The organism is Micromonospora pisi, assembly GCF_003633685.1.
GTDB lineage: Bacteria > Actinomycetota > Actinomycetes > Mycobacteriales > Micromonosporaceae > Micromonospora_G > Micromonospora_G pisi.
Genome location: NZ_RBKT01000001.1, coordinates 5,290,411 through 5,521,096 on the forward strand (window position 1 = coordinate 5,290,411; position 230,686 = coordinate 5,521,096).

General features: G+C 70.3%; 195 protein-coding genes, 2 tRNA genes, 1 other RNA gene and 5 pseudogenes (2 of these 203 running past the window's edge). 132 read left to right on the forward strand and 71 right to left on the reverse strand.

The genetic code is table 11. From position 1 onward, the window contains the following. Window positions 1–532, forward strand: partial view of a phosphoribosylglycinamide formyltransferase gene (purN, locus tag BDK92_RS22645; protein WP_121158509.1) — the 3' portion only. The gene continues 89 nt to the left of window position 1, outside the view; the window shows 532 of its 621 coding nt (coding positions 90–621); its start codon lies beyond the left edge, outside the window; its stop codon occupies window positions 530–532. Beyond that, window positions 529–2,100, forward strand: coding sequence for a bifunctional phosphoribosylaminoimidazolecarboxamide formyltransferase/IMP cyclohydrolase (gene purH / locus BDK92_RS22650; protein WP_121158510.1), 1,572 nt, complete (start codon window positions 529–531; stop codon window positions 2,098–2,100). The genes purN and purH overlap by 4 nt, the downstream gene beginning before the upstream one ends. A 129-nt stretch (window positions 2,101–2,229) precedes the next feature. Here the strand turns inward: purH and BDK92_RS22655 are convergent, their stop codons facing one another. The 6 genes from BDK92_RS22655 to BDK92_RS22680 form a co-directional block, all read right to left on the reverse strand. Next, window positions 2,230–2,817 (reverse strand): hypothetical protein, encoded by a 588-nt coding sequence (locus BDK92_RS22655; RefSeq protein ID WP_147457088.1) that lies wholly within the window; start codon window positions 2,815–2,817, stop codon window positions 2,230–2,232. 106 nt (window positions 2,818–2,923) lie between these two features. Next, on the reverse strand, window positions 2,924–3,952 hold the full coding sequence (locus BDK92_RS22660; RefSeq protein ID WP_121158512.1) for an ABC transporter ATP-binding protein: 1,029 nt from the start codon (window positions 3,950–3,952) through the stop codon (window positions 2,924–2,926). After that, window positions 3,939–4,976 (reverse strand): ABC transporter ATP-binding protein, encoded by a 1,038-nt coding sequence (locus BDK92_RS22665; protein WP_121158513.1) that lies wholly within the window; start codon window positions 4,974–4,976, stop codon window positions 3,939–3,941. Before BDK92_RS22665 ends, BDK92_RS22660 begins: the two co-directional genes overlap by 14 nt. 7 nt (window positions 4,977–4,983) lie before the next feature. Continuing rightward, on the reverse strand, window positions 4,984–5,940 hold the full coding sequence (locus BDK92_RS22670) for an ABC transporter permease (RefSeq protein ID WP_121158514.1): 957 nt from the start codon (window positions 5,938–5,940) through the stop codon (window positions 4,984–4,986). Between the two features lie 93 nt (window positions 5,941–6,033). Next, on the reverse strand, window positions 6,034–6,972 hold the full coding sequence (locus BDK92_RS22675) for an ABC transporter permease (RefSeq protein ID WP_121158515.1): 939 nt from the start codon (window positions 6,970–6,972) through the stop codon (window positions 6,034–6,036). A 229-nt stretch (window positions 6,973–7,201) separates the two neighbouring features. Then, window positions 7,202–8,839: a peptide ABC transporter substrate-binding protein gene (locus BDK92_RS22680; protein ID WP_121158516.1), complete on the reverse strand. Its 1,638-nt coding sequence runs from the start codon at window positions 8,837–8,839 to the stop codon at window positions 7,202–7,204. Between the two features lie 533 nt (window positions 8,840–9,372). Here BDK92_RS22680 and BDK92_RS22685 point away from each other — a divergent pair. The 3 genes from BDK92_RS22685 to BDK92_RS22695 all read left to right on the forward strand — a co-directional run bounded on the left by BDK92_RS22685 (window position 9,373) and on the right by BDK92_RS22695 (window position 12,768). After that, window positions 9,373–10,233, forward strand: a complete 861-nt coding sequence (locus BDK92_RS22685; protein ID WP_121158517.1) for a bifunctional methylenetetrahydrofolate dehydrogenase/methenyltetrahydrofolate cyclohydrolase — start codon at window positions 9,373–9,375, stop codon at window positions 10,231–10,233. Window positions 10,234–10,425: 192 nt separating this feature from the next. After that, a complete protein-coding gene (gene mdh, locus BDK92_RS22690) occupies window positions 10,426–11,376 on the forward strand; it encodes a malate dehydrogenase (RefSeq protein ID WP_121158518.1) in 951 nt (316 codons plus the stop codon). Between the two features lie 174 nt (window positions 11,377–11,550). Beyond that, window positions 11,551–12,768 (forward strand): NADP-dependent isocitrate dehydrogenase, encoded by a 1,218-nt coding sequence (locus tag BDK92_RS22695; RefSeq protein WP_121158519.1) that lies wholly within the window; start codon window positions 11,551–11,553, stop codon window positions 12,766–12,768. A gap of 347 nt (window positions 12,769–13,115) precedes the next feature. On the opposite strand, the gene galT is transcribed toward BDK92_RS22695, so the two are convergent. Both galT and BDK92_RS22705 read right to left on the reverse strand, forming a co-directional pair. Beyond that, entirely contained in the window at window positions 13,116–14,198 is a 1,083-nt protein-coding gene (galT, locus tag BDK92_RS22700) for a galactose-1-phosphate uridylyltransferase (protein WP_121158520.1), read from the reverse strand. Continuing rightward, entirely contained in the window at window positions 14,195–14,965 is a 771-nt protein-coding gene (locus tag BDK92_RS22705; RefSeq protein WP_121158521.1) for a DeoR/GlpR family DNA-binding transcription regulator, read from the reverse strand. The genes galT and BDK92_RS22705 overlap by 4 nt, the downstream gene beginning before the upstream one ends. 277 nt (window positions 14,966–15,242) lie before the next feature. On the opposite strand from BDK92_RS22705, the gene BDK92_RS22710 reads away from it, so the two are divergent. Both BDK92_RS22710 and BDK92_RS22715 read left to right on the forward strand, forming a co-directional pair. Beyond that, the gene (locus tag BDK92_RS22710) at window positions 15,243–16,004 is read left to right on the forward strand and encodes a helix-turn-helix domain-containing protein (RefSeq protein ID WP_121158522.1); all 762 of its coding nucleotides are present in this window, start codon (window positions 15,243–15,245) and stop codon (window positions 16,002–16,004) included. Next, on the forward strand, window positions 16,001–16,183 hold the full coding sequence (locus BDK92_RS22715; protein WP_121158523.1) for a DUF397 domain-containing protein: 183 nt from the start codon (window positions 16,001–16,003) through the stop codon (window positions 16,181–16,183). The genes BDK92_RS22710 and BDK92_RS22715 overlap by 4 nt, the downstream gene beginning before the upstream one ends. 84 nt (window positions 16,184–16,267) lie before the next feature. Here BDK92_RS22715 and cysC read toward each other — a convergent pair whose 3' ends face one another. Beyond that, complete coding sequence (gene cysC, locus BDK92_RS22720; protein ID WP_121158524.1) at window positions 16,268–17,797, reverse strand: adenylyl-sulfate kinase; 1,530 nt, start codon at window positions 17,795–17,797, stop codon at window positions 16,268–16,270. 222 nt (window positions 17,798–18,019) lie between these two features. Between cysC and BDK92_RS22725 the strand changes: the two genes are divergently transcribed. Genes BDK92_RS22725 through BDK92_RS22740 form a run of 4 tightly spaced genes read left to right on the forward strand, consistent with a single transcriptional unit; the run spans window position 18,020 to window position 21,425 of the window. Then, a complete protein-coding gene (locus tag BDK92_RS22725; protein WP_121158525.1) occupies window positions 18,020–18,940 on the forward strand; it encodes an ABC transporter ATP-binding protein in 921 nt (306 codons plus the stop codon). Continuing rightward, the gene (locus BDK92_RS22730) at window positions 18,927–19,805 is read left to right on the forward strand and encodes an ABC transporter permease subunit (RefSeq protein WP_121158526.1); all 879 of its coding nucleotides are present in this window, start codon (window positions 18,927–18,929) and stop codon (window positions 19,803–19,805) included. The genes BDK92_RS22725 and BDK92_RS22730 overlap by 14 nt, the downstream gene beginning before the upstream one ends. Then, window positions 19,802–20,713: an ABC transporter ATP-binding protein gene (locus tag BDK92_RS22735; RefSeq protein WP_121158527.1), complete on the forward strand. Its 912-nt coding sequence runs from the start codon at window positions 19,802–19,804 to the stop codon at window positions 20,711–20,713. Before BDK92_RS22730 ends, BDK92_RS22735 begins: the two co-directional genes overlap by 4 nt. 1 nt (window position 20,714) lies before the next feature. Further along, a complete protein-coding gene (locus tag BDK92_RS22740; protein ID WP_121158528.1) occupies window positions 20,715–21,425 on the forward strand; it encodes an ABC transporter permease in 711 nt (236 codons plus the stop codon). A gap of 51 nt (window positions 21,426–21,476) precedes the next feature. Here BDK92_RS22740 and BDK92_RS22745 read toward each other — a convergent pair whose 3' ends face one another. The 3 genes from BDK92_RS22745 to BDK92_RS22755 form a co-directional block, all read right to left on the reverse strand. Continuing rightward, window positions 21,477–22,547, reverse strand: coding sequence for a YhgE/Pip domain-containing protein (locus tag BDK92_RS22745; protein ID WP_246017194.1), 1,071 nt, complete (start codon window positions 22,545–22,547; stop codon window positions 21,477–21,479). A 72-nt stretch (window positions 22,548–22,619) separates the two neighbouring features. Then, the gene (ppc, locus tag BDK92_RS22750) at window positions 22,620–25,406 is read right to left on the reverse strand and encodes a phosphoenolpyruvate carboxylase (RefSeq protein WP_121158529.1); all 2,787 of its coding nucleotides are present in this window, start codon (window positions 25,404–25,406) and stop codon (window positions 22,620–22,622) included. A 105-nt stretch (window positions 25,407–25,511) separates the two neighbouring features. After that, window positions 25,512–26,312 carry a Clp protease N-terminal domain-containing protein gene (locus tag BDK92_RS22755; RefSeq protein ID WP_121158530.1) on the reverse strand — a complete coding sequence of 267 codons (801 nt, stop codon included), beginning with the start codon at window positions 26,310–26,312 and terminating at the stop codon, window positions 25,512–25,514. Window positions 26,313–26,425: 113 nt separating this feature from the next. On the opposite strand from BDK92_RS22755, the gene BDK92_RS22760 reads away from it, so the two are divergent. The 4 genes from BDK92_RS22760 to BDK92_RS22775 all read left to right on the forward strand — a co-directional run bounded on the left by BDK92_RS22760 (window position 26,426) and on the right by BDK92_RS22775 (window position 33,109). Then, a complete protein-coding gene (locus tag BDK92_RS22760; RefSeq protein ID WP_121158531.1) occupies window positions 26,426–27,487 on the forward strand; it encodes a S66 family peptidase in 1,062 nt (353 codons plus the stop codon). Between the two features lie 243 nt (window positions 27,488–27,730). Then, window positions 27,731–31,360, forward strand: a complete 3,630-nt coding sequence (gene mfd, locus BDK92_RS22765) for a transcription-repair coupling factor (RefSeq protein ID WP_121162496.1) — start codon at window positions 27,731–27,733, stop codon at window positions 31,358–31,360. Between the two features lie 44 nt (window positions 31,361–31,404). After that, complete coding sequence (locus BDK92_RS22770) at window positions 31,405–32,112, forward strand: hypothetical protein (protein WP_121158532.1); 708 nt, start codon at window positions 31,405–31,407, stop codon at window positions 32,110–32,112. 13 nt (window positions 32,113–32,125) lie between these two features. Then, window positions 32,126–33,109 (forward strand): nucleoside triphosphate pyrophosphohydrolase, encoded by a 984-nt coding sequence (locus tag BDK92_RS22775; RefSeq protein ID WP_121158533.1) that lies wholly within the window; start codon window positions 32,126–32,128, stop codon window positions 33,107–33,109. On the opposite strand, the gene BDK92_RS22780 is transcribed toward BDK92_RS22775, so the two are convergent. Next, complete coding sequence (locus BDK92_RS22780) at window positions 33,055–34,080, reverse strand: DMT family transporter (protein WP_121158534.1); 1,026 nt, start codon at window positions 34,078–34,080, stop codon at window positions 33,055–33,057. The two genes, BDK92_RS22775 and BDK92_RS22780, sit on opposite strands and share 55 nt — an antisense overlap. 67 nt (window positions 34,081–34,147) lie before the next feature. Between BDK92_RS22780 and pdxR the strand changes: the two genes are divergently transcribed. Beyond that, window positions 34,148–35,635, forward strand: coding sequence for a MocR-like pyridoxine biosynthesis transcription factor PdxR (pdxR, locus tag BDK92_RS22785; RefSeq protein ID WP_246017196.1), 1,488 nt, complete (start codon window positions 34,148–34,150; stop codon window positions 35,633–35,635). 9 nt (window positions 35,636–35,644) lie between these two features. Then, window positions 35,645–37,264 (forward strand): DUF885 domain-containing protein, encoded by a 1,620-nt coding sequence (locus tag BDK92_RS22790; protein ID WP_121158536.1) that lies wholly within the window; start codon window positions 35,645–35,647, stop codon window positions 37,262–37,264. On the opposite strand, the gene nudC is transcribed toward BDK92_RS22790, so the two are convergent. Further along, entirely contained in the window at window positions 37,261–38,142 is an 882-nt protein-coding gene (gene nudC, locus BDK92_RS22795) for an NAD(+) diphosphatase (protein WP_246017198.1), read from the reverse strand. The genes BDK92_RS22790 and nudC overlap by 4 nt on opposite strands. Before the next feature lie 321 nt (window positions 38,143–38,463). On the opposite strand from nudC, the gene eno reads away from it, so the two are divergent. The 16 genes from eno to BDK92_RS22875 all read left to right on the forward strand — a co-directional run bounded on the left by eno (window position 38,464) and on the right by BDK92_RS22875 (window position 52,105). After that, the gene (eno, locus tag BDK92_RS22800; RefSeq protein WP_121158538.1) at window positions 38,464–39,747 is read left to right on the forward strand and encodes a phosphopyruvate hydratase; all 1,284 of its coding nucleotides are present in this window, start codon (window positions 38,464–38,466) and stop codon (window positions 39,745–39,747) included. A 38-nt stretch (window positions 39,748–39,785) separates the two neighbouring features. Then, window positions 39,786–40,400, forward strand: coding sequence for an FtsB family cell division protein (locus BDK92_RS22805; protein WP_121158539.1), 615 nt, complete (start codon window positions 39,786–39,788; stop codon window positions 40,398–40,400). Further along, window positions 40,397–40,954, forward strand: a complete 558-nt coding sequence (locus BDK92_RS22810; RefSeq protein WP_121158540.1) for a DUF501 domain-containing protein — start codon at window positions 40,397–40,399, stop codon at window positions 40,952–40,954. The genes BDK92_RS22805 and BDK92_RS22810 overlap by 4 nt, the downstream gene beginning before the upstream one ends. Window positions 40,955–41,006: 52 nt before the next feature. After that, window positions 41,007–41,516, forward strand: a complete 510-nt coding sequence (locus tag BDK92_RS22815; protein WP_121162497.1) for an amino-acid N-acetyltransferase — start codon at window positions 41,007–41,009, stop codon at window positions 41,514–41,516. Window positions 41,517–41,543: 27 nt separating this feature from the next. Beyond that, window positions 41,544–42,506 carry a Ppx/GppA phosphatase family protein gene (locus BDK92_RS22820; protein WP_121158541.1) on the forward strand — a complete coding sequence of 321 codons (963 nt, stop codon included), beginning with the start codon at window positions 41,544–41,546 and terminating at the stop codon, window positions 42,504–42,506. Between the two features lie 89 nt (window positions 42,507–42,595). Further along, a complete protein-coding gene (locus BDK92_RS22825; RefSeq protein WP_121158542.1) occupies window positions 42,596–42,928 on the forward strand; it encodes a PadR family transcriptional regulator in 333 nt (110 codons plus the stop codon). Then, the gene (locus BDK92_RS40860; protein ID WP_281278637.1) at window positions 42,925–44,004 is read left to right on the forward strand and encodes an HAAS signaling domain-containing protein; all 1,080 of its coding nucleotides are present in this window, start codon (window positions 42,925–42,927) and stop codon (window positions 44,002–44,004) included. The genes BDK92_RS22825 and BDK92_RS40860 overlap by 4 nt, the downstream gene beginning before the upstream one ends. 200 nt (window positions 44,005–44,204) lie before the next feature. Then, window positions 44,205–44,690: an LppU/SCO3897 family protein gene (locus tag BDK92_RS22835; protein ID WP_246017199.1), complete on the forward strand. Its 486-nt coding sequence runs from the start codon at window positions 44,205–44,207 to the stop codon at window positions 44,688–44,690. A gap of 168 nt (window positions 44,691–44,858) precedes the next feature. Beyond that, window positions 44,859–45,545: a dienelactone hydrolase family protein gene (locus BDK92_RS22840; protein WP_121158544.1), complete on the forward strand. Its 687-nt coding sequence runs from the start codon at window positions 44,859–44,861 to the stop codon at window positions 45,543–45,545. 19 nt (window positions 45,546–45,564) lie between these two features. Further along, a complete protein-coding gene (locus BDK92_RS22845; RefSeq protein ID WP_121162499.1) occupies window positions 45,565–46,281 on the forward strand; it encodes a uracil-DNA glycosylase in 717 nt (238 codons plus the stop codon). Between the two features lie 33 nt (window positions 46,282–46,314). Then, window positions 46,315–47,025: a DUF4129 domain-containing protein gene (locus BDK92_RS22850; protein WP_121158545.1), complete on the forward strand. Its 711-nt coding sequence runs from the start codon at window positions 46,315–46,317 to the stop codon at window positions 47,023–47,025. Beyond that, window positions 47,022–47,624 (forward strand): hypothetical protein, encoded by a 603-nt coding sequence (locus BDK92_RS22855; RefSeq protein ID WP_121158546.1) that lies wholly within the window; start codon window positions 47,022–47,024, stop codon window positions 47,622–47,624. The genes BDK92_RS22850 and BDK92_RS22855 overlap by 4 nt, the downstream gene beginning before the upstream one ends. Next, window positions 47,621–48,634 (forward strand): AAA family ATPase, encoded by a 1,014-nt coding sequence (locus BDK92_RS22860; protein ID WP_121158547.1) that lies wholly within the window; start codon window positions 47,621–47,623, stop codon window positions 48,632–48,634. Before BDK92_RS22855 ends, BDK92_RS22860 begins: the two co-directional genes overlap by 4 nt. Beyond that, complete coding sequence (locus BDK92_RS22865) at window positions 48,631–50,067, forward strand: DUF58 domain-containing protein (RefSeq protein ID WP_121158548.1); 1,437 nt, start codon at window positions 48,631–48,633, stop codon at window positions 50,065–50,067. The genes BDK92_RS22860 and BDK92_RS22865 overlap by 4 nt, the downstream gene beginning before the upstream one ends. A 37-nt stretch (window positions 50,068–50,104) precedes the next feature. Beyond that, complete coding sequence (locus tag BDK92_RS22870) at window positions 50,105–50,674, forward strand: hypothetical protein (RefSeq protein ID WP_121158549.1); 570 nt, start codon at window positions 50,105–50,107, stop codon at window positions 50,672–50,674. A gap of 105 nt (window positions 50,675–50,779) precedes the next feature. Then, window positions 50,780–52,105 (forward strand): NAD(P)/FAD-dependent oxidoreductase, encoded by a 1,326-nt coding sequence (locus BDK92_RS22875; protein WP_246017201.1) that lies wholly within the window; start codon window positions 50,780–50,782, stop codon window positions 52,103–52,105. A 104-nt stretch (window positions 52,106–52,209) separates the two neighbouring features. Here the strand turns inward: BDK92_RS22875 and BDK92_RS22880 are convergent, their stop codons facing one another. Continuing rightward, the gene (locus BDK92_RS22880) at window positions 52,210–54,066 is read right to left on the reverse strand and encodes a DUF6541 family protein (RefSeq protein WP_246017202.1); all 1,857 of its coding nucleotides are present in this window, start codon (window positions 54,064–54,066) and stop codon (window positions 52,210–52,212) included. Between the two features lie 101 nt (window positions 54,067–54,167). On the opposite strand from BDK92_RS22880, the gene BDK92_RS22885 reads away from it, so the two are divergent. From BDK92_RS22885 to BDK92_RS22895, 3 genes are all read left to right on the forward strand, one after another. Continuing rightward, window positions 54,168–54,251, forward strand: a tRNA-Leu gene (locus BDK92_RS22885). A 111-nt stretch (window positions 54,252–54,362) separates the two neighbouring features. Continuing rightward, window positions 54,363–55,181, forward strand: a complete 819-nt coding sequence (locus tag BDK92_RS22890) for a Bax inhibitor-1/YccA family protein (RefSeq protein WP_121158551.1) — start codon at window positions 54,363–54,365, stop codon at window positions 55,179–55,181. 131 nt (window positions 55,182–55,312) lie between these two features. After that, window positions 55,313–55,633, forward strand: a complete 321-nt coding sequence (locus tag BDK92_RS22895; RefSeq protein ID WP_121158552.1) for a hypothetical protein — start codon at window positions 55,313–55,315, stop codon at window positions 55,631–55,633. 36 nt (window positions 55,634–55,669) lie between these two features. Here BDK92_RS22895 and BDK92_RS22900 read toward each other — a convergent pair whose 3' ends face one another. The 3 genes from BDK92_RS22900 to BDK92_RS22910 form a co-directional block, all read right to left on the reverse strand. Further along, window positions 55,670–56,932, reverse strand: a complete 1,263-nt coding sequence (locus tag BDK92_RS22900; protein WP_121158553.1) for an acetyl-CoA C-acetyltransferase — start codon at window positions 56,930–56,932, stop codon at window positions 55,670–55,672. A gap of 126 nt (window positions 56,933–57,058) precedes the next feature. After that, window positions 57,059–57,901, reverse strand: a complete 843-nt coding sequence (locus BDK92_RS22905; protein ID WP_121158554.1) for an SGNH/GDSL hydrolase family protein — start codon at window positions 57,899–57,901, stop codon at window positions 57,059–57,061. Further along, entirely contained in the window at window positions 57,898–59,079 is a 1,182-nt protein-coding gene (locus BDK92_RS22910; RefSeq protein WP_121158555.1) for an SGNH/GDSL hydrolase family protein, read from the reverse strand. Before BDK92_RS22910 ends, BDK92_RS22905 begins: the two co-directional genes overlap by 4 nt. Before the next feature lie 234 nt (window positions 59,080–59,313). Between BDK92_RS22910 and BDK92_RS22915 the strand changes: the two genes are divergently transcribed. After that, window positions 59,314–59,670, forward strand: a complete 357-nt coding sequence (locus BDK92_RS22915; RefSeq protein WP_121158556.1) for a YkvA family protein — start codon at window positions 59,314–59,316, stop codon at window positions 59,668–59,670. A gap of 103 nt (window positions 59,671–59,773) precedes the next feature. Further along, a complete protein-coding gene (locus BDK92_RS22920) occupies window positions 59,774–61,144 on the forward strand; it encodes a cystathionine beta-synthase (protein WP_121162501.1) in 1,371 nt (456 codons plus the stop codon). Window positions 61,145–61,193: 49 nt separating this feature from the next. On the opposite strand, the gene BDK92_RS22925 is transcribed toward BDK92_RS22920, so the two are convergent. From BDK92_RS22925 to BDK92_RS22935, 3 genes and pseudogenes are all read right to left on the reverse strand, one after another. Then, window positions 61,194–61,706, reverse strand: a complete 513-nt coding sequence (locus tag BDK92_RS22925; RefSeq protein WP_121158557.1) for a GNAT family N-acetyltransferase — start codon at window positions 61,704–61,706, stop codon at window positions 61,194–61,196. Then, the gene (locus BDK92_RS22930; RefSeq protein ID WP_121158558.1) at window positions 61,703–62,623 is read right to left on the reverse strand and encodes a ribonuclease Z; all 921 of its coding nucleotides are present in this window, start codon (window positions 62,621–62,623) and stop codon (window positions 61,703–61,705) included. Before BDK92_RS22930 ends, BDK92_RS22925 begins: the two co-directional genes overlap by 4 nt. A 316-nt stretch (window positions 62,624–62,939) precedes the next feature. Further along, window positions 62,940–63,020 (reverse strand): annotated as a pseudogene (locus tag BDK92_RS22935) (peptide-methionine (S)-S-oxide reductase MsrA); the annotation flags it as partial. Between the two features lie 339 nt (window positions 63,021–63,359). Here BDK92_RS22935 and BDK92_RS22940 point away from each other — a divergent pair. Both BDK92_RS22940 and BDK92_RS22945 read left to right on the forward strand, forming a co-directional pair. Next, on the forward strand, window positions 63,360–64,571 hold the full coding sequence (locus BDK92_RS22940; protein ID WP_211349336.1) for a Fic family protein: 1,212 nt from the start codon (window positions 63,360–63,362) through the stop codon (window positions 64,569–64,571). A gap of 504 nt (window positions 64,572–65,075) precedes the next feature. Next, the gene (locus BDK92_RS22945; RefSeq protein ID WP_121158559.1) at window positions 65,076–65,267 is read left to right on the forward strand and encodes a DUF397 domain-containing protein; all 192 of its coding nucleotides are present in this window, start codon (window positions 65,076–65,078) and stop codon (window positions 65,265–65,267) included. Window positions 65,268–65,331: 64 nt separating this feature from the next. Here BDK92_RS22945 and BDK92_RS22950 read toward each other — a convergent pair whose 3' ends face one another. The 3 genes and pseudogenes from BDK92_RS22950 to BDK92_RS22955 all read right to left on the reverse strand — a co-directional run bounded on the left by BDK92_RS22950 (window position 65,332) and on the right by BDK92_RS22955 (window position 67,365). After that, on the reverse strand, window positions 65,332–66,714 hold the full coding sequence (locus BDK92_RS22950; RefSeq protein ID WP_425462251.1) for an IS30 family transposase: 1,383 nt from the start codon (window positions 66,712–66,714) through the stop codon (window positions 65,332–65,334). A gap of 158 nt (window positions 66,715–66,872) precedes the next feature. After that, window positions 66,873–66,953: pseudogene (locus BDK92_RS39740) on the reverse strand (peptide-methionine (S)-S-oxide reductase MsrA); the annotation flags it as partial. Between the two features lie 49 nt (window positions 66,954–67,002). After that, on the reverse strand, window positions 67,003–67,365 hold the full coding sequence (locus BDK92_RS22955; protein WP_121158560.1) for a YciI family protein: 363 nt from the start codon (window positions 67,363–67,365) through the stop codon (window positions 67,003–67,005). A 177-nt stretch (window positions 67,366–67,542) separates the two neighbouring features. On the opposite strand from BDK92_RS22955, the gene BDK92_RS22960 reads away from it, so the two are divergent. Beyond that, a complete protein-coding gene (locus BDK92_RS22960) occupies window positions 67,543–68,217 on the forward strand; it encodes a hypothetical protein (RefSeq protein ID WP_147457089.1) in 675 nt (224 codons plus the stop codon). Window positions 68,218–68,290: 73 nt separating this feature from the next. On the opposite strand, the gene msrA is transcribed toward BDK92_RS22960, so the two are convergent. Together msrA and BDK92_RS22970 are read right to left on the reverse strand one after the other, a co-directional pair. Next, complete coding sequence (gene msrA, locus BDK92_RS22965) at window positions 68,291–68,959, reverse strand: peptide-methionine (S)-S-oxide reductase MsrA (protein WP_121158562.1); 669 nt, start codon at window positions 68,957–68,959, stop codon at window positions 68,291–68,293. A gap of 82 nt (window positions 68,960–69,041) precedes the next feature. Beyond that, window positions 69,042–69,461 (reverse strand): HIT family protein, encoded by a 420-nt coding sequence (locus BDK92_RS22970; RefSeq protein WP_121158563.1) that lies wholly within the window; start codon window positions 69,459–69,461, stop codon window positions 69,042–69,044. A gap of 23 nt (window positions 69,462–69,484) precedes the next feature. Between BDK92_RS22970 and BDK92_RS22975 the strand changes: the two genes are divergently transcribed. The 3 genes from BDK92_RS22975 (at window position 69,485) to ilvA (ending at window position 73,405) form a co-directional block, all read left to right on the forward strand. Next, a complete protein-coding gene (locus BDK92_RS22975; RefSeq protein ID WP_121158564.1) occupies window positions 69,485–70,627 on the forward strand; it encodes a cystathionine gamma-synthase in 1,143 nt (380 codons plus the stop codon). A 34-nt stretch (window positions 70,628–70,661) separates the two neighbouring features. After that, complete coding sequence (locus BDK92_RS22980; RefSeq protein ID WP_121162503.1) at window positions 70,662–72,044, forward strand: amidase; 1,383 nt, start codon at window positions 70,662–70,664, stop codon at window positions 72,042–72,044. A 137-nt stretch (window positions 72,045–72,181) separates the two neighbouring features. Further along, window positions 72,182–73,405: a threonine ammonia-lyase gene (gene ilvA / locus BDK92_RS22985; RefSeq protein WP_121158565.1), complete on the forward strand. Its 1,224-nt coding sequence runs from the start codon at window positions 72,182–72,184 to the stop codon at window positions 73,403–73,405. Between the two features lie 121 nt (window positions 73,406–73,526). Here the strand turns inward: ilvA and greA are convergent, their stop codons facing one another. Then, window positions 73,527–74,027, reverse strand: coding sequence for a transcription elongation factor GreA (greA, locus tag BDK92_RS22990; protein ID WP_121158566.1), 501 nt, complete (start codon window positions 74,025–74,027; stop codon window positions 73,527–73,529). A 212-nt stretch (window positions 74,028–74,239) separates the two neighbouring features. After that, window positions 74,240–74,674: a DUF4307 domain-containing protein gene (locus BDK92_RS22995; RefSeq protein ID WP_121158567.1), complete on the reverse strand. Its 435-nt coding sequence runs from the start codon at window positions 74,672–74,674 to the stop codon at window positions 74,240–74,242. A 144-nt stretch (window positions 74,675–74,818) separates the two neighbouring features. Between BDK92_RS22995 and mca the strand changes: the two genes are divergently transcribed. The 9 genes from mca (at window position 74,819) to BDK92_RS23040 (ending at window position 86,651) form a co-directional block, all read left to right on the forward strand. Continuing rightward, window positions 74,819–75,703 (forward strand): mycothiol conjugate amidase Mca, encoded by an 885-nt coding sequence (gene mca / locus BDK92_RS23000; protein WP_121162504.1) that lies wholly within the window; start codon window positions 74,819–74,821, stop codon window positions 75,701–75,703. 51 nt (window positions 75,704–75,754) lie between these two features. Beyond that, on the forward strand, window positions 75,755–76,051 hold the full coding sequence (locus BDK92_RS23005; RefSeq protein ID WP_121158568.1) for a hypothetical protein: 297 nt from the start codon (window positions 75,755–75,757) through the stop codon (window positions 76,049–76,051). A 262-nt stretch (window positions 76,052–76,313) separates the two neighbouring features. Beyond that, window positions 76,314–78,878 carry a putative bifunctional diguanylate cyclase/phosphodiesterase gene (locus BDK92_RS23010; RefSeq protein WP_121162505.1) on the forward strand — a complete coding sequence of 855 codons (2,565 nt, stop codon included), beginning with the start codon at window positions 76,314–76,316 and terminating at the stop codon, window positions 78,876–78,878. A 56-nt stretch (window positions 78,879–78,934) separates the two neighbouring features. Further along, window positions 78,935–80,923 carry a thioredoxin domain-containing protein gene (locus BDK92_RS23015; protein WP_121158569.1) on the forward strand — a complete coding sequence of 663 codons (1,989 nt, stop codon included), beginning with the start codon at window positions 78,935–78,937 and terminating at the stop codon, window positions 80,921–80,923. A gap of 173 nt (window positions 80,924–81,096) precedes the next feature. Next, on the forward strand, window positions 81,097–82,269 hold the full coding sequence (locus BDK92_RS23020) for a 5-(carboxyamino)imidazole ribonucleotide synthase (protein ID WP_121158570.1): 1,173 nt from the start codon (window positions 81,097–81,099) through the stop codon (window positions 82,267–82,269). A 14-nt stretch (window positions 82,270–82,283) separates the two neighbouring features. Continuing rightward, window positions 82,284–82,778 (forward strand): 5-(carboxyamino)imidazole ribonucleotide mutase, encoded by a 495-nt coding sequence (purE, locus tag BDK92_RS23025; protein ID WP_121158571.1) that lies wholly within the window; start codon window positions 82,284–82,286, stop codon window positions 82,776–82,778. 233 nt (window positions 82,779–83,011) lie between these two features. Further along, window positions 83,012–84,655, forward strand: coding sequence for a glutaminase A (gene glsA / locus BDK92_RS23030; RefSeq protein ID WP_121158572.1), 1,644 nt, complete (start codon window positions 83,012–83,014; stop codon window positions 84,653–84,655). A gap of 323 nt (window positions 84,656–84,978) precedes the next feature. Then, the gene (locus BDK92_RS23035; protein ID WP_170208655.1) at window positions 84,979–85,353 is read left to right on the forward strand and encodes a type VII secretion target; all 375 of its coding nucleotides are present in this window, start codon (window positions 84,979–84,981) and stop codon (window positions 85,351–85,353) included. After that, the gene (locus BDK92_RS23040) at window positions 85,350–86,651 is read left to right on the forward strand and encodes a WXG100-like domain-containing protein (RefSeq protein ID WP_121158574.1); all 1,302 of its coding nucleotides are present in this window, start codon (window positions 85,350–85,352) and stop codon (window positions 86,649–86,651) included. The genes BDK92_RS23035 and BDK92_RS23040 overlap by 4 nt, the downstream gene beginning before the upstream one ends. A gap of 157 nt (window positions 86,652–86,808) precedes the next feature. Here BDK92_RS23040 and BDK92_RS23045 read toward each other — a convergent pair whose 3' ends face one another. Together BDK92_RS23045 and BDK92_RS23050 are read right to left on the reverse strand one after the other, a co-directional pair. After that, window positions 86,809–92,007 carry an SCO7613 C-terminal domain-containing membrane protein gene (locus BDK92_RS23045; protein WP_121158575.1) on the reverse strand — a complete coding sequence of 1,733 codons (5,199 nt, stop codon included), beginning with the start codon at window positions 92,005–92,007 and terminating at the stop codon, window positions 86,809–86,811. 173 nt (window positions 92,008–92,180) lie between these two features. Beyond that, window positions 92,181–93,608 carry a UDP-glucose dehydrogenase family protein gene (locus BDK92_RS23050; RefSeq protein WP_121158576.1) on the reverse strand — a complete coding sequence of 476 codons (1,428 nt, stop codon included), beginning with the start codon at window positions 93,606–93,608 and terminating at the stop codon, window positions 92,181–92,183. Between the two features lie 368 nt (window positions 93,609–93,976). On the opposite strand from BDK92_RS23050, the gene BDK92_RS23055 reads away from it, so the two are divergent. Together BDK92_RS23055 and BDK92_RS23060 are read left to right on the forward strand one after the other, a co-directional pair. Next, window positions 93,977–96,784 (forward strand): M14 family zinc carboxypeptidase, encoded by a 2,808-nt coding sequence (locus BDK92_RS23055; RefSeq protein WP_121158577.1) that lies wholly within the window; start codon window positions 93,977–93,979, stop codon window positions 96,782–96,784. 134 nt (window positions 96,785–96,918) lie between these two features. After that, window positions 96,919–98,085 carry an acyl-CoA dehydrogenase family protein gene (locus tag BDK92_RS23060; protein ID WP_121158578.1) on the forward strand — a complete coding sequence of 389 codons (1,167 nt, stop codon included), beginning with the start codon at window positions 96,919–96,921 and terminating at the stop codon, window positions 98,083–98,085. 285 nt (window positions 98,086–98,370) lie between these two features. Here the strand turns inward: BDK92_RS23060 and BDK92_RS23065 are convergent, their stop codons facing one another. Continuing rightward, window positions 98,371–98,799: a cupredoxin domain-containing protein gene (locus tag BDK92_RS23065; RefSeq protein ID WP_121155307.1), complete on the reverse strand. Its 429-nt coding sequence runs from the start codon at window positions 98,797–98,799 to the stop codon at window positions 98,371–98,373. Between the two features lie 591 nt (window positions 98,800–99,390). On the opposite strand from BDK92_RS23065, the gene BDK92_RS23070 reads away from it, so the two are divergent. The 8 genes from BDK92_RS23070 (at window position 99,391) to BDK92_RS23105 (ending at window position 110,168) form a co-directional block, all read left to right on the forward strand. Then, window positions 99,391–101,862, forward strand: a complete 2,472-nt coding sequence (locus BDK92_RS23070) for a DUF4236 domain-containing protein (RefSeq protein WP_121158579.1) — start codon at window positions 99,391–99,393, stop codon at window positions 101,860–101,862. 12 nt (window positions 101,863–101,874) lie between these two features. Next, window positions 101,875–102,138: a hypothetical protein gene (locus BDK92_RS23075; RefSeq protein WP_121158580.1), complete on the forward strand. Its 264-nt coding sequence runs from the start codon at window positions 101,875–101,877 to the stop codon at window positions 102,136–102,138. Window positions 102,139–102,388: 250 nt separating this feature from the next. After that, window positions 102,389–103,411, forward strand: a complete 1,023-nt coding sequence (locus tag BDK92_RS23080; protein WP_246017203.1) for a glycoside hydrolase family 43 protein — start codon at window positions 102,389–102,391, stop codon at window positions 103,409–103,411. A gap of 57 nt (window positions 103,412–103,468) precedes the next feature. Then, entirely contained in the window at window positions 103,469–104,647 is a 1,179-nt protein-coding gene (gene hflX, locus BDK92_RS23085) for a GTPase HflX (protein ID WP_121158581.1), read from the forward strand. Window positions 104,648–104,719: 72 nt separating this feature from the next. Then, entirely contained in the window at window positions 104,720–106,276 is a 1,557-nt protein-coding gene (locus BDK92_RS23090; RefSeq protein ID WP_121158582.1) for an NAD(P)/FAD-dependent oxidoreductase, read from the forward strand. After that, window positions 106,273–107,739 carry a glycosyltransferase family 39 protein gene (locus BDK92_RS23095; protein ID WP_121158583.1) on the forward strand — a complete coding sequence of 489 codons (1,467 nt, stop codon included), beginning with the start codon at window positions 106,273–106,275 and terminating at the stop codon, window positions 107,737–107,739. Before BDK92_RS23090 ends, BDK92_RS23095 begins: the two co-directional genes overlap by 4 nt. 161 nt (window positions 107,740–107,900) lie before the next feature. Next, the gene (locus BDK92_RS23100; protein ID WP_121158584.1) at window positions 107,901–108,476 is read left to right on the forward strand and encodes a hemerythrin domain-containing protein; all 576 of its coding nucleotides are present in this window, start codon (window positions 107,901–107,903) and stop codon (window positions 108,474–108,476) included. 144 nt (window positions 108,477–108,620) lie between these two features. Then, entirely contained in the window at window positions 108,621–110,168 is a 1,548-nt protein-coding gene (locus BDK92_RS23105) for an FAD-dependent oxidoreductase (protein WP_121158585.1), read from the forward strand. Window positions 110,169–110,253: 85 nt separating this feature from the next. Here the strand turns inward: BDK92_RS23105 and BDK92_RS23110 are convergent, their stop codons facing one another. After that, window positions 110,254–111,078 carry a cytochrome c oxidase assembly protein gene (locus BDK92_RS23110; RefSeq protein ID WP_121158586.1) on the reverse strand — a complete coding sequence of 275 codons (825 nt, stop codon included), beginning with the start codon at window positions 111,076–111,078 and terminating at the stop codon, window positions 110,254–110,256. Beyond that, window positions 111,075–111,485: a DUF2243 domain-containing protein gene (locus BDK92_RS23115; protein WP_246017204.1), complete on the reverse strand. Its 411-nt coding sequence runs from the start codon at window positions 111,483–111,485 to the stop codon at window positions 111,075–111,077. The genes BDK92_RS23110 and BDK92_RS23115 overlap by 4 nt, the downstream gene beginning before the upstream one ends. A gap of 329 nt (window positions 111,486–111,814) precedes the next feature. Here BDK92_RS23115 and BDK92_RS23120 point away from each other — a divergent pair, with 329 nt between their 5' ends. Further along, entirely contained in the window at window positions 111,815–112,834 is a 1,020-nt protein-coding gene (locus tag BDK92_RS23120) for a glycosyltransferase family 2 protein (RefSeq protein ID WP_121158588.1), read from the forward strand. Here BDK92_RS23120 and BDK92_RS23125 read toward each other — a convergent pair. From BDK92_RS23125 to BDK92_RS23145, 5 genes are all read right to left on the reverse strand, one after another. Then, window positions 112,818–113,105, reverse strand: coding sequence for a CDGSH iron-sulfur domain-containing protein (locus tag BDK92_RS23125; protein ID WP_121162507.1), 288 nt, complete (start codon window positions 113,103–113,105; stop codon window positions 112,818–112,820). The two genes, BDK92_RS23120 and BDK92_RS23125, sit on opposite strands and share 17 nt — an antisense overlap. Before the next feature lie 81 nt (window positions 113,106–113,186). After that, a complete protein-coding gene (locus tag BDK92_RS23130) occupies window positions 113,187–113,828 on the reverse strand; it encodes a DUF3618 domain-containing protein (protein ID WP_170208656.1) in 642 nt (213 codons plus the stop codon). Continuing rightward, the gene (locus tag BDK92_RS23135; RefSeq protein WP_121158590.1) at window positions 113,825–114,274 is read right to left on the reverse strand and encodes a phage holin family protein; all 450 of its coding nucleotides are present in this window, start codon (window positions 114,272–114,274) and stop codon (window positions 113,825–113,827) included. The genes BDK92_RS23130 and BDK92_RS23135 overlap by 4 nt, the downstream gene beginning before the upstream one ends. Then, window positions 114,271–114,930 carry a hypothetical protein gene (locus tag BDK92_RS23140; RefSeq protein ID WP_121158591.1) on the reverse strand — a complete coding sequence of 220 codons (660 nt, stop codon included), beginning with the start codon at window positions 114,928–114,930 and terminating at the stop codon, window positions 114,271–114,273. The genes BDK92_RS23135 and BDK92_RS23140 overlap by 4 nt, the downstream gene beginning before the upstream one ends. A gap of 82 nt (window positions 114,931–115,012) precedes the next feature. Beyond that, window positions 115,013–115,657: a response regulator transcription factor gene (locus tag BDK92_RS23145; protein ID WP_121158592.1), complete on the reverse strand. Its 645-nt coding sequence runs from the start codon at window positions 115,655–115,657 to the stop codon at window positions 115,013–115,015. Between the two features lie 30 nt (window positions 115,658–115,687). On the opposite strand from BDK92_RS23145, the gene BDK92_RS23150 reads away from it, so the two are divergent. The 6 genes from BDK92_RS23150 to BDK92_RS23175 all read left to right on the forward strand — a co-directional run bounded on the left by BDK92_RS23150 (window position 115,688) and on the right by BDK92_RS23175 (window position 120,410). Then, a complete protein-coding gene (locus BDK92_RS23150) occupies window positions 115,688–116,548 on the forward strand; it encodes a sensor histidine kinase (RefSeq protein WP_121158593.1) in 861 nt (286 codons plus the stop codon). A 36-nt stretch (window positions 116,549–116,584) separates the two neighbouring features. Next, window positions 116,585–117,448 (forward strand): manganese catalase, encoded by an 864-nt coding sequence (locus BDK92_RS23155; RefSeq protein WP_121162508.1) that lies wholly within the window; start codon window positions 116,585–116,587, stop codon window positions 117,446–117,448. Between the two features lie 69 nt (window positions 117,449–117,517). Further along, window positions 117,518–118,663 carry a putative manganese transporter gene (locus BDK92_RS23160; RefSeq protein ID WP_121158594.1) on the forward strand — a complete coding sequence of 382 codons (1,146 nt, stop codon included), beginning with the start codon at window positions 117,518–117,520 and terminating at the stop codon, window positions 118,661–118,663. A gap of 33 nt (window positions 118,664–118,696) precedes the next feature. Beyond that, a complete protein-coding gene (locus BDK92_RS23165; protein WP_121158595.1) occupies window positions 118,697–119,008 on the forward strand; it encodes a hypothetical protein in 312 nt (103 codons plus the stop codon). A gap of 162 nt (window positions 119,009–119,170) precedes the next feature. Further along, a complete protein-coding gene (locus tag BDK92_RS23170) occupies window positions 119,171–119,710 on the forward strand; it encodes a DinB family protein (protein ID WP_121158596.1) in 540 nt (179 codons plus the stop codon). Between the two features lie 250 nt (window positions 119,711–119,960). After that, on the forward strand, window positions 119,961–120,410 hold the full coding sequence (locus BDK92_RS23175; RefSeq protein WP_121158597.1) for a hypothetical protein: 450 nt from the start codon (window positions 119,961–119,963) through the stop codon (window positions 120,408–120,410). Between the two features lie 79 nt (window positions 120,411–120,489). Here BDK92_RS23175 and BDK92_RS23180 read toward each other — a convergent pair whose 3' ends face one another. The 3 genes from BDK92_RS23180 to BDK92_RS23190 all read right to left on the reverse strand — a co-directional run bounded on the left by BDK92_RS23180 (window position 120,490) and on the right by BDK92_RS23190 (window position 123,999). Continuing rightward, the gene (locus BDK92_RS23180; protein ID WP_121158598.1) at window positions 120,490–121,752 is read right to left on the reverse strand and encodes a helix-turn-helix domain-containing protein; all 1,263 of its coding nucleotides are present in this window, start codon (window positions 121,750–121,752) and stop codon (window positions 120,490–120,492) included. A gap of 165 nt (window positions 121,753–121,917) precedes the next feature. Next, complete coding sequence (locus tag BDK92_RS23185) at window positions 121,918–122,748, reverse strand: aldo/keto reductase (RefSeq protein ID WP_121158599.1); 831 nt, start codon at window positions 122,746–122,748, stop codon at window positions 121,918–121,920. 48 nt (window positions 122,749–122,796) lie between these two features. Continuing rightward, on the reverse strand, window positions 122,797–123,999 hold the full coding sequence (locus BDK92_RS23190) for an MFS transporter (protein ID WP_121158600.1): 1,203 nt from the start codon (window positions 123,997–123,999) through the stop codon (window positions 122,797–122,799). Window positions 124,000–124,088: 89 nt separating this feature from the next. On the opposite strand from BDK92_RS23190, the gene BDK92_RS23195 reads away from it, so the two are divergent. Continuing rightward, window positions 124,089–124,571: a MarR family winged helix-turn-helix transcriptional regulator gene (locus BDK92_RS23195; RefSeq protein ID WP_246017205.1), complete on the forward strand. Its 483-nt coding sequence runs from the start codon at window positions 124,089–124,091 to the stop codon at window positions 124,569–124,571. 157 nt (window positions 124,572–124,728) lie between these two features. On the opposite strand, the gene BDK92_RS23200 is transcribed toward BDK92_RS23195, so the two are convergent. Continuing rightward, entirely contained in the window at window positions 124,729–125,427 is a 699-nt protein-coding gene (locus tag BDK92_RS23200; protein WP_121158602.1) for a hypothetical protein, read from the reverse strand. 298 nt (window positions 125,428–125,725) lie between these two features. Between BDK92_RS23200 and BDK92_RS23205 the strand changes: the two genes are divergently transcribed. Together BDK92_RS23205 and BDK92_RS23210 are read left to right on the forward strand one after the other, a co-directional pair. Further along, a complete protein-coding gene (locus BDK92_RS23205) occupies window positions 125,726–127,933 on the forward strand; it encodes a discoidin domain-containing protein (RefSeq protein ID WP_211349337.1) in 2,208 nt (735 codons plus the stop codon). A 126-nt stretch (window positions 127,934–128,059) separates the two neighbouring features. After that, window positions 128,060–128,581, forward strand: a complete 522-nt coding sequence (locus BDK92_RS23210) for an acyl-CoA thioesterase (RefSeq protein ID WP_121158603.1) — start codon at window positions 128,060–128,062, stop codon at window positions 128,579–128,581. 10 nt (window positions 128,582–128,591) lie between these two features. Here BDK92_RS23210 and BDK92_RS23215 read toward each other — a convergent pair whose 3' ends face one another. The 3 genes from BDK92_RS23215 to BDK92_RS23225 all read right to left on the reverse strand — a co-directional run bounded on the left by BDK92_RS23215 (window position 128,592) and on the right by BDK92_RS23225 (window position 133,174). Continuing rightward, window positions 128,592–129,761 carry a low temperature requirement protein A gene (locus BDK92_RS23215; RefSeq protein ID WP_121158604.1) on the reverse strand — a complete coding sequence of 390 codons (1,170 nt, stop codon included), beginning with the start codon at window positions 129,759–129,761 and terminating at the stop codon, window positions 128,592–128,594. A gap of 156 nt (window positions 129,762–129,917) precedes the next feature. Then, window positions 129,918–131,672 carry a hypothetical protein gene (locus BDK92_RS23220; RefSeq protein ID WP_121158605.1) on the reverse strand — a complete coding sequence of 585 codons (1,755 nt, stop codon included), beginning with the start codon at window positions 131,670–131,672 and terminating at the stop codon, window positions 129,918–129,920. A gap of 194 nt (window positions 131,673–131,866) precedes the next feature. Further along, entirely contained in the window at window positions 131,867–133,174 is a 1,308-nt protein-coding gene (locus BDK92_RS23225) for a ThuA domain-containing protein (RefSeq protein WP_246017206.1), read from the reverse strand. A gap of 322 nt (window positions 133,175–133,496) precedes the next feature. On the opposite strand from BDK92_RS23225, the gene BDK92_RS23230 reads away from it, so the two are divergent. Both BDK92_RS23230 and BDK92_RS39125 read left to right on the forward strand, forming a co-directional pair. Next, window positions 133,497–135,503, forward strand: coding sequence for an acetoacetate--CoA ligase (locus tag BDK92_RS23230; protein WP_121158607.1), 2,007 nt, complete (start codon window positions 133,497–133,499; stop codon window positions 135,501–135,503). Window positions 135,504–135,565: 62 nt separating this feature from the next. After that, a complete protein-coding gene (locus BDK92_RS39125; RefSeq protein WP_170208658.1) occupies window positions 135,566–135,739 on the forward strand; it encodes a hypothetical protein in 174 nt (57 codons plus the stop codon). A gap of 33 nt (window positions 135,740–135,772) precedes the next feature. Here BDK92_RS39125 and BDK92_RS23235 read toward each other — a convergent pair whose 3' ends face one another. Further along, window positions 135,773–136,534, reverse strand: coding sequence for a TIGR03089 family protein (locus BDK92_RS23235; protein WP_121162510.1), 762 nt, complete (start codon window positions 136,532–136,534; stop codon window positions 135,773–135,775). A 170-nt stretch (window positions 136,535–136,704) separates the two neighbouring features. Between BDK92_RS23235 and BDK92_RS23240 the strand changes: the two genes are divergently transcribed. The 4 genes and pseudogenes from BDK92_RS23240 (at window position 136,705) to BDK92_RS23255 (ending at window position 141,385) form a co-directional block, all read left to right on the forward strand. Further along, window positions 136,705–137,853 (forward strand): glycosyltransferase family 4 protein, encoded by a 1,149-nt coding sequence (locus BDK92_RS23240; RefSeq protein ID WP_121158608.1) that lies wholly within the window; start codon window positions 136,705–136,707, stop codon window positions 137,851–137,853. A gap of 66 nt (window positions 137,854–137,919) precedes the next feature. Continuing rightward, window positions 137,920–139,017: a mannose-1-phosphate guanylyltransferase gene (locus BDK92_RS23245; protein ID WP_121162511.1), complete on the forward strand. Its 1,098-nt coding sequence runs from the start codon at window positions 137,920–137,922 to the stop codon at window positions 139,015–139,017. A gap of 62 nt (window positions 139,018–139,079) precedes the next feature. Continuing rightward, a pseudogene (locus tag BDK92_RS23250) lies at window positions 139,080–140,120 on the forward strand (hypothetical protein); the annotation flags it as partial. A 260-nt stretch (window positions 140,121–140,380) separates the two neighbouring features. Continuing rightward, window positions 140,381–141,385, forward strand: coding sequence for an ArsR/SmtB family transcription factor (locus BDK92_RS23255; protein ID WP_121158609.1), 1,005 nt, complete (start codon window positions 140,381–140,383; stop codon window positions 141,383–141,385). A 49-nt stretch (window positions 141,386–141,434) separates the two neighbouring features. Here the strand turns inward: BDK92_RS23255 and BDK92_RS23260 are convergent, their stop codons facing one another. Beyond that, complete coding sequence (locus tag BDK92_RS23260; protein WP_121158610.1) at window positions 141,435–142,544, reverse strand: coenzyme F420-0:L-glutamate ligase; 1,110 nt, start codon at window positions 142,542–142,544, stop codon at window positions 141,435–141,437. After that, window positions 142,541–143,527 (reverse strand): 2-phospho-L-lactate transferase, encoded by a 987-nt coding sequence (gene cofD, locus BDK92_RS23265; RefSeq protein WP_211349338.1) that lies wholly within the window; start codon window positions 143,525–143,527, stop codon window positions 142,541–142,543. The genes BDK92_RS23260 and cofD overlap by 4 nt, the downstream gene beginning before the upstream one ends. 98 nt (window positions 143,528–143,625) lie before the next feature. Here cofD and BDK92_RS23270 point away from each other — a divergent pair, with 98 nt between their 5' ends. From BDK92_RS23270 to BDK92_RS23285, 3 genes are all read left to right on the forward strand, one after another. Next, window positions 143,626–144,624: a hypothetical protein gene (locus BDK92_RS23270; protein ID WP_211349339.1), complete on the forward strand. Its 999-nt coding sequence runs from the start codon at window positions 143,626–143,628 to the stop codon at window positions 144,622–144,624. A gap of 127 nt (window positions 144,625–144,751) precedes the next feature. After that, window positions 144,752–147,343 carry a bifunctional FO biosynthesis protein CofGH gene (locus tag BDK92_RS23280; protein ID WP_121158612.1) on the forward strand — a complete coding sequence of 864 codons (2,592 nt, stop codon included), beginning with the start codon at window positions 144,752–144,754 and terminating at the stop codon, window positions 147,341–147,343. A 448-nt stretch (window positions 147,344–147,791) separates the two neighbouring features. Continuing rightward, the gene (locus tag BDK92_RS23285) at window positions 147,792–148,049 is read left to right on the forward strand and encodes a WhiB family transcriptional regulator (RefSeq protein ID WP_101367926.1); all 258 of its coding nucleotides are present in this window, start codon (window positions 147,792–147,794) and stop codon (window positions 148,047–148,049) included. Window positions 148,050–148,082: 33 nt separating this feature from the next. Here the strand turns inward: BDK92_RS23285 and BDK92_RS23290 are convergent, their stop codons facing one another. Beyond that, window positions 148,083–148,532 (reverse strand): metallopeptidase family protein, encoded by a 450-nt coding sequence (locus BDK92_RS23290; RefSeq protein ID WP_121158613.1) that lies wholly within the window; start codon window positions 148,530–148,532, stop codon window positions 148,083–148,085. Window positions 148,533–148,699: 167 nt separating this feature from the next. On the opposite strand from BDK92_RS23290, the gene BDK92_RS23295 reads away from it, so the two are divergent. From BDK92_RS23295 to BDK92_RS23305, 3 genes are all read left to right on the forward strand, one after another. After that, a complete protein-coding gene (locus BDK92_RS23295) occupies window positions 148,700–149,065 on the forward strand; it encodes a DUF3499 domain-containing protein (protein WP_121158614.1) in 366 nt (121 codons plus the stop codon). 176 nt (window positions 149,066–149,241) lie between these two features. After that, on the forward strand, window positions 149,242–151,725 hold the full coding sequence (locus BDK92_RS23300; RefSeq protein ID WP_121158615.1) for a F0F1 ATP synthase subunit B family protein: 2,484 nt from the start codon (window positions 149,242–149,244) through the stop codon (window positions 151,723–151,725). After that, entirely contained in the window at window positions 151,722–152,435 is a 714-nt protein-coding gene (locus BDK92_RS23305; RefSeq protein ID WP_211349340.1) for a GNAT family N-acetyltransferase, read from the forward strand. Before BDK92_RS23300 ends, BDK92_RS23305 begins: the two co-directional genes overlap by 4 nt. A 43-nt stretch (window positions 152,436–152,478) precedes the next feature. On the opposite strand, the gene BDK92_RS23310 is transcribed toward BDK92_RS23305, so the two are convergent. Then, window positions 152,479–153,564, reverse strand: coding sequence for an SUKH-3 domain-containing protein (locus BDK92_RS23310; RefSeq protein WP_246017208.1), 1,086 nt, complete (start codon window positions 153,562–153,564; stop codon window positions 152,479–152,481). A gap of 402 nt (window positions 153,565–153,966) precedes the next feature. On the opposite strand from BDK92_RS23310, the gene BDK92_RS23315 reads away from it, so the two are divergent. The 10 genes from BDK92_RS23315 (at window position 153,967) to ahcY (BDK92_RS23360) (ending at window position 165,309) form a co-directional block, all read left to right on the forward strand. Continuing rightward, window positions 153,967–155,160, forward strand: coding sequence for a low temperature requirement protein A (locus BDK92_RS23315; RefSeq protein ID WP_170208659.1), 1,194 nt, complete (start codon window positions 153,967–153,969; stop codon window positions 155,158–155,160). Between the two features lie 79 nt (window positions 155,161–155,239). Continuing rightward, window positions 155,240–155,926 carry a deoxyribonuclease V gene (gene nfi, locus BDK92_RS23320; RefSeq protein WP_211349341.1) on the forward strand — a complete coding sequence of 229 codons (687 nt, stop codon included), beginning with the start codon at window positions 155,240–155,242 and terminating at the stop codon, window positions 155,924–155,926. A 160-nt stretch (window positions 155,927–156,086) separates the two neighbouring features. Then, window positions 156,087–156,977, forward strand: a complete 891-nt coding sequence (locus BDK92_RS23325; protein WP_121158618.1) for a helix-turn-helix domain-containing protein — start codon at window positions 156,087–156,089, stop codon at window positions 156,975–156,977. A 102-nt stretch (window positions 156,978–157,079) separates the two neighbouring features. Continuing rightward, window positions 157,080–158,060, forward strand: a complete 981-nt coding sequence (locus BDK92_RS23330; protein ID WP_147457091.1) for a hypothetical protein — start codon at window positions 157,080–157,082, stop codon at window positions 158,058–158,060. A gap of 191 nt (window positions 158,061–158,251) precedes the next feature. Continuing rightward, on the forward strand, window positions 158,252–159,670 hold the full coding sequence (locus tag BDK92_RS23335; protein WP_121158620.1) for a phosphomannomutase/phosphoglucomutase: 1,419 nt from the start codon (window positions 158,252–158,254) through the stop codon (window positions 159,668–159,670). A 61-nt stretch (window positions 159,671–159,731) separates the two neighbouring features. After that, a complete protein-coding gene (locus BDK92_RS23340; protein WP_121158621.1) occupies window positions 159,732–159,920 on the forward strand; it encodes a Trm112 family protein in 189 nt (62 codons plus the stop codon). Further along, window positions 159,917–161,110, forward strand: a complete 1,194-nt coding sequence (locus BDK92_RS23345; RefSeq protein ID WP_121158622.1) for an SIS domain-containing protein — start codon at window positions 159,917–159,919, stop codon at window positions 161,108–161,110. The genes BDK92_RS23340 and BDK92_RS23345 overlap by 4 nt, the downstream gene beginning before the upstream one ends. Before the next feature lie 31 nt (window positions 161,111–161,141). Then, window positions 161,142–162,119, forward strand: a complete 978-nt coding sequence (locus tag BDK92_RS23350; RefSeq protein WP_121158623.1) for a cation diffusion facilitator family transporter — start codon at window positions 161,142–161,144, stop codon at window positions 162,117–162,119. A gap of 2 nt (window positions 162,120–162,121) precedes the next feature. Next, window positions 162,122–163,294, forward strand: a complete 1,173-nt coding sequence (manA, locus tag BDK92_RS23355; RefSeq protein ID WP_121158624.1) for a mannose-6-phosphate isomerase, class I — start codon at window positions 162,122–162,124, stop codon at window positions 163,292–163,294. A 515-nt stretch (window positions 163,295–163,809) separates the two neighbouring features. Beyond that, window positions 163,810–165,309 (forward strand): adenosylhomocysteinase, encoded by a 1,500-nt coding sequence (gene ahcY / locus BDK92_RS23360; RefSeq protein WP_121158625.1) that lies wholly within the window; start codon window positions 163,810–163,812, stop codon window positions 165,307–165,309. A 37-nt stretch (window positions 165,310–165,346) separates the two neighbouring features. Here ahcY (BDK92_RS23360) and BDK92_RS39130 read toward each other — a convergent pair whose 3' ends face one another. Further along, a complete protein-coding gene (locus tag BDK92_RS39130) occupies window positions 165,347–165,514 on the reverse strand; it encodes a hypothetical protein (protein WP_170208660.1) in 168 nt (55 codons plus the stop codon). 115 nt (window positions 165,515–165,629) lie between these two features. On the opposite strand from BDK92_RS39130, the gene efeU reads away from it, so the two are divergent. The 9 genes and pseudogenes from efeU to BDK92_RS41235 form a co-directional block, all read left to right on the forward strand. Further along, window positions 165,630–166,523, forward strand: a complete 894-nt coding sequence (efeU, locus tag BDK92_RS23365; RefSeq protein ID WP_121158626.1) for an iron uptake transporter permease EfeU — start codon at window positions 165,630–165,632, stop codon at window positions 166,521–166,523. Between the two features lie 21 nt (window positions 166,524–166,544). Further along, on the forward strand, window positions 166,545–167,678 hold the full coding sequence (gene efeO, locus BDK92_RS23370) for an iron uptake system protein EfeO (RefSeq protein ID WP_121158627.1): 1,134 nt from the start codon (window positions 166,545–166,547) through the stop codon (window positions 167,676–167,678). Between the two features lie 58 nt (window positions 167,679–167,736). Further along, the gene (efeB, locus tag BDK92_RS23375; protein ID WP_211349342.1) at window positions 167,737–169,014 is read left to right on the forward strand and encodes an iron uptake transporter deferrochelatase/peroxidase subunit; all 1,278 of its coding nucleotides are present in this window, start codon (window positions 167,737–167,739) and stop codon (window positions 169,012–169,014) included. A gap of 54 nt (window positions 169,015–169,068) precedes the next feature. Further along, a complete protein-coding gene (gene mtrA, locus BDK92_RS23380; protein ID WP_121158629.1) occupies window positions 169,069–169,758 on the forward strand; it encodes an MtrAB system response regulator MtrA in 690 nt (229 codons plus the stop codon). 114 nt (window positions 169,759–169,872) lie between these two features. Next, on the forward strand, window positions 169,873–171,552 hold the full coding sequence (mtrB, locus tag BDK92_RS23385) for an MtrAB system histidine kinase MtrB (protein ID WP_121158630.1): 1,680 nt from the start codon (window positions 169,873–169,875) through the stop codon (window positions 171,550–171,552). Then, the gene (locus BDK92_RS23390; protein ID WP_147457092.1) at window positions 171,549–173,411 is read left to right on the forward strand and encodes an LpqB family beta-propeller domain-containing protein; all 1,863 of its coding nucleotides are present in this window, start codon (window positions 171,549–171,551) and stop codon (window positions 173,409–173,411) included. Before mtrB ends, BDK92_RS23390 begins: the two co-directional genes overlap by 4 nt. Before the next feature lie 24 nt (window positions 173,412–173,435). Continuing rightward, window positions 173,436–174,176, forward strand: coding sequence for a ComF family protein (locus tag BDK92_RS23395; protein WP_121158632.1), 741 nt, complete (start codon window positions 173,436–173,438; stop codon window positions 174,174–174,176). A 256-nt stretch (window positions 174,177–174,432) separates the two neighbouring features. Next, window positions 174,433–174,799 (forward strand): annotated as a pseudogene (hpf, locus tag BDK92_RS41230) (ribosome hibernation-promoting factor, HPF/YfiA family); the annotation flags it as partial. A 92-nt stretch (window positions 174,800–174,891) separates the two neighbouring features. Next, a pseudogene (locus tag BDK92_RS41235) lies at window positions 174,892–175,074 on the forward strand (sigma 54 modulation/S30EA ribosomal C-terminal domain-containing protein); the annotation flags it as partial. A gap of 99 nt (window positions 175,075–175,173) precedes the next feature. Here the strand turns inward: BDK92_RS41235 and BDK92_RS23405 are convergent. Together BDK92_RS23405 and BDK92_RS23410 are read right to left on the reverse strand one after the other, a co-directional pair. Next, entirely contained in the window at window positions 175,174–176,289 is a 1,116-nt protein-coding gene (locus BDK92_RS23405; protein ID WP_121158634.1) for a GNAT family N-acetyltransferase, read from the reverse strand. A gap of 32 nt (window positions 176,290–176,321) precedes the next feature. Continuing rightward, window positions 176,322–177,542, reverse strand: a complete 1,221-nt coding sequence (locus BDK92_RS23410) for a GNAT family N-acetyltransferase (RefSeq protein ID WP_246017209.1) — start codon at window positions 177,540–177,542, stop codon at window positions 176,322–176,324. A gap of 163 nt (window positions 177,543–177,705) precedes the next feature. Here BDK92_RS23410 and secA point away from each other — a divergent pair, with 163 nt between their 5' ends. Then, the gene (secA, locus tag BDK92_RS23415) at window positions 177,706–180,570 is read left to right on the forward strand and encodes a preprotein translocase subunit SecA (protein ID WP_121158635.1); all 2,865 of its coding nucleotides are present in this window, start codon (window positions 177,706–177,708) and stop codon (window positions 180,568–180,570) included. Window positions 180,571–180,842: 272 nt separating this feature from the next. Here the strand turns inward: secA and BDK92_RS23420 are convergent, their stop codons facing one another. Together BDK92_RS23420 and BDK92_RS23425 are read right to left on the reverse strand one after the other, a co-directional pair. After that, window positions 180,843–181,481, reverse strand: a complete 639-nt coding sequence (locus BDK92_RS23420; protein ID WP_121158636.1) for an Rv3235 family protein — start codon at window positions 181,479–181,481, stop codon at window positions 180,843–180,845. Window positions 181,482–181,625: 144 nt separating this feature from the next. Beyond that, the gene (locus BDK92_RS23425) at window positions 181,626–181,853 is read right to left on the reverse strand and encodes a helix-turn-helix transcriptional regulator (protein ID WP_121158637.1); all 228 of its coding nucleotides are present in this window, start codon (window positions 181,851–181,853) and stop codon (window positions 181,626–181,628) included. 258 nt (window positions 181,854–182,111) lie between these two features. On the opposite strand from BDK92_RS23425, the gene BDK92_RS23430 reads away from it, so the two are divergent. After that, a complete protein-coding gene (locus BDK92_RS23430; protein WP_425462252.1) occupies window positions 182,112–182,618 on the forward strand; it encodes a DUF6912 family protein in 507 nt (168 codons plus the stop codon). A gap of 46 nt (window positions 182,619–182,664) precedes the next feature. Here BDK92_RS23430 and BDK92_RS23435 read toward each other — a convergent pair whose 3' ends face one another. Next, window positions 182,665–183,867 carry a hypothetical protein gene (locus tag BDK92_RS23435; RefSeq protein WP_211349343.1) on the reverse strand — a complete coding sequence of 401 codons (1,203 nt, stop codon included), beginning with the start codon at window positions 183,865–183,867 and terminating at the stop codon, window positions 182,665–182,667. Between the two features lie 320 nt (window positions 183,868–184,187). Here BDK92_RS23435 and pruA point away from each other — a divergent pair, with 320 nt between their 5' ends. The 9 genes from pruA to BDK92_RS23480 all read left to right on the forward strand — a co-directional run bounded on the left by pruA (window position 184,188) and on the right by BDK92_RS23480 (window position 192,457). After that, the gene (gene pruA, locus BDK92_RS23440; protein ID WP_121162517.1) at window positions 184,188–185,816 is read left to right on the forward strand and encodes an L-glutamate gamma-semialdehyde dehydrogenase; all 1,629 of its coding nucleotides are present in this window, start codon (window positions 184,188–184,190) and stop codon (window positions 185,814–185,816) included. Window positions 185,817–186,168: 352 nt separating this feature from the next. Continuing rightward, window positions 186,169–186,684, forward strand: coding sequence for a PadR family transcriptional regulator (locus tag BDK92_RS23445; RefSeq protein ID WP_121158638.1), 516 nt, complete (start codon window positions 186,169–186,171; stop codon window positions 186,682–186,684). A gap of 67 nt (window positions 186,685–186,751) precedes the next feature. Further along, window positions 186,752–187,873, forward strand: a complete 1,122-nt coding sequence (gene prfB / locus BDK92_RS23450; protein WP_121158639.1) for a peptide chain release factor 2 — start codon at window positions 186,752–186,754, stop codon at window positions 187,871–187,873. 119 nt (window positions 187,874–187,992) lie between these two features. Next, window positions 187,993–188,673, forward strand: a complete 681-nt coding sequence (gene ftsE / locus BDK92_RS23455) for a cell division ATP-binding protein FtsE (RefSeq protein WP_121158640.1) — start codon at window positions 187,993–187,995, stop codon at window positions 188,671–188,673. A gap of 78 nt (window positions 188,674–188,751) precedes the next feature. After that, window positions 188,752–189,627: a permease-like cell division protein FtsX gene (gene ftsX, locus BDK92_RS23460; protein ID WP_121158641.1), complete on the forward strand. Its 876-nt coding sequence runs from the start codon at window positions 188,752–188,754 to the stop codon at window positions 189,625–189,627. Window positions 189,628–189,789: 162 nt separating this feature from the next. After that, window positions 189,790–190,266, forward strand: coding sequence for an SsrA-binding protein SmpB (gene smpB, locus BDK92_RS23465; RefSeq protein WP_121158642.1), 477 nt, complete (start codon window positions 189,790–189,792; stop codon window positions 190,264–190,266). Between the two features lie 108 nt (window positions 190,267–190,374). After that, window positions 190,375–190,750, forward strand: a transfer-messenger RNA (tmRNA) gene (gene ssrA / locus BDK92_RS23470). A 200-nt stretch (window positions 190,751–190,950) separates the two neighbouring features. Continuing rightward, a complete protein-coding gene (locus tag BDK92_RS23475) occupies window positions 190,951–191,430 on the forward strand; it encodes a hypothetical protein (protein ID WP_121158643.1) in 480 nt (159 codons plus the stop codon). 76 nt (window positions 191,431–191,506) lie between these two features. Further along, a complete protein-coding gene (locus tag BDK92_RS23480; RefSeq protein WP_121158644.1) occupies window positions 191,507–192,457 on the forward strand; it encodes a hypothetical protein in 951 nt (316 codons plus the stop codon). Window positions 192,458–192,580: 123 nt separating this feature from the next. Here BDK92_RS23480 and BDK92_RS23485 read toward each other — a convergent pair whose 3' ends face one another. Further along, complete coding sequence (locus tag BDK92_RS23485) at window positions 192,581–193,384, reverse strand: S-methyl-5'-thioadenosine phosphorylase (RefSeq protein WP_121162518.1); 804 nt, start codon at window positions 193,382–193,384, stop codon at window positions 192,581–192,583. Between the two features lie 254 nt (window positions 193,385–193,638). Between BDK92_RS23485 and BDK92_RS23490 the strand changes: the two genes are divergently transcribed. The 3 genes from BDK92_RS23490 (at window position 193,639) to BDK92_RS23500 (ending at window position 197,967) form a co-directional block, all read left to right on the forward strand. Then, on the forward strand, window positions 193,639–194,235 hold the full coding sequence (locus BDK92_RS23490; RefSeq protein ID WP_246017211.1) for a YqgE/AlgH family protein: 597 nt from the start codon (window positions 193,639–193,641) through the stop codon (window positions 194,233–194,235). 100 nt (window positions 194,236–194,335) lie between these two features. Further along, window positions 194,336–194,408, forward strand: a tRNA-Ala gene (locus BDK92_RS23495). 544 nt (window positions 194,409–194,952) lie between these two features. Next, on the forward strand, window positions 194,953–197,967 hold the full coding sequence (locus BDK92_RS23500) for a DEAD/DEAH box helicase (protein ID WP_121158645.1): 3,015 nt from the start codon (window positions 194,953–194,955) through the stop codon (window positions 197,965–197,967). 18 nt (window positions 197,968–197,985) lie between these two features. Here the strand turns inward: BDK92_RS23500 and drmC are convergent, their stop codons facing one another. Together drmC and BDK92_RS38530 are read right to left on the reverse strand one after the other, a co-directional pair. Further along, complete coding sequence (gene drmC / locus BDK92_RS23505; protein ID WP_121158646.1) at window positions 197,986–199,152, reverse strand: DISARM system phospholipase D-like protein DrmC; 1,167 nt, start codon at window positions 199,150–199,152, stop codon at window positions 197,986–197,988. 422 nt (window positions 199,153–199,574) lie between these two features. Continuing rightward, on the reverse strand, window positions 199,575–199,892 hold the full coding sequence (locus BDK92_RS38530; RefSeq protein ID WP_147457093.1) for a class I SAM-dependent methyltransferase: 318 nt from the start codon (window positions 199,890–199,892) through the stop codon (window positions 199,575–199,577). A 4-nt stretch (window positions 199,893–199,896) separates the two neighbouring features. Between BDK92_RS38530 and BDK92_RS39135 the strand changes: the two genes are divergently transcribed. Beyond that, complete coding sequence (locus BDK92_RS39135) at window positions 199,897–200,040, forward strand: hypothetical protein (RefSeq protein WP_170208661.1); 144 nt, start codon at window positions 199,897–199,899, stop codon at window positions 200,038–200,040. Window positions 200,041–200,075: 35 nt separating this feature from the next. Here BDK92_RS39135 and BDK92_RS23515 read toward each other — a convergent pair whose 3' ends face one another. After that, entirely contained in the window at window positions 200,076–200,600 is a 525-nt protein-coding gene (locus tag BDK92_RS23515) for a hypothetical protein (protein ID WP_211349344.1), read from the reverse strand. A 154-nt stretch (window positions 200,601–200,754) separates the two neighbouring features. Here BDK92_RS23515 and BDK92_RS23520 point away from each other — a divergent pair, with 154 nt between their 5' ends. Together BDK92_RS23520 and BDK92_RS23525 are read left to right on the forward strand one after the other, a co-directional pair. Continuing rightward, window positions 200,755–201,636, forward strand: a complete 882-nt coding sequence (locus BDK92_RS23520; RefSeq protein ID WP_121162520.1) for a helix-turn-helix transcriptional regulator — start codon at window positions 200,755–200,757, stop codon at window positions 201,634–201,636. 56 nt (window positions 201,637–201,692) lie between these two features. Beyond that, window positions 201,693–202,718, forward strand: coding sequence for an aldo/keto reductase (locus tag BDK92_RS23525; protein WP_121158648.1), 1,026 nt, complete (start codon window positions 201,693–201,695; stop codon window positions 202,716–202,718). 145 nt (window positions 202,719–202,863) lie between these two features. Here the strand turns inward: BDK92_RS23525 and BDK92_RS23530 are convergent, their stop codons facing one another. The 4 genes from BDK92_RS23530 to BDK92_RS23545 all read right to left on the reverse strand — a co-directional run bounded on the left by BDK92_RS23530 (window position 202,864) and on the right by BDK92_RS23545 (window position 206,095). Continuing rightward, window positions 202,864–203,916, reverse strand: coding sequence for a methyltransferase (locus BDK92_RS23530; RefSeq protein ID WP_121158649.1), 1,053 nt, complete (start codon window positions 203,914–203,916; stop codon window positions 202,864–202,866). Between the two features lie 74 nt (window positions 203,917–203,990). Further along, complete coding sequence (locus BDK92_RS23535; protein WP_121158650.1) at window positions 203,991–204,806, reverse strand: methyltransferase domain-containing protein; 816 nt, start codon at window positions 204,804–204,806, stop codon at window positions 203,991–203,993. Window positions 204,807–204,856: 50 nt separating this feature from the next. Continuing rightward, window positions 204,857–205,543, reverse strand: a complete 687-nt coding sequence (locus BDK92_RS23540; protein WP_121158651.1) for an alpha/beta hydrolase — start codon at window positions 205,541–205,543, stop codon at window positions 204,857–204,859. 33 nt (window positions 205,544–205,576) lie between these two features. Continuing rightward, window positions 205,577–206,095 (reverse strand): cupin domain-containing protein, encoded by a 519-nt coding sequence (locus BDK92_RS23545; RefSeq protein WP_147457094.1) that lies wholly within the window; start codon window positions 206,093–206,095, stop codon window positions 205,577–205,579. Between the two features lie 235 nt (window positions 206,096–206,330). Between BDK92_RS23545 and BDK92_RS23550 the strand changes: the two genes are divergently transcribed. Next, window positions 206,331–207,806 (forward strand): MFS transporter, encoded by a 1,476-nt coding sequence (locus BDK92_RS23550; protein WP_121158653.1) that lies wholly within the window; start codon window positions 206,331–206,333, stop codon window positions 207,804–207,806. A 194-nt stretch (window positions 207,807–208,000) separates the two neighbouring features. Here BDK92_RS23550 and BDK92_RS23555 read toward each other — a convergent pair whose 3' ends face one another. The 3 genes from BDK92_RS23555 to BDK92_RS23565 form a co-directional block, all read right to left on the reverse strand. Then, window positions 208,001–208,291 (reverse strand): chorismate mutase, encoded by a 291-nt coding sequence (locus BDK92_RS23555; RefSeq protein WP_170208662.1) that lies wholly within the window; start codon window positions 208,289–208,291, stop codon window positions 208,001–208,003. 30 nt (window positions 208,292–208,321) lie between these two features. Continuing rightward, window positions 208,322–210,226 carry an anthranilate synthase family protein gene (locus tag BDK92_RS23560; RefSeq protein ID WP_121158655.1) on the reverse strand — a complete coding sequence of 635 codons (1,905 nt, stop codon included), beginning with the start codon at window positions 210,224–210,226 and terminating at the stop codon, window positions 208,322–208,324. A 373-nt stretch (window positions 210,227–210,599) separates the two neighbouring features. Then, a complete protein-coding gene (locus tag BDK92_RS23565; RefSeq protein ID WP_121158656.1) occupies window positions 210,600–211,217 on the reverse strand; it encodes a malonic semialdehyde reductase in 618 nt (205 codons plus the stop codon). 563 nt (window positions 211,218–211,780) lie between these two features. Here BDK92_RS23565 and BDK92_RS39140 point away from each other — a divergent pair. The 9 genes from BDK92_RS39140 to BDK92_RS23610 all read left to right on the forward strand — a co-directional run bounded on the left by BDK92_RS39140 (window position 211,781) and on the right by BDK92_RS23610 (window position 220,621). Continuing rightward, the gene (locus BDK92_RS39140; protein WP_170208663.1) at window positions 211,781–212,059 is read left to right on the forward strand and encodes a cupin domain-containing protein; all 279 of its coding nucleotides are present in this window, start codon (window positions 211,781–211,783) and stop codon (window positions 212,057–212,059) included. A gap of 459 nt (window positions 212,060–212,518) precedes the next feature. After that, entirely contained in the window at window positions 212,519–213,781 is a 1,263-nt protein-coding gene (locus BDK92_RS23575; RefSeq protein WP_246017212.1) for an aspartate kinase, read from the forward strand. Beyond that, on the forward strand, window positions 213,781–214,602 hold the full coding sequence (locus tag BDK92_RS23580; protein ID WP_211349346.1) for a 2-amino-3,7-dideoxy-D-threo-hept-6-ulosonate synthase: 822 nt from the start codon (window positions 213,781–213,783) through the stop codon (window positions 214,600–214,602). The genes BDK92_RS23575 and BDK92_RS23580 overlap by 1 nt, the downstream gene beginning before the upstream one ends. Before the next feature lie 56 nt (window positions 214,603–214,658). Continuing rightward, entirely contained in the window at window positions 214,659–215,762 is a 1,104-nt protein-coding gene (locus tag BDK92_RS23585) for a 3-dehydroquinate synthase II (RefSeq protein WP_121158659.1), read from the forward strand. 13 nt (window positions 215,763–215,775) lie between these two features. After that, window positions 215,776–216,531: an amidohydrolase family protein gene (locus BDK92_RS23590; RefSeq protein ID WP_121158660.1), complete on the forward strand. Its 756-nt coding sequence runs from the start codon at window positions 215,776–215,778 to the stop codon at window positions 216,529–216,531. Continuing rightward, complete coding sequence (locus tag BDK92_RS23595; protein ID WP_121158661.1) at window positions 216,528–217,841, forward strand: phenylacetate--CoA ligase family protein; 1,314 nt, start codon at window positions 216,528–216,530, stop codon at window positions 217,839–217,841. The genes BDK92_RS23590 and BDK92_RS23595 overlap by 4 nt, the downstream gene beginning before the upstream one ends. A 55-nt stretch (window positions 217,842–217,896) precedes the next feature. Further along, the gene (locus BDK92_RS23600; RefSeq protein ID WP_121158662.1) at window positions 217,897–219,078 is read left to right on the forward strand and encodes an FAD-dependent monooxygenase; all 1,182 of its coding nucleotides are present in this window, start codon (window positions 217,897–217,899) and stop codon (window positions 219,076–219,078) included. Between the two features lie 72 nt (window positions 219,079–219,150). Further along, window positions 219,151–219,927, forward strand: a complete 777-nt coding sequence (locus BDK92_RS23605; protein ID WP_121158663.1) for a 2,3-dihydro-2,3-dihydroxybenzoate dehydrogenase — start codon at window positions 219,151–219,153, stop codon at window positions 219,925–219,927. 37 nt (window positions 219,928–219,964) lie between these two features. After that, window positions 219,965–220,621, forward strand: a complete 657-nt coding sequence (locus BDK92_RS23610; protein WP_121158664.1) for an isochorismatase family protein — start codon at window positions 219,965–219,967, stop codon at window positions 220,619–220,621. A gap of 106 nt (window positions 220,622–220,727) precedes the next feature. On the opposite strand, the gene BDK92_RS23615 is transcribed toward BDK92_RS23610, so the two are convergent. The 4 genes from BDK92_RS23615 to BDK92_RS23630 form a co-directional block, all read right to left on the reverse strand. Next, a complete protein-coding gene (locus tag BDK92_RS23615; protein WP_121158665.1) occupies window positions 220,728–223,568 on the reverse strand; it encodes an ATP-binding protein in 2,841 nt (946 codons plus the stop codon). A 195-nt stretch (window positions 223,569–223,763) separates the two neighbouring features. Beyond that, window positions 223,764–225,263 carry an adenosylhomocysteinase gene (gene ahcY / locus BDK92_RS23620; RefSeq protein WP_121158666.1) on the reverse strand — a complete coding sequence of 500 codons (1,500 nt, stop codon included), beginning with the start codon at window positions 225,261–225,263 and terminating at the stop codon, window positions 223,764–223,766. A 26-nt stretch (window positions 225,264–225,289) separates the two neighbouring features. After that, window positions 225,290–226,477 carry a methionine adenosyltransferase gene (metK, locus tag BDK92_RS23625; RefSeq protein ID WP_121158667.1) on the reverse strand — a complete coding sequence of 396 codons (1,188 nt, stop codon included), beginning with the start codon at window positions 226,475–226,477 and terminating at the stop codon, window positions 225,290–225,292. A gap of 75 nt (window positions 226,478–226,552) precedes the next feature. Further along, window positions 226,553–228,175 (reverse strand): FAD-dependent monooxygenase, encoded by a 1,623-nt coding sequence (locus BDK92_RS23630; protein WP_211349347.1) that lies wholly within the window; start codon window positions 228,173–228,175, stop codon window positions 226,553–226,555. A gap of 345 nt (window positions 228,176–228,520) precedes the next feature. Between BDK92_RS23630 and BDK92_RS23635 the strand changes: the two genes are divergently transcribed. Beyond that, a protein-coding gene (locus BDK92_RS23635; protein WP_121158669.1) for a helix-turn-helix transcriptional regulator crosses the window boundary here: on the forward strand, window positions 228,521–230,686 show its 5' portion. Its footprint extends 642 nt past the window's final position; the window shows 2,166 of its 2,808 coding nt (coding positions 1–2,166); its start codon is at window positions 228,521–228,523; its stop codon lies beyond the right edge, outside the window.

Genomic DNA, 230,686 nt, shown 5'->3' on the forward strand with positions numbered 1-230,686 from the left:
TCCGGCGTACGGAGTGCAGGTGGTCGCCGTCGGCGCGGACCGTGCCGGCATCGCCGGACTCGACCGCGCCACCGCAGCCGGGGTGCCGGTCTTCGTCGACCCGCTGAAGGCGTACCCGGATCGCCAGGAGTGGGACCGCGCGCTCGCCGCGCACGTCGCCGAGTACAAGCCCGACCTGGTGGTTTCGGCCGGCTTCCTGAAACTCGTCGGCCCGCACTTCCTCGCCGCCTTCGGCGACCGCTACCTGAACACGCACAACGCGCTGCTGCCGGCCTTCCCCGGCATCCACGGCCCGCGCGACGCGCTCGCCTACGGCGTCAAGATCGCCGGGGCCACCCTCTTCTTCGTCGACGCCGGCGTCGACACCGGACCGATCGTCGCCCAGGTGGCGGTGCCGGTGCTCGACGACGACGACGAGGAAACCCTCACCGAACGCATCAAGGTCGCCGAGCGGCGCCAACTCGTCGAGCAGGTCGGACGGCTGGCGCGCGAGGGTTGGACGATCACCGGAAGAAAGGTCACGATCCCATGAGCGCCACCTCCGACGGCCGGCGCGCGCTACGACGCGCGCTGGTCAGCGTGTACGACAAGACCGGGCTGACCGAACTGGCCCAGGCGCTGCACGCCGCCGGGGTTGAGATCGTGTCGACCGGCAGCACCGCCGCCACCATCGCCTCGGCGGGTGTGCCGGTTACCCAGGTCGAGGAGCTGACCGGGTTCCCCGAGACCCTGGACGGCCGGGTCAAGACCCTGCACCCGAAGGTGCACGCCGGTCTCCTCGCCGACCTGCGGTTGGAGCGGCACGCCAGCCAGCTCGACGAACTCGGCATCGCCCCGTTCGACCTGCTGGTGTCGAACCTCTACCCGTTCACCGAGACGGTCGCCTCCGGCGCGGACTTCGACGCGTGCGTCGAGCAGATCGACATCGGCGGGCCGGCGATGGTCCGGGCCGCCGCCAAGAACCACGCCTCGGTGGCCGTGGTGACCTCGGTGGACGCGTACCCGTCGATCCTGGCAGCCCTGGCCGACGGTGGTTTCACCCTCGGCGAGCGGCGCGCGCTCGCGGCGCGGGCCTTCGCCGACATCGCCGAGTACGACGTGGCGGTGGCGCAGTGGTTCGCCCAGGACCTCGCCTCGGAGTCGGAGTGGCCGGACTTCGCCGGGCTCGCCCTGCGGCGCAGCGCCACCCTGCGGTACGGCGAGAACCCGCACCAGCGGGCCGCCATCTACCTCGACCCGGCCGCGGCCGCGGGGCTGGCGCAGGCCGAGCAGCTGCACGGCAAGGAGATGTCGTACAACAACTACGTCGACGCGGACGCGGCCTGGCGCGCGGCGAACGACTTCGGCGCGGACGTACCGACCGTGGCGATCATCAAGCACGCCAACCCGTGCGGCATCGCGAACGGTGCTGACGTGGCCGAGGCGCACCGCAAGGCGCACGCCTGCGACCCGGTCTCGGCTTTCGGCGGCGTGATCGCGGTGAACCAGCCGGTCTCGGTGGAGTTGGCCAAGCAGATCGCGGACATCTTCACCGAGGTGGTGGTCGCGCCGGCCTTCGCCGACGGTGCGGTCGAGGTGCTCGCCGGCAAGAAGAACATCCGGCTGCTCCGGGTGCCGGCCTGGCAACCGGCGCCGGTCGAGTGGCGGGCGATCACCGGTGGCGTGCTGGCCCAGTCGGCCGACCGGATCGACGCCCCCGGCGACGACGCCGCCGGGTGGAAGCTGGTCGCTGGCGATCCGGCCGGGTCGGAACTCATGCGCGACCTGGTCTTCGCGTGGCGGGCGATCCGTTCGGTCAAGAGCAACGCGATCCTGCTCGCCGCCGACGGTGCGACCGTCGGGGTCGGCATGGGACAGGTCAACCGGGTGGACTCGGCGCAGCTCGCGGTGGCTCGGGCGGGTGCGGACCGGGCCCGTGGTTCGGTGGCCGCCTCGGACGCCTTCTTCCCGTTCGCCGATGGTCTGCAGGTGCTGCTCGACGCGGGTGTACGCGCGGTGGTGCAGCCGGGTGGCTCGGTACGCGACGAAGAGGTCATCGCCGCCGCTCAGCAGGCTGGTCTGACCATGTACCTCACCGGTACCCGTCACTTCTTCCACTGAGTTTCCCGCGTGACCGGGGTGGGTGGCCGACCGGCCGCCCACCCCGGTGTCGTTTCGGGCCGGTGGTCCAGGACGTCCCGCCGGGGCGGCGGTTCGCGGTGCCGCACCTCGGGACGACGTTGATGCCGGTTATGCCGGGGCGACCCGGAGCACGAGTTGGGCGGCGTCGCCGCCGGCCCGGCTGGCGTGCACGGTCCAGCAGCCGGGGGTCGGGAAGTGCCAGCCGGTGCCCCACTCGTCGCCGGGGCGTTTCCAGTTGCTTCCGCTGTGTCCGGTCGGTCCCCAGATCGGGGTGACCTCGGCGCCGGCCGGACCGGTGGCCCGCATGGTCAGGTCACCGGTGCCGGTCATCCGCCAGACGATCTTCGTGTCCCTGTCGGCGGTCAACTCGTCGGTGGTGAGGAAGAGCAACGCCCAGAGGGTTGTGCCAGGACCTCCGCCGGGCACCTCACGCGCCTCGTGATCGGTGCCGGCGGGGTAGTCGGCGCCGGCGGGGCAGGGGCCGGCTGTCGGCGCCCCAGCGGCCGGCTGACCGCTTCCGGGCCCGGTAGTGGAGTTGGCGCCGGCCCCGCTGGTGCCGGCCCCGCTGGTGCCGGTCGAGGTGGCCGTGCCGCGCGACTCCGTGTCCGGACCGGGGGAGGGCGTTGTGCCGCATCCGGCCAGCAGACTGCCGCACGCCACCACGGCGCAGAGGATTGTCGTACGTCTCCAGCTCATGCCAGGCAGAGTCGTAGCCCTGCCGCCGAGTTCCCAGCCTGCGCCGGATGTTAGGAAGGGCCCCTTCCTATACAGAAAACGATAAGAAGGGGCCCTTCCTTACACCTCAGGCGACGACGTGCTTGAGCTCCGCGAAGTGGCAGGCGGAGGGGTGCGGGTCGGCGGGCCGGAGCACCAGCTGCGGGTCCTGGGTGGCGCAGATGTCCTGGGCCTTCCAGCAGCGGGTACGGAACCGGCAGCCCGAGGGCGGGTCGGCCGGCGACGGTACGTCACCGGTCAGCCGGATGATCTCCCGGTGGGCGCGGGCGGACGGGTCCGGGACCGGTACGGCGGAGAGCAGCGCCTGGGTGTACGGGTGGGTCGGCCGCTCGTAGATCTCCTCGTTCGTACCGATCTCCACGATCTTGCCGAGATACATCACCGCCACCCGGTCGGCGATGTGCCGAACCACCGACAGATCGTGCGCGATGAACACGTACGAGAGCCCCAACTCGTCCTGGAGCTTCTCCAACAGGTTGATCACCTGCGCCTGGATCGACACGTCCAACGCCGACACCGGCTCGTCACAGACGATGATCTCCGGGTTGAGCGCCAACGCCCGGGCGATCCCGATCCGCTGCCGCTGACCGCCGGAGAACTGGTGCGGGTACCGGTTGATGTGCTCGGGGTTGAGTCCGACGATGTCGAGCAGTTCGCGTACCCGCCGCCCACGGGAGCCCTTCGGCGCGGCCTCCGGGTGGATCTCGAACGGCTCGCCGATGATGTCGCCGACGGTCATCCGAGGGTTCAGCGAGGTGTACGGGTCCTGCATGACCATCTGCACGTTGCGGCGCAGCCGGCGCAGTTCGGAGCCGGACATCTTGAAGATGTCCTTCCCCTCCAGCGTCGCCTTGCCGCCGGTCGGGGTCTCCAGCCGCATGAGGAGCCGGGCGAGGGTCGACTTGCCGCAGCCGGACTCGCCCACCACGCCGAGGGTTTCGCCCCGGCGCAGTTCGAAGCTGACTCCGTCGACCGCCTTCACGGCGCCGATCTGCTTCTTGAAGACCACGCCCTGGGTGATCGGGAAGTGCTTGACGACGTTGTCGACCTGCAGGATCGTTTCGCCACGCACCTTGGTTGCGCTAGAGCCGGCCATCGAGGACCTCCTGGGCAAAGTGACATGCGCTGGTCCGGCCGTTGCCGAGGTTCCGGTTCTCCGGCACCACGTCGACACAGACCTGCTGGGCGTACGGGCAACGCGGGTGGAAGGGGCAGCCCGAGGGGATGCGCATCAGGTTCGGTGGCAGGCCCTTGATGGTGGAAAGCTCCTGGCCGCGCTGGTCCAGCCGGGGGATCGACTCCAGCAGACCCTTGGTGTACGGGTGGCCAGGAGACGAGTACAGCGAGTGTACGTCGGCGTGCTCGACGATCCGTCCGGCGTACATCACCGCGATCCGGTCCGCGACGTCGGCGACCACACCGAGGTCGTGGGTAATCAGGATCATGGCCATGTTGAGTTCCCGGCGGAGGTCGCCGAGGAGGTCCATGATCTGGGCCTGCACGGTGACGTCGAGCGCGGTGGTGGGCTCGTCGGCGATCAGCACCCGTGGGTTCAGGGCCAGCGCCATCGCGATCATGACGCGCTGCCGCATACCGCCGGAGAACTGGTGCGGGTAGTCGCTCACCCGCTGCTTCGCGGCCGGGATCTTGACCAGTTCCATCAGCTCGATCGCCCGCTTACGGGCGTCCGACCGGGACATGCCCTCGCGCTGGCGCAGCGTCTCGCCGATCTGCCAGCCGACCGGGAAGACCGGGTTGAGCGCGGAGAGCGCGTCCTGGAAGATCATCGCGATCTGCTTGCCCCGGACCTGCCGGCGCTGCTCCTCGGGCATCTTGAGCAGGTCGCTGCCGTCGTACAGGATCTCGCCGGACGGGATGACGGCCGGCGGCATGTCCAGGATGCCCATGATCGCCTGGGCGGTCACCGACTTGCCGGAGCCGGACTCGCCGAGTACGGCGAGGGTCTCGCCGGCATCCAGGTGGTACGAGACACCGTTGATCACCTTCGCCACGCCGTCCCGGGTGCGGAACTCGACGTGCAGGTCCCGTACCTCGAGCAGGTGCGGGCGGTGGCTGCCGGCGGTGGGCGCCGGGCTGGGCTGGGCCGAAAGGTAGCTCATGATTTGATCACCGCAGCTTCGGGTCGAAGGCGTCGCGGATGGCGTCGCCGAGCATGATGAACGCGAGCACCGTCAGGGCGAGGAAGGTGGACGGGACGATCAGCGGCGTCGCTGATTCCCGCATGTGCACCCGGCCGGCGTCGATGTCCATACCCCACGAGATCGTCGGTTCCTTCAGGCCGATGCCGAGGAACGACAGGGTCGCCTCGGCGGCGATGAACGAGCCGAGGGCGATGGTCAGCACCACGACCACCGGGGCGAGCGAGTTCGGCAGGATGTGTCGCCACATGATCCGGCCGTTGCCGGCGCCGAGCATCCGGGCCGCCGCCACGTAGTCCTGCTGCTTGGCGCTGATCACCGAGGAGCGGATGACGCGTGCGGCGGTGGTCCAGCCGAGGATGGCGAGGACGAAGATCAGCGCGCCGATCCGGGCCCACGGGTTGTCGCTGTCGATCCGCTTGAGCAGCACGATCGCGGCGAGCAGCAGCGGCAGCCCGAGCACGATGTCGATGACCCGGGAGAGCACCGCGTCGACCCAGCCGCCGAAGTAGCCGGCGAGCATGCCGATGACCACGGCGACGATGCCGGTGAGCAGGGCGGAGAGCGCACCCACCAGCAGCGAGGCGCGGGCGCCGTACACCGAGCGGGCGTAGATGTCGCAGCCCTGGAAGTTGTAGCCGAAGATCGCGCCGCCGGACGGCCCCTGGTGCTGCCGCGAGAGCGTGCAGTCGGTCGGGTCGTTCGCGGTGAGCAGGCTCGGGAAGGCCGCCATCAGGGTGACGATGACGACCAGGGTGAGCGATACCCAGAAGATCGGGTTGCGCCGCAGGTCCCGCCACGCGTCGCCGGCCAGGCTGCGGGGCTTGTGGGCCGGGTCGACCTTGCCGGGGGCGCCGGGTTCTCCGGCGGGGCCGGGTCGCGCGGCCGGGTTCTCGGTCGCCGCGACGGTGTTGAAGTCACTCATGCCTGCACCTCGCTACACATGTGCGGACCGCGCTGACCGCGCTGACGGATCTGTTCGCGTCCACTGCTGACGCTGGGGTCTTCGACTCGTCGCTCAGACATACCGGATCCTCGGGTCGAGGACGGCGTAGAGCACGTCCACCACGAGGTTGCAGATCAGGTAGACCACGACCAGGATGCTGACGATTCCGACCACCAGTGGGCCGTCCTCGGTGCGGATGCCACGGAAGAGGTTGAAGCCGATGCCGGGGATGTTGAACACGCCCTCGGTGATGATCGCGCCGCTCATCAGGTTGCCCAGCTCGACGCCGAGGAAGGTCACCACCGGGATGAGCGAGTTCCGCAGCACGTGCACGCCGACGATGCGCCGTCGCGCCAGGCCCTTCGACTTCGCGGTCCGTACGTAGTCCGAGCGCATGTTCTCGGCGACCGAGGTTCGGGTCAGTCGCAGCGCGGTGGCCAGGGAGAGCGAGCCGAGCACGATGCCGGGCAGCAGCAGGGCGTAGAAGGACGGCTGCGCCCCTGCGGTCGGCGGGAAGATCGAGAGCTTGACGCCGAGGAAGTACTGCGCCAGCGGGGCCAGCACGATGCTCGGGATACCGAGTACCAGCAGCGTGAGCAGCAGGGTCGAGTTGTCGAAGAAGCCGCCGCGCCGGATGCCGGCGATCACCCCGGCGGTGACGCCGAAGAGGATCGCGACGGCGATGGCGATCAGGGCCAGCTTCAGCGTGACCGGCCAGGCCGTCTCTATCATCTTGCCGATCGGGCGCTGCGTCAGGGACTGACCGAGGTCGCCGTGCAGCAGGTTGCCGATGTAGTCGAAGTAGCGGTAGAAGAAGCCGCCGACACCCTTTTTGTCGAGGTGGAAGGTCTCGGTCAGGTATGCCCGCTGGGCGGGAGTGACCGGCCGCTCGCCGGCAAGTGCCTGGATGGGGTCGCCCTGGCCGGCGAACATCAGCGCGTAGACGATCAGCGTGGTCCCGAAGAACGCCAGGACCATCTGAAGCAGGCGCCGCACAATATAGCGGAACATACCTTAGCTTTCTCTCCGAATATGGACGAAAGTCGTACGAAGCGGGCTGTTCGTCGTACGAAAGTATCCGGGCCTGGGCCCGGATGGTTCATTCGAGAGGGGGCACTTCGGCGCGCCCGGCGGAGGAAGTCCGGCGTCGGCGTTCTTGGGCGACGCCGGACTTCCTCCATCCATGGCCCGAGCCAACCGGGGGTTACCGGGGGGCACGAACCAGATTCGGGGGGTCAGCTCAGCTGACGGCCTCGATCTTGGTCAGGTTGACGACCTGGAACAGGTCCATCTCCACGTTCTTGACCTTGTTCGAGTAGCCGAAGTTGTTCTGACCGAAGCGCAGCGGGATGACCGGCATGTCGTTCGCCAGAATGTCCTCGGCTGCCTGGTACTTCTTGATCGCTTCCTCCGGGGTGGCCGCGGCCGACCCTTCCTTGACGAGCGCGTCGAACTGCGGGTTGCTGTAGCCGTAGTAGTTCGACGAACCGTTGGTGCTGTACAGCGGGCCGAGGTAGTCCTCCATGGACGGGTAGTCCATGACCCAGCCGAGCCGGAACATGCCGACCGGAGTCTTCTTCTCGACCTTGTCCAGCAGGTCGGCGAACTTCGGCTCGGCGGCGCCGACGCAGTCCACACCCAGGTTGGTCTTGAGCTGGTTGCAGGTGGCGTCCACCCAGTCCTTGTGCCCACCGTCACCGTTGTACGAGATCTCGATCTTCGCCGGACCGCCCGCGGCGGTGTAGTCCGCCTTGGCCTTGGTCGGGTTGAACTCGCAGGCGGCGCCGCAGGTGTTGTCCCGGTAACCGGACACGACCGGCGAGACGAACGAGCGGGCGGACTGCTGCGAGTCCTTGAAGACCGACTTGATGATCTCGTCGCGGTCGATCGCCATCGAGATCGCCTTGCGAACCTCGGGCTTGGCGAAGTTCGGGTCGAAGGTCGGGAACGCCACGAACTGGAACGACGACATCGGGCTCTGCTGGAAGCGGTCGCCGAGGTCGGTCGTCACGCTGGTCAGGTTCTCGGTCGGGATCGTCGGGAGGACGTCCAGGTTGTCCGAGATGACGTCCGCGTACGCGGCGGTCAGCTGCTGGTAGATCCGGAACTCGACGCCGGCCACCTTCGGCTTCTCACCGGCGAAGGCGTCGTACTTCTCGACCTCGATCTTGGCGTCGTGCTGCCAGGTGCCCTTCATCTTGAAGGGGCCATCGCCGATGATGGCGTCCTCGAAGCCGTCCTTGATCACTCCGGGGGAGGAGAAGGCGGCGTTCGGCAGCGGGTAGAACGCGTTGTACCCGAGCATCGACTTGAAGTCGGTGTACGGCGCCGAGAGGGTGACGGTGAAGGTCAGGTCGTCGACCTTCTTCAGCCCGGTCAGCGTGTTCGCCTTCGGGGTCGGGGCCTTCTGCGGGCCGTCGCCGTCCGGGTCGGTCGACTGAAGGTCGTCGTAGCCGGCGATCTTCTCGAAGAAGTACGCGGCGCCCTGGCCGTTCGGGGCATAGGCACCGTAGTTCCAGGCGTTGATGTAGCTGTCGGAGGTGACCTTCTCGCCGTTGTGGAAGGTGTAGCCGTCCTTGAGCTTGATCGTCCACAGGGTGTTGTCCGTGGACGTGATCGACTCGGCCTGGTCTTCGACCGGCTTGTTCTGTGCGTCGTACGTCACGAGCGGGGTGAACAGGCCAGCGAGGACCTGGTTGCCGGCCGTCTCGGTGGTGTTGGTCGGGATCAGGTGCTGCGGTTCGCCGATCTGGATCGACACCGTAGCGTTGGGGTTGCTGTCCCCGGAACCGCCATCGCCGCCGCTGCCACAGGCCGCGAGGCCCAGGGTTGCGACGAGCGGAACGGCGGCCCAGGCAGCGAGCCTACGGACCTGCATTGAGCCTCCTCATCTCCTCACGCTGGGCAGCCGTGTCTCGGGTACGAGTCACTCTGCGCAACGCTCGGCAAAGGTAGGCCGAGGCAGCACCCTAGTCCAAACCAGCAGATTACGACTGAATAACGGGTCGCTGAGAGTCTGCTTGCGGTGTAACGAGACTTCTGATAAAGAGGGCTTCGGGCCGCCGGGGGGATCGCTTGCAATATTTCAGCATATGCAGGCCCAAACTCCGCAATCGGCGGCGGTCATGGCGTGGGGTACGCCACCTGGGGTTTGTCCGGCTTGTGCCTGGTCGCACGCTCGTGCTGTGGACAACTCCACAACCCATTACCGGGCGTGACGAACAACACGGTTACGGAAAGTTACATCATCTTGGCTTCTGGGCTGCCTCACAGGAAAGGCGAGCTGCGTCCCGGAACAGAGACGCCCCGGTCCCCGGAACGGAGACATCCCGGCGCGGTGCCCCGGGGGCCGTCGGTCGGGCAGCCGGGTGTCCCCGAAGTCGACCGCCCCGCCGTGAGACGATCAGGTACGTGACGGCGACCCTCTTGGACGGCAAAGCAACCGCGGCAGAGATCAAAGACGAGCTACGGGTGCGGGTGAAGGGCCTCGCCGAGCGGGGTCTGGTCCCCGGCCTCGGCACCGTACTGGTGGGTGCGGATCCCGGCTCGCAGGCGTACGTCAACGGCAAGCACCGCGACTGCGCCGAGGTCGGCATCGCCTCGATCCGGCGTGAACTCCCGGCCGACGCCACCCAGGAGCAGGTGGACGAGGTCATCGCGGAACTCAACGCGGACCCGGCCTGCCACGGCTACATCGTCCAGCTGCCGCTGCCCCGGCACCTCGACACCCAGCGGGTCCTGGAGCTGATCGACCCGGACAAGGACGCCGACGGGCTGCACCCGGTCAACCTCGGCCGGCTGGTGCTGGGCTACGACGGACCGCTGCCCTGCACCCCGCGTGGCATCGTCGAGCTGCTGCGCCGGTACGACGTGCCGCTGCGTGGCGCCGAGGTCGCGGTGGTCGGACGCGGCAACACGGTGGGACGTCCGCTCGGCCTGCTGCTCACCCGTCGGAGCGAGAACGCGACCGTGACGCTCTGCCACACCGGCACCCTGGACCTCGCCAAGCACACGCGTAACGCCGACATCGTGATCGTGGCGGCCGGCGTACCGGGGCTGCTCACCGCGGACATGGTCCGGCCGGGGGCGACCGTGGTCGACGTCGGCATCACCCGGGTGATCGGACCGGACGGCAAGGGGCGCTACACCGGGGACATCGCGGCCGAGGTGGCCGAGGTGGCCGGTGCGATGGTCCCGATGCCCGGCGGCGTCGGGCCGATGACCCGCGCCATGCTGCTCACCAACGTGGTCGAGCGGGCTGAACTCGGCTGACCCGGGTACCCGGTGCGGGTGGTCGGCGGACCGCCGCGCCGGCCGTCCGGGCCGCCGCCTGACCGGTCGACCAGGGATGACCAGATCGGTCAACCGGGGATGATCTGGCAATTCAGCCCCTGGCCGGACCGGTGGTCCGTTGGCTGATACGGTCCGGAAAAGAACCCGTCGGTAACAGAGAGTGGGACGACCATGGGCAAAAAGGTCACCGTCGTCGGCGCCGGCTTCTACGGCTCAACGACCGCGCAGCGCCTGGCTGAGTACGACGTCTTCGACACGGTCGTGATCACCGACATCATCGAAGGCAAGCCCGAGGGGCTCGCGCTGGACATCAACCAGTCGCGGCCGATCGAGGGCTTCGAGACCAAGGTGGTCGGCGTGACCACCGGGCCGAACGGCGAGGGCTACGAGGCCATCGAGGGCTCGGACGTGGTGGTCATCACCGCCGGCCTGCCGCGCAAGCCGGGCATGAGCCGGATGGACCTGCTCGCCACCAACGCCAAGATCGTCCGCGTGGTGTCGGAGAACGTCGCGAAGTACGCCCCGAACGCGGTTGTCATCGTCGTCTCGAACCCGCTCGACGAGATGACCGCGATGGCCCAGCTCGCCACCCAGTTCCCGAAGCAGCGGGTGCTCGGCCAGGCCGGCATGCTGGACACCGCCCGGTTCACCACGTTCGTCGCCGAGGAGCTCGGCGTACCGGTGGCCTCGGTGAAGACCCTCACCCTCGGCTCGCACGGCGACACCATGGTGCCGGTGCCGTCGCGCAGCACGGTGAACGGCAAGCCGCTGCGTGAGGTGCTTCCGGACGCCAAGATCGAGGAGCTGGTGGTCCGGACCCGCAACGGCGGCGCCGAGGTGGTCGCGCTGCTGAAGACCGGATCGGCGTACTACGCCCCGTCCGCCGCCGCCGCCAAGATGGCGAAGGCCGTCGCGACCGACTCCGGCGAGATCATGCCGGTCTGCGCCTGGGTCGACGGCGACTACGGCATCTCCGGCGTCTACCTGGGGGTCGAGGCCGAGCTCGGTGCCGAGGGCGTGCGCCGGGTCGTCACCACCGACCTCGACGCGGACGAGCTGGCCAGCCTCAAGGAGGCGGCCGAGGCGGTCCGCGCCAAGCAGGGCGACATCGCCAGCCTCTGATCCATTCTCACGTGGGTGGTGTCCGGCCGCGCCGGGCACCACCCACGTTGCTGTCCGCCCGATCCCGGTGAATGGCCGGGAACCGGTACGTGACGGGCCGGGCGCGCGACATCGGGCGGAGCCAGTACGCTCGTACTGCTTGAGCATGTGTCCCCCGAGAGGAGCGCCCGGCCGATGGCGAAGATCAAGGTGACCAACCCGGTCGTCGAGCTCGACGGCGACGAGATGACCCGGATCATCTGGAAGCAGATCCGGGAGCAGCTGATCCTGCCCTACCTCGACGTCGACCTGCACTACTACGACCTGTCGATCCAGTACCGCGACGAGACCGACGACCAGGTGACCGTCGACGCCGCCAACGCCATCAAGACCCACGGTGTCGGCGTGAAGTGCGCGACCATCACCCCGGACGAGGCCCGGGTCGAGGAGTTCGGCCTCAAGAAGATGTGGCGTTCGCCGAACGGCACCATCCGCAACATCCTCGGCGGCGTGGTCTTCCGCGAGCCGATCATCATGTCGAACGTGCCGCGGCTGGTGCCGGGCTGGACCAAGCCGATCATCATCGGCCGGCACGCCCACGGTGACCAGTACAAGGCGACCGACTTCGTGGTCCCCGGACCGGGCACGGTGACCATCACCTACACCCCGGCCGACGGCAGCGCGCCGGTCGAGATGGAGGTCGCCAACTTCCCCGGCGGCGGCATCGCGATGGGCATGTACAACTTCGACGAGTCGATCCGTGACTTCGCCCGCGCCTCGTTGCGGTACGGCCTGGACCGGAACTACCCGGTCTACCTGTCGACCAAGAACACGATCCTGAAGGCGTACGACGGCCGGTTCAAGGACATCTTCGCCGAGGTGTTCGAGACCGAGTTCAAGGCCGAGTTCGATGCCGCCGGCATCACCTACGAGCACCGGCTGATCGACGACATGGTCGCCGCCGCGCTGAAGTGGGAGGGCGGCTTCGTCTGGGCCGCCAAGAACTACGACGGTGACGTGCAGTCCGACACCGTCGCGCAGGGCTTCGGCTCGCTGGGCCTGATGACCTCGGTGCTGATGACCCCGGACGGCCGTACGGTCGAGGCCGAGGCGGCGCACGGCACGGTCACCCGGCACTACCGGCAGTGGCAGAAGGGCGAGAAGACCTCGACGAACCCGATCGCGTCGATCTTCGCCTGGACCCGGGGCCTGGCCCACCGGGGCAAGCTCGACGGCACCCCGGCGGTCACCGAGTTCGCCGAGAAGCTGGAGCGGGTCTGCGTGGAGACGGTCGAGGGCGGTCAGATGACCAAGGACCTCGCGCTGCTGATCTCGCGGGACGCGCCGTGGCTGAGCACGGACGAGTTCATGGCCGCGCTCGACGAGAACCTGGCGAAGAAGCTCGGCGCCTGAGTCGAGAACGCCTGAAAGAGCCCGCCGGTGTGCTGCCGGCGGGCTCTTCGCGTACCCGGGGGTCCGGGAATCGTGGCGTCCGGGCGGTGCCATATCGACGTACCGCAAGATCGATTTTGGTGGGCCGTTACCGGCCTCGGGCCGCGCTCGTTGACCAGGGTGGACGTGATGCCAGTCGCGTCCAGGAAGACCAGCCGCTCGAGGTCGCCACAGGCGCCGTTCGGGCCGTCTTCCCGGCTGTTGCGCACAGCCAGCCGTCCCTTCCCTGCGGGGGGCCCTGTCCCGGGCCCCCCGCACCCTTTCCCCACAAATCCACCGGCTTGTTGCCGGCCGCCCTAGCGTTACCGCTACCGGCCGGCCTGGCGCAGCCGCTCCGCCGCCTGCTCCGGCCGGATGTCGTTGATGAAGGCGCCCATCGCCGACTCCGAACCGGCCAGGTACTTCAACTTGTCCGCCGCCCGCCGGATGCTGAACAACTGCAGGTGCAGGTGGCTCACGTCCCGGCCCTCGTGCACCGGCGCCTGCTGCCAGGCCGCGATGTACGGCATCGGCAGGTCGAAGAGCCGGTCGAACCGGCCCAGTACGTCCAGGTAGAGCGGCCCGAAGGCGGCCCGCTCCGCATCGTTGAGCGCGGGGATGTCCGGCACCGCCCGGTGCGGTGCCACGTGCACCTCGAACGGCCAGCGCGCGGCGGCCGGCACGTACGCCGTCCAGTGCTCGTTCGACACCACCACCCGGTCCCCGGCGGCCCGCTCGGCGGCGAGTACGTCGGCGTACAGGTTGCGCCCACCGGTCCGCTCGGCGTGCCGGCGGGCCGCACCGAGCAGTGCCCGGGTCCGGGGCGGCAGGAACGGGTATGCGTAGATCTGGCCGTGCGGGTGCTGGAGGGTGACCCCGATCTCCACGCCCCGGTTCTCGAACGGGAAGACCTGTTCGACTCCGGGGAGCTGGCCCAGGGCCGTGGTCCGGTCGGCCAGCGCGTCGACGACGGTACGGACCCGTTCCGGCGACAGGCTGGCGAACGAGGCGTTGTGGTCGGAGGTGAAGCAGACCACCTCGCACCGCCCGACGCCCGGCCGGGTGGGGGTGAACGGGGTCAGCTCACCGGCCGGTTCGCCCTCCCGGTAGCTCAGTGACGGGAACCGGTTCTCGAAGACCGCCACGTCGTAGTCGTGCGCCGGGATCTCGCTGAAGTGGGTCGCGGTGGAGGCGCAGAGCGGGCAGTCCGCGGTGCTGGGCATGAAGATCCGGGTCTGCCGGTGCGCCGCGACCGCCACCCACTCGTCGACCAGCGGGTCGTAGCGCAGTTGCGAGGCGGGCGGCGGTGGGGGCAGGTCACGCCGGTCCGGCTCGCTCCGGTCCGCGTTCTCGTGCTCGTCGAAGTAGATCAGCTCACGCCCGTCGGCCAACTTGATCTCGGTACGCCTCATGCCACGACCACCAGTTCCGTTACGTGTTCCCGGATCGTCGCCCGGGTTGGTTCGGGCAGGCCTTCGTCGGTCACCACGGTGTGTGCCGCGCCCAGCTCCGCCATCGAGGAAATTCCGACCGTGCCCCACTTGGTGTGGTCGGCGAGCACCACCAGCCGCTCCGCCGCCGCGATCAGGGCCCGGTTTGTCTCCGCCTCCATCAGGTTCGGCGTGGTGTAGCCGGCCCGGAGGCTCATCCCGTGCACGCCGAGGAAGACCAGGTCGAGGTGGAGCGTGCGGATCGCACCGACCGCGACCGGTCCGACCAACGCGTCCGACGGGGTGCGTATCCCGCCGGTGAGCACCACCGTCTGGTCCGGCCGGCCGGCCCGGTGGAAGATCTCGGCGACCGGGATGGAGTTGGTCACCACGGTCAGTCCGGCGGTGTCCACCAGCCGGTGGGCCAGGGCGGCGGTGGTGGTGCCGGCGGAGAGGGCCACCGCCATGCCGGGCAGGACCAGGTGCGCGGCGCGGGCGGCGATGGCCGCCTTCTCGGAGAGCTGGCGGGCCGACTTGGCCGCGAAGCCCGGTTCGTCGGTGGAGCCGGTCTCGGCGACGGTCGCGCCGCCGTGCACCTTGGCCAGCAGGCCCCGCTCGGCCAGAAGATCCAGATCGCGCCGGATGGTCATGTCGGAGACGCCGAACTCGCCGGCCAGGTCGCTCACCCGGATTCCACCGGTGAGCCGCACCCGGTCCACGATCGCCGCCTGCCGCTGCTGGGCGAGCATCGACCGATCCCTGCCCACGTCGCCGCCAGCCACCGCTGCCCCCAACTAAGTCGCACGCAATCCAACAGATCTGAACATTAGCGCGCGTCGACCGGCGTTGCCTCCCAGGGTGCCGGCGGAGCAACACCGAGAACGTCGCAGACGTATCAGGACGTCCTCGGGGACGCCGACCAGGCACCTGAAATTCCTGCTAGATGCCGGCTGGCCAAGGGCAGACATAGACCGTCCTTCTCCCTATCGTCCTAAACATCAGCACGTCTCGAACGGAGGTCTGGTCGTGAACGAAGCGCTGCGGGTGGCGATGGCGGAGCGGGGGCTGAGCTGCGAAGCGCTGGCTGAGAAAGTCGGCGTCGACGTGAAGACGGTGGGACGTTGGCTCTCGCCGGGGCGGATTCCGCACGGCCGGCACCGCATCGCGGCGGCCGAGATCCTCCGTCGGGAGATCGTCGACCTCTGGCCGGACCCGGGGCGGCGGCGGGACGTGCCCTGGTTCCGGCCGTGGCGCGAGGCGGAAGCGGCGGCGGACTCGCTCCGGTGGTTCGAACCCAGCGTCATCCCGGGCCTGCTCCAGACCGAGGCGTACGCCCGCGCGGTGCTGGCCAGCGGCCCGATCGCCGTCGAGGACGTGGAGCGGTTCGTCAAGGTGCGACTGGAGCGACAGAAGGCGGTGTTCGAGCGGCCCCGACCGCCACTCGCCGTCTTTGTCATCGACGAGGCGGCCTTGCGGCGCGGTGACCCCGAGCTGATGGACGAACAGCTCGACCACCTGGTCGAGATGGCCAGCCGACCGAACGTGTTCGTGCACGTCATCCCGTTCAGCGCCGGGCTCTATGCCGGGCAGGCCGGACCGTTTGTCATCGCCAGCATCGAGGGCTCCCGTGACGTGTCATACCTGGACAACCAGCTCGCCGGACAGCTCGCGGTCGATACGAGGGAGCTGGCCGAGCTGCTGCGGGTCTGGGATGCTGTCCGTGGGCACGCGCTGCCCCGTGACCAATCGATCGAGTTGATGAAGGCCAGACCATGGATGAAGCGATGATCAGCCCGCGTTGGCGCACCAGCACGCGCAGCAGCTCGAACGGCGGTGCGTGCGTGGAGGTCGCCGACAACCTGCCCGGCCGGGTACTGGTCCGGGACACCAAGGACCGCGACGGCGGCACATTGACCTTCGGCCCGGACGCCTGGCACGCCTTCGTGGAGCTGGCAAAGCGCCACTGACCCCTGCCACGTCACGCCCCCGTACCGTCCCGGCAGACGGCACGGGGGCGTTGCCGTCTGCCGATGCCTCGCCCGATCCCCAGGTCAGGCGGGCTGGAGGCGGGGCTCCAGCCAGCCGGTGTCGATCAGGTGCGCCAGCACCGTCTGGATCGCCTCCTCGACCGTCGACTGGCTGGTGTCCAGCACCAGGTCGGCGTCGGTCGGCTCCTCGTACGGGTCGTCGATCCCGGTCATCCCGACAATCTGGCCGGCCCGGGCCCGCGCGTACAGGCCCTTGCGGTCCCGCTGCTCGCAGACCTCCAGCGGAGTCGCCACGTGGATCAGCAGGAAACCCGCACCGGCCGCCTGGGCCATCTTCCGGGCGGTCGCCCGCGCCTGGGCGTACGGCGCGATCGGGCAGCAGAGCGCCAGGCCGCGGTGCCGTGCCACCTCCGCCGCGACCCAACCGATCCGGCGTACGTTCAGATCCCGGTCGGCCTTGCCGAAACCGAGCCCGGCGGAGAGCTCCCGGCGCACCACGTCCCCGTCGAGCAGGGTGACCGTCCGGTCTCCGCTCTCCCGGAGCACGTCGGCCAGCCCACGCGCGACCGTCGACTTGCCGGAACCGGACAGACCGGTGAAGAAAACCACCACCCCGCGATGCCGACGGGGCGGCCGGGCCCGTGCCAGCTCACGGGCGACCGCCGGGGGCGTGTGCCACTCGGGCAGCGGGAAGCCCCGGTCCAGCAGGTCGTCGATCTCCTCCGGGCGCAGCGCCAGCCGCCGGTTGCGCGGCGGGATGTCGTCCCGCCACCGCCACTGCCCGTCCCGGTTGTCGTAGGCCAGCTCACGCGGGACCAGCACCCGCAGGCCGGGGCCGGAAAGCATCTCACCGGTGGAGAGGAGATGGGTCACGCCGTACGCGGCGGCGACCCGGGCGCGCAGCAACGCGTCCCGGATCTCGTCCCCCCGCCCGGCCATCGGAATGGCGACCAGGGTCGCCGGTGGCATCCGGTCACGGGCCGCGAAGACGCTCCGGACCAGCACCTCCGGCGGCAGACCGTCCGGATTCGCCTCGGTGACCGGGATCAGGATGAGCAGGTGCGCGGCGAGGGTCCGGGCCGCGTGCGCGATCTGCGCCAACTGCGGGCGGTGCAACGGCCGGTCGGTGATCACACCCAGCACCCGGCCGGGCGGCAGCAGTTCGCGTACCTCGGTGGGAGAGCGGCGCAGCCGCTGGAACGGCCCGTGCCCGCCGTCACCGAGCGGGCGGACCCCGCCGCCGACGCCGTACATGCCGTCACGGGTGGGCCAGAGGTCGGTCGCCTCCAGCAACGCCACCGGGGCGTCCTCCAGATCGGTGAGGACCAGGGCGCGCTGCAACGGGTTGGCGAGATCCAGCCCCTCGGCCACCCTCGCCGGCACGGTGAGGGTGACCGGAACCGGCCACGGGGTGCCGTCGACGAGCCGGCCCCGACGGGCCAGCGCGGCCAGGTCGGCCCGGCCCAGGAAGCCGCTCAGCGGCGCGTACGCCCCGCTGAGCAGCAGTTCGAGATCGGCCAGTTCGTGCGGGCGCGGCGTGTACGCCGGCGCGTCCCGCAGCACCTCATCGGGTAGCACCCAACCGTTGCTCATCGCACCCCCAACTGCCCGACCGGCACACAGTTTCTCAGTCGACCGTCGATCGGTCGAGAGTGCCACCCCTCTCGACGTCCAGAAATGATCGACAATTCGACGCCGGGCGGCCATTCGACCCGGCGTGGGACGCCCCCTAGTGGCCCGGACAGCGTTATCCCAGGGAAGGTCCAGGGTGTTCCGGGGACCCCCGAGCTGGCGTTCGGGCCTACGCTGAGCCGCGTGACACTGATCGCGACCCAGTCGCTCACCAAAACGTACGGCAATGGGGTGAAAGCCCTTGCCGATCTCACCGTGACGGTCGAGCCGGGCATCATCGGTCTGGTCGGCGCCAACGGTGCCGGCAAGTCGACCTTCATCAAGATCCTGCTCGGTCTGCTCGCACCGACGGCCGGTCAGGTCCAGGTGCTCGGCCTCGATCCCACGGTGGAGAGCCACGCGATCCGGGCCCGGGTCGGCTACATGCCCGAACACGACTCGCTCCCGCCCGACCTGTCGGCGGCCGAGTTCGTCACCCACCTGGGGCGGATCAGCGGCCTGCCGCGTACGGTCGCCCGCGAGCGGGCCTCGGAGGCACTGCGCCACGTCGGCCTCTACGAGGAGCGGTACCGGCAGATCGGCGGCTACTCCACCGGCATGAAGCAGCGGGTCAAGCTCGCCCAGGCGCTGGTCCACGACCCCGACCTGCTGCTGCTGGACGAACCGACAAACGGTCTCGATCCGGCCGGCCGGGACGCGATGCTCGGCCTGGTCCAGCGGATCGGCACCGAGTTCGGCATCTCGGTGCTGGTCTGCTCGCACCTGCTCGGCGAGGTCGAGCGGATCTGCGACTCGCTGGTCGCGATCGACGGTGGGCACCTGCTCCGCTCGGACAACATCACCGCGATGACCACGGCGATCGACGTACTCGCGGTCGAGGTGAGCGAGGGGACCGAACTGCTCGCCGCCCGGCTCGCCGAACTCGACCTGCCGGTCCGCCACGAGGACCGGATGCTCCTGGTCCGGCTCGACGACGACCGCACGTACGACCTGATCCTGACCGCGGTCGCCGAACTGGACCTGCCGCTGCACCGGCTCGACCAGCGCCGGCACCGCGTCTCCGAGCTGTTCGCCACCCGGGAGACGACCAATGCCCACGCCTGAACCGAGAACCGCCCCCGGCGGGGTCATCCACGACATCGGCTACCAGCGGTACGAGGGGCCACGGCTCGGCCGGCGGCACATCTTCGGCGCGCTCTACCTGCACAGCCTCCGTACCGCCTTCGGGCTCGGGCGCAGCGCCAAGGCGAAGATCTTCCCGCTGCTCATCATGAGCGTCATCGGGGTGGTCGCCGTGGTGCTCACCGCGATCCGGGTGCAGACCGGGCAGGCCCCGGTCAGCTACGCGCAGTTCCCCGAGACGCTCACCATCCTGATCGTCTTCTTCTGCGCGGCGGTCTCCCCGGAACTGGTCAGCCGGGACCTGCAGAACGGTGTGCTGCCGCTCTACTTCGCCCGACCGCTGGAACGCACGGACTACGCGCTCGCCAAGCTGGGCGCGTTGGTCACCGCGACCTTCCTGCTGCTGGCCGTGCCGCTCACGGTGATGTTCGCCGGGGCCGCCTTCTCCGCCGCCAACCTCTCCGGGGTGTGGCGGGAGTTCGGCGACTACCTGCCCGCGTTGCTCTACGCGGGGCTGCACGCGGTGGTCTTCTCCTCGGTGGCGGTGCTGGTCGCCTCCCTGGTCAAGCGCCGGGCGGTGGCCGCCGCGGCGGTGGTCGCGGCCTTCCTGGTGACCACTCCGGTGCAGGGTGTGCTGCTGGTGCTGCCGTACCAGACCACCTCCGAGCTCTCCGGCCTGGTCAACCCGGCCAGTCTGGTCGCCGGGGTCGGCGACTGGCTCTTCGAGAAGTCGAACGTGCTCGGCATCGGCGGATTCGGCCCGCTCTACGGTCTGGTCACCGTCGCCCTGGTCGCCGGCTGTGTCGCCCTGCTCTTCGCCCGCTACCGGAAGGTTGCCCGCTCATGACCAACGTGGAGCTGAGCGGGGTCTCCCGCTGGTACGGCAACGTGGTCGCCGTCAACGACGTCAGCATGACCCTCGGCGCCGGGGTGACCGGCCTGCTCGGCCCGAACGGCGCCGGCAAGACCACCCTGCTGCACATGATGGCCGGCTTCCTCGCCCCGTCGCGCGGAGCGGTCACCCTCGGCGGCGAGCCGACCTGGCGCAATCCCGGGGTGTACCGGCGGTTGGGGCTGGTCAGTGAGCGCGAGGCGGTGCACGGTTTCCTCACCGCGTACGAGTTCGTGCTCGCCAGCGCCCGGCTGCACCGCCTGCCGGACGCGGAGGCGGCGGCCCGCCGGGCGATCGAACTGGTGGAGATGACCGACGCCCAGGACCGGCGGATCAGCACCTACTCGAAGGGCATGCGGCAACGTACCCGGGTCGCGGCGGCGCTGGTGCACTCGCCGGAGGTGCTGCTGCTGGACGAGCCGTTCAACGGAATGGACCCGCGCCAGCGGATGCACATGATGCGACTGCTGCACTCGCTCGGCGCGGACGGGCACACCATCCTGTTCAGCTCGCACATCCTGGAGGAGGTCGAGGAGGTCTCCGGCACCGTGCAGGTGATCGTCTCCGGTCGACTGGCCGCCTCCGGCGACTTCCGGACGATCCGGCGGCTGATGACGAACCGCCCGCACGTCTTCACCGTCCAGTCCAGCGACGACCGCCGGCTCGCGGTCGAGCTGATCGGCCAGCCCTCGGTCACCGGCGTCGAGCTGGACAAGGAGGGGCTGACCGTACGCGCTGGCGACTACGGCAGTTTCACCCGCGCGCTGCCCAAGATCGCGCTCGGGTCGGGCATCCGGGTCCGCCGGCTGCTCCCCTCGGACGAATCCCTGGAGAGTGTCTTCTCCTACCTGGTGGAGGCCTGACATGTCGACAATCTCCTGGATCACCACCCGGGGCCTCTTCGGTCGCCGCAGATTCCTGCTGCTGGTGCCCCTGCCGATGCTGCTGGTGCTGCTGGCCGGCTTCTCCCGGGGGCTGGGCGCAGACGTCCACGAGTGGGCCCCGGTGGTGCTGGTCGGCCTCGGCCTGGCCGTCGTACTGCCGGTGATCTCGCTGATCGTCGGGACCGGTGTGCTCGGCAGCGAGATCGACGACGGCACGATCGTGCACATCCTCACCAAGCCGCTGCCCCGGTGGCAGATCGTGCTGCCGAAGCTGGCCGTCGCGGCCGGGGTGAGCGCGCTGACCGTCGCGATCCCGCTCTACGTCGTCGGGGTGCTCGCCGACTCCGTACGTCTGGGGTTGGCCCTGGCGGCGGCGAGCGCGGTCGGCGCGCTGGCGTACTCGGCGGTGTTCGTGGCGCTGAGCCTGGTCACCCGACGTCCGGTCCTGCTCGGCCTGGTCTACGTGCTGATCTGGGAGGGGCTGCTGGGCAACTTCGTCGGCGGCACCCGGAACGTCTCGATCCAGCAGTACGTGATCACCCTGGCCGATCGGATCGCCCCCACCGACCTGCTGAACAGTCAGGTCTCCCTGCCGGTCTCGATCATCATGAGCGTCGTGTTCACGGGCGGTTGCACGCTCCTCGCCATCGACCGCCTCCGTTCCTTCAGCGTCGCTGGCGAAACCAGCTGAGGATAAGGAAGGGCCCCTTATTAACGCTATGCGTTAATAAGGGGCCCTTCCTTATCGGCGGCGCCATGGGCGGATGCCTCGGCCCCGGATCGCGGTGGCGGCGAGGAGCAGGAGCAGGCCCGCCACGGACCAGAGCGCGAGCGTCAGGGCCGGCTGGGCGGTCGCGTCCGGGCCGAAGTAGACCACCGCCTTGACCAGGTCGGTGCCGAGCCCGGGGATGTTCCACAGGTGCATGTCCCGGAAGAAGTCCGGCAGGAACTCCGGCGCGGCGATCCCGCCCGAACCCGGATTTCCGAGCACCACCAACAGCAGGATGATCAGTCCGGTGCCGAGCAGGCCGAGCCAGCCCTGAGCCGCGGCGGCGGCCATCGAGGCGGCGAACGCGACAAGCGCACACGCGCCGACCAGGCTCGCGAACCGGGTGTGCCAGACGTCCAGGCCGGGTCCGGTGACCAGCGCGCCGGCCAGCCCGAGCAGGCCGGAATGGAGCGCCAGCCCGCCGACGCGGGCGCCGGCCCGGGCGAACGTACGCGGGGTGGTGCCGACGCGGATGCCGAGCACGGTCGAGCCGAGGTAGCCGCCGAGCACCAACCCGACCGCGAGGTAGAACGGGACCAGACCGCGTGGATCGGTGGGGGCGATCGGCACCGAGTCGCTGACCGTCAGCGGGGCCTGCCCCCGTTCCGCCGCCACCTGCACCATCTGGGTGATCACCTGGATTGCCGCCGGGCCGGCGGCGCTCGCTGTGACCAGGGTCAGTCCGGGCTTGCCGCCGGTGCTGGACGAGGCGAGTACGGCGTACACGTCGCGGCCGGCGAGGGCGTCGTCGGCGGCCGCGCGGTCGGCGTACTCGACGGGCTTGAGGGCCCTGTCCCGCTCGCGTACGGCAGCCAGCAGCGTCCGCGCCGGTTGGTCACTCCGGACCACCGCGACCGGTACGTCCTTCGGCGTCGGCTGGTGCAGCGCTCCCGCGTACGCGGCGATGAAGGCGGTGGCGATCACCAGGGTGCCGAAGAGCAGCACGGCACCACGGATCAGCGACCGCCGCCACGAGTCCGGGTCCGCGGGCTCGCCCCGGTGCCCCACCCTGCTGCTCCCGCGCGCCCCTGCCCCGTCAGCCACCTGGTCAGCGTATGAAAGGGATCTTCGCTCTGAGGTGTTTTCGCAGTTCGGGCAGGGGCGCCCGGGACCGGGTCAGCCGGTGTTGCGCATGCCGGCGGCGATGCCGTTGACCGTGGTGAGCAGTGCCCGTTCCAGTGCGGTGCCGTCGCCCGGGGCACGGCGGGCGCCCGGGGCGGTGGCGACCGCCCGTCCGGCGGCACCCGAGTCCCGGTACTGCCGCAGCAGCGCCACCTGGAGGTGGTGCAGCGGCTCCAGGTAGGTGTCCCGGACCGCGAGCGTGCGCTGGAGCACCGGGGAGTTCTCCAACAGGGCGGGCGAGGCGGTGATCGCCAGCACCTCACGCTTGGTCAGTTCGTACTCCTCGCGGATCACGTCGAAGATCGGCCGCAGCGGCTCGGGGACCAGGGTCTCCACGTAGCGGCGGGCGATGTTCAGATCCGTCTTGGAGAGCATCATCTCGACGTTGGAGAGGAACGTACGGAAGAAGTGCCAGTTCCGGTGCATCTCGGCGAGGATCTCCGCCCGGCCCGACTCGCGGGCGGCGGCCAGCCCGGAGCCGACCCCGAACCAGCCGGGCACGATCTGCCGGGTCTGGGTCCAGCCGAAGACCCACGGGATCGCCCGCAGGCCGCTCAGCCCGGCGCCGGTGTTCGGGCGCTTCGCCGGCCGGGAGCCGATGTTCAGCGCGCCGAGCAGTTCGGTCGGCGTCGACGCCCAGAAGTACGCGGGCAGGTCCGGGTTCTCCACCAGCGACCGGTACGACCGGTACGCCGAGTCGGAGACCAGTTCCATCGTCGCGTCCCAGCGTTCCAGCATCTCGGCGGGTTGCCGGGGATAGGTGTGCAGCAGGGCGCTCTGCAACACGGCGGCGAGCGTCAGTTCCAGGTTCTCCCGGGCCAGCGACGGCAGGGTGTACTTGTCCGAGATGACCTCGCCCTGCTCGGTCACCTTGATCGCCCCGTCGAGGGTGCCGTACGGCTGGGCCAGGATCGCCTCGTGCGTCGGGCCACCACCCCGGCCGACGGTGCCACCCCGGCCGTGGAAGAGGCGCAGTCGTACGCCGTGCCGGGCGGCCACGTCCCGCAGCGAGCGCTGGGCCCGGTGGATCGACCACTGGGAGGTGGTGATGCCCGCCTCCTTGTTCGAGTCGGAGTAGCCGAGCATCACCTCCTGCACGTCTCCGCGGGCGGTGACGATCGCCCGGTACGCGGGCAGTGAGAGCAGTTCGTCGAGGAGTTCCCCACCGGCGTTCAGCTCGTCCGGGGTCTCCAGCAGCGGCACGAAACCGATCCGGGCCCGACCACTGTGTACGTCGACCAGCCCGGCCTCGCGGGCCAGCACCACCGCCGCGAGCACGTCGTCGACGCCCATGGTCATGGAGATGATGTACGACTCGATGACCTCGGTGCCGAACCGTTCCTGGGCTTCCCGGATGGTGCCGAAGACGTCGAAGGTCTTCCGTGCCGCCTCGGTCAGCGGTGTGTCCATGTTGGACAGCGGACGCCGGCCGGTCAGCTCCTCGCTGAGCAGCTTGGTCCGCTCGGCCCGGCTCAGCGCCGCGTAGTCGGTGACCTCGCCGACCTGCTCGTAGAGCTGCCGGAGCACCACGTGGTGCGCCTCGGCGTGTTCGCGTACGTCCAGGGTCGCCAGGTGCAGCCCGAACGAGGCCACGGTCCGGATCGCCGAGGCGAGTCGACCGACGGCGGTGAGCTGACCGGAGTTGCGGGCCAGGGAGGCGCGCATCAGCTCCAGGTCGGCGAGGAGTTCGGCGGAGCCCCGGTAGTCGCGGCCGGGTACGTGGGCGGTGCCCCGGGTCAGCCGCAGCCGGGTGTTGGCCAGCTTCGCCTTGATGCAGCGGGCCTTGAGCCGGTAGGGCTCCTCGGCGTTGACCCGGCGGAACCGGGCGGCCACCTCGGGCAGCGCGTCGAGGTCGGTGGCGAGGCTGGCGGAGAGGTCGAGCGATACCCCGCGCAGCCGACGGGAGACCGAGATTTCGTTGATCAGCGACTCCATCGCCGCCTCGGTCGCCTGGATGCCGTGGTGGTACTGGATGACCAGGACCTCGCGGGTGACGTGCGGGGTGACGAAGGGGTTGCCGTCCCGGTCGCCGCCGATCCAGGTGCCGAAGGTCAGCGGGCGGGCGGTCGGGGAGGTCTCCACCCCGAGCGAGCGCAGCGTGTCGGCGAGGTCGTCGAGGACCTGCGGGGCGGCGGCGGCGTACAGGTCGCGCAGGTAGTAGATGGCGTTGCGGGCCTCGTCGGTCGGGTCCGGCCGGTCGAGCCGCAGCTCGTCGGTCTGCCACATCAGGTCGAGCAGTTCGGCCAGCCGCCGGTTGGTGGGCCCCTCGTCGCTGGCGCCGTAGAGCACCGCGGCGGCGGTCTCGGCGTCGAGTTCGTCCGCGACCGCACGCAGCTTGGTCAGGATGGAGCGGCGGGCGGCCTCGGTCGGGTGGGCGGTGAAGACCGGCCGTACGGCGAGCCGCCGGGCCGCCGCGGCGATCTCCTCGGCCGGCACCCCGCGCTCGGCGATCAACTTTGCCGCCTGGTCCAACCAGCCGCCCTGGGTGGCCCGCTGCCGGCGCAGGTCCCGCGAGCGGTGCACCTGTTCGGTGATGTTGGCCAGGTGGAAGTAGGTGGAGAAGGCGCGGGCCAGCTTGGTCCCGGTGGTCACGTCCATCGCGCCGAGCCGCAGGGCCGCGGCCTCGGGGTCGGAGCGGACCAGGGCGCGGATCTCCTCGACCAGGTCGAGCAGCGGCGGGCCTTCCTGGCGGGCGAGGGTCTGCCCGAGCAGGGTGCCGAGCCGGCGGATGTCCGCCCGGAGGGCCGCGTCGGGTCCATCGTGATCATGCTGGTCGGTCACCGTGCGCTCCTTACGTGTTGTGCTAAGGACAGCGCTGTCCGACAAGGCTGATCGTATCCGCGCGAGGGGGGTTCTTAGGAGGGGGCCACCATATCCGAGTTTTCGTCACGCGGTCTCGGGTGCGGTGCCGGTGGCCGTACCTGCGTCGATCCGTTGCTCCAGCCGTTCCAGTCGGGCCACGATCGGCTGCAACTGCTGGGTGAGGGCGGCCTGGAGCGCGGCCGTCGCCTCGGTGCCGCCGCCGCCCGCCGGTCCGGCGCCCTGGGCCTGCGCCCGCAGGTGTACGTAGCCGGCCAGTGCGGCGGTGACCGCGCGGCGGGTCAGCCGGTAGTCGGCGCCGAGGGCCCGCAGTACGTGACCGGCGGTCCCGTCCGGCTCGGCGACCAGGCCGAGCAGCAGGTGCTCGCAGCCGACGTAGTTGTGGCCGAGCGAGGTGGCCTCGGTGACGGTCAGCTCCAGCGCGTTGGCGGCGGTCCGGCTGAACCGCCGGCCACCGTCGCGGGCCCGGCTGCCGTCGCCGGCCCTCGGTTCCCTGGTTGCCTGCCGGGCCAGTTCGCGGCGGACCGCCTCGGGGTCGATCTCCATCGCCTGGAGCACCTGGAGGGCGAGGTTCTGCCCCTCGGCCAGCATGCCGGCGAGGAGGTGTTCGGTGCCGAGGCTGGTCGCGCCCTCCTGGCCGGCCTGGGTGACACCGAGGGTGATGGCGGTCCGGGCCCGCGGGGTGAACTGGGTCAGGGCGGCGGTCGGGTCGTCCGCGTCGGTCTCGCCGAGGGTCGTCTCCCGGATCGCGGTGACCCGGCGGACCGCCTGCTCCAGGGCGCGCTGGCAGATCGCGGAGACCGGCACGCCGGACTCCTTGACCGCCTCGGCCAGCTCGTCCGGCAGATACACGTTGATCTTCGGCATGATGGCACCCCTTCTAGGGTTAGTGCGGGGTTATAACCCTCCGCTGCCCCCACCATACCCCGAGATAGGGAAAGGGGAAGCCCTCGGCCATGATCGATCGCTAGGGTGGGCTGATGTCCGAAGTGATCGGCTCCACCGAGCCCCGGCGTTATCCCGCGAAACCGAAGCCGGGGGACCGGGTCGCCGTACTCTCGCCCTCCGCCGGGCTGCCGGCCGTCTTCCCGCACGTGTACGAGCTGGGTCTGCGCCGACTCCGCGACCACTTCGGGCTGATCCCGGTCGAGTACCCGACGACCCGGGCCGCCGGTGCCCAGCCGGCCGAACGGGCGCGCGACCTGACCGCCGCGTTCGCCGACCCGTCGATCAAGGCGGTGCTCGCCACCGTCGGCGGGGACGACCTGATCACCGTGGTGCCGCACCTGGACCGGGAGGTGATCGCGGCCAATCCGAAGCCGTACTTCGGTTACTCGGACAACACCAACGTGCTGTCGTACCTCTTCGAACTGGGGATGGTCAGCTATCACGGCGGCTCCGTGCTGGTGCACCTCGGCCGCCCCGGCAGCCTGCACCCGGCGACCGCCGCCTCGCTGCGGGCCGCGCTCTTCACCGACGACTGGTACGAACTGGCGCCGGCCAAGCGGTACAGCGACGAGCCGAGCGACTGGCGCGACCCGTCCACCCTGGCGAGCGAGCCGGTGACGTTCCCGTCCGACGGCTGGCGCTGGCACGGCCCGCAGACCCTGGTCGAGGGGCCGGTCTGGGGCGGCAACCTGGAGATCCTCGCCTGGCTGCTCCAAGCCGGCCGGGTGGGACCGAACGAGGCGTACGCCGGTCACGTGCTGCTGCTGGAGACCTCCGAGGAACTCCCGTCGGACGTCGAGGTCTTCCGGATCCTGCGCAACATGGGGGAGCGGGGACTGCTCGCCGGCTTCCCCGCCGTCCTGGTCGGCCGACCGAAGGCGTGGGACTTCGACCAGCCGAACACCGCCGAGCAGAAGCGGGCGCACACCGAGGCCCAGCGTGCCGCCGTGCTCAGGGTTCTCGCCGAGTACAACCCCGACGCGGTCGCCGTCTTCGGCCTCGACGTCGGGCACACCGACCCGCAGCTGATCGTCCCGTACGGCGGCCTCGCCCGGGTCGACTCGACCGCGCGCCGCATCACCGTCCGCTACTGACCTTTTCCTCCGCGCGACCTGCCCCGCACCCCGTTGATCATGAAGTTGGCGCGGAATCGGCCGATCAACTTTGCGCCAAGTTCATGATCAACGGGGCTTGGGTGGGGTGGGATGGGGTGGGGTGGGCGGGTTTGGGATGGGGGGCGTTGGCTGGTGGGCGGGATAAACTCGCCTAGGTAGACCCCCGTCCGGGAACGGATCGGGGGCGTTTCGCGTGTCGACGCAAAGGTAGTGATCGTGACGATGCTCGCCGGTCTGCTGGCTGCCGCCCTCGGCGACCCGGGCCTCACCCGCACCCGTGACCTGGCCCGGGGCGGTTTCGCACAGGCCGACGGGCTCGACCTGACCGCCCCGGCGGCGCTGCGCCCGTTCGTGGTGGCCGCCGTCGCCGCCGAGGCCGACCAGGGCGGCGCCGGTCGTCCCGTGCTCGCCGTCACCGCCACCACCCGCGAGGCCGACGACCTCGCCAGCGCGCTCGGCAGCCTGCTCCCCGCCGAGCAGGTGGCCGTGTTCCCAGCCTGGGAGACCCTGCCGCACGAACGGCTCTCGCCCCGCTCGGACACCGTCGGCCGCCGGCTCGCCGTGCTGCGCCGGCTCGCCCACCCCGGCGCCACGGGCGGCACCGGCCCACTGCGGGTGGTCGTCGCACCGGTCCGCTCGGTCCTGCAACCGCAGCTCAAGGGGCTCGGTGACCTGGAGCCCGTCCGGCTCACCAGCCACGCCGAAGCAGACCTCGACGCGATCGCGCACCGCCTGGCCGACCTGGCGTACACCCGGGTCGACCTGGTCACCAAGCGGGGCGAGTTCGCCGTCCGGGGCGGCATCCTCGACGTCTTCCCACCCACCGACGAACACCCCAGCCGGGTCGAGTTCTGGGGCGACGAGGTGGAGGAGATCCGTACCTTCGCCGTCGCCGACCAGCGCACCATCGAACAGGTCGACCAGCTATGGGCGCCGCCGTGCCGGGAACTCCTGCTCACCCCGGAGATCCGCGAGCGGGCCGCCGCGCTCGGCCAGGCCCACCCCGAACTCGCCGAGATCCTGGAGAAGCTCGCCGAGGGCATCCCGGTCGAGGGCATGGAGTCGCTCGCCCCGGCCCTCACCGACGGGACCGACAGCATGGAGACGCTGCTCGACTGCCTGCCGGCAGGCGCGCACGTGCTGCTCTTCGACCCCGAACGCATCCGTACCCGGGCGCATGACCTGGTCCGTACCTCGGAGGAGTTCCTCGCGGCCAGTTGGGCTGCGGCCGCCGTCGGCGGCCAGGCCCCGATCGACCTCGGCGCTGCCGCCTTCAAGACCCTGGGCGAGGTACGCGCGACCGCCGCGACCCTCGGCCAGCCCTGGTGGTCGATCGCCCCGTTCGGGCTGGTCGAGTCGACCAGCGCGACCGACGACCAGCCGTGGCTGGACCCGGTCGAGCAGACCACCGTCACCCCCGACGACGGAATCTCGATCACGCTCGCCGCCCAGCCGACCGCGCTCTACCACGGTGAGACCAGCCGGGTGGTCGACGACCTGACCCGCTGGACCGCCGACGGCTGGGCGGTGGCCCTGGTCTTCGAGGGGCACGGACCCGCGCAGCGGGCGGTCGAGGTGCTACGCGACGGCGGCCTCGGCGCGACCCCGGTCGAGACCATCCTGCGCCCCCCGGCACCCGGCGACATCCTGGTCACCTGCGGCTCGCTCAACCACGGCTTCCTGCTCGACGGGGCCAGCTCGACCAGGCTCGCCGTGCTCACCGGAAACGACATCACCGGCGGTCGCGGCTCCTCCACCCGGGACATGCGCAAGATGCCGAGCCGGCGGCGCAACACGATCGACCCGCTGGAGCTGAAGACCGGCGACTACGTGGTGCACGAGCAGCACGGCATCGGCCGCTACATCGAGCTGGTGCAACGTACGGTCAACGGCGCCGAACGCGAATACCTGGTCCTGGAATACGCCTCGACCAAGCGCGGACAGCCCGGTGACCGGCTCTTCGTCCCCACCGACCAGCTCGACCAACTCTCCCGGTACGTGGGCGGGGAGACGCCGACCCTGCACAAGATGGGCGGCAGCGAGTGGCAGAAGGCCAAGGCCCGGGCCCGCAAGGCGGTACGCGAGATCGCCGCCCAGCTCATCCAGCTCTACGCCGCCCGGAAGGCGTCGAAGGGGCACGCCTACGGCCCGGACACCCCCTGGCAGCGTGAGCTGGAGGACGCCTTCCCGTACACCGAGACGCCGGACCAGCTCTCGGCGATCGAGGAGGTCAAGCGGGACATGGAGCAGTCCGCCCCGATGGACCGGCTGATCTGCGGCGACGTCGGCTACGGCAAGACCGAGATCGCGGTCCGGGCGGCGTTCAAGGCGGTCCAGGACGGCAAGCAGGTCGCCGTGCTGGTGCCGACCACGCTCCTGGCCCAGCAGCACTACAACACCTTCGCCGAGCGGATGGGGCAGTTCCCGGTCCAGATCAAGCAGCTCTCCCGGTTCCAGACACCGAAGGAGGCCGAGCAGACCCTCGCCGCCGCCGCCGACGGCAGCGCCGACATCGTCATCGGCACCCACCGGCTGCTCGCCGCCGCCACCCGCTTCAAGTCGCTCGGCATGGTCATCGTCGACGAGGAACAGCGCTTCGGGGTCGAGCACAAGGAACATCTCAAGACGCTGCGGACCGCGGTCGACGTACTGACCATGTCGGCGACCCCGATCCCGCGAACCCTGGAGATGGCGATCACCGGCATCCGCGAGATGTCCACCATCGCCACCCCGCCGGAGGAGCGGCACCCGGTCCTCACCTTCGTCGGCGCGTACGACGACCGCCAGGTCGCCGCCTCCATCCACCGCGAACTGCTCCGCGACGGGCAGGTCTTCTACCTGCACAACCGGGTCGAGTCGATCGACCGGGCGGCCCGGCGCATCCGTGAACTGGTGCCCGAGGCGCGGGTCGCGGTGGCGCACGGCCAGATGAGCGAGGAAGCGCTGGAGAAGGTCATGGTCGGCTTCTGGGAGAAGGAGTACGACGTCCTGGTCTGCACCACGATCGTGGAGTCCGGCATCGACATCCCGAACGCCAACACCCTGATCGTCGAGCGGGCCGACCTGCTCGGCCTGGCCCAGCTGCACCAGATCCGGGGCCGGGTCGGCCGGGGTCGGGAGCGGGCGTACGCCTACTTCCTCTACCCGCCGGAGAAGCCGCTGACCGAGCACGCCCACGAACGGCTCGCCACCATCGCCCAGCACACCGAACTGGGCGCCGGCATGTACGTGGCGATGAAGGACCTGGAGATCCGGGGCGCGGGCAACCTGCTCGGCGGTGAGCAGTCCGGTCACATCGAGGGCGTCGGCTTCGACCTCTACGTCCGGATGGTCGGCGAGGCGGTCCAGGCGTTCAAGGGGGAGCGGCCGGAGGAGGAGACCGACGTCAAGATCGACCTGCCGATCGACGCGCACCTGCCACACGACTACGTCGGTGTGGAGCGGCTCCGGCTGGAGATGTACCGCAAGCTCGCCGAGGCCCGCGACGCGGCCCGCCTCGACGAGGTGGTCGCCGAGATGACCGACCGGTACGGCGAGCCGCCGGAGGCGGTGAAGAACCTGGTCGCGGTGGCCCGGTTCCGTCTGCTGGCCCGCTCGTACGGCCTGACCGACGTGTCGGTCCAGGGCAAACACCTGCGGTTCAGCCCACTGCCGCTGCCCGACTCCAAGCAGTTGCGGCTCAAGCGCTACCACCCGGACGCGGTCTACAAGCAGGTCACCGACCAGGTCAGCGTGCCCCGCCCGAGCACCCGCCGGATCGGCGGCGAACCGCTGCGCGACCAGGCCCTGTTGGAGTGGTGCGGGCAGCTCCTCTCCGACGTGCTCGGCGCGCCGGTGCTGGCCGACCGGTGACCCCGTACCTCCCGGGCCGGGTCGCACGTGAGAGAGTGTCGGCCATGCAGCGTGCTCGCCGTCTGGCGCCGATCGCGGTGGTTGTCGCGGTCGGCATCATCGCCCTCACCGGTTGCCGTGCCCAGCCCGATGTCGCCGCGTACCTCGGCGACCGGCAGATCACCGAGGACCGGATCACCGGGATCATCGACGAGGTCAAGAAGAACCCGGCCCAGCAGAGCGGCCAGGCGCCGGCCGAGGGCGGCGCCGCCCGGGTGCCGACCCGTGGCGAGGTGGTGAGCCTGCTCGTCTTCAACGACGCCTGCGAGCGTTTCACCACCGACAAGGCCCTGAAGCCGCAGCGCCCGGTGACCGCCGAGGAGGTCGGCCAGGGCCTCGGCTTCGCACCCAACACGGAGTACGCCCGGGAGCTCGCCGACTCGTACACCTGCCGGTCGGCCCTGCCCGCCGGCGAGCCGGTCAAGCCGACCGAGGAGCAGCTCGTCAAGCTGATCGCCGACGCGCGCGCCGCCGGCCTCGGCGAGAACGGCGAGACCGACGTGCAGCTGCGCCAGGCCCTCGACGGCGAGCAGTTCCAGGGCGCGCTGGGTCAGCGCAAGCTGCTGGAGGACGAGTTCGCCCGCTTCGACATCACCGTCAACCCGCGCTACCGGCCGCTGGAGTTCCCGATTCTGGCCTTCCCGAACGAGGACCAGGCGGTCGGCGTGACGCTGGGCGAGCCGGGCACGGGTGCGGTAACCAACCGGAGCTGAGCCGGCGACAACGATGACCGCTCGAGTCGTACTGCTGGTCACCTCGCCCCGGCTGCCGGCCGGCCTGCTCACCGCGGCGGCCTGGGACGTGGTACGCCAGCACCCGGTGCTGACCGGTGCGGAGAGCGAGCTGGCCACGGCGGTTCGGGTGGCCGGTGGCAGCGTCACCCTCTCCGACGCGCCGGTGCGCGACCTGCTCGCCGCCGCCGGGACCGACGGCACCGTGGTCTGGCTGGCCGGCCCGGCCGGCGACGACCAGATGGCCCGTGAACTGGGCATGCGGCTGGCCCGCGAGCCCGGTCTCGCGGAACTGGAGCTGATGTACGGCTCCTGGGACCCGCCCGGCGCCCGGCTGCTCGACGCGGTGGCGGTGATGGACCGGCTGGTGTCGCCCGGTGGTGACCCGTGGAAGCGGGCCCAGACACACGCCACCCTCGCGCAGTTCCTGCTGGAGGAGTGCTACGAGGCGTACGACGCGATCTCCGCCGGTGACCTGGACGCGCTCCGCGAGGAGTTGGGCGACGTACTGCTCCAGGTCGTGCTGCACGCCCGGCTCGCCGAGGAACTGCCCGAAGGGGAGCGCTGGAACGTCGACGACGTGGCCGGCGGCCTGGTGGAGAAGATGATCCGCCGCAATCCGCACGTCTTCGCGGACACCGCCGTCGGTTCGATCGACGAGATCATCACCAACTGGGAGCAGATCAAGAAGGCGGAGAAGGCCCGCGACTCGGTGCTGGACGGAATCGCGCTCGCCCAGCCGGCCCTCTCGCTCGCCGCGAAGATCCTGCAACGGGCCGGTCGTGCCGGGCTCGACGTGCCGCCGCCGGTCCCGGCCACCATGGACGCCGAAGCCCGCCTCGGTGCCCTGTTGCTGGACGTGGTGGTCCAGGCCCGCGCCGACGGGCTCGACCCCGAGGCGGCACTACGTCGGGCCGCGCTCGCCTACGCCGACGCGGTACGCGCCGTCGAGACAACCGCCGGCTCCGGTTCGGACTGATCCGCCGCCGGCTCCGGTCGTGCGGGCCGCTCGCCGTGCGGGCGGGCGCTCAGACCCAGGGTCAGGCCGAGCACGACCACCAGCACACCGAGGCTCGAACCGAGGGTGGGCGGACGCCCGGCCTGCACCGCGGCGGTAACCAGGGTGGCCACCGGCATCACCCCGACCAGGATGCCGGCCCGTTCCACCCCCAACCGGCGCAGCCCGGTGAACCAGGCCACGAAGGCGACCACCGTCATCAGCGCCGCGAGATAGGCGTAGGTCGCCGTCTCGACGCCGGTGGGCGCCCGCCACCGGGCCGGTTCGCCGCCCACGAGCGCCGCCACCAGCAGCAGCGGTACGGCGAGCGCGCAACTGTAGGCGGCTACCCGTACCGGCCCGAGGCGGGGCAGCACGGCGGCGGCCAGCAGGGAGAAGGCGATCTCCCCGGCCAGCGCCCCGAGCGAGGCGAGTACGCCGATCGCGTCCGCCCGGCCGGTCCCCTGCACCAGTGCCGTACCGGCGACGACGACGCCGGCCGCGCCGATCAGCCGTACGGTCGGTCGACCGCCGCGCAGCAGTGGCCCGAGCAGGGCGAGTCCGAGCGGTGCGGCGCCGATGAACGTGCCGACCAGGGCGGGTTCGGCGTGCGGCAGCGCGATCAGGATGAACGCGTTGAACGCGGCCAGGCCGATCGCCGCCAGCACGGTCAGGATGAGCCACTCACGCCGGGTCGGCCAGCCGCCCGTGGGTCCGGGCGCCCGGTCCGCCGGGCGCCGGGTCGGCGTGCCGGTCGACGGGGCGGACTCCAGGCCGAACCGGGGCCAGCGACGGGCGATGGCGAAGAGTACGACGGCGGCCAGCGCGTACCGGGCGGCCTGGCCGGTCAACGCCGGGTAGTCGAGGATCAGCTGGCTGATCGAGACGGAGCTGCCGACGATCACCATGCCGGTGACGCAGAGCAGGACCGCCCCGACGTTCGAAATCTTCACGGGTCCGAGGCTACGGTTCGGGTGGTCCTCGGTTCAGGGCCAATGGCGCGACGATCGGGAGGACCAATTGACCGCCCTGGAAACGCTCGTCGAGCTGGACCGTGGTCGGCCCGGCCTCGCCGACCAGCTCACGGTCGCGCTCCGGGAGGCGATCGTGCAGGGGCGCCTGGTACCCGGCACCCGGTTGCCGTCCAGCCGGAATCTCGCCGCCGACCTGCGACTCTCCCGTGGCGTGGTGGTCGAGGCGTACGAGCAGCTTGTTGCCGAGGGGCGCCTGGTGGCCCGGCCGGGGTCGGGAACCGTGGTCGCCCCGACCAGCGCCCCCACCGGCGGGAGCGCCGGCCCGGCGGCCGACGGGGGACCGACCGAGTGGGCGTCCGGGCACGGCTGGACCGGTGTGCGCACCACGGTCGCGCCCAGCGGACTGCGGTCCGGGGTGCCGGACCTGGCGATGTTTCCCCGCGCGTTGTGGCGGCGGGCGTACGAGCGGGCGCTGCACCAGGCCCGCGACGCCGACCTCGACTACGGCGACCCGGCCGGCGCACCCCGGCTCCGTCGCGAACTCGCCGGCTACCTCGGCCGGGTCCGGGCCGCTCGGGTCGACCCGACCGATCTCGTGGTGACCACCGGGGCAGCCCAGGCGGTCTCGCTGATCGCCGCCGCGCTCCGGGCCCGTGCGGCGACCGAGATCGGGATCGAGGAGCCGGGCAGCGCCGGCATCCGGGAGCATCTCCTGGCGCAGGGACTACGTCTGGTGCCGGTGCCGGTCGACGCCGAGGGGCTGGACGTCGCGGCGCTCGGCCGTACCCGGCTGCCGGCGGTGCTGACCACCCCGGCACACCAGTACCCGACCGGGGTCGTCCTCGCCCCGCGCCGCCGGGCCGCCCTGCTCGACTGGGCGCGCCGTACCGGTGGCCTCGTCGTCGAGGACGACTACGACGCCGAGTTCCGCTACGACCGTGACCCGGTCGGCTGCCTCCAGGGCCTCGCCCCGGACCTGGTGGCACACATCGGGTCGGCCAGCAAGGCACTCGCCCCGGCGATGCGACTCGGCTGGCTCGCCGTACCGCCGTCCTGGCGGGCGGAGGTGGCCGCGGCCAAGTCGGCGGCCGACATCGGCGGACCGGTGCTGGAACAGCTCGCCTTCGCCGAACTGCTGGCCAGCGGCGGTTACGACCGACACCTGCGTCGCTCCCGCCAGGCGCACCGCACGCGCCGGGACGCACTCACCGCCGCGCTGCGGCGGTACCTGCCGACCGCCAGGATCTCCGGCGTCGCCGCCGGGCTGCACCTGGTGGTGGAACTGCCCGACGGGGTGGACGACGAGCGGTTGGGTCGGGCGGCTCAACGGGTCGGGCTGGCGCCGGTGCCGCTCTCCCGACTCCGGCTGACCCGGCACGGTCCGCCCGGTCTCGTGCTCGGTTACGCCGCGAACACCCCCGCCGAACTGACCCGGGCGGTGCGGGTCCTGGCCAGCCTGATCGCCCCTCCGCCCGAGCCGGTCCCCACGCCCGAGTCGGTGCCCTCGCCGTCCGGGCCCGACCGGAGTCGCTAGATTCCTTCCATGTCGTCTTTCGTCCCCATCGCCGAACGGATCGTCGACGCGCTGCTGGAAAGCAGCCCCGAGTTGGCCTCCTCGGCCGGCGACCACCGCGTCGACGATCGGCTGCCGGATCTCTCCGACGCCGGGGTCAAGGCGCAGGTGGCGATGCTGCGGGACGCCGCCGGTGCCCTCTCCCAGGTGGACGAAGGCGTGCTCGACCCGGCCGAGCAGGTGGACCACGACCTGCTCCGAGCCCTGGTCGAGCGGGAACTCTTCGAGCTCTCCGAACTGCGCACGCACGAGTGGAACCCGTTGCGGCACAACCCGGGGCCGCTGCTGCACGCACTGATCGCCCGCCCGTACGCACCGGCGGAGGTGCGGCTCACCAGCCTCGTCGGCCGGCTCGCCGACGTACCGGACGCACTCGCCACCGCGCGTGCCCTGCTCGGCGACATGCCGCGGATCCACGCCGAGACGGCGATCGGGCAGTTCGGCGGCACTGCCGCGCTGGTCCGCGCCGAACTGCCGGCGCTGCTCGCCGAGGCGCCCGGTCTGCGGGACCGGGTCGAACCGGTGGCCCGGAACGCCGCCCGCGCCCTCGACGAGTTCACCGAGTGGCTCCGCGCCGGGCTGCGCGACGACTCCGGGCCGGGACGGGACCCCCGGCTCGGACGCCGACGCTTCGAGGCGCGGCTCTGGCACACCCTGGACACCGAGCTCTCCGCCGGGCAGGTCTTCGCCCGCGCGCAGGCGAACCTGGAACGGGTCACCGACGAGATCCGGGCAGCCGCCGCCGAGCTGGTCGGCGGCCCGGCGAACGACGAGACCGTACGGCAGGCGCTCGGCCGGCTCGGCGGCGAGCACCCGGACAACCACACCATCGTGGAGCTGGCCCGCACCACGCTCACCGAGTCGACCGACTTCGTCCGCGCGCACGACCTGGTCAGCCTGGTCGACGACCCGTGCGTGATCCAGGAGATGCCGGAGTTCGCCCGTGGGGTGGCGGTCGCCTACTGCGACCCGCCCGGCCCGCTGGAGACCGCGGACGTGCCGACGTTCTACTGCATCGCGCCGACCCCGGCGGACTGGTCAGCCCAGCGGGTCGAATCGTTCTACCGCGAGTACAACGACCACATGATCCGCAACCTGACCGTGCACGAGGCGATGCCGGGCCACTTCCTGCAACTGGCCCACGCCCGCCGCTACCGGGGCAGCACCCGGGTCCGGGCGCTCGACTACTCCGGCCCGTTTGTCGAGGGGTGGGCGGTCTACGCCGAGGAGCTGATGGCGGACGCCGGCTTCGGCGGCCTGCCGATCCGGTTGCAGCAGCTCAAGATGCAGCTTCGGATGACCATCAACGCGCTGCTCGACCAGTTGGTGCACTGCGACGAGCTGCCCGAGTCCGAGGGCATGGCGCTGATGACCGGCCGGGGTTTCCAGGAGGAGGGCGAGGCGGCGGGGAAGTGGCGCCGGGCGCTGCTCACCTCGACCCAGCTCTCCACCTACTTCGTCGGCTACACGGAGGTCGCGGAGATCGCCGCCGCCCGTCCGTCGGGTCGGTCACCGAGGCAGTGGCACGACGCCATGCTCGCCCACGGCTCCCCGCCGCCGCGCCACCTCCGTACGCTGCTCGGCGTCTAGGTCGTGGCCGGCGCCCGGACCGACTCGACCAGCCACCGGGAGATCGAGTACGTCGGCGGCAGCGCCTTCGGCAGCGCGTCGAGCGGGAACCAGCGGGCCTGGGTCAGCTCCCGACCGTCGACCACCGGCTCGGCCGCCGGATCCGGGCAGTACGCGGTGAACCCGGCGAGCACCACGCCGGGGCCGGACATCGCCCAGGGCTGGCTGCCGAAGTAGGTCAGCCGGTCGACCCGGAGCCCCACCTCCTCGGCGACCTCCCGGTGCACCGCCTGTTCCAGCGTCTCGCCCGCCTCGACGAAGCCGGCGACCAGTGCCCACACCTCGGTCGGCCCGTACGAGTGGCGCACCAGCAGGAGCTGCTCGGCCGCACCGGGCGGACCGGGGCGGCGGATCGCCACCAGCACCGCCGGGGAGAGCTGCATCGGCACGTAGAGCTGGCAGTCGGGGCAGCGCCGGGCGTGCTCGCCGGGCACGTCGGCCAGCTCCGCCGTGCAGGCCCCGCAGTAGCGGTGGCTGCGCCGCCAGGTCACCACCTGTAGTGCCCGTCCGGCGAGGGCGGCGAGCGGCTCGGGGAGCCCGGCGGCCAATTCCCGCCAGCCGAGCCAGTTGCCGAGTGTGGCGTCGGCCTTCTCCCGCGCCGCCGCCCAGACCGGCACCCCGTCGAGGGTGCCGAGCGGAACCAGCCCTGGTCGGTCGGACCGGCCGGGTGGCCCTGGCTCGGCGGGCAGGTCGGCGACCCGGGGAAGTTCGCCGTCGGGTCGGACCAGCAGCTTGCCGTCGGCCACCACCAGACAGTGGTCGGTAGGTTCCGCCGGTACGTCGGCCGCCGCGCCGGGAAGGAAGACCGGGTGGATCGTCGGCGGCAGGTCGAGGTTCACTGTGCGTACCGCCGCCGGTGGCGGCGCACCCCGGTCCGGGGTTGGCCGGTGGCGGCGGATCGGGCGGTGGCGGTGGGCCGGTCGGCGCCGGCTGGTTGGTCGGCGAACATGTCTGCCAGCCTTGTCGATCAGGGCAACCCCCGCAAACCCCGGTGCGGATGAGGGGGTGGAGAATCGGCAGATGTACGGCAGATCGTCGCCGTAGAAGGTGGAGGCAATCCCCGTACGGCGACCACGGCCCGTTACGCTGCCATCGAACGCTTCCGCCGCACCGTCGCGGCCCGAGAGCATCAGCTGACACTCATCACGAGGAGCGACACAGTGGCCACCATCGAGGGAATCGTCGCCCGGGAGATTCTCGACTCGCGCGGCAACCCGACCATCGAGGTCGAGATCGGGCTGGACGACGGTACGACCGCCCGCGCGGCAGTGCCGTCGGGCGCCTCCACCGGCGCTTTCGAGGCGATCGAGCTGCGCGACGGCGACGCCGACCGTTACCAGGGCAAGGGTGTCGAGACCGCGGTCGCGAACATCGAGGACCGGATCGTCGACCAGCTCATCGGCTACGAGGCCAGCGAGCAGCGGCTGATCGACCAGAAGATGCTCGACATCGACGGCACCGCCGACAAGTCCGGCCTCGGCGCGAACGCGATCCTCGGCGTCTCGCTGGCGGTGGCGAAGGCGGCGGCGAGCAGCGCCGAGCTGAGCCTCTTCCGCTACCTGGGCGGCCCGAACGCGCACCTGCTGCCGGTGCCGATGATGAACATCCTCAACGGTGGGGCGCACGCGGACTCCAACGTCGACGTGCAGGAGTTCATGATCGCCCCGATCGGCGCGCCGACCTTCCGTGAGGCGCTCCGTTCCGGTGCCGAGGTGTACCACGCGCTCAAGTCCGTACTGAAGAAGCGTGGTCTCTCCACCGGCCTCGGTGACGAGGGCGGCTTCGCCCCGGACCTGCCGACCAACGCCGCCGCCCTGGACCTGATCGCCGAGGCGGTCGAGAAGGCCGGCTACCGGCTGGGTCGGGACATCGTGTTCGCGCTCGACGTGGCCGCGACCGAGTTCTTCTCCGACGGTGTCTACACCTTCGAGCAGACCAAGAAGTCGGCCGACGAGATGGCCGCCTACTACACCAAGCTCGCCGACGAGTACCCGATCGTGTCGATCGAGGACCCGCTCTCCGAGGACGACTGGTCCGGCTGGGCGAGCCTGACCTCGGCGCTCGGCGACCGGGTCCAGATCGTCGGCGACGACCTGTTCGTGACCAACCCGCAGCGGATCGCCCGGGGCATCGCGGAGAGTTCGGCGAACGCCGTCCTGGTGAAGGTGAACCAGATCGGTTCGCTGACCGAGACCCTGGACGCGGTGGACCTGGCGCACCGGGCCGGGTTCCGCTGCATGATGAGCCACCGTTCCGGCGAGACCGAGGACACCACCATCGCCGACCTGGCGGTGGCGACCGGGTGCGGCCAGATCAAGACCGGCGCCCCGGCCCGTTCGGACCGGGTGGCCAAGTACAACCAGCTGCTCCGGATCGAGGAGGAGCTGGCGGACGCGGCGCGCTACGCCGGGGCCGGCGCGTTCCCGCGTTACCGTTCTGCCTGACATCGCGTGAGTGGCCTCGGGGGAGGGGTGCGTCAACGGTGACGACTCGTCGCATACCCAGCGGTCAGCGGCCCGCCCGCCGGCCGGGTCAGCCCGGCCGGGTCGCCAGTCGGGTCACCGGCCGCGACCCCGGGGCACGCTCCGAGCGGGGCACCACTGCCCGCTACTCCAGGGGCGCGGACGCCCCACGATCGGCCACCCGTCCGGCGGCGGCGCGACGCGCCGCCGCCGGCGGCGGCACCACCCGTACCTCCGCCCCGCAGCCCCGGCGCTTCACCGGCCGGGCGACCGCGCTCTTCGCGGTCTTCGTCGCGCTGGCCCTCGCCTACACCTACCCGGTCCGGGTCTACCTGGGCCAGCAGGCGGACATCGCCCAGCTGGAGGCGGCGCAGGCGGCGCAGCGGGAGCACATCGGCGACCTGTCGGACGAGGCGGCGCTCTGGAAGGACCCGGCGTACGTCTCGATCCAGGTCCGGGAGCGGTTCTACATGGTCCGGCCGGGCGACAAGCTGGTGGTGGTGCTCAACGACCCGGAGGGCGCCGCCCGGGACGCCGGGGCCGCGCCGGCCACCGCGCCGAAACCGGCGGAACCCTGGTACGACATGCTCTGGTCCAGCGTTCGGGCCGCCAACGAGGAAGGGCCAGCTTCTTGACCGTCGTACCCCCGGAGCGGCCCGCGGCCGGTCTGGTCCCCGCACCGACCCGGCAACCGGCCACCGACGACGACCTGGCGGCGGTGGCCGCACAGCTCGGCCGGACCCCCCGGGGCACCCGCGCGGTGGCGCACCGCTGCCCCTGCGGTCGGCCCGACGTGGTGGAGACGACGCCTCGGCTCGCCGACGGCACCCCGTTCCCGACCCTGTTCTACCTGACCTGCCCCCGGGCGGTCGGCGCGTGCAGCCGGCTGGAGTCGGCCGGGGTGATGAAGGAGATGGCCGACCGGCTGGTCGACGACCCGGAGCTGGCGGCCCGATACCGGGCGGCGCACGAGGACTACCTCGCCCGGCGGTCGGCGATCGCCGAGGTGCCGGAGATCGACGGGGTTTCGGCCGGTGGCATGCCCGGTCGGGTGAAGTGCCTGCACGTTCACCTCGGACACGCGTTGGCCAGCGGTCCCGGCGTCAACCCGTTCGGTGACGAGACGCTCGAGCTGATCGAGCCGTGGTGGCTCGCCGGCCCGTGCGTGGACGCGCCCGAAACCGACTGATCGGCAGCGGCCGGTGCCGCCCGCCGCCGCCCCTCCCCGCTACGCTCAGGTGATGAGCGCGGATCTTGTCATCCGGCGGGCGCGGACCGCTGACATACGCGGCATCCGCGAGCTGATCGACACGTACAGCCCGGGTGGGCGGCTGCTCAGCAAGGCGACCGTGACCCTGTACGAGCACGTGCAGGAGTTCTGGGTGGCGATCCGCCCGGCCGACGGTGCGGTGGTCGGCTGTGGGGCGCTGCACGTGATGTGGGAGGACCTGGCCGAGATCCGTACGGTGGCGGTCCATCCCGAGTGCCGGGGCATGAAGATCGGCCACCAGATCGTCGCGGAGCTGTTGACGGTGGCGCGGGAGCTGGGCGTGACCCGGGTCTTCGTACTGACCTTCGAGACCGGGTTCTTCGGCTCGTTCGGGTTCGTCGAGATCGACGGGGCGCCGGTGCCGCAGGCGGTCTACGAGCAGTTGCTGCGTTCGTACGACGAGGGTGTGGCGGAGTTCCTCGGGTTGGAACGGGTCAAGCCGAACACCCTGGGCAACGTACGGATGCTGCTGCGGCTCTGACGTAGGGTGACTGCCGTGACGACCAGAGTGGCGGCGATCGACTGCGGTACCAACTCCATCCGGCTGCTCGTGGCGGACGTGCCTGACCTGGCGGCCGGTCCGTCGGCGTCGCTGGTCGACGTCGCCCGGCGGATGGAGATCGTCCGGTTGGGCCAGGGTGTGGACCGGACCGGGCGGCTCGCCCCGGAGGCGATCGAACGGACCCGGGTGGCGCTGGCCGGATACGCCGCCGAGATCGCCGAGCTGGGCGCGGAGCGGGTACGGATGTGCGCCACCTCCGCCTCCCGGGACGCGAGTAACGCCGACGAGTTCCGGGCGATGGTGCGGGAGACGCTCGGGGTGGCCCCGGAGGTCGTCACCGGCGAGGAGGAGGCCCGGCTCTCGTTCACCGGCGCCGTACGTGGGCTGGCCGCCGACGCCCGGTCGCCGTACCTGGTGGTGGACATCGGTGGTGGTTCGACCGAGTTCGTGGTCGGTGACCGGACCAGCGGTTCGGCGACCGGTGACAGCAGTGGCATCCGGGTCGACGCGGCGATCTCGGTCGACATCGGCTGTGTCCGGATGACCGAGCGGCACCTGCACGACGATCCGCCGACGGCGGCCCAGGTCGCGGCGGCCGAGACGGACATCGCCGCAGCCGTGGACCGGGCGCTGGGGGCGGTGCCGGGGCGGGAGGCCGCGACCCTGGTGGGGCTGGCCGGTTCGGTGACCACGGTGGTGGCGATCGCGCTGGGGCTGGAGTCGTACCAGCCGGACCGGATCCACCACGCCCGGGTCTCGTACGACGAGGTGGCGAAGGTGACCGAGGACCTGCTGTCCCGGTCGTCGGCGCGGCGGATGGAGTATCCGGTGATGCATCCGGGGCGGGCCGACGTGATCGCGGCGGGCGCGTTGGTGCTCCGCGTGATCATGGAGCGGGCCGGGATGTCCTCGGTCGTCGCCAGTGAGCACGACATTCTGGACGGCATCGCCTACAGCCTGATGGTCTAGCCGGGGTCGGGGTGCCCGGACGAGGCGCCGCCGTACCCCTGGTACAACGCTCTTGACGGTATCTCGCAATGCACACTACTGTGCTCCGCGTGGACACTACCCAGCTGCTCAAAGGCGTGCTGGATCTCGCGGTCCTGGCCGTCCTCAAGGAAGAGGACGGCTACGGCTACGACATCATGCGTCGTCTGCGCACCGCCGGTCTGGACGAGATCGGCGACGCGTCGGTGTACGGCACCCTGCGCCGGCTCTTCCAGGCCGGGCTGCTCACCACCTACGTGGTCCCGAGCGAGTCGGGGCCGCACCGCAAGTACTACGCCCTCAACGCGGCCGGCCGCGACCAGCTCGAACGGTCCGGCAAGGTGTGGCGGGCCTTCGCCTCAACAATGGACAAACTTCTCGATGAACGGGGGCGCGTGGCATGACCGCGCGCGACGAGGAGGGCGTGACTCAGCGGAGCGAGGATGGCATGACCGAGCGGGAGATCACGGAGTACGTCGAGCGGGTCCGGCGGGCCCTGGCCGACCTGCCCCCGACGGACCGGGACGAGTTGCTCGAAGACCTGCCCGAACACTTGGCCGAGGTGGCGGCCGAGGGGACCGGGGCACTCGTCGACCGGCTCGGCACCCCGGAGGCGTACGCGGCCGAGCTGCGCGCGGCGGCCGGGCTGGCCGCAGCGGACCAACCGGCCAACCTGGACAACCGGGTGGTCAGCGCGGTGCGCCAGGTCCGCGACCGGCTCCAGGCGGTGGACCGCCGGGTCGGACCCCTGATCGGGTACGCCAGTGTCGGCGATTTCCTCCGGCTGCTCCGGCCCGCCTGGTGGGTGCTCCGGGGCTACCTGGTGGCGATGCTGGTCACCGTCATGACAACAAACGGGGAGTTCGGGCTCCTGCCCCGGGTCGACGGCAACGACATCGCCGGCCTGCTCCTGCTCGCCCTCTGCGTCCTCGGCTCGACCTGGCTCGGGCGACGCAGCGATCGGTTCCGTGGGTGGCGGCGGCATCTGTTCCGGCTCGGCACGGTGGCGATCGTGATCTTCGGCCTCGTCGGCTTTGTCGATGTGGACAGGCGTGGCCGCCAGGGCGGTTACTACGAGCCGGCGTACAACGCCGACCCGTACGCCGACGTGCGCGACGTCTACGTCTACGACCCGCAGGGTCGACTCGTCGAGGGGGTACGCCTCTTCGACCAGGAGGGGCGGCCGATCCGGCTCGGATATCCCTGGTGCGACGAGTCGGGGTGGCGCCCTGGCTACTACCCGGACGAGGCGACGCGTGATCTGCTGCGCGCCCCCTACCCCTACTGCCCGGAGGGGGCGCCGTTCCGGTTCTCGACCGCACCGCCGACCGTGCGCCCGTCGGATTCGCCCCCGGTGGAGATCTCGCCGAGCGGCCCACCGGCACCGACCGTGGCACCGGCACCGACCGGGACCGGTGTTCCGCCGGCCGGACCGCCGACCGCGTCGGTCGTCCCGACGCCGTCGGGTTCGTCCCGCTAACTCGGACACCGGCACCGGCACCGGCACCGGCGGGGTGACGGCATGGCGGGGCGGCACGGTGACAAGGCGGGTCGGACGGCGGGCAAATCCGGCTGAAAGGTGGAGGGCGGCGGGCGGCGGGCCGTCGGGGGTGGTGGCTACGGTATCTCCGCACTTGATCATCTTGTGTGGACGTTGGAATCCCCTCGAAAGGACAGTCAGTGACTGACCAGGCACCCCCGCCCCCCGTACCCCCGGCAGCACCCGTGCCGGGCACGCCGGTGCCGCCGCCGTTCGACTCCGCCCCCGTGTCGGCACCCCCGCCGGCAAAGAAGAGTCCGGTCAAGAAGATCGTCAGCGTGTTGGTGGTCATCGTCGTGGCGGTGGCGGTGAAGTTCGGCCTCGGCACCGTGCTCGGCGGCGAGGACAAGACCGCCGAGGCGAAGGTCGGCGACTGTCTCGCCGCGCTCCCCGAGATGACCGAGGGTGAGGAGAAGGCGGCGCCGAACGCGAAGGTTGTCGACTGCACCTCCACCGAGGCCATCTACAACGTCGTCGCCCGGATCGAGAACCAGACCGAGGAACAGGCTTCGAACAGCACGGAGTGCGAGCAGTACGCCGCCGAGGGGGAGGAGTACGCGATGTTCACCGCGATCCCCACCGGTGGCACCGGTTACCTGCTCTGCCTCAAGCCGAAGAAGGCCTGACAGTGGAGTAGTACGGCGCGGGGGCGGCGAGGTGGACACCTACCAATACGGGAGGCGTACGCCACGCCGTCTTCCCCGCTGACGGTCGGGCATGGCAGGCTACCCGCACGCAACGGAGCAGTAACTGTGCGACCAGCCAATGATGACTGACCGACAGGAGGCCGGCCGATGGGTGAAAAGGTTACCTACCAGAGCAATGGTGGTACCAGCGAGGGATACCTGGCGTTACCCGCCAGCGGGGCGTCCGGCCCGGCCGTCATCGTGATCCAGGAGTGGTGGGGACTCGTCCCACACATCACCGGTGTCGCCGACCGGTTCGCCGAGGCCGGCTTCGTGGCCCTCGCGCCCGATCTCTACCACGGCGCCGCGACCAGCGAACCCGACCAGGCCCAGCGCTTGCTCATGGGCCTGGCGATGGACCAGGCCGCCCGGGACATCGCCGGTGCGGCCGACTACCTCGCCGGACGGCCGGAGGCGACCGGTCAGGTCGGTGCCGTCGGATTCTGTGCCGGTGGCAGTCTCGCCCTCTGGTCCGCGACGCTGTCGCCCCGGATCGTCGCGACCGTCGGTTTCTACCCGGCCCTGCCGTGGGAGCGGATGCGACCGGACTGGGCCGGGTACGCCGGCAAGTCCGCCATCGTCCACTGCTCCGAAGAGGACGGCACCTCCGCCGACGAGGGCGTACAGGCCGCCCAGCGGGCGATCAAGGAAGCCGGCGGCGAGTGCACCCTGCACGACTACCCGGGCACCCAGCACGCCTTCTTCAACGACGATCGGCCGGAGGTCTTCGACCGGCAGTCCGCCGCCAGCGCCTGGGCCCGTACGCTCGAATTCTTCCGGAGCAAGCTTGGCTGAGCCCCGTACGGCCGACGAGGTGCTCGCCCGCGCCCAGCGGGCGAGCGACCTGCCCGACCTCGACGGCGCCATCGCCGACTGTTTTGCCTGCTCCCGCCTTGTCGCCTGGCGGGAGGAGGTGGCCGCGACCCGCCGGGCGGCGTTCCGGGACCAGGAGTACTGGGGACGGCCGGTGCCCGGGTTCGGTGCCGCCGACGCCCGGATCGTCATCCTCGGCCTGGCCCCGGCCGCGCACGGCGGTAACCGCACCGGTCGGATCTTCACCGGTGACCGCTCCGGCGACGTGCTCTTCGCCGCGATGCACCGGGCCGGCCTGGCCAACCAGCCGACCAGCGTCGCCGCCGACGACGGACTGACCCTGCGGCACACACGGATCTTCTCCGCGGTGCGCTGCGCGCCGCCGGACAACAAGCCGACCCCGGTCGAACGGGACACCTGCGCACCCTGGCTGCACCGCGAGGTGCGGCTGGTGGCGCCGACCGTGCGGGTGGTGGTGGCACTGGGCGCCTTCGCCTGGGCCGCGTGGTGGCCGGTGCTCCGCCAGGTGTACGGCGCACGACCGCCCAGCCCGCGTCCCAGGTTCTCCCATGGGGCACACTGGTCGGGCGGCGGGACCGCGCCGGATCTGCTCGGCTGCTATCACGTCAGTCAGCAAAACACCTTCACCGGGCGGTTGACACCAGCGATGCTTGACGGGATATTCACCCGGGCAAAGGGTCTGGCCGGGTTGGAATAAGACATAGGCGACGGTTCGGGGGCGGTAAGCGGGATGGCCGGTTCCGCTCTGCGTAGGTGGTGGCCGCTTGCGGCGGTGGCGCTTCTGCTCGCCCTCGCCGCGCTCTCGACCGCGCAATCGTCGCTCCGGATCGACCGGCTCGAACAGGCCGAGCAGGCCCCACCGGCCGAGGATGTCCTGATCCAGCCGTCGCAGCAGGTGCCGCAGACCGAACCTCCGCTGGAGCTCGCCCCGGCCGAGCCGTGGACGGTTCCCGGCTGGCTGGTCGCCGCCGCGTTCGGGCTCGCCGCCCTCGGGCTGCTGGCCCTGCTCGTCGTGGTGGTCCGCCGACTCCTGCGGGACCTCGCCCGCCGACGGGCCGGAAGGATGCCGCCAGGTGCCCGGTCGGCGACAGCCGCGCAGACCGCCGAGGCGGTGGTGGCCGCCCTCGACGCCGGGCTGGTCGACCTCTCCGACTCCGACACCGACCCGCGCCGGGCGGTGATCGCCTGCTGGGTCCGGTTGGAGCAGGCGGCGTCCGCCGCCGGGGTACCCCGGCAGGTCGGCGACACCCCGACCGACCTGGTGACCCGGCTGCTGCGCGGTGGCACCGGAGTGGTCAGCGCCGAGGTGCTGGCCGCGTTCGCCCAGGTCTACCGCGAGGCCAGGTACGCCACCCACAGTGTCGACGAGCGGATGCGGGCCCAGGCCCGGTCCGCGCTGGAGCGGCTCCGCTCCGAACTGACCACGAGGGTGGCTTCGTGAGCGACCGTACGGCCAGCATCGACGATCTGCTCGGCACCGGGGAACCGTTCGGCTACGAGCCGGAGCCGCAGCCCACGGTCACCCGCCGACGGTTCCGCCTCGGCTGGTGGATCCGGGCGGTGCTGCTCGCCGCCGGGTTCACCGCCGTCACCGTCGTCGGGCTCCGGATGTTCTCCCTCGGGATCTCCGTACCGGCGGCGTTCGCCGGCTGGCTGGCCCTGCTGCTGCTGCGCCGGGCCACCGGCCAGGTGGCACCACCACCACGGCGTACGGTCCGGCCGCTGCACTCGTCCGGCGCCGACGACGGGATGTACCACTTCGGCTCGATCGACGCGCTCCGGGCCGCGGTCAACGTGTGGGAGAACAGGTTGATCGGGTCCGAGGCCCGGGGCAGGTACGCCGAGGCAGTCCACCCGGACCTCGGTGAGCTGGTCGACGAGCGGCTGCGCCAGCGGCACGGACTGACCCGGGCCACCGAACCGGAGCGGGCCCGCAAGCTCCTCGGCGAGCAGGTCTGGAAGTTCCTCGACAGCCCCCCGAAGCGGACGCCCCCGCCGCGTGAGCTCGCCGCGATCGTCGCCCAATTGGAGAAGTTATGAACGACGCCGACCAGGTCCAGACGACTTCCGTCTTCGAGGTGGCCCGACTGGCCCGGGCAGTGCTGGACCAGGTCGGCACCGTGGTGGTCGGCAAACGGGACGCCCTGGAGCTGGTGCTCGCCGGCATCCTGGCCGGCGGTCACGTACTCCTGGAGGACCTGCCGGGCCTGGGCAAGACGCTGACCGCGCGTTCGTTCGCGCAGGCGCTCGGGCTCGACTTCCGCCGGTTGCAGTTCACCCCGGACCTGCTCCCCGCCGACGTCACCGGCTCGTTCCTCTACGACCAGCGCAGCGCCGACTTCACCTTCCGGGCCGGGCCGGTCTTCACCAACCTGCTGCTCGCCGACGAGATCAACCGGACCCCGCCGAAGACCCAGTCGGCGCTGCTGGAGGCGATGCAGGAGAAGCAGGTCTCGGTCGAGGGTGTCACCTACCGGCTGGACCCGCCGTTCCACGTCCTCGCCACCGCCAACCCGATCGAGTACGAGGGCACCTATCCGCTGCCCGAGGCACAGCTCGACCGGTTCCTGCTCCGGGTCTCGTTCGGCTACCCGGCCCGCGAGGAGGAGTGGGAGGTGCTGCGTCGCCGGATGTCCCGCCGCCAGGAGGAGGCGGAGCTGGCACCGATCGTCAACGCCGCCCGGCTGCGCCAGATGCAGGCCGCGTTGGAGGACGTGGTGGTGGAGGACTCGATCGGCCGTTACATCGTCGACCTGACCTCGGCCACCCGGGAGCACGCCTCGGTGCTGGTCGGAGCCTCGCCCCGAGGCTCGCTCGCCCTGCTGCTGCTGGCCCGGGCGAAGGCGGCGCTCGCCGGCCGGGACTACGTCATCCCGGAGGACGTCAAGGAGGTGGCGGCGCCCGCGCTGGCGCACCGGATCACGTTGCGGCCGGAGATGTGGCTGCGTCGGGTCGATCCCGCCTTTGTCGTCCACGAGGTGCTCGACCGGACCCCGGCACCGGCCAGTGGCGCGCTGCCGAGCTACGCCAGCGGAGCACGCGCGGTATGACCGGCAGCTCCGTGCCCCTGAGGGCCGCCGTACCGCAGCCGCGTCGTGGCGCGCAGGGCGACCCCGGTCCGGAGTCGGTGCCGGTGTCGACGTCGGAGACCGGGGCGGTGCCGCAGTGGTGGACGCCGACCCGGGCGCTCGGCCGGGCCGTGCTCCTCACCGGTCTGCTGCTGATGGGCGGCGTGCTGCTCGGTCGGGTCGACCTGGTGGTGCTCGCCGCGCCGTTCGCGCTCGGCACCGCGTACGCCCTGCGGCGACGTCCCGCCGAGCCGCCCCGGATCCAGGTGGCTGCCGAGGACGGGACGCTGGTCGAGGGAGGCGTGTTCGCCGGTGTGGTGACCGTGGGCAACCCGGACCTGGCCGGTTACGACCTGGCCGTGGTCCGGACCAGGGTCTCGCCGTGGATCACCATCCGCGAGGCCGGGTTCGCCGGGCCGGCCGGGGTGGGCCGGCCGTTGGCGTTCTCCGTGGTCGCGGGTGAGGCGGTCGACCTGGAGCTGACCGGGCTCACCACCCGCTGGGGTCGGCACCCGTTCGGCCCGGCCGGTGTGCGGGCCGTCGCCTGCGCCGGGCTGCTCTCCAGCCGGCCGGTGCTGGTTGATCCGCAGCGGGTCCGGGTCTATCCGATGACCGAGCCGTTCGACGCCGACGAGGCGATGCCCCGGGCCGCGGGCCTGGTCGGCGGCCACCGGTCCCGGCGACCGGGCGAGGGCGGAGAACTGGCCGGCGTACGCATCTTCGGCCCCGGTGACCGGTTGCGCCGAGTCGACTGGCGGGTGTCGCTACGGGCCCGGCAACTGCACGTCGCCGCCACCCTGTCGGATCGGGACGCCGAGGTGGTGCTCCTGCTCGACGTGCTCGCCGAGGCGGGCCGTTCCGGCGGTGTACGGGGCACCGCGTCGGTGCTCGACACCACCGTCCGGGCCGCCGCCGCGATTGCCGAGCACTACCTGCACCGGGGCGACCGGGTCTCGTTGCTCGAGTACGGCCCGGCCGCCCGCCGGCTCCGTCCCGCCACCGGCCGGCGGCAGTACCTGATCGCGCTGGAGTGGCTGCTCGACGTCACCGCCGCCAACTCCGAGCACGAACCGTACGACCAGGTCTTCGGACCCCAGGTGCTCTCCTCGAACGCGCTCGTGGTGGTGCTCACTCCGCTGGTCGACACCCGTTCGGCGGCGATGCTGGCCCGGTTGGTCCGCTCCGGTCGGTTCGTGGTCGCGGTGGACACCCTGCCGGAGCTGACCGCCCCGCCCCGACGCGGCCAGTGGACCGAGGTGGCCCACCGGCTCTGGCGACTCGATCGGGAGAACACCATCGGACAGCTGCGGGAGCACGGCGTACCGGTGGTGCCGTGGGCCGGTGCCGGCAGCCTCGACCTGGTGCTCCGTGACGTCGCCCGGCTCGCCTCCGCGCCCAGGGCGGTCGGCCGGTGACCGAAACGATCATGGATGACCGAAGGTGGGTGGGCCGGTGAACGCCATCTCCGAGCGGATCCGGTCGATCTACACGGTGATCACCCGTGCCACCCTGGCCCCGCTGCTGCTGCGTTGCGTGATCTTCCTCAGCGGGCTGGTCGCGTTCGTGCTGGCGTACCCGCCGGCGATCCTGGCCAGCCGGGCAGTGGTCCTGCTGCTGATCGCCGCGCTCCTGCCGGCGATCGCCCCGGGACGGGTCTGGCCGACCCTCACCGTGCTCCTGACGGTGATCGGCTGGGTTGCCCAGACGAGCTACTACGGCGAGCCGATCGAGCTCTGGCGGCTGCTCGGGCTGGCCACCTTCCTCTACCTGACCCACAGCCTCTGCGCCCTGGCGGCCCAACTGCCGTACGACGCGGCGGTCTCGCCCGACCTGATCGCCCGCTGGGTGGTGAACGCGCTGGCGGTGGTGCTCGCCTCGGCCGTACTGGCGGTGTTGCTGATCGCGCTGGCCGAGCGGTGGGACGAGGGCGGCTTCGTGGTCGCCGCGATCGCCGGTCTTGCCGTCGCCGCCCTGGCGGCCTCTCTGCTCAGTTGGATGTTGCGGCGCACCGGGACAGAGTGACGTCGATCTCATATGTGGCCTGGTCAGCTAAGTCACGCTGGCGTTCTCGGTCACAACCGGGGCATCTACCGCCCAGAAGTTATCGGGCCGGGGAAAGATAGAAGGGTGAAAAAACGGATCCTCGTAGTTGGCGCTGGGCACGTCGGGTTGTACGCGGCCCTGCGTCTGTCGAAGAAGCTCCACTCGTGGGAGGCCGAGGTGATGGTGGTTGACCCCCAACCACACATGACCTATCAGCCGTTCCTGCCCGAGGCGTCCGCGGGCAACATCTCCCCGCGGCACGCGGTGGTTCCGCTGCGCCGGGCGCTGCGGAACTGCACGATCGTCGCCGGTGAGGTGACCCGGATCGAGCACGCCCGGAAGACAGCGACCGTCCAGCCGATCATCGGACCGGCCCGGGAGATCCCGTACGACCACATCATCGTGGCGCCGGGGTCGGTGTCGCGGACCCTGCCGATTCCCGGTCTGCGTGAGCAGGGGATCGGGTTCAAGACCATCGGTGAGGCCATCTACCTGCGCAACCACGTGCTGGACCGGCTCGACGTGGCGGCCGCCACCGCCGACCCGGTGACCCGGCGCAACGCGTTGACCTTCGTCTTCGTCGGTGGCGGGTACGCCGGCATCGAGGCTCTGGCCGAGATGGAGGACATGGCCCGGGACGCGCTGAAGTACTACCCGGAGCTCTCGTCGGAGGACATGCGGTGGGTGCTGGTCGAGGCGACCCTGCGGGTGCTGCCCGAGGTCGACCGTGACATGGGCGCGTACACCGTGCAGCAGTTGCTCAAGCGCAAGATGGACATCCGGCTGGACACCCGGTTGGAATCCTGCGTGGACGGCGTGGTCAAGCTCTCCGACGGGGACAGCTTCCGGGCTGACACGATCGTCTGGACCGCCGGTGTCAAGCCGTCGCCGATGCTCGACCAGACCGACCTGCCCCGTGACGAGCGGCGCCGGGTGACCTGTCTGCCGACCCTCCAGGTGGTCGACGGGGACCGGGTGCTGGAGGGGGCGTGGAGCGCCGGCGACTGTGCGGCGGTGCCGGACCTGACCGGTCCGCCCGGCACGTTCTGCTCACCCAGCGCCCAGCACGCGGTGCGTCAGGCGGCCCAGATGGCCGACAACATCCGGGCGGTGCTGCGCAGCCGGCTGCCGAAGAACTACAAGCACAAGCACGCGGGCAGCGTGGCGAGCCTCGGGCTGCACAAGGGCGTGGCCCAGGTGTACGGCATCAAGTTGACCGGCCTGCCGGCCTGGGCCATGCACCGGGCGTACCACCTGAGTCGGATCCCGTCGCTCAACCGCAAGGTCCGGGTGCTGGTCGACTGGGTGCTCGCCTTCGTCCTGCGCCGTGAGGTGGTCGCTCTGGGCCAGCTGCACGACCCGCGCGAGGAGTTCGTCGAGGCCACCCCGCGCATCGCCCCCCGCTCCTGAGGTGTAAGGAAGGGCCCCTTGTTATCGCTTTTTGTATAACAAGGGGCCCTTCCTAACGCTCGGGCCGGGCGTCCCTGTGCCGGGCGGATGCCGGCACGGGGTGGTTAGCGGATCTTCCAGGTCCAGGCGTCGGCGACCCGGGTCGCCGGCCCCAGCAGGCCCTCGAGCGCGGTGCGCAGGCTCTCGGCCCGGGGTGCGTCGTCGGCCAGGACCACGCAGGAGGCGTTCCAGAAGGCCAGGTCGCCGCGGGCGCGCTGGCGCTGCTCGTCGCTGATCGGGGGCACCGCGCCGGTCTTCGCGACCTCGGCCAGGAGCGCCGAGGTGGGCTGCTTGTAGGTGCCCATCGACGCCTTGCCGCCGGACGCGTACGGCCCGATGAAGAAGCCCTCCGGCATGCCGAACTCGTTGTTGGCCGCGGCTGCCCAGCGCATCGCCCATGGTTCCTTCGGCGTCGGCAACGGCACCGGCACCAGTACCCCGCCCGGGGCGACACAGTCGCGCCAGTGTCCGCCGCTGATGAACGTCGGCAGCGGCGGCCGCGCGGCGGTCGGCAGCGGGGTGGGGAAGATCGGCAGGAGGGCGGCGGCGGCCAGCGCCGGCACCAGGATCCGGGTCGACCGGACCTCGGCCCGCGACGCCCGGTCGACGGCGAGCACCAGCACCGTCGCGATCAGCGGGATCAGCGCCAGGGCGAACCGCATCGGCAGTGCGCCGTCCACCACGGGTACGCCGAGCAGCAGCCCGTACGGCCCGGGGAAGCTGGTCCGCTCTCCGTTGATCACCAGGTCGGGGCCGAGCGAGAGTGCTGCCATCAGCACCCCTGCGGCGGTGACCGCGATCAGTAGCGGGCGCCGTACCCGTTGCTGGAACAGCCAGACCACGGCGGCGACGGTGACGAGCAGCAGCGGCCAGCCGAGGAAGGTGTTGTACTCGGCCGGTCCGGTGGTGAGCCGGGCGGACGCGTCGCTGCCGGCGAGCGAGAGCGGTGAGATCGCCGTCCAGCTCGCCAGGTCGGCCGAGAAGTAGTACGGGCTGAACATGCCGTTCGGGACGCTCTGGGGTCCGGCGAACTGGAACCAGAGTGGGTAGGCCAGGGCGGCTCCGGCCAGCCCGACCGCGATCAGCAGTCCGGTGGCGAATCCCCGCAGCGCCCGCCGGAGGAGTTGCCGGTTCGCGATCCCGTACGCGACGGTCATGATGATCAACGTGAGGGCGGTGAGGAAGAGCACCTCCTCGCCGACGAAGACCTGTACGGAGACCGCTGCGGCGAGTCCGATCCCGGAGGTGACGATCCGGCGTCGGTCCGGCCCGGGTCGGTCCGGCCGGGCGGTCGGGTCGGCGGCCCGGAGCAGTCGTACCACCAGCCAGACGATCACCGGGATCAGCCAGAGCGCGGTCATGTGCAGGTGGCTGTTGGTCTGGGAGATCATGCCGGGGGCGAAGCCGCAGAAGCCGCCGCCGAGCGCGGCGGCGAGCCGCCGGGCACCCAGGACCCGCCGGAAGAGCAGGAACCAGGCGATCGCGGTGACGGCCAGGTTGCCCGCGACCAGCAGGGCGAAGGTCGTCGTCACCCCGAAGACGAGTGTTACCGGGGCGAAGAGCACTCCCGGGGCGATGATCGTGGTGTTCGCCATCAGGTTCACCCCGTCGGGGGCGTTGAGCCGGTCGCTGAGCAGCCCGAAGTCGCCGAGCAGGGCCCGGGCGTCGGCAGCCAGGAACCACTCGTAGAGCACCTGGTCCTCGGGGTTGAGCGAGAGCGTACGGGCACCGGGATCGGGCCACATTCCGCTGGTCAACCATCCGGCCAGGAGCAGGAAGAGAAGGCAGATCCCCAGGTCGGGTAGGTGTGGGCGGATGGCTGCCTGCCACCGGGCCCACCGGGACCGGGGTACGCCGGCAATGGTGTCCGCTGTGTCCTCGCTAAGTTTGGTGTCCTGCGCTGCGGGGGCTGGGCTGGTCACGGCCTTGACCCTAATGCCGATCGGTCGACGGGGTGCGCCCGGTGGGCGCCAACCCGCTACCGTGACAGGCACGAGGGTGCGGGTGCCCTCGTGAGCCGCCTGCCCGGGTGGTGGAAAGGCAGACACGGCCGCCTTAAAAGCGGCTGCCGCAAGGCATGCGGGTTCGACCCCCGCCCCGGGCACCAGCATTTGCCATACCATCTGGGTATCTGAATCCCGCAAAGTTGGCAAAGACCCACTACCCTTGAGCGCGGCACGGTCTCACCGTGTATCGACCCCCTGAGGGAGGCCTGAAAGTGAAGACTTCCAACCCGGTGCTGGCCCGGCTCGGCCAGGCGGCCGAGCGCGAGCGGGCCGCCGGGTACGCCCCGGCCGGTCCGTACGGGCAGCCCGGCTACGGGCAGCCGTACCCGACGACGGCGGGAGCCTACCCGGCCGCACCCCCTGCGGTGCAGCCGATGTCCATCGACGATGTTGTGGTCAAGACCGTCACCCTGCTCGGCATCACGGGGGCCTCCGCCACCGCAGCCTGGCTGCTGGTGCCGGACGCCCTGATGGGCCTGGCCTGGATCGGTGCGCTGGTGGTCGGGCTGGTGCTCGGCCTGGTGATCAGCTTCTCCCGGATGGCCAACCCGGCGCTTGTGATCGCCTACGCCGTGGTCGAGGGTGTTCTCGTCGGCGCGGTGAGCAAGGCCTTCGAGTCGCTCTACAACGGCATCGTGCTCCAGGCGGTGGTCGCCACCTTCGGGGTGTTCTTCCTGATGGCGATCCTCTACCGGGCGAAGGCGATCCGGGCGACGCCCAAGTTCGTCCGTGGCGTCATCGCCGCGATGGTCGGCCTGTTCGCGGTCATTCTGATCAACCTGGTGCTGTCGCTGTTCGGTTTCGACACCGGCCTGCGTAGTGGTGGCCCGCTGGCGATCGGCTTCAGCCTGATCTGCATCGTGGTCGCCTCGCTCAGCTTCATCCTGAGCTTCCACGAGGTCGAAGAGGGCGTACGCATGGGCCTTCCCCAGCGTTACTCCTGGACCGCGGCGTTCGGCATCCTGGTCAGCCTCATCTGGCTCTACTTCGAGGTGCTGCGCCTGATCAGCTACTTCCAGGGTGACGACTGACACCTGTCGCGTCGACCTGATCGAGTCCGCCGGACGCCCGCCCCGAGTTTCTCGGGGCGGGCGTCCGCCGTTGCGGTCCAGCCACCGGTCGGGGTCTCGGATCTGGAGCGCCGGGGCATTAGGGTCGGGGGATGGGTGCGGAGGAGTTGGGTCGGTCGGTCGAGCTGCTGGTCGGTCAGGTGGCGCACTGGATCGGACCCCGGTGGGCCGCCTCGGCCACGGTCGGCAACGTCTCCCGGGCGGATCTGCTGCACCGGCTGATCCAGCAGCTCGCCAACCTGGCTGCGGACGCCGAGGGCGGACCACGACGTACGGTGCCCCGGCTCGACAACGATCTTGCCCTGCCGGACCAGCTTCGGGTGGTCACGGCAGACCTGCTGGCCGCCGCCCCGGCCGCGTCGGTGCTCGCCGAGGCGGAGGCGGAGGTGACGGCGACCCGCCGTGCCCTGTAGGGCCAGGCAGGTCGAGACCGTCCACCGCGTGCCGGACTAGCTGAGCCGTTCCAGGATCAGGGCCATGCCCTGACCGCCGCCGACGCACATCGTCTCCAGGCCGATGCTCTTGTCGTGCCAGCGCATCGAGTTGATCAGGGTGCCGGTGATCCGCGCCCCGGTCATCCCGAAGGGGTGGCCGACCGCGATTGCTCCGCCCATCACGTTCAGCTTCTCGAGCGGGATGTCCAACTCCCGGTACGAGGGGATCACCTGGGCGGCGAACGCCTCGTTGATCTCGACCAGGTCGACGTCGTCGATGGTCATGCCGGCCCGTCGCAGCGCTTGCCGGGACGCCTCGACCGGCCCGAGCCCCATGATCTCCGGGGAGAGCCCGGTGACCCCGGTGGCGACGATCCGGGCCAGCGGAGTGATGCCGAGGTCACGGGCGCGCTGCTCGCTCATCACGATCACCGCCGCCGCGCCGTCGTTCAACGGGCAGCAGTTGCCGGCGGTGATCCTGCCGTCGGGGCGGAACACCGGCTTGAGACCGGCCACCGCCTCCATCGTCACCCCGGCACGGGGTCCGTCGTCGGTGCTCACCAACTCGCCCGAGGGGAGCTTCACCGGTGTGATCTCGCGGGACCAGAAGCCGGCGGCGATCGCCTGTTCGGCGAGGTTCTGGCTGCGTACGCCGAACTCGTCCATTTCGGCGCGGGTGACGTCGTACACCTGGGCCAGGTTTTCCGCGGTCTGCCCCATGGACAGGTAGATGTCGGGCAGTGCGCCGCCCAGCCGGGGGTCGGTCCAGTGCTCGGCACCGGCCTCGGTACGGGCCGCGGACCGGGCCCGGGCATCGGCGAAGCGCGGGTTCTGCCAGCCGCCGCCGACCAGGGCCTGGGCCTCCGGGGGCAGGCCGTCCGAGCTGCCGCGACTGAAGCGTGACACGCATTCGACGCCGGCCGAGACGAAGACGTCGCCCTCACCGGCCGCGATCGCGTGGAAGGCCATCCGGGTGGTCTGCAGCGACGAGGCGCAGTAGCGGGTCACGGTTGCCGCCGGCAGGGTGTCCAGGCCGAGCAGGGTGGCCACCACCCGGCCCATGTTGAAGCCCTGCTCGCCGCCGGGCAGACCGCAACCGAGGTAGAGGTCGTCGATCTGGGTGGGGTCGAGTTGAGGTACCTGGTCGAGCGCGGCCTGGACGATGGTGGCGGCGAGGTCGTCCGGCCGCAGGTCGCGCAGCGAGCCCTTGCCGGCGCGGCCGATCGGGGAACGGGCGGTGGCGACGATGACGGCGGTGCGGGAGGGATCGGTCGACATGGCTCTAACTTAACCGGCGGGTAACTTGTTGCGGAAGTGAGCGCCGCTGTGACCAATTTGGCCCGTCACGGCGAAACGAGGTCCGGAACGGGCCGCAGTCGCCGTCCGGAAACCGGCCCGCGGCGGTCAGTGCTGACGGGTGACCGCCGCTGCTTCCGCCACCGCCGGCAGCAGGGCGTGCGCCCAGACCCGGTACCCGTCCGCCGACGGGTGGTAGCCGTCATGGCAGAGCGTGCCGGCGTCGGCCCGGAAGACCGGCCCGGTCTCGGCACCGAGGTCGACCGCGACCCCGCCCGCTTCGAGTACGGCACGGGCCTGCGCCTTCGCGGTACGTCGACCGAGCAGACCGGCGATCTGCCGGAGCGGCGGTGCGAGGGCGCGTACCGCCCCGAGGTCCGGGCAGGTGCCGACGACGACCTCCACCCCGGCGTTGCGCAGTCGGCGTACGGCGGCGCCGAGGTAGGAGGCGGTCTCACCGGTACGGCGTAGCGCCGTCACGTCGTTGGCCCCGATCAGGATCACCGCCACGTCCGGGCGTTCGCCGAGCAGTGCCCGCGCCACCTGGGTGGCCAGGTCGGTGGCCCGGGAGCCGGAGACACCCACGCTGGAGAGGTGGACCAGTCGTTGCCCCTGCGCCGCCATGGTCCCGCCGCCGATGCCGGCGCCCTCGGAGAGCAGCCAGGCGAGCTGGCCGCCGACGGTGTCCCGGAGCCGGTTGACGCCGACCCCGAGCGCTGCCGAGTCGCCGAGCAGGACCAGTCGCAGTGGTGCCGCACCGGTCCGGCCGACCACCGAGCGCAGCGCCAATCCCAGTTCCGGTTCGGCGTACCGGCGGTTGCGGGCCAGCACGACCTCGCCGGCGAGCACGGCCGCCCCGCCGACCGTACCGGCGACGAGCGTGATCGCGGCGGCCCGGCCGATCCGGCCCGCGATACCGCCCCGACGGCGCCCGGTCCTGCTCGCTGTCATGCTCGCTCCTCCACTGTGGATGACGTCGCTCCGGTCGCCGCCGACTTCTCGCCGTGCCCTGTTTCCGGTCCACCCGCGACCGGCCCGGGTCCGGGCGCCGCCGGCTCCGTTCCGCTTGTTGTGGGCCCAGTGTCCCGCGCCGTCGGCTGTGGGCCACGCGCCGCCGGCTCCTCGCCGCGCTGGTGGCCGAACCAGGCGCGGCGGCGGCGCAACTGCGCCCAGCGACCGGCGGGCCCGCGTTCCCGGCCGCCGACCTCCGCACCGCTGACCTCCGTACCGGCGTTGCGGGCGGCCTCGTGCGCGGCGGCCGGCAACGACCGGACCCCCTCGCCCGCGGCGAGCGGCGGACGCTGCTCCTCGGTGACGCCGAGCGCCATCAGTACGGTCGGCAACAGTGCCGCGGCGGCGACCGCGTACCCCTCGGCCGACGGGTGGAAGCGGTCCCAGGCGAACATCCGGGCGGGCTCGGCGGCGAACCGGGGCCCGAGCAGGTCGCCCAGGGAGACCGTGGCCCCGCCGGCCTCGACCACCGCCACGGTCTGCGCGGCGGCGAGTTGCCGGCTCCACCGCCGGGCCAGCCAGCGCAGCGGGGGTTTGATGGGTCGGATCGCGCCCAGGTCGGGGCAGGTGCCGACGACCACCTGGGCGCCGGCGCCGCGCAGCTCACGGACCGCGTCGACCAGATAGCGTACGGCGATCGACAACGGTGTACGGGCGGTCACGTCGTTTCCGCCGACCAGGATCACGGCCAGGTCCGGCTGCTGTTCCAGGGCCGCTTCCACCTGCGGGGCGAGGCCGGCGGACCGACTGCCCACCACCGCGTACCGGTGCAGTCGGACCGGTCGGCGCAGTCGGCGCGAGACGCCGGTCGCGAGGAGGGCACCCGGGGTCTCCCGTGGGCGGTGCACGCCGTACCCGGCGGCGGAGGAGTCACCGAGTATGACCATGGTCAGGGGCTTGCCCGGGAACCGGGCCCCGTACACCCCGTCACCACGCGGCGGCGGCGCCTCCGCGAGCGGTATGACCCGTCGGGCCTGCCGGGCCTGACCGATCAGCACTCCCCACGCCGCCACCGTGGTCGCCGCGGTGACGCCGGCACCGATGATGGTCAGCTTGGCGATCCGGCGCGCGCGGCGCCACGGCGCCCGTTCCCGCGCCACCGAACCGGCCGTACTCATCAAGCGCCCCCCGCCTACGCGGTCATCCTGCGGCCTCCGAGGCTATCGCGGTGGGTCCTCCCGCGCTGTCATGGTTCCGGCTCCCGGCGACCCGGCCGGCGGCACCGGTCGTCCTCCCTGTCCCTCATCGGGGTGTTCTGCACCTCTGTGCCCTGGTGGGCGCCCTGCCCGGTTCCCGGTCCTGGAAAGGATGTCGCCCCCATGTGCATCATGGGCGGAAGGAGGGTGCGGACAATGGCAAAGACACTGAAGCGGACGGCGGCATTCGCGGCGCTGGCCCGGGCACTGACATCCGGGTCGCGGGGCGGCCCGTCGCTCGGCGCCCGGCTGGCCGCGATACCCCGGATGATCCGCGCGACCGCGCGCGGCGAGTACGACGGCGGCCTGCGACTGGCGCTGATGGCGGCGGCGACCGCGTATGTGGCGTCCCCGATCGACTTCGCCCCGGAACTGCTGCTGGCCGTCTTCGGCCTGGCCGACGACGCGCTGATGGTGACCTGGCTGGCCGGGAGCGTGCTCGCCGAGACCGAGCGTTACCTGCTCTGGGAGGCGCGTCGGGACAGCGTGATCCCCGGTCACGTGGTGCCCTGACGGCACGTAGGCTGGCCTCGCAGCCATGGGGGCTGACCTGGTACAGCCACGGACCACCGCCCGGCCACGAGCCGAGGCCGGCCACGCGGAAAGGCACAGTGAAGTGCGCTACTACGACAATGTCGTCGACCTGATCGGGCACACGCCCCTGGTGCGGTTGCACCAGGTCACCGCCGGCATCACCGCGACGGTGCTCGCCAAGGTGGAGTACTTCAACCCGGGTGGCTCGGTCAAGGACCGGATCGCGCTGCGGATGGTCGAGGAGGCGGAGCAGGCCGGGTTGCTCAAGCCCGGGGGCACGATCGTCGAGCCGACCAGTGGCAACACCGGTGTCGGACTGGCCCTGGTCGCCCAGCTCAGGGGCTACCAGTGTGTCTTCGTCTGCCCGGACAAGGTCAGCGAGGACAAGCGCAACGTGCTGCGGGCGTACGGCGCCGAGGTGGTGGTCTGCCCGACCAACGTCGCCCCGGAGGACCCGCGCTCGTACTACAACGTCTCGAACCGGCTCGCCGACGAGATCCCCAACGCCTGGAAGCCGAACCAGTACGCCAACCCGGCCAACCCGCGTTCGCACTACGAGACGACCGGCCCGGAGCTGTGGGAGCAGACCGAGGGCCGGATCACCCACTTTGTGGCCGGGGTCGGCACCGGCGGCACGATCTCCGGTATCGGCCGTTACCTCAAGGAGGTTTCCGGCGGCGCGGTGAAGATCATCGGCGCTGACCCGGAGGGCTCGGTCTACTCCGGTGGCACCGGCCGGCCGTACCTCGTCGAAGGGGTGGGCGAGGACTTCTGGCCGGAGACGTACGACCAGAACGTGGCCGACCAGATCATCGAGGTCTCGGACAAGGCGTCGTTCGAGCTGACCCGGCGGCTGGCCCGCGAGGAGGGGCTGCTGGTCGGTGGCTCCTGCGGGATGGCCGTGGTCGCCGCGCTGGAGGTGGCCCGGCAGGCCGGCCCGGACGACGTGATCGTGGTGCTGCTGCCCGACGGTGGTCGGGGCTACCTGTCGAAGATCTTCAACGACGACTGGATGGCCCGCTACGGTTTCCTGGAGACCGACAACAGCCAGCCGACCGTGGCCGACGCGCTGGGCAGCAAGCCGGGCGGGGTGCCGGAGCTGATCCACGTACACCCGACCGAGACGGTCCGGGACGCGATCGACTACATGCGCGAGTACGCCGTCTCCCAGTTGCCGGTGCTCAAGGCCGAGCCGCCGGTGGTCACCGGTGAGGTGGCCGGTTCGATCGCCGAGCGGGACCTGCTCGACGCGCTCTTCACCGGTCAGGCGCACCTGCACGACACGATCGAGCGGCACATGGGGCCGCCGCTGCCGATGATCGGTGGTGGGCAGCCGGTGAGCGAGGCGGTCGGTCTGCTGGAGAAGTCCGACGCCGCGCTGGTGCTGGTCGACGGCAAGCCCAGGGGCGTACTGACCCGGCAGGACCTGCTCGCCCACCTCGGCGCCCGCTGACCGGTCGGACGGAACGCACCCCGTCGACCTCCAGGGTCGGCGGGGTGGCTCAGGGCAGGTCGCGGACGTAACGCAGCTGTGGGGTCGGGGCGGTGCCGATCTGCTCGGTCCGGGTGGTGCCGTCGGCCGTCCACCCGCCGCGCTGGTAGAACTCCCGGGCGTGGGCGTTCTCGCTCAGCACCCAGAGCGCGGCCCGGCGCCAGCCGCGCCCGTGCAGGGTCGTCAGCGCGTCGACCATCAACGCCCGGCCCAGTCCCCGGCCCTGCTGGTCCGGTTCCAGGTGGATGGCGTAGAGCTCGCCGTACCCGGTCGGGTCGAGTTCGTGTGGGCCGACGTAGCTGAAGCCGACCAGCCGGTCGCCCGCTTCGACCACGGTCATCAGGTGGGTCTCCTGCTCCCACTTCCACCGCTCGCTCCACCACCGGCCGAGCTGCTCGGCGGAGTCGGCGGCGAACGCCTCGTCGGGCAGGAAGCCACCGTAGGCGGCCTGCCGGGAGCGCGCGTGCAGGCCGCCGACGGCGATCAGGTCGGCGGCGGTGGCGGGGCGCAGGATGGCGGTCACACGGGCGAGGATAGCCGGGGCACCCGTACCCGGCCGAGGTCCTCGGCGATCACCAGGTCACCGGTGAAGTGTTCCCGCGCCTCGGCGGCGAACCGCGCCGGGTCCGGGTAGCGCTGGGAGAAGTGGGTCAGTACGAGGCGGCGTACCCCGGATTCGGTGGCCACCCGCGCGGCCTGCGCCGCGGTCAGGTGGCCGGCCTCGGCGGCCAGCGCGGCGTCCTCGGTCAGGAAGGTCGACTCGATCACCAGCAGGTCGGCGGCTTCGGCGAGGGCGTAGACCGCGTCGCAGAGTCCGGTGTCCATGACGAAGGCGAAGCGCTGGCCTCGGCGCTCCTCGCTGACCTCGGCCAGCGACACGCGGCGCCCGTCGAGGTCGAGGTGGCCGGCGCGGATCAGCTCGCCGATCGCCCGACCGGCGATGCCGTACGCGGCCAGCCGTTCCGGCAGCATCCGCCGTCCGTCCGGTTCGACGAGCTGGTAGCCGTACGCCTCGACCGGGTGGTGCAGCCGGCGGGCGGTGATCGTGCCGCCGCGTACCGGGATGGTCTGTCCGTCCTGTTCGACCGGTTCCGGTCGTACGTCGGCGGTTTCGTGGAAGGAGCTGGCGTGCCGCAGCCGGGCGAAGTATTCGGCGCCGCCGGCGGGGAAGTGCACCGGCACCGGGTGCGGCACCCGGTCCAGGGAGAGGCGCTGGATCATCCCGGGTAGTCCGAGGCAGTGGTCGCCGTGGAAGTGGGTGACGCAGATCCGGGTCAGGTCGGTGGCGGAGGCCCCGGCGAAGAGCATCTGTCGCTGGCTGCCCTCGCCCGGGTCGAACATGATCATCTCGTCGTCCCAGCGCAACAGGTAGCCGTTGTGGTTGCGCTGCCGGGTGGGCACCTGACTCGCGGTGCCCAGGATCACCAGTTCTCTGGTCACCGGGAGCCCTTTCGGGTCGGGAAGGTCGTCGCCGGATATGGAACGACCCCCGGGGCTTCCGCGCGGTGCGCGGGCCGGTCGGACTGAACCGGCACCCCGGGGGTCGGGTGGCTGTCTGGTTTTCGCCGCACCGCTGCCACACGGTCTCGACGGTCTTGCACTGTCAAGGACAGCGGCTAGCGGACAGCCACCTCACGAGTCCCGTTGCTACACAAAGCTTGGACCACCTCCCTTCACGTGTACGGCCACGTTAACCACATCGGGACGGCTCCGCCAATGGTTTTAGATCACTGGTCTCGTCCGGGTTCGCCCTGTCTCAGGTACCGGTACGGGCCACCCCGACCGGGCAGCTCATGCCGTTCGGGCCGTGGTTGCAGTAGCCATCCGGGTTCTTGGACCCTGGCGAACGGAGACCTACTGCTGAGTCCGTGACGTCAAGATCGAGAAGGCGGGGAACGGTCGTCGCCCCGCCTGACGCAACGGGCTGGTCAGGCGGTTGGGGGCGAGCCTGAACCTATGTGACCTTGAAGCTGACTTCGCCACTTCGTGAAGCGCGTCCGGAGCGCGGCTAGTTCCGCGAGCTCTTCAGTGCAACGGCTGCGTCTTGCATCTCAGTTTAGTGACACGGCAGCCCTGTCCATGTCAGTGATCTGGCCGTTCATTGCAATGGCGACGACCGGACCGGCCGATGTCAGTCAACATGTGGATGTCTGACAAGCCTGCGTATGATGGCATGGTGGACGTTTCGATCTTCACTTCGCAGGCGCCCGGAGACCTCGTCAAGATCAATGGTGTCGATCCCCGCCGCGGTGAGTGGGAACACGTGGCGTTCGTGCCGCATCCGCTGCCCAAGCTACCTCCGGACCTCAGTGCGCGGACCTACCGGATGGTTGCCGACGCACGCGCGGCGCTCGGAGCTCTCGACAGCACGGCGCGACGCCTGTCAAACCCACGAATCTTTAGGCGGCCTGCGCTACAGGCTGAGGCGCAGAGTACGTCAGCGCTGGAGGGTACCTACGCACCGTTGGGTGAAGTCCTCATTGCTAACGAGGAACGACCGACGAATCTAGATCTACGCGAGGTCCTGAACTACGTTCGCATGGGTGACGCTGCCTTCGATTGGATAGAAGAAGGTATGCCCTTGACGGTGGGAATGCTGGAGCAACTGCAAGCGATGCTCGTCAGGGGCACTCGGGGCGAAACCGTCAACTCCGGAGCCGTTCGCAATCATCAGGTAGTCGTCGGTCAGCGAACGAATGCCCCGTCAGGCGCACTGGCGGTGCATTCGGCTCGGTTCGTTCCGTCGCCACCGGGTCTAGATCTCACCGCGAATCTGCGTGGTCTTCTCGATTGGATGACCGACAGCGAAGTGATGCAGGAGACCGATCCTGTGGTGGCGGCAGCGCTTGCCCACTATCAGTTCGAAACGCTTCACCCGTTTCACGACGGGAACGGCCGTATCGGTCGGTTCCTCATTGTGGCGCACCTGCTGAAGCAAGGCGTCCTCCTCGAACCCACGCTCACGGTTTCACCGTGGTTCGAAGCCCGACGGTCGGAGTACTACGACCGGTTGCTTGCCGTCAGTACTGAAGGGGCGTGGGACCCGTACGTAAGGTTCTTCGCCACCGGCCTCGAGTCGTCCGCGAATGCCACGCATGAACGTATGAAAGCATTGGTGGCAGTGCAGGAGTCGTTCAAGGAGCGTATTCGAAAGTCTCCGCTGAGGGCTGATACCGCGCATGCGTTGGTAGACTTCGCTATTGCCCGGACGGCCTTTACCGTTCGAGATGTCGAGAAGCACCTTGGAATCTCTTATGGTCGCGCCAACGGTCTTGTTCAGCAGATGATCCACCTGGGGATCCTTGCTGAGGTTCACGCCGCTGCGGGCGGGTCTGGCCGTCGCTTTTACGCGCCCGACGCATTCGATGTTCTGGTGAAAGAGCCTTAGGTTGTTGAAGGGGCGCCCTCTGGAAGGCGCCCCTCGGGTGTTGCTGCTTGACGTGCGTGTCAGCTCACGTGCGCCACGCGGCCCCGTGACGAAGTGACGGAACGAACGTCACTAGCTATAGATGTTGAAGGAGGAAGAAGAAGCCTTCAGGCAGAAACGAGAGTGACGCTAGTTCCGTCACTTCGTCGTCCTGCTCGGCGTTCCCCGGCGCCCGCCACCCGGACAGGTAAAGATCCGCCCTGGGGCGTCGTCCACGGGGAAGACAACGCGCGCCCAGGGCGGGCCGGCTCTGCAATTCTGTGCTGGCACCATTTCTTTAGTGCTGCGTCACTCCCCACGGAGCCGAACGTCGCCGTCGTCGTCAGGCAGGGGCTCCCACTCGTGTTCGCCTGCAAGTAGGTGCTGTGCCGCTGGTTGGGATCGTGCGAAGGCGCTTGAAGGTCTGGCGCTCGACGTAGACCGGTCGGCCGACCTGTTGATCATGATCGCCAAGGAGACGGAGCAATGAGCAACCAAACCGGTGCCGTGTGGCGTAAGAGCAGCCGGAGTAACGGCGCGGGTGGGCAGTGCGTGGAGGTCGCCGACAACCTGCCCGGCCGCGTGCTCGTCCGCGACACGAAGAACCGCGACGGCGGCACGCTGACCTTCGCCCCCGATGCGTGGCGCGCCTTCGTCGGCTTCGCCAAGCAGGGCTAGCAGATCTTTCTCACGCCCCCGTGCCAGCTGGCGGATTCTCGTGGTCCTCGCAACACCTGATGGTCTAGACGGATGTCAGTAGATCACGCAGGCGCTCGGCTGGGGTTTCCCAGCCGAGTGTTTTGCGTGGTCGACGGTTGAGTTTCTGGGCGACGTGCTCAAGATCTTCGGAGCCGTGGATGCTCAGGTCGGTGCCTTTGGGGAAGTACTGCCGGAGCAGGCCGTTGGTGTTCTCGTTGGTGCCACGCTGCCAGGGCGAGTGCGGGTCGCAGAAGTAGACCGCCATCCCGGTCGCCAGGGAGAGCTGCCTGTGCGCGGCCATCTCGCAGCCTTGGTCCCAGGTCAGCGATCCGCGCAGATGCTCGGGAAGGGCCTGGATCAGCGGTATCAGGACGTCGCGGACTTCCTCGGCGGTGTGCCCGCCGGGTAGGTGGCCGAGCATCACGTAGCGGGTGGTGCGTTCGACCAGGGTCACGATCGCGGACTCGCTTCGGGTGCCGACGATCAGGTCACCTTCCCAGTGGCCTGGCACGGCCCGGTCCTCGATTTCGGGCGGACGCTCAGAGATCATCACCATCTTGTCGACGAACCGCGCGGTGCGCTGATCAGGACGCCGGTGGGGCTTGCGCCTGGTGCGTCCGGTACGCAGTGCTGCGGCGACCTCGCGCCGCAGCCCGCCACGCGCCTGGACGTAGATCGCCTGGTAGATCGTCTCCGTGCTCACCCGCATGCTCCCGTCGTGGGGGAACTGGCTGACAAGAGCGTGGCAGATCTGCTCCGGTGACCACTCCTCCCGCAACCTGCTGGTGACGTAGTCGCGCAACGGGCCGTCCTGAGCCAGCTTGGAGGTCTTGGGGCGCGCACGCCCCTTCGCCCACGCTCGCTGGGCCCGGTGCGGCCGGTAGACGCCGTCGACGGAACGGGCATCGATCTCTCGCTTGATCGTCGATGCCGGCCGGCCCAACTCGCGCCCGATCGCCCGCAGGGAGACGCCTTCACGATGCAGGTCAGCGATGGTCTCACGCTCGACCAGGGTCAGGAACCGAGGATGGAGTTCGGCCTCCAGGGACCCTACCGACCGCGGCTGAGACGCGGTGGCCATCGTGGTCACACCCGTCCGGTAGTCCACCTTGCGCCCGTCGGGATAGATGCGGGTATGTCCTACAGATCGCACCCCGTGATCCCAGTCCCGGGCGGTGCGCACATTCACCCCGACACGCCGAGCGGCCTCCTTCCGGTTGACCCCGTCGGCACGCAACCGGTCGTACTCCACACGCCCAGGATGACCCCCGCTGCCGCCGCTCCCACACCCTCGCAGGCCAGCCTTCCGCACCCACCCAAACGCCGTGTTCAGGTTCACCCCTACCGACCGGGCCGCCACCGAGACGTTGCCGCCTTCACGGTCCAGCGCCTCGAAGAACCCCACCCGCAACTCCGGCGAAAGCATGATCCCCGCAACCCCCTGAAACCCAGGGGTGTTGCGGGGATCGCTAGAACCCGCGGCTCGGTACGGGGGTGTTGCTTTGTCTCGGGTACGCCGAACGCCCCCCGGCGTGGTGCCGGAGGGCGTTCTAGGTATCGGGTGTGTAAGCGGCGCTTCGTCGGCTACTCGGCTACCCGCGCCACCCCGACCGGGCAGCTCATCCCGTTCGGGCCGTGGTTGCAGTAGCCGTCCGGGTTCTTGGACTCTGGCGCAGGGTGTAGTAATTCGCAGCTGGGACCGCCGACTCCCCACTCATTCATCACCGGGTTGTGGCATGTGGCCGAACCGTCGGACCTCCTGGGGCCAGCCGCATGCTTCCGCGATCTTGCCGGCCCACATCCGGGCCGTTTCCTCGTCGGCCACGTCCACCACGGTCAGCCCGCCCAGCCACTCCTTGGTTTCGACGTAGGGCCCGTCGGTGAACATCAAGGTGCCGTTCGTGGCGTCGGCACTGAAGACGGGGCCGTCCTCTTCCAGGCCCCCGGCGAACACATACGCCCCGGCCGCCTTGATCTCGTCCACGACCGCCGCGGCGAGTGGCCCGCGCCCGCGAAACCACTCCTCAGTGTGGTCGCCCACCCACTGCTGGTTGAAGTAGATGAGGTACTCGGCCATGTCTGCTCCCTCGTTCCGGGCGGACCTTTGTCTGCCTCCATCCTCGCTACGAACGGCGCCGCACGGATACGACACCTCAGGCCGGAAATTTCCACGTCGATGTTGGCGGGGGAGCGGTGGTGCGTCCGTCACCGGTCCACGTGGGCGAGCGGACGAGGTAACACTCTGCTCGCCGCCATGACGACAACCGCCATGACGACAACCGCCATGACGACAATGGTCCGCGTGCTGGAAGAGTTGCGAAGCAGGGTCGAGCGGTGCCGCGCCGCCGCAGCCGAGTCGGGCCTGGCGGTCGAGATCGGGCCGCCGCTCGCGTTGCGGGAGGCGCCCGCGGACGCGCCACCGGCCGCCGTGGCGGCGTTCCGGATGTTCGAGTGGGTCGACGGCCCGCTCTTCCGGTTCGACTGCCCCGACGAGCTGCGCTCGATCGAGGGGTGGCGGGCGCGGCCCGACATCGAGATGCTCCTGCCCATGCCGATCGATCTTGGCTGGGAGATGTGGTCGAGGCGATCCGTGACGGAGGGCCGCCTCGGCGTGCGCGGCGGCGAGACCATCTCCCTCGACCCGGTCAAGGGCGACGTGTACTACGTCGACGACTGGATGTGGTTCCAGGAGAACATCGACTGGGAGGTCGTCGAGGAGGTCCACCACCCGATCGCGCCGGACGCGGTGACCTTCTTCGCCGAGTGGGTCTTCGGGCCGCGCTATCCGGAGCTGGTCTCCCTCGTGCTCGGCCCCGGCCTGCTGGAGCACCGCATCCGGAAGGGCCGGAACAAGGGCGAGCTCACGGACGCCTGGCTGCGCCTACTTCAGCGGGCCGAGCTTCTCCAGGACTGCACGACGATGACGTAGACGGCCATGCTCACCGCCACGAGCGCGCCTATGTGGCCACCAGCAGGGCTGGCGGCCACATAGTTCCGGCAGGTCAGGTGGCGTCGGCTACCCGTGCCACCCCGACCGGGCAGCTCATCCCGTTCGGGCCGTGGTTGCAGTAGCCGTCCGGGTTCTTGGTCGGCGCGAGGTACTGCTGGTGGTAGTCCTCGGCGTAGTAGTACTCGCCCAGCTTGTCGATCTCCGTGGTGATCTCCGGCAGGCCGGCCTTCGCCACCACCGGGGCGAACGCCTCGCGGGACGCGCGGGCGATCTCCAACTGCTCGTCGTTCGTGGCGTAGATCGTCGATCGGTACTGGGTGCCCACGTCGTTGCCCTGGCGCATGCCCTGGGTCGGGTTGTGGTTCTCCCAGAAGACCTTGAGCAGGTCCTCGTAGCTGATCTTCGTGGGGTCGTAGACCACCTGGACCGCCTCGGTGTGCCCGGTGAGCCCGGAGCAGACCTCCTCGTACGTCGGGTTGGCGGTCTGTCCGCCGGCGTAGCCGACGGAGGTGGAGATCACCCCTGGCAGGGTCCAGAACAGGCGCTCGGCACCCCAGAAACAGCCCATGCCGAAGACCGCCGTACGGCTGCCCTCGGGCCACGGCCCCTGCATCGGCGTGCCGAGTACGACGTGCTTGTCGGCCACCGGCATCCGGAAACTGCGTCCGGGCAGTGCCTCGCCGGGACCGGGCAGGTCGGCCTTCATTCGCCGTAGGAACACGGTTGGTCTCCTCTCGTACGTCTGCCGGGTGTAACGCTGGCCGGTCCGCGATCCTTACCCGGCTTACCCGCCTGCTGGCGGCTCAGGCGGGTGGGAGTGCGGCGGCGATCCGGGCGGCGTACCCGGTCGCCGAGTCGGCGTCGTCGTACGTGGTGCGGGGCCAGAAGAAGCCGCGCAGGCCGTCGCCCTTGGTCCGGGGCACCACGTGGGTGTGCAGGTGCGGCACGGACTGGGAGACCCGGTTGTTCATGGCCACGAAGGTGCCGCCGCAGCCGAGGCCGGTCTCGACCGCGACCGTGATCCGACGTACCAGGCCGAAGTATCCAGCAAGCGATGAAACAGGCAAATCAGGCAGGACCTCGTAGTGTTCGCGCGGTACGACCAGCACGTGCCCCCGGAACACCGGCCTGGTGTCCAGAAACGCCACCCCGGCCGGTTCGTCGGCGACGGTGAAGGCCGGCACGGAACCCGCGACAATGCCACAGAACACGCAAGGCAACACCCGGGCAGACTAACGTCACGCAGATGAACTACGGCTTCGAGACGCTCGCCATCCACGCCGGTCAGGAACCTGATCCACGTACCGGCGCGGTGGTCACACCGATCTACGCGACCAGCACCTACGCCCAGGACGAAGTCGGGTCACCCCGGCTCGGCTACGAGTACAGCCGCTCGGCGAACCCGACCCGCGCGGCCCTGCAGGAATGCCTCGCCGCGCTGGAGGGCGGCCAGGTCGGGCTCGCCTTCGCCAGCGGCCTCGCCGCCGAGGACGCCCTGCTCCGTACGGTCTGCCGGCCCGGCGACCACGTGGTGATCCCGGACGACGCGTACGGCGGCACGTACCGGCTCTTCGCCAAGGTGCTGCACCGCTGGGGGCTGGAGTGGACCGCGGCGAGGATCTCCGACCCGGACGCCGTACGGGCCGCCGTCCGCCCCGGTCAGACCAAGGTCGTCTGGGTGGAGACGCCGACCAACCCGCTGCTCGGCATCGCCGACATCGCGGCACTCGCCTCGATCGCCCACGAGGCCGGGGCGCTGCTCGCGGTCGACAACACGTTCGCGTCGCCGTACCTGCAACAGCCGCTGGCGCACGGGGCGGACGTGGTCGTCCACTCCACCACCAAGTACCTCGGCGGCCACTCCGACGTGATCGGTGGCGCGCTCATCGCCGCCGACCGGGGACTGGGCGAGGAGCTGACCTACCACCAGAACGCGATGGGCGGCGTACCCGGCCCGTTCGACGCCTGGCTCACCCTGCGCGGCGTGAAGACCCTCGGCGTACGGATGGACCGGCACTGCGACAACGCGGAGCGGGTGGTGGACTACCTGAGCACCCACCGGGCGGTCGCCGAGGTGCGTTACCCCGGCCTGCCCGATCACCCGGGGCACGAGACGGCGGCCAAGCAGATGCGCCGGTTCGGCGGCATGATCTCGTTCCGGGCGGCCGGTGGCGAGGCGCACGCGGTGGAGATCTGCAACCGGGCCAAGCTCTTCGTGCTCGCCGAGTCGCTCGGCGGGGTGGAATCGCTGATCGAACACCCTGGTCGGATGACACACGCGAGTGCCGCCGGCTCGGCGCTTGAAGTTCCCGCCGATCTCGTGCGACTGTCTGTCGGCATCGAGACGGCTGACGACCTGCTCGCCGATTTGGAGCAGGCGCTCGGCTGAGGCTTCGGGGGAGGGGTGGGGAGTGCAGGAGCTCATGCCGACCTGGGTGGGCGCGACCGCCAAGCAGATCGCCCGGGCGGTCCGTCGAGGTGACGCGTCGGCGACCCAGGTGGTGGCCGACCACCTCGACCACATCGCCCGGAGCGACGGCGAACTCGCCGCGTTCCGGGTGATCCGGGGCGGTGAGGCGATCGTCGAGGCGGAGAAGGTCGACGAGCAGGACGACCTGGCCAACCTGCCGCTCGCCGGGGTGCCGATCGCGGTCAAGGAGAACACCGCCGTGGCCGGCCTGCCGACCTGGAACGGTTCCGCCGCCGCCCGCACCGCGATCGCCGAGGACGACCACGAGGTGGTCCGGCGGCTGCGCGGTGCGGGCGCGGTCATCGTCGGCGTCACCCGGATGCCCGAACTGGGCCTCTGGGCGCTCACCGACGACGAGAGCGCCACCACCCGCAACCCCTGGGACCCGGACCGCACCCCTGGCGGGTCGTCCGGTGGCGCCGCGGCGGCGGTCGCCTCCGGGCTGGTCCCGATCGCCCACGGCAACGACGCGTTGGGCTCGCTGCGCATCCCGGCCGCCTGCTGCGGACTGGTCGCGCTCAAACCCGGCTCGGGTGTGGTGCCGTCCCAGCTCGGCGCGGACGACTGGTTCGGGCTGACCGAGCACGGCATCCTCGCCACCACCGTGGCCGACGCCGCCGTCGGCTTCTCCGTCCTCGCCGGCCGGCGACCGGACAAGCTGGTCCCGCCGCAGCGGCTGCGGGTGGCGGTCTCACTGCGCTCGCCGGTGAGCGGCGTACGCCCGGACGCGCCCAACACCGACGCGGTCGCCACCGGCGCCCGACTCCTCGCCGCAGCCGGGCACGACACGGTCACGGCGGACCCGGTCTACCCGACCGCGATCGGCCTGCGCGGGATCGCCACCTGGCTCGCCGCCGCCGCCCGCGACGCCGAAGCGGCCGGGGTGGACCGGCGCAACCTGCAACGGCGCACCCGGCGGCACATCGGGCTCGGTGACTGGGCCTACCGCCGGGGTTACGTCCGGGAGGCCGACCGGGCCGCCTGGCGCGAGCGGTCCATCGGGTTCTTCACCGACAACTCGGTGGACCTGCTGCTCACCCCGGCGCTGGCCGCCGCCCCGCCGCCGGCCGACGGATGGGCGTCCCGTTCCTGGCGGGCGAACATGCTGACCAACATCCGGTACGCCCCGTACGCCGCGCCGTGGAACATCGCCGGCCTGCCGTCGCTGGTGGTGCCGGTCGGCGTACGACCGGACGGGCTCCCGGTCGGAGTGCAGCTGGTCGGGCCACCCGGCTCGGAACTGCTGCTGCTCGGCGTCGCCGGACAGTTCGAGATGACCGCGCCCTGGCCCCGGCACGCCCCCGGCTGGCCCCGCGTCCCCCAACCCATCGCCTGACCGTTAGGAAGGGCCCCTTGTTAACGCTATGCGTTAACAAGGGGCCCTTCCTAACGCGGATGCGGTGCGGCTGTGATGCCGGGCATCAGCGGGCCGCCCCCGGTGACGGGCCCGGGGCGGGATGCGACGATCGGGACATGACGGACCTGGTCGGCCTTGCCGACGTACGCGCCGCGCGGGAACTGCTCGCCGGCATCACCCGGACCACCCCGCTCGAGCCGTCCCGGCCGTTGAGCGCCGCACTCGACGGGCCGGTGTGGCTCAAGTGCGAGCATCTGCAGCGCGCCGGCTCGTACAAGGTACGCGGCGCGTACGTCCGGATCTCCCGGCTCTCGGAGGCGGAACGCGCCCGTGGCGTGGTGGCGGCGAGCGCCGGCAACCACGCGCAGGGGGTGGCCCTCGCCGCCGGCCTGCTCGGCATCTCGGCCACCGTCTTCATGCCGGTCGGCGCGCCCCTGCCCAAGGTCGCCGCGACCAAGGGGTACGGCGCCCAGATCGAACTGGTCGGCAACACCGTCGACGAGTCGCTCGTCGCGGCCCGGGACTTCGCCGAGCGCACCGGTGCGGTCTTCATCCACCCGTTCGACCACGCCGACGTGATCGCCGGCCAGGGCACGGTCGCGCTGGAGATCCTGGAGCAGTGCCCGGAGGTGAAGACGATCGTCGCCGGAGTCGGCGGTGGCGGGCTCGTCTCCGGTATCGCGGTGGCGGCGAAGGCCATCCGTCCCGACGTACGCGTCATCGGGGTGCAGGCGGCCGGCGCCGCCGCCTTCCCACCCTCGCTCCTCGCCGGCCGGCCGGTACGGCTGCCCGCCTACGCCACCATCGCCGACGGCATCGCCGTGGGGATTCCCGGTGACCTGACCTTCGCGCACGTGAGCAAGTTGGTCGACGAGGTCGTGACGGTCTCCGAGGAGGACATCTCCCGGGCCCTGCTGATGCTCCTGGAACGGGGCAAGCAGGTGGTCGAACCGGCCGGGGCGGTGGGCGTGGCCGCGTTGCTCGCCGGCGTCGTCGAGGTGGAGGCGCCGGTGGTCGCTGTCCTCTCCGGCGGCAACATCGACCCGCTGCTGATGCTGCGGGTGATCGAGCACGGACTCGCGGCGGCCGGCCGTTACCTGCGGTTGACCGTGCGCTGCAACGACCGTCCGGGGCAGTTGGCGCTGCTGTTGAGCCAGATCGCCGAGCATCGCGGCAACGTGGTCGACGTGGTGCACCTGCGGCAGAATCCGCACCTGCGGCTCGGCGAGGTCGAGGTCGCGCTCTCGGTGGAGACCCGGGGCGCGGAGCACTCCGATCGACTGATCAGTGCCCTACGAGCCAGTGGATACCAGGTCGCGTTCGGTGAGACGGCCGACTGACCGACGACCAGCTTCCGTCCCGTCGCCGATGCGGCAGGGAGCTGGCTGACCGGGGTCGGACCGAACATCTCGACCCCGGTCGTGCCGTCGTGGACGGGACGGCCCCGCCGCCCCGGAGGGATCAGCCGCCGAACGGCTCGAAGCCCACCACGGTGACCTTGATGTCCGCGCCGCTCGGCGCGGTGTAGGTGACCGTCTGACCGGCGCGGCTGCCGAGGATGGCCTTACCCAGGGCGGACTCCGGGCTGTAGACCGTGAGGTCGGTGGTGGCCGCGATCTCCCGGGAACCGAGGAGGAAGGTCTCCCGGTCCTCCTCGTCGTCGTCGAAGTGGATCGTGACGACGGTGCCGGGGGCGACGGAGTCGGCCTTGGGTGCCTCACCCACCTGAGCGGTACGCAGCAGTTCCTGCAGGTAGCGGATGCGTCCCTCCTGCTTGCCCTGCTCCTCGCGGGCGGCGTGGTATCCGCCGTTCTCTCGCAGGTCGCCTTCTTCACGGCGTGCGTTGATCTCCGCGGCGATCACCGGGCGGCCAGCGATCAACTCGTTGAGCTCTGCCTGCAGGCGGTCGTGCGCGTCCTGGGACAGCCAGGTGGCGGGCGCCTCGCGGTCGGTCGTCGACACAGACGATCTCCTCGGGTGAACGGACTACGGCGGACAGGACGAAGTACCAAGTTACCAGTGCGCTACACACCGGACGGGCAGTGATTTATTGCCGAACCCGACTGAACCGCCCGAATCAGTTCCCGACAGTCCCTACGGCCCGTCCTGGGAGCGCTACCCCCGGGTCAGGTTCCGTTGCCCGGCTCAGGCCCGGCAACCGACCGAGTGCCGGTTCAGTGCGCTGCCCGGCAGCGGAGCACCTCGCCGATCATCGCCGGGCCGGACGTACGGAGCAGGTGCTCGACCACCGGCTGGCGCTCACCGGGCGGGGCGTCTACGCGTACCTCTTCGCGGGCGACCTCGGCGCCGTCCCGGGAGCGGGCCCGTACCGCGCAGATCGCCGAGCTGCCGGCCGGGACGGTCACCCGGAACACCAGCCGCATCTGGCTGTCGGTAATGTCGGTGTAGGTGATCACCTGGGCGTCGTAGGTGGGATCGCCGTACTGCCGGTAGAGCCGAGCCGCGGCTAGTCCCAGCACGGCCAGCAGGGCGACCGCCAGCAGTGCGCTGAGCCAGGGCCGCCGACGTCCGGAGGTGCGGCGGTGTCCGTACCGGCCCTCGGGGAAGACCGGCGTGTCGGAGGAACGGGTGGCGTTCGTCTCGGTCACCGGTCACATCTCCTGCGGGGCACGTTGTCGGTGGCATCGGCCAGAATGGCAGAGTCCATCTTCGCAGCCGGTGACCGAACGATACCGGCAGGTCAGCCGGTCGAGCCGCGGGGGCTCGACGGCAGCACGGACGAGGAGCATCCGTTGGCAGAGCAACTACGTCTCATGGCCGTACACGCCCATCCCGACGACGAGTCGAGCAAGGGCGCCGCGACCATGGCGAAATACGTCGCCGAGGGCGTGAGCGTGCTCGTGGCGACCTGCACCGGCGGTGAGCGTGGCAGCGTCCTGAACCCCAAGCTGGACCGCCCGGACGTCTGGGCGAACATCGCCGACATCCGCCGGGCGGAGATGGACGCCGCCCGGGCCATTCTCGGCGTCGAGCAGGCGTGGCTCGGGTTCGTCGACTCCGGGCTGCCCGAGGGGGACCCGCTGCCGCCGCTGCCCGAGGGCTGTTTCGGGCTGCAGGACCTGGCGGTGGCGACCGGCCCGCTGGTCCGGCTGATCCGGGAGTTCCGGCCGCACGTGGTGACCACCTACCCGGAGGACGGCGGCTACCCGCACCCGGACCACATCATGTGCCACAAGATCACCGTGGCCGCCTTCGAGGCCGCCGGTGACCCCGACCAGTTCCCGGAGCTGGGCGAGGCGTGGCAGCCGTTGAAGCTCTACTACGACATCGGCTTCTCCAAGGCGCGGTTCATGGCGCTGCACGAGGCGGTGCTCGCGGCGGGTCTCACGTCGCCGTACGAGGAGTGGCTCAAGAACTGGGGGGAGGACCGCCCGGACAAGGGGCCACGGATCACCACCCGGGTGGAGTGCGCCGAGTACTTTCCTGTCCGCGACGACGCGCTGCGGGCTCACGCCACCCAGATCGACCCGGACGGCTTCTTCTTCCAGGTGCCGATGGAGATCCAGCAACGAGCCTGGCCGACCGAGGACTTCGAGTTGGTCAAGTCGCTGGTGGAGAGTCCGATGCCGGAGTCTGACCTCTTTGCCGGCATACGTGGGACCGCCCGTGCCCGTTGACCCAGTCCAGGCGTACTGTTGTGAGAGCTCGCCTATCGAAGGATCCCAGTCATGCTGACCGCTGTGCAGGTGCTCGCGGCGAACAACTTCGGGGACACCCGGACCGGTGGCCTGGCCGGCCCGATGGGCCTCTTCCTGATCGTGGTGCTGGCCATCGCCACGGTTCTGTTGATCCGCAACATGAACGCGCGGCTGCGGCGGTTGCCGGACCGGTTCCCCGACCAGCCCCTCGACGCCCGGTCCGGGCAGGCCGATTCGTCCGTTACGCGGGTCGGTGAGGCGGACTTGACAGAGGAATCTGGCGGGAGCGCTCCCAGTGCCTCCCACCAGGGCGGGAACGGCCGCTAGCCGGCATGATCCCGGCTAAACCGGCCGGCCGCCCCCTGTTGCGCCAAACCGGTTTGGCTTAGCCTTCCGCCGGGGACCAAAAGTCCCCGCACCGTGCGCGGGAGGGGGCGCCGATGAGAGTCAGACCCGACGCCCGGCGCGGTGCGCGGCCCGCTGACGCCCTGCGTCCGGGAACTGTGGGCGGAGGCGGCCCGTGACATCGGGCCGGCCGGCCGCCCCGCGGTTCGCGGCCCTGGTCGGCATCACCGAAACGCCCCGCCGCATGCTCGTCCTCACCGCGGCGGTGCTGGCGGCGGCGCTCGCCGCCGCCGGTGCCGGGCTCGCGGTCCCGGCCCAACTGCCACCGGACGACCCGCTCGGCTCCGTCGAACCGCTCGTCCGGATCGCCATCGTCGCCGGGGTGTTCGCGCTCGCCCAGCTCGCCCGGCTGCGTTTCCGGGTCGCCACCGGCATGGTCAGCGTGACCTGGGGCGAAGCCGCCCTCGTCATCGGGCTCTACCTGATGCCGGCCGGTTGGCTCCCGGTCGCCGCCCTGGTCGGGGCGGGACTCGGCTGGGGACTGCTGTCGATCTTCCCAGACCGCCGTTCGGTCGTCGAGGTGGTGCACATCGCCGCCTCCCTGACCGCCGCCGTCGCCGTCGCCACCACCGTGGCCACCGCCTTCGGCGCCCCGCTCGGCGCCGGGCTGACCCCCGCGCTCGCCACAGCGCTCCTGCTCGGCGCGCTGACCTACCTGCTGGCCACCGGCTGGCTGGCCGCGCTGACCATGTCGCTGCGGCACCGGCTGCCGATGGGGCAGCTACTGCTGCGCGCGTTGCGCGGCAAGCTCCTGATGTTCGTCGGCAACGTCCTGGTCGGTCTCGCCGTCGTCACCATCCTCGAACACAGTCCCCGCTGGCTGCTGGTGCTGCCGCCGGTCTGGTGGCTGTTGCAGCAGACGTACGACCAGCGGCTGCGGGCCGACGACGAACGCCGTACCTGGCGGGCCTTTGCCGAGGCCACCAGCACCCTCAACCAGCTCGACGAACGCGACGTGGCGACCGCGGGGGTGAGCGGCGCGCTGGCGGTCTTCGGCGCGGACGGGGTCGACCTCGACGTGGCGCGGGGCGACGGGCGGTGGCGGCGCTACAGCGTCACCGCCGGCGGACCGGTGACGGACCAGGACCTGGTGGTACGGCCCCAGCGCGAGATCGGTGACCCCGTGCTGTCGCGTCCGCTGGAGATCGGCAACGCACAGGTCGGTGAACTCCGGGTGCGGCTGCCCCGGTCGGTCGTCCCCGGCGAGCGGGACCAGGACGTCCTGTCGGCGTTCGCCGACGCCCTCGCGGCCGCGCTGCACGACGCCGCCTCCCACCAGGAACTGCGGATCATGGCCGCCCAGTCGTCGTACGAGGCGGTGCACGACCCCCTGACCAAGCTGGTCAACCGCGCCGCGATGCTGAGCAAGGGTGACCTGGCGCTGCACCGGCTCGGGCACGACCACCCGGTGGCGTTGCTGCTGCTCGACATCAACAACTTCAAAGAGGTCAACGACACCCTCGGGCACGCCGCCGGAGACGAACTGCTCCAGGTGACCGCCCGCCGGCTGCAGGAGCTCCGCTGCGACGGCGAGGTGCTCGGCCGGCTCGGCGGTGACGAGTTCGCCCTGCTGATCACGTCGCTGCCGGCCACGCCAGTGCCGGCCACGCCAGTGCCGGCCACGCCGCTGCCGGCGACGCCGCTGCCGCTGCCGGTCGCGACCGAGCTGAACATCTTCGGCGAGTGGCCCGCCTCGCTGCCGTACCCACTGCGCCGGGCCCGGGAGATCGTGGCCCAGCTGGCCGCACCGACCGAGGTCGCCGGCGTACGGATGTCGGTCGAGGCATCGGTGGGCGTGGTGGTGGCCGGCGCCGGCACCGCCGACATGACCGAGCTGCTGCGCCGGGCCGACATCGCGATGTACCAGGCCAAGGCGGGCGGCGGGAGCGTCGCCAGTTACGACAGCAGCCAGGACGCGGCCAGCACCGACCAGCTCGCGCTCCTCGCCGAGCTGCGTGAGGCGCTCGCCTCGGACGACCAGCTCATGCTCGCCCTGCAACCCGCGGTCGACCTCGCCACCGGGGCGCCAACCGGGGTGGAGGCCCTGATCCGCTGGCGCCACCCGCGACGGGGTCGGCTCGGACCGGTCGACTTCGTCCGTACCGTCGAGGGCAGCGAACTACTCGGCCCGTTCACCCGGTACGTGATCGACAAGGCGCTCGCGGTCGCCGCCGACTGGGCCCGGCACGGACTCGACGTACCGATTTCGATCAACCTCTCCGCGCGCAGCCTGCTCGACCCGAGGTTGCCGGCGGAGGTGGCCGAGTCGCTGCGCCGGCACCAGGTGCCGGCCCACCGGCTGGTGCTGGAGATCACCGAGACGGTGGTGATGAGCGAGCTGGGCGTGATCGACGAGGTGCTCTCGGAACTCCGGGCGATGGGCATCCAGCTCGCGGTGGACGACTTCGGCACCGGCTTCTCCTCGCTCACCTTCCTGACCCGGGTGCCGGTCGACGAACTCAAGGTGGACCGGTCCTTCGTGATGGCGATGGCCGACTCCCCGGAGGCCGCGGCGATCGTACGGTCGACCGTCGGGCTCGGACGGGAGCTTGGCCTCCGGGTGGTGGCCGAGGGGGTGGAGACCGCCGACCAGCGCGCCGCCCTGGTCGAACTGGGCTGCACCGCCGCCCAGGGCTACCACTTCTTCCGGCCGATGCCCTCCGACAAGATCGTTACGGTGCTTCGTAGCCAGCTCGACAGCGCCCAGCAGGCCCGGATCTTCCCGCTGCGCGCCGACGGCGCTTCCTGACCGGCGCCAACCGGGGGACGCGAGTGCGACCGGCCGCCGCTGGATATGGTCGTCAGGTGAATCGACTGGCGAGCGCGACCAGCCCCTATCTGCTCCAGCACGCGGAGAACCCGGTCGACTGGTGGCCGTGGTCCGAGGAGGCGTTCGCCGAGGCGAAGCGGCGCGACGTACCCGTGCTGATCTCGGTGGGGTACGCGGCCTGCCACTGGTGCCACGTGATGGCGCACGAGTCGTTCGAGGACCCGGCGGTCGGCGGGTTGCTCAACGACAACTTCGTGTCGATCAAAGTGGACCGGGAGGAGCGGCCGGACGTCGACGCGGTCTACATGACCGCCACCCAGGCGATGACCGGTCAGGGCGGCTGGCCGATGACCGTACTCGCCGCGCCCGACGGCACCCCGTTCTTCTGCGGCACGTACTTCCCCAGGGCCAACTTCGTCCGACTGCTCGAATCGGTCACCACCGCGTGGCGGGACCAGCGCGAGGCCGTGTTGCAGCAGGGCGCCGCGGTGGTCGAGGCGATCGGGGGCGCCCAGGCTGTCGGCGGGCCGACCGCCCCGCTCACCGCCGAGCTGCTCGACGCCGCCGCCGAGCAGCTTGCCCGGGAGTACGACTCCGTCAACGGCGGGTTCGGTGGCGCCCCGAAGTTCCCGCCGCACATGAACCTGCTCTTCCAACTGCGGCACTACCAGCGGACGGGATCGGTTCGGACACTGGAGATCGTCCGGCACACCGCCGAGGCGATGGCCCGGGGCGGGATCTACGACCAGCTCGCGGGTGGCTTCGCCCGCTACTCGGTGGACGGGCACTGGACCGTGCCGCACTTCGAGAAGATGCTCTACGACAACGCCCTCCTGCTGCGCGTCTACACCCAGCTCTGGCGGCTCACCGGGGACCGGATGGCCGAGCGGATCGCGGCGGAGACCGCCGGCTTCCTCCTGGACGACCTCGGCACCGCCGCCGGTGGGCTCGCCTCCGCCCTCGACGCGGACACCGAGGGAGTGGAGGGCGCCACCTACGCCTGGACCCCCGCCCAACTCGTCGAGGCGCTCGGCACCGACGACGGGCAGTGGGCGGCCGACCTCTTCGCGGTCACCCCGGCTGGCAGTTTCGAACACGGTACGAGCGTGCTCAGACTCGCCCGCGACATCGACGACGTCGACCCCGAGGTGGCGGCCCGCTGGCGGCGGGTGCGGGGCGCCCTGCGCGCCGTACGCGACCTGCGCCCCCAGCCGTCCCGGGACGACAAGGTGGTCGCCGCCTGGAACGGGCTGGCCGTCACCGCCCTGGTCGAGTACGCGACCCTGACCGGTGACGCGGTGACCGCCGGCGCGGCCCGGGACATCGCCGGGGTGCTGGCCGAGCGGCACATCGTCGACGGGCGGCTGCGCCGGGTCTCCCGGGACGGCAAGGTCGGCGAACCCGCCGGGGTGCTGGAGGACTACGGGGCGGTGGCCGAGGCGTTCTGTGCCGTACACCAGCTCACCGGCGAGGGGCGCTGGTTGACGCTCGCCGGTGAACTGCTGGACGTGGCGCTGGCCCACTTCGCGACCGGGAGCGGCGGGTTCTACGACACCGCCGACGACGCCGAGAAGCTGATCACCCGGCCGGCCGACCCGACCGACAACGCCACTCCGTCCGGGCTCTCCGCCCTGGTGGCGGCGCTGGTGGCGTACTCGGCGCTGACCGGTGAGCCGCGCTACCGGGAGGTCGCCGAGACCGCACTGGCCACGGTCGCCCCGATCGTGGCCCGGCACGCCCGGTTCGCCGGCTACGCCGCCACCAGCGGGGAGGCGCTGCTCTCCGGGCCGTACGAGGTGGCGATCGTCACCACCGATCCGGTGGGCGATCCGCTGCTGCTGGCCGCCCGGCGGCACGCGCCACCCGGGGCGGTGGTCGTCGCCGGGGCGCCGGACCAGCCGGGGGTGCCGCTGCTCGCGGACCGACCGCTGCTGGCGGGGGGCTCCACGGCGTACGTCTGCCGAGGTTTTGTCTGTGACCGTCCGGTTCATACCGTCGACGACCTGCTCGCCCAACTCGCCTGACCCCCGCCCCGCCAGCCACCCCCGCGCCAGCTGACGCCCTCGCCGGGCGCGCCGATGCCTGCGTTAGGAAGGGCCCCTTCCTATACAGAAAGCGATAACAAGGGGCCCTTCCTTACCCCCGGGGCCGGGTGCGGGGGCCGGGGGGCGCAGAGCCCGCTAGGCTTGCCGGCGTTATGGATTCTCGAACCGGTCTGCCCGTTGTCGGCATGGTGGGGGGCGGGCAGCTCGCCCGGATGACCCACCAGGCCGCGATCGCCCTCGGCCAGTCACTGCGTGTCCTGGCGCTCACCCCGGAGGACGGGGCCGCGCTGGTCGCCGCCGACGTCCGGTACGGCGACCACACCGACCTCTTCGCGCTACGGATCTTCGCGAAGGGCTGCGACGTGGTCACCTTCGACCACGAGCATGTGCCGTCCGAACACATCCGCGCCCTCGCGGCCGAAGAGGTGACCCTCTACCCGTCCGCTGACGCCCTGCTCTACGCGCAGGACAAGCGCGCGATGCGGGAACGGCTCGGTGCGCTCGGCGCACCGGTGCCGCGCTGGCGGCCGGTGGCCGCCCCGGCGGACCTCACCGGCTTCGGGGACGAGGTCGGCTGGCCGGTGGTGCTCAAGGCGGCCCGTGGGGGGTACGACGGCCGTGGCGTCTGGGTCGTGTCGGACGCCGCCGACGGGGGCGCCCTGGTGTCGAAGCTGCTCGACAGTGGCACCGAGCTGATTGTGGAAGAGCGGGTGGCGCTCCGGCGCGAGCTGGCCGTACAGGTGGCTCGTTCGCCGTTCGGGCAGGTCGCCGCGTACCCGGTGGTGGAGACGGTGCAGCGGGACGGCATCTGTGTCGAGGTGCTCGCGCCGGCGCCGGACCTGCCGGAGCCGCTGGCCCTGGCCGCCCAGCAGCTGGCGATCGACATCGCCACCACGCTCGACGTGGTCGGCCTGCTCGCGGTCGAACTGTTCGAGGTCACCGGCCCGGACGGCAGCCCGGCGCTGGTGATCAACGAGTTGGCCATGCGCCCGCACAACTCCGGCCACTGGACCATCGAGGGTGCCCGGACGTCGCAGTTCGAGCAGCACCTGCGGGCGGTGCTCGACTATCCGATGGGGGACACCGCGTTGGCCGCGCCGGTCGTGGTGATGGCGAACGTGCTCGGCGGGGCCGAGGGTGGGATCTCGATCGACGAACGGTTGCACCACCTTTTCGCCACCGATCCGGGTGCCAAGGTGCACCTCTACGGCAAGCAGGTCCGTCCCGGTCGGAAGATCGGCCACGTCACGGTCCTCGGCGACAACCTCGAACAGGTACGGGCACGCGCCGCGCGGGCCGCCCAGTGGCTCCAGGAGGGGCGATGACGGCTGCGGAAGCAGTGACCCAGGTCGGTCTGATCATGGGAAGCGACTCGGACTGGCCCACGATGAAGGCCGCCGCAGACGTGCTGGACGAGTTCGGTATCGGCTACGAGGTGCGGGTCGTCTCGGCGCACCGTACGCCGGTCAAGATGATCGAGTACGGCCAGCAGGCGGCCGGGCGCGGCCTCAAGGTGATCATCGCGGGTGCGGGTGGGGCGGCTGCCCTGCCGGGCATGGTCGCCTCGGTCACCCCGCTGCCGGTGATCGGCGTGCCGGTTCCGCTCAAGCACCTCGACGGGGTGGACTCGCTCTATTCGATCGTGCAGATGCCGGCCGGCATCCCGGTCGCCACGGTCTCGATCGGCAACGCCCGTAACGCCGGGCTGCTCGCCGTACGGATCCTGGCCACCGGCGACGCCGAGTTGCAGGCCCGGGTCACCGCGTTCGCGGAGTCGCTGGAGGTTCTGGTGGAGCAGAAGGAAAAGGCACTCCAGGCCAGCCTCACGTCCTGAGCTCCGACGCCCTGGCGCGTCACGTCCGCTGATTCGATCGGTGGATGCCTGCGATGCGGCAGCAGGTGAGTATCGGACGCCGATTTCGTCGTAGCCGACCCGGCCTGCCCGGGATTCGGGCGGTGGCTGGTGAACCGTTCGGGCTCCCGTACGTCTGAAGAGCAGAGCCGTACGAGTTCGCCGGCCACTACGACGTCCGACCCGACAGGTGGTCGGGACGGGGAGGAACCACGATGACGGCGAAGTTTGGCAGCAACGGTGCGCCGACCTCCGGCCTGGTCCGCCCGCAGGATGCGCGCGTCGTCGACGCAACGGCGACCTGTCAGAGGCTGTACGACTCGTTCAGCCACGCCGCCGACGGAACCGTCTCTCCGCTGGAGCTGATCAACCGCCTCGGCCCGGCGGGGATCTCCGCCAGCGATCCTCGGCTGCGGGACACGCTGGCGCATGTTCGTGCCGGGTCCGGTGACGTTCGGGGTCTGAGCCTGGAGAGCTTCGTCGCGCTGTGTCAGCGCGACAACGATCTTGTTGCTCGTGCGCTTCGTGGCGATCTGGTGGTTCCGGACTTCGCCACCTTCACCGACGAGCTGACGGGCATGTACGAGGCGCTGCTCGGCGACGAGCGGGGAGCGGTCGCCGACTACATACCGCAACTGGCCCGGGTCGATCCGAATCAACTGGCCATCGCGGTCTGTACGGTCGACGGCCAGCGGTTCGCCATCGGCGATTCCAGCACCGGCTTCTGCGTGGAATCGGTCTGCAAGCCGATCAACTACTGCCTGGCGCTGGAGGAGCACGGGGCCGACGTTGTCCACCGGCATGTGGGCCGGGAGCCGAGCGGCCGGGGCTTCAACGAGTTGACGCTGAACAACGACGGACTGCCGCACAACCCGATGATCAATTCGGGGGCCATCATGTGCTGCTCCCTCATACGTCCCGAGCTGGACGCGGCCGATCGGTTCGATCACTACACGGATGCGTGGCGGAAACTCTCCGGCGGCGGACGGATCGGATTCAACAACGCGGTGTACCTGTCCGAGCGGCAGACCGCCGACCGGAACTTCGCGCTGGGCTACTCCATGCGGGAAAGTGGCGCCTTCCCGCCGGGTACCAACCTGCTCGACACACTGGAATTCTACTTCCAGTGCTGTTCGCTGGAGATCGATGCCGAGTCGCTGGCCGTGGTGGCGGCGTCACTTGCCGGCGGCGGTGTCTCCCCATTGGGCGGTGGGCGGATATTCTCGACGGGTACGGTCCAGAACTGCTTGTCGCTCATGTCCTCGTGCGGGATGTACGACTATTCCGGCGAGTTTGCCTTCTCGATCGGACTGCCGGCCAAGAGTGGAGTTTCCGGCGCGCTGATGCTGGTGATTCCTCAGGTGATGGGGATTTGCATCTGGTCGCCCCGGCTCGACCCACTGGGTAATTCCGTGCGGGGAATCGAGTTCTGTCGCAGCCTGGTGTCGAAGTACAACTTCCACGTCTTCGACGGGTTGGTCGACAACGGGAACTCGGGCAAGCGCGATCCGCGGAAGCGGAGGCACGAGGCGGCGCGCAACGACATGGTCAGGCTGTGTTGGGCGGCCAGCCAGGGCGACCTTGACGAGGTGCGGGCCCTGGTCGCCGGTGGCGTCGACCCGAACGTCGGCGACTACGACGGCCGTACCGCCCTTCATCTGGCCGCCTCCGAGGGGCGGTACGACATCGTCGAGTATCTGCTCGACCAGGGGGTGGACTCCGCTCCGGTCGACCGGTGGGGCGGCACCCCGGTCGTCGACGCCGTACGCGGAAACCACCAGACCATCGTGGACCTGCTGCGGGAGAGAACGGCGGACCTGGCCGACGCCGAGTTGGTCGCCCTTCCAGTCGCAGGCTGAGCGGTCCGGCGGTCGACTCGGCCGGCGGCGGCGTACGTCTGCTCAAGCGACCCGGACCCGACCTGGTCATCGCATGCCGCGGGGGCGTCACGTAGGCATCAGGAGCCCGTCAAGATCGTGTATGTGGGTGTACAGGTGTCGTCAAAGCCGGTTCCAGCGAAGCGGTGGGCGCTGCTGTGCTGGGTGGACGGCCTCGATAGAGCCGTTTGTTCGGCTTCGGGAGGTCACCTGTGCCCACGCCGTCTACGCCTGGTCCGGACGTTCCGGGACCAGTGGGTGGCTATCGCAACGCGCCGGTTACGGCCCCGGGTTTCGACGCGCCGGTGCCGGATGGTCCGGGCGGCCCGCTGGACCTGCCCGGTCACCTGGTGGTGGACACTGAGTCGCTGGACAAGGCGGCTGCCGTGGCCGGCGAGGCGGCGGGTGAGGCGGCTGGGGCGGCGCGGCTGGTGGAGAGCGCGGTGGACCGTTCCGGACCGACCCCGTGGGGTGATGACCCGGGGTTGGGGCAGAGTTTCGGGTCGGTGTTCGCCGAGCCCCGCCAGGCGCTGATACAGGCCCTGGAGGAGCTGCCCGAGGTGCTGCGCGACATGGCCGAGAAGCTGCGGCAGACCAGCCGTACCTTCGTCGACGTCGAGGGTGACGCGACCGTGATGGCGCGGTCGCTGGTGCAACCGTCACCACTGGCCAAGTCGTGATCGACGCGCATCATGTGCCGCCGGAACTGCAGAACCTGTTGATGATCCTGGCCGGCAACAAGTGGCCGACCGGTGACGAGACCGCCCTGCGTGCCGAGGCGGCCGCCTGGCGCGAGGCAGCCAAGACTGTCCGTTCCTGCGCCGAGCAGGTGGCCACCGTCAAGCGTCTGGTGGACGAGGGGCTGGAGGGCGAGACCCGGCAGGCGTTCGACGATTACGTGGCGGGGCTGATCGGTACGGGGTCGGATGACGAGTCGGCGATCCTGCCGGTCCTTGCCGCCTGCTGTGACTCGGCCGCCGACTCGCTGGAGGAACTCGCCAACGAGATCGAGACACTGCGGATCACGATCATCGGCTGCCTGGTGGTGCTCTTCATACAACTGGCGATCGACGCGCTGATGTGGGCATTCGGCGGCGCGGCGAAAGCCGCAGCGGACATAGCCGCAGGCCGGACGTTCCTCGTGGCGGTACTGCGCCGAGTGCTCATCACCGCCGTGACCCGGGTCGCCGAATCGGTACTCGCGCAGGTCGGCTTCACCCTGCTGGCTCAGCTGATCGAGATGGCGCAGGGCCACCGCCGGACGTTGAACGGCGACCAGTTGCGCACGGCCGCGATCAACGGGGCGGTCGGCGGCGCGGTCGGTGTCGGCGCGGGCTTCCTGGGCGGGATACTCCGGTCCGGTGCCGGCAAGCTCATCCGCTCGGGTCTCAACCGGTTGCCCGGCAACGGGCGGTTGCCCGGCAATGGGCGCGTCCTGCCGGTCGTGGGCAAAGCGACCGGGAACCTGGCCTGGGGTGCCGGGTACGGGGCGCTCGCCGGTATGGCCGAAGGAGCGGCTCAGGACCACGTCTTCGGACTCTCCGGCGACTGGGTCTCCGGAGCCGCCAACGGCGCCTTCAACGGTGCCTGGGGCTTACGCCACTCCGCAATGAACCCGGGCAACAAGGTGTCCATCTCCCCGGCCGACCACATCGAACGAGGCCTCAACCGCTACCTCGACCGTGGGGCCCGCCCGCAACCACCGGCCACGTCCAACAGTGGCGACGGCGACAACCCGCCGACGAACGATTCGCCGAGCCCGTACCAGTGGCCCACGTCGACCAGCGGCGGCGGCCACGAAGTGTGGCAGGACATGCCGTCATCGAACAACCCGACAGTCATCCGACCGCCGGCCAACGTGCCGCCCCCGCCCACCGAGCCGAACCCGTGGGCAGACACGAACACCGCCGTACCTCACACGCCACCGCAAAGTGATGATCTACCGCCCGCACTTGTGAAAAACCCGTGGACTGACTGAAGCCCCTCCACCCTGGCCAGTCACGCGCCAGGCGCACCCCCAGGCTGATCGAACCGGGGACGGCGGAAGCAGGTTTCGGGACGCCGACACCATGCCTTCCGGTCAGCGATTCGGTCGCGTGCACCGGGTGCCCCGCCGGTCCGGGCGGGGCACCCGGTCAGCGCATGCCGCGCAGGGCGCCGCGCAGGCGTTCCTGAGCCTTGGTGCGCCGCTCGTTGCTGGCGCCGAGGACCAGCAGCACGATGCCGACCGGGATCAGCACCAGCCATGGCCCGAAGACGGTCAGCAGGTGCAGGGTGGCGATCACGGTGACGATCGCCCCGATGATCACCGGGGCCTGCTGGCGACGCCAGGAACCGAAGATCAGCACGGCGACGCCGCCGAGCAGCAGCAGGATCTGGCGCAGGTCGCCGCCGGAGGTGCCGAGCACGATCACCAGGGTGGGCAGGAACGCGGCGACCAGTGCGGGGCCGTACGCGACCCAGCTGCTCAGGTCCGGCCGGTGCCGCAGTTCCAGGATGCCGACCAGCAGGGCGAGCGCCGCGAACGGCAGCGTGTACGCCTCCGGTAGGGCCACGTCGGCGACCCCCATCAGCAGCCACCAGGCGCTGATCTCGCAGCCCACGGCGGCCCAGAAGAGGATCCGCCGGGCCACCACCCGACGTCCCGGCCGGGTCGCCGCCACACCGAGTACGGCGCCCCAGGCGGCGAGCAGGGCGGCGATGTGCCGGGGCGAGTCGAAGGCGAGCGCCCCGGCGATGAGCGCGGCGCCGTACCCGGTCCATTCGACCGTCGCCGCCTCGCGCAGCGACTCGGGTCGGCGCAGCCGGGGCAGGGTCGCGGCGATCAGCAGCAGTGCCGCGCCGACCGCGAGTACGCCGAACGCGGACCAGACCGGGTCGAGGCCGGCGACCAGCCCGACGGTGAAGACGAAGAGCTGGGCCATGACCGAGGCGAAGAGCCAGCCGAGGATCCGGGCGGGCTGGGTCCGCCCGGCGAACGCGGCGACGCCACCGACCGCCACCGCGGCACCGAGCGTGAACAGGGTCAGTTCCCGGGTGGCGAGGGCACCGGCGAGCCCGGCGCCACCGGCGGCCAGGCCGATGGCGAAGACCAGGATCCGGGTGAGCCGCAGTGACCGCGCCCGTTCCGCGTCCGGCGGTGGCGGGGTCAGCGCCAGCCCGAGCATGGCGATGGTGAACACGGCCAGGGCGGCCATCGTGCTGTTCGGCCAGCCGAGCCCGAGCGAGATCGGGGCGATCAGGACGGTGATCGCCGCCCCGGGCAGGATGACCGGGATCGCCCGCGCCGGTCGGCCGCCGACAAATCCGGTCGCGGCGAGCGCCGCCGCCACGGTCAGCAGCAGCGCCGCGAGCACGTGGGTGCCGTCGACCGCGTTGCCGCTCGGGTTCGCGATCGCCTCGGGCGCACCCTCCCAGATTCCGGAGAGCACCTGGTACGGCTCGACCAGCGCGGCGACCAGGACCGGCGCCAGGGTGGCCACGGCGACCAGGGTCGGCAGCACCGCGGCGGCCATCGCGCCCACGGTCGGGCTGATCGCCCAGCGTCCCCGGGGCTGGTCGGGCAACTGGCGGACGGCGCCACCGAGCATCACCGACCAGCGGCGGATCGGCTGGGCGCCGCTACCCGGCGGTGGCGTGGCGGCCCGGGCCAGTTCGGCGAGGACACCGAGCAGTGCCGCCGCCGCCGCGTAGACGCCGGCGGGCAGGCCGGTGGGGATCGAGGCGACGGCGGTGATGGTCGCCCCGCCGACCACGCCGACGGTCGCGTACGGCAGGTAGCGCGGGACCCGCCGCCGGGCCAGGGCGAGCAGGGCGACACCCAGACTCGACGCGGCGAGTGCACTGGTGAGCACGATCTCGGCGGTGAAACCGAGGGCGGCGGCCAGGGCGGCGAACGCACCGGGCAGGGCGAGCAGCGCGCCACCGGCCGCCGCGCCACCGATCTGCCCGAGGTGCGGGGGCAGGTCGTCGATGGGTTCGGCCCGGCCGGCCAACTCGCTGTCCCGGTCGTCTGCCAGGTCGTCGTCGAATGGTTCGTCGTACCCGGGGTCACCGTTGGTTCTCCGTCCACCGGTGTCGGGGGCGGGGGCGAGGTTGCCGATCGTCCGGGCGAGCACCGCGACGACCAGGCCGACGAGGGCGATCACCCCGAGCGCGGCGGCTGTCGTCCAGGGCCGGACCAGGCTCGCGCCGACCGCGTGCAGCGCCACGACGGCGGCGACGGTGGCGCGGGCCAGGCCGGCCCGGGGGTCGGCGGCCGCGGCGGCGGCCATCCCGTACGCGGTCGCGACCGCGCCGCCGACCACGATCGGTGACCACCAGGGCAGGCCGAGGGCGGCCGGGGTGCCGATGGTGGCGAGCCCGACGCAGACCCCGGCGATGTCGTACTTCCACGGACGGGGCAGGGCGGCGGCTGCCGCCGCGGCGAGCAGGACCAGGGCGATCGGGGCCTGCCAGGCGCTGCCGCCGGTGCTTCCCAGCGGCCAGGCGTCGAGGTCGGCGGCCCAGATCCGGCCCGGGGTGGCGAGCACCCGCAGGCCGCCGCTGATCGCGGTGTAGCCGGCGATCAGGGCGATCACCCCGCCGCTGAGCGCGATGCCGAGGATCGGGCCCCGCCGCCAGTGCTCCGGCAACGCGCGTACCCCGACCGCGACGACCAGCACGAGGCCGGCACCGACCGCCAGTTCGGCACCGGGGGCGAGGATGCCGGCGATCCGGGCCAACGCCCCGACGAGTCCGGCGGTCGCGGCGGCGGCGGCGAAGTCGGAGCCGTCGAGCAACCGGTCGGCCCGCCGCCCGGCGTCGATCGACGGGGCCAGGAAGAGCAGCACCGCGGAGACCATGAGCAGCGCGCCGACCCAGGCGTCGGCGACGGCGGCGCCGGGCGCCCCGAACGCGGCGGCGGTGACGGCGAGCGCGCCGAAGCCGGTGCCCAGGGTCAGCGGCAGGCTGATGTGCCGCTGCGACACCTGGGCGAGGGCCGCGTACAGCAGGGTCGCGCAGACGGCCAGGTAGCTGGCCGCGAGGACCGGCTCGGTCGCGTCCCGCACCGACGCGGCGGTCGGGGTCGGGTCGACGGGTACGGTCGCGGCGACGAACGCGGCGACCGCTCCGGGTAGGGCGAACGCGGCGCCGCCGGCGGCCCAGTTGGCCACGAGGTGCCCCGACTCGCCGAGCGTGATGCCGCCGACTCTCGGCGCGAGGCTGATCAGCAGGCCGGCCACCGCGAGGGTGAGCAGGACCGCCGCGGTGAGGCTGGGACGGGCGGCGGCGGCCCCGGCTCCGGCGAGTCCGACCAGCGCCGCCGCGACCGCGTGGGTGAGGGCACCCCGCCGGGTGTCGGCGGTGAGGCCGACGACGCCGATGCCGATCGCCACCAGGACCGGTGGCCAGGGGGCGGCGGCCCACGGGAGCCCGAGCGAGGCGGGGGCGGCGAGTGCGGTCAGCGCTGCCCCGGTGACGGCGAACTCCCGGCGCATCTCCGGTGGCAGGGCGACCACCGCGGCGACGGTGAGCAGGAAGGCGGTCGCCACGAGTTGCCAGGCGGCGGGCCCGACGGTGTTGGCGAGGGCGTCCGGGTAGCCGCTGAGGTCGGCCCGCCAGACCGGCAGGGCGGCCTGGATCGGGGCGAGTGCCGCGCGCAGTGCGCTGCCGGCGACGACGACCCCGATGACCACCAGCGCGACCGCCGAGGCGAGTTGCGGCCCCCGGCGCCAGGCTTCCGGCACCATCCGTACGCCGAGACCGGTCAGGGCGACGACGAGCGCGATGAGCAGCAGCGCCCGGCCGGGTAGCGCCACGGCGGCGATTCGTCCGGCGGCGCCGATCACCGCGAGCGTGAGTACGCCGGCGGCGAGTGCGGGCAGTGGCGCCCGGCCGATCGAGAGCGCCCCGGCCAGTCCGATCGCGGCGGCCAGGATCAGCACCACCCCGGCCCGGAACGCGCCCGGTACGGTCTCGGTGCCGACCAGGGCGACAACCGCGTAGAGCAGGGCGGCGCCAACGGCGAGCCCGTGCAGCGTCCAGCTCAGCTCGCGCAGCCACGGGGTGCTCGGGGCGGCCATGGTCGACCAGGCGGCGGCCCGGGCGGGTCGGGGCGGTGGGGGGCGTTCCGGTTCCAGGGTGACGCGTCCCGGCCGTTCCTCCCGCCGCCCGGTCGGCACGGTGAGTACGGCGTCCGCCTCCTCCGGGGCGGATTCGGGCCGGTCCAGCCCGGGTTCGCCGTCGTCGGTGGGGCGGCGGCGCGGACCGTCGACGAACGGTTCGTCGTCTGCCGGGGCGCTGCGGGGCGGGACCGGTTGCCAGCCGGCGGCGGGCGGGGGTGCCAGCAGGCTGTCCCGGGTGAAGGCCCGGGCCAGGGCGAGGTCGATCGCGGCGACCATGGCCAGGACGAGTGCCCAGCCGGTAGCCCCACTGATCCACTCGTACGCGAGCAGGGGCAGCACCGGTTGGCCGGCGATCAGGGTGGCGTACCGCCCGACGTGCAGGCCGGTGGCGCTGCCGTACACCCAGCCGATGGCGGCGGTGAGCAGACAGGTCAGGCCGGCGAAGACCGGTCCTGGCAGCCCGCTGGTCCAGATGACGTCGATGGCGAAGATCGCGTACCCGTTGAGCGGCACCAGGAGCAGGCCGACGGCGGCGATCGTCTCGGCCGTGGCGGTGAGTCCGCGTCGGGCCACGATCGGCGGCGCGACCAGCATCAGCCCGGTCGCGGTGAGCAGGATCGCGACCCGGCTGAAGTCGTTCTGGGAGCTGATCGCGACGGCGGCGAAGGCGACCGCGGCGACGCCGAGCAGCAGCGCGCCGAGGCCGAGCAGGATGTTCTGCACCTCGCGGTTCGAGGCTTCCGGCTGGTTGCCGGGCGGGGCGCTGCCGGGGCGGCTCCCTGGCCCGCGTCCGCCGGTCATCCCGGGGCGCCGGGGTGGCGGCGGTGGTGGCGAGGCGGTCGGTCGCTCGTCACCCCGGCCGGTGGCGGTGCTGCCGGAGGTGGTGACGTTCTGCCGGGGCACCCGGGGTGGCGGCTGGCCGGTGTCGACGGTTGGCGGCCGCCGGTTGCCGCGTCGGCGTAACACCCGTCGTGGCTTGGTCGTCTGTTTCAGACGCTCGTCGTTGGCGTGGGTGAGGATGTCCCGTTGGAAGAGCGCGGCCTGCATCTTCGCGGCGAGTTGTTTCTGTTCGCTGGCGATGGCGGCGTCGCGCATCTTGATTTCGGCGATGGAGCGTTCGATCCGGGCCAGGTCGTCCGCCCACTGACCCTGCTCGGCCCCGCAGTGCGGGCAGCGGGGCGCGGCTTCGATCTCCCGGCCGCACGAAGAGCACCGGTACGTACTCATGGCACCTCCCGAGCGGCCTGCAAAGTGGACTCACCTGGAAGCATGCCGAAAGCAGGCGAGGGTTGAACAGTCCCTCGCCGGTGGGAGATCGGAAAAGCCGGTCACGGATCCGAGTGGATCCGTGACCGGCCGAGGTGATTCATGTTGATTCATGCCTCCGGGGAGGCGTGCGATCAGGGGCGGCCCATGCCCCGGTATTCCCAGCCGGCCTGCGTCCAGAGTGCGGAGTCGAGGCAGTTGCGGCCGTCGACGACCCGACGGCCGGCGGCGAGTTCGCCGAGGGCGACCGGGTCGGCGTTGCGGAAGTCGGCCCACTCGGTGAGGACGCAGACGAGGTCGGCGCCGGTTACGGCGTCGTTCATGCTGGCCTCGTAGGTGAGGTCCGGCTGCGCCCGGCGGGCGTTCTCCATCCCCTCGGGGTCGAAGATCCGTACGTCCGCGCCGGCCTTCGCGAGCAGCGCGGCGACCGCCAGGGAGGGGGCGTCGCGGACGTCGTCGGAGTTGGGCTTGAAGGTGGCGCCGAGCACGGCGATCCGGGTGCCGGAGAGGTCGGGACCGGCCGGGCCGTAGCGGCGGCCGAGCAGCTCAGAGGCGAGTTGCAGGACCCGGGTACGGCGACGCAGGTTGATCAGGTCGACCTCGTGCAGGAACCGGAGCGCCTCGCCGGCGCCGAGTTCCTGGGCCCGAGCCTGGAACGCCCGGATGTCCTTCGGCAGGCAGCCGCCGCCGAAGCCGACGCCGGCCTGGAGGAAGCGGTTGCCGATGCGCGGGTCGTAGCCGATCGCGCGGGCCAGCTGGGTGACGTCGCCGCCGGCGACCTCGCAGACTTCGGCCATCGCGTTGATGAACGAGATCTTGGTGGCGAGGAAGGCGTTCGCCGCGACCTTGACCAGTTCGGCGGTGGCGAAGTCGGTGACCACCAGGGGAACCTCGCGGTCCTCGGTGGCGGCCAGGTCGAAGACGCCCTTGTGGGCGGCGTAGAGCATGCCGTTGGCCCACTCGCTCTTGACCCCGACGACGATCCGGTTGGGGCGGAGCACGTCCTCGACGGCGAAGCCCTCCTGGAGGAACTCGGGGCTCCAGGCGACCTCGACACCGAGGTCGGCCGGGACGTGCTTGCCGACCAGTTGCTCGATCCACTCGGCGGTGCCGACCGGTACGGTCGACTTGCCGACGATCAGGGCCTTGCGGGTCAGGTGCTGGGCCAGCCCTGTGACGGACGTCTCGACGTACGACAGATCGGCGCCCATCCCGTCGGCACGTTGCGGGGTGCCGACGCAGATGAAGTGGACGTCGCCGAACTCCGCGGTCTCCTGGTACGACGTGCTGAACCGGAGCCGGCCGGCGGCCAGGTTGCGGCGCAGCAGTTCGTCGAGGCCGGGTTCGTGGAACGGCACCTCGCCGCCGGCGAGCTTGGCGATCTTGTTCGCGTCGACATCGAACCCGATCACGTCGTAGCCGAGTTCGGCGAAACAGATCGCGTACGTCGCGCCCAGGTAGCCGGTGCCGAGGAAGGTCAGCCGCGGCCGAGCGGCGCCGGAGGGAGGGCTAACCGCGACGATTGCCGGCTTGGGTTGTGTGCTCGGGTAAGGGATTGTCACGCCTGTTCTCTCCGCTCGCACTGGGCGGCGCTTCCTTGCGTCGCGGTGGGCAGGGCGGCGTCACCACGACGCCAATTGGGACAAATTTATTTGGACTACACATTCCGTGCGCTACTGCGAGGGTGCGGCCTGAGGGCCGACTGCGCAGGCAACGACAGAGGCAGAGCTTACGCGGCGCGGTCGGGGTGTCGTCCGTTCGGTCGGCATCTTCACAATCGCCCCCGTTCCGGAGCCCGGTACGGTCGCGCGCCGACTGCGACCGTTCGCCCGATCCCGGCTCGCCCAAATTGATCTTGCCCTGTCTTTGAGCGACCCCTAGGCTCCGAGCCACCTGACGCCCGCTTCGCAGAAGGGGACAAAAGTACTACATGAGAAAATCCCTAGCCAGTCGCCTGCCGGCCCGCCGCCGGTTCGCCGCCGGGGCTGCGGTCACCCTGGCCGCGTCGCTCCTGCCCCTGCTCAACGTTACCGCTGCTCAGGCGGTTACCCCCGCGCCCGCCTGCCTCCCCGATCCGACCGCCCACCTGGACTCGGTACCCAGCCCGGAGGCGGCTCTGGGCTTCCCGCTCGGCACCGGTCAGCAGCGGGTGGTCACCAGCGACGAGATCCGTTCCTACCTGACGGTGGTCGACGCCGCCTCCGACCGGGTGGTCACCGGCACCATGGCGACCAGCGTCCTCGGCCAGGCGCTGCCGTACGCGATCGTCTCCAACCCCAAGCACGTCAAGCCGGCCGAGCTGGACGCGATCACCGAGTCGATCAAGGACCTCCGGGATCCGCGGATCACCAGTCCGGCGAAGGCGGCCGGGATCGCCCAGCGCGGCCCGGCGATCGTCTGGGTCACCGGCAACGTGCACGGTGGCGAGAAGAGCGGCGCCGACGCGGCGCTGAAGACCCTCTACGAGTTGGCCGCCGGCCTCTCCTGTGAGGTCGAGAAGCGCAACGAGGAACTCGTCACGATCATCGTGCCGAGCCAGAACCCGGACGGTCGCGACGCCAGCCGGCGGCAGAACGAGTTCGGCTTCGACCTGAACCGGGACTGGTTCTCCCGGACCCAACCGGAGACCGACGCGAAGCTGGAGATGCTGCGGGAGTACCCGCCGCAGGTCTACATCGACGCTCACGAGATGGGCGGACGGGAGTACTTCTTCCCGCCGAACGCCGACCCGATCCACCACGAGATCTCCAGCGAGGTGGTCGACTGGATCAACCGGATCGGCGACGCCAACAAGGCCGGCTTCGGCTACAACGGTGCCTGCACCGACACCGTCACCACCGAGTGCTACTTCAACTACGACACCTATGACCTGTTCTTCATGGGGTACGGCGACACCGTCCCGGCCACCGGGTTCGGCGCCGCCGGCATGACCTTCGAGAAGGGCAGCTCCTCGGCGGTCCAGGACCGGGTGCAGCAGCAGTTCAACACGCAGTGGGCGACGCTCGGCTGGGCCGCGGCGAACAAGCGCGAGGTGCTGAACAGCTACTACAAGATCTGGCAGGACGCCCTGGCCGAGGGTGCCGCCGGCACGCTCCAGCCGAACGAGGTGGTCCAGCCCACCAACGAGGTGCAGTTCCCGGTTCCGGACACCAACATCAAGTCGTACTTCCTCCTGCCCGACCGGCAGCTCGCCGACGTACGGGCCCTGGTCGAGCGGCTGCGCAAGATGGATGTCGAGGTCTACGAACTCAAGGAGCCGGTGACCGTACCGACTGCGAAGATCTTCGGTGGCCGTACCGCGAGCAACATCGTCGTTCCCGAGGGCGCGTACTGGATCAAGATGAACCAGCCGCAGAAGCACTGGATCCAGGCCACCCTCGGCGAGGACCCGTACACCCCGTTCCCGTACTTCTACGACGTCTCGTCGTGGAGCAACCCGCTGCTGATGGGGATCAACGCGATCTACACCGGCGACGAGGTGAACCCCCGGGCCAACCGGGTCAAGGAGAACAAGGGCGGCACCAGTTCGATCGTGGCGGACGGCGGTTCGTACAACTGGAAGCTCGACTCGGCCGCGGCGGCGAAGTTCACCTTCGAACTGCTCGGCAAGGACATCCCGCTGCTGCGTGACCTGAACACCGGCGTGGTCGGCATGCGCTCCGCCCGGCTCACCCCCAAGCTGGACAAGCTCGCCGCGTCCTACGGGGTGACCCTGCACCCGAGCAAGCAGCCGCCGGCCGGCACCAAGCTGACCCGGCCCGACGTCGGGCTCTTCGCCGGCACCGGGATCAGCACCACCTCCGGCTCGTACGGCGAGGCGCGGTTCGTCCTCGGTGACCAGTGGGATCTCGACCTGACCACGGTGACCACCGCGGACATCAACGACAACACCGCCCGGTTCCGCGACCGGAGCACCCTGCTGGTGCCGGACGGCAGCAACGCCACCGGTGGGCTGACCGCTGCCGGGCAGGCGAACCTGCGGGCCTGGATCGCGGCCGGTAACACCTACATCGGGCTGCGCAACCAGGGGACCCGGATGGCGCGGGCGGCTGGCCTGACCTCGACCACCGAGGTCACCAAGCCGGCCGGCTACACCATGGTCGGCTCGCACCTGCGGGTGGACGTCGACCAGACCAGCCCGGTGGCGCTGGGTCGGCCGGCGGAGGACTTCGAGTTCAACAACGGCGACTCCGTGCTGCGGCCGAGTACGACCGGCGTGAACGTCCTCACCTACCCGTCGGACGACCGGTTCTGGCACAACGGCTACACCGTTGGCGAGGATCTGCTCAAGGGCACGGTGGCGCTGGTCGACGAGCCGACCGGGGCCGGGCACGCGGTGCTCTTCGCGTTCAACCCGCTGTTCCGGGCGTACAACGAGAGCGGCCTGCACCTGGTCGCGAACGCGCTGCTCGCCCCGGCCGGGACGGCAACCGCCGGGCTGCGCCGGACTGACGCGGTCGAGCCGGCCCGCGCGGCGGCCGCCGCCGCGCCGGCACCGGAGAACCTGGGCGGACAGTGGCGGCCGATCACCATCGAGGTGGCCGCCGCCGACCAGGCCCGGGCCGAGGCCGTGATCGGGAAGTACACCGGTGACGCCCGCGCGTCGGTCGCCAACGGTTCGACCTTCCTGGTCGTCCCGAACCCGGACGGACTCCAGTCCGACGAGCACCCGTACCTGGGTGACCTGGTCCGGGAGCTGCGTACCAGCGGTATCCCGGTGCGTTCGCTGATCGGCTGAGAAACGGGTGCACCCCGGTCGACCGGGGTGCACCCGGGGGTGGGGCTAGTGAACTTTATTACCGTTCAGTAGCCCCACCCCACCCGCGCGCGGTACAACTGGGTCCACGATGTGTTCCCCAGGGGAGGGCCGCGATGAGCACCGAAGCGTTCGACGTCTACCAGTTGCCCGAGGAGCACGGGACGATCCGGGAGGCGGTCCGGGCCGTCTGTGACGCCAGGGTCGCGCCGCACGCCGCCGAGGCCGACGAGACCGGTGAGTTCCCCAAGGCGTCGTACGAGGCACTTCGTGCCGCCGACTTCCACGCCCCGCACATCCCCGAGGAGTACGGCGGTGCCGGCGCGGACGCCCTCGCCACCGCCATCGTGATCGAGGAGGTGGCCCGGGCCTGCGCGTCGTCCTCGCTGATCCCGGCGGTGAACAAGCTCGGCACCATGCCGCTGCTGCTGGCCGGCTCCGAGGAGCTCAAGCGGCGCTACCTGCCCCCGGTCGCCAGGGGCGAGGCGATGTTCTCGTACTGCCTCTCCGAACCGGAGGCGGGCAGCGACGCCGCCTCGATGACCACCCGCGCCACGCTCGACGGGGACCACTACGTGCTCGACGGGGTCAAGCGCTGGATCACCAACGCCGGTGTCTCGGAGTACTACACCGTCTTCGCGGTGACCGACCCGACCGCCCGCTCCCGGGGCATCTCCGCCTTCGTGGTCGAGCGGTCCGACCGGGGGGTCAGCTTCGGTGCCCCCGAGAAGAAGCTCGGCATCAAGGGTTCGCCGACCCGTGAGGTCTACTTCGACAGCGTACGGATTCCGGCCGACCGCATGATCGGCGCGCCCGGCACCGGGTTCGCCACCGCGATGCGCACCCTGGACCACACCCGGGTCACCATCGCCGCGCAGGCGCTCGGCATCGCCCAGGGCGCGCTCGACTACGCCCTCGGGTACGTCAAGGAACGCAAGCAGTTCGGCAAGCCGGTGGCGGACTTCCAGGGCATCCAGTTCATGCTCGCGGACATGGGCATGAAACTGGCGGCGGCCCGTGAACTGACGTACACGGCGGCCGGCAAGTCGGAGCGGGGCGACGCGGACCTGACCTATTTCGGTGCTGCGGCGAAGTGTTTCGCCTCGGACGCCGCGATGGAGATCACCACCGACGCGGTCCAGTTGCTCGGCGGCTACGGCTACACCCGGGACTACCCGCTGGAGCGGATGATGCGGGACGCCAAGATCACCCAGATCTACGAGGGCACAAATCAAGTGCAGCGGATTGTCATGGCGAGGCAGCTGCTCAACGGCGTCTCTTAGGTTATTTTCCCAGCTCAAGGCCATGTTGATGGGTGAGTTGATCTTTCGGTTGACTTCGACTGATCTTGGATCTTCTCGAACGTCATGCTGGCCAAATGCTGGCCTGTGAGCTGAGGCATTGCGATTAATCGAGCAACATCAGCCTTTGTGGGCCGACCTACGTGATCATCTGATTGGTTACCGCTCAGGGGTACTCGGCAGCGCTGGCGTCCGCACCGAGCGTCACCCGGTTAATCACCAGATGGAACGCCAATCTGACTCTTGGTGGCCTGCCGCGGTGCATCCTCAGCCGACCTGGATCGTCGTGTCCATGCCTAGTGCTTTGTGGTTATCGAGGGAGCACCATAGTTCGTAGGAGCCTTGCTGCAGGGTCACCGTGACCTGGCCGGTGGCGCCTGCCTGCACGTTGGGTGAGGCCTGGGTGTCGACTCCCGGGCCCTTGATCGTCAAGTTATGCAACATCGTCCCCTGGTTTACCACCTCGAAGGTGTACACGCCGGGCGTGAACGTGGTTGTCGACAGGGTGATCGAGAATTCCTTCTCCGTTGCCGTGACCTTGGTCCCCGTCGCCGCCGACGAGGCTGCGGGAGAGCCGGTGCCGCTGCTAGTGCTGCTCGGGGTGGGAGAATCCCCGCCGCCGCAGCCGGCGAGCAGGAGTGCACCTCCCGCTCCGGCCGCCAACACCAGCATGATTCTGCGCTTGAATGCGCCCATCGCTCGGCCCTCCGATCCATGCCAAGATTACCGGTTTGGGCCTGATGTGCCCCGCAATCGGAAGATAAGTCCGGAGCGTTTGGGCGGGAGCGCGGGGCTCTCCAGGGTCCACGAGACACGCGAGTTCCTGGAGCTGGCGCCGGCGACCGATTTCGTCGGGTTGGGTCGACCTGACCTCGCCGACTGCCAGCGACGATCTCGACGCGCTGCCGGAGGGCCCGTTCGCGCGCGCGGGGGTCTTCCGCCCACGACCGGTGGTGAGGCCATCGGCGTTCACGTGGCGCCGACAGGGCGCTGCACCACAGCCTGCACTGTGGCCCGTAATGTCGGGATCTGGGACTCTGGGCAAATGCTGGTCCGGCCACCTGTCAGAGGGTGTTATTGCAGGTCAGAGTGCTGCGATTCCAAGATCACCCAGATTTACGAGGGTACGGAACCAGGTGCGGCGCGTCGTGATGGCGCGGCAGCTCCTCAAGTAAGCCGTTGGCCTGCTTGCACGTAGGCCAACGGCACGGTCTCCGGGTGGAGGATTCGTTAAATTGCCCCAGTTGGGGCAGATCCGGGTAGTTCGGCACGCGCGGTTACGGGAAGGTGGCGGTCCGGCGGAGATCGTCACCCGCTTTCAAGATCATAAGCTCTGAGGTTGTGGGGTTCTCGTTCAAGATCGCGCCTGGTGTCCGGATTCGTACCTCCAAGCGGGGCATCCGGACCAGCATCGGACCACGCGCGGCGCGAGTGCACATCGGCGCCGGGAAGACCAGATTCTCGACCGGCGTCGGCCCGGTCGGATACGTCACCAGCGGCGGCACGGGGAACGGCAAGAGCAAGGGTAAGAGCGTGCAACGCGGCAAGTCGGCCACGCCGTCCGTCCGGCAGCGCCCGACCAGGCCAACCGGCAGCGGCAGCGGTACCGCCGAGAACAACGGACGCGTACGGATCGCCCGGCAGATCGACCGGCAGATTCACAAGATCACGAGTGTGCACCGTGGTTCCGTCCCGGAGGCTGTTCGGCCGATCGCGGTTCCGGCCCGCCGCCCGGCCCGGCTGCCGATCTACCTGCGTGCGCGCCGACAGGAACTCGACGGGGTCCGGCCGTGGCAGCGTCAGGCGCGGGCCGCAGCCGTCCGGCGTGCGCGCGAGCTCGCGGACGTACAGGTCGCCCAGGTGTTCGCGGAACGCGAGCAGGCCCAGGCAGAGGAACAGCAGCGCCTCGACGAACGCTGGCAGAAACTGTGTGACAACCACCCGGTGACGGTTCGCGAGACGGTGGCGGCCGCGTTCGCCCGCCAAAAGACCGCGGTGGCGACGGTCAGCGTCGAGGACGGCCAGATCGCACTGGTCGCGACCGTCGGCCACATGGACGACGTCGTCCCCGGTGACGAAGCACTGAAGAGCGTCAACGGGTATGTCCTCATCCGCAGCCGGTCCCTCTCCGACCGGGTCCGGCTCTACCGCGAGCACGTCTGCGGAACTGCGTTGGCGGCGGCACGGCAGGCGTTCGCGGCGGCACCCGGGCTGAGCGCGGCCCGCGTCGTCGTGCTGCGCCAGGACGGCGAGGACTCGTACGGGACGCCCCGACACTCGGGCCTGTACGCGCTGCGTGTCACCCGTGACGCACTCACCAGCATCCGGTGGGACCAGGCCGGCGCCACCGACATTGTCCAAGACTCAGCAGGGGAGGAGACCAACAGCGTCTCCGGGTTCCCCGAACCGTTCACCGAGAAGCAGATCCGACAGGACCCGTCCGTCACCGCGTTCCTTGCCCGGCTGTCCGAGCCGCCCGCCGACCAGAAACAGGAGGTCACGGCATCATCGGCCGTTACCTCCCCGCCGGACGGCAAACGCCCGCGTCCCTTCCTCCTGCTGTTCGGTTGGACTTTCCTCTGCTCGCCGTTCTGGCACGCCTACAACGGCGTCTGGACCGACCACCGCCACATCGCGACCAGCATGCTCGTCTACCCGACGACCGGTCTGCTCCTACTGCGACTGCGCATGGTCAAACGCGGTGCGGCGCCGCCCGCCGGCAACTCCGGATCACGGCTGTTCTACCTGCTGGCGGTGATGTGGGCAGCCGGTCCGGCACTGCTTGCCGGCGATCGGTGGCTCTACGGCGGATCGGTGTCCCGCGACGTCGTGGCCTTCATCGGCTCGTCGCTGATCTGCTGGATCGTGGCGCTGACGCTGTACGGCTGGACGGTGCCTCCTCGTGGCGCCGAGCCGGTGGCGCCGCCCCGGCGACTCAACGTCCCCGCGACCGCCGCGCTCATCGCCCTGCTTGTCGTCATCGTGAACGTGTACCCCACGGGTTCCCGCGCGGCCGCACCGGTGAACTCACAGGCTGTGGCAACGGCGCCGCCCGTACCCGATCCGTCGGTGACCGCGCCGGCCGTCACCTCTACGCCTCCGGCGACCACCGTCGCAGAGGTGATGCCCGACCTCGTCGGCCGGCGCCTACCAGACGCGGAACAGGCGCTGTACGCCCTGACCACTGACGTCGCGCCGTCGCACCAGGACCGGTCGCCGCTGGACCGCGACGTCTGGATGAGGGACAACTGGACCGTCGTCGGGACGCTTCCCGCCGCCGGCACCTCCATCGGGCCGGGCCTGAAGATTGAGATGTTCCTGCTCAAGAACAGCGAGGCCGCCTGGTTCGCCCAGCATCCGGTCATGCCGAAGATCAAGGCGGGCGCAGATGCTCTCGATCTGACTGGCGAGGGGGAGCCTCTCGACGGCATGTCTGAACTGGTCGAGCTGCGCTATGCCAAGAACAAGACGCCCAAGGATGCTCGCGACCCGAACGAGAACTTCGACGGTTGGGAGCCGGCGGAGGAGAAGACAGCCCGGGCCGGGTTGAAGCAGGCATACACCGGCCTCGTCGTCGGCAGCGTCCCCACGGCGGAGCGGAAACTCCGTACCGGGCAGCTGATCATCGTCACCGTCAAGGATGGGCCCGACAGCCCGTCGTCTGGCGGCAGCGACTCGGTTCCCTCGCTTCCGGACAACAACGACGGCGATGACGACGTCAACGTTCCTGGGCGGCTGTGTCCCACCCGCTTCTGCTGACGCTCGCTGGCCGTGCGGGTGTGGGCCGCTCAGCCGGACGCCGACACCGACGAGTGGTCGCACGAGGTCGACATCGACCCGGACGTGCGGGAGGAGTGCTGCTGTTCCGCGCCTGCGGTAGGACGTCCGGCGGCGGTTTTGGAAGCGAGGACCGTCGTCGTTCTCCTCATCGACCGCCGCGTCATCCGGGCGCCGCCGGGCGAACGGTGGAATAACCGCGTCCAACGGCGGGAAGGTACGCCCGATGAATCCGACCTGCTCACCTCCAGCGGCTGACGCCGGCACTGCCGATCTCTCCTGATCCGTACGGTTCGGTCGCGGATCGCCCTGCCGTGGCGGGCCGTACCGTTTCAGCCCCTTGCTGCCGCCCTCACCGTCTTTTGCATTGACATATCCAAGCCGGGACTATTCGTTCTGCGGCAATTGTTGTGCTCTCTGTCGCTTCCCCCGCTACTCCGGATGAGTCCCCTTGATCCACTTTCGTGCTCTGCGGTTGCCCGGCCGATCGGTTCACCGGAGTCGGTGGGTGATCGCCGTACTCGCGCTGGTCCTGCTCGCGCTCTCCGTGGGCGGCTGGGCGGGCAACCGGGGTGGTTCCACGGCAGCTCCCCGCGACACCCCCACAATGTTCAGCAACCCCGTGCACCAGGGCGACACCCCCGACCCGCAGGCGATCCGGGTGGGCGAGACCTGGTATCTGGTGCACACCAACAACGGCGGACAGAACGTGCCGATGCTGACCTCATCCGACCTGGTCAGCTGGAGCCCGGCGGGCGACGCCCTGCCCAACCTGCCGTCCTGGGCCGATACCGGTCGGACCTGGGCGCCCGAGATCATCGCCCTGGCACCCACCCGTTACCTGCTCTACTACACCGCCGCCGACCGGACGTCCGGCCTCGAGTGCATCGGGCGGGCGGTGGCCACCGAACCCCAGGGGCCGTACCGGGACGACTCGCCAGCGCCGCTGATCTGCCCCACACACGAGGGTGGGGCGATCGACCCGAGCCCTTACCGGGACAGCGACGGCACACTCTGGCTGCTCTGGAAGAACGACGGCAACGCGATCGGTGCGGACACCTGGCTCACCTCCCAACGCCTCTCCGACGACGGCCTGCGCCTCGTGGGTGAACCCCACCACCTGCTGAAGCAGACGAAGGCATGGGAGGGACCGCTGGTCGAAGGGCCGTTCTTCTGGCGGCACGACGGGCGCCTGTTCCTCTTCTTCGCCGCCAACACCTACGACCGGAGCAGCTACGCCGAGGGCTACGCGGTCTGCGACGACCCGACAGGCCCCTGCGTCGACGCCCCGGAGAATCCCATCCTGCGATCGAACGCGGTCGCCACCGGCCCGGGACACGCCTCGATGATCGAGTACGCCGGCCAGACCTGGCTGCTCTACCACGCCTGGCAGCCCGGCCGTGAGGGGAAGGCCGACCCCGGTCGGCAGCTCTGGCTGGACAGGGTCACCTGGGACGGCGGTCGCCCGCAGGTGCACGGGCCGACGGCGGCTCTCCAGCCGCGCCCGGTGCCGGCCGCGCCGGCACCCTGAACGCATGGCCCATCCGTGACCGGGTAGGTCCTGACGACACTGCGTCGGGGAGGGCTGATGGCGGGAGCGTGGTTGTTGGGATCCGATGCGGCGACCAGGGCGGACCGGCCCAGGGCGGTGCTGGTGGCGGTTCGTAACGAGGCCGACCCGCAGGACAGCGGCTCGGGTACCGAACTCTCGCTGGCGGAGTTGGAACGGCTGGCGGACACCGACGGGCTCACCGTCGTGGACGCGGTCGTGCAGAGCCGTCCCCGACCCGACTCCGCCACCTACGTCGGCGCCGGGAAGGTACAGGAGTTGACCGAGGCGGCCGAACGGGGCCACGCCGATCTGGTGATCGCCGACGGAGAGTTGACCCCCGGCCAGGTGCGCAACCTGGAGGAACAGGTCGGGGTGCGGGTTGTCGACCGTACCGCGCTCATTCTGGACGTCTTCGCCGAACACGCCCGCACCAGCGAGGGACGCCTCCAGGTGGAGTTGGCCCAGATCGCGTACCAGTTGCCCCGCCTGCGTGGCGACGGCCGAGGGCTTTCCCGGGTCGGTGGTGGCCGGGTCGCCGGCGGCGCCGGTATGGGCGTCCGTGGCCCGGGTGAACAGCGCTTGGAGACGCAGCGGCGCCGGCTGCGGCAGCGGGCTTCCCGGCTGGGCGAGCGGGTGCGGGAGCTGTCCCGGCGACGGGAGCAGACCCGTCGGCGCCGCACCCGCAACCGGGTGCCCTCCGTGGCGATCACCGGCTACACGAACGCGGGAAAGTCAGCCCTGCTCAACCGCCTGACCGGGGCGGACGTTCTCGTCGAGGACGTACTCTTCGCCACCCTCGACCCGACGGTGCGCCGGATCAGGGTCGACGACATCGTCGCCACACTCGCCGACACCGTGGGTTTCGTCCGCTACCTGCCCCACCAACTGGTCGACGCCTTCCGCTCGACGTTGGAGGAGGTCAGCAGGAGTGACCTGGCCGTACACGTGGTCGACGCCTCGGCGCCGGACGCGGCGAACCAGATCGCCACGGTGCACGACGTGCTGCGTGAGATCGGTGCGGGGGATGTGCCGGAGCTCCTCGTGCTCAACAAGATCGACGTAGCACCGCAGGAGCAGTTGACCACCTTGCGACGGAGGTACCCCGACGCGCTGGCGGTGTCGGCGCTGACCGGGGCGGGCGTCGGCGAACTACGTACCGCGCTTGCCGCCCGGCTCAGGGAGGTCGGCACCGGGACACCGAGCCCGTCCAGGTGACCCTCCGTCGACGCCTCCCGCCGAGAACCGGTCCGGGGCGGTTCGCTCCCCACAATTGGGGAAGGTAGCGCCGTGGACAGCAGGCGGGCCGGCGGAACCGGTGGGGCAGGGCACGGGGCGGCCACGGCGGGCGGACCGGCGGGGACGGGCCAGGACGACCGGGAGTCGGTCGTCGTGGTCGGTGCCGGACCGGCCGGGTTGACCGCCGCGCTGATGCTGATCCGGGCGGGCTACCGGCCCCTGGTGCTCGAGGCCAGTGGCGAGGTGGGCGGAATCAGCCGGACCGTGGAGCGCGACGGATGGCGTTTCGACCTGGGCGGCCATCGTTTCTTCACCAAGGTCGACGAGGTACGCGAACTGTGGCACGAGATCCTGCCGGAACAGGATTTCCTGAGCCGACCCCGGATGAGCCGCATCCTGTACCAGGGCCGCCTGTACGACTACCCGCTCAAGCCGATGAACGCGCTACGTAACCTCGGACTGCTGGAGGCGATGCGGTGCGTCGGCTCGTACGGGTGGGTGCGGATCCGTCCGCCGCGTGATCAGAGCACCTTCGAAGGCTGGGTCAGCGCCCGGTTCGGCCGGCGCCTGTACGGCATGTTCTTCAAGACGTACACCGAGAAGGTGTGGGGCGTGCCGGGCAACCAGATCCAGGCGGACTGGGCGGCACAGCGGATCAAGAACCTGTCACTGGGGGGCGCGGTACGCGAGGCGCTGCGCCCGTCCAAACTGCGGCGGGGCCGGCAGGAGATCACCACGCTCATCGACGAGTTCGAGTACCCGCGCCTCGGTCCGGGCATGATGTGGCAGCGGGCCCGGGAGTTGGTCGAGGCCGGCGGAGGCGAGGTGCGCCTGCACCGCCCGGTGCGCGACATCCGCCGGGCCGGCGGACGGGTCACCGGGTTGACGGTCTCCCACGACGGCAAGCCCGAGTTCATCGCGTGTGACCGTCTGATCTCGTCCATGCCACTGACCGAACTCGTCCTGATGATGGACCCGCCGGCAGAGGTCGAGCGGGCCGCCCGGGGGCTGAGCTACCGCGACTTCCTGACGGTCGCACTCGTGCTGCCGGTCCAGGACGTGTTCCCGGACAACTGGATCTACGTGCACACGCCGGGCGTACGGGTGGGGCGGGTGCAGAACTTCGGCTCCTGGTCGCCGTACCTGGTGAAGGACGGCTACACCTGCCTCGGACTGGAGTACTTCGTCAACGAGGGCGACGACCTGTGGCAGACCCCGGACGCGGACCTGATCGCACTTGCCGCCCGGGAGCTGACCAGTCTCGGCCTGGTCGAGGGCGAGGTGGAGGCCGGGTACGTCGTCCGGGTCCCGAAGGCGTACCCGGTCTACGACGCCGGGTACGCCGAGCACGTCGAGGTGCTGCGGCGCTGGCTGGAGCGGGTGGCCCCGAACGTCTACCCGGTCGGGCGCAACGGCATGCACAAGTACAACAACCAGGACCACTCGATGCTGACCGCGATGCTGGCGGTCGAGAACATCACCGGCGCGGACCACGACCTGTGGTCGGTCAACGTGGAGTCCGACTACCACGAGCAGAAGGCCGAGGCGTCCAGCGGAGGCGGCCGGGCGGCACCGACGTTCGCGGAGGCGTCCCAGGGTGGGCGATGAGCACGGCCAGCCCCTCACGGCGCCACCCCTGGCGCGCACACCCGGCGCTGGTCGTATCGGTCCTGCTGCTGCTGATCAGCGGAATCCTGCTGCGTTTCCTGGCGACCTCCCCGTTGTGGCTGGACGAGGCGCAGAGCGTCGCGATCAGTGAGCTGCCCCTTCCCCAGCTCTTCGACGCGTTACGTGCCGACGCCGCACCCCCGCTGTACTACCTGCTGCTGCACGGCTGGATCGGTCTTGTCGGCACCGGGGACTGGGCCGTACGCGCCCTGTCCGGCCTGTTCGCGGTCGCCGCGCTGCCGCTCTTCTACCTTCTGGCGAGACGCTCGGCGGCAGGACTGGCCACACTGGCGCTGGCAGCGGCGAACCCGTGGTTGGTGCGGTACGCCACCGAGGCCCGGCCGTACGCCCTGGAGGTGCTGCTGGTGCTGCTCGGGGTGCTCTGCCTCGAGCGGGTGTACCGACGGCCCGGACCAGCGCCTGCCGCACTCCTGGCCCTGGTCGTCGGGCTGCTGCTGCTGACCCACTACTGGTCGTTGTTCCTCTACCCGGTGGTCGGTCTCGGCCTGCTGGTGTCGCTGCTGCGAACCAGGTCCCGCGCGGCCGGCTGGAGCCTGGCCGGGCTCGCCGCCGGAGCCGTACTGTTCGTCCCCTGGCTGCCCAGCTTCCGGTATCAGGTCCAGCACACCGGCACCCCGTGGACCGGACGCAGCGGATCCCAGGTCCTCCTGCACCTGGTCGCCGAGTGGGGGACTGCCGGCCTGCGACCGCCGATCGTGCTGCTCCTGGTCACCTGGCCACTGACTGTCTGGGCCGCGCTCACCGGTGGGCGCCGTTCCCGACTGCTCGGCGCGGCTGGTGGCGCCACCCTCCTGCTCGCCTTCGGCGTGGCGTGGCTGACCGGGTCGGCGGTGGTCAGTCGCTACACCGCCGTCGTGGTGCCGCTGGCACTGCTCCTGCTCGGGACGGGTGCCGCGCTGCTTCCCCGGCGGTGGCCGGCCCTGATCGTCACCGGCCTGGCGCTGTCCTGGCTGGCGACGGACGCGGTCCTCGTGACCCGGCAACGTACCGACGCCGGACCCATCGCCGCGGTGCTCAACCGTCACCTCACCGATGCCGACACGGTGATCTTCTGCCCCGATCAGCTCGGACCGGACATCGTCCGGCGGCTGCATGCCCACCCCCGGCTGCTCAGCTTTCCCCACCAGGACACCCCTGGCCGGCTCGACTGGATCGACTACAAGCAGCGGATCGAGAGCCAGGATCCCGTACGACTCGCCGAACAGGTCGCCGCTGGGCGCGACGGTGGAGCCGTCTGGCTGATCCCCCGCTACGGCTACCGGCCTTTCGGTGAGCGCTGCCAGCAGTTGGGCATCGCGCTGGAACGCGTACTCGGCCCCGCGCAGCAGTCGGAGGTGACCAGCCGAGGCGCCCGGGAGCCAATCTGGCGATGGGAGCGGTAGCAGGGGAAATCGCCGTCCGACCGGTCGATTGTCGGCTTCCCCACCGGGTTTCCGCGGTACCCCACCGGGTAGCCAACCAGCGCGTCGACGGCGGCCTTGTCGAACCGGGGACGTCTGTGGGCCTCGACCGGAACAGTCGACGGACATCAGGAGGAAGCGACATGACCACGATTCAGGAACAGGACGTGCTCGACCTGCTGCATGAGCAGCACAACCAGATCAAGGCCCTGTTCGGCCAGCTGAGTCGTGCCCAGGGGACGGAGAAACGAGAGCTGTTCGAGGATCTGGTCCGGCTGTTGGCGGTACACGAGAGCGCCGAGGAGATCGTGGTGCACCCACGGGCCGAGCGGAAGATCGAAGGCGGCGCGGATGTGGTGCAGAAGCGCAGACACGAGGAAGATCAGGCCAAGCGGGAGCTGTCGGCCCTGTACGACCTGGGCGTGGAGCACCCGGACTTCGATTCCCGGCTGTCCACGTTCGCCGACGCGGTGGTTGAGCACGCCAGCCGGGAGGAGTCGGAGGAGTTCCCGTCGTTGCGGCGGAATTCGTCGCCGGAGCAGTTGCGGCGGATGGCTGGCGCGTTGCGAGCGGCGGAGGCGATGGCTCCGACCCGTCCGCATCCGCACAGCGGTGAGTCCAGGACCGCCAATCTCGTCGCGGGCCCGCCGATGGCGTTGTTCGACCGGCTGCGCGACGCCGTACGTGACTGGCGTGAGTCGCACCGGGACCAGGACTGAGCGACACCGGCGATCCGTCGCCACGGCCACACCCGCCGCTGGTGCCTCGTCGACCAGTGCTCACCAGCCGATCGGGAAGGCGGGCGGCGAGCAGGCCGCTCGCCCTGAGCATGGGTGAACGACTATCTGGGTACAGCCGGACTTATGGCACCGGATTCGGGCGTGGCGGAGTCGTACTGGATGGACTCGACCGGTTCGACGTCGTTCCCGGCGTTGGCGGGGGACGTCGAGGTGGACGTCGCGGTGGTCGGCGGTGGTATCGCCGGCCTCTGTACGGCCTGGGAGTTGGTCAGGGCCGGCCTTCAGGTGGCGATCTTCGAGGCTGACCGGGTCGCGAGTGGCGTGACCGGGTACACCACCGCGAAGCTGACCGCCCAGCATGGGCTGGTCTACGCGCATCTGCGGTCGAGTTTCGGCGCCGATGCGGCCCGCCAGTACGCCGCGTCCCAGCAGGACGCGATCGCCCACGTGGCGGAGATCGTGGCCGAACTGGACATCGAGTGTGACCTGGAGCGGCTGCCGGCCTTCACCTACCTGCCGCCGGAGTCGGACCCGGGGCAGATCGAGGCCGAGGTCGAGGCGGCGACAGCGGCGGGACTTCCGGCGTCGTTGGTCACCGAGACCGGGCTGCCGTACCGGATCGGCGCGGCGATCCGGGTCGAGCAGCAGGCACAGTTCCATCCGCGCCGGTACCTGCTCGCCCTGGCCTCGGATCTCACCGCCCGAGGCGGTCAGATATTCGAACGGACCCGGATCGTCGGCCTGGACGAGGGAGAGCCGTGCCGGTTGACGAGCGAATCCGGTGCGACGGTGACCGCGCGTGAGGTGGTGGTCGCCACCCACTACCCGATCTTCGATCGGGCGGCGCTCTTCACCCGCCTGGAGCCACGCCGTGAGTTGGTGGTGGCCGCGGTCATTGATCCCGACGACGACCCGGCCGGCATGTACGTGACGCCAGCGGAGAACACCCGGTCGGTTCGGACCGCTCCGTACGGTGAGGGTCGGCGCCTGTTGATCGTCACGGGTGAGACCTTCAAGCCCGGGACTCCCGGCGTTGCCGACCGGTTGGCGACGTTGACCGACTGGACCAGCGAGAGGTTCCGGGTCGAGGCGTTCGCCTACCACTGGGCGGCGCAGGACAACATGACCACCGATCACGTGCCCCACGTCGGTCGACTGCATCCCGGTGCCGAGCATGTGTACGTGGCGACCGGCTTCAACGCCTGGGGAATGAGCAGCGCGGTGATGGCCAGCCGGTTACTGACCGGCCTGATCGGCGGGGATGTTCCACCGTGGGCGGCGCTCTACGACCCACGTCGGGTCCATCCCACCGTCGAGGCGGGGAACTTCCTCAAGGCCAACATCGCCGTCGCGCGCCGGTTCGTCGGGGATCGGATCCGTCCCACCACCCACGCCGATTCGCCCGAGGACATCGCCCCCGGCAACGGCGCGATCGTCCGGATCTCCGGCGAGCGCTGCGCGGCGTACCGCGACGACGCGGGGGACCTGCACACGGTCTCGGCAACGTGCACGCATCTGGGCTGCCTCGTGGCCTTCAACGAGGTGGAGAAAACCTGGGACTGTCCCTGTCACGGCTCCCGGTTCGGCACCGACGGCACGGTGATCCAAGGACCGGCCACGAAGCCGCTGCGGCCACGGGAGCCGGACGGTCAGGAGTCCGGACGGACCTAGACCGGTCCACCGACGACTGTCCAGGCAACTCGCCGTCGCGGGCGTGCCCACCTGGCTTCGTGACCCCCTCCCGGTCCCGGGCGACTCAGCGGACCGATGTCTCGGCCACGGGGTGCGATGGTCTCGCGCGGCGTGTTCGTCGGCGGCCCCAGGCAGTGAAGACGGCAACCGCAAGGAGCAGCTCGGCCAGGTCACCGCCGTAGTACATGAGCTGTGCCGCGTCGCGCACGTTGCCGGGATCGAGGGCGGCACCGGGTGGCCAGTGGGATGCCCGGGCGTAGAGAAGCTTGGCGAGTACCGCGTGCGCGGCAGCGGCCAGGACGAGCACCGAGAGCCGCACACTCAGGCTGGGCCGCCGAGGAGCCGGGTCCGGCCCGGCGGCGAACCAGGCGAACAGATATCCGGCGAGGAACAGGTGCACATGTACGGCGATGTGCAGTGCCTCGTTCGTCCGGGCATGGACGTACAGCGGCGTCAGGTAGACCACGTAGAGGCCGCCGACGTTGAGCAGGAGCACGGTCACCGGACGGCTCAGCAGATGCGACACCCGCGAACGGAGAAGGGACGTCACGCCCCGCCGGCCCCACCCCGGCAGGGTTCGCAGCGCCAGCGTCATCGGCGCGGCCAGCGTGAGCGCGAGCGGGGCGTACATTCCGACCAGCAGATGCTGCACCATGTGCGCCCGCACATCGTGGTGGGCGGCCGAAGCGACCACGGGAGAGAAGGCGACGGCCAGCAGCCCGGCACCGACGACGAACGAAGCGGCCCGGAGGGGACGCCATCCGGCCGTCGTACGCCGGGCCCGGCCGGCAGCGGCCAGGTAGCACCCGGTCAACACGACGACCGCGAAGATCGGCAGCCAACCCCGACCGCCGTCGCTCAGCGTGGAGTGGGCCAACCCGTCCGTCATCGGGCGTCCGACGGCCGACGGGTACGGAGCGCGAGCAGGGCCCCGACGACGAGCAGTAGCGCGCCCGAGGCGATCCAGGCCACGTCGTACGGGACGATCTCCACGCCGTACCGGATCTGGTGCACACGCAGCACCTTGTGGTCGACAACGCCGTCGAAGAGCTGGAAACCGCCGAGCCCGAGGAACAGTCCCGCCCACGCCGACGCCGGCACCAGCCAACCGTGGCGGCGCAGGTCGGCGAGGAGGAAGAAACCGGCGACCAACGCGACCAGCTCCGCGGCGTGCAGCAGCCCGTCGGAGACCAGACCCAGGGCGGGCGTGGACCGGTCATAGAAGTGGTGCCAGCGCAGGAGCTGATGGAAGACGATCTCGTCGACCGCCGCCATCACTCCTACGCCGATGAGCACCGTCGCCGCTGTCGAACGACCCCGTCGTCCACGGCCGGTCGGAGCCTTCGGCGCATCCGTCCTCACAGCGTTTCCTGTCGGTTCGCCCGTTTGCTGGACCGGCTCTTACCCCGTTTGTTCTGCCTCAAACCGGCCCCACAGCATGTGTCGAGCCAGGTGCGGACGGGTAGCCGCAGCACGGCTGACAACGTGACCAGCAAGGCGCCTCGAGGTGGCAACTCCCGAAGGAAAGTTGGCCCGATGGTTTCGTATTCGAACACCGGACCCGGGTGGCGGAGCGGGCGAGCGTCAGCGGCGCGACAGTGTTCGTTGCGCCCGCCGGTCCGGCCATGACCGGCGCGTCCGACCTGGACCAGGACGTGGAGTCGACGTCGGTCCGAGGCGATCCCGTCGCCCTGGATCTGGAGTACGTGCTGCCGGTCCGCTGGTCCGACGACGCCGAACTCGACGACCTGACCCGGTATCTGCGCTGGCTCGGTCGCCGGGTCGACGTGACGGTGGTCGACGGGTCACCGCACGGGGTGTTCGCCCGGCACGCCGCCCACTGGCGCCCCCACGTGAGACACCTGAGACCCGATCCTGACCTGTGTTACGCCAACGGCAAGGTCAACGGGGTGAGTACCGGGCTGCGGCTGGCCCGACACGAGAGCGTGATCATCGCCGACGACGACGTCCGGTACGACGACGAGGCACTGCGCGAGATGCATCGGCTACTCGGCCGGTCGGATCTGGTCCGGCCGCAGAACTTCTTCCACCCGCTACCCTGGCACGCCCGCTGGGACAGCGGCCGGACCCTGCTCAACCGGGCCATCGACGCGGACTACCCCGGCACCCTCGGCATCCGCCGGTCGACGTTCCTCGACATGGGTGGCTACGACGGCGACGTGCTGTTCGAGAACCTCGAACTCATCCGCACCGTTCGTGGTCACGGCGGCGTCGACGTCTCCGATCCCGGCCTCTACGTGCGCCGGCTACCGCCGGACGTCCGCCGGTTCTGGTCCCAGCGGGTCCGACAGGCGTACGACGACCTGGCCCAGCCCGCCCGAATGGCACTCTTCCTGGCTGTCCTACCCGTGCTGGCCGGGCTGCTCGCCCGGGGCCGACGAGTTCCGTTGGCGGTGGCCGCAGCAGGCGTCATGGCACTTGCCGAGCGGGGCAGACGCCGAGCCGGCGGAGCGGCCGTCTACCCGTTCACCACGACGCTGTTCGCCCCGGCCTGGGTGCTGGAACGCGCGGTGTGCAGTTGGCTGGCGCTCGGCCTGCGATGCGGTCGGGGTGGAGCGTGGTACGCCGGCCGACGGATCCGGGTCGCCGCCCACAGCCAGCGTGCCCTCACCCGTCGGCGCTGATTTCCGCGACGGTACCGGCCTCCCCGTACCGCTGACCATCGGGAGCCGGGTCAGGCCCGGCAGGCGCCCGGAAGCCGAGGGATTTGTGGGTGCCGTCGCAGAAGGGTTTGACCGCTGATCCCCCACATCGACACAGTGCGACCGTGTCTCGCCCGGGATCGATGACATCCCCGCCGGGGGTACGCAACTCGAAGTTCCCCCTGAGTAACAGGGGCCCGTCCTCGTACGAAGTGACCGTGGTGGACGGCTCGCCGCTGCCTGTGTGTGCCATGACCGGTAACTGCCCGGCAGGAGCACCCTGGTAACCCGCGGCGGCGAGCCGAACCGCCACTGCCGGCAGGGCCCGGTTCGGTCACTGCTGGCGTACGTCCTTCGCGGTCTTCTCCGCCTGCCCGCGCAGGCCCTGCCCGGTCGACTGGGCCTGGTCGCGTAGCGCACCCGCGCCCTGGCCCGCCTTGGACTTGACCGACTCCGCGGCGTGTTGCGCCGGCTCCCGCAGGCTGTCCTGGGTCTGACGGGCCGCGCCCATCGCCTGTTGCTTGAGGTCACCGGCGTGTTCGGACGCCTTGTGCCGGAGTTGGCCCGCCATCTGACGTTCCGGCTGGCTGGTGGGCAGCAGCGAGGAGGCGAGGATACCGAGGCCGAACGCGACCAGACCGGCGGCCAAGGGGTGGCCCTGCGTCTGTTGCTGGGCGCTCTGGCCCATTCCGTGCATCCGCTCGCTGGCGGCGGTGGAGAGCCCGGACAGTCGCTCCTGCCCGACGTCACGCGCGTGCATGGAGGCGTCCCGGGCGTGCAGGGACGCGTCCCGGACCTGTTCGGTGCTTCCCATGACGTTCTCCTTGACCTTCTGCCAGGTGCCGCGGGCCCGTTCGGTCTGGTGCTGGGCGACGCGGCGTGGGTTCACCCTGTCGCCGAGCGCGTCCACGTTGCGGCCCAGGTCGTCCTGGGTCTGCTCGATATTCGCTCGGATCCGGTCCTGGTCCGTACTCACTGGTGTCCCCCCGATCGATGATCCCCCTGGCCGGTGACCGCACCAGGTGTCCGACGCAGTGTGCTGGTGGTCTGCGGCAGGGCTTGGAGGCCGCGCATCCGTTGTCGTGCAACGGTGATCAGCACCCCGGCGATCAGTGCCCAGACGACCGCGACGATCAACGCCGACCAGCCCTGGTCGATGACGTTCGACAGCCCCCACCACAGTGCGTAGGAGAGGAACAGCAGAACCATGAACCCGCCGAGGGCGGCGGCACCGAACATGCCCGCGACCTTCGCCGCGAGACGTATCTCGGCCCGCGCCTCAGCCTTGGCCAGCTCGATCTCCTGGCGGATCAGGGTCGACGTGTCCCGGGTGATCCCGCTGAGCAACGAGCCGATGGATGCTCTGCCCGGATCACGCTCCCGTTCCTGAGCGGCGCTCGGTCCGCTGGCCGCGCTGCTCATCGCAGCCCGCCCGGTTGTGCCTGCACCGCCCTGCTCGCTTCGGCCCCTTGGGCCATCTCCCCCTCGTGGCCGTCGAACGGCACACCCTGTTGAGCGGGGTCGGGCGGCTGGTAAGCGGACATGTTGCCCGGTTGGCCGCCCTGGCGGTGGCCATCGCCGTGCGCGTGCGTGTCGCCGCCCTGCATGTTCCTCATGCTCTTGCCCAACCGGCCGGCGAGGAGCCCGGCGATCGCGGCGCCAGCGAGGAAGATGCCCGGATTGCGGCGTGCGTAGTCGCGTACCTCGCTGACCACCATCCCGGGTTCCCGCTGGTCCAGCCACTGCGCCGCCTGGTTGGCGCGACCGGCCGCGTGCCGGATCAGGTCGGTGGCGACTCCCTGCTGGTCGCTTCGCTCGGACATCGCCTGTAGCTCGTTACCCAGAGCCCGAAGCCCTTCGGCCGCACGGTGCTGCTGGGCCCCGGCCTGCTCCTTGAGCTGAGCCGACGCCTGCCCCATCAACTCCCGTGCCTGCCGGCTGGCCTCGTTGGCCACGTCCCGGCCCTGAGCCGCGGCGCTCTGCGCCAACTGGCCCCCTGCCTGTGAAACCTGCTGGCCGGTCTGCGCGGCCCCCTGCTTGGCAGCCTGCGTCCTCGACCCTCCACTGCTCTGCGTCATCCCCGGTCCTCCGTCAACGCTGCGATGTCTCCGGCCAACTGGTTGCGGCTACGGCTACCCGCTATGTCCGCAGTTACTCGGCCTAGAGCAGGCCAGCGTGACCGGCGAGTGCGGCGGCCTCGGCCCGGGTGCTCACGCGCAGCTTCCGCAACAGGGACGCCGTCAGCCGTTTGACCGTCCGCTCGGAGACGTGCAGGTTCTGAGCTATCTCAACGGTGCTGTTTCCCTTCGCAATAAGCTGCAACAGCAGGCGTTCCTCGTCATCCAGCACGGCAGAGGCGGGAAGCCGGGTACGTGCCGGCGTGAGTAGCGCGGTGAGCAGGTCGGCGGGGAGCACGGCCCAACCGTCGAGGACCGCGAGCAGCGGCGGTAGCAGTTCCTCGGGTTCACTGCTCTTGGGCAGGTATCCCGCCGCCCCGGCCCGGAGCGCCTCGACCGCGAGGTCCGTCTCGCCGAGCCCGGACATGGCGACGATCCGCAGACCGGGGCTGGCGCGGCGGATGGCGGCGATGGCACGTACCCCACCGGGAGGCGGCATGTGCAGGTCGACCAGTGCCAGGTCAGGTAGGCACCGCCGGACGAGTGCGGCGGCACCGGCCGCGTCACCGGTTGATCCGACCACGCTTGCCCGACCGCCACTGGTCGCGCCAAGGAGCAGTTCCAGGCCCCGTACGAACAGCGGGTGGTCGTCGACCAGCGCGATGCGAACGGTGGCCGGGTTGGGCACGCCGGGCCGTTACCCGAACGTGAACGGTTTATGCGTAACGAAGCAGGCTGGGCGGTGAACGGCGGCCTGAACGGGCTGGTCGGGCTCCTCGCCGTGGCCGCGCCGTGGGGGTGGCGGCGTAACCGACCGGACGTGGCGTCGATGCGGGTCGGAACCGCCGGGGCGCCGGCCGGCGCACAGGACGGGGTCGATCCGGTCCTGCTACGGGTGCTCTGTCACGAACTCCGCTCGCCGATCACCGCGCTCATGTCCCTGACCCGGGCTCTGGCCGAGCAGCCGGAGCGGCTCGGGGAGCCGGACCGGCAGGCGATGCTGCTGCTCGCTCGGGACCAGGCGTCGCATCTTGACGGGGTCTGGCGGCAGGCGGCGCGGCTCGTGCAGGACCTGACGACAACCCCCGCCGACGTCCGGGTACGCCTGCGTCGGATCCTCCCCGCCGTACTGGCGACCGCGCCCCCGGAACGGGTATGGGTGAGGGTCAGCCCGGCGGCGGGAGATCGGCTGGTGGCCGGTCAACGCGTACGCCAGATCCTGATCAACCTGGTGGACAACGCGCTGCGACACGGGCCGCCCGATGGACGGGTTTGGATCTCCGCCTCGCTGCGCTCGAACGACCTGGTGCTCGTGGTCGCCGACCAGGGCAGGTCCTGCACCGCGTTGCGGGCGGCTCTGCGCCGCTCGACGGCACCCCCGGGCATGTCCGGCCTCGGACTCTGGATCGTCCGCCAGTTCGTCGCCGTGGAAGGCGGCACCGTGGTCGCGTACCGGTTGCGATCACGTGGGGTCGCCGTCGAGGTGAGACTTCCCGGTCGGCCGGTTGTCGGCCGACGTACCGGGGTTGGCCCCGGTGGGCCGAGGGATGGCACCGACAGGCCCGCAGAGTGGGAATGAACGCGGTGTTCGCCGTCCGTGACCAAGGAGGCCACCGTGTTCAGCCATGTCAAAGACCTACAGTTCGAGGCGAAGCCAGACGGGCCTGACGCCGCCTTCGCGCGCCGGCTACAGGAGGTGCTGGGCGGCAAGTGGGGCGAGATGACCGTCGCCAACCAGTACCTGTTCCAGGGCTGGAGCTGCCGGTTGCCGGGCAAGTACAAGGACCTGTTCCTCGACGTGGGCACCGAGGAGATGGGCCACGTCGAGATGATCTGCACGATGATCGCCCGGCTGCTCGACAGCGCTCCCCTGTCCGTACAGGAGGCGGCGGCCGAGGACAACCCGATGCTGACCGCCATCTACGCCGGGTCGAACCCGGCGCACTTCATCCACTCCGGCGGCGGACCGTTGCCGGTGGACAGCAACGGGGTGCCCTGGAACGGCTCCTTCATCACGGCCAGCGGCAACCTGCTCGCCGACTTCCACCTCAACGTGACCGCCGAGGCACAGGGCCGGCTGCAGGTCGCCCGCCTGTTCAACATGACCGACGACCCCGGCGTGAAGAAGATGCTGCGGTTCCTGCTGGCCCGCGACACGATGCACCAGAACATGTGGCTGGCCGCGATCGAGCAACTCAAGCAGGACGGTCTCGAGGAGATGCCGGTTCCCGAGGCGTTTCCCGACGCGGAGCAGGAGAACCAGTTCGCCTACCAGTACATCAACTTCTCGGCCGGCGAGGACGCGGCGGAGGGTCGGTGGGCGTCCGGCCCGAGCCCGGACGGCAAGGGCGAGTTCAGCTACCAGGCGGCCCCGACCGCGCACGCCGGCGAGCCGGTGCTGCCGCCCGGGGACCCGCGTCTGCACGGCACGCCGCCGGCGACCGGTCATCTCGTCACCGCGGGCACAAGCCGTCGCTGACCTGTTTCGTCGCGCCGGTCGTCCCACCCAGGGGCGACCCGGCGCGACCGGGGACCGGAAGGGTCGATCATGATTGAGTTGTTGGCCCGTCCCTTGGCGGACGCGTTCATGCAGGTCGGTGTCTATGTCGCGGTGCTGGTCGCGCTCTTCGGCTGGCTGCGCTGGCGGTACGGCGACCGGGTCACCGACGGACTCACCCGTCGCCCCCGGCTGGGTCCGCTGGTCGGTGCGCTACTCGGGGTGAGCCCTGGCTGTGGCGGCGCGATCATCCTCATGCCGCTCTACGCCCGAGGCAAGGTCTCCTTCGGTACGGTCGTGGCCGCCCTCGCCTCGACCATGGGCGACTCCTCCTGGGTGGTGATCGCCGCCGACCCGGGCTTCGCTCTCAAGATCCATGCGTTGCTCTTCGCGGTGGGACTCGCCACGGGGTACGCCGTGGACCTGCTCGGCATCGACCCGGCCCGGGCACTGCACCGATCGGAGGTCCGCCCCGATCGGCGGCCCGAGTCGGTTGACGCCCTGGCCGACGGGTCGGCGGGTCCGGCCGCGTCGGGACAGTCCACCGCGCTCGCGCTCCTCACCCGGGCCGACCCGGTCGTGGAGCGGCAACGCCGAATGTCGACCGCGTTCTGGGGTCTGACCACTCCCGCGTTCCTGGTCTCCGTACCGGTGGTCTTCCACGTCGTCGACCCGGCCCTGCTCAGCGCCCCGCTCGGCGGTGTCGACCCCTACCTCGTACTCGGCTGCGCCGGCACCTTCGTCGCGGTGCTGATCTTCGCCGCCGGACGCGGCCGGTTCGCCGACGACACCCTCGAGACCTCGCAACCCCGGACCGTACGGGACGCGTTCCGGCACAGCGCGCACGAAGCCTCGTTCATCACCTTCTGGGTTGCCGTGGCCTACGTGGGCTGGCAGGTCCTGAGCACGACCACCGGGTTCGACGGTTCGCAACTGGCGCTCGCCGGTGCGGTCGGAGTTCTCGTCGGCGCGTTGATCGGCCTCATCCCGGGCTGCGCGGTGCAGATCGTCTTCACCGGCATCTACGTCAGCGGTGGCCTACCCGTGACGACACTGGTCGCCAACGCGATCAGCCAGGACGGCGACGCGCTCATCCCACTCGCCGCGCTACGCCGTCGCGCGGCCGGGCTGGCAACCCTGATCACCACGGTTCCGGCGATTCTCGTCGGCCTGACACTGCTGCTGTTCGTCGGTTGAGCACCGCCAGCCCGTCGATCGAGGAGGTGAGTCATGCGTACGACGAACGGATGGTCCGGAACCTCGGGCAACGATCCGGCCCGTCCCCCGGAGGCCACGGAGTTCGAAACGCTGGGCAGGGTCCGACTCAAACTCTGGTTCTTCGCTGCCGCCTCGGTCGTCGCCGTACTGGTCGGACTGCCGGGCTGGACCCAGTGCGCGCTGGTGGCGACGACCCTGCTGATCCCGATCGCGGTCGCCGTACACAGCGGGTGGAGTCAGGCGCTGCTGGTCGTCCTGCCTCGGCCGGGAGGAGAACCGACCCGCCGCTCCCGACGGGAGCCACACAAGGCTCATGCGCGGTGAGCCGGGGCAGAGCCACCGCACTACCGGGTCGGCGTGATCCTGGTGGGTCGAGATGGTGGCGGGAGTCGGCAACCTTTCTCAGTGACGGGGCCGACAGGTGCGGCCCTTCCTGCCGTTGCGGTACGCCGTCGCGGCGTCCACCCGACGGTAGAGTCGCCGCTCGTGGCCGCACTGGACGAGCATGGTCGACCCGAACCTCCGCTGACCGGCGACGAAACCGCCACCCTCCTGGGTTTCCTGGAGTTCCAACGCGCGACCCTGGCCTGGAAGTGCGCGGGGCTGGACGCGGCCGGGCTCTCGGTGCGGGTCGCCGCCTCGTCGATGACCCTGGGCGGGATGCTCAAGCACCTGGCCTTTGTCGAGGATCACTGGTGCTCCCGCGCGCTGCACGGGCGCGAACGGCAGCCGCCATGGGACACAGTGGACTGGGAGGCCGATCCGGACTGGGATTGGCGTTCGGCCGACGGGGACAGTCCGGAGCAGCTCCACGCGCTCTGGGGGGATGCGGTGGCCCGCTCCCGTTCCCTGGTCGCGGAAGCGCTTGCCGCCGGTGGCCTGGACCAGGTGGCCCGGCGTACCTGGTCGGATGGTCGGGCACCGAACCTGCGTTGGATCCTGTGCCACCTGATCGAGGAGTACGCGCGGCACAACGGCCATGCCGACCTGCTGCGGGAGTCGGTGGACGGGAGCATCGGGGAGTAGCGGTCGGACGGCCCATCCGTTCGGGGATGACACTAGGTTCCTAGGAAGCCTAGCGGGAGTCCGTACACCGGACAGCCGACCTCCCGGTCCGCCCCTGTTCGGCCCGGTGCGGCGACGCGGTACGCGATTGTTCGGCGTTGTGCGGGATTGATTGATCGGCACCGCCACCAGCGGCGATCAACTTCGCGGTTCCGTAGGAATGGACGGCGGGACGGCACTCAACCAACCCCGTCCCGGAGGAGTGGAAGTCATGATGCTGCGCAAGGCGTTTGGAGCGCTGCTGGCGTTGCTGACCTTCGGCACGGTGCTGGTCGTCACGGCCGCCCCGTCGCAGGCGGCTGTCGCCTGCTCGGGAACGGTCACCTACAGCTACGCGTACCCGCCGAGCAACCCGGTCGCCGAGCTGGTCATCTACTACAACAGCACCAACGGCGGCACGAACAGCGCCTGCATGTACCACCGTGGCGCGGCGTACGGCTCCTCGGCGCGGACCTCCGTGCAGATCGCCCGGTGCGCGGAGACCTCCGGCACCGGCTCGTGCACCGCCACCGCGGTCTCGACCATCGACAACGCCGACTACCTGTACTACGCCGGACCGCGTGGGGTGACCGGCACGGCGAACAACTGCGTCGACGCGTACGGCGAGATGGACTGGGCCGGCACCACCTACTGGATCCACTCCGGCCGCCAGGGCTGTTGAGTCCGGTGACGCCTGACCGGCGGCCCGGTGGGATCCGTCCCGCCGGGCCACCGGTGGTGGCTGTCCCCGTACCCCGGTCTCAGGGGTAGAGACAGGCGCTACGGCGGGCCGCGAGCCGCTGTTCGGCGGCGAGCGGCAGGGCCTCGGCGGCGCTGGAGCCGTCCGGACGGGCCACCCGCACGTCGAGTACGTCGGTCGGCGCGCCACCGCCGAGACAGGCGACCGCGGCCACCGGGATCTCCGTGGTGGGGCCGGGGTGCGCGGCGAGCTGGTCGAGGTTCCAGGTGAGGTCGAACGGCGGGGTGGTCGTGCCGGTCATCCCGATCTGGTGCCAGCGGCGGTCGCCCGGCAGTGCCGGGTCGTCCGCGTAGTAGGCGGCGAAGCCCACGATCTCCACGTGCGTGCCGGTCGCGCTCAGCCGCCACCGACCCGGGCCGGTCACATCGGGGGCGATCGCGATGGCGATCGAGGCCGGTCCGGGTCGGTCGCCCGCGCAGCGGGACGGTTCCAGACCTGCGGGCGGGTTGCCGTGCACCACCCCGGAGGCGATCAGCCCGCCGCCGGCGAGGGTGAACCAGCGGATGTCCGGGGTCTGGGAGGTGGAGTCGATGATCCGCTCACCCAGGCAGTAGCCGGTGAGCCCGACCACGCAGCCGGGCGGGATGGTGTAGAGAATCTCCTTGTCACGGCGTGGTTCGCTCCGGACGTGCACACCGCCGCCGTACGTCACGGCGGTGAAGGCGGCGTCCGTGGTGGTCGCCGGACAGGCCGTGGTGGTCGTCGGTGCAGCGGCCGACGACACCCCCTTGGTCGCCCGCTTCGGCTGGGTCATCGGCACCACGGCGGCCATGCCGGCGAGACCGGCCACCGCCACCGCCGCCAGCACCAGTCGCCGTCGGAGTTTCCGGTGCCGGAGGGCGCTGACGGGCCGGTCGTGGGTCGTTCCCGCCTTGCCGCCGGTGCCGGTTGGCCCATCCGGAGTCGGGGCGGGTGAATCCTCGGCGGTCACGGTGGATGGTGGCTCTGCCGCCCCGGCGCCCACCGGGTCGGCGGGCGCGCCCGCCGACCCGGTGGGCCGCAGTTCCTTGTCCAGTTCGAGCCAGCGCTGCCGCCACTGGGCGGTGTCCCCGCCGCAGGCACCGACGTACGCGAGCACCACGTCGAGACTGGGCTGCCGGATCCCGTTGGCGGCGGCGGAGAGCGTCGAGGCGCTGTAGCCGGCGAGTTCGGCCAACCGCCGGTAGGTGGGGTTGCCCGCTTCGACGCGTAACTTCCGTAGCTCGTGGGCGAAGGACGACAACGGTCCAGCCGTCGGATCTACGGGCCGCTCGTGCCGAGCCATGCCGCTCCCTTGTCCCGGTAGAGCCCTGGAGCGGGAGGTTGCCGCAGCACAGGGCTCATTTTCCCTGGTAAGTCATCCAAAGTAGAGAAATTATATTGAATTCCTCTATGGGTGGACGACGGCTACCAGGGTGCGGCGGACGGCACGGGACCGGCGGCGCGGCGGTCAGCCGTTGAACGTCGCCGGGTGCGGCCCGGTACGCAGGTCGCGCTCGAGCGAGCTGATCGCATCGATCTCCCCGGTACTCAGGTCGAAGTCGAAGACGTCGATGTTCTCCTTGATCCGGTCCGGGTTCACCGACTTCGGGATCACGATCCGGCCCTGCTGGAGGTGCCAGCGGAGGACGACCTGGGCGGCGGTGCGGCCGTGTGCCGCCGCGACCTCGGTCACCACGGGGTCGGTAAGCACCGCCGCCCTCGCCAACGGGCTCCACGCCTCCGTGGCGATGCCGAAGCGCTGGTTCGCGGCCTCGATCTCGCGCTGTTGCAGGGCCGGGTGCAGTTCGATCTGGTTGACGGCGGGTACCACACCGCCGAGGTCGATGATCCGGTCGAGATGTTCGGGGAGGAAGTTCGAGACGCCGATGGCGCGTACCCGGCCGTCGCGGTGGAGCGTCTCCAGCGCCCGCCAGCTGTCGACGTAGCGGTCGGCGGCCGGGGCGGGCCAGTGGATGAGGTACAGGTCGAGGTAGTCCAGACCCAGCTTGCCCAGGCTGGTGTCGAAGGCGGTCAGGGTGCTGTCGTACCCCTGGTCGCTGTTCCAGAGTTTGGTGGTCACGAAGAGGTCGGCGCGCGGGATGCCGGACTCTTCGATCGCCTGGCGTACGCCCTGCTCGTTGCCGTACGCGGCGGCGGTGTCGATGCTGCGGTAGCCGGCCGACAGGGCCGTCGAGACGGCTGCCGCGGTCTCCCCGTTCGGCACCTTGAAGACACCGAAGCCGAGCTGCGGCATGGTGACGCCGTTGTTGAGGGTGATCGTGGGCTGAGGGGTCGACATGCGTGGATCCTTTCGGCGTGGATGGTGCGGATGGTGCGGGTCGGTGAATCAGGCGGTCGGCGTCGGCACCGGTGGCCGGGCGTCGGCCGTGACCGTGCCGGGTCGGCGGGTCCGGGCGGCGCGACCGGCGACGACCATGACGAACAGGGCGGCGGCGGTGATCACGGCGCCGGCCCAGATGGGTGAGGTGTAGCCGAGGCCGGCGGAGATGGTCAGGCCACCGATCCAGGCGCCGAACGCGTTGCCGAGGTTGAAGGCGGCGATGTTGGCGCTCGACGCGAGGGTCGGCGCGTGCGCGGCGTAGCTCATCACCCGGGTCTGTAGTCCGGGCACGGTGGCGAAGCCGAACGCCCCCATGAGCAGTAGCGAGAGGTAGGTTGCGGGCTGGCTGCGCGCGGTGAGCGCGAAGAGGACGAGGACGACGACCAGGCCGGCCAGGACGGCGATCAGGGTCCGGTCGACGGACCGGTCGGCGAAGCGACCGCCGACGATGTTGCCGAGGAACAGGCCACCGCCGAAGAGGATCAGCAGCCAGGGCACCGCCGCGCTGGGGAAGCCGCTCACCCCGGTGAGGGTGTAGGCGATGTAGGTGAACGCTCCGAACATCCCGCCGAAGCCGAGCACGGTGATCAGGAGTGAGAGCCAGACCTGACCCGCGCGGAAGGCGCTGAGTTCGTACGCCAGCCCGCCGGGTCGTGTCGCGTCACGTGGTACGCGTACCAGGGCGGCGATGCCGAGCAGGGCGACCACGCCGACGACGGTGATCGCCCAGAAGGTGGAGCGCCAGCCGAGCTGTTGGCCCAGCAGGGTGCCGAGTGGTACGCCGAGCACGTTGGCGGCGGTCAGGCCGGTGAACATGATCGCCACGGCGCCCGCTTTCCGGTTCGGCGCCACCATGTCGGCCGCGACCACCGAGCCGATGCCGAAGAAGGCGCCGTGGCAGAGGGCCGCGACGATCCGTCCGGTGAGCATGAGTCCGTAGTCGGGTGCGATCGCCGACAGCAGGTTGCCGACGATGAAGAGGACCAGCAGGGCGAGTAGGACAGCCTTGCGGGGCAGTCGGGTGGTGGCGGCGGTGAGCGCGAGCGCCCCGACCACGACGCCGAGCGCGTAGCCGGTGATGAGCCAGCCCGCCGCCGCCTCCGAGACACCGAAGGTGGTGGCGACCTCGGGTAGCAGGCCGGCGATCACGAACTCCGTCAGTCCGATGCCGAAGCCGCCGAGGGCCAGGGCGATGAGTCCGAGCGGCATGTATCTCTCCGTCTGTGCGTCAGCCGTTACGACGCGTACGCTGGTAGTTGCACACGCCAGGTTTCTAGTTGTACACGCCGATAGGAGGCGTGCGCAACTATCTCCGACCGGGAGGCGAGATGGGGATCGGCGACGACGCCGTCGAGGTACGCGCACAGGGCTGGCGGACCCTGGCCGCGCTGCACGGGCTCATCGAGACGACGCTCGAACGCGCGCTCGCCCGAGAGGTCGAACTCTCCGTGGTCGAGTACACCGTGCTGGACGCCCTCGCCCGCCAGGACGGCTGGCACATGCGGATGCAGCAGTTGGCCAGAGCCGCCGCGCTGAGCCCGAGCGCGACCACCCGGCTGGTGAACCGGCTGGAGGAACGAGGGCTGCTGGCACGGATCCTCTGCGCCGACGACCGGCGGGGGATCTACACCGAACTCACCCCGGCCGGACGCGACTTCCTGGAACGCGCGCGGCCGGTGCACGACGCCGCGCTCGTCCGGGCCCTCCGTGATGCCGAGGACGTCCCCGAACTCCAGGCGATCGCGCAGACCCTGCAACGACCCGCCACCGCGCCCAGCTAGGTCGCACCGGTAATGGTCCTGGTCGGGTGGTGCTTCCCCGGGTCGGGCTTGTGTTCTGCGGGGTGCGCGACGGCGAAAGCGTGGCTACCGCTCGTCGGTAGCCACGCTTCCGTATCGAAGGAGTGTTCTTTTGAGAGGTGGGTGTGAAGCCGGCAGCCTACTTCGGAGGGGTCTCCGACTTGGGGGTGCCGCCGCGGGGCGGGGCCGACCAGGGGCTCTCGCTCTCGCTGCGACGGGGTAGCGGGGTCGGCGCGGTGGTGACGGGCGTCGGCGTCGGCGCCGGTGGATCCGGGTAGCCGAGGGTGGGTGGAGCGGCGTCCCGGTCGACCAGGTCCGGCTGCAACGCCGACCAGTCGGTACGGGTGAACGGCTCGGTGTCGGCCTCGTCCGTGGTCTTCGTCTCCGTCTCCGTCTCCGGTACGGTCGCCGGTGCCGGCCAGCTCCGCCAGCGTTGGCCGCTGAAGACCGCGATCACCAGCAGGGCACCGACAAAGAAGAGGGTGCCGTTCTCCACCGGCTGGAGCAGTGGCAACGGGTCACCGAAGACCTTCCAGTTCGCCGGCACCGTGTCGCGTACCCAGAAGGGGCTCACGAACAGTCCGACGTACGGGGTGACCAGTGCCAGCCCGGCGATCAGCGGGCCGAGCGGTGAGAAGCGCAGAGTGCCGAGCAGGCCGAGCAGGATGCCGACGACCGCGAGGTAGACCGAGGGTTCGATCAGGTTCGCTGTGTTGTAGTTGCCGATTTCCAGCCAGCGGGTGACTGTGCGGGTCGACCCGTCCTGACCGAGCGTGATCAGAACCCAGGCCAACGGTGCCGCCACCACTCCGGCGAGGAAGCTCCAGAGATGTCGCATTGGCGCACGGTACCGGTTCCCGTGGGAGCGGTCGGCGTACGCCCGGCTGCCGGGAAAAAGCATTCATGGTCCGTGATGGTGGGGTCGCGCTACGTGCCCGGATCTGCCCTTGTCTGAGGGTGATCTTCCCGGGCTGCCCGAGATGGGAACCTCGGCCAAGTTCCGGAACCGACAGGGCATTGACTCTTGTCGTCGTGAGGGTGAAAGTTGGCGATTAAGAGAGCGCTCTCACATGTTCGACACCCTCGCGTAACCGAGTCGAATCATGTCCTCGGTTAGGCCAGTCCAAGGAGGAACGATGGATGGGGCCGTATCGCTGCCCGACGTCCAGCGCCGCCGGCTGATCCGGTGGCGCCTGATCGTCGTGTTGAGCGCCCTCGTGGCACTACTCAGCGCGTACGTGGCAATCTCCGCAGACCGGGCCGGTGCGGCCGAACCACCGCTGTCCCAGGGGCGGCCGGCGACCGCGTCCTCGGTCCAGTCGGCGGCCATGCCCGCCTCCGCGGCGGTCGACGGCGATGCCGGCACCCGCTGGTCCAGCGCCTTCAGTGACGCCCAGTGGTTGCAGGTCGACCTCGGCTCCAGCCAGGCGATCAACCGGGTCGACCTGGTTTGGGAGGGCGCCTACGCCCGCGCCTTCCAGATCCAGGTGTCGACCAACGGCACCACCTGGACCTCGGTCTACTCGACCACCACCGGCGCCGGCGGCACCCAGTCGCTGACCGTCTCCGGTACCGGCCGCTACGTCCGCATGCTCGCCACCGCGCGTGGCACCGCGTACGGCTACTCGCTCTGGGAGTTCCAGGTCTTCGGCCCCACCACCCCCGCGGTCTGCGGCACCACCAACGCGGCCCTCAACCGGCCGACCACCGCCTCCTCCGCCGAGGCCGTCGGCACCCCGGCGAGCGCGGCGACGGACGGCAGCGCCACCACCCGTTGGGGCAGCGCGTTCAGCGACCCGCAGTGGCTCCAGGTTGACCTCGGCTCCAGCCAGTCGATCTGCGGTGTGACCCTGAACTGGGAGGCCGCCCACGCCACCGCGTACCAGATCCAGGTCTCGGCGACCGGAACCGCGCCGTGGACCACGATCTACTCGACCACGACCAGCGCCGGCGGGGTGCAGACCCTGACGGTCTCCGGCACCGGCCGTTACATCCGGGTGTACGGCACCGCGCGCGCCACCGCGTACGGCTACTCGCTCTGGGAGTTCCAGGTGCGCACCGGTGGCGGCGGCACCCCGCCGACCACGCCCCCGACCACCCCGCCGACGACTCCGCCGCCGACCACCACCCCGCCGCCGACCACCACCCCACCGCCCGGGGGCGTTCGGTTGCTGTCGTACGGCAAGCCGGCGGTCGCCTCGTCCGACCAGAACGACGTCAACTGCTACGGCTGCACCCCGGACAAGGCGTTCGACAACGATCCGGCCAGCCGCTGGGCCACCAGTTCCACCACCGGCTGGGTCGACCCCGGCTGGATCTACGTCGACCTGGGCGCCACCGCCACGATCTCGCAGGTCGTACTCCAGTGGGACCCGGCCTTCGGTCGGGCGTACCAGATCCAGGTGTCGCCGAACGCGACCACCTGGACCACGGTCTACTCCACCACCACCGGTGCGGGCTTCAAGGAGACGATCAACCTCAACGGCACCGGTCGCTACGTCCGGATGTACGGCACCGCCCGGGGCACCGCGTACGGCTACTCGCTCTGGGAGTTCAAGGTCTACGGCACCGGTGGCGCGCCGATCACACCCCCGGCGCAGCCGGCCGACCCGACCTTCCCGGCCACCCGGCTGGTCTGGAGCGACGAGTTCAACGGCGGAGCCGGCACCAAGCCGGACCCGGCCAAGTGGACCATCGACCCGGGCACCGGCCAGAACAACGAGATCCAGTACTACACGAACAACAACAACGCGAACATGGACGGCAACGGCTCCCTGGTGATCGAGGCCCGGCGGGAGACCGCCGGTGGACGTGACTACACCTCGCACCGGATGAACACCGGGGGCAAGTTCACCGTCCAGTACGGGCGGGTCGAGGCCCGGGTGAAGGTGCCGAAGGGCAACGGGCTGTGGCCGGCGTTCTGGATGATGGGCGCCGACTTCCTCACCGGGCGCCCGTGGCCGTACAACGGCGAGATCGACATCATGGAGGTGCTCGGCCGCAACACCCTGGAGGGCTACTCGACGCTGCACGCGCCGGCCTACAACGGCGGTGGCGGGTACGGGCAGAGGTACACCACTCCCGGCAACACCGACCTGTCGCTGGACTACCACGTCTGGTCGGCCGAATGGGACAGCCGGGGGATCACCTTCAAGCTGGACGGGACGACCGTCTTCTACGCCAGCAAGGAGACCGTCGAGTCGACCCGTGGCCCGTGGGTCTTCGACCACCCCTTCTACATCATCCTGAACCTGGCGGTCGGCGGCGACTTCCCCGGACCGGTGGACGGCACCACCCCGTTCCCGTCCCGGATGCTCGTCGACTACGTCCGGGTCTACCAGTAACGCCCGTCCCCGGTAGCCGGTGCTGCCGGTGACGATCCCCCGACGGGTGGACGGCCGCGGAGACGTAGGTCATCCACCCGTCGGTCCGGGTGCCGGGCGGGTCCGCGGGACCGTACCGTCTGGGGCATGACCGAGCCGACGACGTCCCCACTGGTGGGCAAGCCGACCTCGTACTCCCGGGTGACGTTGAGCCGGATCATGACCGCGGTGGACGTCAACCTGTACGGCACCGTGCACGGCGGGGTGCTGATGAAGTTCGTCGACGACGTGGCCGGGGCGGCGGGCGCCCGGCACAGCGGCGGTACGGCGGTCACCGCCGCGATCGACGAGATCGTCTTCTCCGAGCCGGTCCGGGTCGGGGACCTGGTGCACGCACACGCCCAGGTCAACTGGACCGGGAGCACCTCGATGGAGGTCGGGGTCAAGGTGGTCGCCGAGCGCTGGGACAGCGCCGAGGACCAGCCGCTGCGGGTGGTCACCGCGTACCTCGTCTTTGTCGCCGTCGACGTCGCCGGCAACCCGCGCGAGGTACGCCCGGTGCTGCCGGAGACCCTCGACGACGAGCGCCGGTGGCGGGAGGCGGAGATCCGTCGGGCCCACCGGCTGGCCAAACGGAACGCGATCCAGGCCAACCGCGCGGCCGGCTGAGACCGGCGGGTCAGCTTCCGGCCGCTCTGCCCGAGGTCTTCCGCCAGGTGTGGAGCGCGTCGGAGACGACGACGCCGAGCAGGGTCGCGCTGCTGACGGCCGTGACCAGGACCGGTGGCAGGTTCACCGTGGTCAGTCCGACCAGCGGCAGCACCGCTACCCAGACCAGCCGGGACCGCGAGAGAGTGTGGAAGACCACGTATTCGAAGATTGTCCGGCCGATCAGGAAGAGCATCGGTCCGCCGAAGATCACATAGATCCAGCCGCCCGGGGTCGTGCCCTCGGGTCGCGCGATGACCAGGTCGAACCCGGCGGCGCTGCAGACGACGCCGAGCACCATGAGCAGGTGGGTGTAGGGCGCCCAACGGGTGGCCCGGGCCGCGCCCCGGAGCGCCGACTGTAGGAAGGCGTCGGCCCGGAAGACGTAGATCTGCCAGAGCAGCAGCGTGGTCACCAGGGCCAGCGTGAACGCGCCGACGCGGCCGACGGTGAACTCGTTGTTCCCCAGCCGCAGGGTGGGAACCAGCAGGAGGTCGCCGAGCGCGAGGATGACGAACTGCTGATAGCGCTCGCCGAGGTGCTTGCTGGCCTTGTTGTACTGCGCCACCGGTACCCGGCCGATGCGCGGGGTGGGATACCGGAACCCGGCCGCGACATAGTCGATCGTGATCGCCACTGCCCAGAGTCCGAGGCGGACTCCGTCATCGGCGAAGATGCCGCCGATCCAGAAGAACCCCGAGATGACGAACCAGAACAGGAAGCGGGTGGCCCGGATCTGGGCGGTGTGCCCGCGCAGGACGGCCATCAGCACGATTCCCCGGCCGACATGCATGACCACGTACGCGCCAGCGAAGACCACCCCGATCTCGGTGAAGGCGTGCGGCACCGCGGCGGCCAGCAGAATGGTGCCGAGCATCTTGCCAGCGATCATCGCCTGGATCGGGAGCCGCTCCGGGTTGTAGAAGTCGGTCAGCAGTGCGGTGATCGACCAGGTCCACCAGATCGCCATGAGGAGCACGAGCAGCTGTAGCGCCCCGACCGGGGTGAGGTTCCCGGCCAGTCGCACCGACGACAGGGCGAGCGCGGCGACGTACGCCACGTCGAAGAGCAACTCCAGCAGGGTGGCCCGCTCCGGCGCGTCGGAACTCCGGACCAGCGTGCCCCGACCCTTGTTCGGCATCGGTCAGCCTCCCCCGACCGGGTGGTGTGGCCCACGGCGGACCACACCGGTCAGGGCTACGGAGGAACGGGCCATACCTGGTCAAGGTATGCAATCCAGACAGCGTCCGTGTCCGTACCGGGAAATAGCCGGTCGGCGGGGAGATGACCGGCCGGCTCAGCGCGGAGCGCAGTGCCCGGTCTCGTACACCCAGAGCCGCGCATTGCCGGCAACGACGTACTCGCGGTAGTCGACCGTACGGACCAGGCGCCAGTTCGGCTCGGACTGCGCCGAGGAGGCGACGGCGAAGCAGGGTGGGTTCCTGGCGAACTTGGTGCTGTACCAGTTGAGCAGCACCGCCCCCTTCGGGGCGTACTCCACGCCGTCGGGCGAGTAGTAGCCCGACCACTCAAACCCGGCATCGATCTCGGCCGCCGGTACGCCCTCCGCCACCAACCGCTCACCGGCGTGCCACCGGGCCGCATCGAGCGCCGACCCGTACGCGGTGACGAACAGGGACAAGGCGGCCAGGAACGTACCCGCCGCGATCCCGGCCAGCACCCCGGCCCGGCCGAGCGGGAACCCGCGCCGCACCCGGTCTCCCGCCCCGCTCGACTCGGCCCGCTCGGGCGACCCGGACGGTTCTTCCCGCCGGGCGAGGACGATCAGCAGCAGGACCGGGACCAGCACGATCAGGTAGCGGCCGAACACCGTCTGCCCGGCCGCCCTGGTCGCCAGCAGCCCGCCCACGGTGAAGAGAGTGAACCAGCGCAGCAGCGGAGGCAGGCGCCGCCCCCGCTCCACCACGAGGCCGGCCAGGAGTACGCCCGACACCATGGCGAGCAGTACGAGCACCCGGAGTACGGATTCACCGATCATCGAGCGCTCACCCCTGAACACCGCGGGGTACGGACCCGACGGCAGCAGATAGTCGCTCATCAGGAAGCCGCTCAGGTGGTAGTCGTGCCAGACCAGCAGGGCGAGCGCACCGGTGCCGGCGGCGACCAGCAACGCGGCCGGACTCCACCGCCACGGGCGGGCGACCGCGAGCACGGCCGGTGCCACCGCGATCGCCAGCAGGAAGTACCCCCGGACCCCGACATCCAGTACGTCCGGCAGGACCGGGCCGTCGGGCAGCGGCGCCGGCGGGTCGTCACCGGCGAGCGACCGCCGCCACCACTCGAACGCGAGTAGCCCCGCGCCGAACGCCGCGCCCAGGGCGAGGACCGACCAGCGCCACGAGAGCGCTCCCCGCCGGACGGGGGTGGGGGACGAGGTGAGCGCGGCGAGCAGAACCGCCACCGGCGCGGCGAGGACCTGCTCGCGGATGGCCACCCCCCAGAGTCCTACCGTCAGCGCCCCGGCCAACAGGGGCAACGACGAGCCGGTGAGGGCGCGACGCCCCAGGGCGAGGCAGCCGAGCGTGGCGGCCAGTGCCGGCACGTCGCTCATGAACGAGGTGCCCAGCAGGCCGAGTTCCGGCCAGACCGCCAGTACCAGCGCGGCGACCGAGGCGGGGAGCCGACCGATGCTGGGGGCGAGCAGGTCGTAGCAGGCCAGTACCGCGACGCCGGCCAGCAGCGCGACGAAGATCTGCTGCGCGGTGATCGAGGCCGCCAGCGGCCCGAGTACGACGATCTGACCGACGAGCGCGGACCGGTTCCAGCCGAGCAGGTGGATCTCTCCGGTCCGGCCGAACTCCTGTGCGATCCGGCTGTACGACCAGGCGTCGTTGTGCGGAATGGAGATGCTGCCGGAGATGACGGCGAGCGCGACCGGCGCCACGACAATGATCAACAGAGCGAAGCCGAGGAGAACGCGCGGAGCGTTGATCTTCCACCGGGTCGGCTGCCGGGTCGGCTCGGGCTCGGTTCTGCCGATGATGACGGTGTCGCCGGTCAACCGTTCCGGACTCGATGTCTCCGGGGCCATTGCGCCACTCCACGGTCTCCGGGCCGACAAAAGCTGGTCACACCAGCTCGCTCACGGGTGCACGGTACGCGTTGTCGACGCCGATTCCACCATCGGCTCCCGGCTGATTCCCGGGCCGGTTTCCGGGCTGATCCCACGAGTACGGCCGTGACCCGATCAGCAGGTCACGGCCGTACTCGTGCGGTGCTGGATGGTCAGGGTTGCGGGGTCGGGCGGAACGACTGGGCGGCGGAGCCGTTGCAGGTGTACTGCACCAGTTGCACGCTGTTCGCGGTGGACGCGCCGGGCACGTCCAGACACTTGCCACTGAGCCGGTTGACCAGTCGGTAGTAGCCACCGGTCTCGGGGACCGCCTGCCACTGCTGGTTGTTGCCACCGCTGTACGTCCAGAGCTGGATCGGGGCGTTGTCGGCGGTGGAGACGTTGGTGACGTCGAGCGACCGGGCGCTGTTGCCACGGTTGTTGACCCGGGCGAAGCCGCCGCTGGTCGGCTGGAACTGGAACTGCTGGGCGTTGCTGTTGTTACAGGTGTACTGCTGGATCGCGGTGCCGTTCGTGGTGCCGGCGGCGCGGCTGTCGACACACTTGCCGTTGCCCCGGTTGACCAGCGTGTACCAGGCGGTCGGCGAGATCGGGTCGGTCGGCGGTTCCGGCGTGCCGCCGCCACCGCCGAGCCAGAGCAGTCCGTCGATGACGAAGCGGTTCTGGATCTCACTGGCGAAGGTGGACGACAGCGGGGTGTTGGTGTCGTAGTTCATGGCGTTGTGTCCGAAGTTCGCGTAGAGCATCTTGTAGTTCTTGTTCGTCCAGATGATCGGGTAGTAGCCGCTGTACCAGGTCTCGTTCGGGTTGGTGCCGAGCGGGAAGCTGCTCGGGTCGACCGAGGCGAGAATGTCGATGTTCGGATTGTTGCGCAGGTCGTTGTTCCAGCTGTACCACTCGCTCACCGACGAGGTGAAGGTAGACGGCAGACGTACGGTCGACGGGTGCGTCTGGTCCTCCACCCGCAGGACGGCCGTGGTCGGTCCCCAGGTGTTGTTCCGGAACGCGCCGCTGCCGAGGAACTGGTTGTGGTACCAGTCCCAGCCGCCCGGGTTGTCGGTGTACGCGGAGACGTGGAAGCCGATCCACGCGCCGCCGTTCTGCATGTACTGCTGGAACGCCGGACGCTGTGCCGCCGGCGGCAGGTCGTCCAGGAACATCACCACCTGGTACTGGGCCAGGTTGCCGGTGTTCAGCTGGCTCCAGTCGCTGGTCGAGGTGTAGGAGAAGTTGTTCTGCGCGGCGATCTGCGGGAACCACTGGTTGGCTTCCTGGACGAAGCTGATGTGCGCCGGGTCCCAGTTGCCGTTGTAGAAGGCGATCACCTTGAAGGCGGGGGCCGCCGCGGCGGCCTTCGCGCTGCCGATCGCGGGACTGGACGATACGCAGATCAGCGCCAGCAGGAGCGCGAGGAGTCGGACCGTCTTTCTGGTCATGGGCGTACGCGTGTCGATGTTCATGACGGGGTCCTTTCGGATCGCGCGGCTGGTCGGGATGGCCAGGGCGGTGCCGAGCGATCGATCACACGCTATGGCTGCCGCGGATCGGGTGTCAATGTGCGAGGTAAGGGCGGGAATCGGTCACCTGATACACGGACAAAAATCTCCTTTCCCGAGCGCGGGGAGAGAGGGCCGTGGGCGTCCCACATCGGTTGGGTCAAACCATGTGGTCGGGCCACGCGTCGGTGGGGCTGGGCGGTGCGCAGAATGGGCGCCTGGCGTACGGCAGGATGGCGGCTGGGTCACACCACGGCGTTGTGGCAGGCCCGGGGAGGGGAGGACCATGGTTGACGTGCTCTGGGCGCCGCCGGCAGATGTCCGCGAGACCACGCGGATCGGCGACTACCTGCACTGGTTGCGGGAACGGCGCGGCCTTGACTTCGCCGACTACGCCGCGCTCTGGGAGTGGTCGGTCACCGACCTCGACGGTTTCTGGCGTTCGATCTGGGACTACTTCGAGGTCATCGCGCACACCCCGCCCACCACCACACTGCACGGCGACCAGATGCCCGGCTTCGCCTGGTTCCCCGGCGCCACCCTCAACTACGCCGAGCACGTGCTGCGCATGCCGGGCCTCGCCGACGACGCCCCGGTGGTGATCGCGCGCAGTCAGACCCGCCCGCCGGTCACCCTCACCGCCGCCGAACTGCGCGACCAGGTACGCCGGGTCCGGGCAGGACTGCGCAGGCTCGGCGTGACCCGGGGCGACCGGGTGGCCGCGTACGCGCCGAACATCCCCGAGACGTTCGTGCTGATGCTCGCCACCGCCAGCCTCGGCGCGATCTTCTCCTCCTGCGCGCCCGAGTTCGGCACCCGCAGCGTCACCGACCGCTGGCAGCAGATCGAACCGAAGGTCCTGGTCGCGGTCGACGGTTACCGGTACGGCGACAAGCCGGTCGACCGGCGGGCCGAGGTGGCCGCGATCCGGGCCGCGCTGCCGTCGCTCGCGTACACCGTGGTCCTGGACTACCTGCACCCGCGGGGTGCCCCGGCCCAGGCCGCCGGACCGGTGCTGAACTGGACGGAACTGGCGGCCGAGACCGACGAGCCGCTCACCTTCGACCCGGTGCCGTTCGACCACCCGCTCTACGTGCTCTACTCCTCCGGTACCACCGGCCTGCCCAAACCGATCGTGCACGGGCACGGCGGCATCCTGCTCGAACACCTCAAGATGCTCGCCCTGCACCACGACCTCGGTCCGGCCGACCGGTTCTTCTGGTTCACCACCACCGGCTGGATGATGTGGAACTTCCTCGTCTCCGGGCCGGCGGTCGGCGCCGCGATCGTGCTCTACGACGGCAATCCCGCGGTACGGGCCGAACCGGGTCGCCCCGCCGAACCCGACCTCGGCGCCCTCTGGCGGATGGCGGAGGAGACCGGCACCACCTACTTCGGCACCTCCGCGCCGTTCCTGCTGGCGAACCGGAAGGCCGGCGTACGACCCGGCCGGATCGCCGACCTCAGCCGGTTGCGCGGCCTCGGCTCGACCGGTGCCCCGCTCCCCGCCGAGGGCTTCACCTGGGTGTACGAGGAGGTCGGCAGCGACCTCCAACTCCAGTCGCTCTCCGGTGGCACCGACGTCTGCACCGGGTTCGTCGGCGGTGTCCCGCTGCTGCCGGTGTACGCCGGTGAGATCGCCTGCCGGGCGCTGGGGGCCAGGGTGGAGGCGCGGTCGGCCGACGGTGAACCGGTCCGGGGCGAACTCGGCGAACTGGTGATCACCGCCCCGATGCCGAGCATGCCGGTCGGCTTCTGGAACGACCCCGACGGTCACCGCTACCGGGAGGCGTACTTCGACCACTACCCGGGTGTGTGGCGGCACGGCGACTGGATCACGATCAACGAGCGTGGCGGGTGTGTGATCACCGGTCGTTCCGACGCCACCCTGAACCGGGGCGGCGTACGGCTCGGCACCGCCGAGTTCTACTCCGTGGTCGAGGGGTTGGACGAGGTCACCGATTCGGTCGTGGTGCACCTGGAGGACAACGAGGGTGGCGCCGGCGAGCTGCTGCTCTTCGTCGTCCTCGCCGACGGTCTCGAACTCGACCGGGCGTTGCACGCGAAGATCGCCCGTGAACTGCGTACCGCCCTGTCGCCCCGGCACGTGCCGGACGAGATCCACCAGGTCCGGGCGGTGCCCCGCACCCTCTCCGCGAAGAAGCTCGAGGTGCCGGTCAAGAAAATCCTCACCGGTACGCCGGTGGCGTCGGCCGCGGCGACCGGGGCGCTGGCCAATCCCGAGTCCCTGCTCGCGTTCGAACTCTTCGCCAAGGGGCGGGCGGAGGGCTGACCGGCAGGCCGGCCACCCGCCCCGGGTGGCCGGCGCGGTCGGCCCGTACGACCGACAACGGGGTGGTCGGCGGCGGGCGGAGCCCGTACCGGGGGCGGGTCGTCGTACTCCGGGTCCAGGCGACCGTCCTCACCCCGGCGCAGGCGCGTACCCGGCCGTGGCTCGATGACATCGCCGGGTTCCACCGGTGCGGCCCCGACGGTGTACTGCGCGAGGTGGTGCCCGCCGAACTGTGAGCGGTGCGCCGGTCGCCGAGGGGTCGGCGGCGGTCAGGAGAGGTCGAGGGTGACCCGTTCCGCCGCCACCCGGTCGGCCAGCCGGGACCGGTCCAGCGCGCCGCAGAGCACCACCGTGGCGCCGGCGGACAACGGGGCGAGCAGCCAGTCCACCGGGTCCGGGTGGGTGGCCGCGTCGAACAGCACCCGGGCACCGGCGGTGAGCCCGAGCGCGGAGGCGCGCTTGGTGGCGAGCGCGGCCAGCCCGGCGTCCTGTGGCCCACCCGCGGGTGCGGGCGTGTAGTGGTCGCCGTGGCCGCGTACCTCCACCACGTAGTCGGCGAAGCCGGACGGGACCGTACGCAGGGGCATGGCCATCGGTGCGAGCGACAGCGCGTACCGATCGTCGGCCGCCCAGGACGACGCGGACGCCAGTTGGGCCGCCGCGACGAAGAGCACGTCGACCGGGCGCGGCGGCTCGGCACCTCCCGCCGGGGCACCGGCCGGGCCCGCGCCGGGCACGGTGAGTCCGGCCCCGTATACCGCCAGCCCGGCCGACCAGCAACCGAGCAGCACGGCGGCGGACTGCCAGTGCGGCGGCAGCAGGACCGCCGCCCGGTCGCCCGGTGCCAGTCCGGCCGAGTCGACGAGCAGGTTGCCGGTCTTCGCCACCCAGTTGGCAAGCGTCGCACCGGACAGCTCGGTACGGTCGCCGGTCGAGTCGTCGTACCAGGTCAGCAACGGTCTGGTCGGGTCGGCCGCAACCGCCGAGGCGAGTATCCGGGCGATCGTGTCGGCCGTGTTTTTGTCCGTCATCGCCACTGAGGATAGCGTTCCGGGTCGGCGCCGGGACCGGCCGTCGACGCGACTGAGTCGCCGGAAAGACAGCCGGCTGTCGGGTCGCAGTCGACGGCGGGTCAGTGGGGCGGCGTAGGCTTGGCAAGAGTGTTGTTCCCCACAACCCCGCAGTTTTGAGGAGTCGCCAAGTGACCCCCGGTCGACCGCCCCGCGTACTGATCGACGCCACCAGCGTCCCCGCCGACCGGGGCGGCGTCGGTCGATACGTTGACGGACTGCTCGGCGCTCTGGGCAAGCTCTGTGCATCCGGCGGCGTCGATCTGGCCGTGGTCGGACTGCGCACCGACACGGAGCGCTACGCCCGGATGTTGCCGGCCGCCGAAGTGATCTCCGCGCCGGCCGCGGTGGCCCACCGCCCGGCCCGGCTGGCCTGGGAGCAGACCGGACTGCCGCTGCTCGCCCAGCAGGTCAACGCGCAGGTGCTGCACTCGCCGTTCTACACCTGTCCACTGCGGGCCGGTTGTCCGGTGACCGTGACCGTGCACGACGCGACCTTCTTCACCGAGCCGGAGCACTACGACAAGTCCCGGCGGACGTTCTTCCGGAGCGCGATCAAGACCTCGCTCCGCCGGGCCGACCGGGTGATCGTGCCCAGCAAGGCGACCCGGGACGAGCTGATCAGGCTGCTCGACGCCGACCCCACCAAGATCGACGTGGCGTACCACGGGGTCGACCAGGGTGCCTTCCACGCCCCCACCGAGGAGGAGAAGGCCCGGGTACGGGCCCGCCTCGGGCTCGGTGGGCACAGCTACGTGGCGTTCCTCGGCGCCAAGGAGCCACGCAAGAACGTGCCGAACCTGATCCGCGGCTGGGTGGCCGCGGTGCAGCACCGCCCCGACCCGCCGGCCCTGGTCATCGCCGGTGGTCAGGGACACGACGACGAGATCGACCAGGCGGTCGCCGACGTGCCCGCGCACCTCCGGCTGCTCCGCCCCGGTTATCTGCGCTACGCCGACCTGCCCGGGTTCCTGGGCGGTGCGCTGGTCGCGGCGTACCCGTCCTACGGCGAGGGCTTCGGTCTGCCGATCCTGGAGGCGATGGCCTGCGCCGCCCCGGTGCTCACCACCCCCCGGTTGTCGCTGCCGGAGGTCGGTGGCGACGCGGTCGCGTACACCAGTGAGGACCCGCAGCAGATCGCCGCCGATCTCGCCGCGCTGCTCGACGACGAGTCGCGCCGGCTCACCCTCGCCAAGGCGGGACTCGACCGGGCGAAGGAGTTCACCTGGGAGTCCAGCGCCGAGGTGCACGTCGCGGCCTGGAGCCGGGTCCGTGGCTGAGCCGGTCGCCGCCAGGCTCGGGGCAACCCTCCGTACGGCGGCGCCGACATCCGGCATGATGTGTTGATGTTTTTCGCCGTCATTCCGGCCGGTGGTAGTGGCACCCGCCTCTGGCCCCTGTCCCGCGCCGGACACCCCAAGTTCCTCCACCCCCTCACCGGCACCGACGCGTCACTGCTCCAGGCGACGGTCGAGCGGGTCGCCCCGCTGGCCTCCGCCGACCGGACGATGGTGGTGACCGGGGTGGCGCACGTGACCGCGGTGGCCCGCCAGCTGGCCGGACTGCCCGAGGAGAACATCCTCGTCGAGCCCTCGCCGCGGGACTCCTGCGCGGCGATCGCCCTCGCCGCGGCGGTGATCGCGGTACGCGAGCCGGACGCGGTGATGGGATCGTTCGCGGCGGACCACCTGATCGTCGACCCGAACCGCTGGGTGGAGACGGTCCGACAGGCGATCGTCGGTGCGGAGCAGGGCCTGCTGATGACAGTCGGCATCACCCCGACCCGTGCCGAGACCGGATACGGCTACCTCCAGTGCGGTCCGCTGATCGACGGTGGCCCGCTGCGTCGGGTGGAGGAGTTCAAGGAGAAGCCGGCGGCCGACATCGCGGAGGCGTACGTCCGCTCCGGCCGTTACCTCTGGAACGCCAGCATGTTCGTCTGGCGGGTGGACGTCTTCATGGCCGAACTGGCCCGCCAGCAGCCGGAACTGCATGCCGGCGTGACCGCGATCGCGGCGGCGTGGAACACCCCCGAGCGGGAGGACGTGCTCGGCACGGTCTGGCCCACGCTCACCAAGATCTCGGTCGACTACGCGGTGATGGAGGGGGCGGCCGAGGCGGGGCGGGTGGCGACCGTGCCGGGCGACTTCGGCTGGAACGACATCGGCGACTTCCACACCCTCGGTGAGGTGCTCCCGGCCGACTCCTCGGGCAACGTGGTGCTCGGCGGCGAGGGCACGGAGAAGCCCGGTGCCCTGCTCTGGGACACGGCCAACCTGGTGGTGGTGCCGTACTCGAACCGGCTCGTCGCCGCGCTCGGCGTGCGGGATCTGATCGTGGTCGACACCCCCGACGCCTTGATGATCTGCCCTCGGGACCGGGCCCAGGACGTGAAGAAACTCGTCGACGAGCTGAAGTCGCGGGGCGAAGAGGGCTACGTCTGAGTCGGCCGGGGACGGAGTCCGGGTCGGCCGGAGGCGGGACAGGGCTCCGTACCCTGATCGACATGACCGGAGCCGTACCGACCGTGGACCTAGTCGTCGCCGGCAACGAGGCCAGTGACCTGCTCGCCGTACGTGCGCCCGAGGTGCTCTCCGCGTACGGCGCGCGGCGCGCCTTCTGGACGGTGCTCGACGAGGCCCCGATCGACCGGGCGCTGGCCCTGCTGGTCCAGGAGGAGAGCGGCCGGTGGGCGGCGTACCCGGTGGCCGCCGACGCCGGGGTCGAGCAGGGCCGGACCGAGGACGGCGAGGCGCTGGCCCGGTTCGGCGAGTGGGTCTACGTGTTCGGCTCCCACTTTGGTTCCAAGGCCGGTCCGCTGCGTCCCCGCCGGGCGTTCGTGGCCCGGTTCCGGGAGTCGGACGCCGCCGTCGGACTGCTCCGGTTGCAGGTGGTACGCAACCAGTTCCGGCTGCACCGGGCGGTCAACGACGTCCTGGCTGGCGCGGAGATCACCACGCTCGCCCCGGGTGACCGGGTCCGACACCGGTTCATCGCCGAGACGGTCGCAAGGGGCACCGCCAGGGCGAAGACCTGGGTGAGCCGGCTCGCCCCGGACGACCTGCCGCTCAACGTGGAAGGGGCGGCGTTCACCCCGAGCGGCAACCTGCTGCTCGGGCTCCGGTTCCCGGTCACCGACCGGGGCGAACCGATCCTGATCGAGCTCTCCGGGCTGGTCGGGATGTTCGAGTCGGGCGGGTGGCCGCACGCGGTCCGGGCGTTGGCGCTGACCGGAGTGACCCCGGCCGGCGCGCTGACCGGGTTCCGCGCCCTGTCGGCGCAGTCCGACGGGTCGTACGCGGCCGTGATCGGTTCCATCGACGCCCTCGGCAAGGGTTCGGTGCTGCTCGACGACCACCCGAGCGGCGGGGACGTGACATCCCGGCACGTACGTTTCCAGCTGCCGGCGGAGCCGCACGCGACGGCGGTGCCGGCGGAACTGGTGGCCGACCTCGCTCCACTGCACAACGTGGAGGGGCTGGCCGAGGTGGACGAAGGTCATCTCTACGTGACCGACGAGGATCAGCGGATCGCGCTCTGGTCGGGTCTGTCGTCGGATCGGGACGTCCGGGCGGCACCTCCGCGGATCAATGGCCGCGAAACCTCGTGGTGACCTGCCCGGACGTCCTCACCTCCCCGTGCCCCCGGTAGGACTTGCGTCGCACTGGGCAATGACGAGCATGCCGGGCAGTCACCGCGAGCGTCGAGCTGTTTCAGTTCAGGCTGAAAGACGCAGGTGGATTGAGGCGGGTACAGTGCGACGCGTGCCGGAACGCCCCTTGGCCGCCACCATCGGGAGCACCCTGGATGCTGAGAATCTTCTTCTCCAGTGAGGACATCGCCCGCACCCGGGTCGCGTCCGCGGCCGACCCCGTCTGGGAACTGATCCTGAGCCTGCACCTTTTGCAGGGGCGCACCAACGACCCGCTGATGTCAGGCTGGCGGCGGGACGTCTACCGGGGGCTACGCCGGGAGAACGCCGCCACTCAGCAGCGGCTTCTTTTCGCACTCAACCCGCCGCGCGGCTACTTTCCCGACTTTCTCACCCCGGTGCAGAGCGCGCAGGGCTTCGAGGCCGGGCTCGAAGCCATCCGGTCGACCCCGGCCCGGCTGCTGCACCGCGACCTGACCGTGCTCGCCACCGAGAGCGCCCTGCCCAGTTCGGCGTCGGCGTTGGCCCGGGGCGAGTCGATGGTGCTGGAGCACCTGACCGACTCGATGCGGCAGTACCGGTCGGTGGCGATCGGACCGTACTGGGACCGGATCGAGGCCGCGATCGAAGCGGACCGGATCCGCCGGGCCAGGGCGTTGCTCGACGGAGGCGCCGAGGGACTACTGGCCAGTCTCCGGCCGGCGGTGCGCTGGTCGGCCGGGGTGCTGGAGGTGCTCGACTACCCGGACACGCGGGAACTGCACCTCGGCGACCGTGGGCTGCTGCTGATCCCGTCTTTCTTCTGCTCCCGGACACCGGTGGCGTTGTTCGACCCGGAACTGCCGCCGGTGCTGGTCTACCCGGTGGACCGGCTCGGTGGGCTGGTACCAGCCCTCGGCGAGGGGACCGGATCGGCCCCGGCCGGCGGTGGCCGGGAGGCGCTCGCCGCGCTGCTCGGCCGGACCCGGGCGAACGTGCTGGAGGTGGTGGACGCGGGTTGCTCCACCGGTGAGGTGGCCCGCCGGCTGCGTATCTCACCCGCCGCCGCGAGTCAGCACGCCACCGTGCTGCGCAACGCCGGACTGCTGGTCAGCCAGCGGGACCGCAACAACGTACGGCACACGCTCACGCCACTGGGGCGGGCGATGCTGCACCAGTGACCGGCGGGCCCCGCCCGACAACCCGTGCGCCCGGTCTGTGCCGGTCGACTCAGAGGGCGAGGGCGGCGGTGGCGCCGTCGGTGGGTGCGGACGTGATCGACGAGGGCAGTCCCTCGGCCGCCAGGGCGGCGCGGAGCCGGTGCAGGTCGGCACCGAAGCGGATCAGCGTGGCCGCCGAACCGCTCGCCTCCGGCGGAGCGCAGAGGATCATCGTGGTGGCATGCGTCGGCCAGTCCGGAACGCGGGCCGTCAGCTCGGCGCGTACCCCCTGGTCGGTGACGGGGGAGAAGACCGTGCCGGGCGCGACCACGTCGGCCACGGCGGCGATCGCCCGCGCCACCACGACCGGATCCGCCACCGACGCCGGGTCCTGCGTGGCGGCCGGGGTCGACTCCGGCAGGGTGGCCGCCGCGCGTAGCCCGCTGGCCCGCGCCTCGGCGGTGCCGAGCGAGAACAGATCCATCTCGGCGTCCCGGACCAGGGTCGTCGCGCCGGGTCCGTCGTCCGGCCCGACCGCGTTCAGATAACCGCGTACGACCGCGACCGGCACCTGGTCGCACTTGCCCTTGACCAGTTCGCCCGCACCGGCGAGCTCGTCGACCACGGCCATCTGGGTGATGCTGAGCTGGTTGCCGTACGGGTCCACCTCGCCCCGGTGGTCCCGGATCGCGTCCATGCCGGCGACGCCGAGCGCCACGTCGGTGAGGCCGTTGCGCCACGGCCGCCCCATGGTGTCCGAAACGATCACCGCCACGTCCGCTCCGTGCCGCTCCCGCAGGGCGGCCCGCAGCCCGCGCGCGGAGGCGTCCGGATCCTTCGGCAGCAGCACCAGCCGGGCCGCGTCCACGTTGGAGGCGTCGATGCCGGCCGAGGCCATCACGAAGCCGTGATGGGTCTGCACGATCCGGGTCGGGCCGCGCCGGGCCACCGGTCGGGCCGTCTCGGCGGCGAGGACCTCCTCCCGTGCCGCGTCCCGCTCCGGCCCCTCCGTCGGCGGCACGTCGACCAGCCGCCCCTCCGCCTTCGACACGATCTTGCTGGTGACGACGAGTACGTCGCCGTCGCGCAGCCACGGCGCCGCGGTCGCGATCAGCGCCGCCAGGTCGTCGCCTTCGGTCACGTCGCCGATGCCGAGCACCGGCATGATTTCCAGTTTCATGCCAACTCCAGAGCGGCCCGGACCATCGCCACGGTCGCGGCCTCGTCGGTCATCCAGAGCGGTGCGGCCCGTACGGTCAGGTCCGGCACCGTGGTCCCCGCGTCCGTCGTGTCCACCAGCCAGCCGTCGAGGATTCCGCCAGCGGACCGGGCGCCGTACAGGCCGCCCACCCCGGCGGCGGTGCAGGGCACGTCGAGCACCGCGAGGCAACGGTCGGCCATGCCCCGTACCGGTGCGTCGCCGATGATCGGCGAAACGCCGACCACCGGTGCCCGGCCGGTGGTCAGCGCCTCCCGCAGCCCCGGCACCGCGAGGATCGGGGCGATACTCACCACCGGATTGCTCGGCGCCACCAGCACCACGTCCGCGCTGGTGAGCGCGTCGAGCACGCCGGCCGCGGGCTTCGCCGCCTCGGCGCCGACGAACACGAACCGGTGGGTCGGCACGTCGCCTCGGTACCGCACCCACCACTCCTGGAAGTGGATCGCCCGCTGCCCACCGTCGTCGGTGCCGCCATCCGCGGTGCCGGATTCGCCCACCGGTACGTCGACCACCACGTGGGTCTCCAGCCGGTCGTCGGTCGCCGGCAGCAGCCGTACGCCGGGCTGCCAGCGGGCGCAGAGCGCCTCGGTCACCGCCGAGAGCGGGTAACCGGCGTTGAGCATGGTGGTCCGGACCAGGTGGGTGGCGATGTCCTTGTCACCCAGGCCGAACCAGCTCGGTTCCGCGCCGTACGCGGCGAGTTCGTTCTTGACCGTCCAGGTCTCGCCGACCCGGCCCCAGCCGCGTTCCGGGTCGGCGCCGCCGCCCAGGGTGTACATCACGCTGTCCAGGTCCGGGCAGATCCGCAGCCCGTGCATGATCACGTCGTCGCCGACGTTGACCACGGCGGTCACCTCGTCACCGGTCTCGCGGGCGTACGCCCGTACCCCTGCCAGGAAGCGGGCTCCGCCGATGCCGCCGGTCAGTACCACGATGTGCATGGCCCCCATCCTCGCTCACCCGGCGTGGCGAGCCGACGCGCGGGTTGGCGACTAGGCTCACCCGCGGCAGCCGTCCGTACACCGCCCCAGGGGGAGCTTTGACCAGTCAGCCTGGTCCCGCGCCGATCGACTCGGCCCGGGCCCGACAGATAACGCAGCCGCTGCGGGAGCCGGCGGCACTGGTGCTGGTCGGCGCCAACGCGCTGCTGCTCCTCGTCGCGGTGATCAATTTGCTCGTGCCACGAGGCGAGGGGGACGAGTTCACCCGCCGGGCCGGTGACAGCTTCGGAGACTTCGTCGGGCTCACCACGATCCTGCTGCCGCTGCTCGCCGTGCTGCTCGCCACGCACATCCAGCCGGTCGTCGGCCAGGCGAAGCTGATCACCCAGGTCGCACTGGTGGAGTACGCCGTCTCCGCGTTCTTCTGGGTCGTCACCATGCTCGCCTGGCTGGTCGGGGCCCTGGCCGAGGGGGAGTTCCGGCTGGCGTTCACCGGGCTCCTCGCCCAACTCGCCCTGCTGGCGGTCTTCGCGGTCGCGGCGTACGTGGTCTTCACGCTCTGGCGGCAGCTCTACTACGTACCCAAGCCGAAGCCGCAGCCGGGTTACTACGGTCAGCCCACCTACCCGCAGCAGGGTTACCCGCAGGGCTACCCGGCACAGGGTTACCCGCAGCAGGGGTATCCGCAGGGTTACCCGCCGCCCGGGCAGCCGCAGCAGGGGTATCCGCAGGGTTACCCGCAGCAGTCGTACCCGCCGCCGGGTTTCGCGGCACCGGGATACGGCCAGCCGGGCGAGGGTCAGGGCATCCCCACCCCGGCCTCCGCGCCGCCGGTTTCCGCGCCGCCGGCCTCGGCCCCGCCGGCTGCCGCACCGCCGTCGAACGTGTCGCCAACCGCGCCGCCGGCCGCCCCGCCGACTTCGGCCCCGTCGGCCGTTGGTGAGGAGCGGACCCAGGTGATCCGGCAGGCCGCCGACGAGGGTGTGGCCGCAGAGCGGACCCAGTTGATCAACCCGGCCAGTCAGCAGCCGACCGCCGGTGGACAGCCCCCGGCGACCCGGATCGGCGACGAGCCGACCGAGCCGTACCAGCGGTGACCGGCGACCGGAGCGGGCGGCCCGGCCGGCCCGCTCCGGTGGCCGTGGCGGCACGGCGGGCGGGTTCGGCCCGCCCATGTGACCGGCACCATGCGATCTTGTCCTAGTTACGGCCTAGGCTGCACAGGTGGCTGATCGCACCGACTCCGGACCGACAGAGGCGAGCCTTCGCCGGGCACTGCGGCGTGCCGCAGACGGCCGGGCTGTGGACACCGACGAGGCGGTCGCGCTGCTCAGCGCCCGCGGCGAGCTGCTCGACGAGTTGCTGGCGGTCGCCGGGACGATCCGGGACGCCGGCTTGCGCGACGCCGGCCGCCCCGGGTTGGTCACCTTCTCCAAGAAGGTTTTCATCCCGCTGACCCGGCTCTGCCGGGACCGCTGCCACTACTGCACCTTCGCCACCGTGCCGCACCGGCTTCCGGCCGCCTACCTGGACCGCGACGAGGTGCTGGCGATCGCCCGCGAGGGCGCGGCGCAGGGCTGCAAGGAGGCGCTGTTCACGCTCGGCGACCGTCCGGAGGAGCGCTGGCCGGCGGCCCGTCAGTGGTTGGACGAGCGGGGATACGACTCCACACTCGACTACGTACGCGCCTGCGCGGTGGCGGTGCTGGAGGAGACCGGGCTGCTGCCGCACCTGAACCCCGGGGTGCTCTCCTGGGGGGAACTGCAGCGACTCAAGCCGGTGGCACCGAGCATGGGCATGATGCTGGAGACGACCGCGACCCGGCTCTGGTCGGAGCCGGGCGGCCCGCACTTCGGCTCGCCCGACAAGGAGCCGGCGGTACGACTGCGGGTGCTCGACGACGCCGGCCGGGTGGGCGTGCCGTTCACCACCGGCATCCTGATCGGCATCGGGGAGACCCCGGCCGAGCGGGTCGACGCGCTCTTCGCGATCCGCCGCAGCGACCGCGAGTACGGGCACATCCAGGAAGTCATCGTGCAGAACTTCCGCGCCAAGCCGGACACGGCGATGCGCGGCATGCCCGACGCCGAGCTGCACGACCTGGCGGCGACGGTGGCGGTGGCCCGGGTGCTGCTCGGTCCCGGCGCCCGCATCCAGGCGCCGCCGAACCTGATCGCCGGCGAGTTCGAACTGTTGCTGCGCGCGGGCATCGACGACTGGGGTGGGGTGTCACCGGTGACTCCCGACCACGTCAATCCGGAGCGCCCCTGGCCGCAGATCGACGAGCTGGCCGAGCACTCCGCCGCCGCCGGTTTCACCCTGCGTGAGCGGCTCACCATCTACCCCGAGTACGTCCGCCGGGGCGACCCGTGGCTCGACCCCCGGCTCGACCCGCACGTGCGGGCACTCGCCGAACCGGCGACCGGGCTCGCGGTCGAGTCGGCGGTTCCGGTGGGGCGGCCGTGGCAGGAGCCGGAGGACGCGTTTGTCCCGGGCGGTCGGGTGGATCTCCACGCCACCATCGACACCACCGGCCGGACCGGCGACCGTCGGGGCGACTTCGACAGCGTGTACGGCGACTGGGCACAGCTTGCCGAGCAGGTCAGCGCGGGCGCGGCAGCGTTGGCGCAGGGCGGCGGCGGGGCGGAGGACCGGACGACCGGCGAGAGCTCGCAGCCGCCCGTCGGGACCGGGGCCGTGTCCCGGACCTCGGCGGATCTGCTGGCCGGGCTGCGGCTGGCGGCGGACGACCCGGCGGCCCTGCTGGAGCCTCGGCACACCGACGCGGCGTTGGCGCTCTTCGCCGCCGACGGCCCGGCCCTGGACGAGTTGTGCCGTCTGGCCGACGACGCGCGACGCTCGGCCGTCGGTGACGACGTCACCTACGTGGTCAACCGCAACATCAACTTCAGCAACGTCTGCTATGTCGGCTGCCGGTTCTGTGCCTTCGCCCAGCGGGAGCGGGACGCGGACGCGTTCCGGCTCTCCGTGGAGCAGGTCGCCGACCGGGCCGAAGAGGCGTGGCGGGCCGGTGCCACCGAGGTCTGCATGCAGGGCGGCATCGATCCGAAGCTGCCGGTCACCGTGTACGCGGACATCGTCCGGGCGGTGAAGGCGCGGGTTCCCGGTATGCACGTGCACGCGTACTCGCCGATGGAGATCGTGACGGCCGCGGCGAAGGCGGGCGTGTCGGTGCGGGACTGGCTCACCGAACTGCGCGACGCCGGGCTGGACACCATTCCGGGTACCGCGGCGGAGATCCTCGACGACGACGTGCGCTGGGTGCTCACCAAGGGCAAACTGCCGGCCGCGACCTGGGTCGAGGTGGTGAGCACCGCGCACGAGCTGGGGATCCGGTCCAGTTCCACGATGATGTACGGCCACGTCGACCACCCGGGGCAGTGGCTCGGCCACTTCCGGGTGCTTGCCGGGGTGCAGGACCGCACCGGTGGGTTCACCGAGTTCGTGGCGTTGCCGTTCGTGCACACCAACGCCCCGATCTACCTGGCCGGTATCGCCCGTCCCGGCCCGACCTGGCGGGAGAACCGGGTCGTGCACGCGATGGCCCGACTGCTGCTGCACGGGCGGATCGACAACATCCAGTGCTCCTGGGTCAAGCTCGGCGACGAGGGCACGGTGGAGATGCTCCGGGGCGGTTGCAACGACCTCGGCGGCACCCTGATGGAGGAGACGATCTCCCGGATGGCCGGCTCCGACAACGGCTCGGCCCGTACGGTGGCGCAGTTGGAGGCGATCGCGGTGGCGGCCGGTCGTCCGGCGCGTCGACGTACCACCGCCTACGGGCACGCCGGCTGATCCGACCGGACGTGCCAGCGGTGCCGTCGGTGGGACCGCCGACGGCCGTGGGTTCGGGTGATCATGGCCGGGAGCGTGCCGTTCGGCGTACCAGATCCAGGGTTGGATATCCGACAGTTCGCGGGACACGCCGGCCGCCTTGCTGGCGTGTCTGGTCGCGCCACGCCGGATTTCGATAGCAACTCGCCGATGAGGCGTTACTCCTGGCTGGTCTCAATCGGTAGGGCAGGCGGCGACACCGGACGGCTCCGAGAGTCGTCGAGGACGTACCGGGAGGGTGGCCCCATTTATCAGGTTCGGCTTGACGACGCACGCATTACACCCGTGTAATTTCGGTGGGGTCGTTCGAACGGAGCGCATCAAACTGCCACCGTACGGACAAAAACACGCCTTCCGCGTGGGGGGTTGCGCCGGCCTTGTTGCCGGCGCGCGATCAAGGAGGCATCTGATGGACGGCCGACTCGAGGTGGCCGACCTGCTCGGGAATGCGCCGGAGTGGCAGGAGCGAGCGCTCTGCTCGCAGACTGACCCGGAGGCGTTTTTTCCCGAGAAGGGCGGCTCGACCCGTGAGGCAAAGCGGATCTGCTCGCGCTGCGAGGTCAAGGCCGAATGCCTGGAATACGCGCTCGGGCACGACGAACGGTTCGGCATCTGGGGCGGACTCTCGGAACGGGAGCGCCGCAAGCTCAAGCGCAGGGTCGCCTGACGCACGCCGGCCGGGCGGTGGGGGCCGCCCGGCTCAGGCCAGTTCGTCGGGATCGACGCCGAGCAGGTTCGCCACCTGTTCGATGATCACGTCATGGACCAGGTCGGCCAGGTCCTCCCGGTCCATCGCCCGGAACTCCAACGGCCGGCGGTAGAGCACGATCCGGGGCGGCACCTCCTGCCGACCCGGCCGGCCGGGCAGCAGTCGGGCCAACGGCACCTCGCCGTCCTCCAGCACGTCGGTGTCGTAGACGTTCAGATCCGGCGGCACGTCCTCGACGGCGAACTCCACGCCCGCCAGTTCCTTGGCGAAGCGGCGTTCCAGGGTCTCCACCGTGTCGAGCACAAGATCGTCGAAGATCTCGGCCTTGGTACGCGCCAGCGGCACCGTCGCCGGCACCAGCCGACCGCGCAGGCCGCGGCCGTGGCGGTCCCGGCGGGTACGGTGTCCGGGTCCCGGGCGGCGATGGTCCGGACTGGTCATGTGCACAGGGTAGACCCCGGTTGGCCGGATCCCGGAGCGCGGCTGGGCCCGTGTCGGCGCGGGGATCGGGACGCCGACGGGCGGTTGCCCGAATTGTGGCCAGGACGATCGGCGTGTCGTACCGGCAAGCGGTGTGTTGAAGGCGGTAAGAGAGATACCGTGCCGCCGTGAGGTCACCACGGCGTTGCTCGCGTAACGGCTGCCCCCGTCAGGCCGTCGCCACGCTGACCTATGTCTACAACGAGTCGACCGCCGTGGTTGGTCCGCTGGCCGCCTTCGCCGAGCCGCACACCTACGACCTCTGTGAGCCGCACGCCCGTAGTCTGACCGCCCCCCGGGGCTGGGACGTGGTCCGGCACGAGGGTGAGTTCGAACCGCCGCCGCCCACCACCGACGACCTGGTCGCACTCGCCGAGGCCGTACGCGAGGCGGCCCGCCCGGTGCAGCGGCAGGACGAGATCGACATCGATCTGCCGCCGGGGCAGCAGACCGGCCGTCGCGGCCATCTTCGGGTCATTCCGCCCGCTAAATAGACCAACCGGGCAACCGGGCCAGGGTGGGCATCACCACCGCCGGCCGGGGCCTCACCACCACGAAGCCGGACATCCCGGTCGACCGTCGCGCCGTTCGCCTCCAGCGGGACCACGGTGTTCGCCTCCACAGGGGATAGTGCGGGGAGCCGCTGCGCATCGTCACCCGTGGAGTCGACATGGTTGCTGCCTCTGACACGTACACCGAATTGCTGGACGCCCTCGTCGAGGGTGACGCCCGGCCGTTACGCCAGTGGCTCGGTGAGCACCTCGCCCCCGCGCCCGGCGCGGGAGTCGAGACCGACCTGCGACTCCTGGACGGACTGGTGTTCTGGAACGCCGAGGAGCACGACGACGCCGCAAGGCAGCGGGTGCTCGACGGCGTCGAACGGACCCTCTCCGCCGCGGCGCTGGTGCCGGGGGCGACGCCACTGCTGCTCTTCTACCTCAAATACCAGTGTGACCAGGCATGGGAGGTCGCCTGGGACGTCGACCTGATCCTGGCCGTGCTCCAGCACGCCCGTCGTTACGGCGCGGACCTGGTCGCGGCCGGCCAACTCGCCGACCCGGAACCGACCCGGCTCGCCCTGGACCAGCTCGCCGTACTCGTCAGCGAGATGGGCACGCTCAACGCCGCGTCCTGCGCCAGCCTGGCCGAGTGGGCACGGCTGGCCGCCGAGACCGCCGCGCTCGCCGGTCGGGTCGCCGACGCGGCGGAGACGGCCGACGCGTCGGCAAGCGCGGCCTACGTCGCGGTCGACACCCGCGAGGACGAGACCTACTACCTCGCGGTGAGCCGGGCCGCGCTCGCGGTGCACGACCATTTCGCGTACGGGGGAAGCGACCTCGACGGTGCCGTACGGACCCTGCGCCTCGCCGAGGAGAGCTTCCCGGACGCCTGCTCGCGCAGCGAACTCCGGTCCCACCGCTACAACCTGGAGGTGCTCGCCGAGGCAGCCGAGCAACCCTGGATCCGACTCGAACACGCGAAGGTCGTCTACCTGTACCCCTTCGGGTTGTACCAGGAGTCCCGCGCGGGTCGGGCCGACCCCGGACCGGACGTGGCGACGCGGGACGGCGCGACCTTCGCCGAGCGTCTCGTCGCGGTCGCCCGCCGTACGGCGCAGCAGTGGACGGTGGCGGGATGGTCGGTCGCCGACCACCCGCAGGCCGTGGTTGAGCAGGACCTGCTGCTGGACGACACCTGGAAGGGAGACGACCCGCTCGGGCGTCAGTACCGGGGGATGGCGGTCCGCCTGCCGGACCTGGAGTTCGCCGACGTCGACCGGGTCAACGTCGAGCCGGTGCTGCTCCAGGTCGAGCTGCGCCTCTCCGAGCTGGGCAACCACTACCTGCGGGTGGAGTGCCAGTTGTCGGGCGCCACCCCGCCCCAGGTCTACGCGGCGATGACCCGGGCCGCGCCGGAGTTCGGCGATCTCGTCCAGCTCGGTACGCCGCTGCAACCCGCCGTCGACGCGCGGCCGACGCAGCTCTGGTCCCGGCTGAGTGACTTCGCCGTCGATGTGGTCCGGGACGTCACCGGCCAGCTCGCCGAGCATTCGGGGCTGGCGGTACGCCGCAGCGGCCGGCCCGGTATGTACCACGTGATGCTCTCGGTGGAGCGGGGATCGCTGGTCTCGCCGGTCGGCGGGGAGCCGGTGCCGGTCGCGATCGCGTTGGACGCCGCGACCGCGGTCGGCGCGCAGACGCTCGTGCACCCGGTCCGCAACGGCATCAGTTCGCTCGCCGAGTGGCTGCGTTATCCGGTCGAAATTGACACGCTACCCAAAGTGGACGCTCCGGGTTTCATCGGGGACCTGCTGCTGCGAACCTGCAACACCACCCTGATGGTCCTGCCCGGCACCCCCGACTACGGGGTGAACATGGTGCTGGAGGCGGCTGAGTTCGTCGCCACGCTCGAGGGCATGTTCGCCGGTTGGCAGGACCAGATCGCGGACCACTACGACCAGGTGATGGTGCAGCTCGCGGCGATGATCGAGCGGTTGGAGCGGCACGACGCCGCACCCGACCCGACCGGGGTCGACCCGGCCGAGTACGAGCGCGTCACCCGGGAACTCGGCGAGATGCAGGCCCGGCTGGAGGCCCAGCAACTTCGCCTGCACCAGTTCGTCATGGCGAGTCGACTCAGTCTGATGTTCGTGACCGCGCCGTCGCTGGTGATGTCACCGGTGGCGCGGTCCACCATCGACCAGCTCCTGGTCGCGGCGAAGTTCGACGCCCTGCGCAGCGACTTCGAGGGCATGATCGACAACGTGCTCGGGGACCGGATCGGGGCGCTGGTCGACGCCTCCGTCCGCCGTCAGCGGGAGCGCAACGACGCGCGGGCCCGCGCGCAGCAGGAGCGGGATGCCGCCGCCGCGTCGGCCGAGCGGGAGCTGCAGCAGCGCCGGGAACGGGCAACCCGGCACTGGCAGGACGTGCTGTCGATCGCGACCGCCACTGTCGGTATCTCCGGCCTCATGCAGATCATCCAGGCTGGTTACCAGGTCCAACGGCTGAGCGCGGCCGGGCTGGTCGCGGTGGTGGTCGTGCTCGCCGTACTTGTGGGTTGGGGCCTGCACCACTTCCAACGGGATACCGTGTCCGGATCACGTGGGCGCCGGAAGCGAACCACGGACTCGGTCGGAGGGACACGGAAATGAAGTTGGTAGACCTCACCGGCGGACCCCTGTTGGAGGCGTTGCACCGGGAGGTGCTGGCGACCTCGTTCCCGCCGGACCAGCTGGTCTCCCTGGCAGACCTCCGCGAGCAGATCGAGACCGGGCTGGTGGTCGTCACGGCGGCCGTCGACGATGACGGCCGGGTGCTCGGCGGTGTCGTGGGGGAGTGGTCTCCGGCGAGCCGGGTGATGCTGCTCAGTTACCTGGCGGTCGCCGCCGACACCCGGGGCGGCGGCGTCGGCCGGCTCCTCTACACCGGTGCCGTCGAGACCTGGCCGGCACGGCACCGCCCGTGTCTCGTCCTGGCCGAGGTGGAGAGTCCGGTCGGACGCTCGGGCAGCGAGGCGTACGGCGACCCGGTCGCCCGGCTGAGGTTCTACGGGCGGCACGGGGCGCGCCTGTTGGAGCTGCCCTACTTCCAGCCGGCGCTCGCCCCGGGGCTGTCCCGGGTGCCCGACCTCCTGCTGCTGGTCCTGCACGCGGACACCGAGTTCCAGGGCGCCGGTGGCGCCGACACGGTGGCGGGCGAGCCACTGAGTCAGTTCATGGTCGAGTACTTCGAGGCGACCGAGGGCGGGGTCCCGGACGACCCGGCCGCTTCGGCGCTGCTGCACGCCATGACGTCGCCCGGCGGGGTGCGGTTGCACCCGGTCGAGCGGTACCGCGAGGTGGAGCTGTCCATCCGCGGCTGAGCGGCGGCCGGACGAGCCCGGGCCGCCGGTAGGGCACCGGCTGTCACCAGGTGCCGTCGTCGCGTACCCGGGGCGCCGGCCGGCCCAGCAGCAGGTTGGTCAGGGCGACGTCGATCGCCGTACCGAGGAACCACTCACCGGCCTCGTCGAGCGCGAAGACCCGACCCTGCTCGTCCACGGCGAGGATGCTGTCGCCGCCCTCGGTGCCGATCGGGAAGAGCCGCACGCCGATCAGGGTGCCGAAGTCGGCCAGGCTGTCCGCACTGTGCGCGGCCCCGGCCGGGTTGATCTCGAACCGTCGGATCCACACGTGTTCCCCGGGACCGCGCCGGCCGCACACCAGGCCGGGAAAGGCGGTCAAGGCCCGCTCGGCCGCCTCGAAGCTCTGGTGCCGGTGCTGCCTTCCGGTCACGGCGCACACCTTGCTGATCGCCTCACCGGCCAGCAGTCGATCCCCGAAACCGGGCCGCCAGCCCCCGTCGACCAGCGCGTACGCGACCTCGGGCGGGAACCGGTCCGGGTCCGGGACGGGTTGCGCCGGCGGATGCCACTCCTCGGCGAAGGCCAGGTGCGACCAGGGCAGCAGTCCGAAGTGGACGAGAATCCGTACGCACGAGTCGCATGGGCGCTCGGCGGTGCCGCCGGCCGGGTCGCCCGGCTCCCTCACCCGGAACAGCTCCAGTTGGGCGCTGCCGAATAGTTCCCGGGCCGTCTCCTGGGTCAGCGGTGGCTGGCCGAGCGCGGCGCGCCTGCGGTCGTACTCGTGCAGCACGTCCGAGACGACCACCAGTTCGGCGTGCCGGTCACCGCCGCGCACCAGGTGCCCGGTCGGCAGGCCGGCCAGGTGGTCGCGGACCAGCGGGTGGTGCCGCAGTTCGAGGTCGCCCTTTGCCGCGTGCCCGATGTGCAGGTCGTGCTGCACGGTCAGGTGTGCGGTGGCGCCGGGTGTCGGCTGCCGCCGGGTGGCCCGACGCAACTCGACCGCCGTCTCCACGGTCCTGGGGCGCCGGCTCCGTCCCAGGCGGTCGGTGCGGTACATCTCGCGTACCACGTCCGGTGGAAGTCCCGGCCAGCTCGAGACCTCGCCGGTCTCCTTGTCGATGATGGTCGTCGGTCCAGCACCAGCCACAGTGGAATCCTGTGTCGGTGGACTGGTCCAGATCACGTAGCCGATATCGAATTCGTCGAGCATCGGAGTGCACTGGTAACCGCGCCGCAGCGTTTCCCGCCGGGCCCAGGTATCGGCAATTCCCTCTGCTTCCTGGCGGCTGATCATGTGCAAGTCTCCCCGTTCCTGCTCAGCCGGACGTCGTTCGCGAAACTACCGGACCATGCGGCTTCGCGTCAGCCGGTACGGCTGGCGATACCGACGGTTAGCCTTCGCCAATGTGGTGACGGGGTGCCGCCCATTCGGGTTACCCGACACATGCTCGATCGTTACTGCTGATATGCCCTGTCCGGATCAGTCACGCGGCAAGAGTCCGGTGGACCTGCGCGGCCAGTCCCGGACCAGCCCTGTGCCGTACCGGTCGTGACCACGCCCTTCGCGCCCCGTCGACTCGGCGACAGCAGGAGTACGGAGCGCGTCACCGTCCTGGAGCTCCTCTTCGACGTGGTGTTCGTCTTCGCGATCACCCGGGTCGCCCAGCGGCTGACCGACGACTTCACCATCGCCCGCCGGGCGCTGCTCTCCGAGGCCGGTCAGACCCTGTTGCTGCTGCTCGCCCTCTGGATGGTCTGGTACCTGAACGCCTGGCTGACCAGCCGGTTCGACCCGCAGCGGCCGGACATCCAACTCGTCGTGATCGTGACCATGGCCGGCAGTCTGCTGATCGCTGTCTGCCTGCCGCAGGCGTTCGGCGACCGTGGACTGATCTTCGTCTGTACCTATGTGGTGATCCAGGTCGGTCGCCCGGCGTACCTGTTCTGGGCGCTGCGCGGTCATCCGCGGCAGGGCGCCACCGCACGGATCCTGTTCTGGTCGGTCCTCGCCGCGGTGCTCTGGCTCGCTGGCGGTTTCAACGAGGACGAGGTGCGTGGCGGGCTCTGGACGGCGGCTGTTCTGCTGGAGCTGCTCGGCCCGGCGTTACGCTGGCCGACGCCGATTCTCGGCCGGCCGAAGGACGAGGAATGGACCCTGGCCGAGGGGCACCTGGCCGAACGGTACAGCCAGTTTCTGCTCATCGCGCTCGGCGAATCCGTCATCGCCACCGGAATCGAGATCAGCGTACGTCCGTTCACCGCGGCCGCGATGACGGTCTTCGTGGCGGCGTTCCTGACCACGCTCCTGTTCTGGCGGATCTTCTTCTACCACGCCGGTCTCTCGTTGGCGCCGGCGCTGGCGCGCGCCCGCAGCGCCATCGAATTGAGCCAGTCGGCCAGCTACACCCTGTTGGTGATGGTGGCCGGCATCATCATCGCGGGGGTCGGCTACCGACTCGTCATCGACCACCCGCAGACGCCGCTCGACCCCGCCTGGATCGCGGTCATCTTCGGTGGTCCGGCGCTGTTCCTGGCGGGCCGGGTGCGCTTCGAGTACCAGTTGTTCGGCAGCGCCTGCCCGTCGCTCTGGATCGGGTTGATACTCATGATCGTCGTCGCGCCGGGCATGGGTTTCCTGCCGCCGATCGTGGCACCTCTGGTCAGCACCCTGCTGCTGGCCGTTGTGTCGGTCCTGGAAACCTTCTCCAGACGGCACCGGGCCGCGACCAACCCGACACTGTGACGGGTGGCGGCGCGGGACGGTCGCGCCGGACCACGGTGGTGCTGCGGGAGGGGTGGAATCGATGACGGGGACGGCTCCGATGACGGATGTGGCGTGGCCGGGCACGGTCGCCGAGGCGGAGGCCGTACAGGATCGGTTGCGTCCGCTCGCCGACCTGGTGGGGCCCGGACCGGCGCAACCCCGCACGATCGCCGGCCTCGACGTGGCGTACGCCGAGGACGGCGACCGACTGGCGGCGGCGGTGACCGTGCTGGACGCGCGGACGCTGGCCGTGCTGGAGACGGCGGTGAGCATCGGTCGGGCCGCCTTCCCGTACGTGCCCGGCCTGTTCGCGTTCCGCGAGCTGCCCGCGTTGCTGGACGCGCTCGGCCGCCTGACCACCACCCCGGAACTGCTGGTCTGCGACGGGCACGGGCTGGCCCACCCGCGTCGGTTCGGGCTGGCGTGCCACCTGGGCGTGCTCACCGGGTTGCCGGCGATCGGGGTGGGCAAGACCCCGCTGGTCGGCCGGTGGGATCCGCCGGCCGAACAGCGGGGCGCCTGGACCGCGCTCAGGGACGGCTCGGAGACGGTCGGTCGGGTCCTGCGTACCCGGGACGGGACCAAGCCGGTCTTTGTGTCGGTGGGGCACCGGATGGGCCTGGACAACGCCTGCGCCCAGGTACTGGCACTCACACCGCGTTACCGGTTGCCGGAGACCACCCGCCAGGCGGATCGGTTGTGCCGGTTGGCTCTGGGCCGGACGCGCTCCTCGGACCTGGAGTGACGCGGGCGGCGGTGAAGGCCGACCGGCGACCCGGTCGGGTCGGTGACGTGACCACGCACGGTGATGGACGTCGATTCTAGAGGAAAGGCAACGATCTGTTGCTGACAAAGCACGTGCCGTGCGGGAGACTGCCTCGGGGAATCGGACAGGGAGGCACCGAATGGTTGTCGGATCACCACCCACCGTGCGACGCCGGCAACTCGGCCGCGAACTGCGCAAGCTGCGCGAGGCCGCGGGTTTCAAGGCGGAGCAGGTCGCCCTGGAGGTGCGTTGCTCACCGTCGCGGGTGAGCCGGATCGAGACCGCCCGGGTACGGATCACACCCGGCACCGTGCACGAGCTGCTCGACGTCTACCGGGTCGAGGGGGCGGAGCGGCAGCGCCTGGTCGCGCTCGCCCGCCAGGCCCAGGAGGCGGGCTGGTGGCAGGCGCACAGTGACAGCCTGACCTGGGAATATTCGACCCTGATCGCACTGGAACACGACGCGACCGAGTTGCGTACGTTCGAGTCGTCGGTGCTGCCGGGGCTGCTCCAGACCGAGGAGTACGCCCGCACCGTGCTGCGCAAGACGTTGCTGGAGCAGATCCCCGATTCGACGGAGGAGAAGCTCGTCGTACGGCTCGCCCGGCAGCGGATTCTCAGCCGCCCGCAGGACCCGGTCCGGCTCTGGGCGATTCTCGACGAGGCGGTGTTGCGCCGGCAGGTGGGTGGGCCGGACGTGATGGGTCCGCAGTTGCGGCACCTGGTGGAGATGGCCGACCGGCCCAACGTCCAGCTTCAGGTGCTGCCCTTCGCCCGGGGCGCGTACGCCTGCAACACCGGCCCGTTCCTGCTGCTCAGCTTCGCCGACGGGGCCGAGGGGGAGGGTCCGGTGGACGAGCCGGTGGACGGCGACGTGGTCTACGTCGAGAACGAGGCGGGTGACATCTACGTGGAGAAGGAGCCCGGGGTGGCCCGCTACCGGATGGTCTTCGACAACCTCCGTGTCGATGCGCTCAGCTGCGCGGAGTCGAGGAGCTGGCTGGCCGACCTGGCCGCGGAACTGCCCTGATCGGGGCGTGCGGGGGCCGGTGACGGCGTGCGCGGGAGAAGGGCCCGTGCCCGTACGCGGTAGCCTGTCCGCCGTACCCCAACCGGAAGCGGCGAGGTGATCATGTTGGTACGGCGCGGCGCGGCGCGGCTGGCGACGGTTTGCGCGCTCCTGGCCGGCCTGGTCGTGGCCGGCGCGGCACCGGCACTCGCCGACGACGAGGACTCGGTCCGGATCAGTACGTCCAGCAGCTTCACCGCCGGGGGTTCGCCGGGTTCGGTCACCGTGACCGTGGCCAAGCGGTCCAAGGGTTGTGTGTCGGTCCGGACCTCGGTCGCGCTCCAGATGGCGGGGCTCTCCGCCAGCGACGTGGGCCTGCTGGTCGCCCGGGACGGGGACTGGCAGCCGGTCTCGGTCTCCGGGGAGGGCACGCTGCACAGCGGCCGGACCGCGCCGGAGAAGGCGGAACTCTGCGAGCGCAAGAGTGTGAGTGTCCGCTACCGGTTGGCTCTGGGTGCCAACGTGCCGGCCGGCCAGGTGACGATCGTCGGTGAGGCTTACACCGCCGGTGGCGACCTGATCAAGCAGGATGCCGAGACACGCAGGGTGAACGGCGCCAAGGGCGCGCCGACGCCGACCAGGACCCGGTCGGCCTCGCCGAGCCCGACGCCGGAGGAGACCACGGAGGCCGCCGAGCCGGAGCCGACCGAGAGCGACGTCGTCGCACCGCCGACCGAGATCGGGCTCGGGGGCGGCGCCGGCGGCGACGGTGGCGGGATCGGTTCCATGGTGATGGTGGTCGGGGTCGGCATGGTGGCGATCGGGATCGCCCTGCTGGTGCTGCTGCTGCGGCGGGCCCGAGGTGGTCGGGAGGAGCCGGACGGCGGTAGTGGTGGACTGGGCGCGACGCCGCGTCCGCCGTACCCGCCCCGAGGTGGTCCGGGTGGCGATCCGACCATGATCATCCCCGGTCGGGCCGATCCGACGATGATCATTCCGGGTCGGGCCGATCCGACGATGGTCATTCCCGGGCGGGCCGATCCCACCGTGGTCATGCCCACGGGCGGCGACTCGACGGTGATCATGCCCCGGATCCGCCCCTGAGGCGGGGTCCGGTCCGCTGACCGCGGCCTCGGCGAGGGTGGATTGTCGCCGTCCGGTCGGAGCCTGACTTGATCTTGCCCATTTCCCGCAGCCTGTTGGACCCTGCCTGGCAACCCGCCTTACCCTCGGCCGGGGTGCCGGCTCCGATACGCTCAGGCCGTTGGCTGGCGTATGACCGAGGAGCGAGACCGTTGTCTGATTTATCCCAAATTGTCAAGGCGTACGACGTCCGCGGTACCGTCCCCGAACAGTGGAACGAGCGCGTCGCCGAGGCGTTGGGTGCGGCCTTCGCGCAGCTGCTGCGCGCCGGTACGGGCGACGGTTCGACGGGCCGGGACGGCGGTGCGACCGGCGACCCGAACACGGTGGTGATCGCCCACGACATGCGGGACAGCTCGCCCGGCCTGGCTGCCGCCTTCTCCGCCGGTGTCCGCTCGGAGGGGATGGCGGTCATCGACGCCGGCCTCGGCTCCACCGACCTGCTCTACTACGCCTCGGGCAGTCTCGACCTGCCCGGCGCCATGTTCACCGCCAGCCACAACCCGGCGCGCTACAACGGGATCAAGATGTGTCGGGCGGGTGCCCGCCCGATCGGCCAGGAGAGCGGCCTCGCCGAGATCCGGGAGCGGGCCCAGGCGATCCTGGACAAGGGCGAGCCACTCGCGGACGAGCCGGAGCAGCCCGTACGTCAGCTCCACCTGCTCCCCGAGTACGCGGCCCACCTGCGTGGCCTGGTCGACCTGAGCGGCATCCGCCCGCTCAAGGTGGTCGTCGACGCCGGTAACGGGATGGGTGGTTACACCGTCCCGGTGGTGCTCGGCGACACCGTACTGTCGCCGCTGCCGCTGACCATCGTGCCGCTCTACTTCGAACTCGACGGCAACTTCCCGAACCACGAGGCGAACCCGCTCGACCCGGCGAACCTGGTCGACCTGCAGGCGGCGGTCCTGGAGCACGGCGCCGACCTCGGACTCGCCTTCGACGGCGACGCCGACCGCTGCTTCGTGGTCGACGAGCGGGGCGAGCCGGTCTCGCCGTCGGCGATCACCGCCCTGGTGGCCGTACGGGAGCTGGCCAAGCACCCCGGCTCCACGGTCATCCACAACCTGATCACCTCCAGCGCCGTACCGGAGATCATCCGGGAGAACGGTGGCGAACCGCTCTGCAGCCGGGTCGGACACTCGTTCATCAAGGCCGACATGGCCCGTACCAACGCGGTCTTCGGTGGAGAGCACTCGGCGCACTACTACTTCCGGGACTTCTGGTTCGCCGACACCGGGATGCTCGCCGCGATGCACCTGCTCGCCGCCCTCGGCGAGCAGGAGCGCCCGCTTTCCGAGCTGGCCGAGAAGTACGAGCGCTACGTCTGCTCCGGCGAGATCAACTCGACGGTCGCCGACCAGGCGGCGAAGCTGGCCGAGGTCAAGCAGGTCTACCAGGGTGCCGAGACCGACGAGCTGGACGGGTTGACCGTCCGCTTCCCCGACGGAGCCTGGATCAACCTGCGGCCCTCCAACACGGAACCACTGCTGCGACTCAACGTGGAGGGCCCGACCAAGGACCGGATGATCGCGCTCCGCGACGAGGTGCTCGACCTGGTACGCCGATAAGATCCCGTGCGCCGGCCGGAACGCCGACTCGGCCGCCGGATGACGTGGAAGGAGCCGCATCGTGGCCCTTGACCCGCAGTTACTCGAGATTCTCGCCTGCCCGGACACACACCACGCCCCGCTCGACTACGACCCGGTGGGTCAGACCCTGACCTGCACCGAGTGTCGGCGGATCTTCGAGGTCCGCGACGACGTACCGGTACTGCTGCTCGACGAGGCCCGCGGCAGCGCCGCACAGGAGGAGAAGTGATGGACGCCCACGCCGGCGTGAGTGGGCGACGGGTCCCAGACGAGGGGCTGCTCGATGACGCGGCGGCGCTCTCCGAGGCGGACCCGGGCGGGATGCTGCGGTTCACCGCCTCGGCCGGCGCGCAGGTACGCGAGTCCGCGGCCCTCGCCGCGGAGGCGAACCTGGGCGTGCTGGCCGACGAGGGGCGGCCCCGTGCGGTGGTCATCGCGGGCATCGGCACCGCCGGACGGACCGGCGACATCCTCGCCACGGTCGCCGGACCGCGTTGCCCGGTGCCGGTCATCGCACACCGCAGCGCCGGCGTGCCGGGCTGGGTGGGTGCCGCCGACGTGGTGATCGCGGTGAGCGCTTCGGGGCGCAGCCCGGAGGCGCTCGGCGCGGCTGAGGCGGCGGCCCGGCGGGGCGCCCGGCTGGTCGCGGTCGGCGCACCGGACTCGCAGCTCCAGTCGGTGGCCGAGGGGGTCCGGGCCCCGTTCATCCCGGTGCCCCGGCGGGCGCCCGCGCGGGCGAGCCTCTGGGGCCTGACCGTGCCGGTTCTGCTCGCCGCCCGGGCGCTCGGGCTGGTCAAGGTCAACGAGGCCGACCTGGCCGAGACGGCGGCGCGGCTCGACGCCGACGCGGACCGGAGCCGGCCCACCGCCGAGTCGTTCGTCAACCCGGCCAAGACGCTGGCGCTCGGGTTGGCCAACTCGGTGCCGGTGGTCTGGGGCTCGTCCCCGTTGGCCACGGTCGCCGCCCGGCGGTTCGGCGACACCCTGTCGGCGAACGCCCGCTACCCGGTGATCGCGGGTGCGCTCGGCGAGGCCGGGCGCGGCCGGGTGGGGCTGCTCGACGGGGTCTTCGGCGGGCTGGCGGAGTCGACCCGGGACATCTTCGCCGACGAGGAGGACGAGTCCGACTGGACCCGGCTGCGGGTGGTGCTGCTGCGCGACGGTGGTTTGAACGCCGACGACGACAGCGACGAGCCGCTGGCCGTGGAGGAGCGGCGCGCCGACGCCTTGCAGACCCTCGCCGAGCGGCGCGGGGTCCGCTGCGACGTGGTCACCGCCGAGGGCGGTTCGGCGCTGGAACGGCTCGCCTCGCTGATCGCCGTACCCGATTTTGCATCTGTTTATCTCGCCCTGGCCCACGGGCTCGACCCGATGGCAGTGGCGGCGGTCACCGAAATGAAGGAGCTGTCCAACCCGTGAACGGGCAGAGCGACCAGCAGGGAACGCGGACATGAGCGCCGGTGGTGGAACGCGGGCGATCATCGCCGCGCTGCTGGCCAACCTCGGCATCGCGATCACGAAGTTCGTGGCGTGGCTGCTGAGCGGTTCGTCGTCGATGCTGGCCGAGGCGGTCCACTCGGTCGCCGACACCGGAAACCAGGCGTTGTTGCTGGTCGGCGGCCGTCGGGCGCAGCGCGGTGCGACCCCGCAACACCCCTTCGGGTACGGGCGTGAGCGTTACATCTACGCCTTCATCGTCTCGATCGTGCTGTTCAGCGTCGGTGGCCTCTTCGCGCTCTACGAGGCGTACCACAAGTGGCAGCACCCGGAGCCGATCGACGACCACCAGTGGCTTCCGGTGGCGGTGCTGCTGGTCGCGATCAGCCTGGAGTCGTTCTCGTTCCGGACCGCGATCGTCGAGTCCAACCACATCCGCGGCAAGGCGACCTGGGTGCAGTTCGTCCGTCGGGCCAAGGCGCCCGAGCTGCCGGTGGTGCTGCTGGAGGACCTCGGCGCGCTACTCGGTCTGGTCTTCGCCCTGGTCGGGGTCTCGATGACGCTGGTCACCGGCAACGGCCGGTGGGACGCGGCCGGCACGGCGGCGATCGGTCTGCTGCTGGTGACCATCGCGGTCATCCTGGCGACCGAGACCAAGAGCCTGCTGCTCGGCGAGGGGGCCACCCCGGAGGACGTGGCCCGGATCGAGCGGGCGGTGCACGAGGGCTCCGAGGTCGAGCGGATCATCCACATGCGTACGCTGTACCTCGGCCCCGAGGAGCTGCTGGTAGCGGCGAAGATCGCGGTCCGGCCGGCCTCTTCGGCGGAGCACGTGGCCCGGGACATCGACACGGTCGAGTCGCGGATCCGGTCGGCGGTGCCGATCGCACGGGTGATCTACCTGGAGCCGGACATCTACAGCGCGCGGCGGGCTGCTCGGCCAGAGAGCGTGGAAGCGGAGACCGCTCCCGAAACGGGCGGGAAAGGCTGACGGTGGAACCACTGCACGGACCCATTCGTGACTACGCCTGGGGATCACGTACGGTAATCGCCGGCCTGCAGGGCCGGCCTGTACCCAGCGCCGGGCCGGAGGCGGAACTCTGGCTCGGCGCCCATCCCGGTTCACCAGCGATGGTGTGCCAGGGGGAGGCCCGGGTGAGCCTGGTCGAACTGCTCGCCGCCGAGCCGGGGCGCTGGCTGGGCGACGAGGTACTGGCCCGCTTCGACGGGCGGTTGCCGTACCTGATGAAGCTGCTGGCGCCCGAGGCGCCGCTGTCGTTGCAGGCCCACCCGGACCCGGAGCAGGCCAGGCAGGGGTACGCCACGGACCAGGCGTTGCCGCCGACCGCACACCGCAACTATGTGGATCCGTACCACAAGCCGGAGATGCTGGTGGCGGTCGCGCCGTTCGAGGCGCTCTGCGGTTTCCGGGACCCACGGGTCTCGGCGGCGGTCCTGGAGGCGTTCGACATCCCGGCGCTCAAGCCGGTGGTGGCGGCCCTGCGCACCGGGGTGGACGGCCTGCGGGATGCCGTGCAGCGGTTGCTGAGCTGGCCGGCGGTGGACCGGGCCGCGCTGGTGGAGACGGTCAGGACGACCGACCTCGGCCCCGGTTACGTTGCCGAACAGGAACTGGTCAGGGGGTTGGCCGGCTGGTATCCGGGCGATCCCGGTGTGCTGGTCGCGCTGCTGCTCAACCACGTCCGGCTGGAGCCGGGGATGGCGATCTGGATGCCGGCCGGCAATCTCCACGCGTACCTGCGGGGCGCCGGGGTGGAGATCATGGCCGCCAGCGACAACGTGCTGCGGGGCGGGTTGACTCCCAAGCACGTGGACGTGCCCGAGTTGCTGCGGGTGCTCCGGTTCGAGGTGTTGGACGATCCGTTGCTTCAATCGGTGCCGGTGGCGCCCGGGGTGGTCGGTTGGCGGGTGCCGGTCGAGGATTTCTCGCTCCACCGGGTGCGGTTGGACGAGGAGACCCAGCAGGCCCGGCTGACGCTGACCGGCCCACGGGTGGTGCTCGGTGCCTCCGGCGCGGTGGCGGTACGGGACGCGGCGGGCGAGGTCACGGTCGAGCCGGGTCGGGCGGCGATCAGCGCGGCGGACGGTGGGGAACTTCTCTTCTCCGGGCGGGGTGAGGTCTTTGTCGGCGCGGCCGGCATATAAGGACTAGTCCCACCTTTTCCGGCAAGTCAGACATTTCCGGGTTTGGCTTGACACGTAACTTGCAGAATGTGACTCTATAACCACGCAGCGTTATCACCGCGAGTGGTGAGGCGTCCTGCGAGGTACCAAACCGGGGGGATGCGCGGGGCGGAGGGATGCTGGGCGGGTAACCGTCCATGCCCCACCGCCCCGCGCGCTGTCCGTACCCTTCCCTGGCGACATCGGGCATGTGTCCCCTCATCCGGGCCCTCTCCGCGAGGCGGGGCGGTCGGGCCGGACGTCTGGTGGCGGGTGACACGCAGGTCAGACCCCTCGCCCATTGAAGACGCCGCCCGTCGGCAGGGCCGGGGAGCCAAGGGTTGGATAGTCTCCCGGGTGGCCGTCGCGCGGCGGGCCATGCGTCGCGGATTGTCGTGGTTGTCCCGGAGTGGACGGCACCGCCTGTGTCCGCACGAATGCAGCCGGGCGTAATGTGGAGGGTCGCGCAGCAGCAGACCCGTACGACAGGAGCTTTCATGACGAGTACTCTCCCGGCGCCTTCCGGTGGTGCGTCGACCCAGAGCCGGCCCACCACTCTCGCTGGCGGCGACTTCAAGGTGGCGGATCTGTCGCTCGCCGAGTTCGGACGCAAGGAGATCGAGCTGGCGGAACACGAGATGCCGGGCTTGATGTCGTTGCGTCGCGAGTATGCGGCGGCGCAGCCGTTGGCCGGTGCGCGGATCACGGGTTCGTTGCACATGACGATCCAGACCGCGGTCCTGATCGAGACCCTCACGTCGCTCGGTGCGCAGGTGCGGTGGGCGTCGTGCAACATTTTCTCCACGCAGGACCACGCCGCCGCGGCGATCGTGGTGGGCCCGGACGGCACTGTCGACGCCCCCGCCGGTGTTCCGGTGTACGCCTGGAAGGGCGAGTCGCTGGAGGAGTACTGGTGGTGCACCGAGCAGGTGCTGCTCTGGCCGGATGGTCAGGGTCCGAACATGATCCTCGACGATGGTGGTGACGCGACGCTGTTGGTGCACCGGGGTGCGCAGTTCGAGGCGGCGGGTGCGGTTCCTGCGGTGGAGTCGGCTGATTCGGAGGAGTACGCGGTCATCCTGGGTGTGTTGCACCGGTCTTTGGCTGAGGACAACCAGCGGTGGACGCGGGTCGCGGCGGGGATCAAGGGGGTTACCGAGGAGACCACGACGGGTGTGCACCGGTTGTATGAGATGCAGCAGGCGGGGACGCTGCTGTTCCCGGCGATCAACGTGAACGATTCGGTGACGAAGAGCAAGTTCGACAACAAGTACGGGTGTCGGCACTCGTTGATCGATGGGATCAACCGGGCCACGGATGTGTTGATCGGTGGCAAGGTCGCGGTCGTGCTTGGTTACGGGGATGTGGGTAAGGGTTGCGCGGAGTCGTTGCGTGGTCAGGGCGCTCGGGTGATCATCACCGAGGTTGATCCGATCTGCGCGTTGCAGGCGGCGATGGATGGTTACCAGGTCGCGACGCTGGATGATGTGGTCGGCACGGCGGACATCTTCGTGACCGCGACGGGTTGTTTTGATGTGATCACGAACGAGCACATGGCGCGGATGAAGCATCAGGCGATCGTGGGGAACATCGGTCATTTCGACAACGAGATCGACATGGCGGGGTTGGCGAAGCGGTCGGATGTGCGGCGGGTGAACATCAAGCCGCAGGTTGATGTGTGGAAGTTCGATGACGGGCACTCGATCATCGTGTTGTCCGAGGGTCGGTTGCTGAACCTGGGTAACGCGACCGGGCATCCGAGTTTCGTGATGTCGAACTCGTTCGCGAACCAGACGATCGCGCAGGTCGAGTTGTTCACGAAGACCGAGGATTACCCGGTCGGGGTGTATGTGTTGCCGAAGCATCTGGATGAGAAGGTCGCCCGGTTGCACCTCGGGGCGCTCGGCGCGAAGCTGACCGAGCTGACCAAGGAACAGGCCGCGTATCTCGGCATTCCGGTCGAGGGCCCGTTCAAGCCGGAGCACTACCGCTACTGAGAACCGCCTGTACCGGCCGGGTCGACTGACGAGCGCGTCAGCCGGCCCGGCCGTCGTCGTGTCGGGTACGGGTGGGACGTACCCAGCTCCACACGCAGTACGCGAGCCAGCCGATCGCCACCACGGTGGCGAGTGGACGCAGGCGCAGCGCGTTCAGCGCGACGATGACCGCGAGCACGGTGAGCCACGGTACGAAGGCTTTCACCGGGTCATTGGATCAGAGGATGGGTGGGCGGCGCCACGTTGACAACTGGTCCGACCAGGGCGCAAGGTAGGCTGGCCTAAGTTAGGCATGCCTAATTGATGAACCCGGAGTCCTCATGTTCGCCACCTACCTGATCGGTCTACGTGAGGGCCTGGAAGCCACCCTGGTGGTCAGCATTCTGATCGCGTTCCTGGTGAAGTCCGACCGTCGGGAACGGTTGCCGCAGGTGTGGGGCGGGGTGGCACTCGCCGTCGTACTCTCCGTCTTCTTCGGCTGGCTGCTCGAATACACCAGCACCACGCTGCTGGCGAAGTCCGAGGACCGGGAACTGTTCGAGGCGGTGACCTCGGTGGCGGCGGTCATCTTCGTCACCGCGATGATCTTCTGGATGCGTGGCGCGGCCCGCTCGCTCAGCGGCGAACTCCGAGGCAAGCTCTCGGACGCGCTCGCCGTCGGCTCGCTCGCGGTCGCCCTGATGGCCTTCCTCGCCGTGGTCCGCGAGGGACTTGAGACGGCACTGATCTTCTACTCGGCGGCGCAGAGCGCCCAGGTCGACGGTGGTCCGCTCTACGCGCTCATCGGCGGCGTCGTCACCGCGATCGGGATCGGTTACCTGCTCTACGCGAGCGCGGTCCGGATCAACCTCACTCGCTTCTTCACCTGGACCGGTGCGCTGTTGATCCTGGTCGCCGCCGGCATCTTCAAGTACGGCACCCACGACTTCCAGGAAGCCGGTGTCCTGCCCGGCATCAGGACCATGGCGTACGACATCTCCGGTGTGCTCGACCCGTCCACCTGGTACGGCACCCTGCTCGGCGGCATGTTCAACGTCACCGCCGAGTCGACCGTGCTGGAGGTCGTCGCCTGGGGCGCGTACGTGATCCCGGTTTTGCTTCTCTTCCTCCTCCCGGGGCGCCGCGGCTCCGGGACCACCGGCACCACTGGCTCCGCCTCCGGCACCACCGGCTCCGCCACCGGAGCCGCGCCCGTGGCCCAGCCCGCCGTCTGATCTGAGCACAAGGAGAAACAGATGCGTACCACCCGTTTCGTGGCGCTCGCCGCCGCTGGCGCGCTCGCCGGTATCGGCCTCGCCGGCTGCGGTGCGAAGGACGACGGCAGCAAGGACGCCGCTGGTGGGGCGATCGCGGTCAAGGCCACCGACACCGCGTGCGAGGTCGGCAGCACCACTGTCGGCGCCGGCACGGTGGTGTTCAACGTGACCAACTCCGGTGCCAAGGTCACCGAGTTCTACGTCTACGCAGCGGGTGACCGGGTGATGGGCGAGGTCGAGAACGTGGTCCCCGGGATCAGCCGCGAGTTGCACGTCGAGCTGCCCGCGGGGACGTACGAGACGGCCTGCAAGCCGGGCATGATCGGCAAGGGCATCCGGGGCGCGCTGACCGTCAGTGGCTCGTCCGCGCCGCTCACCGACAACGCGGCACTCGCCGCCGCGACCGACAGCTACCAGCGGTACGTGCAGAGCCAGACCGGTGCGCTGTTGGACAAGACCACCGAGTTCGTGACCGCGGTCAAGACCGGTGACGTGGCGGGTGCCAAGGCCCTCTTCCCGGTCGCCCGCACCTACTGGGAGCGGATCGAGCCGGTGGCCGAGATCTTCGGCGACCTCGACCCGAAGATCGACGGCCGCGAGGAGGTGCTCGAGGAGGGGATGGAGTTCACCGGCTTCCACCGCCTGGAGAAGGACCTCTGGACCACCGGCGACATCAGCAAGGACGGCCCGATCGCGGACCGCCTGCTCAGCGACGTCAAGGAGATCGTGGCGAAGGCGAACGCCGAGCGGCTCTCCCCGCTCAACCTCGCCAACGGCGCGAAGGAACTCCTCGACGAGGTGGCGACCGGCAAGATCACCGGCGAGGAGGACCGCTACTCGCACACCGACCTGTGGGACTTCAACGCCAACGTCGAGGGCTCCAAGGCGGCCATCGCCGCGCTCCGCCCGGTCCTCACCGAGCGCGCCCCCGAGCTGGTCACCTCTCTCGACAGTGGCTTCGCCACGGTCGACACGACCCTGGGCAAGCACCGGGCCGGTGATGGCTGGAAGTTGCACACCGAGCTCAGCCAGGCCGACCTGAAGGACCTGTCGGACGCGATCAACGCGCTGGCCGAGCCGATCAGTAAGGTCGCGGCTGTCGTCGCCAAGTAGGTACGTCGGGCCGGCGGGTCGACCGTCGCGCCGGTAGTACGGGTGGGTGGGGTGGGACGTGACCGAGAAACGGCTTTCGCGTCGGCGGGCGATCGGGATCGCCGGTGCCGGTGTCGCGGGTGTGGGCATCGCCGGGGTGACCGGCGCGGCGCTCCGGGGCGCGTTCGACCCGCCGCTCTCGGCGGGCGCGTCCCCCTCCGACGCGGTGGATTTCCACGGTGAGCATCAGGCCGGAATCACCACCGAGGTCCCGGACCGGCTGCACTTCGTCGCCTTCGACGTGGTGACCAAGGACCGGGCCCGCCTGGTCGAACTCCTCCAGGACTGGACGGCGGCCGCCGCCCGGATGACCGCCGGCCAGGATGCCGGGGTGATCGGCGCGGTCAACGGTTCGCCGGAGGCGCCGCCGGACGACACCGGTGAGGCGCTCAGCCTGCCGCCGTCCGGCCTGACCCTGACCGTGGGGTTCGGTCCGTCGCTGTTCCGCGACGCCGACGGTCGGGACCGCTTCGGTCTCGCCGAGCGCCGCCCCGCCGCCCTGGCCGACCTGCCGCGCTTCCCGGGTGAGGCGCTGCGACCGGAGATCTCCGGCGGCGACCTCTGTGTGCAGGCCTGCGCCAACGACCCGCAGGTGGCGGTGCACGCGATCCGGAACCTGGCCCGGATCGGCATGGGTGTGGTCAGCGTGCGCTGGTCACAGCTCGGGTTCGGGCGTACCTCGTCGACCTCGCGGGATCAGGCCACGCCGCGCAACCTCTTCGGCTTCAAGGACGGTACGGCCAACCTCAAGATCGAGGACACCGCGCTTCTCCGCGAGCAGCTCTGGGTCCAGCCCGGGGACGGCCCGGAGTGGATGACCGGGGGCGCGTACCTGGTCACCCGGAAGATCCGAATGATCATCGAGACCTGGGACCGGACCTCCCTCGGCGAGCAGGAGGAACTGGTCGGCCGGGCCAAGGGGAGCGGTGCGCCGCTGGGCCAGCACGACGAGTTCGACCCGATCAACCTCAAGGCCACCGGTCCGGATGATCGGCCGCGGATCACCGAGACCGCGCACGTACGGCTGGCCCACCCCGACCAGAACAACGGTGCCCGGCTGCTGCGCCGCGGTTACAACTACGTCGACGGCTCGGACGGGCTGGGTCGGCTCGACGCCGGGCTGTTCTTCATCGCGTACCAGCGGGACCCGCGTCGGCAGTTCGTGCCGATCCAGACCCAGCTTGCCCGACACGATGGGTTGAACGAGTATCTACGCCACGTATCCAGTGGGCTCTTTGCCTGTCCGCCCGGCGTACGTGAGCCGGGTGATTTCTGGGGGCGTGCACTCTTTGACTGATCGGCGGGGTGGTGCCGGTCCCACGAACGTGAACGGAGATGGAATATTGGTGCCATGAGAGCCCGGGTACTGGTGGTCGACGACGACCCCGCGCTGGCCGAGATGCTTGGCATCGTGCTGCGCAGCGAGGGATTCCTACCCTCCTTTGTCGCCGACGGCGAACGGGCGCTGGCGGCGTTCCGCGACAGTCGGCCTGACATCGTCCTGCTCGACCTGATGCTGCCGGGAATGAGCGGCATCGACGTGGCCCGGTCGATCCGGGCCGAGTCCGGCGTGCCGATCGTCATGCTGACCGCGAAGAGTGACACCGTGGACGTCGTCCTGGGCCTGGAGTCGGGCGCGGACGACTACGTGGTCAAGCCCTTCAAGCCCAAGGAACTGGTGGCGCGGATGCGGGCCCGGCTCCGCCGGGGCGAGGACGCCGCGCCGGAGATGCTGACCATCGGCCCGCCCGGCAACCAGATCAACATCGACGTCCCGGCGCACACGGTCAGCCGGGACAGCGAAGAGGTCAAACTGACCCCGCTGGAGTTCGACCTGCTGGTGGCGCTGGCCCGCAAACCGCGTCAGGTCTTCACCCGCGAGGTCCTGCTCGAGCAGGTCTGGGGTTACCGGCACGCGGCCGACACACGGCTGGTCAACGTGCACGTGCAGCGGCTCCGGGCCAAGATCGAACCGGATCCCGAGCGGCCGGAAATCATCCTGACCGTTCGGGGCGTGGGTTACAAGGCGGGCACCGGATAGCCTGGTGCCACTGTGGCTCACCCTTCCGTTTCCTCCGCCCTCGCCCGCGCCCGAGCCGTCGCGCTCGGGCTCTCGCGTGCGTCCCTGCGCCGCCTGCGGGCACTGGCCGCCGGCATGCATCGGACCTGGCGCCGCTCGCTCCAGTTGCGCGTCGTCAGCATCACCCTGGTCGCGTCGAGCCTGCTGGTCGGTGGATTCGCGGTGCTGGTCGCCGAGCGGATCACCAACATCCTGCTCGACAACGCCACCGCGGACGTGAAGGAGCGGCTCGAAAACGGCCGGAACTACGCCGAGGACCAGATCAGCGTCTACACGGTGTCGTACGCGTCGAAGCTGGGCACCACCTTCGAGAACACCGCCCGGTACCTGGCCGGCAACGATCCCGAACAGGTGGCCGGTGTGGTGGTGGCGCTCCAGGCGGAGCGCTACCCGAGCATCCCGGCGGCCACCTCGCCGGTCGGGGTGGACGTCCGCCCCATGATCAGCAAGGAGCTGCGTGAGCGGGTGGTCGGCGGAGAGGTGGCGCACCAGATCCAGACCGGCTATCTCGACGGTGGGACCGCCACATACCTGGTGTACGGCTCGCCCGTGCCGACCAAGTTCGGTCAGGTCGAGCTCTACTACTTCGTACCGCTGACCCGATGGGACAAGATCGCCTCAGAGGCGCGGTCGACCGTGGTGGCCACCGGGATCACCCTCGTACTGCTGCTCGGATTCCTCTCCGCGCTGGTCACCCGGCTCGTGGTCAACCCCGTACGGGTCGCCTCCCGGACCGCCCAACGGCTCTCCGCCGGGCTGCTCGACCAGCGGATGGTGGTCAACGGCGAGGACGACCTGGCGCTGCTCGCCGCCTCGTTCAACCAGATGGCGACCAACCTCCAGCGCCAGATCGTCCGGCTGGAGGAGATGTCCCGACTCCAACGGCGGTTCACCTCCGACGTCTCGCACGAACTGCGTACGCCGCTCACCACCGTACGGATGGCGGCCGACCTGATCTTCGCCGAGCGGGACGAGTTCGACCCGGCGGTCGCCCGTAGCGCCGAACTGCTCCAGGCCGAACTCGACCGGTTCGAAGGGCTGCTGACCGACCTGCTGGAGATCAGCCGGTTCGACGCCGGATTCGCCATGCTCGACGCCGAACCGACCGACCTGGTTCCGGTCGTGCACCGGGTGGTGGAGCGGCTCGACGGCCTGGCCGCCCGGCTCGGCGTACCGCTGCGGATGACCACCCCCGACCTGCCGGTGATCGCCGAGGTCGACCCTCGACGGGTCGAACGGATCCTGCGCAACCTGGTCGGAAACGCGGTCGAGCACGGCGAGGGACGCCCGGTGGAGGTGGTGCTCGGCGTGGACGAGCAGGCCGTGGCGATCACTGTGCGGGATCACGGGGTGGGACTCAAGCCGGGGGAGGAGAAGCTCGTCTTCAACCGGTTCTGGCGGGCCGACCCGTCCCGCGCCCGGCAAACCGGCGGCACCGGCCTGGGACTGTCGATCAGCCTCGAGGACGCCCGGCTGCACGGCGGCTGGTTGGAGGCATGGGGCGCGCCCGGTCAGGGCGCCCAGTTCCGCCTCACCCTGCCGGTCCGGGCCGGCGACCGGCTGACCTCCGCGCCGCTGCGCCTGGTCCCCGCCGACGCCGCCATCGGGCCCATGGTGCCGGTGCCGAGCGGGCCACGCCTGGCGATCGGGCCGGGCACCACACCCGCATCCGAGGGCCCGGCGACCGGGCCCGACGGGTTTGAGGACGACGCCGTGCCGGGGGCGGGCGTCACGCGTACGGAGGTGACCACGTGAGGCGGCCGAACCTGCCCGCTGCGACGGTGGCCGTGCTGATCTGTGTCGGACTGGCCGGCTGTGGCATTCCGGCCGAGACCGAGGTGCGGGTCGACGGTCGGGGACCCCAGTCTGGTCAGGGCATCGGCGACGGCCCGACCCCGAGCCTGCCGGTACGGTCGGACAGCAGCACCCCGGAGAAGTTCACGACGAACTACCTGACCGCTGCCGCCGCGGGAGGCGAGACCAGCGAGATCTACGACCGGGTGAACAGCTACATCGCGGACGACCGGGCCAAGCTGAAGCAGAAGCCCGGTGGTGAGCCGGCGATCAACGTGATCCGGTTGCTCGGCGGGCCCCGGGCCCGCCTCGACCCGGACAAACCAGGTGGTTACCTGGTGACGATCCAGGTCCAGCAGGTCGGCGTGCTGCGCGGGGACGGCGCGGTCGGCGAGCCGGAACTCACCGACCGCAGCTACGAGTTCAAGGTCGCCCCCATCTCCAACACCGTGGGCACCACGACCCAGCCGGTGGGCGGCCTGTGGATGATCAACCCGCCGCAGGTGCTGCTGCTCAGTACGGACGCGTTGACCGACTACTACACCGCCCGGACGATCTACTTCTGGAACGCGGGGCGCACCACGCTCGTGCCGGACCTGCGCTACCTGTCGACGTCGGTGCCGAGGGAGTCGCAGGCCACCGAGATCCTCGGTTGGCTGATCGGGGGTCCCGTGCCATGGCTGCTTCCGGCCGCCGTACCACTGCCGGAGGGGACCAGCCGGATCGGCAACGCTCCCAACCAGGGGGACCGGCTGGAGGTGAACCTCTCCGTACCGGCGAGCGAGGTCAACGACGAGGTCGAGCTCGATCGCATCTTCACCCAGCTCGCCTGGTCGCTGGTGCCGCCGGACTCCGAGGCGGGCTCGGGCGACGAGGGCGACATGGAGCTGAAGATCCAGAGCCAGCAACGCAAGGTGGCCGACATCGTCGACTACCGTCGCGCCCACCCGCCCTACGGCATCACCGGAAACCCCAAGCGGTACTGCGTCGTCGACGGGGTGGTCTACCCGCTCCGGATCGGCAACGAGTCGCCGATGGCCGTGCCGGTCCAACAGGAGCAGAACCACGACGTCCGGTACGCCGCCTTCACCGGCGAGGGAGACCGGACCGCGGCGGCACTGGTCACCGAGAAGGGGAACGGGTTCGAACTCCGCGTCGCCAGCGGGGCGGAGCCACTGCGTACGTTCGGCACGAGCCGTACCTTCGACGTGATCGACCGGCCGGTCTGGCTCAGGGGAGCCGACCCCCACATGCCCATCGGGCTGGTGGTGGCCGACGGTGCCCTCTACCGCTTCGACGGCAACGGCCAGTTCGACGGCAAGGGTCAGCCCGCGAAGGTCGAGGTGCCGGGGGTTACCGGCCGGATCACCGGCGTGGGGGCCTCGCCGGACGGGCACCGCATCGCGCTCATCGCCGACAACGTCCTGTACGTCGCGGCGCTGAGCACCGACGGCGGTGCGGTGACCGTCGGTCGGGCCCGGCAGTTGGCGACCTCGCTGAACACGGTGACCGCGGTCGACTGGATCGGCGAGAGCCTGCTGGCGGTGGCCGGGGCGCAGCCGGACAAGCGCTCGATCATCGAAAATGTCAGCGTGGACGGAGTGTCGGAGGTCTCGGTGGTCGACGACACCCGGGGCGACGTCCTCTACCTGGCCGCGTATCCGCAGAACCCGCTCAGCAGCACCGACCTCGGGGTGATGTACGAGGCCGAGGGGCTCGCCTCGCTGGCCCAGGTGCCGATCGAGCGGGGGCAGGTCGACATGCCCGCCCCGGCGCCGAACTCGTCGGTCAAGCCCAGCGCCCCGTTCTTCCGGTACTGAGCCCGTACGGGTGGGCAGGGTCGGATGACCGGCGTCTGGGCGGATCTGGCCGATCTGGTGCTGCCGGCCGAGTGCGCCGGTTGCCGGGTCGGCCGGACCGCCCTGCGTCACGGGGTCTGCGTCCGCTGCGCGACCGCGCTCCAACTGCTCCGACCCACCCCCGTACGGCCGACCCCGGCGCCACCGGGGCTGCCCGACTGTGCGGCGCTCGGCGGGTACGAGGGCGAGTTGCGGGAGGCGCTGCTGACGTACAAGGAACGGGGTCGGCACTCGTTGGCCCGGCCGCTGGGGCGGTTGCTCGCCGAGGTGGTCGCCGCGACGGCGGGTGCCGTCAGCCCGGTTCCTCCCGCACCGGCCGGCGCACCCCGGGCGGTGCTGCTGATCCCGGTTCCGGGCACCGCGGCGGCGATCCGGGCCCGGCACGGTGACCACCTGCGCCGGCTGGCCCGGCACACGGCGCACCGGTTGCGGGCTTCCGGCTGGCCGGTCACGCTGGCGTCGCCGCTGCGGGCACAGCCCCGACCCGACTCCGCCACCTTGGACAGTGCCGGCCGGGCGGCGGCCGCAGAGGCGGCGTTCACCCTGCGGGAACGTCGGTTGCCGGCACTGCGCCGGGCGGCGGCCGGCCGGGTCGTGATCGTGCTGGACGACATTGTCACCACCGGGGTGACGCTTGCCGCGGTCACCGGTGTGCTGCGCTCCGCCGGCGTACGGGTGGACGCGGCGGCGGTGCTCGCCGCAACGATCCGCCGCGTCCGACGGTAACGGTCCGTACGGTCGATTTCACACGATCGTGCCACAAGTGACTGTTTCTAAAGGTTCTTGGTAGCGAGGGGTGACTATAGACAGGACAGGAGTTAGCGTTTTGTTCACCAGGGGTATGAGGGGGACTCCACCCGTCCCTGGGGCAGATGGAAGGAGGAGGCGTCATTTCTGACCGGTCAGTGCCGAAGGAAAGTTCCTGGGGGCAGGCTGACCGGGTTTTTTGGTTTCTGGACCGTCCGAACACAGGAGGTCACGCATGGATGTCGTGGTCAAGGGCCGTAACGTCGAAGTCCCCGAGCACTATCGGGCACACGTAGCCGACAAGCTCGCGAAGATCGAGCGCTACGACCACAAGCTCATTCGAGTCGATGTCGAGCTCTCCCATGAACGCAATCCGCGACAGGCCGACAACTGTCAGCGAGTAGAAATCACCTGCGTCTCCCGTGGGCCCGTGGTGCGGGCGGAGGCGTGCGCGAAGGACTTCTACAGCGCACTGGACATCGCGATCGCCAAGCTGGACACCCGGCTCCGCCGGGCTGCGGACCGACGTCGGGTGCACCGTGGGCGGCACGCTCCGATCTCGGTCGCCGCCGCGACGGCCGGCCTGCCGGTGGCCGACCTCGGCGACTCGGCACTGGCCACCCTGACCCGTGAGTCAGACCAACGCGACTCCTCGGCGCCCGACGGTTACGCCGACGAGTACGAGGTTCACGAGCCGGGCCACATCGCCCGGGCCAAGCTCCACCCGGCCGAACCGATGACCGTCGACGACGCGCTCTTCCAGATGGAACTCGTCGGGCACGACTTCTACCTGTTCCTGGACAAGGAATCCGGCAGGTCAAGCGTGGTCTACCGCCGTAAGGGCTACGACTACGGCATCATCGCGCTCGCCGAGTAGGACACCGCCGAGCAGGAGACAGCCCCAGCGCACCCGGACGGGTCACGGCCCGGCCGCGCGGGATCAGCGGCAGTTCCGCCCCGCGCGGCCGGACCGGACTCAGCGCGATTCCAGGTCCTCGGGCAGCAGCCCGAAGAGCAGAGCGTCGACCCGCTGGCCGGTCGGTCCGGCCAGCCGGCCGCGCTCCCGTCCCTCACGCTGGAAGCCGGACTTCTCCAGCGCCCGCTGGGAGCCGAGGTTCGCCGGCGATGTTCCCGCGGTCAGCCGTTGGATGCCGGTGTGGTCGAAGACCCAACGGGCCAGCAGGCGGGTGGCGCGGCTCGGATAACCGCGCCTCCGCCACCGCGGCGAGATGGCGTACCCGATCATGGCCTCGCCGGGTTGCGACTCCTGGTGATGGAGCGAGATCTCGCCTGCCGGCCCACCGCTCGCGGCGTCCAGGATGAGCAGGTCGGCGCGTGCGCCGGCGAGCCACCGGGCCGGGGCGAGCAGGCACCGCCGCGCGACGTCGGCGCGGGTGGGTGCGACCCCCGACACGCTGCCCGCGATCACGTCGGGCAGGGAATGCAGCTCGTACACGAACTCGCCGTCGGCGGCGGTCAGCGGACGGAGGGTGACCACCCCGTCGGTGAGGGATCCGCCGGGCAGGTCGGGCAGAAGTCGGTCCTGGGCAATGTCCGGGTCGGTGGAGAGCCGGCTCCACGCCAGCAGGTCGTGCCGGCTGCCGTCCGGTCGCGTCCCGGCGTCCCGCCGAATCCCCTCCCGACGGAAGCCACTGGCCAACGCCACCCGCTGGCTGGCCACGTTCTCCTGCTCGGTGAGAAGTTCCAACCGGGCGAAACCCTGGGACAGGGCCCGTTCGGCGAGCGCCCTGGTGGCGGCGGTGGCGATGCCCCGACCCCGAGCCCAGGGGGCGACCCAGTAGCCGAACTCACCCTGGCGCCGGGCCAGCACCACGTGGTCGATGCCGATTCCGCCGAGCAGACGGTCGGTGACCGGGTCGGTGATCGCGTACGCGGCGCCGCCCCGGGCCCAGACTCCCGTCGTACCCTCGCTGATCCACCAATGGGCGTCGGCTTCGGTGTACGGAGAGGACAGGTGCGGAAGGAAGCGCCGGGTCAGCGGATCGTTGCAGCCCGCCATCAGGGCGTCGGTGTCCGAGTCACGGAACAGCCGTAGCCGTACCCGATCGGTGCCGATCGTCTCCCGGTCCATTGCTCACCCGGCTTCCGTGTGCCCGACCCGGTTCACGATCCGGCTTCGCGGTACGCGCTGTCGTCGCTGGGCAGCAGCGCGCCGACCCAGACGTCGACCCGTGCACCCCGGTGCGGGATGCCCTGCCGGGCGACGCCCTCCATCGTGAAGCCGGCCTTCTCGGCAGCCCGGCGGGAGGCGTCGTTGCCGAGGTGGGCACGCCATTCGATCCGCCAGAGGCCGAGGCTGGGGAAGGCCCAGGCGCAGACCGCAGCCAGACCCCGTGAGCAGTAGCCCCGCCCTCGGGCGTGCGGGGCGACCAGGTAACCGACGTCGGCCACGCCGGGGTCGGCGGCGGAGAGTCGGAGTTCCAGGGTGCCGGCGAAGTTGTCGTCGGGGTCGGCGATGACGAAGACGGCCCCTTGGCCGCGTGCCCAGCGGCCGGTGGCGTACTCGTGTGCGTAGAACTCCGCGTCGGAGCGCTGGTACGGGTCGGGCACGGTGGTCCAGCGCACCGTCTCCGGGTCCCGGCAGGCGGTGACGATGGCGTCGAGGTCCCGCTCCTCCGGCCTGCGCAGCCGGATCTCACCGTCCGCCGCGTTGGCGAAGAGCATCGGTTGCGTACGACCGAAGACCGCGGCCCGCAGCGCCACCAGCGAACCGGGCGCGGCCGGTCCGCCCTTGCCCGTCGGCTCGACTCCGCCGTTGCCGTGCTCGTCGGGGTCGGGCAGGTCGGTGGGGAGCAGAGAGCCGACCCAGCCGTCGGCGGTGCCCCGGGGGTGTGGCTGGGCCAGCCGGAGTTCCCCGTCGATTCGGAAGCCGGCCCGGAGCGCGACCAGTCGGGAGGCGTGGTTGCCGACCTCGGCCTGCCAGATCAGCCGGCGCAGGCCGAGTTCGCGGAAGGCCCAGCGGGCCACCGCCCGGGTGGCGACGACCGCCACCGCGCGACCACGGGCCCAGGGCGCGGTCCAGTAGCCGACCTCACCCGTACGCAGGGTCTGGTTGATCGAGACCAGGCCGCAGGAACCGAGCACCTCCCCGGTGGTGGCGTCGCATACCGCGAACGGGGCACCGGTGCCGTTCGCCCAGGCGGCCGGCGCCATCTCGGTGACGAAGCCCTTCGCGTGCTCGGGGAGGTACGGCGAGGGCACGGTGGTCCAGCGCTGGATGTCCGGGTCCTGGCAGGCCCGGTGGACCACGTCCGCGTCCGCCGGCTCCCAGGGGCGGAGCAACAGGCCGTCTTCGGTGATCTCCGGTGGCGTCACGTCGGCCATCATTGCGGAGAGTTCGCCGTGGGCGTAACCGGATTTGGCGTGTCCCCTCAGATCTATAGGGTGAATTGTCCGGTTCGGTGACCTGGGTCGCCGGCACGGCTGCCGAACGCCCCGACCGAGCGCCTACGATGGTTCGGCAGACCGTCTAGGGGAGCGTTGATCCGTGTCGATACTCGAAAAGTTCCTCCGCGCCGGCGAAGGCCGCATGGTGCGGCGGCTAAAGGCCGTCGCCAATGCCATCAACTCGATCGAGGACGACTATGTCGATCTCACCGACGAGGAGCTCCGGGGCCTGACCGAGCAGTACCGGCAGCGGATCGCCGATGGCGAGTCCCTGGACGACCTGCTGCCGGAGGCGTTCGCCACCGCGCGCGAGGCCGCGGCCCGGGTCCTCGGCCAGCGTCACTACGACGTCCAGGTGATGGGCGGCGCCGCGCTGCACTTCGGCAACATCGCCGAGATGAAGACCGGTGAGGGCAAGACCCTCACCTCGGTGCTCCCGGCATACCTGAACGCCCTCTCGGGCAAGGGCGTGCACATCGTCACGGTCAACGACTACCTCGCCGAACGTGACGCGGCCTGGATGGGTCGGGTGCACGAGTTCCTCGGCCTGACCGTCGGCGTGATCCTGCCGAACCGTCCGGCCAGCGAGCACCGGGAGGCGTACGCGGCCGACATCACGTACGGCACCAACAACGAGTTCGGCTTCGACTACCTGCGGGACAACATGTCCTGGTCGCAGGAGGAGCTGGTCCAGCGCGGGCACAACTTCGCGATCGTCGACGAGGTCGACTCGATCCTGATCGACGAGGCCCGTACCCCGTTGATCATCTCCGGTCCGGCCGAACACTCGGCCCGCTGGTACGGCGAGTTCGCCGGGGTGGTGGCCCGGCTCCAGCCCGGCAAGGACGGCGAGGGCGACTACGAGGTCGACTACGCCAAGCGGACCATCGCGGTCACCGAGAAGGGCGTGGCCAAGGTCGAGGACCGGCTGGGCATCGACAACCTGTACGAGTCGGTGAACACCCCGCTGGTCGGTTACCTGAACAACGCGATCAAGGCCAAGGAGCTCTTCAAGAAGGACAAGGACTACATCGTCAGCGACGGCGAGGTCCTGATCGTCGACGAGTTCACCGGCCGCATCCTGCACGGTCGCCGTTACAACGAGGGCATGCACCAGGCCATCGAGGCGAAGGAAGGCGTGGAGATCAAGCAGGAGAACCAGACTCTTGCCACGGTCACCCTGCAGAACTACTTCCGCCTCTACTCCAAGCTGTCCGGTATGACCGGTACCGCCCAGACCGAGGCCGGCGAGTTCCAGAAGGTCTACAACGTCGGCGTCGTGTCCATCCCGACCCACCGCGCGATGGTCCGGATGGACAAGCCGGACGTGATCTACAAGACCGAGAAGGCCAAGTTCAACGCCGTGGTGGAGGACATCGCCGAGCGGCACGCGATCGGTCAGCCGGTGCTGGTCGGCACGGTCTCGGTGGAGAACTCCGAGATCCTGTCGCAGTTGCTGCGCCGCCGGGGGATCCCGCACGCGGTCCTGAACGCCAAGTTCCACGCCCGGGAAGCCGAGATCATCGCGCAGGCCGGTCGTAAGGGCGGGGTCACCGTCGCGACCAACATGGCCGGCCGTGGTACGGACATCCTGCTCGGCGGAAATCCCGAGTACCTCGCCGCGAACGAGCTGCGTCAGCGCGGCCTGGACCCGGTCGAGCACGAGGAGGAGTACGCCAAGGCGATGGAGGAGATCCTCCCGCGCTGGAAGCAGGCCTGCGACGAGGAGGCCGAGGAGGTCACCGACGCCGGTGGGCTCTACGTGCTCGGCACCGAGCGGCACGAGTCGCGCCGGATCGACAACCAGTTGCGTGGTCGGGCCGGCCGGCAGGGTGACCCCGGTGAGTCGAGGTTCTACCTCTCGCTGCAGGACGAGCTGATGAAGCGGTTCCGGGCCGGTGCGGTCGAGGCGGTGATGGAGCGCTTCAACATCCCGGAGGACGTGCCGATCGAGTCGAAGATGGTGACCCGGCAGATCAAGAGCGCCCAGGCCCAGATCGAGGGCCAGAACGCCGAGGTCCGCAAGGACGTCCTGAAGTACGACGACGTGATGAACAAGCAGCGTCAGGTGGTCTACGCCGAGCGACTGCGGGTGCTCAACGGCGAGGATCTGAGCGATCAGGTCCAGAACATGATCGCCGACACCGTCACCGCGTACGTGACCGGGGCGACCGCGGACGGTTACGCCGAGGACTGGGACCTGGACCAGCTCTGGTCCAGCCTCAAGCAGCTCTACCCGGTCGGCGTGACCATCGACGACCTGGTGGAGGAGGCCGGCGGCGAGCTGAACAGCCTCGACTCCGAGTTCCTGCTCGCCCGGATCCGGGACGACGCGCACGCCGCGTACGTCCGGCGGGAGGAGGAGCTGGGCAGCGAGGCGATGCGCCAGCTCGAGCGGATGGTGCTGCTCCAGGTCATCGACCGGAAGTGGCGTGAGCACCTCTACGAGATGGACTACCTCCGCGAGGGCATCAACCTGCGGGCGTACGCCCAGCGCGACCCGGTGGTCGAATACCAGCGCGAGGGCTTCGACATGTTCGCCACCATGATGGATGGCATCAAGGAGGAGACGGTCGGCTTCCTGTTCAACCTGGAGGTCCAGGTCGAACAGGAGAGCGCCCCGGCGGCCGAGGCGGCCCCGGAGGTTGTGCTCGACCAGGCGCCGGTGGAGATCCGGGCCAAGGGTCTGGCCCGCGCACCCCGGCGGCAGGGTCTGCAGTACTCCGCACCGACGATCGACGGCGAGGCGGGTGCCGGTGGCGTGGTCCTGGAGCGCCAGGAGCCGCAGGCGCCGGCCCTCGGTGTCGGACGCCAGTCGTCGCCGCCGTCGCCGGCGGCAGCACGGCGCGCGTCCGCCCCGGGACAGTCGGTCAGCGGTGAGGGCCCGTCCCGCAACGCCCCCTGCCCGTGTGGCTCCGGCCGCAAGTACAAGCGCTGCCACGGGGCCCCGAACGCGGGCGCCTGATCCGTCGGTGCCGTCGCCCTCTACCGGCGGCGGTGCGGACCAGCGGAGCTGATCCGGGTCCGGCTCGACCACCGCGAGGTGGCCGGGACCGGGCCCGGCCCCGTTTCCCGCCCAGGGCGCCCGGCCGTTCCGTGGCGTCCAGCATCACCAGGGGTATTGGGGGCCCCCGTCAGGGGCCACCGGGCAACCTGGCCGCACCCGGAGTCGCCTCAGCGGTCGAGCGGGCCGGTTCAGTGGTCACCCGGGGTGCTTCGGCGGTCGCCCGGGCAGGTTCAGAGCACCCGGGTCACGGTGGCGAGCCAGTTGCCCCGCTGACGTTCCAGGCGGAACGCCATCGCCCAACAACGCCCCTCGGCCGCGAGTACGGCGGCGGCCTCGGCGACCCCGGTGCGTGGCTCGCAGACCCGCAGCCGTCGTACCCGCAGCTGGTTCTCCGACGTCGCAGGGTCGCGGGGCCGGCTGACGGTGCGCCCGGGGCGTTGGGTGCTCAGACGCCGGGTGGCGGTCACGAGCTGTTCGGTGATGGCCACCGCCTCGGCTACCGCCGAGAGGGACCGGACCTGGGCTGCGGGCCGGTAGCCGTTGAAGATCTCCAGACAGAAGCTCAGGAAGCGGCGGGCGGCCTGCCGAGCCTCGTCGGAGGCGGTGACCAGCGACTCCGGGGGGAGCGGGAGCACCGGGGAGTGGGGCGGTCGTGCGGGCCCCTGCTGGCCGGCCCGGCCAGGCCCGGTCGTCCGGGCGACGGCGACGCGGACGCGCGTCGGAGCGGGGAGCGGGAGTGCGAGCTGGCCGTCGAGCCCGGTCGGCCAGTGCAGTCCGGGTAGCTCGTCGTCGAAAGGCGGGTCCAGCGGGGGGACGGCCCGTAGCCGGACGGCGGGGCGGGTAGGGGGCCTGGTCCGTACGCCGGGCATCGTTGTCCTCTCTTGATCTTGCGTTTGCTTTCGTTTGCCTCCGATGAATTACATTAGTAGCCAACGATGGATGCGCCGTCAAGCCTCTCCGGGCAGGCGGGAGCCGGACGTCGCGAGGGGACGTCCGGCCGATTTCCTCTGCCGTTACTCGGGATCGCGCTCGATCAACGGATTGCTCCGCACCCAGTCGGCCGTTTCGGCGTACTTCTGCTGGATGTACTGCTCGAGCTGGGCCCGTTCAACCCGCCACTGACCCCGGCCACCGATCTTGATCGCGGGCAGCTCGCCGCTGCGCACCATGTGGTAGACCTGCGAGTCCGAGACGTTCAGCTCGGCGGCGACGTCAGACAAGAGCAGGAACCTGGGCTCCACGAAAAACTCCCGGTGGTGGTCGTGTTCGCTTTAGTTTGCCACCGATTGCCGACGGCGCTCGGTCGTGCCGGCGGGCGTGCGGCGCCCGGCATCCTCCGGCAGCCGGGCGATCGCCGCCGAACCGGGTTGCTGATCGGACACAGCCGGGTGGGGCGCGCTTCCGGACCCGGGCGTCGGGGTGTATGACAGGGACGGCGCCGGACCCGGTCGGCGTCGCGGGGCCAGCGACACCGCTGGCACGCCTCTAGTGGGGAGACGATGACGGTGCGCGGAGAACTGGTCCGGGTGTACCTGCCGGCGACCGTGCCGATGCTGGCGACGCTGCGCAAGCAGGGCACGTTGGCCGGCGGCGAGGCGCACGCGGTGACGCCGATGCTGCGCGAGTGGTACGCCGAGGGCGACGAGGAGGAACTGGAGTACGTGGCCTTCACCCGCGCCGCCCAGGACGCGCTGCGGCTGCTCCGGGAGGATCCGGAGGCGCCCCGTAAGCGGGTGGTCGTCTCCGCGGACCTGCCGGCCGGCGTGGTGCAGCGCGTTGGTGGCGAACTGGGCTCCAGCACCGTACGGGTGGACGGGCCGGTGGCGGTTGCCGCCGTGGCCGCGATCCACCTGGACGACGACGACGCGGTCGCGGACGTCGACGCGGCCGTGGCCGTGGTGACCGAGGCACTGGCCGGCGACGAGGACGCCCAGTTCACCGTCGACAGCGTCGAGGATCACGAACTGGCCTGGTACGACGCCTCGGAGCTGGACGAACTCGGCTGACCCGGTCCGTCCACCTGGGTGAGCGGGCGGTGTGGACCGGTGGCGGTCAGGGGCGGGCCGCGTCGGGCTCGGCGTGTCGCCCGATCCGCCGGTCGGTCCCCTGCTCGTCCTCCCATTCGATCTCTTCGTCCTCGTCACTGTCGTCGTCCGGCTCGGTGAGGCCGGCGGTGACCTCGTCGGCCGGTCCGTCCCCGTGCTCGTCGTCCCGGGACCGGGTCCGCTCCGTCGGTGTCTGCTCCGACGGTCCGGCCCCGGCCTCCTTGACCGGCTCGGCGGTCGACGGCTTCAGGGTGCGGCCGAAGGCGATCAGCGCGGTCATCGCGCCGACGAAGAGGACCCAGAGCGCCTGGTCGAACCGGAACTCGCTGAGCGAGTCCTGTAGCCCCTGGTCGACCTCGCTGAGCGAGCCGGCCGCGGCGAGCAGCCGGGCGCCGGCGGTGTGCGTGAGCAGTTCCGCCGCGAGCAGGAGCAGACCGGGGCCGGCGCCCGCGATCAGATAGGCCGGCCAGCGCGATGGGACGGCCTCGGGGTTCAGCGCGAGGGTCCGGCGGCGGGCCAGGCCGAGGTACGCGAAGACCAGCAGCCCGGCGGCGAGCCCGCCCCCGATCGAGCCGGTACGCGAGAACCACTCCAGGGCGCTGGTCTGCGACTGGTCGGTGTCGCCGTAGCCGTAGAGGTTGAGCAGCGGGTCCTTGAAGATGTTCAGCGCAGTGTTGATCATGAAAACGGCCAACCCGGCGGTAACCACCGCACCGACCACCGGAACCGCCCGTACGCCACCGGCGATCCCGCCGACGGTGGCCGCCGCTGCCACGGTGCCGGCCAGCACCGTGATCGAGTCGGCGTCGCCGTAGCTGAGGGTCACCGTGAGCGCGGCCAGCAGCCCGACGAGCAGCCCGGCACCGACCGCGCCGGCGAACCGGGGTGTGCTCCGGTGCACGCCGCGCCGGGTCAGCAGGTTGGCGACCACGACCGCGGCGCCGGCACCGCCGACCATGCTGGCCGAGATCAGCCCGGGCAGGGCGAGTGCCGCCATGGCGATCACGATCGAGTTGATGTCGGAGGAGGTGATCTCGGCCTGGCCGATCCAGAGCATCGCGGCCAGCCAGCCCAGCGCCAGTACGGCGAGGCCGAGCGCGGCGGGCGCGAACGCGGGTGCGGGCGCGCCGCGCTCCGGTGCCGGAGCGGCCGAGGCGACGGCCGACCGGTCGGGGGGCGAGACCGCGGTGCTGCCGGACTGTGTGCTCATCGTCTCCCCTTCGACGGGTACCCGGCCGCCGCGCCGGTGGGACGGCGGGATTCCGGGCGCGGCGCGATTGGGCCGCCGGGCTTCTCAGCGTACGTGGCCCGCCGACCGACGCCCCGCGCCCACCTGCGTGAAGTGGCTCCGTCCGGGCGTACGGGGGTCGTGCCGTGATCGGCTCGGCCCGGGGTACGTGGGAGGATTGGCCCAGGTCCCACCCCCGAACAACCGGCACCTCCGGCGAACGGGCCACGGCGACCGGTCAACCGGCCGGCAGTGGTGGGTCCGGTTTCGCCGACGTTGTCGAGATCGTTCAGGAGCATGCGATGGACGCCGTTTTTTCCGTACCCGAGCCGCGTAACGAGCCGGTCCGCGACTACGCCCCGGGAAGTGCCGAGCGGACCAGCCTGCAACGACGCCTCGGTGAGCTGGCCGCGACGAAGCTGGAGCTGCCGATGACCATCGGTGGTCGGCAGCGGATGGCAGCGGGTGCCGCGATCGACGTCGTTCAGCCGCACAAGCACCAGCACGTGCTGGGGGTGACCCACAACGCAACCAACGCGGATGCTCAGGCGGCGGTGACGGCCGCCAAGGAAGCTGCCCCGATGTGGCGTGGTTTGTCCTTCGCTGACCGGGCTGCGGTCTTCCTGCGCGCTGCCGAACTGCTCGCCGGACCCTGGCGGGACACGCTCAACGCGGCCACCATGCTCGGACAGTCGAAGACCGCCATCCAGGCCGAGATCGACGCGGCCTGTGAGCTGATCGACTTCCTCCGGTTCAACGTGCACTTCGCCCGCAAGCTCCTGGCCGAGCAGCCGAACTCGTCGGCCGGGGTGTGGAACCAGTTCGACCACCGGCCGCTGGAGGGCTTCGTCTACGCGGTCACCCCGTTCAACTTCACCGCGATCGCGGCGAACCTGCCGGCCGCGCCGGCGCTGCTCGGCAACACCGTGGTCTGGAAGCCGGCGCCGACCCAGCAGTTCTCGGCGCACTTCACCATGCGTCTGTTCGAGGAGGCGGGTCTCCCGCCGGGCGTGATCAACATGGTCACCGGGCACGGCGTCGAGGTCTCCGAGGTGGTACTCGCCGACCCGGATCTCGCCGGCATCCACTTCACCGGTTCGACCAAGGTCTTCCAGCAGCTCTGGCGCACGGTGGGGGAGAACCTCGCCGGCTACCGGGGTTACCCGCGCCTGGTGGGTGAGACCGGCGGCAAGGACTTCGTGATCGCGCACAGCAGCGCGGATGTCGACGCCCTGCACACCGCCCTGGTCCGCGGCGCCTACGAGTACCAGGGGCAGAAGTGCTCGGCGGCCTCCCGGGCGTACGTCCCCCGGTCGCTCTGGGACGGCGGGCTGCGGGACCGGCTCGCGGCCACGGTCGAGTCGCTCGCGTACGGGGACGTCACCGACTTCACGAACTTCGGCGGAGCGGTGATCGACGCGAAGGCGTTCGCCCGGCACACCACCGCGCTGGACATGATCAAGAATGCGGACACCTGCCGGGTGCTCGCCGGGGGGACCGCCGACGACTCGGTCGGTTACTTCGTCCGGCCGACCCTGCTCGAGTGCGACGACCCAGGGCACGAGGTCTTCACCACCGAGTACTTCGGTCCGATCCTCGGGGTGCACGTCTTCGACGACGCCCGTTTCGAGGACGTGGTGGCACAGGCCGAGTCGGTCGCCCCGTACGCGCTGACGGGTTCGATCTTCGCCACCGACCGGCGGGTGCTGGACTGGGCCAGCGAGGCGCTCCGGTACGCGGCCGGCAACTTCTACCTCAACGACAAGCCGACCGGTGCGGTGGTGGGGCAGCAGCCGTTCGGTGGCGCGCGGGCCAGCGGCACCAACGACAAGGCGGGCTCCTGGCACAACCTGGCCCGTTGGATCTCTCCCCGCACCATCAAGGAGACCTTCGTCCCCGCCACCGACCACCGCTACCCCCACATGGGCTGACCCCAACGGCCCGACGATCTAGGGCAGGTCCGCCTTGATGAAGATCAAGTAGCGCGGACCTGCCCTAGATCGCGCAAGAAGGGGGTGGGGGAGGGGATGGGTTTTTGGATTATTGTGCGATATGCCGGAATTGTGGCGTACTCTACCCGGCAGCACAGGTGTGTGGATACGGGGGCGTTGTCCGGGGGGACCCTTGTCGTCCGCAGGGGTGCCGTCATTGCCGCCGAATGGCCAATGGCATCGACCATCCTCACTGGACAGTCTGCCCCAGACAGTGCAATGTGGAGTACAACCTCCCGCAGATCATGCCAAATCCTAGACGCGAAGGCGCCAAAGTGGCAGCGTAAAGGGCATGGCGGATTCAGGAATCAACCCAACGGCGGCAGCCCTGCTCGGGCTGCTCCACGAAGGACCAATGACCGGCGGCCAGTTGATGGCCGCCGCCGAACGGCGGCTCATGCCGTACTGGTCGATGACCCGGAGTCAGGTTTACCGCGAACTCCCGGTCCTTGCCGACCAGGGACTTGTCCGGCTCGGCAAGCCCGGCCCGCGTTCCAGCCAGCCGTACGCGATCACGGCGGCCGGAAAGCGGACATTTACCCGATGGCTGACCGAGCTCCCCGGGCGCGACACCATCCGGAACCCGACCGCGCTCCGGGTCGCCTTCGGCGAGCAGCACTCGGCGAACCAGCTGCGCAACCTCTACAGCGGGGCGAACGAGTACCACACCGAGGCGCTGGCGATGGCCCGGGAGCAGGCCAAGGACGCGAAGAAGGCCGGCGACTCGTACGGCGCCGCGGCACTGGAGTTCGCGGTCCAGTACCACAAGGCGGCGCTCTCCTGGTTGAAGACGGCGCCGGCCAGTTGATCTCGTACGGGGACCGGCTGCCGTGGCAGTGGGCCGGTTGCGCTGACGGTCGCTATTGTTGACAGTTGTGACCGCTGCCGATTACGCCGACCAGCTCAAAGACCTCGATGCCACGCTCCGCAGCATCGAGGCTGTCCTCGATGTCGACCGGCTGCTCCAGGAGAAGGTCAAGCTCGAAGAGGCGGCCTCCGCACCCGACCTGTGGGACGACCAGGCCCGGGCCCAGGAGGTCACCTCTCAGCTCTCCTATGTCAACGGGGAGATCGAGAAGCTGTCGACCCTGCGCAGTCGTCTCGACGACGCCCACGTGCTGCTCGAACTCGCCGAGGCCGAGGATGATCCCGGCGTCCTCGGCGAGGTCGAGACCGAGATCGGCGGGCTCGGCAAGGCCATCCAGGAGATGGAGGTGCGCACCCTCCTCTCCGGTGAGTACGACTCGCGTCAGGCGCTGGTCGCGATCCGGGCGGGTGCGGGTGGCGTGGACGCCGCCGACTTCGCCGAGATGCTGCTCCGGATGTACCTGCGCTGGGCGGAGCGGCACGGCTACCCGACCGAGGTCTACGAGACCTCGTACGCCGAGGAGGCGGGGCTGAAGTCGGCCACCTTCGCGGTCAAGGTCCCGTACGCGTACGGCACTCTCAGTGTTGAGTCGGGCACTCACCGGTTGGTCCGGATCAGCCCGTTCGACAACCAGGGACGGCGGCAGACCAGCTTCGCCGGGGTCGAGGTGCTGCCGGTGACCGAGCAGACCGACCACATCGACATCGCTGAGAACGAGATCCGGGTGGACGTCTACCGCTCGTCCGGGCCAGGTGGACAGAGCGTTAACACGACCGACTCTGCGGTGCGGATCACACACATCCCCACCGGCATCGTGGTCACCTGCCAGAACGAGAAGTCCCAACTGCAGAACAAGGCCTCCGCGATGCGGGTGTTGCAGGCCCGTCTGCTGGAGCGCAAGCGCCAGGAGGAGCAGGCCCGGCTGGCCGGCCTGAAGACCGACGCGGCCGGCTCGTGGGGCGACCAGATGCGCTCCTACGTGCTGCATCCTTATCAGATGGTGAAGGATTTGCGAACTGAGCAGGAGACCGGCAATCCGGCCGCGATCTTCGACGGTGAGCTGGACACCTTCATCGAAGCCGGGATCCGTTGGCGCAAGCAGCGTCAACTGGCGGGCGAGGCGGCCTGATCGACGGCCCGCCGAGGTGTCGACGGCACCGAAGGCGGGCCACTCCTTTCCGACATTGCGGGTCAGTTGGGGGCCCGTAGGGCTTGGACTTTTCGTTACACCGCGTAGACTCACCACCCGTGATTCAGCTTGAGCAAGTGACGAAGACGTACCCGAAGGCGTCCCGGCCATCGCTCGATGAGGTGTCGGTCTCGATCGAGAAGGGTGAGTTCGTCTTCTTCATCGGTCCCTCAGGATCCGGCAAGTCGACGATCATCAAGCTGCTGCTGCACGAGGTGACTCCCAGTAAGGGCAAGGTCGTGGTCAACGGCCGCGACGTCACCGGAATGCGCTCCTGGAAGATCCCGAACTTCCGACGCTCGATCGGCTGTGTCTTCCAGGACTTCCGGCTGCTGCCCAACCGCACCGCGTACGAGAACGTGGCCTTCGCCCTCGAGGTGATCGGCAAGACCAAGGCGGTCGCCCGCCGGGTCGTACCCGAGGTGCTGGAGCTGGTCGGCCTCGGTGGCAAGGAGCACCGCTACCCGCACGAGCTTTCCGGCGGTGAGCAGCAGCGCGTCGCGGTGGCCCGGGCATTCGTGAACCGGCCACTGATCCTGCTCGCGGACGAGCCCACCGGAAACCTGGACCCGGACACGTCAATCGAGATCATGCGGCTGCTGGACCGGATCAACCGCACCGGTACCACGGTCGTGATGGTCACCCACGACTCCAACATCGTCAACCAGATGCGCCGACGCGTCATCGAGATCGAGAGTGGTCGCATCGTGCGCGACCAGGCCCGTGGCGTCTACGGCTGAGCCGCGACGCTCGGACGGCCGACCCGGCCCTGACCTGACGACGAACGACCCTCTGCGGAGATCCGGAAGGAACCCCCGATGCGCGTGAAATACGTCCTGTCCGAGGTGTTGGTCGGACTGTGGCGCAACGTGACGATGACCATCGCGATGATCATTACGATGGCCGTGTCGTTGACCATGCTGGGTGCCAGCGGCCTGATGTACCTCCAGGTCGACACGATGAAGAAGTTCTACTACGACAAGATCGAAGTCGCGATCTTCCTGAAGGTCGACGTCCCCGAGGAACAGCGGGACGGGATCAAGGGCGAACTTGAGACCGATCCGCTGGTCGACAGCGTCATTTTCGAGTCCGGCGAGGACGCGTACAACAAGTTCAAGCTCATGTTCGCGGACGCGCCCGATCTGGTGAACGCGGTGAAGCCGGAGCAGCTTCCCGAGTCGTTCCGGGTGAAGTTGAAGAACCCCGAGGAATACCAGGCGGTCTACGACAAGTACAAGGACACCGAGGGGGTCGACGAGATCGTCGACCAGCGGCGACTCCTGGACAAGATTTTCAACATCCTCAGTGCGGTGCAGAAGATGGGCCTGGTGGCCGCCTCGATCATGGCCATCGCCGCACTGCTCCTGGTCGGTAACACGATCCAGGTCGCCGCGTACAGCAAGCGGCGTGAGGTCGCGGTCATGAAACTCGTCGGTGCCTCCAACTGGTTCATCCAGGCACCATTCGTGCTCGAGGCGGTGGTGGCCGGTCTCATCGGTTCCCTCATCGGCTTCGGTGCCCTGGTGCTGGGCAAGGTCTTCCTGCTGGACGGGTCGCTACACGACCTGACCGACCTGCTCACCCCGATCGAGTGGAGCCGGGTTCTGCTCATGCTCCCGCTGATGGCCGGTGTCGGCAGCCTGGTCAGCGCGGTCACCGCCTGGGTCACCCTCCGCTTCTACCTGCGGGTCTAGCTTCCCGTACGGGGATTGACCCGACATAACGGATATCCGCGCCACAAGGGCTCCTGGTTGTGCGAAAAGCGCTAACCGGGGGCCCTTTGTGGCGAGGTAGCATTGCGCGGCCGTCAACGCCGAACGGGCGGTCGTCGACAGGAACGGAAAGGGGTGGCGCGGATGCCACGGGAGAAGGGGCGCAAGGTCGTCGCCTCCAACCGGAAGGCGCGCCACGACTATGCCATCCTCGACACGTACGAGGCGGGCATGGCGCTGACCGGCACGGAGGTCAAGTCGCTGCGGGCCGGTCGGGCCTCGCTGGTCGACGCGTTCGCCCAGGAGCGCAGCGGTGAGCTCTACCTCCACGGCATGCACATTCCCGAGTACGCCCAGGGCACCTGGACCAACCACGAGCCACGCCGCACCCGGAAGCTGCTGCTCAACCGGATCGAGATCAACCGGCTGCTCGGCAAGCTCAAGGAGAGCGGCCTGACCCTGGTCCCGCTCTCGGTCTACTTCTCCGACGGCTGGGCAAAGGTGGAGATCGGCCTCGCCCGGGGTAAGAAGTCCTACGACAAGCGCCAGGACCTCGCCAAGCGCGACGCCGACCGGGAGATCCAGCGGGTCGCCGGCCGGCGCGGCAAGGGCATGGACTGACCCTGTACGGCGTTGACCAGGCAGGACGCGCCGGACCGGTATCCGGAATGAACTCGGTGGCGCGAGGCGTTAAGGTTGGTGAGGTCGCCACACCGGCGGCACTGTCCAGGGGGTGACTGGTTTCGACTTCGTACGCTGCGTCAGGGGAAGCGAGCCGAGGAAGCCGACGTCGTCTCGAGAATCGGTCGTCGGAAACCAATAAGCGCCAAGCAAAATCGCGCTGACTTCGCTCTCGCCGCCTGAGGCGAGTAGCAAGTCTGTCGGCCTGGGAGTGCCTTCGTCCCAGTCTGCCGGCATCAGCTAGAAGGCTGGCCAATCGAACCCGGTCGCGGGGTTCGTGCGGCGAGATTAATCAGCGACTGGGCCCGTCACACCAACTCGCTCGCGTGATCGGTGGGGCCGAGTAGAGGCATAGCGAGCTGCGCTCGGAGAAGTCCTGACAATCCGACGAAGGACCCGGGTTCGATTCCCGGCACCTCCACTCAAGGGCCTGCGCCCCGGTCTCCGGACCGGGGCGCAGCGCTGTTTCCGGGGTCAGAACAGCCCCCTCCCGGCGCCGTGGAACACGCCTTTGCACCACCACCGGACGGGACGAGACAAATCAGCACGCTCCGGGGCTGGACAGGGGCGGGGCGCTGGACTCACCATCAGCTCACAGGCGGTAGGCGCTCAAGGAGGTGCGTCATGGTGACCGGCCCGATCCATCACCCGGTTGCGGTGTCCCCGATCGAGGAGCCGGCCGTTCTGCGGGCGGCCCGGCGACACCGGATCCGGCTGCTCCGAGAGATCCACTCCTTCGAACAGGCACTGGCCAGCCCGGCCGGCGACCCCGAGTGGCGGCCACGGGTCACCCTCCGGTTGAGCGGGCTGCGCGGCGAGTTCGCCGAGCACATGCGACTGACCGAGGGACGCGACGGGCTCTACACCGAGCTGCTCGACCGGGCACCCCGGCTGGCCCGTACCGTTCATGTGCTGCTGCGGGAGCATGCCGCGGTGGCGGCCGTACTCTCCGCGTTGCAGCGCCGGGCCGAACTGCCCGAGGCGACCACCGAGGAACTTCGTAGCTGGGCCAGTGACCTGCTGCGCGAACTCTCCCGCCACCGGCAGCGCGGCGCCGACCTGATCTACCGGGCGTACGGCACCGACATCGGCCGCCCGGCCTGACCCGGCGCCGCGATCGGGGCGGCTGCGATCTGGCGGCTGTAGGGAACCCGACACCGGCGCGGAACGTCTGATCGACATGCGACGTTCTCCCGCCCCGCTGGGCCTAGCGATGTTGATGATCCTCGCCGCCTGCGCGCAGCCCAACGGGGCAACCGGGCCGGCCGACGGACCCGACCGTCGGGAGGAGGCGTTCCAGCAGCGCGCGACCTCGGTCGCGCAGGCGTGGCAGACCGCCTCCGGACCCGACTGGCGCACCGGGTACATCCCGTTGCAGGACCCGACCGTGGTGCCCGCCGAGGCGACCTTCAGCGAGGACACCAAGCAGGCGTTCCTGGCCGGCTGGTACCGCGAGCCGGCGTCGATACCGCCCGCCGCCCCGTCACACGGCACGATCACCTTCCCGGACGGCACCCTCACCGTGCCACTGGTGAGCGCGGGCGAGGCGTACCGCCAACTCGACCAGGGCGACCCGCCGCCGTGCCCCGGCCGACCGGCGCAGCCGCCGCCGAGCCCGACCGGAACCGGGCCGGACGGTTCGGTCAGCGGGCCGGGCATGACCGCCTGCGTCCCGCTCACCGTCACCGGGATCGAACTGGGCACCACCACGATCCGTACCAGCCGGGGCGAGGCGACCGTGCCGGCGTGGCTCTTCAGCGTCGACGAACTGGCCGCCAAGGTCGCCCGGGTCGCCGTCGCCGCCAGCGCCACCCGGACCCCACCCGAGCCGCCGACACCGGGTGGCACCCTGACCGAAGGGCTGGTCGGCGCGCAGGACCTGGTGGCGGTGGACGGAGCGCAGCTCACCTACCGTCTCGGCGTCGGCGCATGCGACACCGAGGTCACCCCACTCGTACGCGAGCAGGACGACCTCGTCGTGGTCGGCGGTACGGCCGTACGTAGCGACGGCATCTGCACCGACCAACTGCTCCTGCAACCGGTGACGGTGACCCTGGACGGGCCACTCGGCGCCCGTACCGTGCTCGACGCCGCCTCCGGTCGGCCCCTGATCCTGACCGCGGCCCGCTGATCGGCGGCGGCGTGCCGGACAGCCGCGCCCCGCGCGGCGCGCCCTGATCCGCCGGTGGTCTCCCTGCCACCGGCGGATCAGGGTCGTCCGTCCGGCGCCGTAGCTCGACCTCGGACGGACGACTCAGGGCAGTTCGATCGGGAGGGTGATCCCGTCCAGGCTCCGCGGGCACGGGCAGGAACGTTCGAGGGGGAGCGCGGCGACCGCGTCGAGCAGCAGTTCGCGTAGCCGGGCGGTGTTCTCACCGAAGACCCGGAACACCTCCTCCTGGGTCACCCCGGCGCCGCCCTCCACCCCGGCATCCAGATCCGTGACCAGGGCGATCGAGGTGTAGCAGAGGGCCAGCTCACGGGCGAGGACCGCCTCCGGATGCCCGGTCATGTTGATCACCGAACCGCCGATGCCGGCGAACCACCGCGACTCCGCACGGGTGGAGAAACGCGGCCCCTCGACCACGACCATGGTCCCGCCGTCGTACGCGTCGACACCCCGCCGGGTCGCCGACGAGAGCACCGCGCGTCGGCCGTCCGGACAGTACGGGTCGGCGAACGAGACGTGCACCGCACCGGTGTCGTAGTAGGTCTGCTCCCGTCCAGCGGTCCGGTCGATCAGCTGATCCGGCACCACGAACGCACCCGGTCCCAGTTCCGGCCGCAGCCCACCGACCGCGCACGGGGCGAGGACCTGCCGTACGCCGAGAGCGCGTAGCGCCCACAGGTTCGCCCGGTACGGAATGCGGTGCGGCGGGTGGCGATGATCACGCCCGTGGCGGGGCAGGAAGGCGACCGCCCGGCCGGCGACCTCGGCGACCGTGACCGGGTCGGACGGGTCCCCGTACGGGGTCCGGACAGTGTGTTCGGTGCCCCCGGCCAGCAGCGCGTACAGGCCGGAGCCTCCGATGACGGCGATCTCTGCGTACGGAGCCACGGGCATCACCCTGCCACCCACGGACAGGCTGTGCGACAACGCGGCGCCGGAGGTTGGCGTCGTGATCCGGTTCACGCAGGCAACCCCGCCGGATGCCCAGTCGTCACTGGCCGTCCAGACCTTAGCCAGCGACAGTCATGCAAGCTATGGTGCGAGGCATGGCGTTGACTGCGCGCATGGTCGCGTTTGATGGTGTGGATCCGGTTTGGCCTGCCCTGGCCGGCCTCTCTCGTGACTGCGTTCCCGAGTAGCAGATGTCCGTACAAGGTGAGGGCCAGGCGATCGGGGGACGGGCCATGGCGTCGATGACCGGGCAACTGCTGGTCGCGACCCCGTCCCTGAAAGACCCCAATTTCGACCGTACGGTGGTGCTGCTGGTCGCGCACGAGCCCGGCGGTGCCCTCGGTGTGGTGCTCAACCGGGCCACCGAGGTACCGGTCGCCGACGTGCTCGGCGCCTGGGGCAGCCTGGCCGGCGAACCGGCGGTGCTCTTCGAGGGTGGGCCGGTGCAGCCCGAGTCGGCGATCTGCCTGGCCCGGATGCGGACCCCGGTACGCCGGGTGAAGGGATTTCACCAGGTCTCCGGCGCGGTCGGCACGGTTGATCTCTCGGTCGACCCGGAGCGGCTCGGTGAGGCGATCTCCGGGATCAGGGTCTTCGCCGGCTACTCCGGCTGGTCGCCGGGGCAGTTGGAGGCGGAGATCGAGAGCGGCTCGTGGTTCGTTCTCGACGCGTTGCCCGGTGACGCCTTCGTCGACCGGCCGGACGACCTGTGGCCGATGGTGCTTCGGCGCCAGGGCGGCATGATGGCGGCGGTGGCGCACTTCCCGCCGGATGTGGCGCTGAATTAGCCGGCGGGGCCGGGTGTCCCGACCCGCCCCCCTCCGAGATGACCAGTCGACCGGGGATGTGTACTATTCACGAGTGCCCGGGCGACCGGGACGAAAGCAAGGGGCCGTGGCGCAGCTGGTAGCGCACCACACTGGCAGTGTGGGGGTCAGGGGTTCGAGTCCCCTCGGCTCCACCCTTGGACTGCGGGCCAGCAGTTTGGTTGATGATGTTAACCAAACTGCTGGCCCGCGGCATATCGCAGCTTCTCGCAGGGTGTGCCGGGTCGGGTGGTCGTCCTGATCGATGTCGATCGCGGATCTTAAATATTCGCTTGAGGGCGGCTGTTCGGAGTCGTCAGGTCAAGCCCTCCGTCTCGCGCCCGGCCCGTGCCGTGCTCAAGGTTGCCAGGCCAGCTCGGCTAGCCTTCGGTGCGGTGGTTGGTGCGCAGCAGGGAGGCGGCGACCGTGGCGAGGCTGGAATTGGGCATCGAAGAGGCGGCGCTGTTCAACGCCATTGGTTCCAGGGCGTTCATTCGTGCCAGGGACCAGGTCGAGCGCGGCGAATTGGTCGGTGTGCGGTGGGATCCGGCCGTGGGCCAGGCTCATGGGCGGCTGCGGGGCCGGCAGGCTGGCGCGGTGTCAGCATCGATTACCACCGGTGCCGATGGTTCGATTGTCGCGGTCGACGGTTCGTGCGCGTGCGGTCACGAAGCATCGTGCGGCCATCCTGCGGCCCTCATGCTTCTCAGCATCCTGGACGCGGAGACGCCTGTGCGGTCGCGGAGGGCGTCGACCACGAAGAGGGCGAACTGGGAGAAGAGTCTTACCGCCCTTGTCGCCGATGTCGCCGCGCCCGTCACCCCGACGGCACCTGACCCCGCGCCGGTGGGCCTGCAGTTCGAGATCGTGAAGTCCCCAACCGGCAAGGAGTCTCGCCCTCGGGTCGGCCTACGCCCGGTCGTGCCGGGGCGCAGCGGTTGGGTTCGTACCGGTATCACCTGGTCCACGGTGAGCTATGCGAACATCGGCCGGTCGCGGGAGGCGCGGCGACACCGCCAGCTACTCGGCGAGATCGTGAACTTGTCGATGTCGACCGCTGACCGCTACCACTACTATGGGGGTCCCCAGCAGACGCTCTACCTGGACGGATTCGAGAGTCGGCGGATCTGGGACCTGTTGGCGGAGGCCGAGGAGGTCGGGCTGCCGTTGGTCCAGGCAGGAAAGCACGCCGGCCCGGTCATCGTCGGTCGGCGTCCGGTCCGGCTGTCACTGCGGGTCGACCGGACCGATGACGAGCTGGTCGTGGAGCCGACTCTGCTGGCCGATGCCGTACCTCTTCCCCAGGAGCATTCGGTCCTCGTCGGTGACCCGGTTCACGGCGTCGCGTGGTGGGGGGAGCGAGGCGCCGCAGAGCCCCGGCCCGGCGAGCGGGTGCTGCGGTTGGCGCCCTTGGCGGGGGTGGTGACGCCGGGGGCGGTGAAGGCATTGACTCGATCCCCGATCCGGATCCCCGCAGCGGACGAGACGCGATTCTTCGAGCGGTTCTATCCGGACCTGCTCCGGCAGGTGGACGTTGTCGCGGCCGGCCCATCGGTGCGCCTTCCGGAAGTCGGGCCACCGACGCTGACACTGACGATGGCACCGGCGCCGGGAGAGCAGTTGTCGATCCGCTGGGAGTGGGCCCGAACGGTGGGGAGCGGGAGCCAGGTCGAATCGCTGTGGGCCCCGGCACCATCGGGTCAGACGGATCACCGTGAGCATGTCGTCCGGAGCGTCGTCGAGGTGGCCGCGAAGGCGGTGCCCGAGATGGTCGAGCCCTTCATGGAGGGTTCGCGGCTCGCGGCTTCGGTCACGCTCGCCGGTGACGCCATGATCCGGTTTTTGGCTGAGGTCGCGCCGCGACTCGACCAGCTTGATGGAGTCGAGGTGACCGTGTCCGGGGCGGGGCCGGTCCCGGAGTACCGGGAGACCTACGAGACGCCGGTCATCACCTTCGCAGGCGCCGACGGTGTTGGAGAGCAGGACTGGTTCGACCTCTCGGTCCAGGTCAGGATCGATGGCGAGCAGGTCGACTTCGACGAGTTGTTCGTTGCGCTCGCGCAGGACCGGCAATATCTCATCCTGCCCGGCGGCACCTATTTCCACCTTGACCGTCCCGAGTTCCAGCAGTTGCGGGAGCTGATCGACGAGTCGCGGGCGCTTGAGGACACACCGCCCGGGGTGCTGCGTGTCGGCCGGTTCCAAGCCGGCCTCTGGGAGGAACTGGCCGAGCTGGGTGAGGTCACCGGGCAGGCAGCGACCTGGCAGCGGTCGGTGCGAGCACTGACCGAAGCTGACGTCGCCGTCGACCATCCGGTACCGCAGGAGGTACGGGCGGAGCTGCGTTCGTACCAGCGGGAGGGGTTCCGTTGGCTCGCCACCCTGCACGGTCACGGCCTCGGTGGCATCCTTGCTGACGACATGGGCCTCGGCAAGACCTTGCAGACGCTGGCGTTGATCGCCCACGCCCGTACGCAGAGGCCGTTTCTTGTGGTCGTTCCCGCTAGCGTCGTTCACAACTGGGTGACCGAGGCAACCCGTTTCACGCCGGATCTCGAGGTCCGGGCGATCACCCAGACCGTGGCGCGTCGGGGCGTGGACCTGGCCGAGGCGGTGGTGGGGGCGGACATTGTGGTTACGTCGTACACGCTGTTCCGTCTCGAGTACGACGACTACCAGGCACTCGACTGGGCCGGGCTGATTCTCGACGAGGCGCAGTTCGTGAAGAATCCGCGGTCTCAGGGTTACCGTTGTGCGAAGCTGCTCCCGGTGCCGTTCAAACTGGCGATCACCGGGACCCCGATGGAAAACAACCTGGCCGAGCTCTGGGCGCTCTGCTCCATTACGGCACCCGGGCTGTTCCCGCGACTGGACCGGTTCACCGACTATTACCGCGCCCCGATCGAGAAGGAGCGCGACGCCGAGCGGCTTGCCCAACTGCGGCGCCGGATCCGGCCCCTGATGCTGCGTCGCCGCAAGTCCGACGTAGCCGCCGACCTGCCGGAGAAGCAGGAACAGGTCATCGAACTGGACCTTGACCGCAAGCACCGCAGGGTCTACCAGACATATCTGCAACGCGAGCGGCAGAAGGTTCTTGGCCTCCTCGGCGACCTGGAGAGGAACCGATTCGAGATCTTCCGATCCCTGACGCTGCTCCGACAGGCGAGTCTCGACGTGGCGTTGGTCGACCCAAAACACCAGGGCGTACCGTCGACGAAGCTGGACGTACTGACCGAGCAGGTCGGGAACCTGGTTGCCGAAGGTCACCGAATTCTGGTGTTCAGCCAGTTCACCCGGTTTCTCGGCGCCGCACGCGAGCGGCTGGAAGCGGCGGGTGTCCGGTGCGCCTACCTTGATGGGACCACCCGCGACCGCCCTGCGGTGCTCGCCGAGTTCAAGAGCGGTACCGCTGGAGTGTTCCTGATCAGTCTCAAGGCCGGCGGATTCGGCCTCAATCTGACCGAGGCCGACTACTGCATCCTGCTCGACCCGTGGTGGAACCCGGCAACCGAGGCCCAGGCCGTTGACCGGGTGCACCGGATCGGCCAGACCCGTAACGTCATGGTGTACCGGATGGTCGTCAGGGACACCATCGAGGAAAAGGTCATGGCGTTGAAGGCGCGCAAGGCGGAGCTGTTCAGTAGCGTCCTGGACGGCGGCGAGTTCGCCTCCGCGCAACTGTCCGCTGCTGACATTCGGGACCTCCTCGACTGAAACCGACCCGAGGCACCGTCACCGGGTCACTTCGAGCGGTCCGGTCCGCGGATTCATCAGACCGGTGAAGTGGCGCACGAGGCGGCGTACGAGGTCGGGGTCGTGGAGCACGACCCCGACCTCAAGGTTGCTGGATAGCGCCCGGTCGGTGAGGTTCGCGCTGCTGACCAGCGCGGTCCTCGTGTCGGCGGCGATGAGTTTCGCGTGCAGGGCGGCTCTCGGGTTGCCGGCGGCGGCACGTTGATGCGCCGGCCAGTGCCAGAAGGTGGCCCGATCGCGCAGCGCGGTGAACGCGACGGCGGCACCGGTGTGGCCGCGCAACGCGCCGCCGTCGGGCGCCGAGCTTTCCAGCACGAGATCGATGTGAACGCCCCGGTTGGCGCTCGCGACCAGTTCTGTGATCACCTCGGTTACGCCGTACGCGGCGAAGCTCACGATCAGCAGCGACTCCCGGGCCGCGCGGATCATCTCGACCACTACCGAGCTGGTTAGGCGTACCGGAACGTTCGGGCTGGTCGGACCGTTGATCACCAGGCTCGGCTGATGCTGGGCAGTGGTCCGGTGCACCTGAGCGGCGCTGCGCAGCGCGAGGGCAACCGCCGCTCCGGGTACGGCGGGGGCGTTGACCCGCCAGGCGTTGACCAGCTGATGTGCCTGGGCGGCCACCGCGTACCCGGGCCGCGCGTCGATGAGCCTTGCCTCCGTTGCCGAGTCTGGGGCAGCGGTGCTGGTTAGCACCGCGGCCCACGCGTCGACGTGTCCGGCCGGTAACCGCGCCGCGATGTCGGCTAGGGCGAGGGCGAATCTCCACTCCAACGCGAACTCGCGAATGAGCACATGGGCGAAGGTATGCAGCAGCACGAACCGCAGACCGGGCCACGACTCAGGCGGAAGCTGCCGTTGTGCTCGCCACAGGTCGTGCGCCCGGACCAGCATCTGTTCACGCTGCTTTACCTCAGGCTGGTGTTCCCAGGCGACGATCCGGTCCTCGTCAAAGCGGAGGAAGATCCCCTCGCCACGCATCTCCGCGCACGGCACCCAGGTCGGCTCGCCGATGGCCAGGGGCGCACGGCGGCGGTCCGGAGTGTCCAGCACCTCCCACTCGGGAGCGTCGATCCTGGTGAAGCCCTGAAGAGCGGCGACCTTACGACGTGAGTCAGCGGCTTGGTTGAGGATCTCAACCAAGCCGCTGACTTGTTTTGTATCAGCGGGTGCGTATTTCCCGGCAGCCATCTCGCACGGCACCGCAGACCCAGCCAAGGCCCGTCGACGCTTCAATGCCGTCAGGTGGATTCTCCGGAAACCGCATGATCAGGCGAGCAGTCACCACCCGTCTCGGGTTGACCTCACAACTACCGTGGAGGTGGTCCCGCCGATTCAACCAGCCCTTCAATGTCTGTGGCGACGGCAACGTACGGATGGAGTTTCGACATTCGACGAATGACAGGCATCGACGCCGGAAGCGACTCCTCCTGGTTCGGTCTGGTCTGGGCTGCGGTAGGAGCGCTCGGTGCTGTTGCTGCGGCCATCATCGCCCTCCTGGCCTGGGCGTGGCCACGACCCCCTTCCCCGGAACCTCCGCTCCAGGGCGTAGAGATCACGGCATCTCAGACCGCGCCGACCGCGACTGTCGGTCCCACGCTGACTGAGGCAGCGTCACCAACGTCAGCGCCCGAGGCGAGTGCGACCCCCTCTGCACCGATGACGACAACCCCTGCACCGATCTCGACGACGCCGCGAACGCCCGACACCATGCCGCCCTTGTCGCTGCAGCCACTGCCCCGCCCCGGCTGCAGGGAGGCACTCGCGGTCATCGACAGGTACGTCCGGAGCGCGGGTTCCACGGAACTGAGCCAGCAGGCCGCTGCGATGGAGGCGTACCAGGGGATGATGAGGGCGAGTTCGGCTGCGGAGGGTGCCGTCAAAACGGTGACGGTCGACCTGTCGCGGGACTTCCAGAACATGGGTTTCATTCTGTCGGGCATGGTCTTCGGGGATTACGCCGAAGCGCAGGCCAAGACCAGCAGGGATGCCCAGACCCTCCGGGATGTTTGCGCATCCCACGACAACTGATCTTCGACGGCCTCCTGGTGCCCCGGTACGGACGACTACGCCGTGGTGGCTCCGTCTTCGGCGGCGCGTTGCTGGTCTGTCGTGGTGCGCCGGACGACCCGGATACCGGTGGTCGTGGTGATCACGAGCGCCACGGATGCGGCGACCAGCAGCAGGGTGGTCTCGGTCAGGACGGTGTGCATGTACTCGCCCCCGTTCGCGGTGGCTGACAGGTAATGCACGGCCGCGATCAGGTTGAGAGGTACGGCGACGATGGCGCTCATCCGCCACGGGACCACTGGCGCTGTGGGTGCGACCTGCGGCCTGGTGCGGCGGGTCCGGATGACCCAGTTGGCGACACCTGCGACACCGGCAATCAGCGTGAGAAGCAGCAGCCAGAACATTGCCGAGGAAAGCTCGCGAAGCGGCACGATGGTGTTGAGCATGTCCACCGTGCCGGATCCGTCGTGGGTCACCACGCCGATCCGGTGTTCGTACGCCGCGAGGGCGACGATGGTGTGGAGAACGTCGATGACCGTGAGGGTGAGAAGGGTGACCACGGCAGTGCGGGCAGCGGACATCCGACGACGGTACCTAGCGGGCTTGTCCGGCGAGGGCCCGCCATCGCGCAGCAGCCGTACGAGGTGACGCATGCCCGTCAAGGCCCGCACCCGTCGACTGGCAGGTAATGCCAGAACCTCCCAGGTGGCTCCGGTCGGTCGTAGCCTCGATCAGGTGGACAGCAGAACCGAGATCCGCGACTTCCTCACCTCCCGCCGTGCCAAGATCACGCCGGAACGGGCGGGCCTGCCTGACTACGGCGGCCATCGCCGGGTGGCGGGTCTGCGTCGCGAGGAGGTGGCGCTGCTGGCCGGCGTCAGCGTGGATTACTACATCCGGCTGGAGCGCGGCAATCTGACGGGCGTGTCGGACAGCGTCCTGGCGGCTCTCGACCGGGCGTTGCAGCTGGACGAGGCCGAGCGGGCGCACCTGCGGGATCTGGCGCGGGCGGCGAACACCAGCGCCGTCACGGCGCGTGTCCGGCGTCGTGCCGCTCCGCATCTGCGTCCGGCGGTTCAGCGGCTGATGGACGCGATGACCATGGCGCCCGCGTACGTGCGAAACGGCCGGCTGGACGTTCTCGGTGCCAACCACCTCGGCCGGGCCGTCTTCGCGCCGGTGTTCGACACGGCGGCGCGGGTGCCGAACATCGCCTGGTTCTTGTTCCTCGACCCGGTCGCGCACGATTTCCATGTCGATTGGGAGAGCCTCGCCAAGGACACGGTGGCGCTGTTGCGGGCCGAGGCCGGACGTAACCCGTGCGACCGGGGGCTGAGCGATCTGATCGGGGAGTTGTCCACCCGCAGCGACGTGTTCCGCACCTGGTGGGCGGTGCACGACGTGCGGCTGCACCGCAGTGGCGTCAAGCGCCTGCACCATCCGGTGGTCGGTGAGCTGACCCTGGCGTACGAGTCGATGGAGCTGACCGCCGACCCGGGACTCCGGCTGAACGCCTACAGCGCGGAAGCGGGCAGCCCGGCCCAGGACGCGCTCAACCTCCTGGCGAGTTGGACGACCCCGGTACGGGAGCAGCCGGTCGGGTACCGGGGCGAATGAACCGACACCGGCGGGAGCCGAGCCGATTCACGATCGAATTTCTGAGGAGTACCGCAATGGAACACCGCCCGTTGGGACGCACCGGCGTCTCGGTCAGCAAGCTGTGCCTCGGCACGATGATGTTCGGTGCGTGGGGCACCAGGGACCACGACGAGAGCATCAGGATCATCAACCGGGCGCTCGACGCCGGGGTGAATTTCGTGGACACCGCCGATGTCTACTCGCAGGGCGAGTCCGAGGTCATCGTGGGCAAGGCGCTGGCCGGACGCCGCGACGACATCGTGCTCGCGACGAAGTTCTTCATGCCGTTCGACGACAACCCGAACCACCGGGGTGGCTCCCGGCGTTGGATCATGCAGTCGGTCGAGAACTCGTTGCGGCGACTCGGCACCGACTACATCGACCTGTACCAGATGCACCGCTACGACCCGGCCGTCGACCTCGACGAGACGCTGGGCGCGCTCACCGACCTGGTACGCGCGGGAAAGATCCGTTACATCGGTCACTCGACGTTCCCGGCCTCGGCGATCGTCGACGCGCAGTACATCGCCCGGGACCGCGCCCGCGAACGGTTCGTGACCGAGCAGCCCACGTACTCGATCCTCACCCGTGGTATCGAGAACGAGATCCTGCCGCTGGCCCAGCGCTACGGCATGGGCGTGATCCCGTACAGCCCGCTCGCCGGTGGCTGGCTCTCCGGGCGCTACCGCAAGGACGGTGACAGCACCGGACCGATGTCGGAGGCGCGCAAGCGGCTCGCCAACCGGTTCGACATGTCGCTGCCGGAGAACCAGCGCAAGCTCGACGCCGCCGACCGGCTCGCGAAGCTGGCCGACGAGGCCGGGCTGACCCTCGTACAGTTGGCGATCGCCTTCGTGCTGCGGCACCCGGCCGTCACCGCGCCCATCATCGGCCCCCGGACCATGGAACATCTCGACTCCCAGTTGGCCGCGGCCGACGTGGTGCTCACCGATGACGTGCTGGACCGTATCGACGAGATCGTGGCGCCCGGCGTCACCCTCAACCCGGCCGACAACGGCTGGGTGAGCCCGTCCCTGCAACCGGCCGCACGCCGCCGTTGACCCGGCACGGTGACCGGCCGACGGCCGGTCACCGTCGAGGTCGAGCCGCCGTCCCTGGGACGTCAGCCTCAGGCCCCACGCACGGCGGAGCCGGCGCGATCACTGGTGCGACCGCGCCGGCTCCCGACCCGTGAGCGCGGGCTGACTACCGCTTGACCCCGGAGATCACCACGTCGCCGAGGCCACCGACGTAGAGCCGGCCGGTGGGCTCGAAACCGGTCTCGGCGAACCACTGCTCGTACTCGGCGCAGGTGTAGACCATGCCCTCGCCGGAGGCGACGGTCTGGAAGTACGCCGAGAGTGCGGCGGCCAGGTCGGGACCGGTCTCGTCGTCGTCCGCACCGGGCGTGACCACGAAGATGCCCGCACCCGGCTCGACCGCCCGGGACGCCTTCGCGATCAGGTCCTTGTTCCGCTCGATCGACCAGATCTCCAGGAAGTGCCCGAAGAGGACGGCGTCGCACCCCTTGGGGAACTCGTCGTTGAACGCGTCGAGGCCGATGGCCCGTACCCGGTCACCGAGACCGAGCGAGGCAATCTTGGCGTTGGCGGCCTCGGCGACGGACGGCAGGTCGACGATGGTGACCTGGAGGTTCGGCCAGCGCCGGGCCAGGTAGGTGGCGTTGACCGCGGTGCCGCCGCCGATGTCGAGCAGATGGGTGTACGCCGACAGGTCCAGCTGCTGCACCAGCTCCTCGGCGACCAGGCGGCTGACCGAGCCCATCATGTTGTGGAAGGTGACCTCCAGCTTGGGGTCACCGGCGAGGCGCCCGTACAGGGTGTCCGAGGTGCCGGCGATCTCGCGCTGCATGCCGACGTTGGTGTTCTCCTTGAGCGACTCGTAGAACCAGGCCATCGGCCGGTAGTTGACGTGCTGCTCCCACGGGACGAAGGCGGCCGGCACGTCGTCGATCTTCCCGGCGAGCGGCTCGGAGACGGGCGTGTTGAAGTAGCGGTCCTCCTCCTTGCGGAGCAGGCCGGCCGAGGTGCAGCCGAGCAGCAGGATGCGGGCCGGCTGGTTCTCGATCCCCAACCGGTCGGCGATCTGCGCCCGGTTGAGTCCGGGCTCACGGCCCAGAAGTTCGAAGAGGCCGAACTGGAAGGCCGCGCTCAGGTACTGGAACCGGTAGTGCGCGTAGAACAGCTCCCGGAGCGGTTCGATCGAGCCGGTCTGCGGCGCGGCGGACGTGGTTGACATGTCGGGACTCCTCAGTAGACAGGATGGTCGACGGACGCCGGGTCCGGGGCAGGGGCGGACCCGGGTGGAGTGCGTTAGCGGGTCGCGGAGACGGCGAAACCGGTCAACGAGGCGAAGAACCGGCCCTGGGACTCCGCCTCGTGCAGCGGCGCCCACCAGGCGGCGAGTTCCGTTGCCGACATGCCGAGGCTGCCGTCGGCCTGGGCGCTGGCGAGTCGGTTGCCGACCGAGATCTGGAAGAAGCTCAGCGGCATGACCACGGTGTGCGGAACCACCGTGATGTCACGCAGACCCAGGTCGAGGAACCGGCGGGCCAACTGCCGGCCACTCCAGTTGTTCGGGTGGCTGTCCGAGCAGAACCGTACGAGTTCCCGGGTGGTGTCACGGTCGGGATGGTCGACGGTGGTGAGGTCGAAATCGTAGTCGAAAACGGCGATCCGGCCACCGGACCGGGTCACCCGGACCAATTCCCGGGCGGCGGCGTCGATGTCCGCACAATGCATCAGCACCAGTTTCGCCCGTACGGCGTCGAACGTTCCGTCGGCGGCCGCGAGATTCCGTACGTCATCCACCCGGAATGTGACCGGAAGGGCCGAACCCGCGCTGCGGCGCTGCGCCTCGTCGACCATCGCGGCACTGACGTCGGTTCCGGTCACCTGACCACCGGGGCCGACCATTTCGGCGAGTTCGCGGGCGTCGTCACCCGTACCGCAACCCACGTCGAGAATGTTCCTGCCGTGCAGGTCGCCGAGGCCGTCGGCCAGGGTGCGACGAATTTTCGCGTATTCGGGCAGGGCGTTCGCCACGTCCATGAAATTGATGAACCAGGCCGAATCCGGGGCGCCGTCCACCACGGTGAACTGCGCCACGTCGACGCTTGAAGTGGTCATTGGTCAGCCGGTCCTTCCAGCAGACAGAGGGGTTGTCACGAATGGATCCGTCAGATCCGCTCGTCGATCAGTTCGGCGACCCGGCCCGGCTGCGACAGCATGGGGGAGTGGCCGCCGCGCAGTACGACGGTCTCGTTGACCATCGAGGCCCAGCGCCGCTGCGCCGCCGGCGAGACCGCCTGGTCGTCGGTGCAGACGATGTACGTCGAGTCGATGGTGCGCCACGCCGTGGCCTGGACCTCCTGGCCGAACGACGCGGCCGACTGCGGCAGCAGCCGCCGCTCGGCGTCCTCGGCCACCGCCGGGTCGCAGTCGCTGTAGAACAGCTTCCGTCCCCAGCCCGGGGCCACGCTCATCAGGCCGTCGGTGATGTCGAGCCAGGGCGCCCGGCCGCCGCCGGTCAGGCTCCTCATCGAGTCGCCGACCTCGGGGAAGAACGCCCCCATGAAGATCAGCTTCGTCACCTGGTCCAGACCGTCGGCGGCCTCCGAGATGACCAGACCGCCGTACGAGTGGCCGAGCAGCACCGCCGGGCCGTCGACCTCCTTGACCGTGTTCCGGACCAGCTCGACGTCGCTGCGCAGGTCGCCGACCACCGCCGGGTCGGTGCCGTGGCTGGTCAGCTCCAGGGCGCGCACCCCGATGCCGCGCCGGACCAGCTCCGGTTCGAGCCGGGACCAGCACCACGCACCGTGCCAGGCGCCGTGGACGAGAATGATTGTGGGCTTGGTGGACACAGAACCTCCTGGGCAGCGTTGCTCGGACCGGCCTCAGCCGTAGTACTTAACGACGGTCGCCTCGGCGCGATTGACGTCCTCGACGGTGAGCCGGGGCGCCGGCTTGCCCGGCTCCGCCGGTCGACCGATCTCGATGAAGAACTTCTCGTGACCGCCGGGCGTGTAGATGCGCAACAGGCGCCCGTCGGACTCGGTGTAGTTCTTCCAGATGTGGCGCGTACCGCGTGGCACGAAAACGAAATCGCCCTGCTTGATGTGGAACGACTCGCCGTCGGCCACGATTTCGAATTCGCCCTCCAGTACGTAGAAGGACTCGTCCGCGTCGTCGTGCATGTGCTCCGGCGGACCGTTTCCCGGAGGTACCACCGTGTCGACCACGGCGAGTGCGCCGCCGGTGTTGTCGGCGGTCGTCATGAACGTGTACGTCGACATCTGCGGGCCCTCGCCGTCGACGAGGTTCTTCGGCGGTTCCTCCGGAACCCACAGCTTGATTCCATCGCCGGCCGGCACGACCAGAACTGCGGGTTTCGTTTGGTTGATGGGGTGTGTCACGACCACCTCCGAAGTGGGAGCAGGGGTTTGACGAAATAACACTCGCAGGCGGTCGGGCGCCGTACATCCCTTGTTCACGGGATTCCGCGACGACGCCCGGGACGAAGGGGGACGCGGATGGCGAATCACGCAAAGGCGTGATGTCCGGAGTCGGCGGCGCTGGCAGGCTCGACCTCGGTCATTGGGCGTGGACCGACGGGCGGTCGTTGCCGAACCGAACAAAGGGAGTTACGTAATGAGTGAAGCCGGGCTGGGCTCGGCCACCACGCGCCAGGCAGAGCGAGACCCATGGGTGGTCTTCTCGTTGCTCGCGGTGGCCCAGTTCATGGTGGTGCTCGATGCCGGAATCGTCTACGTGGCGCTGCCGTCGATCATGAGTGACCTGGGCTTCTCCCAGACCGGGTTGGCCTGGGTCATGGACGCGTACATGCTGGCCTTCGGCGGCTTCATGCTGCTGGCCGGTCGCGCCGCCGACCTGCTGGGGCGCCGTCGGGTGCTGATCGTCGGGCTGGTGGTGTTCGCGGTGGCCTCGCTGGCCTGCGGCGTCGCGGAGGAGGCGTGGCAACTGATCGCCGCGCGGGTGGTGCAGGGTCTCGGCGCGGCGATGGTCTCGCCGGTCGCACTGGCGCTGATCACCGACATCTTCAAGGAGGGCCCCGACCGGTACAAGGCGTTCGGGCTGTTCGGTGGCGTGGGCGGGCTCGCCGGTGCCAGCGGTGTCCTCTTCGGTGGCCTGCTCACCGCGGTCGCGTGGCAGTTGGCCTTCCTGATCAACGTACCGATCATCATCGCGGTCCTGATCGCCGGTCTGCGGATGGTGCCGAACCACCGGCCGACCGCTACCGGTGGCGTCGACGTGGTCGGGGCGGTGGTCGGTACCGGTGGCCTCTGCCTGCTCCTCTACGGCGTGCTGCGCGGCGGGGTCGAGGGTTGGGCCTCGGTCACCACCCTGCTCACCTTCGTCGTCGCGGTGCTCCTGCTGGCGGCGTTCGTGATCCGTCAGCTCCGCGCCCCGGCGCCGCTCATCCCGCGGATGCTGTTCCGGTTGCGCAATGTCGTCCTCGGCAACCTCGGCAACGCCACCGTCGGCGCGCTGATGTTCGGCGTGTTCTACGTCGTCAGCCTCTTCCTGCAGCAGGTACGCGGTTTCAGTCCGTTGCAGGCGGCGCTGCTGACGGCCCCGATCAGCCTCGCCCTCTTCCTCTCCTCGCAGGTCACGATCCGGATGTTCGGCAGGTTGAGTCCGGTCGACGCGCTGGCCGGGGGGTTGGCCATCCAGGCGGTCGCGCTCGGCTGGTGGGCCGCGGCGATCGGCCCGGAGAGCCAGGTGTTCGTCACCTTCGTCCTGCCCGGAATGCTCTGGGGCTTCGGCATGGGGGCCGCGATCGTGGCGGCGTTCGTGGTCTGCACCAGCGGCCTGCACGGCGCGGTCCAGGGGGCGGCGTCGGGCCTGGTCAGCACCACCTTGCAGGTGGGTGGGGCGGCTGGTGTCGTGGTGCTCAGCGCGGTCGCCCACGACGTGACCACCGGGGGCAGTGCCGCCTCGGCGCTGGAGGCGTTGGCGACGGGTCAGAGCTACGCGCTCTGGACGGCGGCGGCGATCGCCGTGATCGGGCTTCCCTTCGTGCTGTGGCTGCGTACCTCGTGGCGTCCGCCGGCACCGCACCACGCGCCGGCGGACGAACCCCGGGTCCCGGCCGAGGCCGCCTGACCGTCGACCACCACCGGCAGACCGCCGTTGCGGATCCCGTTCCCCACCAGCCGGCCGCGCATCCTGCGGCCGGCTGGTCCGCATGGGTACGGGCCCGCCGAAACGGCGGCAGCCGTACGGGTGCGAAACGGCGGCAGCCGGCCGTGGCGGACACGACCGGCTGCCGGAGTCGGGCTGACGGGGGAGGGGACGCCTCAGCGGGCCAGCCGCAGCAGCAGCACCCCCAGCTCGCCGCCGCCGGGGCCGAGCAGTTGGAAGCGACGCACGACGGACAGCTCGCGGTCGTGCGCGAACCGGGTCGCCCCGCTCTCCGCCCGCGCCCGCCGGAGCCGGTGGGCCAGGGCGGTGCGCCTGCGGACCAGGCTGAGCAGCTCACCGTCCAGCTGCTCCAACTGGTCGTGCAGGATGTCGACGTCGCTTCGTTCCGGCTCTGGCTCGCCGAGGGGCGGGCCGGCCAGGACGGTGGTTACCTCGTGATGTAGCACCGCATTCCTTCCGGATTTCGTCATCGCCGGTCAGGCCGCCACGGTCCGGGCCGGCAGGAGTGTCGAGATGAGGTCGTTCAGCACCTGGGGCCCGTCCTGGGTGAGCACCGACTCCGGGTGGAACTGGAGTGAGGCGAACCCGCGACCACGCAGGCCGTACACCTCCCCGGTGGCGGGGTCGCGGCTCACCCGGACCACCCCCGGCACCAGCTCGGGGCGGTACACCTGGTCGCTTTCACAGCGGAGCATGAAGGTGTTGTAGAAGCCGACGGTGCGGGTACGCCCGAAGTAGTCGATGTCGAGCTGCACGCCCTGGTTCGGCACGCCGCGCCGGACCAACTCGAAGCCGAGCAACGAGCCGAGCACCTGGTGCCCGAGGCAGATCGAGAGCAGCGGGGTGCCACGGGCGAGCAGGTGTGCGGTGCTGCGCCGCAGGGCGCCGATCTTCCGATGGTGTACGTCGCGCGGGTCACCCGGCCCCGGACCGACTACCACCAGGTCGTACCCGTCGGGGTCGTGCTCCTCGTCGAAGCGTCGGACGTCGACGGCCGGTCCGAGCGAGCGGATCTGGTGCGCCAGCATCGACGTGAAGGTGTCCTCGGCGTCGATCACCAGGATCCGCCGGTCGACGAGGTCCGGTGCCCGGTCGGCGTCGGTGGCCCGGTGATCGAGCCAGAACCGGGCGAGCCTGGTGTTGCGCGCTTCGAGCGCGTGACGTACCGCGGGGTGGGTGCCGAAGAGCGCCGGCCGGGAGCCGGTCGTCCCGGCGCCGACCTCGGGGGCCGGTACGGCGCCGAGTGCGGCCAGCAGGCCGGCGGCCTTGGCCCGGGTCTCGGCGACCTCGGAGTCGGCGTCCGAGTGCCGGACGAGGGTGGCGCCGACGCCGATGCGCAACCCGCCGGTCCGGTCGATCTCGGCCGTCCGGATCAGGATGGCGGAGTCGAGGGTACGACGCTGCGCCTCCCGCCCGACCAGGGCCAGCACCCCGCTGTAGTAACCGCGTCCGGTCCGCTCGTAGCGGCTGATCACCTGGCAGGCGCTCTGCAACGGGCTGCCGGTGACCGTCGGGGCGAACATCGTCTCCCGCATGATCTCGCGTACGTCCAGCGAGCTCCGCCCCTCCAGCAGGTACTCGGTGTGGGCGAGGCGGGCCATCTCCTTCAGGTACGGGCCCACCACCCGCCCGCCCTGGTCACACACCCGCCCCATCATCTTGAGTTCCTCGTCGACGACCATGTACAGCTCGTCGGCCTCCTTAGGGTCGGCGAGGAAGCGCAGCACCTCCGGGAGGACCGGACCTTCCGCCGGATACCGGTAGGTGCCGCTGATCGGGTTCATCGTCACGGTGCCGTCGTCGAGGCTGACGTGCCGCTCCGGTGTCGCCCCGACGAAGGTCCGGTCGCCGGTGTGGACGACGAACGTCCAGTAGGCGCCGAGTTCCTGCACGAGCAGCCGCCGGAACAGGGCGAGTACGGTCTCTCGCGAACAGTTCGCGACCTCGCCGGTGAACGAACGCTTGATCACGAAGTTGGAGCCGGTGCCGCGTCCGATCTCGTTGGCCAGGACCTGACGTACGACCGTCGCGTAGCTCTCGTCGTCGATGTCGAAATCCCCGTCGCGCAGGTCGATCGGGATGTCGGGTACGTGACGCAGCACCTCGTCGACGCTCGCCGTCCCCTGGGCACGCACGGTCATCGCCAGCAGCGGGCTCTGGTCGTCGTAGCAGGCGAAGCCGCGTTCGGTGATCTGACGGAACGGCATGATGGCGAGCAGGTCGTGGGTCGGCGTGTCGACCGGGGTGAGATCCGGCAGTGGGAGTTCCGCGATGACGTCCACGGTGGACATCTCACCGACCAGGATCTCCACCTCGTCCGTACCGGCGGAGTGCGGCCTGCGTACGAGCGCGAAGGCGGCTGCTTCCGGTCCGGTGATCATGTCAAGGGTGGCGCCGTACCGGTGTCGTTGCGCACCGGGGGGCATGGTTTTTGCCATACGGATTCCCTCCGAGAAACGTCGCCAGCTCAATGGCGGTGCCGGACCGGGTGGTGGTCGGCGGCGCACCAGAGGCATGTGAGTCGACCGTGCGTTGACGCGTCGATGGCTGCCGGGCGGGTAGGCCCTCGCATCAGCACTTCGAGCGTGGCACGACGTGTCAGGTAGGGACAACTACTCACATGAGCGGTCGTGCCACTACTCGCCCGTGCGATCGGGCTGTATGGAGGAAATGCCAGCGGAATACCGAAGCGTGGAATTGCCCCGGCAGACACCCGCCGGGGCAATTCCACGTTCGGTCGGAACGGTGGTCCGATCAGACGGTGCTGAACACGTCGGTGTGCGGCAGTCGGGGCAGCCGGTCCCACCACGCGTTCTCGCCGGGACGGCCGATGTTGATCACGCACAGGGTCTTGCTCTTGCCGTCGGGGAAGAACTCGCGGTCCACGGCCTGGCTGTCGAATCCGCTCATCGGACCGGCGGCCAGCCCAGCGGCGCGTACGCCGAGGATGAAGTACGCGACCTGGAGGGTCGCGTTCAGCCGGGCCGACTCCTCGCGTACCGCCGGGTCGGCGAAGAAGACGTCCTTGGCCTGCGGGAAGATCGGGAACTGGCTGGGCAGGTTCTCGTGGAAGTCGCAGTCGGCCGCCATGATCGCGGTCAGCGGAGCACTCCTGGTCTTGGCCTGGTTGCTGTCGTACATCAGCGACACCAGCCGTTCGCGGGCCTCGGGCGTGCGGACCAGCACCACCCGCAGCGGCTGCTGGTTGTAGGAGGTGGGCGCCCACTTGACCAGGTCGTAGATCGCCTGCACCTGATCGTCGCCGACCGGCTCGTCGGTGAACGTGTTGGCCGACCGCGCTTCGCGGAACAGCAGGTCCTGGGCTTGCTGATCGATGGCGATGTGATCGGTCGGGCTGGACGTGATGGTCATCCGCTTCTCTCCTGGGTGATCGGGCCATGCCCTGCTGGCCGGTGGCGTGGCATCGGGCCATGCGCTGCTGGTCCGTCATGACGTCGGCGCCGTCCGGCTGCGGGCCCGGCACTGGTGGGGCCCGGTTCCGGCTTCCGGTCGGTGCGTCGGTGCGTTTGCCTGGTATTGACATCAATCTTCATGGTCGACCGGCCCGCCCGGCATCACGTGCTTTCGGGATTCCCGCTGGTCCGGGGCGGGTGGCCGGCTTCCGGATCGGCCGTCGGCCGCCCGTGTCACCGGTGGACAACGGTCGGCGTGATCGCGCGAACGGGTGACGCCAAAGCCGTGGTGCAGCGGTCACCCTTCTATGGGCGACCGGCCTCCGCGGTTCTTGATCCGCTCGGCGCCCACGATTTGGGGGGACTGTGGGAGAGGGACGGGAATCAATCCAGATCCGGGCGGCAACCCGGGCGGTGCTGTGGGTGCCGGATGGCGGCACCGAGCCGGGCGGTGTGGGTCGTGGGGGCCACCCGCCGCGGTGGGACGGCCGGGAACTGGGCGGGCTCGTACCGTTCATGGAGATGTCCGTGCCGGTGGGCGGGGGCTCGCCGATGCACGTACATCCGGCCACCGACGAGGCGTTCCAGGTGCTGGCCGGGGAGCTGGAGATGGTCGAGCGGGACCGGGCCTTCCGGGCTCGGGCGGGCGACTTCGTGCTGGTCCCGCGTGGGGTTCCGCACGGCTACCGGGCGACCGGGGACACCCCGGCGCGGCTGGTGTTCCTGCTGTCGCCGACCGGCTTCGTCGAGCTGCTCGAATCCGGTGCGGTACGCGATCCGGGCCACCGACCGATCATCTGAGTACGCGGTGCGCGCCGGACATCACGTGAAGGCGTGATGTCCGGCGCGCCACCCGGCCGGTCCCATCAGTGTGTGACGACCACGTCGTGAGCACGAGGTTGCTGCGGCGGACTATAGCCGCCGCCCGCTACCAGATAATTGTCGAAACGGTACAGGTCCAGTATCCGGGAATTCACTTCGTCGAGGTGGCGGGTGGTCAGCGCCGTCCCTGGACAAAGGTTGTCATTACTTGCTGTCGCATATCTGCCAGCACAGTTCGAATGCCGTCGATGACGACGGGTACCGGCCACTACCCATGTGAGTAGTGGGATCGAAAGAACCTTTGTGCCTAGCCTGGTGTAGCGACCGGGGAACGGTGAATTGGATCCGAATCAATCACCGTCCGAGGGTGCGAATCGGTCCGTAATGGAGCACTGCGAATACGGGGAATGTCGGGGGTGGTGCAGTGTGGAGATCCTGGTGCAGAAATACGGGGGCAGCTCCCTGGCGACGCTCGAACGGGTCCACCACGTTGCCCGCCGGGTTGCCGCGGCACACGCCACCGGTCGTTCGGTCGTCGTGGTGGTCTCGGCCCGGGGCAACGCCACCGACGAGCTGATCCGGCTTGCGGACGAGACAGATCCCCGACGTCCGGAGCGTGAGCTCGACCAGTTGATGGCCTCGGGCGAGTGTGCCTCGGCGGCGCTGCTGGCGATCGCGCTGCACCGGCTCGGCGTACCGGCGGTCTCCCTGGCCGGTCCGCAGTCCGGGGTGCTGGCCACCGGGCGGTACGGCTCGGGCGTCATCACCGCCGTGGCGACGGACCGGATGGTGCGGCTGCTGGACCAGGGGAACGTGGTCGTGGTGGCCGGCTTCCAGGGGGTCAACAGCGTCGGCGACATCGTCACGCTGGGCCGGGGCGGGTCGGACACGACGGCCGTGGCCGTGGCGGCCGAACTGCGGGCCGGGCAGTGCGAGATCTACACCGACGTCGACGGGATCTACACCGCCGACCCCCGGGTGCTCCCCGGGTCGCGGAGGTTGGCCTCGGTCGACCTCGCGGTGATGGCCGAGATGGCGTTCGCGGGGGCGAAGGTGCTGCACCCGCGTGCGGTCGAACTGGCCGCCATGGAACGGCTCGTGCTGCACGTACGCGGCACGTTCGCCGCCGACGACGGAACCGTGATCTCAGGAGGAGGCGACATGAAAGTGCTCGAGACACGGGGCGTGGTGGTGGCGGTCGCCCACGACCCGGATGTGGCCCGGGTGCTGGTCCACTCCCGGGGCTCGCGCAAGGACCTCGCCTCGGACGTACTCGCCGTCTTCGCCCGGCTGACCATTCCGGTGGACCTGGTGGCCCGGTCCGGGCCGTACGAGGACGAGTTCCGGATGGGCTTCACCGTCGCCGAACACCACGTGCCGGCGCTCCTGCCGGAACTGGACCGGGCCCTCGCGGCGCTCGGCGGCTCGGTGGCGGTGGAGGAGAACGTCGGCAAGCTGTCGCTGGTCGGCATGGGCCTGCTCAACCGACCCGAGTACACCGCCCGGCTGCTCGCCGCCCTCTCCGCGGCCGGCATCTTCACCAGCTGGATCTCCACCTCACAGCTGCGTACCTCGGTCACCGTGCCCCGCCACCGTCTGCTGGACGCGGTGCACATCGCGCACCGCGAGTTCGGGCTCGACCAGCCCGGCCGGGGCGCTGACGAACCCTCCACGACCTACGTCGAAAGCGAGAACCGGTGATGTCGGTCAACAACTCCTTCGCCCGCGAGGTCCGGATCCGCCGCCTCTACCGGCACGGCGACCAGCGGCTCTTCGTCGTCCCGCTGGACCACTCGGTGACCGACGGGCCGATCGCCCGGGCGAGTCCGCTGAACGAGCTGATCGGCCAGCTGGCCGACAACGGGGTGGACGCGGTGGTGCTGCACAAGGGCAGCCTGCGGTACATCGACCCGCGCTGGTTCGCCAGCACCTCGCTCATCGTGCACCTCTCCGCCAGCACGGTGCACGCACCCGACCCGGACGCGAAGTACCTGGTCGCGAGCGTGGAGGAGGCGCTGCGACTCGGTGCGGACGCGGTGAGCGTGCACGTCAACCTGGGCTCCCGGGACGAGATGCGGCAGATCGCCGACCTGGCGGCCGTGTCCGACGCCTGCGACCGCTGGAACATGCCGTTGCTCGCGATGATGTACCCGCGCGGCCCCATGGTCAGCAACTCGCGTGATCCCGAGCTGGTCGCGCACGCGGTGACCCTCGCCGCCGACCTCGGCGCAGACATCGTCAAGACGATGTACGTCGGCTCGGTCGCGGAGATGTCCGACGTCGCCCGGGGCTGCCCGATCCCGATCCTGGTCGCCGGTGGTGCGCCGGACAGCGAGAGTGCCGTCCTCTCCTACGTGGAGGACGCGCTCTGCGGCGGCTCCTCCGGGGTGGCCATGGGCCGCAACGTCTTCCAGGCGCCGGACCCCGGCGCGATGGCGCGCAAGATCTCGGACCTCATCCACTGCACCTTCGAGGCCGCACTCGTACGCAGCTCGCAGCCGCTGGCCGTCGCCGGCAGCTAGTTCCACCCGCAGAAGAGCCGAAAGCCGATCCATTCCGAGGAAGCAGGAGAACTGAGATGAAGCTGTGCTGGCTGGACATCCGTGGTACGGGCGCGTTGACCGGTGCGGTGGTGGAGGAGGCGGTCCACCAGCGGGTCGACGCCATCGTCGCGGCGGACCCGGAGAGCCTCGCCTCGCTCCCCCCGACCGTGACCAAGGTGCTCTTCCCGCAGGGGCGGGCGTTGCCGGAGGAGTTCGGCCGGGCCGACATCGTGATCGTCGACCCGCTCGTCCACGGCGAACCGGCCGAACTGGCCAAGCTCCACCCCGACATCGAGTTCGGCCGGTTCGTCGAGATCGTCGACGCGGACACGCTGGAGCTGGCCTGTCAGGCGGCCCGGACCGAACGCTGGAGCCTGCTGCTCTTCCGTGACCCCACGAAGATCCCGCTGGAGATCGTGATCGCGGCCGCCGCCGACGCGGGCGGCAGCATCATCACCATCGCCGGCGACGTGGAAGAGGCCGAGATCATCTTCGGCGTACTGGAGCTCGGTTCGGACGGCGTGATGATGGCCCCCCGGGCGGTCGGTGACGCGACCAAGCTGAAGGCGGCGGCCCAGGTCCACCCCGGCGACCTCGAACTGGTCGAGCTGGAGGTGACCGCGACCGCCCACGTCGGCATGGGCGAGCGGGCCTGCGTCGACACCTGCACCTACTTCCGCGAGGACGAGGGCATCCTGGTCGGCTCGCACTCCAAGGGCATGATCCTCTGCGTCAGCGAGACGCATCCGCTGCCGTACATGCCGACCCGGCCCTTCCGGGTCAACGCCGGCGCCATCATGTCGTACACCCTCGCCTCGAACGAGCGGACCAGCTACCTGAGCGAGCTGCAGGCGGGCAGCAAGGTGCTGGCGGTGGACACCAAGGGCAAGACCCGGCTGGTCACGGTGGGCCGTGTCAAGATCGAGTCCCGGCCGCTGCTCTCCATCGACGCGGTCGCGCCGAACGGGCAGACGGTCAACCTCATCCTCCAGGACGACTGGCACGTACGGGTCCTCGGCCCGGGTGCCGCGGTGCTCAACTCCACCGAGCTCAAGCCCGGGGACAAGGTGCTCGGATACCTGCCGACCAAGGACCGGCACGTCGGCTACCCGATCGACGAGTTCTGCCACGAGCAGTGAGCGGTTGCCCCTCATGACACGTTTCTTCGACTTCCACGCCCGCCTCGGCCCCGCGCCGGGGGCGGTGGACCGGCTGCTGGCCGCGATGGACAGCGCCGGCATCGAACGGGCCGCGGTGTCGGCCGGCGGGGTGCTCGACCTCGACCAGCTCTCCCGGCAGATCGTTCAAGGCGGACACGTGGAAACCGACGCGGACAACCGTGCCGTCCTGGCCGCCTGCCAGGGTTCGGCCGGGCGGCTGCTGCCGTTCTTCTTCGGCAACCCGCACCGCGACCCGGACGACTACCGCAGGCATGCGGCCGGGTACCGGGGGCTGGAGATCTCCCCGGCGGTGCACGGCGTACCGCTGACCGACCGGCGTACGACGGCACTGGTCGAGGTGGCGGCGGAGTACGGCCACCCGGTCTACCTCGTCACCCTCGGCCGGTACGGCGTCCGGGCGCCGGACCTGCGGACCCTGGCGGAGAAGTTCCCGGAGGTCACCTTCGTGCTCGGGCACTGCGGCTTCATCGGCATCGACACGGACGCCATCGCCCGGGTCGCGCCGAACGACAACGTCGTCGTCGAAACCTCCGGTGCCTTCATGCTCACCGTTCGCATCGCACTGGACCGGCTCGGCGCCGACCGGGTCCTCTTCGGCACCGAGCACCCGCTCCAGCATCCCGAGGTCGAACTGGCCAAGCTGCGGGCGCTCGACCTCGACCAGGACTCGATGGAGAAGGTCGCCTGGCGTAACGCGTACCGACTGCTCGGAGAGGAGATCCGATGACACAGACCTTGGCGCCGCTGCCGCAGCTCGGGCAGTGGCAGAGCCTGGACGAGCTGACCAGACTCCAGGACGGGCAACTACCGAGGTTGCTGGAATGGGCCGCCCGGTCGCCCTTCTACCGGGCCCGGCTCGGCTCGGCGTTCCCGACCGGGCGGGCCGACCTCGCCTCGGTGCCGCTCACCACCAAGCAGGACCTGCGCGACAACTACCCGTTCGGGCTGCTCGCCGTCGCGCGCCGGGAACTCGCCACCTACCACGAGTCCAGCGGCACGGCCGGCCAGCCGACACCCTCCTACTACACCGAGGACGACTGGGTCGACCTCGCCGAGCGGTACGCCCGCAAGTGGATCGGGATCACCGCCGACGACACGTTCCTGGTCCGCACCCCGTACGCGCTGATGATCACCGGTCACCTGGCGCAGGCCGCCGCCCGGTCCAAGGGCGCCACGGTCGTACCGGGCGACAACCGTTCCCTGGCCATGCCGTACGCCCGGGTCCTGCGGGTCCTGCACGACCTGCCGGTGACGCTGACCTGGTCGATGCCGACCGAGACCCTGATCTGGGCGGCGGCGGCCAGGGCGGCCGGCTACCGGCCGGACGTCGACTTCCCCGCCCTGCGGGCGCTCTTCGTCGGAGGCGAGCCGCTCAGTCCCGCCCGCCGGCGGCGGATCAGCGAGATCTGGGGCGTGCCGGTGGTCGAGGAGTACGGCTCCACCGAGACCGGCAGCCTGGCCGGCGAATGCCCGCAGGGGCGCATGCACCTCTGGGCGGACCGGGCGATCTTCGAGGTGTACGACCCGGAGACCGGGCAGGTCAGCCGCGACGGCAGTGGTGAGCTCGTGGTCACGCCGCTCTACCGGCAGGCGATGCCGCTGCTCCGCTACAACCTCGCCGACAACGTCGAGATCTCGTACGACGACTGCGCCTGCGGCTGGCACCTGCCGTCGGTACGGGTGCTCGGCCGGGCCGCCTTCGGCTACCCGGTCGGCGGGGCGAAGGTGACCCAGAACGTGCTGGAGGACCTCGTCTTCGAGTTGCCGATCGAGTACGGGGTGATGTTCTGGCGCGGTCGCGCCGAGCCGGACCGGCTACGCGTACAGATCGAGGTGCGGGACGAGGCACGGGAGGCGGCCTGCTCCGCGCTCGCCTCGGCCATCCAGGCCACCTACGGAATCCACGGCGAGGTCACCGGCGTCTCGCCGGGCACCCTCGTACCGCACGGTGTGCTCACCGCGATTCCCGACGTGATCAAGCCGCGCAGCCTGTTCGGACCGGCGGAGGACTGGGACCGGGCGCTGCTCTACTACTGACCGTGACCACCGGATGCCGGGGTCCGCGCCGGCCGTGATCTGTTGTGAGGATCGAATGGGTACCGACGAAATGCGCATCGCCGTCGTGGGCGCCGGCATCGCGGGGCTGACCGTCGCCGCCGCTCTGCTCCGCGCCGGAATCCGGTGCGAGGTGTTCGAACAGACCCGGCAACTGCGGGAACTGGGCGCCGGCATCCAGCTCTCGCCGAATGCCGTACGGCCCCTGCGCGAACTGGGGCTCGGGGAGAACCTGGAGGCGGTGGCGGTGCGGCCGGCCGCGATCGAGATGCGTCGCTGGGACAGCGACGCCCTGATCGGCCGGACCAACCTCGGCGACGAGTGCGAGCAGATGTACGGCGCCCCGTACTACTGCGTCCACCGGGCCGACCTGCACCAGGGCCTGCTGGAGCTGCTGCCCGCCGGCACCGTCCGGCTGGGGCTGCGCTGCGTCGGGGTCCGGGAACTGCCGGACGGGGTCGAACTGCGCTTCGCCGACGGCACGTCGACGACGGTCGACGCGGTCGTCGGCGCCGACGGCATCCATTCCGTGGTACGGCAGGAGCTGATCGACGACCAGCCGCGCTTCTCCGGACACACCGTGTACCGAGGCGTGGCGCCGGCGCAACGGCTGCCGCACCTCGCCCGGGAGCCGAAGGTGCTCATCTGGCTCGGCCCCGGTCAGCACTGTGTCTCCTACCCGATCGCTGGCGGCAGCCTGGTCAGCTTCGTGGCGACCAGTCCGGCCGGCGAGTGGCGGGACGAGTCGTGGACCGCGCAGGGGCGGGTGGAGGACCTGGTCGCCGGGTACACCGGCTGGCACGACAACGTGTGGGGCCTGCTCACCGCGGCCGACTCGGTGACCCGTTGGGCGCTGCACGACCGCGACACCGTCGAGCGGTGGAGCAGCGGGCGGATCACGATCGTGGGGGACGCCGCCCATCCGATGCTGCCGTTCGGTGCGCAGGGGGCCAACCAGGCCATCGAGGACGCGGTCGCCCTGGCGGCCTGCCTGTCGACCGGTATCAGGGACATACCGGCCGCGCTGGCGCACTACGAGCGGGTACGCCGACCCCGGATCGACGTGGTCCACCGGACCATCCGGGAGAACGCCCGCAACCATCACTTCGCCGACGGCGAGCAACAGCGCGATCGCGATCGCAACATGCGCGAGTCCTGGAGTCTGGACAGCTCCCGGTGGCTCTTCGGCTACGACGCCGCGCTCGCCGTACGGCAGTAGGTCGTACCGACCAGGCGGTTGGTCGTACCGGTCGGTCGCCTGGTCATCACAAGGGGGGAAGGGAAAACCGACATGGAACTCATGAACCGGGTCGCCATCGTCACGGGGGCGGCGCAGGGCATCGGCGCCGCGGTGGCGCGGGCACTGGTCGAGGGCGGGGCCCGGGTCGCCGTCGTCGACGTCAACGAGGACGGGCTCGACCGGCTCGTCGCCGAGTTCGCCCGGTCCGGTCTGCCGGTCCGGCCCTACTGTGTCGACGTCCGGGACGCCTCCGGGGTCGAGATGGTGGCCAAACGGGTCGAGCAGGAGATGGGGCCGGTCAGCATCCTGGTCAACGTGGCGGGGGTGCTGCGTACCGGGCCCGTAGTGGATCTCTCCGAGGACGACTGGGAGACGGTCTTCGCGGTCAACACCACAGGTGTCTTCCACTTCTGCCGGGCGGTGTCGCGGCTCATGGTGGAGCACGGTGGCGGCTCGATCATCACGGTCAGTTCGAACGCCGCGGGCGTACCCCGGATGCACATGTCGGCGTACGCGTCGTCGAAGGCGGCGTCCACCATGTTCACGAAGTGCCTGGGGCTGGAACTGGCCGAGTACAACGTCCGGTGCAACGTGGTCGCGCCCGGGTCCACGTACACCGAGATGCAGCGTTCGATGTGGGGGGACACGGACGGCGCGCAGGCCGTCATCGACGGTTCCCCGGCGACCTTCCGGGTCGGCATCCCGCTGCGGCGGCTGGCCGAGCCGGCCGACATCGCGGACGCGGTCGTGTTCCTGGTGTCTGACCGGGCCCGCCACATCACCATGCAGGACCTGTACGTCGACGGCGGCGCCGCGCTGCGGGCCTGACCGGAGCCGGCCCGCCACCTCAGAGAGGGAAAAGACCATGGGTATCCCCGTCATCACTGCCTACCCGATGCCGGCACCGGCCGAGCTGCCCCGCAACCAGGTGGCCTGGCGGGCGGATCCGGACCGGGCGGTCCTGCTCATCCACGACATGCAGCGGTATTTCGTGGACTTCTTCCCGCCCGGTGAACCGGTCACCAGCCTGGTGGAGAACATCCGCCAGCTCCGGCTGTCCGCGCTCCGGGCCGGTATGCCGGTCGTCTACACCGCCCAGCCGGGCGCGATGACCGTGGCGGAACGCGGCCTGCTGAACGACTTCTGGGGTCCCGGCATGAGTGCCGACGCCGCCGGTAAGCGGATCGTCGACGAGATCGCTCCGGGCGAGCGGGACGTGGTCCTCACCAAGTGGCGGTACAGCGCCTTCCACCGGACCGCGCTACAGCAGCTCTTCCGCCAGTCCGGGCGGGACCAGCTCGTCATCTGCGGGGTCTACGCCCACGTCGGGTGCCTGGCCACCGCGTGCGACGCGTTCACGCTCGACATCCAGCCGTTCCTGGTCGCCGACGCGGTCGCCGACTTCAGCCGGCAAGAGCATCTGGAAGGGCTCAGCTACGCCGCCCGGCGGTGTGCGGCGGTGACCTCGACCCATGAGCTGTTGGCGTCGCTCGGGGCGGCGGAGTTGGAGACCTCCTCCTGACCGCTCCCGGCGTGACCCGGGCCGTGCCCCCGAAGGCGACAGTGCTTCGGGGGCACGGTCGTCCCGACCGCTCCGGGCTGTTGTCAGTCGCCGCTGGCCGTGACGCTCATCCGGCGAGCGGATCCGACTGGGGGGCGAGCGGGTCCGACTGGGGCAGGTGTTCCTGGGTGAGCCGGGCCAGCTCCATCCGGGACCGGATGTCGAGCTTCCGGAACGTCTGGCGCAGGTGGTAGTTCACCGTGTGCGGGGACAGGAAGATCCGTTTTGCTATCTGCCGGTTGGTCAGACCCTGGCTGACCAGGTGGGCGATGGTCCGTTCCATGTCGTTGAGACTGCTCCAACCGAGCGCCGCGGTTTTCGGTGTGGCCAGACGCTGGCGGCGTACGCCCAGCGCACGCAGCCGGTTCCTGACCCGGGCGGCGTCCCGTTCGGCGCCGATGTGCTCGAATCCCTTGAGTGCGCGGCCCAGCTTCGCCACCGCCGGTTCGGTGCCGCCGACACCGGCGCCGAGGATGTGTACGCCGAGGTCCTCCGCGGCCCATGCGGCGGCCCACGGTTCGAGGTGCTCCGACGCGGCGTTGGCCAGTGCCCCGGCGTCGCCGTCGAGCAGGCCCCGGGCGTGTTTCGCGCCCACCACCACGGTCGGGAAGTCCGGGTTCCGCGTCGCCAGCTCCTCCGCCGTCCGGAGCACGGTGCGGGCCAGTCCGGCATCGCCCACGGTGAGCGCCAGCCGGACCAGCCAGGCGGCGGCACCGGGCTCCTCGATGAAGAGCAGCCGCCGGGTCGGCAGACCGGAGTGGTGGTTCTCCAGCAGGTCCATCGCGCGGCGGGGGCCGTCCTGCTCGGCGGCGAGCAGCAGTTCCACCCAGTCGTACTGGGCGGACCAGAGTGGTGTGTTGCCGGTGGCGAGGTTGACCCGGCAGCGGCGTACGTATTCGGCGGCGGTGAGCAGGTCCCCGGTGCGCAGCGCCACCATCGCCAGTGCGGAGAGGGCGAGCGGCACCAGCAGGTGGGCGCCGGACTCCTGGGCGACCGCCAGGGCCGACCGGGCCTGCACCCGTGACTCGGAGAGCCGCCCGGCCTGGGCCAGCAGGCGGGCGCGGGCGATCGCCGGTGCCGCGGTGTGCAGGGCGAGGTCCGAGGGGTCCATGGTCGGGCGGCTCTCCTGGATGACCACGTCCGCGGCGGCGATCTCGTGCCGGTTGGAGAGCTTGCGGGCCAGGGCCAGGGTGACGTGGGTCCGCCAGGTCGAGGGTGTGGTGGTACGCAGGTTGACGACCGCCTCCCGAGCCAGGCGCAGGCTCTCGGCCAGTTCGCCGTCCTTCCACAGCACGTTGGACAGGACCATGCCGGCGATCGCCACCGAGGGGTCGCCGGCGCGTGTGTGCGGGTCGGCGAGGATCGTCTCGGCCTCGCGTCGGGCCTGGTCCTCGTCGTGTAGCGAGAGTGCCAGCACCCGTGCCGCCGATGCCTCCGCCCGCAGGGTGTCTGGCAGCCTCCGCTCCGCCAGCGCCTGTTCGGCGAGTTCCACCGCCGGTCGTGACCGACCGCTCATGATCATGATGTGGGCGAGGCGACATCGCAGCTCCACGGCGTGCAGTGGCGACATCGGCCGGGTCAGCGCGTTCTGGGCGAGGGTGGTGGCCACGGCGAGCTTGCCCGAGGCGACCTCGTTGTCGATCGCGCTGAGGACCCGGGGCGGCCCGATCGCCTCGTCCGCCCCGGATGTGCGCGCCGATCCGGCCGGGGCCAGGTCCGCGGACCGGTCCGCCCGTACCCCCGGTCTGTTTTCCCGGCCGCCGTGGTCGGGTCCGGTGCCGCTCAGGATCCGGGCCGCCTCGTGGCAGAGCGGTACGCGTACGGACTGCGGCATCGACTCGGTCACCGCCTGCCAGACGATCTCGTGGCTGAAGGTCAGCCGTTCCGAGTGACCGACCAGCAGTCCGGCGGAGAGGGTCTCCTCCAGTGCGGGGAGCAGGGTCGCGGTGGTCTCGTGCAGCATCTCCGCCACGTGCTGCACCGCGAAGCACTTGCCCAGCGCGGCGGCCACCTGGAGCAGTTGGCGGGACTTCACCGACAGGGCGCGCAACTGGTCCTGCACCAGGGAGTGCATTCGCTGCGGCAGCGTACGGGAGAGCAGTCGGGCCGTACCCCGGTCGATCTGGATCTTCTGTTCCTCGACCAGTCCCTGGACCAGTTCCCGTATCAGCAGCGGGTTTCCGCCCGCGGTCGCGACCAGGCCGAGCAGGTCCGGGGCCGCCTTCGCCCCGACCAGGTCGGTCACCAGTTCGTCGACGACCGGATCACCGAGCGGGCCGAGCTCGATCCGGGTGACCCGGGCGTGGTGCGTGCCGAACAGCCGGTCGATGTGTGGTCCGCCCTGGCCGGCCTGGCGGGTCAGCGCCCAGACCAGCGGATGGTCCGAGACCGGGGGAGTCAGGGTGGAGAGTACGGGCAGCCAGGCCGGGTCGGCGTGGTGTGCATCGTCGATGGCCACGAGTACCGGGCCGAGCGCGCTGTGTTCCTCGATCCGCGCGTCCAGTTGCTCGGTGAGCCGCCCCCTCAGTTGCCGGCTGCCGGGGGCGTGGACGGGGGGTTTCTCGGGACGTGGCAGACCGTCCGGTTCGCGGGGTACGTTGGCCGCGTGGGTGGGCCCGACGAGCCCGGATTCGGTCGGTAGTACCAACGCCCGCTGTTCGAAGACGGTGAAGCTCCGTTGCTGGGCGGCTCGGGTGATCTCCTGTAGGAAGCGGCTTTTCCCGGTGCCTCGGCATCCCTCCAACAAAAGGATCGACCTGGGTGTGTCGGGTCGATCAAGCAGGCTGAGGACCCGTTCCCATTCGGAATCCCGGCCTCGTAACCTGGGCAGAGCCACGATGTACCCCCATGCGAGGAAGAATGCCGCAGTCGGTCGTACCGACTGCGGCGACCTCTCAATATCGGACATTCATGAGCTGCGCCGAGCAGGCAACAGTGAAGGGCGTGCATGCTCGACCATAGATGAAGGTCACCGCAGCAGACCCGTCTGTCAACTTTTTGATCAGGCCGGAGTCGGGCGGCGAAGAATGGGTGGAGTGACCATTTCGGTCACCCTCATGATGCTTCGCCCGCTGTGCTCCGTGGAACTTCCACTGTTGGCTGTTCAGTAGCGGTAGTGCTCCGGCTTGAACGGGCCCTCGACCGGAATGCCGAGATACGCGGCCTGTTCCTTGGTCAGCTCGGTCAGCTTCGCGCCGAGCGCCCCGAGGTGCAACCGGGCGACCTTCTCATCCAGATGCTTCGGCAACACATACACCCCGACCGGGTAATCCTCAGTCTTCGTGAACAACTCGACCTGCGCGATCGTCTGGTTCGCGAACGAGTTCGACATCACGAAACTCGGATGCCCGGTCGCGTTACCCAGGTTCAGCAACCGACCCTCGGACAACACGATGATCGAGTGCCCGTCATCGAACTTCCACACATCAACCTGCGGCTTGATGTTCACCCGCCGCACATCCGACCGCTTCGCCAACCCCGCCATGTCGATCTCGTTGTCGAAATGACCGATGTTCCCCACGATCGCCTGGTGCTTCATCCGCGCCATGTGCTCGTTCGTGATCACATCAAAACAACCCGTCGCGGTCACGAAGATGTCCGCCGTGCCGACCACATCATCCAGCGTCGCGACCTGGTAACCATCCATCGCCGCCTGCAACGCGCAGATCGGATCAACCTCGGTGATGATCACCCGAGCACCCTGACCACGCAACGACTCCGCGCAACCCTTACCCACATCCCCGTAACCAAGCACGACCGCGACCTTGCCACCGATCAACACATCCGTGGCCCGGTTGATCCCATCGATCAACGAGTGCCGACACCCGTACTTGTTGTCGAACTTGCTCTTCGTCACCGAATCGTTCACGTTGATCGCCGGGAACAGCAGCGTCCCCGCCTGCTGCATCTCATACAACCGGTGCACACCCGTCGTGGTCTCCTCGGTAACCCCCTTGATCCCCGCCGCGACCCGCGTCCACCGCTGGTTGTCCTCAGCCAAAGACCGGTGCAACACACCCAGGATGACCGCGTACTCCTCCGAATCAGCCGACTCCACCGCAGGAACCGCACCCGCCGCCTCGAACTGCGCACCCCGGTGCACCAACAGCGTCGCGTCACCACCATCGTCGAGGATCATGTTCGGACCCTGACCATCCGGCCACAACAACACCTGCTCGGTGCACCACCAGTACTCCTCCAGCGACTCGCCCTTCCAGGCGTACACCGGAACACCGGCGGGGGCGTCGACAGTGCCCTCCGGCCCCACCACGATCGCCGCGGCGGCGTGGTCCTGCGTGGAGAAAATGTTGCACGACGCCCACCGCACCTGCGCACCGAGCGACGTCAACGTCTCGATCAGGACCGCGGTCTGGATCGTCATGTGCAACGAACCCGTGATCCGCGCACCCGCCAACGGCTGCGCCGCCGCATACTCACGACGCAACGACATCAAGCCCGGCATCTCATGTTCCGCCAGCTCGATCTCCTTACGACCGAACTCGGCAAGCGACAGATCCGCCACCTTGAAGTCGCCGCCAGCGACAGTCGTGGGCCGGCTCTGGGTCGACGCACCACCGGAAGGCGCCGGGAGAGTACTGGTCATGAAAGCTCCTCAGAGTCGAAGGAAGGCTAGACGGCGGACTTGAGATCGGCGGCCCGGTCGGTGTTCTCCCAGGTCAAGCCCGGCAGGTCGCGGCCGAAGTGGCCGTAGGCGGCGGTCTGACGATAGATCGGACGCAGCAGGTCGAGGTCCCGGATGATCGCCGCCGGCCGCAGGTCGAAGACCTCGTCGATGGCCCTTCTGATCCGCTCCACCGGCACGGTCTCGGTGCCGAACGTCTCCACGAACAGGCTCACCGGGCGGGCCTTGCCGATCGCGTACGCCACCTGCGTCTCGCACCGCTCGGCCAGCCCGGCGGCGACGACGTTCTTCGCCACCCACCGCATCGCGTACGCGGCGGAGCGGTCGACCTTGGACGGGTCCTTGCCGGAGAAGGCGCCTCCACCGTGCCGCGCGTAACCGCCGTACGTGTCAACGATGATCTTGCGTCCGGTCAGCCCCGCGTCACCCATCGGCCCGCCGACCTCGAACCGCCCTGTCGGGTTCACCAGCAGCCGGTACCCGTCGATCTCCAGCCCCAGCGCCTCCAACTCCGGCGCGATCACCTGCTGTCGTACGTCCGGGGTCAGCAGTTCGGTCAGCGAGATGGCGGCCGCGTGCTGGCTGGAGACGACCACCGTGTCCAGCCGCACCGGGCGCAGGCCGTCGTACTCGATCGTCACCTGGGTCTTGCCGTCCGGCCGCAGGTACGGGATCGTCCCGTCCTTGCGTACGGTCGCCAGCCGGCGCGCCAGCCGGTGCGCCAGGGCGATCGGCAACGGCATCAGTTCCGGCGTCTCCGCGCAGGCGAACCCGAACATCATTCCCTGGTCGCCCGCACCCTGCCCGTCGAGCGCGCTTTCCGGCGTACCCTCGCGCGCCTCGATCGCGCTGTCGACGCCCTGGGCGATGTCCGGCGACTGCGCACCGATCGACACATTGACGCCGCAGGACGCCCCGTCAAATCCCTTTTTCGAGGAGTCGTAGCCGATGTCGAGAATTGTCTCCCGGACGATCGTCGGAATGTCCGCGTACGCCTTGGTGGTGACCTCGCCCGCGACGTGTACCTGACCGGTGGTGATCAGTGTCTCCACCGCGACCCGGCTGTCCGGATCCTGACCCAGGAGCGCGTCCAGGATCCCGTCGCTGATCTGATCGGCGATCTTGTCCGGGTGACCCTCGGTGACGGATTCGGAGGTGAACAGACGACGTGCCATGGTCAATGCCCCTAACCTGGAACTCCGGGAAGGGCGCACCCGGATGGGCGCGCCGGCTCTGCTCTCACGGAACGGTCAGCGACCGGAGACCCGGTCGACGACCGCTCCCCAGTCGTCCGGCGCGGCGTCCCCGCGCCACGCCACGTGGTGATCCGGGCGGACCAGCACCAGGTCCCGGTCCCAGGCGGTGCGGGCCGTCGGATCGTCGACCCGCAGGTACGCCACCGGCACCCCCCGCCGACCGGCCTCCTTGGCCAGGATCTCCCCGGTGCCCGCCCGGGACAGGTCGACCAGGGTGTAGTCCGGGCCGAGACGGTCGAAGACGCTCGTGCCGTCAGCGAGCCGGACCGAAGGTGCGCGCCCGCCGGGCCAGGTGCTCGGCACGATGGCACGCCACTGCCACTCCGGCGCCGGGCCGTCCTCGTGCCAGACGACCGGCGAGTCGCCGTAGCGGTATCCGAAGTGGATGCCGACGTTGTCGGCCTGGAAGCTCTCCCGGCCGAGGAAACCGGCGACGTGTTCGCGGGACGCACCGGCGCGGACCAGCCGCCCGAACCGCCGCCAGACCTCCATCAGGTTGGCGCACATCTCCGCGTTGAACGACGCGACCGGGCGTCGCTCCCGTTCGTAGCTCTCCAGCAGCCCGGCCCCACCCCAGCCGTTGACCAGGGCCGACAGCTTCCAGCCCAGGTCCACCGCGTCGGCCAGTCCGGTGTTCGCGCCGAAACCGCCGGTCGGATAGAAGACGTGCGCGGCGTCGCCGACCAGGAAGGCGGACCCGTTCCGGTACGAGTCGGCGACCGCGAGCGTGCCGTCCCACCGGGCGACGCTGCGTACCTCCTCCACCGCGAAGTCGACGCCGAGTCGTTCCCGTACGAGCGCCATCGGGTCGGCGTCGACCGCCGCGTCCTCGGCGGCGCCACCGGTGAGCAGCAGGCTGGCCGTCCAGGTGTCCCGTTCGTCGCGCGACACCAGGGTCAGGCCGCGGGCCGCGATCGTGACGAACGCCCGGCCGTGCCGGCGCAGCGCCGGGTCCGCGCTGCGGAAGTAGACCGAGCAGTGCCGGGTCTTCGGGCCGGACTCACCGAGCGGGATGGCCAGCAACCGGCGGACGCTGCTGTTCGCCCCGTCGCAGCCGGCGAGGTAGCGCGCCCGGACGAGTCGGGTGGTGCCGGTGGCCGGTTCGACAACGGTCGCGCTCACCCCGTCCGGCGTCTGCTCCAGGTCGGTGAGGGACCAGCCCTCCCACAGGTCGACCAGTGGGTGGGCACGGGCCTGGTCGCGTACGAACTGCTCCAGTAACGAGCCCTGCACCCGCTGGTACGCCTGGACGGGCGCGGAACCGTCGTTCACCCGCGCGAAGCGGTCGGTCAGTTCGGTGACCGAGGGATGGTCCCAGATCTGCACCGGCGGCTCGTCGAAGCCGCGTGACCAGAGGAAGTTTGCCCGGTACTCGGCCGGCACCCCGCGTCGGCGGAGTTCGTCGGCCAGGCCGAGCCGGTGCAGCAACTCCATGCTGCGCCCGCTGACGTAGTCCATCTTGGGGTGTCGCGACGGTGTCGTGGCGCGCTCGACGAGCACGCACGGGACCTGGTGGTGGGCCAGTTCCAGGGCGAGCACCGCGCCCACCGGTCCCGCCCCCACGATCAGGATCGGGGTCTCCAGGGGCGCCGTCGGATGTCGTTCTTGGGTACGCACGCACAACTCCTCACGCCGGTGACCGAAGCTCGCCTCTGCGTCGAGCATCGACCGCCGTGTCCGCGTCCGGCATGGCGCCTTTACGCGATGTCGAGGAAGAACTGACCAAAAAGCTGACGGGCAGTTGGTCGTTTGCTCCTAGATGCCGGGTACGTGCGTCGTATGCCTGACGGCCGTCCGTACCGTGGTCTCGACGCCCGGTCCGACAGTGCGTGAAGCGCTAGGATCACTGTCAATGCCGGATTTCATTACGGCGTTGCGGGGGCAATTCTGGGTCAAGGTTCGGTACGTCCCAATCAGCGCAATAACAGCGGCAAAGGAACCTGGAACCGGGGGAGATGTTAGGTGCCATTGACCGGGGGCCCGCTCGTGGGCAGGGACAAATGGCTGGGCGAGCTGGGGACGGCGCTCACCGCGACCGTGACGGGCAACGGCGGCTGCGTCGTGGTGGAGGGCCCCGCCGGCATCGGCAAGAGCAGACTGCTCGCGGTGGTCGCCGAGGAGGCCACCAGACGGGGGCTCCCGGTGGCGGTCGCCCGACCCACCGAACTGGACCGGATCGCCCCGCTGAGCGCGCTGCTACGGGCGTTGCGCGCCGCCAGTCCGCCGGTGCTCGACGACGCCACCATCGCCGAACTCGCCCGCCAGGAGGGCAACCGGTTCTGGCTGCTGGACCGGCTCGGCGAGACGATCGAGGAGTTCGCCGCCGAACGCGGCCTGGTGATGATCCTCGACGACACCCAGTGGGCCGACGAACTCACCGCGCTCGCCCTGCGTACCTTCGTGCCGACCATGCGCAACTCGCCGGTGCTCTGGCTGATGGCCCGCCGGCCGCAGTCGACCAAGTCGCCGGTCCGGGACGCGGTCGACTGGCTCCTCTCCGAGGGGGCCACCCACATCCGGCTGGAGCCACTCTCCGAACAGGACGTGGCGACCTTCTGCGGCCAGGTGCTCGGGGCCGTACCGGGCAGCACAGTGCTCTCCCTGGCCGAACGGAGCGGCGGCAACCCGTTCCTGCTCGAACAGCTCCTGACCACCATGGTCGCCGACGGCCGGGTGGTGGTCGAGGACGACACCGCGACCGTGGTCGCCGGTGACCTGCCGACGATGTTCCTGAACGCGGTCGAGCACCGGCTGCGTGATCTCAGCCCCGGCGCCCGTCGGCTGCTCGACGTGGCGTCCGTGATCGGCCGACCGTTCACCCTGCACGAGGCCGCCGGGCTGGCCGGCATTCCCGCCGTACAACTGCTCGCCGCCGCCGACGTCGCCGCGAAGGCCGGCATCCTGGTTGACTCCGGCACCGAGCTCGAGTTCGGCCACGACATCCTCCGCGAAGCCGTCTACCAGGCGCTTTCCGGCCCGGTACGGCACGTCCTGCACCGCGAGGCGGCGTTCGTCCTGCAGAGCGAGGGGCGGCCCGCGACCGAGGTGGCCGAACACCTGGTGCGCAGCGCCCGGCGGGGCGACCAGCGGGCCGTCTCGGTGCTGCGCGAGGCGGCCAACACCATCGCGCCCCGCGCCCCGGACACCGCCGCCGACCTCCTGCTGCGGGCACTCGACCTGATCGACGAGGACGACCCGCAGCATGCCCGGGTGGTCGCCGACGCGGTACGCCTGCTCGCCTCGGTCGGACGACTCGGCGAGGCCCGCGAACTCGGTGACGCGGCGCTGCGGCACGGGCTCGACGCCGAGACGGAGGCGGCGATCCTGCTCGGCCTCGCCGAGGCGCTCAAGCACGCAGGTGAGGACGCCGCCGTGGTCGAGTCCACCTCCCGGGCGCTCGCCCGGCCCGGCGTACCCGACGCGGCCCGGGCGCACCTGCTCGCGATCCGTGCGCACGCGCTGCTCTACGTCGACGATCACGACGCCGCCGAGCGGGCCAGCGTGCAGTCGATCAGCGTCGGTACGGCCGCCGGTGAACCAGCCGCCGCCGTCTTCGGCCTGGCCGCACGGAGCGTGGTGGCCCGTACCCAGGGCCGGCTCGCCGACGCGGTCCAGTTCGCCCGGGAGGGCGTACAGCTCGCCGACACGGCCGGTGGCGAGGCCCGGGGGCGGCACCCGTCGCTCTGGCTCGCCCGGGCGCTTGTCGCCACCGACCGCTTCACCGAGGCCGACGCCATGTTCGAGCTGGGTGAACGGGAGGCCGGGCAGCTCGGCACGGCCTGGTCACAGCCGCTCTGGCACTTCTACCGGGCGGAGCTGCGGTTGGCGGCGGGGCGGCTGGACGAGGCGGAGGCGGAGGCCGAGGCGGGGCTCTCGGTCACCGAACGGCTCTCCGCGCGGGCGCTGGCGGTGCCGCTGTTCGGGATCGCGGCCGAGCTCGCGCTGCGCCGCGACGACCTGCCGACCGCCAACGCGCAGATCGGCCGGGCCCGCGAACTGCTGAACAACGGTGTCGGCGCCATGACCGAGGACCTCGGCTGGGCGGTGGCCCTGGTGCACGAGGCGGGCCGGGACCTGAAGTCGGCCCTGGAGGTGCTCGGCCCGATCTACGAGGCGCTGCCGCACCGG

What these genes read in the sequence shown, in the direction of transcription:
- BDK92_RS23215 (WP_121158604.1), bottom strand. Translation starts at nt 129,761, where the DNA reads ATGCCGAACAAGGGTCGGGGCACGCTGGTCCGGAGTTCCGACGCGCCG.
- BDK92_RS23560 (WP_121158655.1), bottom strand. Translation starts at nt 210,226, where the DNA reads ATGATCACCGGACCGGAAGCAGCCGCCTTCGCGCTCGTACGCAGGCCG.
- BDK92_RS22775 (WP_121158533.1), top strand. Translation starts at nt 32,126, where the DNA reads ATGACCGCTCGAGTCGTACTGCTGGTCACCTCGCCCCGGCTGCCGGCC.
- BDK92_RS23410 (WP_246017209.1), bottom strand. Translation starts at nt 177,542, where the DNA reads ATGGCCGACGTGACGCCACCGGAGATCACCGAAGACGGCCTGTTGCTC.
- BDK92_RS22695 (WP_121158519.1), top strand. Translation starts at nt 11,551, where the DNA reads ATGGCGAAGATCAAGGTGACCAACCCGGTCGTCGAGCTCGACGGCGAC.
- BDK92_RS23585 (WP_121158659.1), top strand. Translation starts at nt 214,659, where the DNA reads ATGAAGCTGTGCTGGCTGGACATCCGTGGTACGGGCGCGTTGACCGGT.
- BDK92_RS22905 (WP_121158554.1), bottom strand. Translation starts at nt 57,901, where the DNA reads ATGACAGCGAGCAGGACCGGGCGCCGTCGGGGCGGTATCGCGGGCCGG.
- BDK92_RS23010 (WP_121162505.1), top strand. Translation starts at nt 76,314, where the DNA reads ATGCTCGTCCTCACCGCGGCGGTGCTGGCGGCGGCGCTCGCCGCCGCC.
- metK (WP_121158667.1), bottom strand. Translation starts at nt 226,477, where the DNA reads ATGGCACGTCGTCTGTTCACCTCCGAATCCGTCACCGAGGGTCACCCG.
- BDK92_RS23235 (WP_121162510.1), bottom strand. Translation starts at nt 136,534, where the DNA reads ATGACGGACAAAAACACGGCCGACACGATCGCCCGGATACTCGCCTCG.
- BDK92_RS23140 (WP_121158591.1), bottom strand. Translation starts at nt 114,930, where the DNA reads ATGACGCAGAGCAGTGGAGGGTCGAGGACGCAGGCTGCCAAGCAGGGG.
- efeO (WP_121158627.1), top strand. Translation starts at nt 166,545, where the DNA reads ATGCGTACCACCCGTTTCGTGGCGCTCGCCGCCGCTGGCGCGCTCGCC.
- BDK92_RS23285 (WP_101367926.1), top strand. Translation starts at nt 147,792, where the DNA reads ATGGACGGCCGACTCGAGGTGGCCGACCTGCTCGGGAATGCGCCGGAG.
- BDK92_RS23395 (WP_121158632.1), top strand. Translation starts at nt 173,436, where the DNA reads ATGACCGGCGTCTGGGCGGATCTGGCCGATCTGGTGCTGCCGGCCGAG.
- cysC (WP_121158524.1), bottom strand. Translation starts at nt 17,797, where the DNA reads ATGAGCAACGGTTGGGTGCTACCCGATGAGGTGCTGCGGGACGCGCCG.
- BDK92_RS23435 (WP_211349343.1), bottom strand. Translation starts at nt 183,867, where the DNA reads ATGAGCACACAGTCCGGCAGCACCGCGGTCTCGCCCCCCGACCGGTCG.
- BDK92_RS23020 (WP_121158570.1), top strand. Translation starts at nt 81,097, where the DNA reads ATGGATTCTCGAACCGGTCTGCCCGTTGTCGGCATGGTGGGGGGCGGG.
- BDK92_RS23325 (WP_121158618.1), top strand. Translation starts at nt 156,087, where the DNA reads ATGGTTGTCGGATCACCACCCACCGTGCGACGCCGGCAACTCGGCCGC.
- BDK92_RS23600 (WP_121158662.1), top strand. Translation starts at nt 217,897, where the DNA reads ATGGGTACCGACGAAATGCGCATCGCCGTCGTGGGCGCCGGCATCGCG.
- BDK92_RS23150 (WP_121158593.1), top strand. Translation starts at nt 115,688, where the DNA reads ATGCGTAACGAAGCAGGCTGGGCGGTGAACGGCGGCCTGAACGGGCTG.
- BDK92_RS23300 (WP_121158615.1), top strand. Translation starts at nt 149,242, where the DNA reads ATGGTTGCTGCCTCTGACACGTACACCGAATTGCTGGACGCCCTCGTC.
- mdh (WP_121158518.1), top strand. Translation starts at nt 10,426, where the DNA reads ATGGGCAAAAAGGTCACCGTCGTCGGCGCCGGCTTCTACGGCTCAACG.
- BDK92_RS23530 (WP_121158649.1), bottom strand. Translation starts at nt 203,916, where the DNA reads ATGTCAACCACGTCCGCCGCGCCGCAGACCGGCTCGATCGAACCGCTC.
- ilvA (WP_121158565.1), top strand. Translation starts at nt 72,182, where the DNA reads ATGACGGACCTGGTCGGCCTTGCCGACGTACGCGCCGCGCGGGAACTG.
- BDK92_RS23290 (WP_121158613.1), bottom strand. Translation starts at nt 148,532, where the DNA reads ATGACCAGTCCGGACCATCGCCGCCCGGGACCCGGACACCGTACCCGC.
- BDK92_RS23220 (WP_121158605.1), bottom strand. Translation starts at nt 131,672, where the DNA reads ATGGCCCCGGAGACATCGAGTCCGGAACGGTTGACCGGCGACACCGTC.
- BDK92_RS22715 (WP_121158523.1), top strand. Translation starts at nt 16,001, where the DNA reads ATGATCAGCCCGCGTTGGCGCACCAGCACGCGCAGCAGCTCGAACGGC.
- BDK92_RS23055 (WP_121158577.1), top strand. Translation starts at nt 93,977, where the DNA reads ATGAGAAAATCCCTAGCCAGTCGCCTGCCGGCCCGCCGCCGGTTCGCC.
- BDK92_RS23445 (WP_121158638.1), top strand. Translation starts at nt 186,169, where the DNA reads ATGGCGGATTCAGGAATCAACCCAACGGCGGCAGCCCTGCTCGGGCTG.
- BDK92_RS22770 (WP_121158532.1), top strand. Translation starts at nt 31,405, where the DNA reads ATGCAGCGTGCTCGCCGTCTGGCGCCGATCGCGGTGGTTGTCGCGGTC.
- BDK92_RS22660 (WP_121158512.1), bottom strand. Translation starts at nt 3,952, where the DNA reads ATGGCCGGCTCTAGCGCAACCAAGGTGCGTGGCGAAACGATCCTGCAG.
- BDK92_RS22945 (WP_121158559.1), top strand. Translation starts at nt 65,076, where the DNA reads ATGAGCAACCAAACCGGTGCCGTGTGGCGTAAGAGCAGCCGGAGTAAC.
- BDK92_RS22740 (WP_121158528.1), top strand. Translation starts at nt 20,715, where the DNA reads ATGTCGACAATCTCCTGGATCACCACCCGGGGCCTCTTCGGTCGCCGC.
- BDK92_RS23060 (WP_121158578.1), top strand. Translation starts at nt 96,919, where the DNA reads ATGAGCACCGAAGCGTTCGACGTCTACCAGTTGCCCGAGGAGCACGGG.
- BDK92_RS22670 (WP_121158514.1), bottom strand. Translation starts at nt 5,940, where the DNA reads ATGAGTGACTTCAACACCGTCGCGGCGACCGAGAACCCGGCCGCGCGA.
- smpB (WP_121158642.1), top strand. Translation starts at nt 189,790, where the DNA reads ATGCCACGGGAGAAGGGGCGCAAGGTCGTCGCCTCCAACCGGAAGGCG.
- BDK92_RS23095 (WP_121158583.1), top strand. Translation starts at nt 106,273, where the DNA reads ATGAGCACGGCCAGCCCCTCACGGCGCCACCCCTGGCGCGCACACCCG.
- BDK92_RS22895 (WP_121158552.1), top strand. Translation starts at nt 55,313, where the DNA reads ATGGGTGCGGAGGAGTTGGGTCGGTCGGTCGAGCTGCTGGTCGGTCAG.
- BDK92_RS23120 (WP_121158588.1), top strand. Translation starts at nt 111,815, where the DNA reads ATGACCGGCGCGTCCGACCTGGACCAGGACGTGGAGTCGACGTCGGTC.
- BDK92_RS22730 (WP_121158526.1), top strand. Translation starts at nt 18,927, where the DNA reads ATGCCCACGCCTGAACCGAGAACCGCCCCCGGCGGGGTCATCCACGAC.
- mtrB (WP_121158630.1), top strand. Translation starts at nt 169,873, where the DNA reads ATGCATCGGACCTGGCGCCGCTCGCTCCAGTTGCGCGTCGTCAGCATC.
- efeU (WP_121158626.1), top strand. Translation starts at nt 165,630, where the DNA reads ATGTTCGCCACCTACCTGATCGGTCTACGTGAGGGCCTGGAAGCCACC.
- BDK92_RS23005 (WP_121158568.1), top strand. Translation starts at nt 75,755, where the DNA reads ATGCTGACCGCTGTGCAGGTGCTCGCGGCGAACAACTTCGGGGACACC.
- BDK92_RS23535 (WP_121158650.1), bottom strand. Translation starts at nt 204,806, where the DNA reads ATGACCACTTCAAGCGTCGACGTGGCGCAGTTCACCGTGGTGGACGGC.
- BDK92_RS22815 (WP_121162497.1), top strand. Translation starts at nt 41,007, where the DNA reads ATGAGCGCGGATCTTGTCATCCGGCGGGCGCGGACCGCTGACATACGC.
- BDK92_RS22675 (WP_121158515.1), bottom strand. Translation starts at nt 6,972, where the DNA reads ATGTTCCGCTATATTGTGCGGCGCCTGCTTCAGATGGTCCTGGCGTTC.
- BDK92_RS23430 (WP_425462252.1), top strand. Translation starts at nt 182,112, where the DNA reads ATGACGGTGCGCGGAGAACTGGTCCGGGTGTACCTGCCGGCGACCGTG.
- BDK92_RS23550 (WP_121158653.1), top strand. Translation starts at nt 206,331, where the DNA reads ATGAGTGAAGCCGGGCTGGGCTCGGCCACCACGCGCCAGGCAGAGCGA.
- BDK92_RS23200 (WP_121158602.1), bottom strand. Translation starts at nt 125,427, where the DNA reads ATGCGACATCTCTGGAGCTTCCTCGCCGGAGTGGTGGCGGCACCGTTG.
- BDK92_RS23405 (WP_121158634.1), bottom strand. Translation starts at nt 176,289, where the DNA reads ATGGACCGGGAGACGATCGGCACCGATCGGGTACGGCTACGGCTGTTC.
- BDK92_RS23190 (WP_121158600.1), bottom strand. Translation starts at nt 123,999, where the DNA reads ATGCCGCTCGGACTCATCGCCCTGGCCCTCGGCGGCTTCGGCATCGGA.
- BDK92_RS23160 (WP_121158594.1), top strand. Translation starts at nt 117,518, where the DNA reads ATGATTGAGTTGTTGGCCCGTCCCTTGGCGGACGCGTTCATGCAGGTC.
- BDK92_RS23580 (WP_211349346.1), top strand. Translation starts at nt 213,781, where the DNA reads ATGTCGGTCAACAACTCCTTCGCCCGCGAGGTCCGGATCCGCCGCCTC.
- BDK92_RS23210 (WP_121158603.1), top strand. Translation starts at nt 128,060, where the DNA reads ATGACCGAGCCGACGACGTCCCCACTGGTGGGCAAGCCGACCTCGTAC.
- BDK92_RS22840 (WP_121158544.1), top strand. Translation starts at nt 44,859, where the DNA reads ATGGGTGAAAAGGTTACCTACCAGAGCAATGGTGGTACCAGCGAGGGA.
- BDK92_RS23480 (WP_121158644.1), top strand. Translation starts at nt 191,507, where the DNA reads ATGCGACGTTCTCCCGCCCCGCTGGGCCTAGCGATGTTGATGATCCTC.
- BDK92_RS22975 (WP_121158564.1), top strand. Translation starts at nt 69,485, where the DNA reads ATGAACTACGGCTTCGAGACGCTCGCCATCCACGCCGGTCAGGAACCT.
- hflX (WP_121158581.1), top strand. Translation starts at nt 103,469, where the DNA reads ATGGCGGGAGCGTGGTTGTTGGGATCCGATGCGGCGACCAGGGCGGAC.
- BDK92_RS23225 (WP_246017206.1), bottom strand. Translation starts at nt 133,174, where the DNA reads ATGAACATCGACACGCGTACGCCCATGACCAGAAAGACGGTCCGACTC.
- BDK92_RS23245 (WP_121162511.1), top strand. Translation starts at nt 137,920, where the DNA reads ATGTTTTTCGCCGTCATTCCGGCCGGTGGTAGTGGCACCCGCCTCTGG.
- BDK92_RS23595 (WP_121158661.1), top strand. Translation starts at nt 216,528, where the DNA reads ATGACACAGACCTTGGCGCCGCTGCCGCAGCTCGGGCAGTGGCAGAGC.
- BDK92_RS23105 (WP_121158585.1), top strand. Translation starts at nt 108,621, where the DNA reads ATGGCACCGGATTCGGGCGTGGCGGAGTCGTACTGGATGGACTCGACC.
- BDK92_RS23350 (WP_121158623.1), top strand. Translation starts at nt 161,142, where the DNA reads ATGAGCGCCGGTGGTGGAACGCGGGCGATCATCGCCGCGCTGCTGGCC.
- BDK92_RS22915 (WP_121158556.1), top strand. Translation starts at nt 59,314, where the DNA reads ATGGCAAAGACACTGAAGCGGACGGCGGCATTCGCGGCGCTGGCCCGG.
- BDK92_RS23065 (WP_121155307.1), bottom strand. Translation starts at nt 98,799, where the DNA reads ATGGGCGCATTCAAGCGCAGAATCATGCTGGTGTTGGCGGCCGGAGCG.
- BDK92_RS40860 (WP_281278637.1), top strand. Translation starts at nt 42,925, where the DNA reads ATGACCGCGCGCGACGAGGAGGGCGTGACTCAGCGGAGCGAGGATGGC.
- BDK92_RS22950 (WP_425462251.1), bottom strand. Translation starts at nt 66,714, where the DNA reads ATGCTTTCGCCGGAGTTGCGGGTGGGGTTCTTCGAGGCGCTGGACCGT.
- mfd (WP_121162496.1), top strand. Translation starts at nt 27,731, where the DNA reads ATGCTCGCCGGTCTGCTGGCTGCCGCCCTCGGCGACCCGGGCCTCACC.
- ahcY (WP_121158666.1), bottom strand. Translation starts at nt 225,263, where the DNA reads ATGACCAGTACTCTCCCGGCGCCTTCCGGTGGTGCGTCGACCCAGAGC.
- BDK92_RS22655 (WP_147457088.1), bottom strand. Translation starts at nt 2,817, where the DNA reads ATGAGCTGGAGACGTACGACAATCCTCTGCGCCGTGGTGGCGTGCGGC.
- BDK92_RS22955 (WP_121158560.1), bottom strand. Translation starts at nt 67,365, where the DNA reads ATGGCCGAGTACCTCATCTACTTCAACCAGCAGTGGGTGGGCGACCAC.
- BDK92_RS23165 (WP_121158595.1), top strand. Translation starts at nt 118,697, where the DNA reads ATGCGTACGACGAACGGATGGTCCGGAACCTCGGGCAACGATCCGGCC.
- BDK92_RS23605 (WP_121158663.1), top strand. Translation starts at nt 219,151, where the DNA reads ATGGAACTCATGAACCGGGTCGCCATCGTCACGGGGGCGGCGCAGGGC.
- BDK92_RS23610 (WP_121158664.1), top strand. Translation starts at nt 219,965, where the DNA reads ATGGGTATCCCCGTCATCACTGCCTACCCGATGCCGGCACCGGCCGAG.
- BDK92_RS23490 (WP_246017211.1), top strand. Translation starts at nt 193,639, where the DNA reads ATGTCCGTACAAGGTGAGGGCCAGGCGATCGGGGGACGGGCCATGGCG.
- BDK92_RS22735 (WP_121158527.1), top strand. Translation starts at nt 19,802, where the DNA reads ATGACCAACGTGGAGCTGAGCGGGGTCTCCCGCTGGTACGGCAACGTG.
- BDK92_RS23330 (WP_147457091.1), top strand. Translation starts at nt 157,080, where the DNA reads ATGTTGGTACGGCGCGGCGCGGCGCGGCTGGCGACGGTTTGCGCGCTC.
- ftsX (WP_121158641.1), top strand. Translation starts at nt 188,752, where the DNA reads ATGCGCGTGAAATACGTCCTGTCCGAGGTGTTGGTCGGACTGTGGCGC.
- BDK92_RS22850 (WP_121158545.1), top strand. Translation starts at nt 46,315, where the DNA reads ATGGCCGGTTCCGCTCTGCGTAGGTGGTGGCCGCTTGCGGCGGTGGCG.
- BDK92_RS22900 (WP_121158553.1), bottom strand. Translation starts at nt 56,932, where the DNA reads ATGTCGACCGATCCCTCCCGCACCGCCGTCATCGTCGCCACCGCCCGT.
- mtrA (WP_121158629.1), top strand. Translation starts at nt 169,069, where the DNA reads ATGAGAGCCCGGGTACTGGTGGTCGACGACGACCCCGCGCTGGCCGAG.
- BDK92_RS39140 (WP_170208663.1), top strand. Translation starts at nt 211,781, where the DNA reads ATGTCCGTGCCGGTGGGCGGGGGCTCGCCGATGCACGTACATCCGGCC.
- BDK92_RS23500 (WP_121158645.1), top strand. Translation starts at nt 194,953, where the DNA reads ATGCTTCTCAGCATCCTGGACGCGGAGACGCCTGTGCGGTCGCGGAGG.
- ahcY (WP_121158625.1), top strand. Translation starts at nt 163,810, where the DNA reads ATGACGAGTACTCTCCCGGCGCCTTCCGGTGGTGCGTCGACCCAGAGC.
- BDK92_RS23255 (WP_121158609.1), top strand. Translation starts at nt 140,381, where the DNA reads ATGCTGAGAATCTTCTTCTCCAGTGAGGACATCGCCCGCACCCGGGTC.
- nfi (WP_211349341.1), top strand. Translation starts at nt 155,240, where the DNA reads ATGACGGATGTGGCGTGGCCGGGCACGGTCGCCGAGGCGGAGGCCGTA.
- BDK92_RS23175 (WP_121158597.1), top strand. Translation starts at nt 119,961, where the DNA reads ATGATGCTGCGCAAGGCGTTTGGAGCGCTGCTGGCGTTGCTGACCTTC.
- BDK92_RS23100 (WP_121158584.1), top strand. Translation starts at nt 107,901, where the DNA reads ATGACCACGATTCAGGAACAGGACGTGCTCGACCTGCTGCATGAGCAG.
- BDK92_RS22865 (WP_121158548.1), top strand. Translation starts at nt 48,631, where the DNA reads ATGACCGGCAGCTCCGTGCCCCTGAGGGCCGCCGTACCGCAGCCGCGT.
- BDK92_RS23135 (WP_121158590.1), bottom strand. Translation starts at nt 114,274, where the DNA reads ATGAGCAGCGCGGCCAGCGGACCGAGCGCCGCTCAGGAACGGGAGCGT.
- BDK92_RS23260 (WP_121158610.1), bottom strand. Translation starts at nt 142,544, where the DNA reads ATGAAACTGGAAATCATGCCGGTGCTCGGCATCGGCGACGTGACCGAA.
- cofD (WP_211349338.1), bottom strand. Translation starts at nt 143,527, where the DNA reads ATGCACATCGTGGTACTGACCGGCGGCATCGGCGGAGCCCGCTTCCTG.
- galT (WP_121158520.1), bottom strand. Translation starts at nt 14,198, where the DNA reads ATGAGGCGTACCGAGATCAAGTTGGCCGACGGGCGTGAGCTGATCTAC.
- BDK92_RS23110 (WP_121158586.1), bottom strand. Translation starts at nt 111,078, where the DNA reads ATGACGGACGGGTTGGCCCACTCCACGCTGAGCGACGGCGGTCGGGGT.
- BDK92_RS22980 (WP_121162503.1), top strand. Translation starts at nt 70,662, where the DNA reads ATGCCGACCTGGGTGGGCGCGACCGCCAAGCAGATCGCCCGGGCGGTC.
- BDK92_RS22665 (WP_121158513.1), bottom strand. Translation starts at nt 4,976, where the DNA reads ATGAGCTACCTTTCGGCCCAGCCCAGCCCGGCGCCCACCGCCGGCAGC.
- BDK92_RS22910 (WP_121158555.1), bottom strand. Translation starts at nt 59,079, where the DNA reads ATGAGTACGGCCGGTTCGGTGGCGCGGGAACGGGCGCCGTGGCGCCGC.
- BDK92_RS23565 (WP_121158656.1), bottom strand. Translation starts at nt 211,217, where the DNA reads ATGACCATCACGTCCAGCCCGACCGATCACATCGCCATCGATCAGCAA.
- BDK92_RS23475 (WP_121158643.1), top strand. Translation starts at nt 190,951, where the DNA reads ATGGTGACCGGCCCGATCCATCACCCGGTTGCGGTGTCCCCGATCGAG.
- BDK92_RS22860 (WP_121158547.1), top strand. Translation starts at nt 47,621, where the DNA reads ATGAACGACGCCGACCAGGTCCAGACGACTTCCGTCTTCGAGGTGGCC.
- purH (WP_121158510.1), top strand. Translation starts at nt 529, where the DNA reads ATGAGCGCCACCTCCGACGGCCGGCGCGCGCTACGACGCGCGCTGGTC.
- BDK92_RS22960 (WP_147457089.1), top strand. Translation starts at nt 67,543, where the DNA reads ATGACGACAACCGCCATGACGACAACCGCCATGACGACAATGGTCCGC.
- pruA (WP_121162517.1), top strand. Translation starts at nt 184,188, where the DNA reads ATGGACGCCGTTTTTTCCGTACCCGAGCCGCGTAACGAGCCGGTCCGC.
- BDK92_RS22760 (WP_121158531.1), top strand. Translation starts at nt 26,426, where the DNA reads ATGTCCGAAGTGATCGGCTCCACCGAGCCCCGGCGTTATCCCGCGAAA.
- BDK92_RS22680 (WP_121158516.1), bottom strand. Translation starts at nt 8,839, where the DNA reads ATGCAGGTCCGTAGGCTCGCTGCCTGGGCCGCCGTTCCGCTCGTCGCA.
- BDK92_RS23615 (WP_121158665.1), bottom strand. Translation starts at nt 223,568, where the DNA reads ATGTCCGATATTGAGAGGTCGCCGCAGTCGGTACGACCGACTGCGGCA.
- BDK92_RS23230 (WP_121158607.1), top strand. Translation starts at nt 133,497, where the DNA reads ATGGTTGACGTGCTCTGGGCGCCGCCGGCAGATGTCCGCGAGACCACG.
- BDK92_RS23590 (WP_121158660.1), top strand. Translation starts at nt 215,776, where the DNA reads ATGACACGTTTCTTCGACTTCCACGCCCGCCTCGGCCCCGCGCCGGGG.
- BDK92_RS23185 (WP_121158599.1), bottom strand. Translation starts at nt 122,748, where the DNA reads ATGTCGACCCCTCAGCCCACGATCACCCTCAACAACGGCGTCACCATG.
- BDK92_RS23515 (WP_211349344.1), bottom strand. Translation starts at nt 200,600, where the DNA reads ATGTCCGCTGCCCGCACTGCCGTGGTCACCCTTCTCACCCTCACGGTC.
- BDK92_RS23420 (WP_121158636.1), bottom strand. Translation starts at nt 181,481, where the DNA reads ATGCCCGGCGTACGGACCAGGCCCCCTACCCGCCCCGCCGTCCGGCTA.
- BDK92_RS23205 (WP_211349337.1), top strand. Translation starts at nt 125,726, where the DNA reads ATGGATGGGGCCGTATCGCTGCCCGACGTCCAGCGCCGCCGGCTGATC.
- glsA (WP_121158572.1), top strand. Translation starts at nt 83,012, where the DNA reads ATGACGGCGAAGTTTGGCAGCAACGGTGCGCCGACCTCCGGCCTGGTC.
- BDK92_RS23305 (WP_211349340.1), top strand. Translation starts at nt 151,722, where the DNA reads ATGAAGTTGGTAGACCTCACCGGCGGACCCCTGTTGGAGGCGTTGCAC.
- BDK92_RS22705 (WP_121158521.1), bottom strand. Translation starts at nt 14,965, where the DNA reads ATGCTCGCCCAGCAGCGGCAGGCGGCGATCGTGGACCGGGTGCGGCTC.
- BDK92_RS22755 (WP_121158530.1), bottom strand. Translation starts at nt 26,312, where the DNA reads ATGCCGAAGATCAACGTGTATCTGCCGGACGAGCTGGCCGAGGCGGTC.
- BDK92_RS23125 (WP_121162507.1), bottom strand. Translation starts at nt 113,105, where the DNA reads ATGGCACACACAGGCAGCGGCGAGCCGTCCACCACGGTCACTTCGTAC.
- BDK92_RS23525 (WP_121158648.1), top strand. Translation starts at nt 201,693, where the DNA reads ATGGAACACCGCCCGTTGGGACGCACCGGCGTCTCGGTCAGCAAGCTG.
- BDK92_RS23045 (WP_121158575.1), bottom strand. Translation starts at nt 92,007, where the DNA reads ATGAGTACGTACCGGTGCTCTTCGTGCGGCCGGGAGATCGAAGCCGCG.
- BDK92_RS23180 (WP_121158598.1), bottom strand. Translation starts at nt 121,752, where the DNA reads ATGGCTCGGCACGAGCGGCCCGTAGATCCGACGGCTGGACCGTTGTCG.
- BDK92_RS22790 (WP_121158536.1), top strand. Translation starts at nt 35,645, where the DNA reads ATGTCGTCTTTCGTCCCCATCGCCGAACGGATCGTCGACGCGCTGCTG.